Origin of the sequence: Anoxybacillus sp. B2M1, assembly GCF_001634265.1 — a bacterium.
Classification (GTDB): domain Bacteria; phylum Bacillota; class Bacilli; order Bacillales; family Anoxybacillaceae; genus Anoxybacteroides; species Anoxybacteroides rupiense.
Genome location: NZ_CP015435.1, coordinates 2,032,501 through 2,263,186 on the forward strand (window position 1 = coordinate 2,032,501; position 230,686 = coordinate 2,263,186).

196 protein-coding genes, 8 pseudogenes, 2 CRISPR repeat arrays and 5 riboswitches (1 of these 211 cut by a window edge) are annotated in these 230,686 nt (G+C 41.6%); of the genes and pseudogenes, 77 read left to right on the plus strand and 127 right to left on the minus strand.

The annotated features are described in order from the left end of the window. Positions 1–134 precede the first annotated feature (134 nt). Positions 135–491: a YgzB family protein gene (locus GFC28_RS09900; protein ID WP_044741721.1), complete on the plus strand. Its 357-nt coding sequence runs from the start codon at positions 135–137 to the stop codon at positions 489–491. Between the two features lie 24 nt (positions 492–515). On the opposite strand, the gene perR is transcribed toward GFC28_RS09900, so the two are convergent. The 6 genes from perR to GFC28_RS09930 all read right to left on the minus strand — a co-directional run bounded on the left by perR (position 516) and on the right by GFC28_RS09930 (position 5,107). Further along, the gene (perR, locus tag GFC28_RS09905) at positions 516–965 is read right to left on the minus strand and encodes a peroxide-responsive transcriptional repressor PerR (RefSeq protein WP_044741722.1); all 450 of its coding nucleotides are present in this window, start codon (positions 963–965) and stop codon (positions 516–518) included. 234 nt (positions 966–1,199) lie between these two features. Continuing rightward, complete coding sequence (gene bcp / locus GFC28_RS09910; protein WP_044741723.1) at positions 1,200–1,676, minus strand: thioredoxin-dependent thiol peroxidase; 477 nt, start codon at positions 1,674–1,676, stop codon at positions 1,200–1,202. A 103-nt stretch (positions 1,677–1,779) separates the two neighbouring features. Continuing rightward, complete coding sequence (locus tag GFC28_RS09915; RefSeq protein WP_044741724.1) at positions 1,780–2,178, minus strand: potassium channel family protein; 399 nt, start codon at positions 2,176–2,178, stop codon at positions 1,780–1,782. Between the two features lie 347 nt (positions 2,179–2,525). Continuing rightward, complete coding sequence (locus GFC28_RS09920) at positions 2,526–3,311, minus strand: ABC transporter permease (protein WP_044741725.1); 786 nt, start codon at positions 3,309–3,311, stop codon at positions 2,526–2,528. 4 nt (positions 3,312–3,315) lie between these two features. Next, on the minus strand, positions 3,316–4,107 hold the full coding sequence (locus GFC28_RS09925; protein ID WP_044741726.1) for an ABC transporter permease: 792 nt from the start codon (positions 4,105–4,107) through the stop codon (positions 3,316–3,318). Then, positions 4,100–5,107, minus strand: coding sequence for an ABC transporter ATP-binding protein (locus GFC28_RS09930; RefSeq protein ID WP_044741727.1), 1,008 nt, complete (start codon positions 5,105–5,107; stop codon positions 4,100–4,102). The genes GFC28_RS09925 and GFC28_RS09930 overlap by 8 nt, the downstream gene beginning before the upstream one ends. A gap of 123 nt (positions 5,108–5,230) precedes the next feature. On the opposite strand from GFC28_RS09930, the gene GFC28_RS09935 reads away from it, so the two are divergent. Together GFC28_RS09935 and GFC28_RS09940 are read left to right on the plus strand one after the other, a co-directional pair. Beyond that, positions 5,231–6,526 (plus strand): glutamate-1-semialdehyde 2,1-aminomutase, encoded by a 1,296-nt coding sequence (locus GFC28_RS09935; RefSeq protein ID WP_044741728.1) that lies wholly within the window; start codon positions 5,231–5,233, stop codon positions 6,524–6,526. Between the two features lie 661 nt (positions 6,527–7,187). Continuing rightward, on the plus strand, positions 7,188–11,663 hold the full coding sequence (locus GFC28_RS09940; protein WP_044741773.1) for a glutamate synthase-related protein: 4,476 nt from the start codon (positions 7,188–7,190) through the stop codon (positions 11,661–11,663). A gap of 159 nt (positions 11,664–11,822) precedes the next feature. Here the strand turns inward: GFC28_RS09940 and GFC28_RS09945 are convergent, their stop codons facing one another. Together GFC28_RS09945 and GFC28_RS09950 are read right to left on the minus strand one after the other, a co-directional pair. Next, complete coding sequence (locus GFC28_RS09945) at positions 11,823–12,668, minus strand: cytochrome c oxidase assembly protein (RefSeq protein ID WP_044741729.1); 846 nt, start codon at positions 12,666–12,668, stop codon at positions 11,823–11,825. Then, entirely contained in the window at positions 12,655–13,161 is a 507-nt protein-coding gene (locus GFC28_RS09950) for a DUF2243 domain-containing protein (protein WP_044741774.1), read from the minus strand. Before GFC28_RS09950 ends, GFC28_RS09945 begins: the two co-directional genes overlap by 14 nt. A gap of 411 nt (positions 13,162–13,572) precedes the next feature. On the opposite strand from GFC28_RS09950, the gene GFC28_RS09955 reads away from it, so the two are divergent. Both GFC28_RS09955 and GFC28_RS20265 read left to right on the plus strand, forming a co-directional pair. Beyond that, on the plus strand, positions 13,573–14,640 hold the full coding sequence (locus tag GFC28_RS09955) for an FUSC family protein (protein WP_044741730.1): 1,068 nt from the start codon (positions 13,573–13,575) through the stop codon (positions 14,638–14,640). A gap of 1,075 nt (positions 14,641–15,715) precedes the next feature. Next, complete coding sequence (locus GFC28_RS20265; RefSeq protein ID WP_172798650.1) at positions 15,716–16,177, plus strand: VanZ family protein; 462 nt, start codon at positions 15,716–15,718, stop codon at positions 16,175–16,177. Positions 16,178–16,690: 513 nt separating this feature from the next. On the opposite strand, the gene nikC is transcribed toward GFC28_RS20265, so the two are convergent. From nikC to fabL, 9 genes are all read right to left on the minus strand, one after another. Further along, on the minus strand, positions 16,691–17,590 hold the full coding sequence (gene nikC / locus GFC28_RS09970) for a nickel transporter permease (RefSeq protein WP_044741733.1): 900 nt from the start codon (positions 17,588–17,590) through the stop codon (positions 16,691–16,693). Between the two features lie 22 nt (positions 17,591–17,612). Then, a complete protein-coding gene (locus tag GFC28_RS09975) occupies positions 17,613–18,587 on the minus strand; it encodes an ABC transporter permease (protein WP_221212082.1) in 975 nt (324 codons plus the stop codon). Positions 18,588–18,681: 94 nt separating this feature from the next. Further along, positions 18,682–20,286, minus strand: coding sequence for an ABC transporter substrate-binding protein (locus GFC28_RS09980; protein WP_044741735.1), 1,605 nt, complete (start codon positions 20,284–20,286; stop codon positions 18,682–18,684). Between the two features lie 56 nt (positions 20,287–20,342). Next, positions 20,343–21,311, minus strand: a complete 969-nt coding sequence (locus tag GFC28_RS09985; RefSeq protein WP_044741736.1) for an ABC transporter ATP-binding protein — start codon at positions 21,309–21,311, stop codon at positions 20,343–20,345. Then, a complete protein-coding gene (locus tag GFC28_RS09990; protein ID WP_044741737.1) occupies positions 21,277–22,302 on the minus strand; it encodes an ABC transporter ATP-binding protein in 1,026 nt (341 codons plus the stop codon). The genes GFC28_RS09985 and GFC28_RS09990 overlap by 35 nt, the downstream gene beginning before the upstream one ends. A 580-nt stretch (positions 22,303–22,882) precedes the next feature. After that, entirely contained in the window at positions 22,883–23,419 is a 537-nt protein-coding gene (gene ntdP, locus GFC28_RS09995; RefSeq protein ID WP_044741738.1) for a nucleoside tri-diphosphate phosphatase, read from the minus strand. A gap of 218 nt (positions 23,420–23,637) precedes the next feature. Beyond that, a complete protein-coding gene (locus GFC28_RS10000; protein WP_044741739.1) occupies positions 23,638–23,901 on the minus strand; it encodes a YgaB family protein in 264 nt (87 codons plus the stop codon). A 308-nt stretch (positions 23,902–24,209) separates the two neighbouring features. Further along, positions 24,210–24,392: a gamma-type small acid-soluble spore protein gene (locus GFC28_RS10005; RefSeq protein WP_044741775.1), complete on the minus strand. Its 183-nt coding sequence runs from the start codon at positions 24,390–24,392 to the stop codon at positions 24,210–24,212. A 250-nt stretch (positions 24,393–24,642) separates the two neighbouring features. Next, entirely contained in the window at positions 24,643–25,392 is a 750-nt protein-coding gene (fabL, locus tag GFC28_RS10010) for an enoyl-[acyl-carrier-protein] reductase FabL (protein ID WP_044741740.1), read from the minus strand. A 73-nt stretch (positions 25,393–25,465) separates the two neighbouring features. Between fabL and GFC28_RS10015 the strand changes: the two genes are divergently transcribed. Continuing rightward, positions 25,466–25,687: a hypothetical protein gene (locus GFC28_RS10015; RefSeq protein ID WP_044741741.1), complete on the plus strand. Its 222-nt coding sequence runs from the start codon at positions 25,466–25,468 to the stop codon at positions 25,685–25,687. A 133-nt stretch (positions 25,688–25,820) separates the two neighbouring features. On the opposite strand, the gene mutY is transcribed toward GFC28_RS10015, so the two are convergent. Then, the gene (gene mutY, locus GFC28_RS10020; protein WP_044741776.1) at positions 25,821–26,912 is read right to left on the minus strand and encodes an A/G-specific adenine glycosylase; all 1,092 of its coding nucleotides are present in this window, start codon (positions 26,910–26,912) and stop codon (positions 25,821–25,823) included. A 150-nt stretch (positions 26,913–27,062) separates the two neighbouring features. Here mutY and GFC28_RS10025 point away from each other — a divergent pair, with 150 nt between their 5' ends. Then, the gene (locus GFC28_RS10025; RefSeq protein WP_044741742.1) at positions 27,063–28,043 is read left to right on the plus strand and encodes a metal-dependent hydrolase; all 981 of its coding nucleotides are present in this window, start codon (positions 27,063–27,065) and stop codon (positions 28,041–28,043) included. A 27-nt stretch (positions 28,044–28,070) separates the two neighbouring features. Here the strand turns inward: GFC28_RS10025 and GFC28_RS10030 are convergent, their stop codons facing one another. Continuing rightward, positions 28,071–28,259: a hypothetical protein gene (locus tag GFC28_RS10030; RefSeq protein WP_066329611.1), complete on the minus strand. Its 189-nt coding sequence runs from the start codon at positions 28,257–28,259 to the stop codon at positions 28,071–28,073. A gap of 14 nt (positions 28,260–28,273) precedes the next feature. Then, positions 28,274–28,543 carry a YfhJ family protein gene (locus GFC28_RS10035; RefSeq protein ID WP_044741777.1) on the minus strand — a complete coding sequence of 90 codons (270 nt, stop codon included), beginning with the start codon at positions 28,541–28,543 and terminating at the stop codon, positions 28,274–28,276. 121 nt (positions 28,544–28,664) lie between these two features. On the opposite strand from GFC28_RS10035, the gene GFC28_RS10040 reads away from it, so the two are divergent. Both GFC28_RS10040 and GFC28_RS18855 read left to right on the plus strand, forming a co-directional pair. Continuing rightward, positions 28,665–28,820, plus strand: coding sequence for a small, acid-soluble spore protein K (locus GFC28_RS10040; protein WP_044741743.1), 156 nt, complete (start codon positions 28,665–28,667; stop codon positions 28,818–28,820). A gap of 143 nt (positions 28,821–28,963) precedes the next feature. After that, on the plus strand, positions 28,964–29,125 hold the full coding sequence (locus tag GFC28_RS18855) for a YpzG family protein (RefSeq protein ID WP_080860116.1): 162 nt from the start codon (positions 28,964–28,966) through the stop codon (positions 29,123–29,125). 39 nt (positions 29,126–29,164) lie between these two features. Here GFC28_RS18855 and GFC28_RS10045 read toward each other — a convergent pair whose 3' ends face one another. Next, positions 29,165–29,482 (minus strand): YfhH family protein, encoded by a 318-nt coding sequence (locus tag GFC28_RS10045; protein WP_044741744.1) that lies wholly within the window; start codon positions 29,480–29,482, stop codon positions 29,165–29,167. A gap of 166 nt (positions 29,483–29,648) precedes the next feature. On the opposite strand from GFC28_RS10045, the gene GFC28_RS10050 reads away from it, so the two are divergent. After that, positions 29,649–30,332 (plus strand): SDR family NAD(P)-dependent oxidoreductase, encoded by a 684-nt coding sequence (locus tag GFC28_RS10050; RefSeq protein WP_044741778.1) that lies wholly within the window; start codon positions 29,649–29,651, stop codon positions 30,330–30,332. Positions 30,333–30,722: 390 nt separating this feature from the next. Here the strand turns inward: GFC28_RS10050 and recX are convergent, their stop codons facing one another. Then, positions 30,723–31,541 carry a recombination regulator RecX gene (gene recX, locus GFC28_RS10055; RefSeq protein ID WP_044741779.1) on the minus strand — a complete coding sequence of 273 codons (819 nt, stop codon included), beginning with the start codon at positions 31,539–31,541 and terminating at the stop codon, positions 30,723–30,725. Positions 31,542–31,624: 83 nt separating this feature from the next. On the opposite strand from recX, the gene GFC28_RS10060 reads away from it, so the two are divergent. From GFC28_RS10060 to GFC28_RS10075, 5 genes are all read left to right on the plus strand, one after another. Then, a complete protein-coding gene (locus GFC28_RS10060) occupies positions 31,625–32,545 on the plus strand; it encodes a TIGR01777 family oxidoreductase (RefSeq protein ID WP_044741745.1) in 921 nt (306 codons plus the stop codon). 330 nt (positions 32,546–32,875) lie between these two features. Continuing rightward, positions 32,876–34,003 (plus strand): amidohydrolase, encoded by a 1,128-nt coding sequence (locus tag GFC28_RS10065; protein ID WP_044741746.1) that lies wholly within the window; start codon positions 32,876–32,878, stop codon positions 34,001–34,003. A gap of 244 nt (positions 34,004–34,247) precedes the next feature. Next, positions 34,248–34,808, plus strand: a complete 561-nt coding sequence (locus GFC28_RS10070) for a GNAT family N-acetyltransferase (protein ID WP_044741747.1) — start codon at positions 34,248–34,250, stop codon at positions 34,806–34,808. Positions 34,809–34,917: 109 nt separating this feature from the next. Then, on the plus strand, positions 34,918–35,046 hold the full coding sequence (locus GFC28_RS18860; protein ID WP_080860125.1) for a YfhE family protein: 129 nt from the start codon (positions 34,918–34,920) through the stop codon (positions 35,044–35,046). Positions 35,047–35,310: 264 nt separating this feature from the next. Then, positions 35,311–35,499 carry a YfhD family protein gene (locus GFC28_RS10075; RefSeq protein ID WP_044741748.1) on the plus strand — a complete coding sequence of 63 codons (189 nt, stop codon included), beginning with the start codon at positions 35,311–35,313 and terminating at the stop codon, positions 35,497–35,499. A 194-nt stretch (positions 35,500–35,693) separates the two neighbouring features. On the opposite strand, the gene GFC28_RS10080 is transcribed toward GFC28_RS10075, so the two are convergent. From GFC28_RS10080 to metE, 5 genes are all read right to left on the minus strand, one after another. Continuing rightward, positions 35,694–35,918 carry a hypothetical protein gene (locus GFC28_RS10080; protein ID WP_139788056.1) on the minus strand — a complete coding sequence of 75 codons (225 nt, stop codon included), beginning with the start codon at positions 35,916–35,918 and terminating at the stop codon, positions 35,694–35,696. 405 nt (positions 35,919–36,323) lie between these two features. After that, positions 36,324–37,985 carry a LuxR family transcriptional regulator gene (locus GFC28_RS20050; RefSeq protein ID WP_052660904.1) on the minus strand — a complete coding sequence of 554 codons (1,662 nt, stop codon included), beginning with the start codon at positions 37,983–37,985 and terminating at the stop codon, positions 36,324–36,326. Between the two features lie 545 nt (positions 37,986–38,530). Further along, entirely contained in the window at positions 38,531–39,253 is a 723-nt protein-coding gene (locus GFC28_RS10090) for an EAL domain-containing protein (RefSeq protein WP_159719342.1), read from the minus strand. 694 nt (positions 39,254–39,947) lie between these two features. After that, a riboswitch (cyclic di-GMP riboswitch) is annotated at positions 39,948–40,039 on the minus strand. A 490-nt stretch (positions 40,040–40,529) separates the two neighbouring features. Next, complete coding sequence (locus GFC28_RS10095; protein ID WP_044741750.1) at positions 40,530–41,009, minus strand: acyl-CoA thioesterase; 480 nt, start codon at positions 41,007–41,009, stop codon at positions 40,530–40,532. Continuing rightward, a complete protein-coding gene (gene metE, locus GFC28_RS10100; protein ID WP_044741751.1) occupies positions 40,984–43,326 on the minus strand; it encodes a 5-methyltetrahydropteroyltriglutamate--homocysteine S-methyltransferase in 2,343 nt (780 codons plus the stop codon). Before metE ends, GFC28_RS10095 begins: the two co-directional genes overlap by 26 nt. 302 nt (positions 43,327–43,628) lie before the next feature. Continuing rightward, positions 43,629–43,809: riboswitch (cobalamin riboswitch) on the minus strand. A 461-nt stretch (positions 43,810–44,270) separates the two neighbouring features. Further along, a riboswitch (cobalamin riboswitch) is annotated at positions 44,271–44,475 on the plus strand. 186 nt (positions 44,476–44,661) lie between these two features. Between metE and GFC28_RS10105 the strand changes: the two genes are divergently transcribed. From GFC28_RS10105 to GFC28_RS10125, 5 genes are all read left to right on the plus strand, one after another. Beyond that, complete coding sequence (locus GFC28_RS10105; protein WP_139788057.1) at positions 44,662–44,904, plus strand: hypothetical protein; 243 nt, start codon at positions 44,662–44,664, stop codon at positions 44,902–44,904. Between the two features lie 23 nt (positions 44,905–44,927). After that, positions 44,928–46,034 carry a citrate synthase gene (mmgD, locus tag GFC28_RS10110; RefSeq protein WP_082063433.1) on the plus strand — a complete coding sequence of 369 codons (1,107 nt, stop codon included), beginning with the start codon at positions 44,928–44,930 and terminating at the stop codon, positions 46,032–46,034. A 96-nt stretch (positions 46,035–46,130) separates the two neighbouring features. Beyond that, a complete protein-coding gene (locus tag GFC28_RS10115) occupies positions 46,131–47,579 on the plus strand; it encodes a bifunctional 2-methylcitrate dehydratase/aconitate hydratase (protein WP_044741755.1) in 1,449 nt (482 codons plus the stop codon). Positions 47,580–47,672: 93 nt separating this feature from the next. Continuing rightward, on the plus strand, positions 47,673–48,617 hold the full coding sequence (gene prpB / locus GFC28_RS10120) for a methylisocitrate lyase (RefSeq protein WP_044741782.1): 945 nt from the start codon (positions 47,673–47,675) through the stop codon (positions 48,615–48,617). Between the two features lie 628 nt (positions 48,618–49,245). Continuing rightward, positions 49,246–49,464: a hypothetical protein gene (locus GFC28_RS10125; protein ID WP_044741756.1), complete on the plus strand. Its 219-nt coding sequence runs from the start codon at positions 49,246–49,248 to the stop codon at positions 49,462–49,464. 151 nt (positions 49,465–49,615) lie between these two features. On the opposite strand, the gene GFC28_RS18865 is transcribed toward GFC28_RS10125, so the two are convergent. The 5 genes from GFC28_RS18865 to GFC28_RS10155 all read right to left on the minus strand — a co-directional run bounded on the left by GFC28_RS18865 (position 49,616) and on the right by GFC28_RS10155 (position 56,630). Continuing rightward, a complete protein-coding gene (locus GFC28_RS18865; RefSeq protein ID WP_082063435.1) occupies positions 49,616–49,726 on the minus strand; it encodes a methionine/alanine import family NSS transporter small subunit in 111 nt (36 codons plus the stop codon). 17 nt (positions 49,727–49,743) lie between these two features. Then, positions 49,744–51,237 carry a sodium-dependent transporter gene (locus GFC28_RS10130; RefSeq protein ID WP_044741757.1) on the minus strand — a complete coding sequence of 498 codons (1,494 nt, stop codon included), beginning with the start codon at positions 51,235–51,237 and terminating at the stop codon, positions 49,744–49,746. Between the two features lie 402 nt (positions 51,238–51,639). Next, positions 51,640–54,402: a dynamin family protein gene (locus GFC28_RS10135; RefSeq protein ID WP_044741758.1), complete on the minus strand. Its 2,763-nt coding sequence runs from the start codon at positions 54,400–54,402 to the stop codon at positions 51,640–51,642. 1,238 nt (positions 54,403–55,640) lie between these two features. Then, complete coding sequence (locus tag GFC28_RS10150) at positions 55,641–56,111, minus strand: CBO0543 family protein (protein ID WP_052660905.1); 471 nt, start codon at positions 56,109–56,111, stop codon at positions 55,641–55,643. 45 nt (positions 56,112–56,156) lie between these two features. Beyond that, positions 56,157–56,630, minus strand: a complete 474-nt coding sequence (locus GFC28_RS10155) for a hypothetical protein (RefSeq protein WP_335340429.1) — start codon at positions 56,628–56,630, stop codon at positions 56,157–56,159. Positions 56,631–56,984: 354 nt separating this feature from the next. Between GFC28_RS10155 and GFC28_RS10160 the strand changes: the two genes are divergently transcribed. Then, the gene (locus GFC28_RS10160; RefSeq protein WP_044741761.1) at positions 56,985–57,452 is read left to right on the plus strand and encodes a hypothetical protein; all 468 of its coding nucleotides are present in this window, start codon (positions 56,985–56,987) and stop codon (positions 57,450–57,452) included. Between the two features lie 505 nt (positions 57,453–57,957). Here GFC28_RS10160 and GFC28_RS10165 read toward each other — a convergent pair. The 7 genes and pseudogenes from GFC28_RS10165 to GFC28_RS10195 all read right to left on the minus strand — a co-directional run bounded on the left by GFC28_RS10165 (position 57,958) and on the right by GFC28_RS10195 (position 62,798). Continuing rightward, positions 57,958–58,290, minus strand: coding sequence for a DUF3147 family protein (locus tag GFC28_RS10165; protein ID WP_044741762.1), 333 nt, complete (start codon positions 58,288–58,290; stop codon positions 57,958–57,960). Further along, positions 58,278–58,703 carry a MarR family winged helix-turn-helix transcriptional regulator gene (locus GFC28_RS10170; RefSeq protein ID WP_044741763.1) on the minus strand — a complete coding sequence of 142 codons (426 nt, stop codon included), beginning with the start codon at positions 58,701–58,703 and terminating at the stop codon, positions 58,278–58,280. Before GFC28_RS10170 ends, GFC28_RS10165 begins: the two co-directional genes overlap by 13 nt. Before the next feature lie 185 nt (positions 58,704–58,888). Further along, positions 58,889–60,343: a protein adenylyltransferase SelO gene (locus GFC28_RS10175; RefSeq protein WP_044741764.1), complete on the minus strand. Its 1,455-nt coding sequence runs from the start codon at positions 60,341–60,343 to the stop codon at positions 58,889–58,891. A 272-nt stretch (positions 60,344–60,615) separates the two neighbouring features. Further along, positions 60,616–61,083: pseudogene (locus GFC28_RS10180) on the minus strand (RNA-guided endonuclease InsQ/TnpB family protein); the annotation flags it as partial. A gap of 187 nt (positions 61,084–61,270) precedes the next feature. Next, positions 61,271–61,453: a hypothetical protein gene (locus tag GFC28_RS10185; RefSeq protein ID WP_080860161.1), complete on the minus strand. Its 183-nt coding sequence runs from the start codon at positions 61,451–61,453 to the stop codon at positions 61,271–61,273. Positions 61,454–61,715: 262 nt separating this feature from the next. After that, positions 61,716–62,273 carry a DUF4367 domain-containing protein gene (locus GFC28_RS10190; protein WP_044741766.1) on the minus strand — a complete coding sequence of 186 codons (558 nt, stop codon included), beginning with the start codon at positions 62,271–62,273 and terminating at the stop codon, positions 61,716–61,718. 18 nt (positions 62,274–62,291) lie between these two features. Beyond that, positions 62,292–62,798 carry a peptidoglycan-binding domain-containing protein gene (locus GFC28_RS10195; RefSeq protein ID WP_044741767.1) on the minus strand — a complete coding sequence of 169 codons (507 nt, stop codon included), beginning with the start codon at positions 62,796–62,798 and terminating at the stop codon, positions 62,292–62,294. A gap of 530 nt (positions 62,799–63,328) precedes the next feature. On the opposite strand from GFC28_RS10195, the pseudogene GFC28_RS20095 reads away from it, so the two are divergent. Then, positions 63,329–64,100, plus strand: a pseudogene (locus GFC28_RS20095) (ISL3 family transposase). Between the two features lie 492 nt (positions 64,101–64,592). On the opposite strand, the gene GFC28_RS10205 reads toward GFC28_RS20095, so the two are convergent. From GFC28_RS10205 to GFC28_RS19285, 5 genes are all read right to left on the minus strand, one after another. Then, a complete protein-coding gene (locus tag GFC28_RS10205) occupies positions 64,593–65,684 on the minus strand; it encodes a hypothetical protein (RefSeq protein WP_044741768.1) in 1,092 nt (363 codons plus the stop codon). Positions 65,685–65,701: 17 nt separating this feature from the next. Then, complete coding sequence (locus tag GFC28_RS10210) at positions 65,702–66,433, minus strand: flavodoxin family protein (RefSeq protein WP_044741769.1); 732 nt, start codon at positions 66,431–66,433, stop codon at positions 65,702–65,704. A gap of 22 nt (positions 66,434–66,455) precedes the next feature. Further along, positions 66,456–69,572, minus strand: coding sequence for a type 2 lanthipeptide synthetase LanM family protein (locus tag GFC28_RS10215; protein ID WP_044741770.1), 3,117 nt, complete (start codon positions 69,570–69,572; stop codon positions 66,456–66,458). A gap of 72 nt (positions 69,573–69,644) precedes the next feature. Then, positions 69,645–69,905 (minus strand): mersacidin family lantibiotic, encoded by a 261-nt coding sequence (locus GFC28_RS10220; protein WP_052660906.1) that lies wholly within the window; start codon positions 69,903–69,905, stop codon positions 69,645–69,647. Positions 69,906–69,952: 47 nt separating this feature from the next. Next, the gene (locus GFC28_RS19285) at positions 69,953–70,210 is read right to left on the minus strand and encodes a mersacidin family lantibiotic (protein ID WP_044741771.1); all 258 of its coding nucleotides are present in this window, start codon (positions 70,208–70,210) and stop codon (positions 69,953–69,955) included. Between the two features lie 340 nt (positions 70,211–70,550). Between GFC28_RS19285 and GFC28_RS10230 the strand changes: the two genes are divergently transcribed. Together GFC28_RS10230 and GFC28_RS10235 are read left to right on the plus strand one after the other, a co-directional pair. Next, complete coding sequence (locus GFC28_RS10230; protein WP_044741772.1) at positions 70,551–72,695, plus strand: peptidase domain-containing ABC transporter; 2,145 nt, start codon at positions 70,551–70,553, stop codon at positions 72,693–72,695. Between the two features lie 303 nt (positions 72,696–72,998). After that, positions 72,999–74,107 (plus strand): annotated as a pseudogene (locus GFC28_RS10235) (IS110 family transposase); the annotation flags it as partial. A 295-nt stretch (positions 74,108–74,402) separates the two neighbouring features. Here the strand turns inward: GFC28_RS10235 and GFC28_RS18875 are convergent. The 6 genes and pseudogenes from GFC28_RS18875 to GFC28_RS10260 all read right to left on the minus strand — a co-directional run. Continuing rightward, positions 74,403–74,697: pseudogene (locus tag GFC28_RS18875) on the minus strand (transposase); the annotation flags it as partial. Positions 74,698–75,186: 489 nt separating this feature from the next. Continuing rightward, complete coding sequence (gene rlmD / locus GFC28_RS10240; RefSeq protein ID WP_044743839.1) at positions 75,187–76,566, minus strand: 23S rRNA (uracil(1939)-C(5))-methyltransferase RlmD; 1,380 nt, start codon at positions 76,564–76,566, stop codon at positions 75,187–75,189. 11 nt (positions 76,567–76,577) lie between these two features. Next, entirely contained in the window at positions 76,578–77,444 is an 867-nt protein-coding gene (locus tag GFC28_RS10245) for a DNA-3-methyladenine glycosylase family protein (RefSeq protein ID WP_044743840.1), read from the minus strand. A 56-nt stretch (positions 77,445–77,500) separates the two neighbouring features. Further along, complete coding sequence (gene pdaA / locus GFC28_RS10250) at positions 77,501–78,271, minus strand: delta-lactam-biosynthetic de-N-acetylase (protein ID WP_369818783.1); 771 nt, start codon at positions 78,269–78,271, stop codon at positions 77,501–77,503. A gap of 312 nt (positions 78,272–78,583) precedes the next feature. After that, a complete protein-coding gene (locus GFC28_RS10255) occupies positions 78,584–80,131 on the minus strand; it encodes a fumarate hydratase (protein ID WP_044743842.1) in 1,548 nt (515 codons plus the stop codon). A 129-nt stretch (positions 80,132–80,260) separates the two neighbouring features. Further along, complete coding sequence (locus GFC28_RS10260; RefSeq protein ID WP_044743843.1) at positions 80,261–80,443, minus strand: SE1561 family protein; 183 nt, start codon at positions 80,441–80,443, stop codon at positions 80,261–80,263. A 102-nt stretch (positions 80,444–80,545) separates the two neighbouring features. Here GFC28_RS10260 and yfkAB point away from each other — a divergent pair, with 102 nt between their 5' ends. Together yfkAB and GFC28_RS20270 are read left to right on the plus strand one after the other, a co-directional pair. Continuing rightward, positions 80,546–81,670, plus strand: coding sequence for a radical SAM/CxCxxxxC motif protein YfkAB (gene yfkAB, locus GFC28_RS10265; RefSeq protein ID WP_044743844.1), 1,125 nt, complete (start codon positions 80,546–80,548; stop codon positions 81,668–81,670). Between the two features lie 68 nt (positions 81,671–81,738). Next, positions 81,739–81,927, plus strand: coding sequence for a transposase (locus GFC28_RS20270; RefSeq protein ID WP_044743845.1), 189 nt, complete (start codon positions 81,739–81,741; stop codon positions 81,925–81,927). A 56-nt stretch (positions 81,928–81,983) separates the two neighbouring features. Here GFC28_RS20270 and GFC28_RS10275 read toward each other — a convergent pair whose 3' ends face one another. From GFC28_RS10275 to GFC28_RS19290, 4 genes are all read right to left on the minus strand, one after another. Continuing rightward, a complete protein-coding gene (locus tag GFC28_RS10275) occupies positions 81,984–82,493 on the minus strand; it encodes a DoxX family protein (protein ID WP_044743846.1) in 510 nt (169 codons plus the stop codon). A gap of 739 nt (positions 82,494–83,232) precedes the next feature. Then, a complete protein-coding gene (locus GFC28_RS10280; protein ID WP_044743847.1) occupies positions 83,233–84,021 on the minus strand; it encodes a YfkD famly protein in 789 nt (262 codons plus the stop codon). Positions 84,022–84,248: 227 nt separating this feature from the next. Then, positions 84,249–85,301, minus strand: coding sequence for a calcium/proton exchanger (gene cax, locus GFC28_RS10285; RefSeq protein ID WP_044743848.1), 1,053 nt, complete (start codon positions 85,299–85,301; stop codon positions 84,249–84,251). 21 nt (positions 85,302–85,322) lie between these two features. Further along, positions 85,323–85,706, minus strand: a complete 384-nt coding sequence (locus GFC28_RS19290) for an OsmC family protein (protein ID WP_044743849.1) — start codon at positions 85,704–85,706, stop codon at positions 85,323–85,325. An 89-nt stretch (positions 85,707–85,795) separates the two neighbouring features. On the opposite strand from GFC28_RS19290, the gene GFC28_RS10295 reads away from it, so the two are divergent. Then, entirely contained in the window at positions 85,796–86,953 is a 1,158-nt protein-coding gene (locus GFC28_RS10295; protein ID WP_044743850.1) for an MFS transporter, read from the plus strand. Positions 86,954–87,110: 157 nt separating this feature from the next. Next, positions 87,111–87,257: a BH0509 family protein gene (locus GFC28_RS10300; protein ID WP_044743851.1), complete on the plus strand. Its 147-nt coding sequence runs from the start codon at positions 87,111–87,113 to the stop codon at positions 87,255–87,257. Between the two features lie 219 nt (positions 87,258–87,476). Here the strand turns inward: GFC28_RS10300 and GFC28_RS10305 are convergent, their stop codons facing one another. From GFC28_RS10305 to GFC28_RS10315, 3 genes are read right to left on the minus strand one after another with little or no spacing between them, the layout of a single operon-like run. Continuing rightward, positions 87,477–88,310, minus strand: coding sequence for a YihY/virulence factor BrkB family protein (locus GFC28_RS10305; RefSeq protein ID WP_044743852.1), 834 nt, complete (start codon positions 88,308–88,310; stop codon positions 87,477–87,479). Between the two features lie 16 nt (positions 88,311–88,326). Beyond that, the gene (locus GFC28_RS10310; RefSeq protein WP_044743853.1) at positions 88,327–88,620 is read right to left on the minus strand and encodes a YtxH domain-containing protein; all 294 of its coding nucleotides are present in this window, start codon (positions 88,618–88,620) and stop codon (positions 88,327–88,329) included. Between the two features lie 22 nt (positions 88,621–88,642). Continuing rightward, on the minus strand, positions 88,643–89,113 hold the full coding sequence (locus tag GFC28_RS10315) for a low molecular weight protein-tyrosine-phosphatase (RefSeq protein ID WP_044743854.1): 471 nt from the start codon (positions 89,111–89,113) through the stop codon (positions 88,643–88,645). A gap of 119 nt (positions 89,114–89,232) precedes the next feature. On the opposite strand from GFC28_RS10315, the gene GFC28_RS10320 reads away from it, so the two are divergent. The 11 genes from GFC28_RS10320 to GFC28_RS10365 all read left to right on the plus strand — a co-directional run bounded on the left by GFC28_RS10320 (position 89,233) and on the right by GFC28_RS10365 (position 98,169). Then, positions 89,233–89,457: a DUF1128 domain-containing protein gene (locus tag GFC28_RS10320; protein ID WP_044743855.1), complete on the plus strand. Its 225-nt coding sequence runs from the start codon at positions 89,233–89,235 to the stop codon at positions 89,455–89,457. Positions 89,458–89,901: 444 nt separating this feature from the next. Next, positions 89,902–90,015, plus strand: a riboswitch (SAM riboswitch). A 72-nt stretch (positions 90,016–90,087) separates the two neighbouring features. Beyond that, positions 90,088–90,231, plus strand: coding sequence for a YezD family protein (locus GFC28_RS18880; RefSeq protein ID WP_082063674.1), 144 nt, complete (start codon positions 90,088–90,090; stop codon positions 90,229–90,231). Between the two features lie 103 nt (positions 90,232–90,334). Then, positions 90,335–91,039: a phosphoadenylyl-sulfate reductase gene (locus GFC28_RS10325; RefSeq protein WP_044743856.1), complete on the plus strand. Its 705-nt coding sequence runs from the start codon at positions 90,335–90,337 to the stop codon at positions 91,037–91,039. Between the two features lie 12 nt (positions 91,040–91,051). Next, positions 91,052–92,125, plus strand: coding sequence for a sulfate permease (locus GFC28_RS10330; RefSeq protein WP_044743857.1), 1,074 nt, complete (start codon positions 91,052–91,054; stop codon positions 92,123–92,125). 109 nt (positions 92,126–92,234) lie between these two features. After that, on the plus strand, positions 92,235–93,383 hold the full coding sequence (gene sat / locus GFC28_RS10335) for a sulfate adenylyltransferase (RefSeq protein ID WP_044743858.1): 1,149 nt from the start codon (positions 92,235–92,237) through the stop codon (positions 93,381–93,383). A 17-nt stretch (positions 93,384–93,400) separates the two neighbouring features. Further along, on the plus strand, positions 93,401–94,006 hold the full coding sequence (cysC, locus tag GFC28_RS10340) for an adenylyl-sulfate kinase (protein ID WP_044743859.1): 606 nt from the start codon (positions 93,401–93,403) through the stop codon (positions 94,004–94,006). Positions 94,007–94,008: 2 nt separating this feature from the next. Beyond that, positions 94,009–95,634: a nitrite/sulfite reductase gene (locus GFC28_RS10345; RefSeq protein ID WP_044743860.1), complete on the plus strand. Its 1,626-nt coding sequence runs from the start codon at positions 94,009–94,011 to the stop codon at positions 95,632–95,634. Between the two features lie 11 nt (positions 95,635–95,645). Next, on the plus strand, positions 95,646–95,864 hold the full coding sequence (locus tag GFC28_RS10350) for a DUF3906 family protein (RefSeq protein ID WP_044743861.1): 219 nt from the start codon (positions 95,646–95,648) through the stop codon (positions 95,862–95,864). A 244-nt stretch (positions 95,865–96,108) separates the two neighbouring features. Then, positions 96,109–96,888: a uroporphyrinogen-III C-methyltransferase gene (cobA, locus tag GFC28_RS10355; protein ID WP_044743862.1), complete on the plus strand. Its 780-nt coding sequence runs from the start codon at positions 96,109–96,111 to the stop codon at positions 96,886–96,888. A gap of 10 nt (positions 96,889–96,898) precedes the next feature. After that, the gene (locus GFC28_RS10360) at positions 96,899–97,645 is read left to right on the plus strand and encodes a sirohydrochlorin chelatase (protein ID WP_044743863.1); all 747 of its coding nucleotides are present in this window, start codon (positions 96,899–96,901) and stop codon (positions 97,643–97,645) included. A 251-nt stretch (positions 97,646–97,896) separates the two neighbouring features. Beyond that, the gene (locus GFC28_RS10365; protein WP_044743864.1) at positions 97,897–98,169 is read left to right on the plus strand and encodes an acylphosphatase; all 273 of its coding nucleotides are present in this window, start codon (positions 97,897–97,899) and stop codon (positions 98,167–98,169) included. A gap of 46 nt (positions 98,170–98,215) precedes the next feature. Here GFC28_RS10365 and GFC28_RS10370 read toward each other — a convergent pair whose 3' ends face one another. Continuing rightward, positions 98,216–98,980 carry an arginase family protein gene (locus GFC28_RS10370; RefSeq protein WP_044743865.1) on the minus strand — a complete coding sequence of 255 codons (765 nt, stop codon included), beginning with the start codon at positions 98,978–98,980 and terminating at the stop codon, positions 98,216–98,218. A gap of 411 nt (positions 98,981–99,391) precedes the next feature. Between GFC28_RS10370 and GFC28_RS10375 the strand changes: the two genes are divergently transcribed. Both GFC28_RS10375 and bshB2 read left to right on the plus strand, forming a co-directional pair. Then, positions 99,392–99,736 carry a YojF family protein gene (locus GFC28_RS10375; protein WP_044743866.1) on the plus strand — a complete coding sequence of 115 codons (345 nt, stop codon included), beginning with the start codon at positions 99,392–99,394 and terminating at the stop codon, positions 99,734–99,736. A 12-nt stretch (positions 99,737–99,748) separates the two neighbouring features. Next, a complete protein-coding gene (bshB2, locus tag GFC28_RS10380; protein ID WP_044743867.1) occupies positions 99,749–100,402 on the plus strand; it encodes a bacillithiol biosynthesis deacetylase BshB2 in 654 nt (217 codons plus the stop codon). A gap of 337 nt (positions 100,403–100,739) precedes the next feature. Here the strand turns inward: bshB2 and GFC28_RS10385 are convergent, their stop codons facing one another. The 6 genes from GFC28_RS10385 to GFC28_RS10410 all read right to left on the minus strand — a co-directional run bounded on the left by GFC28_RS10385 (position 100,740) and on the right by GFC28_RS10410 (position 107,051). Beyond that, positions 100,740–101,351, minus strand: a complete 612-nt coding sequence (locus tag GFC28_RS10385) for an NAD(P)-binding protein (protein ID WP_044743868.1) — start codon at positions 101,349–101,351, stop codon at positions 100,740–100,742. A 348-nt stretch (positions 101,352–101,699) separates the two neighbouring features. Further along, the gene (locus tag GFC28_RS10390; RefSeq protein ID WP_044743903.1) at positions 101,700–102,272 is read right to left on the minus strand and encodes a hypothetical protein; all 573 of its coding nucleotides are present in this window, start codon (positions 102,270–102,272) and stop codon (positions 101,700–101,702) included. A 142-nt stretch (positions 102,273–102,414) separates the two neighbouring features. Then, positions 102,415–102,786: a DnaJ family domain-containing protein gene (locus tag GFC28_RS10395; protein WP_044743869.1), complete on the minus strand. Its 372-nt coding sequence runs from the start codon at positions 102,784–102,786 to the stop codon at positions 102,415–102,417. Between the two features lie 18 nt (positions 102,787–102,804). Next, complete coding sequence (locus GFC28_RS10400) at positions 102,805–104,697, minus strand: putative bifunctional diguanylate cyclase/phosphodiesterase (protein ID WP_066401578.1); 1,893 nt, start codon at positions 104,695–104,697, stop codon at positions 102,805–102,807. A gap of 398 nt (positions 104,698–105,095) precedes the next feature. Continuing rightward, entirely contained in the window at positions 105,096–106,382 is a 1,287-nt protein-coding gene (locus GFC28_RS10405) for an IS110 family RNA-guided transposase (RefSeq protein ID WP_066329493.1), read from the minus strand. Positions 106,383–106,466: 84 nt separating this feature from the next. Beyond that, positions 106,467–107,051, minus strand: coding sequence for a hypothetical protein (locus GFC28_RS10410; protein ID WP_066401580.1), 585 nt, complete (start codon positions 107,049–107,051; stop codon positions 106,467–106,469). Between the two features lie 400 nt (positions 107,052–107,451). Here GFC28_RS10410 and GFC28_RS10415 point away from each other — a divergent pair, with 400 nt between their 5' ends. After that, the gene (locus GFC28_RS10415) at positions 107,452–107,901 is read left to right on the plus strand and encodes a C40 family peptidase (protein ID WP_044743871.1); all 450 of its coding nucleotides are present in this window, start codon (positions 107,452–107,454) and stop codon (positions 107,899–107,901) included. A gap of 143 nt (positions 107,902–108,044) precedes the next feature. Here the strand turns inward: GFC28_RS10415 and GFC28_RS10420 are convergent, their stop codons facing one another. From GFC28_RS10420 to GFC28_RS10430, 3 genes are all read right to left on the minus strand, one after another. Beyond that, positions 108,045–109,397, minus strand: a complete 1,353-nt coding sequence (locus GFC28_RS10420; protein WP_044743872.1) for a (Fe-S)-binding protein — start codon at positions 109,395–109,397, stop codon at positions 108,045–108,047. Next, positions 109,394–110,806 carry a glycolate oxidase subunit GlcD gene (gene glcD, locus GFC28_RS10425; RefSeq protein WP_044743873.1) on the minus strand — a complete coding sequence of 471 codons (1,413 nt, stop codon included), beginning with the start codon at positions 110,804–110,806 and terminating at the stop codon, positions 109,394–109,396. Before glcD ends, GFC28_RS10420 begins: the two co-directional genes overlap by 4 nt. A gap of 327 nt (positions 110,807–111,133) precedes the next feature. Next, a complete protein-coding gene (locus GFC28_RS10430) occupies positions 111,134–112,807 on the minus strand; it encodes an L-lactate permease (protein ID WP_044743874.1) in 1,674 nt (557 codons plus the stop codon). 225 nt (positions 112,808–113,032) lie between these two features. Here GFC28_RS10430 and GFC28_RS10435 point away from each other — a divergent pair, with 225 nt between their 5' ends. The 4 genes from GFC28_RS10435 to GFC28_RS10450 all read left to right on the plus strand — a co-directional run bounded on the left by GFC28_RS10435 (position 113,033) and on the right by GFC28_RS10450 (position 116,894). Then, positions 113,033–113,758 carry a FadR/GntR family transcriptional regulator gene (locus GFC28_RS10435; protein ID WP_044743875.1) on the plus strand — a complete coding sequence of 242 codons (726 nt, stop codon included), beginning with the start codon at positions 113,033–113,035 and terminating at the stop codon, positions 113,756–113,758. A gap of 252 nt (positions 113,759–114,010) precedes the next feature. Then, positions 114,011–114,730, plus strand: a complete 720-nt coding sequence (locus GFC28_RS10440) for a (Fe-S)-binding protein (RefSeq protein ID WP_044743876.1) — start codon at positions 114,011–114,013, stop codon at positions 114,728–114,730. A gap of 14 nt (positions 114,731–114,744) precedes the next feature. Further along, positions 114,745–116,175 carry a LutB/LldF family L-lactate oxidation iron-sulfur protein gene (locus tag GFC28_RS10445; protein WP_044743877.1) on the plus strand — a complete coding sequence of 477 codons (1,431 nt, stop codon included), beginning with the start codon at positions 114,745–114,747 and terminating at the stop codon, positions 116,173–116,175. Next, on the plus strand, positions 116,172–116,894 hold the full coding sequence (locus GFC28_RS10450) for a LutC/YkgG family protein (protein ID WP_044743878.1): 723 nt from the start codon (positions 116,172–116,174) through the stop codon (positions 116,892–116,894). Before GFC28_RS10445 ends, GFC28_RS10450 begins: the two co-directional genes overlap by 4 nt. Before the next feature lie 316 nt (positions 116,895–117,210). Here GFC28_RS10450 and GFC28_RS10455 read toward each other — a convergent pair whose 3' ends face one another. The 6 genes from GFC28_RS10455 to GFC28_RS10480 all read right to left on the minus strand — a co-directional run bounded on the left by GFC28_RS10455 (position 117,211) and on the right by GFC28_RS10480 (position 125,454). Further along, positions 117,211–117,909 (minus strand): TerC family protein, encoded by a 699-nt coding sequence (locus GFC28_RS10455; protein WP_044743879.1) that lies wholly within the window; start codon positions 117,907–117,909, stop codon positions 117,211–117,213. Positions 117,910–118,330: 421 nt separating this feature from the next. Then, on the minus strand, positions 118,331–119,620 hold the full coding sequence (hutI, locus tag GFC28_RS10460) for an imidazolonepropionase (RefSeq protein WP_044743880.1): 1,290 nt from the start codon (positions 119,618–119,620) through the stop codon (positions 118,331–118,333). Further along, the gene (gene hutU, locus GFC28_RS10465) at positions 119,617–121,281 is read right to left on the minus strand and encodes a urocanate hydratase (RefSeq protein WP_172798688.1); all 1,665 of its coding nucleotides are present in this window, start codon (positions 121,279–121,281) and stop codon (positions 119,617–119,619) included. Before hutU ends, hutI begins: the two co-directional genes overlap by 4 nt. A gap of 24 nt (positions 121,282–121,305) precedes the next feature. Further along, positions 121,306–122,832, minus strand: a complete 1,527-nt coding sequence (gene hutH / locus GFC28_RS10470; protein WP_044743882.1) for a histidine ammonia-lyase — start codon at positions 122,830–122,832, stop codon at positions 121,306–121,308. Positions 122,833–123,090: 258 nt separating this feature from the next. Continuing rightward, positions 123,091–123,540 (minus strand): histidine utilization transcription antiterminator HutP, encoded by a 450-nt coding sequence (gene hutP / locus GFC28_RS10475; RefSeq protein ID WP_044743883.1) that lies wholly within the window; start codon positions 123,538–123,540, stop codon positions 123,091–123,093. A 546-nt stretch (positions 123,541–124,086) separates the two neighbouring features. After that, a complete protein-coding gene (locus GFC28_RS10480) occupies positions 124,087–125,454 on the minus strand; it encodes a D-serine ammonia-lyase (RefSeq protein ID WP_044743884.1) in 1,368 nt (455 codons plus the stop codon). A 139-nt stretch (positions 125,455–125,593) separates the two neighbouring features. On the opposite strand from GFC28_RS10480, the gene GFC28_RS10485 reads away from it, so the two are divergent. The 7 genes from GFC28_RS10485 to GFC28_RS10520 all read left to right on the plus strand — a co-directional run bounded on the left by GFC28_RS10485 (position 125,594) and on the right by GFC28_RS10520 (position 132,554). Next, positions 125,594–126,436: an SPFH domain-containing protein gene (locus GFC28_RS10485; protein WP_044743885.1), complete on the plus strand. Its 843-nt coding sequence runs from the start codon at positions 125,594–125,596 to the stop codon at positions 126,434–126,436. Positions 126,437–126,450: 14 nt separating this feature from the next. Continuing rightward, positions 126,451–126,624 carry a type II toxin-antitoxin system antitoxin gene (locus GFC28_RS10490; RefSeq protein WP_044743904.1) on the plus strand — a complete coding sequence of 58 codons (174 nt, stop codon included), beginning with the start codon at positions 126,451–126,453 and terminating at the stop codon, positions 126,622–126,624. Between the two features lie 635 nt (positions 126,625–127,259). Beyond that, positions 127,260–128,303, plus strand: coding sequence for an XdhC family protein (locus GFC28_RS10500; protein WP_044743905.1), 1,044 nt, complete (start codon positions 127,260–127,262; stop codon positions 128,301–128,303). Continuing rightward, entirely contained in the window at positions 128,300–128,968 is a 669-nt protein-coding gene (locus GFC28_RS10505) for an NTP transferase domain-containing protein (RefSeq protein WP_044743887.1), read from the plus strand. The genes GFC28_RS10500 and GFC28_RS10505 overlap by 4 nt, the downstream gene beginning before the upstream one ends. After that, the gene (locus GFC28_RS10510; RefSeq protein WP_044743906.1) at positions 128,925–131,237 is read left to right on the plus strand and encodes a xanthine dehydrogenase family protein molybdopterin-binding subunit; all 2,313 of its coding nucleotides are present in this window, start codon (positions 128,925–128,927) and stop codon (positions 131,235–131,237) included. The genes GFC28_RS10505 and GFC28_RS10510 overlap by 44 nt, the downstream gene beginning before the upstream one ends. Before the next feature lies 1 nt (position 131,238). Then, positions 131,239–132,078 carry an FAD binding domain-containing protein gene (locus GFC28_RS10515; protein ID WP_044743888.1) on the plus strand — a complete coding sequence of 280 codons (840 nt, stop codon included), beginning with the start codon at positions 131,239–131,241 and terminating at the stop codon, positions 132,076–132,078. Continuing rightward, entirely contained in the window at positions 132,075–132,554 is a 480-nt protein-coding gene (locus tag GFC28_RS10520) for a (2Fe-2S)-binding protein (RefSeq protein WP_044743889.1), read from the plus strand. The genes GFC28_RS10515 and GFC28_RS10520 overlap by 4 nt, the downstream gene beginning before the upstream one ends. Before the next feature lie 133 nt (positions 132,555–132,687). On the opposite strand, the gene thiC is transcribed toward GFC28_RS10520, so the two are convergent. Together thiC and GFC28_RS10530 are read right to left on the minus strand one after the other, a co-directional pair. After that, positions 132,688–134,409, minus strand: a complete 1,722-nt coding sequence (thiC, locus tag GFC28_RS10525) for a phosphomethylpyrimidine synthase ThiC (protein ID WP_044743890.1) — start codon at positions 134,407–134,409, stop codon at positions 132,688–132,690. A 149-nt stretch (positions 134,410–134,558) separates the two neighbouring features. Further along, positions 134,559–134,673: riboswitch (TPP riboswitch) on the minus strand. A 65-nt stretch (positions 134,674–134,738) separates the two neighbouring features. Next, positions 134,739–135,992: a methyl-accepting chemotaxis protein gene (locus GFC28_RS10530; RefSeq protein ID WP_044743892.1), complete on the minus strand. Its 1,254-nt coding sequence runs from the start codon at positions 135,990–135,992 to the stop codon at positions 134,739–134,741. A 634-nt stretch (positions 135,993–136,626) separates the two neighbouring features. Here GFC28_RS10530 and GFC28_RS10535 point away from each other — a divergent pair. Next, the gene (locus tag GFC28_RS10535; RefSeq protein ID WP_044743893.1) at positions 136,627–137,508 is read left to right on the plus strand and encodes an NAD(P)-dependent oxidoreductase; all 882 of its coding nucleotides are present in this window, start codon (positions 136,627–136,629) and stop codon (positions 137,506–137,508) included. Positions 137,509–137,549: 41 nt separating this feature from the next. Here GFC28_RS10535 and GFC28_RS10540 read toward each other — a convergent pair whose 3' ends face one another. The 5 genes and pseudogenes from GFC28_RS10540 to GFC28_RS19295 all read right to left on the minus strand — a co-directional run bounded on the left by GFC28_RS10540 (position 137,550) and on the right by GFC28_RS19295 (position 143,695). After that, the gene (locus GFC28_RS10540) at positions 137,550–138,665 is read right to left on the minus strand and encodes a nitric oxide synthase oxygenase (RefSeq protein WP_269465541.1); all 1,116 of its coding nucleotides are present in this window, start codon (positions 138,663–138,665) and stop codon (positions 137,550–137,552) included. A gap of 142 nt (positions 138,666–138,807) precedes the next feature. After that, a pseudogene (locus tag GFC28_RS10545) lies at positions 138,808–140,140 on the minus strand (amino acid permease); the annotation flags it as partial. A gap of 651 nt (positions 140,141–140,791) precedes the next feature. Beyond that, positions 140,792–141,997, minus strand: a complete 1,206-nt coding sequence (locus GFC28_RS10550) for a S1C family serine protease (RefSeq protein WP_044743895.1) — start codon at positions 141,995–141,997, stop codon at positions 140,792–140,794. Between the two features lie 491 nt (positions 141,998–142,488). Beyond that, the gene (locus GFC28_RS10555; protein ID WP_052660977.1) at positions 142,489–143,184 is read right to left on the minus strand and encodes a hypothetical protein; all 696 of its coding nucleotides are present in this window, start codon (positions 143,182–143,184) and stop codon (positions 142,489–142,491) included. Positions 143,185–143,551: 367 nt separating this feature from the next. Beyond that, positions 143,552–143,695 (minus strand): hypothetical protein, encoded by a 144-nt coding sequence (locus GFC28_RS19295; protein ID WP_156487527.1) that lies wholly within the window; start codon positions 143,693–143,695, stop codon positions 143,552–143,554. A gap of 363 nt (positions 143,696–144,058) precedes the next feature. Here GFC28_RS19295 and GFC28_RS10565 point away from each other — a divergent pair, with 363 nt between their 5' ends. Next, entirely contained in the window at positions 144,059–144,427 is a 369-nt protein-coding gene (locus tag GFC28_RS10565) for a VOC family protein (RefSeq protein WP_044743908.1), read from the plus strand. A gap of 87 nt (positions 144,428–144,514) precedes the next feature. Further along, positions 144,515–145,391: pseudogene (locus GFC28_RS10570) on the plus strand (acetyl-CoA hydrolase/transferase C-terminal domain-containing protein); the annotation flags it as partial. A 475-nt stretch (positions 145,392–145,866) separates the two neighbouring features. On the opposite strand, the gene GFC28_RS10575 reads toward GFC28_RS10570, so the two are convergent. The 4 genes from GFC28_RS10575 to GFC28_RS10590 form a co-directional block, all read right to left on the minus strand. Beyond that, positions 145,867–146,316: a hypothetical protein gene (locus GFC28_RS10575; RefSeq protein ID WP_044743898.1), complete on the minus strand. Its 450-nt coding sequence runs from the start codon at positions 146,314–146,316 to the stop codon at positions 145,867–145,869. Further along, positions 146,313–146,921 (minus strand): ATP-binding cassette domain-containing protein, encoded by a 609-nt coding sequence (locus GFC28_RS10580; protein ID WP_044743899.1) that lies wholly within the window; start codon positions 146,919–146,921, stop codon positions 146,313–146,315. The genes GFC28_RS10575 and GFC28_RS10580 overlap by 4 nt, the downstream gene beginning before the upstream one ends. Beyond that, a complete protein-coding gene (locus GFC28_RS10585; protein ID WP_044743900.1) occupies positions 146,918–148,891 on the minus strand; it encodes a hypothetical protein in 1,974 nt (657 codons plus the stop codon). The genes GFC28_RS10580 and GFC28_RS10585 overlap by 4 nt, the downstream gene beginning before the upstream one ends. 626 nt (positions 148,892–149,517) lie before the next feature. After that, on the minus strand, positions 149,518–149,856 hold the full coding sequence (locus GFC28_RS10590) for a mediterrocin family bacteriocin (protein ID WP_044743901.1): 339 nt from the start codon (positions 149,854–149,856) through the stop codon (positions 149,518–149,520). A gap of 251 nt (positions 149,857–150,107) precedes the next feature. Here GFC28_RS10590 and GFC28_RS20100 point away from each other — a divergent pair. The 3 genes and pseudogenes from GFC28_RS20100 to GFC28_RS10605 form a co-directional block, all read left to right on the plus strand. Next, a pseudogene (locus GFC28_RS20100) lies at positions 150,108–150,414 on the plus strand (transposase); the annotation flags it as partial. A 24-nt stretch (positions 150,415–150,438) separates the two neighbouring features. Then, a CRISPR array of direct repeats spans positions 150,439–152,272; the repeat unit is 30 nt; unit sequence GTTTCAATCCCTCATAGTTAAGATACAAAC. A 538-nt stretch (positions 152,273–152,810) separates the two neighbouring features. Next, complete coding sequence (locus GFC28_RS10600; protein WP_044744709.1) at positions 152,811–153,407, plus strand: TetR/AcrR family transcriptional regulator; 597 nt, start codon at positions 152,811–152,813, stop codon at positions 153,405–153,407. Between the two features lie 9 nt (positions 153,408–153,416). Further along, positions 153,417–153,878 carry a DUF2269 family protein gene (locus tag GFC28_RS10605; RefSeq protein ID WP_044744710.1) on the plus strand — a complete coding sequence of 154 codons (462 nt, stop codon included), beginning with the start codon at positions 153,417–153,419 and terminating at the stop codon, positions 153,876–153,878. 265 nt (positions 153,879–154,143) lie between these two features. Here GFC28_RS10605 and GFC28_RS10610 read toward each other — a convergent pair whose 3' ends face one another. The 5 genes from GFC28_RS10610 to liaG form a co-directional block, all read right to left on the minus strand. Continuing rightward, on the minus strand, positions 154,144–155,877 hold the full coding sequence (locus GFC28_RS10610) for a M56 family metallopeptidase (RefSeq protein WP_044744711.1): 1,734 nt from the start codon (positions 155,875–155,877) through the stop codon (positions 154,144–154,146). Positions 155,878–156,232: 355 nt separating this feature from the next. Next, positions 156,233–156,913 carry an ATP-binding cassette domain-containing protein gene (locus GFC28_RS10615; RefSeq protein ID WP_044744712.1) on the minus strand — a complete coding sequence of 227 codons (681 nt, stop codon included), beginning with the start codon at positions 156,911–156,913 and terminating at the stop codon, positions 156,233–156,235. A gap of 11 nt (positions 156,914–156,924) precedes the next feature. Next, the gene (locus tag GFC28_RS10620; protein ID WP_044744713.1) at positions 156,925–157,722 is read right to left on the minus strand and encodes a hypothetical protein; all 798 of its coding nucleotides are present in this window, start codon (positions 157,720–157,722) and stop codon (positions 156,925–156,927) included. Positions 157,723–158,496: 774 nt separating this feature from the next. Next, complete coding sequence (locus GFC28_RS10630) at positions 158,497–159,261, minus strand: ABC transporter permease (protein ID WP_044744715.1); 765 nt, start codon at positions 159,259–159,261, stop codon at positions 158,497–158,499. Between the two features lie 647 nt (positions 159,262–159,908). After that, positions 159,909–160,772 (minus strand): LiaG family protein, encoded by an 864-nt coding sequence (liaG, locus tag GFC28_RS10635; RefSeq protein ID WP_052660998.1) that lies wholly within the window; start codon positions 160,770–160,772, stop codon positions 159,909–159,911. A gap of 468 nt (positions 160,773–161,240) precedes the next feature. Further along, a CRISPR array of direct repeats spans positions 161,241–163,469; the repeat unit is 30 nt; unit sequence GTTTCAATCCCTCATAGGTAAGATAAAAAC. A gap of 662 nt (positions 163,470–164,131) precedes the next feature. On the opposite strand from liaG, the gene GFC28_RS10640 reads away from it, so the two are divergent. Then, positions 164,132–164,419 carry a hypothetical protein gene (locus GFC28_RS10640; protein WP_044746206.1) on the plus strand — a complete coding sequence of 96 codons (288 nt, stop codon included), beginning with the start codon at positions 164,132–164,134 and terminating at the stop codon, positions 164,417–164,419. Between the two features lie 128 nt (positions 164,420–164,547). Here the strand turns inward: GFC28_RS10640 and GFC28_RS10645 are convergent, their stop codons facing one another. Both GFC28_RS10645 and GFC28_RS10650 read right to left on the minus strand, forming a co-directional pair. Next, positions 164,548–165,081 (minus strand): dihydrofolate reductase family protein, encoded by a 534-nt coding sequence (locus tag GFC28_RS10645; protein ID WP_044746207.1) that lies wholly within the window; start codon positions 165,079–165,081, stop codon positions 164,548–164,550. Positions 165,082–165,732: 651 nt separating this feature from the next. Next, the gene (locus GFC28_RS10650; protein ID WP_044746208.1) at positions 165,733–166,314 is read right to left on the minus strand and encodes a class D sortase; all 582 of its coding nucleotides are present in this window, start codon (positions 166,312–166,314) and stop codon (positions 165,733–165,735) included. 176 nt (positions 166,315–166,490) lie between these two features. On the opposite strand from GFC28_RS10650, the gene GFC28_RS10655 reads away from it, so the two are divergent. Beyond that, on the plus strand, positions 166,491–169,544 hold the full coding sequence (locus GFC28_RS10655) for a hybrid sensor histidine kinase/response regulator (protein WP_044746209.1): 3,054 nt from the start codon (positions 166,491–166,493) through the stop codon (positions 169,542–169,544). A gap of 136 nt (positions 169,545–169,680) precedes the next feature. Here the strand turns inward: GFC28_RS10655 and GFC28_RS10660 are convergent, their stop codons facing one another. Both GFC28_RS10660 and GFC28_RS10665 read right to left on the minus strand, forming a co-directional pair. Next, a complete protein-coding gene (locus tag GFC28_RS10660; protein WP_044746210.1) occupies positions 169,681–170,820 on the minus strand; it encodes a response regulator in 1,140 nt (379 codons plus the stop codon). 146 nt (positions 170,821–170,966) lie between these two features. Continuing rightward, on the minus strand, positions 170,967–176,177 hold the full coding sequence (locus GFC28_RS10665; protein WP_044746211.1) for a SpaA isopeptide-forming pilin-related protein: 5,211 nt from the start codon (positions 176,175–176,177) through the stop codon (positions 170,967–170,969). 730 nt (positions 176,178–176,907) lie between these two features. Between GFC28_RS10665 and GFC28_RS10670 the strand changes: the two genes are divergently transcribed. Further along, positions 176,908–177,180: a hypothetical protein gene (locus GFC28_RS10670; RefSeq protein ID WP_044746212.1), complete on the plus strand. Its 273-nt coding sequence runs from the start codon at positions 176,908–176,910 to the stop codon at positions 177,178–177,180. A gap of 223 nt (positions 177,181–177,403) precedes the next feature. Here GFC28_RS10670 and GFC28_RS10675 read toward each other — a convergent pair whose 3' ends face one another. The 9 genes from GFC28_RS10675 to GFC28_RS10715 form a co-directional block, all read right to left on the minus strand. Continuing rightward, a complete protein-coding gene (locus GFC28_RS10675; protein ID WP_066329555.1) occupies positions 177,404–178,930 on the minus strand; it encodes an IS1182 family transposase in 1,527 nt (508 codons plus the stop codon). Between the two features lie 128 nt (positions 178,931–179,058). Further along, positions 179,059–180,438, minus strand: coding sequence for a 23S rRNA (uracil(1939)-C(5))-methyltransferase RlmD (rlmD, locus tag GFC28_RS10680; protein WP_044741390.1), 1,380 nt, complete (start codon positions 180,436–180,438; stop codon positions 179,059–179,061). 84 nt (positions 180,439–180,522) lie between these two features. Continuing rightward, a complete protein-coding gene (locus GFC28_RS10685; protein WP_044741389.1) occupies positions 180,523–181,449 on the minus strand; it encodes a diacylglycerol kinase in 927 nt (308 codons plus the stop codon). 140 nt (positions 181,450–181,589) lie between these two features. After that, on the minus strand, positions 181,590–182,501 hold the full coding sequence (locus GFC28_RS10690) for a hypothetical protein (RefSeq protein WP_052660891.1): 912 nt from the start codon (positions 182,499–182,501) through the stop codon (positions 181,590–181,592). A 3-nt stretch (positions 182,502–182,504) separates the two neighbouring features. Next, the gene (locus GFC28_RS10695) at positions 182,505–183,563 is read right to left on the minus strand and encodes a hypothetical protein (RefSeq protein ID WP_044741388.1); all 1,059 of its coding nucleotides are present in this window, start codon (positions 183,561–183,563) and stop codon (positions 182,505–182,507) included. Next, the gene (locus GFC28_RS10700; RefSeq protein WP_044741387.1) at positions 183,560–184,000 is read right to left on the minus strand and encodes an anti-sigma factor; all 441 of its coding nucleotides are present in this window, start codon (positions 183,998–184,000) and stop codon (positions 183,560–183,562) included. Before GFC28_RS10700 ends, GFC28_RS10695 begins: the two co-directional genes overlap by 4 nt. Then, a complete protein-coding gene (locus GFC28_RS10705) occupies positions 183,997–184,518 on the minus strand; it encodes an RNA polymerase sigma factor (protein WP_231883412.1) in 522 nt (173 codons plus the stop codon). Before GFC28_RS10705 ends, GFC28_RS10700 begins: the two co-directional genes overlap by 4 nt. 215 nt (positions 184,519–184,733) lie before the next feature. Then, the gene (locus GFC28_RS10710; protein ID WP_044741385.1) at positions 184,734–186,266 is read right to left on the minus strand and encodes a flotillin lipid rafts scaffold protein FloT; all 1,533 of its coding nucleotides are present in this window, start codon (positions 186,264–186,266) and stop codon (positions 184,734–184,736) included. A gap of 17 nt (positions 186,267–186,283) precedes the next feature. After that, the gene (locus GFC28_RS10715; protein WP_044741384.1) at positions 186,284–186,817 is read right to left on the minus strand and encodes an NfeD family membrane protein; all 534 of its coding nucleotides are present in this window, start codon (positions 186,815–186,817) and stop codon (positions 186,284–186,286) included. Between the two features lie 445 nt (positions 186,818–187,262). On the opposite strand from GFC28_RS10715, the gene GFC28_RS10720 reads away from it, so the two are divergent. After that, positions 187,263–187,925, plus strand: a complete 663-nt coding sequence (locus GFC28_RS10720; protein WP_044741383.1) for a response regulator transcription factor — start codon at positions 187,263–187,265, stop codon at positions 187,923–187,925. Continuing rightward, positions 187,915–189,288: a sensor histidine kinase gene (locus GFC28_RS10725; protein ID WP_044741382.1), complete on the plus strand. Its 1,374-nt coding sequence runs from the start codon at positions 187,915–187,917 to the stop codon at positions 189,286–189,288. Before GFC28_RS10720 ends, GFC28_RS10725 begins: the two co-directional genes overlap by 11 nt. A gap of 34 nt (positions 189,289–189,322) precedes the next feature. Here the strand turns inward: GFC28_RS10725 and GFC28_RS19300 are convergent, their stop codons facing one another. Next, complete coding sequence (locus GFC28_RS19300; RefSeq protein ID WP_156487528.1) at positions 189,323–189,637, minus strand: hypothetical protein; 315 nt, start codon at positions 189,635–189,637, stop codon at positions 189,323–189,325. 112 nt (positions 189,638–189,749) lie between these two features. Between GFC28_RS19300 and GFC28_RS19305 the strand changes: the two genes are divergently transcribed. Both GFC28_RS19305 and GFC28_RS10735 read left to right on the plus strand, forming a co-directional pair. Next, entirely contained in the window at positions 189,750–190,025 is a 276-nt protein-coding gene (locus GFC28_RS19305; RefSeq protein WP_156487529.1) for a hypothetical protein, read from the plus strand. 4 nt (positions 190,026–190,029) lie between these two features. Continuing rightward, positions 190,030–190,680: a PspA/IM30 family protein gene (locus GFC28_RS10735; protein ID WP_044741381.1), complete on the plus strand. Its 651-nt coding sequence runs from the start codon at positions 190,030–190,032 to the stop codon at positions 190,678–190,680. A gap of 61 nt (positions 190,681–190,741) precedes the next feature. Here GFC28_RS10735 and GFC28_RS10740 read toward each other — a convergent pair whose 3' ends face one another. From GFC28_RS10740 to GFC28_RS10760, 5 genes are read right to left on the minus strand one after another with little or no spacing between them, the layout of a single operon-like run. Continuing rightward, positions 190,742–191,827 (minus strand): site-2 protease family protein, encoded by a 1,086-nt coding sequence (locus tag GFC28_RS10740; RefSeq protein ID WP_044741399.1) that lies wholly within the window; start codon positions 191,825–191,827, stop codon positions 190,742–190,744. 26 nt (positions 191,828–191,853) lie between these two features. Continuing rightward, positions 191,854–192,927, minus strand: coding sequence for an ABC transporter substrate-binding protein (locus GFC28_RS10745; protein ID WP_044741380.1), 1,074 nt, complete (start codon positions 192,925–192,927; stop codon positions 191,854–191,856). Then, positions 192,924–193,727, minus strand: a complete 804-nt coding sequence (locus GFC28_RS10750; protein WP_044741379.1) for an ABC transporter permease — start codon at positions 193,725–193,727, stop codon at positions 192,924–192,926. The genes GFC28_RS10745 and GFC28_RS10750 overlap by 4 nt, the downstream gene beginning before the upstream one ends. A 9-nt stretch (positions 193,728–193,736) precedes the next feature. Beyond that, a complete protein-coding gene (locus GFC28_RS10755; RefSeq protein WP_044741398.1) occupies positions 193,737–194,528 on the minus strand; it encodes an ABC transporter permease in 792 nt (263 codons plus the stop codon). After that, positions 194,518–195,585, minus strand: coding sequence for an ABC transporter ATP-binding protein (locus GFC28_RS10760; RefSeq protein WP_369818734.1), 1,068 nt, complete (start codon positions 195,583–195,585; stop codon positions 194,518–194,520). The genes GFC28_RS10755 and GFC28_RS10760 overlap by 11 nt, the downstream gene beginning before the upstream one ends. Positions 195,586–196,089: 504 nt before the next feature. On the opposite strand from GFC28_RS10760, the pseudogene GFC28_RS10765 reads away from it, so the two are divergent. Then, a pseudogene (locus tag GFC28_RS10765) lies at positions 196,090–196,926 on the plus strand (IS982 family transposase). Positions 196,927–196,977: 51 nt separating this feature from the next. Here GFC28_RS10765 and GFC28_RS10770 read toward each other — a convergent pair. Continuing rightward, entirely contained in the window at positions 196,978–197,166 is a 189-nt protein-coding gene (locus GFC28_RS10770; protein ID WP_044741378.1) for a hypothetical protein, read from the minus strand. A 134-nt stretch (positions 197,167–197,300) separates the two neighbouring features. Then, positions 197,301–197,852: a sigma-70 family RNA polymerase sigma factor gene (locus tag GFC28_RS10775; protein WP_044741377.1), complete on the minus strand. Its 552-nt coding sequence runs from the start codon at positions 197,850–197,852 to the stop codon at positions 197,301–197,303. A gap of 337 nt (positions 197,853–198,189) precedes the next feature. On the opposite strand from GFC28_RS10775, the gene GFC28_RS10780 reads away from it, so the two are divergent. Both GFC28_RS10780 and GFC28_RS10785 read left to right on the plus strand, forming a co-directional pair. Beyond that, entirely contained in the window at positions 198,190–198,672 is a 483-nt protein-coding gene (locus tag GFC28_RS10780) for a DUF6843 domain-containing protein (RefSeq protein ID WP_044741376.1), read from the plus strand. A gap of 95 nt (positions 198,673–198,767) precedes the next feature. Continuing rightward, on the plus strand, positions 198,768–199,346 hold the full coding sequence (locus GFC28_RS10785) for a DUF3238 domain-containing protein (protein WP_044741375.1): 579 nt from the start codon (positions 198,768–198,770) through the stop codon (positions 199,344–199,346). A 681-nt stretch (positions 199,347–200,027) separates the two neighbouring features. On the opposite strand, the gene cas6 is transcribed toward GFC28_RS10785, so the two are convergent. From cas6 to GFC28_RS10840, 11 genes are all read right to left on the minus strand, one after another. Next, complete coding sequence (cas6, locus tag GFC28_RS10790) at positions 200,028–200,774, minus strand: CRISPR-associated endoribonuclease Cas6 (RefSeq protein ID WP_044741374.1); 747 nt, start codon at positions 200,772–200,774, stop codon at positions 200,028–200,030. A 9-nt stretch (positions 200,775–200,783) separates the two neighbouring features. Then, positions 200,784–201,047 carry a CRISPR-associated endonuclease Cas2 gene (cas2, locus tag GFC28_RS10795; protein WP_044741373.1) on the minus strand — a complete coding sequence of 88 codons (264 nt, stop codon included), beginning with the start codon at positions 201,045–201,047 and terminating at the stop codon, positions 200,784–200,786. A gap of 8 nt (positions 201,048–201,055) precedes the next feature. Next, on the minus strand, positions 201,056–202,063 hold the full coding sequence (cas1b, locus tag GFC28_RS10800) for a type I-B CRISPR-associated endonuclease Cas1b (RefSeq protein WP_044741372.1): 1,008 nt from the start codon (positions 202,061–202,063) through the stop codon (positions 201,056–201,058). Beyond that, the gene (cas4, locus tag GFC28_RS10805) at positions 202,063–202,575 is read right to left on the minus strand and encodes a CRISPR-associated protein Cas4 (RefSeq protein ID WP_231883411.1); all 513 of its coding nucleotides are present in this window, start codon (positions 202,573–202,575) and stop codon (positions 202,063–202,065) included. The genes cas1b and cas4 overlap by 1 nt, the downstream gene beginning before the upstream one ends. After that, entirely contained in the window at positions 202,563–205,046 is a 2,484-nt protein-coding gene (locus GFC28_RS10810) for a CRISPR-associated helicase/endonuclease Cas3 (RefSeq protein WP_044741371.1), read from the minus strand. Before GFC28_RS10810 ends, cas4 begins: the two co-directional genes overlap by 13 nt. A 44-nt stretch (positions 205,047–205,090) precedes the next feature. Next, positions 205,091–205,825, minus strand: coding sequence for a type I-B CRISPR-associated protein Cas5b (gene cas5b, locus GFC28_RS10815; RefSeq protein ID WP_044741370.1), 735 nt, complete (start codon positions 205,823–205,825; stop codon positions 205,091–205,093). Positions 205,826–205,839: 14 nt separating this feature from the next. After that, the gene (gene cas7b, locus GFC28_RS10820; RefSeq protein ID WP_044741369.1) at positions 205,840–206,775 is read right to left on the minus strand and encodes a type I-B CRISPR-associated protein Cas7/Csh2; all 936 of its coding nucleotides are present in this window, start codon (positions 206,773–206,775) and stop codon (positions 205,840–205,842) included. After that, positions 206,775–208,739 (minus strand): type I-B CRISPR-associated protein Cas8b/Csh1, encoded by a 1,965-nt coding sequence (gene cas8b / locus GFC28_RS10825; RefSeq protein ID WP_044741368.1) that lies wholly within the window; start codon positions 208,737–208,739, stop codon positions 206,775–206,777. The genes cas7b and cas8b overlap by 1 nt, the downstream gene beginning before the upstream one ends. Before the next feature lie 1,435 nt (positions 208,740–210,174). Continuing rightward, positions 210,175–210,810, minus strand: a complete 636-nt coding sequence (locus GFC28_RS10830) for an ABC transporter permease (RefSeq protein ID WP_044741367.1) — start codon at positions 210,808–210,810, stop codon at positions 210,175–210,177. Between the two features lie 14 nt (positions 210,811–210,824). After that, complete coding sequence (locus GFC28_RS10835) at positions 210,825–211,952, minus strand: ABC transporter ATP-binding protein (protein WP_044741366.1); 1,128 nt, start codon at positions 211,950–211,952, stop codon at positions 210,825–210,827. A 25-nt stretch (positions 211,953–211,977) separates the two neighbouring features. After that, a complete protein-coding gene (locus GFC28_RS10840; RefSeq protein WP_044741365.1) occupies positions 211,978–212,880 on the minus strand; it encodes a glycine betaine ABC transporter substrate-binding protein in 903 nt (300 codons plus the stop codon). Between the two features lie 285 nt (positions 212,881–213,165). Between GFC28_RS10840 and GFC28_RS19310 the strand changes: the two genes are divergently transcribed. Beyond that, positions 213,166–213,360, plus strand: coding sequence for a hypothetical protein (locus tag GFC28_RS19310; RefSeq protein WP_156487530.1), 195 nt, complete (start codon positions 213,166–213,168; stop codon positions 213,358–213,360). 1,200 nt (positions 213,361–214,560) lie between these two features. Here the strand turns inward: GFC28_RS19310 and gatB are convergent. The 3 genes from gatB to gatC are packed head-to-tail and all read right to left on the minus strand — an operon-like array spanning position 214,561 to position 217,767. Next, positions 214,561–215,991 carry an Asp-tRNA(Asn)/Glu-tRNA(Gln) amidotransferase subunit GatB gene (gatB, locus tag GFC28_RS10850; protein WP_044741363.1) on the minus strand — a complete coding sequence of 477 codons (1,431 nt, stop codon included), beginning with the start codon at positions 215,989–215,991 and terminating at the stop codon, positions 214,561–214,563. 14 nt (positions 215,992–216,005) lie between these two features. Next, positions 216,006–217,463, minus strand: a complete 1,458-nt coding sequence (gene gatA, locus GFC28_RS10855) for an Asp-tRNA(Asn)/Glu-tRNA(Gln) amidotransferase subunit GatA (RefSeq protein WP_044741362.1) — start codon at positions 217,461–217,463, stop codon at positions 216,006–216,008. A 13-nt stretch (positions 217,464–217,476) separates the two neighbouring features. Beyond that, a complete protein-coding gene (gatC, locus tag GFC28_RS10860; protein ID WP_044741361.1) occupies positions 217,477–217,767 on the minus strand; it encodes an Asp-tRNA(Asn)/Glu-tRNA(Gln) amidotransferase subunit GatC in 291 nt (96 codons plus the stop codon). Positions 217,768–218,279: 512 nt separating this feature from the next. Here gatC and ade point away from each other — a divergent pair. The 6 genes from ade to GFC28_RS10890 all read left to right on the plus strand — a co-directional run bounded on the left by ade (position 218,280) and on the right by GFC28_RS10890 (position 225,669). After that, positions 218,280–220,010 (plus strand): adenine deaminase, encoded by a 1,731-nt coding sequence (gene ade, locus GFC28_RS10865; protein WP_044741360.1) that lies wholly within the window; start codon positions 218,280–218,282, stop codon positions 220,008–220,010. A 266-nt stretch (positions 220,011–220,276) separates the two neighbouring features. Beyond that, positions 220,277–221,227, plus strand: a complete 951-nt coding sequence (locus GFC28_RS10870; protein ID WP_044741359.1) for a DPM/DPG synthase family glycosyltransferase — start codon at positions 220,277–220,279, stop codon at positions 221,225–221,227. Beyond that, positions 221,211–222,947 carry a DUF6020 family protein gene (locus tag GFC28_RS10875; RefSeq protein WP_044741358.1) on the plus strand — a complete coding sequence of 579 codons (1,737 nt, stop codon included), beginning with the start codon at positions 221,211–221,213 and terminating at the stop codon, positions 222,945–222,947. The genes GFC28_RS10870 and GFC28_RS10875 overlap by 17 nt, the downstream gene beginning before the upstream one ends. Continuing rightward, a complete protein-coding gene (locus tag GFC28_RS10880; protein WP_044741357.1) occupies positions 222,944–223,291 on the plus strand; it encodes an EamA family transporter in 348 nt (115 codons plus the stop codon). Before GFC28_RS10875 ends, GFC28_RS10880 begins: the two co-directional genes overlap by 4 nt. Next, positions 223,278–223,613, plus strand: a complete 336-nt coding sequence (locus GFC28_RS10885; RefSeq protein WP_311975581.1) for an EamA family transporter — start codon at positions 223,278–223,280, stop codon at positions 223,611–223,613. The genes GFC28_RS10880 and GFC28_RS10885 overlap by 14 nt, the downstream gene beginning before the upstream one ends. Positions 223,614–223,917: 304 nt before the next feature. Beyond that, the gene (locus tag GFC28_RS10890) at positions 223,918–225,669 is read left to right on the plus strand and encodes a DUF6020 family protein (RefSeq protein WP_231883410.1); all 1,752 of its coding nucleotides are present in this window, start codon (positions 223,918–223,920) and stop codon (positions 225,667–225,669) included. Positions 225,670–225,769: 100 nt separating this feature from the next. On the opposite strand, the gene galU is transcribed toward GFC28_RS10890, so the two are convergent. Continuing rightward, positions 225,770–226,651: a UTP--glucose-1-phosphate uridylyltransferase GalU gene (galU, locus tag GFC28_RS10895; protein ID WP_044741356.1), complete on the minus strand. Its 882-nt coding sequence runs from the start codon at positions 226,649–226,651 to the stop codon at positions 225,770–225,772. A 747-nt stretch (positions 226,652–227,398) separates the two neighbouring features. On the opposite strand from galU, the gene GFC28_RS10900 reads away from it, so the two are divergent. Continuing rightward, positions 227,399–228,604 (plus strand): polysaccharide deacetylase family protein, encoded by a 1,206-nt coding sequence (locus GFC28_RS10900; RefSeq protein ID WP_044741355.1) that lies wholly within the window; start codon positions 227,399–227,401, stop codon positions 228,602–228,604. Positions 228,605–228,676: 72 nt separating this feature from the next. Here the strand turns inward: GFC28_RS10900 and GFC28_RS10905 are convergent, their stop codons facing one another. Together GFC28_RS10905 and GFC28_RS10910 are read right to left on the minus strand one after the other, a co-directional pair. Continuing rightward, positions 228,677–229,936, minus strand: a complete 1,260-nt coding sequence (locus GFC28_RS10905; RefSeq protein WP_044741393.1) for a dihydrolipoamide acetyltransferase family protein — start codon at positions 229,934–229,936, stop codon at positions 228,677–228,679. Between the two features lie 514 nt (positions 229,937–230,450). Next, positions 230,451–230,686: the 3' portion of an alpha-ketoacid dehydrogenase subunit beta gene (locus GFC28_RS10910; protein ID WP_044741354.1), read on the minus strand. Its footprint extends 799 nt past the window's final position; only the last 236 of its 1,035 coding nucleotides appear in the window; the start codon falls outside the window, past its right edge — the gene reads right to left on this strand; it ends in the stop codon at positions 230,451–230,453.

Genomic DNA, 230,686 nt, shown 5'->3' on the forward strand with positions numbered 1-230,686 from the left:
TCCATAAATATTTATCCGAATGCTATTACCAGCTAATTCGACAAAAATCGCAAAATTCCTCTTACAAAATTGCTTGAAATCAGATTAAATCATGCAATTTTATGGTATAGTTGTTGTTAGGAGGGAAGAGTAAAATGTCAATAAAATATTCCAGCAAAATCAACAAAATCCGCACATTTGCTTTAAGTTTAATCTTTATCGGCTTTATTGTTATGTATATAGGAGTATTTTTCCGTACTTCCATGCTGATTATGACCATATTTATGATTTTAGGGCTTCTTTTTATTATTGCCAGCACAGTCGTCTATTTTTGGATCGGTATGTTATCGACAAAAACGGTTCAAGTGGTTTGTCCAACATGTGGAAAAACGACAAAAATGCTGGGGAGAGTCGATATGTGCATGTATTGCCGAGAACCGCTAACATTGGATCCGGAACTAGCTGGAAAAGAGTTTGACGAAAAATACAATCGGAAACGAAAAAAGAGCTGATAGCCTTTTACTGCTATCAGCTTTTTAATGAGAATGATGCCCGTGTTGGCATTCAGCACATACCCCATACACTTCCATTCGATGATGACTTACTTTAAATCCTGTTACGTGTGAAGCCAACGCTTCGACTTCATCTAATCCTGGATAATGAAAATCAACAATCTTGCCACACCGCTCACAAATGATATGATAATGGTCAGAAGTGACAAAATCAAAGCGGCTTGATGAATCACCATAAGTCAATTCTTTTACAAGCCCCACTTCTTTAAAAACGCGAAGATTATTATAAACCGTGGCTACGCTCATGTTCGGAAACTTTCCTTCCAAAGCCTTATATATCTCATCTGCCGTTGGGTGTGACATGGAACGAACCAAATATTCCAATATCGCATGACGTTGCGGAGTTATGCGCACTCCTGTTTGTTTCAACGTATCAAGCGCTTCCTTTAACATTGAGTTTTCGGGCACCGCCATGCACCTCGCTTTCTTATTAAAAAAGAATTATTATTTTATAATTTTTATAATTAGTCTACCGCTATTTCATGCCTTTTGTCAATATTCCTATCATTAATATAGTATATAATCTTATTGAAGAATTTTTCACAAAAAAATAAGCGGAAATATTTTCCGCAAAACATCGTTTCATTTATGAGGAGGTATGCCCTACATTTTTAATATATTCTCCTTATTTTCTTTTGGCATGGACATTTACCTAGACCCCGATAAATTATTTATGTACCCCAAAGCTTCCTCTACATGTCCTTTTACTTTAACATTTCTCCATTCTTTAATTAAAATCCCTGACTTATCAATGACAAATGTAGAACGCTCAATGCCCATATATTCTTTTCCAAAGCTTCTTTTTAATTTCCAAACCCCATATTTTCCAGCTACCTCATGCTGCTCATCAGCTAACAGCAAAAAGGGGAGTTCATATTTTTCAATAAATTTTTTATGGCGCTCAACCGGATCTGTACTTACTCCTAAAATAACAGCCTCTAAGCGGTTAAATTGTCCATGATAATCCCGAAAGTCGCATGCCTCAGTTGTGCAGCCCGGCGTCATATCTTTCGGATAAAAATAGAGCACCACATATTTTCCGCGAAAATCAGAAAGAGATACTGTTTTGCCATTGCTTGCCGGAAGCAGAAAATCTGGGGCAAGCTGTCCAATTTCAAGAACCATCTGCTCTTCCTCCATCTCAATTTTTATCAATGTATCGCTAGACCAACAGGTTTCGTTTTCAATCTCTTATTAGCGTAGCGAAAAAAAACGAATGTTTCAATGTTCATTTTTTATTCCCATCAATAACAAAACGAGTAATAAATGTAGCTGGCATAATATACCCTAATAAAGCTTCGACCACCGCAATCCATTTCCCAATTCCTACAGGAACAATATCGCCATAGCCGACAGACAACAATGTCGTAGCACTTAAATACAAGCCATCGAGTAAAATATGACCAAATCTGTTGGTCTCCTCTTCAATATTTCTTGTAAACACATTGTATCCGTTTATTTGCATCCACGCATATATCAGTCCAAACCCCAGCATCATTGTAAAATATAGTAAGAGCAGCGCAACAAAATTTTCTGCTGAGATATATGGCTTTCTTTTGGATTGTGCTACCCACATCGAAGCAATGCTTGCGTATAAAATAAATATAACGGCACCTAATACTAACATCGCAATCACCCCATACATATCTATACATGGATATGTGGGACAAAAAAGAGATATTCCATCCGCATACTTGCGCTTATATCTAACATTTGTACGGCCCTATTGTTGTTTTGAATTCTCGTTATTCACTTGACACAACACCGATTTCCCAAAGAATCAATGGGTTTCAGCAATCAAGGGCTCATCTCTACACTATGCGTCCCCCCATAAAAAACATAAACATCCAAAAGTGACCTACGTCTAAACAGAGCAGAATTCCTCTCCTTGCTTCCATGTGATACACTCATCCGCCTGCGGCTTTGTTTTTTATAAACTAAAAAAGACAGGAACCATGCGATTCCTGCCTTTTACTAATTTCCAGCTCCACGATACCGTTTGATACCTGCGTTCCATAGCAAAAGGGCTAAAACAAAAAAGGCCACTCCCATGACAGGGGTCAAAAAAGAGTACACATACCATTCTTTTTTGCCAAGAAAATAAGCAGATGGATACACTCCCACAAAAGCGAATGGCAGAACCCATGTTAATATATAACGAATCACGCGATTATAAATATCAATGGGATACCGGCCATAGTTGCTGATGTTATACATCATCGGCATAATTGAGCTTCTCGCATCAGACCAAAAGCTGATGGTCGCCAGCGCAATAAAAACACCTGCATATATGAACATTCCACCAATCACAAATAATAGAAAGATCGGGACATCATACCAGTGGAAATCTAGATCTAAACGCGATCCTGCATATCCCATAATAATGAAGCCTGTAACTGCTCCAAGCAGCGATTCAAGCTCCATTCTCTCCAATATAATTTGAAACAAACTGTGCACAGGACGTGTCAATACACGATCCAGCTCTCCGCGCACAATGTATCTCTCATTAAAATCCCAAATATTAAAAAAGGCACCAAATAAAGCGAAAGGCACTAGAAAAAAACCATAAATAAAAATCATTTCATCCCGCGTCCAACCATGCAGCAAATCTGTATGACCGAAAACGACAAGAATAAAGATCAAGTTCACAGCTTGAGACATAAGATCAGAAAAAAACTCCACTAATAAGTCTGTACGATACTGTAATTTCGTTTTTATATATTGTGCCATATATTGAAAAAAGACAGATAGATAAAACAAGCCATTACCCCCCTTGAATCACAAGCCGCTTTTTCGCTGCCTTCCAAAGCATATAAATAGGAAATAACAGCACTACACTCCAAATAACTTGAAACAGTAGCCCATTCACAACTGCCTGTCCTTGAAAGCTTTCAGTGAAAATCATGCTTGGAATATAGCTAATCGCTTGGAATGGAAAGTATTTCATGATTTCTTGCGCCCAATCAGGGTAAAAGCTAATTGGTAAAATCAGACCCGAAAATAAATCAATAATAAATCTCTTTGCCCTCAGCAATCCTTCATTATTCAGTGTAAAAAACGCTATTACTCCCGCAAGTAAATTCAGCTCTGAATTAATAATAAAGCTCAGCATAATAGATAGTCCAAAATACATCCATGTATGGATATCAGTTGAAAAATGAAGGGGTAAAAGCAAGGCGGTAATCACGACTCCGGGAAGCGAAAGAAATAACAAGCGGAAGATCCCTTCCCCCAATCCTTGCATCGTCTTCATGCCCAAGTAATTATACGGACGGATTAATTCCGTTGCGACTTGTCCTTCTCTAATTTCCATCGCAATTTCTCGGTCGATGTTATTAAAATAAAAAGCTCTAGCCATCCATGATATGGCTACATAAGTGGCCATTTTTTCAATAGACATCCCTTGAATCGACGATTTCCCGCTATAAATCGCAGACCATAGAAAATAATACGCTCCGATATTAATGCAATAAATAAGAATACCTGTATAATAGTTGGTTCGGTAAGCCAGCATCATCAAAAATCGAATGCGGATCATTTCCATATATTTATCCATGCGCAACACCTTCTTCATAAATGTTGCGAATGATTTCTTCTGTAGAGATTTCATACAAATTCAGGTCCTGAATCTCATAATGGTTCACAATACAGCTGATAATCTCTGATACATGGGCTTTCGGTACATGTGCAATCCAACTGTTGTCTTGTTCTCCCCTACTCCACTTCACACCCCAAGCAGCCGTTAAGGGATGCAGCTCTGCGGACGTAATTTCTTGAGAAAATGTAAACTGAATTTGCTTTCCTTCTCCCCAATTTTCTTTTAAGCGCTGGAGTGATCCATCATAAATGATTTTCCCCTCATCGAGCATAATCACGCGATCACACAATGCTTCAATATCCGAAATATCGTGGGTTGTCAATAAAATGGTTGTATTATATTTTTGATTAATTTCTTTTAAAAACTCACGAATCTTTAATTTAACTAATACATCTAAGCCAATTGTGGGTTCATCCAAAAATAAAAGCGGGGGATTATGAATAAGGGCAGCGGCCAATTCGCAGCGCATTCGCTGGCCAAGTGATAATTTGCGGACAGGCTTATCGAGCAGCGGACCGATATCTAATGTTTCAATGACATGCTCCATATGCTCTTTATAATCACTGTCAGATACCCGATACACTTTTTTTAGCAAACGAAACGATTCCTGTACGGCAATATCCCACCACAATTGCGAGCGCTGGCCAAAAACAACTCCGATCGTTCGCACAAACGCTTCTCTCTCTTTATGAGGATTCATTCCATTGACGCTTACTTTTCCAGCTGTCGGCGTTAAAATCCCTGTCAGCATTTTTATCGTCGTTGACTTTCCAGCGCCGTTTTCTCCAATGTATCCCACCATTTCTCCTTGGTTCACGGTAAACGAAATATCATGAACCGCCTGAATGATTTTATAATTTCTTGTAAATAAATCTCGAAATGCTCCCATCAGCCCGGAGCGGCTTGAATAGGCTTTAAATTCTTTGCGTAAATTTTCAACTTCAATTACGTTCCCCATACTTCTCTACCTCCACATAAGCAATAGTTTATCTAAAGTCAAAAAGAGAAACAAATGGTATGCTCAAGTAAATATGTTAGAATAAGAAGCGGTAAAGAAACTCTCGTAGGAGGCTTTTGAAATATGCAATTTACAAAATCTGAACAACTTTATGAAGAAGCTCTGCAACATATCGTCGGCGGTGTAAACAGCCCTTCCCGCTCTTACAAAGCGGTTGGCGGAGGGGCTCCTGTCGTGATGGAACGCGCACAAGGGGCTTACTTTTGGGATGTAGATGGCAATAAGTATATTGATTATTTAGCCGCATATGGCCCCATCATTACGGGACATGCCCATCCACATATTACAAAAGCCATTCAACGCGCGGCAGAAAACGGGGTGTTATACGGAACACCCACTCCTTATGAAATTACATTTGCCAAAATGTTGAAAGAGGCCATTCCTTCATTAGAAAAGGTACGCTTTGTCAATTCCGGAACTGAAGCAGTGATGACGACAATTCGCGTTGCGCGCGCCTACACGGGAAGAGATAAAATTATGAAATTCGCCGGTTGCTATCATGGACACTCAGATCTTGTTCTAGTCGCTGCTGGATCTGGCCCTTCGACATTAGGTACTCCTGACTCTGCTGGCGTGCCACAAAGCATTGCTCAAGAAGTGATCACTGTTCCTTTTAATGATATTGGCTCATTTAAACAAGCAATGGAAAAATGGGGGGAAGAAGTGGCAGCCGTTCTTGTTGAGCCGATTGTTGGAAATTTCGGCATTGTTGAACCGAAGCTAGGATTCCTTGAAGCAGTGAATGAAATCGCTCATCAAGCCGGGGCACTCGTCATTTACGACGAAGTTATTACGGCATTCCGATTTATGTATGGAGGGGCACAAAATTTGCTGGGTATTGAGCCTGACTTAACTGCACTTGGAAAAATTATCGGCGGCGGTCTTCCAATCGGAGCATACGGCGGCCGGAAGGATATTATGGAGCAAGTTGCTCCGCTCGGTCCAGCATACCAAGCTGGAACGATGGCCGGCAACCCCGCGTCTATTCTTGCTGGAATCGCCTGCTTAGAAGAATTGCAGCAGGAAGGGGCATACGAGCATCTTGACCGGCTTGGGGCCATGCTGGAAGAAGGCATTCTCTCTCATGCAAAAACACATGAGATTCCCATTACCATTAACCGCCTAAAAGGAGCTTTAACCGTTTATTTTACAACACAAAAAGTGGAAAATTATGAACAAGCACAACAGACAGACGGAGATATGTTTGCTAAATTTTTTAAATCGATGTTAAAACAAGGGATCAACCTTGCTCCTTCCAAATACGAAGCTTGGTTTATTACACTTGCCCATACAGAATCAGATATCCAATATACGATTCAAGCAGTGGAAAATGCATTTAAATCACTCAGATATGAATAATTATACAAAAAATGAACGGAAGCCCCTTATCTTCCGTTCATTTTTTATTTCTATTGTAATCGTTTACAAGTCTATTTTTACATTTTTCCTCAAATGAATACAACATCCATAAATATGAATAAATAATTGATTTCGCTTAATAAAAATGGTAACATAGACTATAAATTCTGAATATTTTTTATCTACAGAACTAGTCGCTCTCATAAAATAAGCACCTTGAAAAATGGCTGCTTGTCTGTCGCAGCCGGCAAACCATTCCTTGTTAGCGGCCAATTGTTTTTATTTTTTACAAGATGAGGAGTTCATTCGGTGGTCGGATGGCCAAACAACGATATTTCACAGGTTTTCACAGGATTCTATTACGTGAATATGTGATAAAGACAAATCATAACGTTTCGATTTTCCAGAGAGCAGGCCTTTCATCTCCGAGTTGCATTTATATATACAGGTTGGCTTGAAAACGCTTAGCAAACAAGGAGTGAAGATGAACAAGGCCAGTGATACAGGCTGAAAGCGTTTATATTGGCAATGGGCGCTAGCATATTCAGCAAACCCACATGATTCTAGATCCCCTAGTTGTTGGGGTTTTTTCTTAAACCAAACACTGTACACAGGAGGTGAAGGCCGAGAAGTGGATATCCCCCACTTTAAAGCCACTCAAATGAAACAACATTGGAATCCAGCCCTTTTCAAGGATTTTCATCGTGCAGAACATGACGCATGCGGCATTGTGTCAGCTCTCGAGAAACGACGCATTCCAACAAAAGAAAACATTATGACCTGTATTCAAGCACTTGTCAAAATGAACCACCGCGCCGGATTTATCAATGGGGAAGGTGATGGGGTCGGCGTTCACATTGACTTGCCAAAAGCTCTTTGGATGGAAAAACTGGCAGCCGCTGGCCAAAATCCGGAGATAGCAAATGATCCTTCTTTTACAGTTGGTCATATTTTTATTAACCGAACAGCGGATGTTGAAAAAATAAAAGAAACGATAAAACAACAATTCCAGCAGTTTGGTTTATCCATGATCTTTGAGTCTGACCGCGTTACTCACTCGCGTGCACTAGGACCGATCGCTCTTCGTCAAGAGCCTGTTTTTTGGCAGGTGGCTCTGCTGCCTTCACAAAACGGTCACTACTTATCCCGGCGTCTTTTTGAGCTTCTTATCGATATCGAACAAGACGAAAATGTTCATGTCGCATCTTTGAGCAATTTTCATGTTGTTTATAAAGTAATGGGAGCAGGAGATATATTGCCAAAATACTATGAGGATTTGGCCAATCCCCTTATTGCTTCGACGATTACCCTTGGACACAACCGTTACTCAACAAATACGTTATCAAATTTTTTCAGGGTCCAGCCATTTAGCGCTCTAGGCCACAATGGCGAGATTAATACAATCGCTAAGCTTCGTGAAGAAGCATTGATGATTGATGTTCCCCTTCCAAAAGACGGAAGTGATTCACAGGATTTAAGCCGCACAATCGAAACACTGATTTGCCGTCATGACTACAGTTTGTTTGAAGCAATGGATTTAATGTTTCCGCCAATTATTAACGAAATCAAATCCTACCCTTCTCATTTGCAAGATTTATATACGTATATTCGGGAAGCATGGGGACACTTTTCCCAAGGACCGGCAGGCATTATTTCCCGCTATGGAGACGAAGCTGTCTTTAGTGTCGACTCGCTAGGATTACGGCCTCTTTGGAAATTAGAAACGGAAGATCGCTTCATTTTTTCTTCTGAGCCTGGCATTATTCCGACCAGTGAATATACAGGCGAACCAAAGCCCTTGGCACCTGGCGAAAAGATCGGGTTTAAATGGGGAGCAAACGGGGCGATCCAGATGTTTGAATATGCTGATTTTCAAGAGGAAGTATATGCGCGTTTTGCCAAGCGCTTCGACATTTCTAATTTTCGCAAGCGCCTTGAACCGCCTGCTTTGGCGAAACATGTATTTATGGCGTCCACAAACAAAGTGCATAATGGTCAGTATGCTGCTTTTGGATGGGACCGAGAACATATCCAGCTCCTTGAACAAATGGCGGAAAAGGGCGCTGAGCCGATTCGTTCACTCGGTCATGATGCTCCTCTTGCCGCTATTGATAACGGGCGGAAAAATCTCGCTGATTTTATTAAAGAAAGCGTGGCGGTTGTCACGAACCCAGCCATTGATCGCGACCGTGAAACCGAACATTTTTCAACACGCACCATCATCGGCAAACGTCCTGCGCTCTTTGGAGAGCAAGATGTATCTTATGCAATAGAGTTGGCTTCTCCTATTTTAGTGGAGGGCAAGCTTGGCCATGAATGCGCAGATTTATTGCAGCATCCTTCCTATGATCAAATTGTCCATTCGTTCCAAGCGAAAAAATTAGCCTATACGATTTCGGCAACCTTTTCAGCCGATGAAACGATCCCAGATGCATTACAGCGGCTGTCTGCCGAGGCATGCGATGCAGTCCGCTCAGGGAAAACATTGCTGGTGATCGACGACTCACAAGCGCATCAGCGCGAACATTTGTGGCTCGATCCATTGCTTGTCACATCCATGCTCGATCACTCATTAGTCGAACAAGGATTGCGCCGTCATTGTTCGATTCTGCTTCGCTCTGGGGCCATTCGCTCCTTACACGATTTCATTGTCGTTTACGGGTTAGGGGCTGATGCCATTAGTCCATATTTAATGATGGCTACCGTTGCTTCTGAAAGCACCCCTCTTCCGGTTGTTCATTTATTCAATGCTTTGAATAAAGGATTGGAAAAGGTCATTTCCACTATTGGCATTCATGAATTGCGCGGATATAGCCGCCTTTTCTCATCAATCGGCTTGCATAATGACGTCGCTGATGCTTTAAAAATTGACAACTTCTTTGGGTCTGATTCTTTAACCTATAATTTTGCTTCATTAAAAGAGGACGCGATCGCCCGGTTAGCGGACTATGGCGATGAAAGCGCCAAGCCAAGAAAAACCTTCCACCTCTTCCCTCGTATTTGGAAAGCGATTGGAGAGGTTGCGCAAACCGGAGTTTATGACCATTATCGTGAAAAACTAACCGAATTGGAAACAGAAACACCGACAACCATCCGCCATTTACTTGATTTAAAGAAAACAAAGAACAGCCTCTCAGCGGAAAAAGTAGATATTAGTGTCGGTGAGCATAGTTTGCCATTTGTCATTGCCTCTATGTCGTTTGGCTCGCAAAACGAAGTGGCATTTCGCGCCTACGCAGAGGCGGCTGATCGTCTTAATATGATCAGCTTAAACGGTGAAGGCGGAGAAATTAAAGATATGCTTGGAAAATATCCGCGCACGCGCGGACAGCAAATTGCTTCAGGGCGTTTTGGGGTCAACGCCGAGCTGCTCAACTCTTCTAATCTATTGGAAATCAAAATCGGTCAAGGAGCAAAGCCGGGCGAGGGAGGACACCTTCCCGGATCAAAAGTCACTGCCAAAATCGCCGAGGCGCGCAATGCGACGATTGGTTCGGATTTAATTTCTCCATCGAATAATCATGACATTTACTCAATCGAGGATTTAGCACAAATGATTGCAGAATTAAAAACCGCTAACGATCAAGCTAAAGTTGCTGTAAAAGTTCCTGTCGTTCCAAACATCGGAACGATTGCAGTCGGCATTGCCAAAGCAGGAGCGGATATCATTACACTAAGTGGGTTCGATGGAGGAACAGGAGCAGCGCGCATTCATGCGTTACAGCACGTCGGTCTCCCTGTAGAGATTGGGGTCAAAGCCGCACACAACGCACTTCTTGAAGCGGGATTAAGAAATAAAGTCGAAATTTGGGCAGATGGCGGGATTAAAAGCGCTCTTGATGTCATAAAAATCATGCTGCTTGGCGCCAATCGAATCGGTTTTGGCACTCTTTCTATGATCGCCATCGGCTGTACAACGTGCCGCGGCTGTCATTTGGATACGTGTCACGTCGGCATCGCTACGCAAATCGAATCGGAGGCACAGGCAAAGGAGCATGGATTACGCCGTTTCGTACCGCGACAATTCAATGCTGCCGTGCAAGGATTAGTCCACTTATTTACTGCTTTTGGTCATGAATTAAAGATGTTAACGGCTTCGCTCGGCTATGAGCGGCTGCAAGATCTTGTCGGACGCTCTGATTTATTAGAGCAAACAAGGGGATTCGATCAACTAAATTTGGCAAGCCTGCTGAATGTATTAGAGATTGAGCAATTTTCTCAAAAAGAAGCAGCAGCTAGCTTAGAAGAACCGCAGATGCTTGTAGCGGCTGGAGCAGAGTATTTAGACCATCGCGTAGAGGATCTGCATCGTTCTCGAGAATTTTCTACCGTTACATCGGAGCAGCGGGTTCTTGGCAGCCGTGTCTCTTGCCATCGCGTTCGCGGCCGCCTAGATGGCTCGTATAAAAAATTGCCAAACATCACATTGCGCTTTAAAAATGGCTCCATCCCCGGAAACGGTCTCGGCGCTTACAATAGTCATGGAATCGACATTCATGTAGATGGCGGAGCACAGGATGGAATTGGCAAAACATCGTTTGGAGGCAGCATCCTCATCTTTAAATCAAAAGGAAAAGATGGAAAGTTTTATAACGGCTCTGTCGGAAAAGGATTTGGCTACGGAGCACAAAAAGGATTGCTTGTCGCTCAAGGAAATGCAGATGCGCGCGCAGGCATTCGCCTCTCAGGAGCGGACTTAATTATTGGCGGTCAAGTCACCGCGCCAATCCCGGAACAAGAGCATGGCAATATTGGGGCTCGCGCGAATATTAAAGGATTTGCCTTTGAATATATGACAAATGGACGCGGGCTTGTTCTCGGCGATCCAGGACCATGGATTTGTGCTGGTATGACAGGCGGGGTCGTCTATTTACGTCATCAACCGGAGATGGGGTTAACAAGAGCTGCTCTTGAACGCCGAATCGCCAAGGGGGCCCAAGTTCGTATTGAACCCCTCAACGGGCAGAGCCGAGCAGATGTAAAAGCGCTATTGTCTCAATATATCGCTTTACTCATCGAACATGAGCAGGAACAGGAGGCCGAGGCCCTAAAGCCTTTACTGGAACATCCTGAACATCATTTCTTCCAGATTAGTCCGACAAAAGAGCAAGCTGATCCTTCCGTTTCAACAGAATGATCATTTTTATCCGCTTCCTACAAAAGGTATCCCGTTTCTGCGGGATACCTTTTTGTTAATAATCCCGTATAAAATGAGCCTACAACCCCTAGCCGATGTTAAACTAAGGATAGTGGCCATTTTTCTCCTTCAGCAAACCGTACCATGCGATCATAAAAATCAACCTTGATTATAATTCGAGACTTTTGAGCACTGCTCCATACCTACCGATGCTCGAGGTCGGGTAGCTTTAAACCACTGAAAACATAGCATGAAGATAAGAACAGCATCAATCACATCTCCACCGTAGTACATTAGCATCCCTCCCATTTCCGCCTGCTCTGTAGAGACGCCATGAGGCGGGTGAGCATAGATGTATTTGGATAAGATGCTGTGTCCAGCTAACGCAACTGTTAATACGACGGCCCGACAGACAAAGCTAGACTTATGCGGCATTGGATCAATATAAATCATAGACACGGTAAAAACATATCCAGCAAGGAATACATGTATATGTACCAATATATGCAAAAGTACATTTCGCTGCATCATAGCATACAAGTCAGTCGTATAAAGTAACCATAGTCCTCCGACATTAAGACAAGAGGCGACAACAGGATGTCCCAAAATACGAATCGGCCAACTCTTCAGCACGTTAGAAAGACGTCGGGCGAGAGTCACATTGAGTGTTCTCAGGACAAGAGTCATCGGCGCCGCTAACGCCATCAGAAGCGGAGCAAGCATTCCCAGTAGCAAATGCCCCATCATATGTGCTGTAAAATCCATATGAGCACGATTCGCTAGAGGGCCAATCACTGCGGCAATGGCGCACAGAACTCCAAGCGCCCAAAAGATCGTGCGATGGATTGGCCAGTGCTTATGGCGGCGATTAGATATAAATGCAGCGAAGATATAAACAACTAATAGCAGGAAAAACGGCAATGCCAATAGTAGCTGCGCTAGTATCCCATTTGCGTAATCAATATGGGTGCCCGTGCCGTGATGAACGTAATTATTGATGTTCATGTGAATGCGTCCCCCTTGGCGGTTGTGAATCATTTCGTGCACGAATGATGAGAATCGCACCTGCTATTATCATACCAATCGCAATGATATTCCATGTCAAATCATAAGGAAGAAGATTCACATTGTAGCGAATTTGATGCAACCGCATCAGCTTATGCTGGATTGTGCCATCGTATAACTGGAATATTCCTGCCCCTAGCAGCACCCCTCCCCACCATCTAGTGAGCCGCAACGCGTTTCGCCGGCGAAGATCTGCGAGCATAAATAGCGATCCGACTGTCGCAAACCAACTAAAAGCATGGAACAAACCATCTGAGACCAATCCAATACTTGTCGTGGACTTGTCATAAAAATGGTGCCAGTGCAACAATTGATGAAAAACCGCTTCATCGATAAAGGCCACTAAACCAAGGCCGAACAAGAAGCCTGACCATAGGTTACGGGCTAAGTATGGGGAGCTAGTTGCATCATGTGAAGGATTCTTTAGATTCATCTTTCCGGCAGTCATACGATCCTCCTCTTTTAACACTTGAATTTTCACATCGTTTCTTTCCACAGCTTTTCCCGAATAAGCAAACTATAATCAACCTCAACAAGAAATCGACTCCAATAAATTGCACAGACAAAACATAATAGCCATCGTGTTTACTCATAGATGCCTTCTTATCTACTTTACATAACTTCATTTTTTTAAGGGTGGCTGTCTCTCGCCGGATATGTTCAATCAATGGCGACCACCCGTTATTCTGAATGAAAAAACAGCCCGGCATATACATAATACCGCTGCTGTTCTTTTTCAGAATGAGGGGGATTTTCCTACTTGATATCCTTCGATAAACCCTGTATATTACTAAATTGTTCACAACTATAATTCCAAATAAAAAGGAAGGATACGAAAACGAATATGAAACTCGGAGCCCGCATTTTCAAAACGGGAATTGCTGTTACATTGGCGCTTGTTTTAGCCAGCATGTTGAAGCTTCCTGCCCCATCCTTTGCAGGTATATCGGCTGTGTTTGCGATGCAGCCAACGATTTATCGCTCTTACTTATCTTTGATCGAGCAATTGCAAGCGAACGTGATCGGAGCTGTGTTTGCGATTGTTTTCGTCCTGTTATTTGGGCACAATCCTTTTATCATTGGATTGACAGCCATTTTAGTGATTGCGCTTTGCTTACGGCTTCGGCTTGAGTCCACCATTTCCGTTGCATTAGTGACCGTAATTGCCGTCATGGAATATACAGAAACAAACTTTATTCAATTTGCTCTGATTCGTTTTTCAACCATTATGCTTGGCATACTCGCCGCCTTCATTGTGAACTGCATATTTTTGCCGCCAAAATATGAAAAAAAGCTGTATGACAGCATTGTTGAAAACACCGAGACGATTTTAAAATGGATTCGGATTAACACACGGCGTGCTTCTGAGCATCACGTTCTCAAAGAAGACATCGAAAAACTAAAAGAAAATATGATGAAGCTCAACCAGCTTTACTTAATGTATAAAGAAGAACGAATCTACTTCGCGAAAAAACGCTATCAAAAATCGCGGAAGCTCGTACTATACCGTCAAATGATTACAGTTACCAATCGAGCGCTAGATGCTTTAAGAACGCTTCATCGCTTTGAGAATGAGCTTTCCCAAATGCCACCTGAATTTCAACAAACATTGCGCTCACAGTTGGATTGCTTGCTTCATTATCACGAGCAAATTTTGCTGAAGCTGGTCGGCAAAGTGAAGTTTCAAGCAGAATCTAAAATAGCGGATGAGGCATACGATGAAAAAAAGCGACTTGTGGAGGCTTTTTATCAATACAGTAAGCATGGAAATGAATATCATCTATTGTCGCTCGTTGGAACGATTATTACTTATGGAGAACAGTTGGAGCATCTTGATAAACTTGTGGAGAGCTTTCAACAATATCACAAAGATGACGAAGAACCTCTGCACCTTTCCGGACAACAAGGATGATATCGTGAAGATACCTGCTGCCATTTTTATCACAGACTCCATCATTTTAGAGAGGCAGCGCCCTCATCAGAGAGCGGCGCGCCTCTTTTTGCTTTCCCGCAAAAAATCAGCGAGCGAATATAGCAAGCCTGCTGTGTCAATATTTGTCCCCGGGTGAGTAGGCTGCCCTCCTTCAAACAACGCGAGAAAAGAATCTTGTTCAATGCTTGAAGGATGATGCGAAAGGGTGAATGCGAAATTGAGAAAATCTCGATTCGTTGAACATAATATGTTAGATTGAACATATAGGCTATTCTTCGAGAAAAGAAAATTCAATGTTCTCCCTCTCTCTTTCTTTTTGTCCATGATGATTTCCGTTTGGTCACCTTTCCCGTACAAGAACATTCTCTTCTTGGTATCTTCTATGTCTCTCCACGCATAACTTTTCTAAAATCTCAAAAACAATTTGCAGTAAAGGAATTAAAATCATCCAATAAATCTATTTTTTGTATATGTATGAAGTTGATTTTTTGGAAGTATATGCTATTATAAATTATGGAAAGTGTTATAATTAAAGGAATGTATAAATAAGCTTACAAAGATGTTATCAGTCATCCCCCTATCATTTGCAGCAGCATATCGTGATTCTTATTCATTTGACATTGCAACAAAGATTTATAAACAACTACTAGTTTTATACAGAAGGAGATCCATACTGGTATAGTGGATCTGTCTCTTCCCAAAAATCTGACTATAAAGTAGAGCTATATAAATCCTGGCTCACTAATTATCGTTTTACCAAATCAGCAAATGGTTATTACGCTACTAAAAGTTGGGGAGTTGTTGCTGCCGGGGATTATACTGTCAATGTCACGAAAACTGGTGGCGAAGGCGACAAGGTAATCGGCAGTGGAAGCATCGACCAATAACGATATAAGAACAAGTCTAAATTCGATGACTTGTTCTTTCAATTTTTAATGAATAAGGATGATTTACTTTGAGACTACTGATGGATATACTGCTATTTTCAGGGCCCATATTACTTTTTTACTTGTTCATTAGGCTTTTATTCATTCGAAAATCTAAAGTAAGGATGATGAAAGAAATTTCAAGGATTACTTTTCTTGCTTATATCTCTGCTTTAATTTTTATTGTTTGGATTGACCAAAGTACCCCGGTAAACTATCTCTTATATAATTTCGTCCCTTTCAAAACCATATTTACTTACATTGAAGATTTAATTTCCGGGACTAATCCATTCATTGCCTTTAAGAATATATTGGGAAATGTCCTCCTAACATTACCCATTGGATTTTATTGTGTTATTTTTACACGCGGTCTTTCTAAAGCCAAATTAATTGGTCTATCAATAGTAGTCCCCCTCATAATCGAATGTGGACAATACCTTTTGTTTTTGACGAAATTAGGGGGTCTTAGATCCGTTGATATTGATGATTTAATTTTAAATTCCATTGGCATTATAACGGGCTACTATTTTACCATGTACTTATTACAAAAAAGCCATAAAAAGCAGCAACAAGTAAATAACTATAACTGAATGATTCGTTAAAAAAGGAAAATAAAGCTTTAGCAAAACATAGGTTAAAATCTCTCATATAGCTGTAACCCAATTCCCCACTTACATATCGAGCCATAGAGTCAGCAAGAGGAGCTATGGTTCATGATTACGAGAGGGGAATTTTTATGATTAAAGGGGAAGGGCTATTTCCGATATCGCAAATGAAATGAGGATGAATCAGAAAACATTCCGAAAATAGATCCATTCTCTTTCCCATACAATGTTTGTCATATCGATACGGATTTCTTTAACTGAGCCAATCTTTTTTTCAGCAGCGCCTTCTAACATAACGTGATCCATTCTACTGAATGTATCGACATGTTCCCCCCTTCACTAAACAGATATGACGGTCGAGCGATGGAATAACATCGATTCAAGAACGATGAATAGATTGGAAAGCGCCCTTGTTTCAGCCTTCGTCATGGCAAAATTCAGCGACAATATATGAAAAAACGGCTATCCTTCGTTTAGGATAACCGTTTCGGTAATTCGTTAGCTTTTCATGCGCGGATCAAGCGCATCGCGCAATCCGTCTCCCATTAAATTAAATCCCAGCACCGTCAACATAATGGCAAGCCCAGGAAATACCATCGTCCAAGGTGCCTGTGTTAGAAAATCTTTTGAACTTGCTAGCATCGTTCCCCATTCCGGATTTGGCGGCTGCGCCCCTAAGCCGAGAAAACCAAGAGCAGCCGCTTCAATGATGGCAGTAGCGATCGCTAACGTTCCTTGCACGATAATCGGCGCCATACTGTTCGGCAAAATATGATGAAATAAAATACGAGCATCACTCATTCCTATCGCTCTTGCTGCCACGATATATTCCTCTTGCTTAATACTTAATACACGTGAACGAATCAAGCGACCAAAATTCGGAATATTAATGACCGCGATCGCAATCAATGCATTTTGCAGTGATGGCCCCAAAACTGCGACAATTCCGATGGCTAATAAAATACTTGGGAATGCCAGCATAATATCAAAGATACGAGAAATAATGGCATCTATCCATTTTCCGTAATAACCTGCTACAATACCGAGTAAAGATCCGACAACAACCGAACCGAGCACAGAAAAAAATCCAACCCAAAGCGAGATTCTCGCTCCATAAATGACGCGCGATAAAATATCGCGGCCAAAGTCATCGGTTCCAAAAAGATGCTCTTTCGATGGCGCCTGCAAGCGTTCGGAAAGGTTTTGCTCACTAATTTCATACGGAGCCAAAAGCGGAGCGAACACGGCTAATAAAATAAAAAACAGGACAATGGCCGCACCAACAAGCGCTATTTTATTTTTTTTAAAACTGCGCCAGCCTTCCTTCCAAAGTGAAACCGATTCTTCTTTGTCTGGTTTAACAGGGATTGGCGCTTGATTTCGGGCTAATTCGGCCATTTTGTTTCACCCCTTTGCAAAATTAATTGTACTTAATGCGCGGATCAACAGCAGCATAAAGAAGGTCGACAACTAGATTAATAAAAATAAAGATCGTTGCTACGACTAAAATTCCTGATTGTATCACGGGATAATCACGATAGCCGATTGCTTCATAAATATAGCGCCCAATTCCCGGCCAACTGAAAATCGTTTCCGTTAAAATCGCTCCTCCAAGCAACAGCCCTGTCTGCAAACCAATAACCGTCAATACAGGAATAATCGCATTTTTTAGTGAATGTTTATAAACGACCCAAAACATGCTTAACCCCTTCGCTCTCGCTGTACGAATATAGTCGGATTTCATCACTTCAAGCATGCTGGAACGGGTTATTCTTGCGATAATTGCCATAGGAATCGTAGCCAAAGCTATACTTGGCAGGATTAAATGCTGCAATACTTGCATAAACTGCTCTGTATTTCCTTGCAGCAATGTATCGATTAAATATAGATGAGTAATAGGTTCTATCGGATTTCGCACTTCCTCACGCCCAGATGTCGGAAGCCAATCCAAATGAATCGCAAATACCCACTGCTCCATGAGCCCCAACCAAAAAATCGGCATTGATACGCCTACTAGCGCTAATATCATCGCTGTATAATCAAACCAGGAATTTTGAAACCAAGCGCTTATAATTCCTGCATTCACGCCAATCACAATGGCAATCAACATCGCCGCGATAGACAGCTCAAGCGTCGCTGCTAAATATGGCCAAATTTCTTGCGATACCGATGTTCCGGTTCGAATGGATTCTCCTAAATCTCCTTTTAGCAGTCCCCCTAAATATTTGACATACTGAACATACCACGGCTGATCAAGCCCCAGCTTATGCGTCAATGCTTCGACCGCTTCTTTCGTCGCTTTTTGTCCTAAGATGACCTGTGCCGGATTTCCGGGAATCGCCCGAATCATAAAAAAGACAACGAGCGACATTCCTAACAAAACAGGAATCACCATCAAAATTCTCCGCAGCGTATAAGCAAACACGCTCTCACTCCTTCCTTGCGAAATTCAAAGGGAGAGGTATCCCCCCTCCCTCTCAACCTAGAATTTATTGAATCTCTACTTTTGTAAATTTATCGCTGCCTGTTGGATGCGGATTAAAGTTTTTAATCGTCGTTTTTCCTGCTAGCAGCGGTGTTGAGTGAACAAGCGGGATCCATGGTGCATCTTCTTTGATAATTTCTTGCGCTTTTTTGTAAAGCTCATTCCGTTTATTTTCATCGCTGACTGTTTGCGCTTCAACTAAAATTTTGTGAAGCTCCTCATTGGAGTAGTACGTATAGTTGTTGCTGCCGATGCTGTCCTTATCTAGTAACGCGTATAGGAAGTTATCAGCATCACCATTATCCCCGGTCCAGCCAAGCAAGAATGAGTCTGCCTCTCCTTTCGCTGCTTTGTCTAGATAAGTCGCCCATTCATATGTGACAATTTTTGCCTTGACGCCAATTTTCGCAAAGTTGGCTTGCAACGCTTCAGCAATTTTTTTCGCATCTGGCATATATGGACGCGGAACAGGCATTGCCCATAATTCCATTTCAAATCCGTTTGGATAGCCGGCCTGTGCCAAAAGCTGCTTCGCTTTCTCTAAATCAAACGGATAGTCCTGAATCGCATCATTATAGCCAGGAATGCTCGGAGGCATCGGGTTTTTCGCAGGTTCTGCCTGCCCAGCATAAAACGCATCAATTAGCGCTTGTTTATCTACTGCATAGTTTAGGGCTTGACGAACAAGTTTGTTTTTCAAAGGCCCCCTCGTCACGGTTAAACCAACGTAGCCCACGTTCATGGAAGGACGTTTAAACACTTGGAAATCCTTGTTTTCTTCAATCTGTTTTAGATCTGATGGATTCACATCTTCCATTAAATCAATTTCGCCTTTTAACAGCGCATTTAAGCGAGCTGAGTTGTCAGGAATAGAGACGAAGATTAACTGATTTAATTTTGGATATCCTTTCATCCAATAATCCTTATTTTTCTCAAGCACAATCCGCTCATTTCGCTTCCATTCTTTAAAAACGAACGGACCGGTTCCCACAGGATTTTCTGCAAACTTATCGCTATATTTTTCGATAGCTGCCGGACTGGCGATCGCAAACGGCGGCATTGCAAGGTTTTTCAAAAATGGCGCTTGTGGACGTTTTAATACAAACTGAACGGTATGATCATCCAGAGCTTTTACTTCTTTAATCACATGGCTTTCGTCATTTTTATATCCGCCAAACATCGATCCATAGTATGGGAATTGGTCGGCATTTCCATTAGCCCACCGTTCGAAATTAAATACGACAGCTTCAGCGTTAAAGTCAGTGCCATCATGGAATTTAACGCCTTGTCGAAGCGTAAATGTGTACGTTAACCCGTCTGGAGAGATATCCCATTTTTCAGCTAGTCCAGGCTGGACAGATGTGTCACCTTCATTATAGTCCAGCAGTGTATCAAAGATATTTTTCGTTACCTTCAATGATTCCCCATCTGTCACTGTTGCAGGGTCAAGTGCAACCGAGTCTCCCCCGCGCCCATATACTAGCGTGCTTTGTGACGATGTTCCTCCCTTTCCACCGCTGCTTGTCTTTTCTGATTTTCCACAGCCGACAAGCGCTACAGACAGTGCCAGCATAACAGCAAGCAATGTCATCAATGACTTTTTCTTCATAACATATTCCCCCTTTTTCCAGTAGCCTTATGTTTATGACTTCGTTGCTTTTCATCTCATTGATAAAGATGGCAAGCAACGTAATGTCCCTTTTCAACCTCTTGGAGCGTTGGCCTTGTCGTTTTACAAATGTCCATACAAGCGCTGCATCTTGTATGAAAAGCGCAACCTTTTGGCGGATTAGACGGGCTTGGCAAATCCCCTGTTAAAAGTTGCCGTTCCTGCTGATATTCAGGATCTGGAATAGGAACGGCCGATAGCAGCGCTTTTGTATACGGATGTTTAGGAGATTCGTATAGTACATCACTATCAGCTAACTCTACCATCCGGCCTAAATACATGACTCCTACACGGTCGCTGATATGGCGAACAACTCCTAAATCATGCGCGATAAAAATATAGGTGAGCCCAAATTCCTTTTGCAAATCCTCCAGTAAATTTAATACTTGCGCTTGAATCGATACGTCTAACGCGGAAACCGGCTCATCGGCAATAATCAGCTTCGGCCGGGTCATCAAGGCACGGGCAATGCCAATTCTTTGGCGCTGTCCCCCGCTAAATTGGTGTGGATACCGCTTGGCATGATAACTTCCCAGGCCTACAACCTCCAGCATTTCGTAAACTTTCTTCTTCCGCTCCTGCTTCGAGCCGATTCCATGTACAATTAGCGGCTCTTCAAGAATCTTTTCTACCGTATGGCGCGGGTTAAGAGAAGCAAAGGGGTCTTGAAATACCATCTGCATGTCGCGGCGCACTTTTCGTAATTCTTGCTTCGATAAATTTGTAATCTCTTGATTCTCAAACACAATTGAACCTTCTGTCGGTTCAATTAAACGCAGAAGCATTCGCCCCGTTGTTGATTTCCCACAGCCGCTTTCTCCAACAATGCCTAACGTTTCTCCTTTATACACAGTAAAAGTCAGATCGTCGACAGCTTTTACCTCGCCAATTTTTTTGCTGAAAACACCGCCCGTAATCGGGAAGTATTTTTTAAGATCTTTCACCTGCAACAACGGCTCGGTCACCCTTCGTTTCCTCCTCTCTTTGATGCAAAAAACAACGAACGCGATGCCCTGCTTGATCAATGGAGTATAGCTGCGGTGTTTCTTGAAAACATCGAGCAAACGCATGCTCACACCGTGCTGCAAACCGGCATCCTTGTTTGATCGTTCCCGGTTTTGGAACATTTCCCGGAATCGAATAAAGACGTTCCTTTTTTTCACGAATATCAGGAACAGACTGAATTAAACCGATTGTATAAGGGTGTTTTGGTTGCTTAAAAATCGTATGTACGTCGCCTTCTTCGACAATTTTTCCTGAATACATGACAATCACTCGCTGGCACACTTCTGCCACAACCCCCAAATCGTGAGTGATCATCATAATGGCTGTCTGGAAGTTTTGGTTTAAATCCTTCATGAGCTTTAAAATTTGCGCTTGAATGGTCACATCTAACGCAGTCGTCGGTTCATCGGCGATCAAAACAGCCGGACGACAAGCCATTGCCATCGCGATCATGACCCTTTGCCTCATTCCTCCCGATAATTGGTGAGGATATTCGTCGATGATGTCTTCCGCTCGCGGAAGACCGACTAGCTTTAACATTTCAATCGACCGCAGACGCGCTTCTTTTTTTGTGAGGTCTGTATGTGTACGAATGGCTTCGATTAGTTGATTGCCGATCGTAAACAACGGATTAAGAGAAGTCATTGGCTCTTGAAAGATCATCGCAATTTCATTTCCCCGAATCGCTTTCATTCTTTTTTCCGACGCATTGACAAGATTTTCGCCTTTCAACCAAATTTCGCCACCAACGACTCGTCCGATTCCTTTTGGTAACAGCCCCATAATCGATAACGAGGTCACGCTTTTTCCACACCCTGATTCTCCAACAATCCCCAAAACTTCCCCCTCGTTTATATAAAAATCGATATCATCGACCGCCGGAATTTCTCCATCATCTGTAAAAAAGGATGTTTTCAATCCTTTTACTTCTAGCACTCGTTGTTCCCTCATGACGTCACCTCCTATCTAAATAAAAAAGAATAGTAGTACAATTCTGCCATTTTCACTTAAATTATGCCACGCATAGAAGAATAATACAATAATAATATTCTAAAAAGTTCAAATTATATAAATAAAACAAAAATACCTGGATGAAAGATGAAAACCATTTTTTTCTAAGATAAAGAAAAGTATGTGTGAAATCTCCCATATGATATAAAATCCTCGCCGCGCAGCATGGCCGATCAATAACTGGTTTTGCACGCTCTCTTTATATTTAATTTCCTTAGATAATGATAAATATTTTTTTACTTTATCTCTTTATCAACCAAAAGACAGCGGCTTCGTCTCTTACATACAACTACAAACCTACGGACAAAGGCAAATCACCAACTTGCCTCAATTGTACTTTGGAATGACGCATCAAATTGTATCTATAACCTATGTCCATTGATTTTTCGACATCCCCAACCATTTTCTGGACGTTTGAACAGTTTTATTTTTTATTTATGCCGTTTTTCCAATCCGAATCTACACGAAAAAATAGGGTTCAGACACAAGTGTCTGAACCCTATTTTTTCGAACACTAGTATTAACTGCGATATGAAAGAAACTTCTCATACCACATGTCAATAAAATCAGGCGCAAACGGTCCTTTTCGCTGCTGGATCCAGCTAACGAGCTTTTGAACATTATTTTTTAAAATGCGATCGATCACAGCTGGATAATTCATCTCCTGTCGATGGCGCTCATACTCATCTTCATCTAAAAGATTATAGGTCATGCTTGGAAAAACTTTTATATCAAGATCATAATCAATATATTTAAGCGCCTCTTGATCCCAAACAAACGGCGAGCTTAAATTGCAATAATAATAAACGCCATCCTCGCGAATCATTCCGATAATATTAAACCAATGTTTCGCGTGAAAAAAACAAATGGCAGGCTCTCTAGTAATCCAAGTCCTTCCATCAGATTCTGTCACAACTGTTCGATCATTTGCTGCAATAATATAATTGGACGTTCCTTTTAATACCAATGTTTCTTTCCAAATTCGATGAATCGAACCATTATGCTTATAGCTTTGAATTTGGATAATTTCTCCTTCACGTGGATATTTTGTCGTCATTTTTCTTACCTACTTTCATATGGACACTTTCTATATATAATGATCCAACCCAAACCAATAAACCGTACTGAATTTCTCGCTTTTTTTGCCCTAGTCGGCAAGACTATTTACTTTCCGAACAAGTATGCCCTTCTCAAACAAGGGACCCTTGGTAGATACATTTGAATATATTATAAATAATTTCGCTTCGAATTGAAAACAAAAGAGCCACCAACTCATTATGATGGCTCGCCCGCATGACAATAATGGCGCTGGTAGGATCGAATGACTTCCTCCGTTTGTTTTTCAAATGTTTGCTGAATTTCTTTTAATTGCTGCTTCATTTGCTGAATTTCTTCTTGAACCGATTGCAGCTTCGCTTCATTTTGCAGTTCAATTAATTCTTCTTCTATGGATTGACATCTCTCAATTTCTGATTGCAAAAATAATAGCTGCTCCATCGTTTTTAGCTGCTCGCCGACTAAACGATCAAAAAGCTCCATACTCTTTCTCCCCTTTCAGCATTCTATCTTAATACATTCGGGAAAAGAGCAGGAATTTCCTTTGACTATATCTGTAGAGTAGTGATAACTTTTGTCGAGCATGTAGATAAAAAAGCGCAAAGCGTCCCGCCGAGGAGAGCTTGCGCAGATAACTCAGCGAAGCGGCTCAACATGTCGCTGCCACAGTGCGCAAACTGATGGCGCTTGAAGTTAGACAGCACCTTACGAACAGGATATAAAAAGGCACCCCCTTTACCGAAAAAAGGAGTGCCTAATGATATAGTCAAGCATGTTCACGCATTGGACGCTTAGCGTGATGATTTTTGTGATTTGCGCGCTTCAGCTTGAGCGTTTTGTTGTTTTACTTCTTGGACATCTGTTTCAGCAGCAAATTCTGTGCCAAATTGTCCTGCCGCACCAGCTTGAGCGTTTTGTTGTCTTACCTCTTGAATGTTTGTACCAGCAGCCGTTTTGTTTGGTTGTTTTGCCATCGTTATCACCTCCACGACTTTAATGTGTCCAGGAGGTGATTTTTTTATCCGCAAAAAATTACGCCGGCAGACGTAAATAAAATCAAGTTGAATTTCTTCGTCTGACAAGCGATAGATAGCAGCCAATGGAACGAAAAAACAGCCCATATCCATTCATGAACCTTCCCCCCGCTCCGTTAAGAGATGGAAGACTTCTCAGCGCAGTATGTTAAAAATTCGGATAGCCTAAGAAAAAAATGGATCAACCATGCTACATTAATAAAGATCTGCCACCATCCACAATAATGGTCTGTCCTCGTATCATTTCCGCTTGATCAGATAATAAAAATAAAACAGCATTGACGATGTCCTTCGGCTCGACCATTCGTCCGGCTGGCGTTTTGGCAACAGCATCAGCCAACAATTCAGCGCGATTCGGAAAATGTTTCAATGCGTCTGTATCAATTGCCCCGCCAGAGACGGCATTGACAGAAATATTTTTCGCCGCTAGTTCTACAGCTAGATAGCGAGTCAACGACTCAACAGCTGCTTTTGAAACCCCTACCGCTGTATAGTTTTCTAAATATCGGATGGAACCGAGAGAGCTAATGCTTACAATTTTTCCGCCTCCGACCTTTTCCATACGCTTTGCTGCTTCTTGCGCGCAAAAGAGCAAGGCCTTGCTGTTAATATGCATTGTCCAATCCCAATGGGATTCTTCCAATTCCATCGCTGCCCGCAATACTCCAGATGCAGCATTATTAATGAGAACATCTACTCGACCAAAAGCTTCGTCAATTTGTGCAAACATTTCCTGTATCTTTTCAACTTTTCCTACATTCGCTTTGACTACAAGCGCATGTTGACCTAATGCTTCAATTTCTTTCGCCGTCTGTAAAGCTGCTTCCTTGCTTCGCGCATAGTTGACAACGATATCGTAGCCTTCCTGCGCTAATCGAAGGGCAATCGCTTTGCCAATTCCCCGGCTGCTTCCAGTCACTACTGCCACTTTTTTGCTCATTTCTTCCTCTCCTTTATTATGTATAAATTTACGGGCTATTTTTTACACTATTGAGAAAAAGGAGGAATAGCCCATGTATGTTGGTCGTGATATGACAGAACTTTCCATGATACCAAAATCGAAATGGAAAGATAGCGAACTCGCCTTCTTTCACCATTCATTCCAGCAAATAGCCCCGTATTTAAACGCGGAGGGACAAGCCATTCATCGCGAAATCATTGAAGAAATTGAAGCGCGCGGTGTAAAACGAACAGAAGCTACCTATACAAAAGGAACAAGACCATCCTATGACTAAGGACGATTTTTTAGTCTGCCTTCCATCATTCATTCTCATGTTTTCACATCAGACGACTAGCAGACAAGAAACACAGTCATACAAAGTGCAGATCCGCCTAAGGCAGCAGTTGTTAACAGTCTGAGGCGGATTTTTATCCGCCTTCCTGTTTGAATTGCTTATATTCTTTCCAAATGCGTTGATGTGACACAGGAAAGGCATGCTGCTGAATCTCTTGCTCGCTCACTAGCTTTAGACGATCGTTTTCCGTTATATCGCCCATGATTGTACCACAATATACAACAATATTCCAAACCAAGTGAGAAAACACATGCTCTAAAGCGGCAAAAGGAAAACTTAGTTCCACGCAAGCTCCGTATTCTTTTTTAAGAAAAGCGGTCAATTCTTTTTGCGGCTGTTCTTTTCCTACCTCACAGTTTGGAAATTCCCATAAATTCGCTAAAAGCCCTTCTTGGCCCCGCTTATGAATGAGAATACGCCCCTGTTTATCCATAACAACAGCAGCGGCGATAGAAACCTCCTTCACTTTCGCTTTTTTTGTTTTCACAGGCAGCTCTTCTTGTCTTCCTTCTGCAAATGCTCGGCAATGGGCCTGAACAGGACAAAGCAGACAAGCAGGCTTCCCCGGAATACAAATGAGAGCTCCGAGCTCCATCAAAGCTTGGTTAAAATAAGAAGGATTCTCATGAGAAATAATCATTCTTACGATGTTTTCGAATATTTTCCTCGTTTTTACCTTTGCGATGTCTTCCTCTACTAAAAAAATTCTCGATAATACACGCATCACGTTGCCATCTACAGCTGGCTCTGGAAGCCCGTATGCAATGCTCAGCACCGCTCCAGTCGTATACGGCCCTACACCTTTTAGCTTTGAAAATTCCTCGGCGCTGTCAGGCACTTTCCCGCCGTACCGCTCCTTTACTTCTTTTACCGCGGCATGCAAGTTGCGGACGCGCGAATAATATCCGAGCCCTTCCCAAGCTTTGAGCACTTTCTCTTCATCAGCAGTTGCCAAAGATTCTAAAGTGGGAAATTGCTCCATAAACTGATGAAAATAAGGGATGACCGTATCGACTCTCGTTTGCTGCAACATCACTTCAGATACCCAAATTTTATACGGATCACTGTCCTTTCTCCACGGCAAATCGCGCTGCTCGCGCTCAAACCACTGAATTAAATCACGCTGAAACGCTTCGATCTGAAATTCTTTAATAAATGGTTGCATTTGTTGGTTCACGTTTGCTCCTCCAAGATGTTAAACTAATGATAGTATAGTGTGGATGTACAAAAAATTTCAATCGTTTGGTACATACCCAATCATCTAAAGAAAAGATGGATATACTATGAAACAGAACACTATAAGGAGGCTTCTTCGTTGGACACGGGAACACATATTGTCATGGGAGTGGCATTAGGAAGCATCGCCACTTTAGATCCTGTTATTGCACATGATCCAGCTTTAGCACAAGCTGTTTTAATCGGTACGCTAATAGGCTCTCAAGCTCCTGATTTAGATACGGTTTTAAAGCTAAAAAATAACGCTAAATATATTCGCAATCACCGCGGCATCACTCACTCCATTCCAGCTTTATTGATTTGGCCTCTACTCATTACAGGAGTTATTGCTCATTTTTATCCTATATCCAATATGTTTCATTTATGGATCTGGATTTCAATCGCTGTGTTTTTTCATGTGTTTGTCGATATTTTTAATGCCTATGGGACACAGGCTTTGCGGCCATTTACAAAAAAATGGGTTGCTCTTGGCGTGATTAATACGTTTGATCCGGCCATTTTTGGAATGCATCTTGCTGGCATCGGACTTTTGTTTCTTGGCGCTCATCCAGGCTATACGTTTTTAGCGATTTACGTGCTGTTAGTCGGCTATTATATCATTCGCTTTCGCCAGCAAGCAATGATTAAAAAAACAGTGATGGAAACCATTCCGCATGTGGAGCAAATCATTACCGTACCGACCTTGCGTTTTCGTGAATGGCATTTAGCGATTACGGCCAAAGACCACTTTTTCGTCGGCCGTGCCAAAAACGGCGCAATCCATATTTTAGATACATTTGAAAGATGCCCGATTCCTTCTCATCCCGCGATTGAAGCAGCCAAAAAAGATGAAAATTTAGCAGCCTTTCTCTCTTTTTCACCTGTTTATCGCTGGGAAGTCAATGAATATAGCGATCATTATGAAGTTCGCTTTACCGACCTGCGCTATCGAAACAAAGGATACTATCCATTTGTGGCTGTTGTACAGCTTGATCGCCATTTTCATGTTGTCAGCTCTTATACAGGGTGGATTTTCAGTGAAGGAAAATTGCGCAAAAAGCTCGAATTAATTCCGGGCTAATAAGTGATTGAAATCCCCACAATCGCTTCACGTTGTAGACAAAGTCAAATGGGCTTTGTCTACAATCATTTTAACGTCCTCGTTATCTTGTGCTGGCTGCACATCAGACCGGCTTGAAAACGCTTGGCAGGCAAGGAATGCAGCCTGACGACGCAAATCGAACCAAAACGTTTTAAGCGGACAAACAAGGTCAGCGACACAGGATGAAAGTGACACCACCAACCACCTATTTAGTGCTTTAAATAGTCGTCTCGGTTTAGTAAATGCTTGTACTTAGGATTTGTGGCCTTGAATTCATGGAGCTTGGCACCATATTGCCTAATCCATTGTCGAACCACTCTTTCTGTTAATTCTTTTCCCTTATAGGAATAACCTGCACGCGCATAAGTAGCTTCAAAATCCTCCCATAATAGCTCTACCCACGTTCGTGCTTGTGCATATGCCAGCGCATCATTTTGGTCGAGCAACTCCTTTGTCAGCCGCTCAAAATATTCGTTCATTGTCATCGTTTTTCTCTCCTTTCCTGCCAAGATTTGAACACATAACATGTCGACAATTCGCTATACTAAAAATGTGTTGGCAAACAACACAAACAGGAATGACGAAAGGGGAAACAAAGTCATGCGCAATAAAGATCGCAACTTCCCTAACCAAAATCATAACAAATTAGAAGGCGAACCTCGTGCCAAGGCAGAATACGCTTCTAAGCGCGCAAACGGCACAATTAATACTCATCCGCAGGAACGCATGAGCGCTTCAAATCATCGGGATGAATAACGTCTTACACTTATTTAATGACGTCCATCGTTTTTCATCCGTTTCCATGTCTTGCTTATGTCAAGTTTTTTACCCTGAATGTATCTATAGACGTCCATGACGAATTTTTCCGGCTTAGGCGTCTATACAGGAGGTGCCGGATCGTGAATCGTCATTCTCGAAAAAAATTTTACAATAACCTTTATTCCAATCCGTTTCAGCAACCATGGGCGAACCCAAAGCATGCCCACTCCCAAGTTAATGGCGAAACGCAACAAACCGTCGATTTAATGATTTTAGAACGACAAACAAGAAAACAATCGTAAGCTTGCGTAACAGCCAGAGAGCTTTCATATCTCTGGCTGTTACGCCTTCATTAACAAAGAAATCGGCAAAGCCTCCTCTTCACCATCACCATTCAATCGGTATCCCCATGCAAACACTCCGTTTAAATAACGAATTTTAAAAAAAGAGCCAGGATCTCCATCAATTTCATATATATCTCCGGGCTGAAAATCCTCTGGATTCAATAAATACGCCTTTGCCATAGCGATTTTCCGCTCATAAACCGCTAATTCATTCACCATTCCCATTTGTTCTGCTTTGCGCGCCTTTTCCGTCAGTGCGGCTATTTCTTGCTTCAGCTCATATTCTGTCATCTCGCTATACCGTTTTTGCATCATCTTTCATTCCTCCTCGCTTTTCATTATAGTATAACTTGGACATCTTGATCTCCTAATAAAAACCTGTTATGATTTTCAAGTTGTATACATGGATGAACCGATAGGCTATAAAGCCATTATTCAAGCCACGATGGATAAAGAACATCAGTCAACGGAGGATAAGCATATGGAAGCAATCGTCATTACAGGGGCAGGAACAGGCCTAGGAAAGCAACTAGCTTTGAAATACGCTAAGAAAGGGTATCCCATCATTTTAGTTGGCAGACGAGAGTCCCCTCTTTTCGCCGTTAAACAAGAAATTGAAGCAAATGAAGGCCAAGCATTTATTTACACATTAGATATCCGAAGCTATGAAGACGTTTGCCAAGTATCAGCACAAATCATCCAGCAGCATAAAATAGGGTGTCTAATTAATAACGCTGGAATCGGGCATTTTGGTTCTCTCGCTTCCCTCACATGCGAACAAATTCATGAAATGATCGAAACGAATGTTTGCGGAACCATTTATATGACAAAAGCTTTTCTTCCCTATTTTCAAACATTGCCTAAAGCAAAAATCATCAATATCATCTCGACAGCTGGACTGCGAGGAAAAGTAAATGAATCTGTTTATGTAGCCACTAAATTTGCGGTTCGCGGATTTACTGAAAGTCTTGTTAAAGAGCTTGAGAACACTCCTATTTCTATAACAGCCGTATACATGGGAGGAATGGACACGCCTTTTTGGGAAGGAACCGATCATATTCAAGACCGTTCCCGCCTTCTTCCTCCTGAACAAATCGCTGAGTATATTATTCAAAATGAAAATGGACAGGCTGAAATGATCATTGAATCGAATAAGTTGTTATAGCCATCCATATCAGTGATCGTCACATCCCCATTTCATATGCCGGTGGAACATTGGCTTCTGATCACGTCAGCAAAATATATCGCTCCAGCTGGTTTTATTCATGAAGGGGGAAGCTGCATAAGAGCGTTGCGATAAATCAATGAATTTTCCAACGCCATCCCATGGCTTTCATCGTTTCCTAGTCGACTTAAATGCCCGCTCATATCGTTTTTTACAGATGCCATAAGAAGTTGGGACTGATGGCCGCTTCAAAAGCAGAATCTCATTTTTTTCGACGGTCGGTGTTTAATCGCCCGACCGTCGACCGCTCGCGTGGAAACAAATGTTGAGAGATCTGTTGCATCTCATGCACGCCGAGCCCCACAGATAAAACATAGGCTTATTTCTCCTTCATTGATTTTCCTCTTCTTTTAGCTTATTTAGCATTTCATTAATTTTTTCAAGCGAAAAACCTTTTCGATATAGCGCTTGCTTCATTTTTTGGTCATATATCAAACCATTATAAGCCTGATAACGACGATGGGCCTTCCGCGCATGGTGCTCAAGCGCCTCCCATTCTTTTGCTTCGTCTGGAGCTTGTGCATGCTCATCCGCTATTTTTTGAGCCATCCATCGTGGAAATCCTTTGCGCTGCAATAGCTGTTCAATATATTGCTTCCATTCATAAGCAGAACGATGCTTGGTCTGTTTCATCGCTTTTTCATATAGCTTTTTGGCGGCTTCTAGCTGGCGATCCTCTGTCAATAACAACAAGGCCTGTTCAATGAGGTCTTCTGCAATCCCCAAGCCTTCAAGCTCTCTGCGAATAACGGCCGGCCCCTTTAAAGTGGTTTTTATTTGTGTTTGGACATAAGCGTGCGCAAACTCTTCGTCATTTACATATTGATGTTTCCTTAATTCATGTAGCACGTCGCGGATAACGGCTTCCGTTTTCCCTTTTTTCTTTAAATGATTGACCACTTCTTGTTCAGAACGCATGCGATACGAAAGAAAATGAAGCGCTATTTGATATGCTTTTTTCACTTCATCTGCATATACTATTTCTTGAAATGTAAATTCATCCACTTCCATTCCTTTTTTCAGCCGAAACTCAATCAGCACATTTTGATCCACACTAAACGAGAAGCGTTCTCCATTTTCCTTAAGTGCATGAATCATCAAACGTTCCCGGTTTTCTTGCTGCACCTCAATCTTAATAATAAGCATGATCAACCCTCCATCATTTATGATATCAAAAAAGGAATCAAGCATCGATAAAGCGAACTATGTAAAAAAGAAAAGAGGTGGATGAATTGAACATTGCAATTGCTGGAGGAACCGGTTTTGTTGGGAAAGCGCTCACACATTACTTACAGCAAAAGAATCATGAATTATACATTTTGACAAGAAGAACTCCTCCCACATCTTCGTTGCCAAATGTCCATTATATACAATGGATGATATCTAAAAGCCGCCCAGAAGCCGCGCTTCCCTCACTTGATGCGATCATTAACTTGGCTGGAGAGTCCATTAACAGCGGAAGATGGACAAAAAAACGAAAAGAGCGAATCGTCCAAAGCCGATTAGCTTCCACGAAAGAAATCATTCGTTTTATGCGCCTTTTGCCTTCTCTCCCTCGTGTTTTTATTAACGCTAGCGCGATCGGCATTTACGGAACTTCCTTCACCGATACATTCACCGAAAACACGGAAACGATTGGAAACGATTTTCTTGCGCAAACCGTCAAGAAATGGGAAAAGGAAGCAAGTCAGGCCCAAATACTCGGAACTCGTACCATTTTTGCTCGTTTTGGCATCATTATCGGCAAAAACGGAGGAGCGCTTGGAAAAATAGCGTTACCATATCGCTGCTGGATGGGCGGAACAATCGGATCGGGGAAGCAATGGGTCTCATGGATCCATATAGAGGATGTTGTTCGAGCCATCGAATATATGCTAACCCATGAACAGCTTGTCGGACCTGTCAATCTAACAGCACCGTCTCCTGTTACGATGGATGAATTAGGGAAAACAATAGCTTTCGTTCTAAAGCGCCCTCATTGGTTGCCTATTTCCGAACCAATGCTGCGATTGCTTTTAGGAGAAAAGAGCAGCCTCGTATTAGAAGGTCAACGAGTCATTCCCAAAAAGCTACAAGAATCAGGATTTTCGTTTTCTTTTCCTTCTCTTGACACGGCACTGCTCCATCTATTCAAAGACAGCGGCGAATCATAAGCGAAGACTGTCGTAGCTATTTCCTATCATCAGAATATAGCTTTGGAACATTTGGCTCTTTCATATGAGATTCTTGCCGTTTTTCAATAGTGGAATGACGAGATCCATGGATGGATCTTCAATCTTTTTACACATCCGTTTGATAAACGCAAGTCTCAAATTGCCTCTGCCCGTCAACAGGGTAACTGCTCCACCTTTTAGTTATACGGCCATGATTCTTTATCGATGGCGATAACACTCAAGTGATCGCTCCGTCTGAAGTTTTGGAATTCTTCATCACAAACCCGTGCTTAAAGAACAGATCAGACACGGACAACAAGGGAGTTGGCGATGAAAAAACGATTATTAACCAATGCAACGATTCATCCTATCACAAGTGCGACGATGCATCAGGCAGATTTACTTATAGAAAATGGAAGAATCAAAGCAATCGGCTATCAATTATGTCCTGATGAACAAACAGAAGTGATTGATTGTGGAGAAAAGCATTTATTTCCTGGTTTCATTGATGTTCATACACATCTTGGCTTGTATGACGAAGGAACAGGCTGGGCAGGAAACGATGCCAATGAAACGATCGAAATGATGACACCTCATATTCGAGCGATCGATAGCGTCTATCCTTTTGATCCCGGCTTCCGCGATGCCATTTCTCATGGGATTACAGCCGTTCACATTATGCCGGGCAGCGCCAATGTGATCGGCGGAACGACTTCCGTTATTAAAACATATGGAACAAACGTTTCTCGCATGTTAATAAAAGAAACGGCCGGTTTAAAAATTGCGCTCGGGGAAAATCCAAAGCGCATCCACAGCAATGGCAGCGAAGCATCCATTACCCGCATGGGCATTATGGGAATGCTTCGTGAAACCTTTTATAAAGCAAAATATTGCACTCATCCTGAAGATTTGCGCACGGCCCCAATTGTTCGTGCACTCAAACGAGAAATCCCTGTACGCATTCATGCTCATAGAGCTGATGACATTATTTCCGCTATCCGCTTCGCAGAAGAGTTTCATCTCGATTTACGTATTGAGCATTGCACAGAAGGACACTTTATCGCCAAAGAATTAGGTGAGAAAAAATTAAAAGTATCGGTCGGGCCAACCTTGACACGCCGCTCAAAGGTCGAACTGACAAATAAAAGCTGGATGACATATAAAATTCTTCATGATGCTGGTGTCGAAGTGTCAATAACAACCGATCATCCCTATACGCCTATTCAATATTTAAATATTTGTGCTTCCGTCGCTGTCCGTGAGGGACTGGAAGAGCAAAAAGCAATCGAAGGAATCACGATTCTTCCAGCACGCAATTTAGGAGTGGATGACCGCATCGGCAGCCTAGAGGTTGGTAAAGACGCGGATCTTGTTCTATGGAATGCCCATCCGTTCCACTACTTGGCAAAACCTATTTTCACCATGGTAAATGGGGAAATGATATACACAAAAAATTAACAAAAAAGCTATTTCCTTTTTACACATAATCATGTATGATGAAGGAAGCCATTACATGAAAAATGGACCTACAATTAGATAATGACGCTTCAAATCAAGGGAAGGCAAATGGTGCGCCACCAGCCGAGATGCTGGTTCTAGTGGGTTCGATTCCCACCCCGAAATTTTTTGATTGAAATACATTAAAAAATTTCGAGGGTGGTTTCCCACGTGTAAGCTGCCCTCAAAACAGGAGGGAAATGCAATGTTAAAAAAACGTGAATTGCAGGATTGTCAAGCTCTTTACGAACTAATGGTGCACCCTGAGGTCTTCCCTTTTGTGCGCCAAAAAGCCCATTCCTATGAGGAATTTCTCTTTATTACTAAACAAACCATCGAAGCCGAAGAGCGCGGTGAGCTCATTTCGCGGACCATTTTAGATGAATGGGGCAATCCGATCGGCACGATTAGCTTGTTCGATGTTCAAGATGGAGCAGGATTTTTAGGAACATGGCTAGGCAAGCCTTATCACGGCCAAGGTTACAATCAACAAGCAAAGCAGGCATTCTTTAACGAATTATTTTATGAACTTTCTATTCAAACCATTTTTATGAGAATTCGCAAAGTGAATGTCCGCTCGATAAAAGCAGCCGAAAAACTCCCTTATGTCACATTAGCAAATGAAACAAGGAAAAGCTTATTTGACGAAATCAACCAAGGTAAGGATATCTATCATTTATACGAAATTTCAAAAGATAACTACACGCTTTATACGATGCGCTGTCCTCTGCTTTTAGAAGAAGAACAGCAAAGAAAAGAAGCGTAGACAAAGAGGAACTCTCACAGTTGGCTGAGCAGTTCCTTTTTTTGCATAAAATGAAGGCGGATAGGGAAAAATAACAATGAAAAAACTGCCGTAAAGCGAGGGCGAAACGATGAATGAGAAACGAAAACGCGAAAAAACAAAAAACACCCTGTCTAGCGCTCAAGAAGTGATCTATTCACGCGAGTTCAAATTGGCTGATCGAGCCGGGGGCTATACAGCGAAAAAAGCCCGTCATTAATCCAATCCTGCTATTGACAGCTGTGTTGATGATCCTAATAACAACCATTTGACATCGTTTGATGCTTAGGAACGCCAGCGGGCAAATGAATGGGCCTTCTGGCGTTTTTGTCTGAGAAAAGAAGGCAGAAACGAGACCATCCTGTATTTTTTAGTAAAATAATGGATCATCAACACTTATGTACTACTTATACTTTTTCCGCGCTGTGTCATCCTAAACATGAATCAAGATTGATTCATCCTAGCTATGAAGGGGGCAGTTGTTATGGGCAGATCTCGAGGACAACGCACACGCGACAAAAACAAAGCATCTCTTCCACAAGTTCCAAAACAGCTCAAATCGGATGGTTTAGATGTTGAATATTCACGTGAATTTGCCGATCATGAAGATTTAGAAGCTGAAGCACGCGCAGCTGCTTCCGGAATTCGTCAAAGTCAAAGACGAAACAAATAGAAACTGCTTTTAAAAAACAGAAGCAATCAGGTTGTAGACAAAGTCCCCATGGACTTTGTCTACAACCATTTTAACATCCCTCATTTGTTTGGGATCAGTGTGGTTCAATCGCCCGACTCTCGAAAGCGGATCACCAATCGATATCGATCATGTAACGCTCCACTAGTACTATGGGTTCCATTTCTTCTTCATGATTAATCGTCAGTTCCATTTTCGCTTTCATGTAAATCTTGTAGTTCTAAAACGGATTCAATTCTCATCCATTCCGGGCGCAGACGATATTCTTTCATTTTTTTTGTAATGACTTGCTTTATCGCCTCTTCTGGCGAATGAGCATATACAAGGCTTCTTCCTTGCAAAACGCTTCCGTCCTCTACGAACGAATTCCAGCATACACGGTACGTTTTCATTTTGTTCACCTTCTGACCTTCTGGTACTTGCCAGCCTCATCTTATTTTCAAACATTCACCATCTGCCATTTCCCCATATCCCCGCTCTACAAAAAAGCCTCCTGTCAGCTATATGCAAGTTATCCCGTGAATCTTGCGATGAAAAAAGGAGCTTGTACATGCTTTGATTTTCTTCATTACTACCTATTACATGATTCCTTTTTTCTTTAGAATATACAAAAACTTCCAAAATGCTCCTCTATTTTTTTATCCATGAAGAAAAATCGACATTTTTTTACAATCTATGATCGTACAAATGTCACCTTGGTCTGTTCATTCTAATCACAAAACCGATGCACTTCTTTGCACCGCTACATCATTTCATCAATACATTTACTAAATCCTTTTATAGATACTATATGGTGGCTCTCCATCTTAAAGAATGTTTTTTTCAAAATTTAGCTGATAAACCTTTGCAATGAGTTGGGAACGATCTTTTACTTCTAATTTTCTAAAAATATTCGTGATGTGATTTTTAACCGTATGTATACTAATATATAGTTGTTCCGCAATATCACGATTGCTTAGCCCTTCTACAACATATTTGAGTACATCCAGCTCTCTTGGCGTTAGCACTTGGGAAAACACCGCTTGATCAACACTTAACGATTTGTCTTCAGAAGATGGGAGCAATTTTTGTAAATGAATGGCCATCATGTTTGTCAGTAAAGCAAGGCAGACTTCCCTCTCTTCTATCTGTTCGTGCTGCGTGACATATATAGCAAACACCCCTTGAACATGCTTGTTAATATAAAATGGACACTCAATGACCATCATCCGTCCCATTTCGATCGAGCGCGGTACCATACAAGCGTGCATTGGCTCATTGTGCAAATAATGCTTCCTTACATATTCAAGGTAATAAGATACATCGCTTTTTTTGTGTGAAGTTTGAGAATCAGCAATGATTTTTTGTTCATTATACTGCTGAAGGACAATGACACTTTGCTCGCCATCCATTAAGTCAAGCGCGGCATTCGCAGCTAGCTGCAGTATTTCATCGCTATGTTCTTTTTCGCTCATTGATGCGCTTAGTTCATTTAGCTTTTTTAAGCCAAGAAAGCGTTGTTTCGTGCATACCAGCTGTTCGTGGGATAAACATGCTTCCATTAATTTCACAAGCAAATAACCTTTTTCTTTAATTTCTTTAGAAAATCGTATTTTTTCTTTACTTCCAACAAAAATGGCTCCTGATACGATTCCATTTTGCTTAATTGGATAAACAAACAGCGTTTTTAACTCATTGCGGTCGGTCCAATCGCCAAGTTTAAGCTTCGCTGATATGTTTTCTAAATATAACGGCTCCCCTTCTTGAATCAGGCGGTGGATGATCGGATGATGTATCGTATAAACAGGTTGCAGCCAGCTTTGTTTTTCCTCTTGACTTACGAATTTCTGGATCACAAAACGTTGACGGTTCATACGCTTCGCATAAGCTGTGATATGAATAGATGGGTGGAGCTGTTGAAGCATGCGTAAATATGTTTGGATCGGTATCGATGGAAAAGAATTCGATTTCACAGCACGTTGCAGCAATCTAACCGGCTTGCGATATTCCTGTTTCAGCAGCTCATTTTCGAGTAACTTAGCGCAAACAGAGGCCATTTTTCCCATCATATAGAGCTTGGAACGAATGCTGGACAGTGAATGCGCAGGCGTGTTCGCCGAAAACTTTTTCTGTTTTGTCCCGTCTTCCGTCTCATTAATTTGTGCCTTTCTATTTTGTATAACAAATGGCCCAGCCCAAATTAATGCTTGCGACTGTCCTCCTACAACAACAGGCGCAACCAATCCCTTTACTCCTTGAAATGTTAGATCAATCATGGCCGGAGCGGTCAGCTGCAAATAAGATTTCCATCGTTGCCGCATCACTTGTTTTATTTCTTCCCTCTCAGAAGTAAGCAGGCATTGAGAAAATGGATCGATATTTGAAATAGAGGTTAATGATGTTTGCTGAGAATCTATAATCACCATCGGCAGTCCAACGAGAGAAGCATAGGCTTCTTGAACGCTTTGCAACAATTCATTTACATTCAACCTTACTTTCCTCCCTGTTTTTTTGTTCATACTCCATCGACTTCATAGGACCATAAAAACCCATTCATAAGCTATCTTACCTACACACCTCTCTCTTTGCATGAGAACATTTAACCAATACGCCTACATTTTCATTAAAAAATGGCACACGCGTCAAAACGCTCGTACCTTAAGAAGTAAAAGGATGATTTTCAATTTTGATTTTCCAAGACTCGTATGGCTTCTTTTACCTATAAAACGATCCACAACAAGCAATGGGAACATGGATTACGCCATGTTTTTTCTAATTGGACAAACGAGATGATGAATAGTGATGTAACCTAGCGTGTTAAAAGTTGTATGGATGTGAAGTTTGCGTCATTCTCCCCTTCTACCAAATGTGATGAGGGCAAGTTAAAAAAGTGTCTCTGATGGTAGAAAATTTTTGGATCCATTGTCCCGTCTTCAAGATGTATTTTCATTTACATGAACAATCCGTTGCTACATTTGTTACTAAAGCTACATTGTCATGATAAGCCGAAAAGCGCAGACATCTCTCCACACTTTCAAAGCTCTTGCGGCTTAGCTAAATAATACCCTTGACCAAAATAGATGCCTAATGATTGGGCGCATTGCATGTCTTCTTTTGTTTCAATTCCTTCCAATATCATTTTTGTTCCCTCATTAAAAAATTGCATCGTGGATAAGATGGCTCTTTGCTTTTTATGGCTTTTTGCTAAATCCTTTGCAAAATAACGGTCGAGCTTGATTACCTGCGGTTCAATCTCGATCAACGCTTGAAGCGAATATTCTCCTTTTCCTAAATCATCTAACGCCACGACAAATCCTTTTTTCTTTAGTAAATACACATTTTGCAGCATTTCATCTAAGTTTTGAATTCGTTCCGATTCGTTAATTTCCAAAATAATTTGCTGATGAGCAAGTGAAGCTGCCTGCACTAGCTGTTCCAATGTTTCAAGAAACATTGGTGCTGCAACTGTCGAAGGATACACATTCAGCGACAAAAACAAGTCATGTGTATTGGCAGCCTTGATATAAGCTGCAAAACACTTGATAGAATTAGTAATGGAAGCCATATCAAGTTCGTATAAATAACCGTTCTCATGTGCATCATGAAAGAGTAAATCCGGGCTTTTCACAAATGGACAACGCAACAAGCTCTCATATCCAACGATGCTTTGACCAGGCAGATAATAGATCGGTTGGAATGCATTCGTAAATAAATGATCGTCGATAATTCTTTTCACGGATTGTGTAGTTATTGCCACTAGTCTCCCCCTCCATTGCATTCGAACACTGCAATATACAAAAGCACATAGTATAAACATACGGATACAAATATCCTACGGTTTGGATACGAATTTCTCAGCATTCAGGCCGACATCATATAATCCTTCATAGTGAAATAGCGAATCGGTCATAGATAGGGCCAGATTAGAAAATCGGCATAAACAAGACGCTTCTATCGACTATATCAATACAACTTCAAGATGGAACGAATGGTGTCTGTCAACATCCATAGTCAGAGGCAAGACGGTGACTTGCCTCAGTCACGTTAAAGTGTGACTGAGCGCCGATCAACAAACTTTAGAACAACAGGTATGTTGATTATCCAAAAAACCAATGAACAGTACTGGCTTTCTCGCTTTTCTGCTATAGTCAGCAAGTCTAACGGCATGCCCTTTTCGAACCATCGACACTCGGTGAACCAATTCATTTGTCCACAGGCGGCGTTCATGGCTTGAGGAAAGAAGCAAAAAAGCAACATTAAGCCGTATCATGCTGTTTTTAAACAAAATAATGGATCATCAACACTAGTGTTAGAACCATTGACTTTAGACCTATTATGGAAATTAGTCTGAACGAAATAAAACTGCCCTCTATATCGAATTAAAAGAGGGCAGTTTTTACATACTATTCCAGTTAAAAACAAAAACCTTCTTTATTACTTTCATCCATAAGAAGGGCAACTGGCTGGCATGTCTATTTGAACAATAGATTTAGCCCCTTTAGCTTTGCGTCCTACCCTTTCGAGTAGTTTGCCGTTTCTATATTCAGTTTTTCAGAGTAAGATGTATAAAACATACAAGCTTCAACTCTTCTATACTAACACTATTAAACAAAATATACAAATCATGATGCTAAGATTTTGTTGTATTTTGTCATATTAAGTAATATTTTGTCTAAACATGCAAACAATTCAATGATAGCATACATAATATGAAAAGTGAATCGATTTTTTTATTTTCTCCAATTCAAGACAAATCACTCTCTCCCTATATACCCGAAATGAATTATGTAAAACTGAAAGATGTAGTATCTTTAAAAATCTTCAGATTGTAAAAAAGCATCCCCCGTATCTATAATGTTAACATGTCAATAAGATGATTATCCTCATATAGAGGAAAATGATAAATGACAGAAACTGAGATTTATTTCATAAAACAAAAAGATAGAGCCGAAACGAAATCGGCTCTATTTTGTGCATCCAGATGGGATATAAGGCTATAAACGCTTGACTGCTGAACGACACACCTTTTTCACTTACATTTTCCATCTCTGCTTTCTTTTCTTCCTTAACATATACCGTTCCTCCGCATCCCTGTATTGCTGTTTTTCCTCTTCTGTTTCTGGGATCACGGCTGGCACAGAAGTTGGTTTTCCTGATTCATCTAACGCAACAAATGTTAAATAGGCATGAGCTGTTACTCTCCTTTCTCCTGTCAATAAATTTTCCGCCTCTACTTTCACAAATACTTCCATTGATGTTCGATGGGCCCATGTTACATAGGCCTCTAAATAAATGGCTTCTCCTGCCTTGATCGGAGCAAGAAAATCTACGGAATCGCTTGAAGCTGTCACCACCGGCTTCCGGCAATGCCTCATCGCCGCAATACAAGCAATTTTATCAATATATGCCATAACTTTTCCGCCAAAAATAGTATGATGATGGTTCGTATCTGATGGGAGCACTAAATCGGTTAATAGTGTCCGTGACTCACTTGCTCGTTTTGACTGCGTCATAGCGTTTTCCTTCCTCCCATTCTTTTTTCTCTTCCAGCAATCTCGCACGCACCAACTTGGCAGCAGCCACCATATTTTTTAAAGAGGCTACTGTCTCTTGTTCTTTCCGCGTTTTTAGCCCGCAATCGGGATTGACCCAAAATTGTTCCGGGTTCAAGACTTGCAGAGATCTTTCAATCATTTCCGCCATTTCCGCTACAGACGGAACTCGCGGACTATGAATATCATAAACGCCTAATCCAATTCCTTTCGGATATGTTTCTTTTTCAAAAACAGAAATCATTTCACCATGGCTTCTGGATGTTTCAATTGAAATTACATCTGCATCCATTTGATTGATGACAGGCAGATAAGACGAAAAATCACAATAGCACATATGAGTATGAATTTGCGTCTCATCCTTTACAATGGAAGTGGCTACACGAAACATCCGTACAGCCCACTCTAAATATTCCTGCTTCTTTTCTTCTTTTAGAGGAAGTCCCTCAAGCAAAGCGGGCTCATCCACTTGAATGACTGAAATTCCTGATTCCTCTAGTGCTTTGATTTCGTTTCGCAACGCAAGGGCAATTTGCTCCGCTACTTTATGTCGAGGCAGATCATCACGAACAAATGACCAATTTAAAATAGTGACAGGACCTGTGAGCATTCCTTTAACTATTTTTTCTGTTAACGATTGTGCGTATACACTTTCCTTAACCGTCATCGGCTGCAAAAATTCGACATCGCCGTATATAATCGGCGGGCGAACGCAGCGCGAACCATATGATTGCACCCATCCATTTTCAGTAAAGGCAAAGCCCCCTAATTTTTCGGCGAAAAATTCGACCATATCGGTTCTTTCAAATTCACCGTGCACCAAAACATCTAATCCTATTTTTTCTTGAATGTCGATCCATCTCTTAATTTCTGCTTCAATAAAGCGCTCATATTGTGGCTGGCTCCACTCGCCTTTTTTGAGCTTTTGGCGCGCTTTCCGCACTTCTGCTGTCTGTGGAAAACTGCCAATTGTTGTCGTTGGCAATATTGGAAGCTGGCTTATTTCTTGCTGCTTCTTTTGCCGTACCAAATAGGATGATGCTCTCTCAAGCTGCGCCTTCGTTAGGTTCTCGCACTCCTTGTGCACGTTCGCATTATATCTTGAAGCATCCTTTTTCCATAAATGAAGCGCTTGTTGATTTTGAGCATAATAATGAGCGCGCTTTCCTTGGCCATCGATGAATCGTTCTGTTAAATACACAAGCTCCTCCAGCTTTTCGTCAGCAAATGCCAGCATCTGCTGCAAGTTCAAAGGCAATGTTTTTTCGTATGTTGTCGTAACAGGGACATGCAGCAAGCTATTTGATGGCTGCAGCCATAACCGTTCAGATGGGACAGAATGCAAAATTTTTTCCACGAGACGGCTGGCTGCCGACAGGTCAGTCCGCCAAATATTGCGTCCATCAATCACCCCTGCCGCTAGCACTTTATCTTCTGGAAAACCGCTCTTCGATAAATGGCGCAAATTTTTCTCTAGGCCATAAACAAAATCAAGGCCAATCCCGCTAACAGGAAGTTTCATTAGTTCTTCATACCAGTCTACTGCCTCAAAGTATGTCTGCAACATCATCTTTAAGTTAGGAGCAGCTTGAGGCAACCGCTCATAAACAGATACAAATTCCTCCATCTCTTTTTTGGTTAAGGAAGTAGCAAGAATGGGTTCATCAATCTGTATCCATTTTACCCCCTCGCGCTCCAGCTCCTTTAGTATTTGCTCATAAAGCGGAAGCAGCAATGATAGAAAATAGGAAAATTGCTTTTCATCATAGCCTTTGGAAAGCTTCATAAACGTATAAGGTCCGATCAAAACAGGTTTTCCTTCAACTCCTAATTTCTCCTTCGCTTCCCGAAAATCCTTTAATGGTTTGTTTTCTGTTATATGCAGGCGGGAGCTTTGTTCCTTGCTCCATTCTGGAACAATGTAATGATAATTGGTGTTAAACCATTTCGTCATTTCGCATGCTGGTGCTTTTTCATTGCCGCGCGCCATCGCGAAATAAACTGAGAGAGGAACCTCTCCCCCCTGATAATCGAAACGTTCAGGAATGAAACCAAACATAGCCGCTGTATCAAGCATATGATCATAAAGGGTAAAGTCGCCAACCGGCACAAGATCAATCCCTATTTCCCGCTGCTTTTTGATATGGTTTAGCCGAATGGACTGCATCGTGTCCAAAAAAATTTTTTCGTCTATCTCTCCATTCCAGAAAGATTCTAATGCTTTTTTCCACTCTCGTTTTTCCCCAATACGTGGATAGCCAAGATTGCTTGATTTCATTTCCTCGTTCTCTCCTATCATTTTATTTTTATCGTTTTTCCACTCTCTACCTGATCTTTAGGCGGGACTTGCCTGATAGGAAATCTATGTTGTCCATTCGATGGCTCGGTTTCCCGTTCATCCTTCCAGCTGAGTTGCTCTTCTCCTCACATCTCCCCGCATTCACCGCGATTTGACGTCATATTTCTTTTTCCGAATAATAAAAAAGCATTCCTAACGCTCCAACGGAAGCTAGAAATGCCATAAAAAAGGATTAATCCCTTTGTCCATGATGAACACCTCCCTATCCTCCGTAGGTAAAAGCAGTGTTGTCAGAACAGGCAGGTCTCCTGACTTAAGGATCATTGCTTTCCGCTCGCCTTCCCAATCTTTGATCAGTGGCAGTAAAGCGGAAAGCTCCTCTATTACAGTGGCGGGACCGTGCCGGAATCTCACCGGTCTTCCCTTTTCATCCGCAGGGAGCCTTGGACTGGGCCATTTAGTCTTGACTCACCTTTGGAACCTGTTCCCACATTTATTTTCTTGTTCGCCAAGAAAAAAACGCTTCAAACCTCCATTCTAAGCCTGTCATGAAGTATCAGAAAAATTTTACAATAACCCTATCATTCTTCGAAAAAATTGTCAAGGAGATTAAGTCTTCTGATTCATGGCGCAAATCTAATTTCGACAGAAGTCGATCGCTTTTATTAAGATTAATCATTCAAAAAGAGCATTCCGGTTTCAAAGCGTAACAAGTATCAACCAATAAGCTGTAGACCGTGTTGTTCGAATGCTCAACCGTCGAAATCGGAGCATCACCTTCTCATTTTTTATCCTTAAGTTATATCTAGATAACTTTCATGATCGAACACTGTCGGAAGCAGCCCAGGCCACCTGTTAGAAAGTTAAGAATTTTTTTGTTTTCGTCTCAGAAAAAATATGATATAGTGAACTTGAAAATTGAATAACGTTGGTTAGGATCAGGTACCGGTAAGCAAAAGAGCGCTTGACCGGTTTAAAAGGGAAGTTCGGTGCAAATCCGACGCTGTCCCGCAACTGTAAATGGGAGCAACCTGCCAAAACCACTGTTGAATGCTTGACATATCAACGGGAAGGGGCTAGGAAGCGATGAACATAAGCCAGGAGACCTGCCTGATTCGGTCCACACCAAAAACCTACGAGGATAGGGGGTGTTGAGGAAGCGGAAAAACATATGTTTTTTTGTATATGTTTTTCATAGGGGATCGTATGCGCTTTTTCAGCATCTTCATTTGCGAAGATGCTTTTTTTATTTGCTTCAAGCGCATGTCCATCATTCGAATCGTATCGGAACTTGAGAACGAAAGGACAGACATCATGCACAACACATTCGGAACAAAGCAATATTTTTTGGAAGCGTTTAAGCAAACGGTCATGAACAATTTTACAAAACATCCACCCGTTTCTTTAATGGATCTGTACGATCATTATCAATCGGAAATTGCCGTCCGCCTCCCTTTGTCAGAACAGCCATCATGCCGTGCTAATTTGCAGCAAGCATATCAAGAAATACGACAAGAACTTGTTTTCAGCAAGGAGTCGGCCGACGAAAGCAAATGATTTTAAATTAAGGAGGGATCTTTTTGGAATTTCGTCCAGGATTAGAAGAAATCATAGCGGCTGAAACGAAAATTTCATTTCTTGATGTGGAGAATGAAGAAATCGTCATCCGGGGATATGATCTGATCAAGCTTGCAGAAACCAAAACATATACCGAGGCAGCACATCTGCTTATTGAAGGAAAACTACCGTCACAGCCAGAAAAAGAGCGCTTTGAAATGCAGCTTCACACACAAAGAACACTGCCGCAAGAACTGGTGAAAATTTTGAAGCAGCTGCCGCAAACTACCCATCCGATGGATGCACTGCGAACCGGTATTTCCGTTTTAGCCAGCTTTGACCCACATCTCGATGAACGAACAGAAGCGGCTAATAAAGAAAAAGCGATTAAGCTTTTGGCTCAAGTACCTGCCATTATTGCAAGCAGCCATCGCTTGTTGCATAACCAGCCAGTCGTTCCATCGCACCAAGAACTCTCTTACAGCGCCAATTTTCTATATATGCTGACAGGGAAGCAACCAAGCGAGCTGGAAGTGGAAATATTTTACCGTTCGCTCATCGCTTATATTGAGCATGAGCTGCCAAACTCGACATTTACAGCGCGCGTCATTTCCTCCACCCACGCCGATTTGTACGGAGCATTGACAGGGGCTGTGTCATCGTTAAAGGGGCATCTTCATGGAGGAGCCAACGAGGCCGTGATGTATATGCTCAAAGAAGCGGAATCGCCAGAAAAATACAAACAGCTGCTCTATCAAAAGCTAGCCAATAAGGAACGAATTATGGGATTTGGTCATCGCGTATACATGAAAAAGATGGATCCACGAGCCTTGCTTATGAAAAAGGCGCTTCAAGAGCTTAGCGAAGTCCGCGGCGACACGACTCTGCTCGAAATGTGCGAGGCGGGAGAAACAATTATGAGAGAAGAAAAAGGACTCTATCCAAATCTAGATTACTATGCTGCTCCTGTCTATTATTTGCTTGGTATTCCAATTGAGCTTTACACACCGATTTTCTTTAGTGCCCGAACCGCCGGCCTTTGCGCCCACGTGATTGAACAGCATAACAATAACCGGCTATACCGCCCTCGCGTCAAATATGTCGGAGAGCGCCACCTGCAAGTGAACTGAAAAAGCAGATTAAACGCTCACCCGAAGAGGAATTGGGGCCAGCAATTCCTCTTCTTTTTATCATAATATAAATGGAGTCTAGAAAGGAAGAGATTCATGAGTGAAGTTTTAATAAAAAATAATGAAAAACAACAAACAGACGAATTGCTTGTTCGAATTGCGGATTATGTTCTTAACGGAAAAATCGAAAGTCATGAAGCATTCGAAACAGCTCGCTATGTCCTATTGGACACGTTAGGCTGCGGCATTCTTGCACTCCGCTATCCGGAATGCACAAAACTGTTAGGCCCCATTGTGCCAGGGACCGTCGTTCCTAACGGCTGCCGCATTCCCGGAACTTCTTTTGTTCTTGATCCCGTCCAAGGTGCATTTAATATCGGCTGCATGATTCGCTGGCTTGACTATAATGATACATGGCTAGCTGCGGAATGGGGACACCCTTCTGATAATCTCGGGGGCATCTTAGCCGCTGCCGATTACGTAAGCCGCCGCAATATTTCGCAAGCAAAAAAGCCGCTGAACATGAGCGATGTGCTGAAAGCGATGATTCAGGCCCATGAAATTCAAGGAGTGCTTGCACTGGAAAATAGTTTAAATCGCGTAGGATTAGACCATGTACTCTTCGTTAAAGTGGCGTCGACAGCTGTTGTCACCAAGCTTTTCGGCGGGGGACGCGAAGAAATAATCAATGCCCTATCGAATGCTTGGCTCGATAACTCCAGCCTGCGTACATATCGTCACGCCCCAAATACAGGATCGCGAAAATCGTGGGCTGCTGGAGATGCAACAAGTCGAGCTGTTCGTCTTGCACTCATGTCTTTAACAGGTGAAATGGGATATCCAACTGCTCTTTCCGCACCAAATTGGGGATTTGAAGATGTGCTATTCAAAGGGCAAAAGTTGAAGCTTGCTCGTTCTCTTGGATCATATGTAATGGAGAATGTTCTTTTCAAAATTTCTTATCCTGCTGAGTTCCATGCCCAAACAGCAGTCGAGTGCGCCATTGAGCTCCATCCTGAAGTGAAGGATCGCCTGGACGAAATTGAGGAGATTATCATTACAACCCATGAATCAGCCATCCGCATTATTGATAAAACCGGGCCATTGCATAATCCTGCCGATCGCGACCATTGCCTTCAATACATCACAGCGGTCGGTCTTATCTACGGAAATTTAACGGCTGATCACTATGAAGACGAAATCGCGCAAGACCCAAGAATCGATGCCCTTCGCGAGAAAATGACCGTTATCGAAAATAAACAATACAGCCGTGACTATCTTGATCCAGAAAAGCGTTCGATTGCTAACGCCGTACAAATTCGCTTTCAGAATGGCAGCGAAACAAGGCAAATCGTCCGCGAATATCCGATCGGACATCGTTTCCGCCGCCAGGAAGCAATCCCTAAATTATTAGAAAAATACACGAAAAACCTTGAAACACGTTTTCCAAAAAAACAGATTGACCGCATCTTAGACATTTCTCTCGATCAAGACCGGCTCGCAGCTACCCCTGTACATGAATTTGTCGATTTATTTGTCATTTAATCATTTAAAAATACTAAAGCAGGTTTCTCTTGAAGCTAGGAGAAAATGAATGCTTATGCCTTGAAAAATTCATTGGAAAGGGAGGGAGCTCCTTTGGTTTGGATTGTCGAACGTGAATCAACACAACACGAACTTGCCGAACGATTTCGCTATTTAATGAACGCCCCGGAAATTTTGCAAATTCCAGGCGCTCATGACGGAATGGCGGCCCTTATTGCCAGAAAAGTCGGCTTTCAAGCTCTTTATTTATCAGGAGCAGCGTTTACCGCCAGCCGTGGGCTTCCTGATTTAGGCATTATTACTTCAGAAGAAGTGGCACAGCGAGCACGAGAGCTAGTTCGTGCGACCAATTTGCCGTTGCTAGTGGATATTGATACAGGGTTTGGCGGCATTCTTAACACGGCACGCACAGCAAAAGAAATGGTGGAAGCACGTGTGGCTGCCGTGCAAATCGAAGATCAGGAACTGCCAAAAAAATGCGGCCATTTGAATGGTAAGAAGCTCGTTTCTCCAGAAGAGATGGTACAAAAAATTAAAGTGTTGAAGGAAGTAGCCCCTTCACTTGTGGTCGTGGCTCGCACCGATGCGTATGCCGTCGAAGGAATTGAGCAAACGATTGAGCGGACACGCCGATATGCGGAAGCAGGCGCAGATGCCATTTTTCCAGAAGCATTAACAAGCAAAGACGATTTCGCTAAGATGAAACAAGCCATCTCGATTCCGCTGCTCGCAAATATGACAGAATTCGGAAAAACTCCATATTATACTGCTGAAGAATTTGCATCTCTCGGCTATTCTATGGTCATTTATCCGGTCACTTCGCTTCGGGTTGCTGCAAAAGCGTATGAGCGAGTATATGAAGCGATTTTAACAACCGGCACGCAAAAAAACGAGCTTGACCAGATGCAATCACGCAAAGAATTATATGATGTCATTCATTATTACGATTTTGAAGCTCTCGATCAGACCATTGCAAAAACCGTTCTTCCTGATGATGACTTGTCAAATGAAAGAGAAGCTGATCAACGCTACAAATGAACACATGTTTTCCCTGACTCCATAAGTAAAGGCGCACTCTCCTCATGTTCATCACTGATGAGCATGAGGAGAATAAGTTATAGACAAAGTCAATGCTGACTTTGTCTATTGATGCTTTCAAAACGGTTGACAGATAAGCACCACAGCCGAGTGAGGATGCAAACGGAACAAAAGATGTTTATATGAAGGTCGTTTGTCAACAATCTAGCATTTGCGTTTTAGTCCTGCTTCTTGATCGCTTGTCCTCTCCTATTCCTCTATCTTTTTCCTCCATGATTCAATATTTCAAGGTAATAAAAAGAAGCCCTATGCTGATGACCGGAACGCTAATCTATCTAAATGATAGATTTCTCCGTAGCTAGAATTGCAGCTGGATTTATATGTAAAATAACAAGGAGGTTGATGATCCAGTAAAAACCCATTGACATCGCTTGATTCCTAGCCTTTCTGTCGTAGTCGGCAAGCGAATGGCTCATCAACACTTGTGATAAAATAATATTGAATCTTTTGGCCTTATACAGAACCACCCCAGCATCAAATCGTACGAATAGAAGATGAATCCTTGCCAAGCATTGAAACGTACGGCATACATAAGGGAAAGATAAGAAAAAAACGGAGGTGAAAAAGGATGAAGCCCGACGTTAAAGAAAAAATAAAAAATTGGTTATTAGTGATTATGATTTCAGCACTTGTCGGTTCATTTTTATTGTTCTTTTTAGGCTATTATCGGACAGGGTTAGCTGTTGGAGCCGTGTTTATGTTTCTTTCCCTGTTTTTGGGACAATGGTATTCCGCTAAAAGGGTAGATGATTTATATCATTCCGAATACAAAAGAAACAAAAGATAACGAGCCATTTTCGATCTACTCAACGATATACATCCATAGAAATAATCTCTTCCTTATCTAAAGCTTTTGCTGTCCGCGATCGCTTCTATACAAAGCAAAAAGGACAGAGAGCGTTTTTCTCCCTGTCCTTTAAAACATATATAATGACGTTTCAAGCTTTACTTTCTCTTGCTTTTTTTACAGCATGCGTAATGCTTGCTGCAAGTCCTCCCCAAATCACTACAATTCCCACGATCATCATGACTATGGCACTTGTTTCCATGTATTGAAACCTCCTCCCTAGTCTACTTTAGATATTGCCCCTGCAGGCCACCGTTTTGCTGAAAACATCCATCCAACAAGTACGACCAGAGCCGCAACAATCCAACCAAACACTGTCACAAACCAAGTTTCATAACCGCCATAGTTTTCCGCAATGTTCGTTCGAATATTATCAAACATCATGTAGCCTAGCACAAGCGGTGTAATGACACTTAAGCAAATTTTCCACCAAGCTCCTAACATAATATCTGAAATATTGTTAGCATGCGTTTGCAAATGATTCAGTTCACGCACAATCCATGCAATGAAAATGACCTCAACCAATCCTGCTAAGGCAACCCCGAAAGTATTAATAAAGTAGTCAACTGTATCAAGGAAATAAAGCCCGCCTTTAGAAGCAAACAAAATTGACAAAATAGCGGCCAAGCCCCCGCCTATCGCTACTGCTTTATGACGGGAAACGCCAAACTTTTCTTGAATTCCTGCCACATACGTTTCTGAAATCGAAATCAGCGAAGTTAATCCTGCTAATGTTAATGATAAAAAGAATAGAACGCCAAAAAACTGATTAAATGCCGGAAACTCATTGATAATTTGCGGGAAGACAACAAACGCCAGACCGACGCCGCCAGAAACGACCTCTTCCACAGTTTTTCCTTGCTGCTGTGCTAAGAAGCCCAACACACTAAAGACTCCGATTCCTGCCAGCAACTCAAAGCTGGAGTTGGCAAATCCTGTGATAAAAGCATTGTTTGTCAAATCTGACTTCTTTGGAAGATAGCTTGAATAAGTAATCATAATGGCAAATGCAATAGATAAGCTAAAGAAAATTTGGCTGTAAGCAGCGATCCAAACTTTTCCTTCTAAGATCCGGTCCCAGTTTGGCTTAAAAAATGTATTTAGCCCTGTTGCTGCTCCATCCAATGTCACTGCTCGAATGACAATAATTAAAAATAACACGACTAATGTGGGAAGAAAAATCTTATTTGCTGTTTCAATCCCCTTCTTAACTCCATTAAATAAAACGATAAGCGTAACCGCCCAAACAAGAATTAATGGAATAAAAACACCTGGAACAATTCCACCAAACTGTCCTGGGGTTTCCACAATCTTCAAATAGTCTCCAAATAAAAATTTCTCCGTATCGCTTCCCCATTTTAAATTAAATGAAAACACAGTATAAGATATCGCCCAAGCGATAATCACTGCATAATACGTAGAAATAACAAAAGAAATGAGTACTTGCCACCAACCAATCCATTCGGCCTTTTTGTTGATTCTTAAAAAAGATAAAGGCGCAGAACCGCGATACTTATGACCAATCGTAAACTCCAGAACAAGAATAGGAATCCCTGCTGTCAGTAGAGCGAATAGATAGGGAAGAAAAAACGCTCCGCCGCCATTTTCGTAAGCAACGGCTGGAAATCTCCAAATATTCCCCAATCCGATAGCAGATCCTGCAGCAGCTAAAATAAATCCAGCGCGTGTCCCCCATTGCTGTCGATTTTCCATGCCAATAGCCCTCCTTTAATTCGTTAGTTTTTTGGCTGAACACCCTCTCTTTTTGCCATCTCCAACAAAAATCAATCTGAATTAATAGTTTTTTCAGATTTTTTAAATTATATAAAAATTATACTCTTTTCTATTATCACTGTCAAAATAATATTTCAGAAAATATACTTTAATCAGTATATTCTGGATGCGACTTGACACATTCTTTTCATCATCATGGAATTTGAATTGTTTTTTACGTTTAGGCAGCGAACAATGCTATCTTAAACTCAAAAATATTAAAAAGAATCAATTGTATTATCTATAAAAATGTATAAATATAATATTTTGTTTAAAATAATAAATCGTCGATTCCCTTGCTGAGAATCGACGATTGGAATCAGACACAATCATCCAGTTGTTTTAGCGCGACTTGGTTACGCTTGAAAAGCCCCTGTTTGCTGATACGACCATCCATTCATACTGGCGCAGCTTGACAGCAAATAACGTGAGCGGATCATGATACATTTCTGGATTTGTTTTCATCTTTTCTAAATCTTTTTCTTTTTTATAAATCTCTGTTTTCATTTCATCCACTGTCTGATTGAGCGCTGCAAACGATTTACGGAAGAAAATAGAAATATCGCGCTCAAGCGTTTTTTCAAACAGCTCGAACTGCAGAAGCAGCTGCTTGATAATGGATTCTGTCACATCGATATAATCCTCATTTTCAACAAATTGTTTATATCTATTATATAACATGAGATTATTTTGCTGGAATACTCCAAACAATTTTCCGGCACCCTTCAATAATATTTGATATGGGGTACGGCGCAGAAAAATATTCACTTTTTCCAGCTCTACACTGCTCGTCATTCGATCAGCATCACGCTGCCAGTCATCAAGCACTCTAAAATCGCATAGCAGCTGAAGCCGTTCTTCACCAAACAGTTTATTAAATCCTTCGCCCATTTCATGGAGGAACGCTTGGCAATCGTTCAGCTCATCATTCGCTGTGTCAATCCAATCTTGCAACAAACGATACAGCTTCGGCAACACGCGTTCATGTACATGAGCGTCGATTCTTCGATTCATTTCATCATTTAATTCTAAATGAATGCTGCGGAAATCGCTGTCTTCTTGAATCATCTCAGAGCATCCGCGCAAAATCTCCGGAATCTTCTCCATTAAATCTTCCTTGACTTCCGCTAATACTTTATCGAAGGTCCTTGTAATCGTCCGCACTTTTTCATTTTTTAAATCCGCCAACTGATTGATGGCACCGCTTAGCTTTGCCACCATCTCTTCATTCCAGCGAATGGAGTCCGCTAATTTTTCCTCCATTTCCGTCCATTTACTCAATAAATGATGAATAAACTGTCGGGTAAATATTAGCATCTTTTCGACCCTGTCCGCTTCTGTAACGCCATGGTTCAGGCTTCGAAAAAATTCGTGAATCTCATGCTGCTGCTTCCGGCTTCTTAAATAAGAGGAATAGGCCAATACCTTTGCGTTCGGAAAATAAGCCTGCACCCTTGAGCGTGTCTCCTCTAAAATGGCAGCTGCTTCATGCTCATCATAAATTTCATCCATTTTGTTTACTAGAAAATGCACAGGAAGATGCGGCGCGCACTCCCGAATATACATAAGAATTTCTTGTTCATTTTCAGTAAACGGATCATTCACATCCAATACAAATAAAACACTATCCGCTAAGTGCAAATAGTTTTCTACCGCTTCTTCCAGTCGGCTTCGATGATTAAATCCAGGTGTATCAATAAGCGCCAGGCGATTCTCTTGTAAAATAGGCGCTGGCAGTGAAAACTCCATAATGGAGCTGTTCATTTGCTTGTTCAGTCGTCTATCAATCGCTTCCTGAAACTCGTGAAAGTTTAAAGTAATTAACTCATCATCTGATACTTTTCGAATCTCCGTTTCTTCTCCTCCTCTAAAGACAATAATAGAAGAGGTCGGAGCCGTTAAAATATTTTCGCCAAGAAGTGAATTGACAAACGCAGATTTGCCGTTTCCTGAAGCTCCCGCTACAAAAACACGGTATGTCTGCAAATCCATCAATTCCTGCATCAGCCATCTATAGCGGTAGCCACGGTCTGCCTTCTGCGACTCCGCCCATCTAACAATGGAATTAAATAATTCAAGGCTATATTCTAAGCCGTCAAATTCATTTTTCGCTTGAAAGATAAGATCTTCGGCCTCGCGGACAATCTCGTCATTTAAGCTGTTCGGAAATTTCTCACTCCATGCCAGCACAGCCGCAGAAGCAAACAAAACATAGGAATGATTGGCGATTTTGATCCAGTTTGTTAAAAGATTAGGGATAAAATTCTCCACATCTCTTAATAAGTAAGCTCCGCTAATTAATTCAAAATACGTATCCTGATACAGTTCGGATAATCTTTTCCACGATTGCTTGCGGTTCGCTCCTAAATGAAAGAATAACTCATTAAATTCCTGAAGCCATGAAAAATAGGCCCGATCATTTTGATAATGAGTCCATAGCGCTTCCGCCAGCTGTTCAAATCTTCCTTGATCCAATTCATACAATACAGCTAAGCACTTTAAAAAATACGATGGCTCGAAAAGCTTTGTATAGCCGCGTTCTGCATAATCGATTAACATATCAAACCAACGCTGCGACTCTGTCCGAATAGCCTCATTTGCCGCCAATTCGATTGCGCTTTTCCAATCTCGATGCTTTTCGAAAAAGCTACGAGCCATTTCAGTCACATTTCCATAATCCGGATGAAACGCTACTGCTTGTTTAATAATTTGATCCGCTTTCTCCATATCGCCTTGATCGATATACAAGGAAAACAGCTGCAGCAACACCTCTGCTTGCAAAACGGCGCTTTCTGCTTCAATAGATTTATAAATCTCTTCAGCCATCGACAGCTGTCCAAGCTCATAATAACAATCAGCAATGTTTTTCTTCGCCCACGGCTCTAAGTCGTTGTGGGTATTTTCCCATTTAAAAATCGCCGCTTCATAATCCTTTTTGTGAAAATATACCTCTCCTTGGGCAAAACGAATGGCCGAGATATCAGCTGTACCGTCTTTATATCCTTCAAGAAATGCCTCTCCAAGTAAATGAACGGGATCCTTCTCTCCCGGCGTCATAAATGTTTCATAAAATGTTTTTTTGATCAGTTGATTCTCCAACATCATTCTTATCCCCCGATCTCTATATTTCATTGTCTATCATTCTTATAGACGATATCCTCTTCATGTGAGGCATGATGATGAACGATGACAACCATTTATATGCTTAGGCTCCCGATCACATCATATATTGAAAATATACGGCAATATAATGGCGCTTGTATTCCTTTGATCGAATACCAATAGCCGAATGTTCACCAAGATATAGGTGATAACAAAAAGCTTACGGAATACGAATGATCCAATCAGTATTTGTTGCTACGCCAGCAAAATTTTATCGAACAGAATAGAATCTTTGATTCTCTGTTATCGTCATTTTCCCATATCTATTTAATATATTAGATGAAAAAAGTGAAATACCTTTTCTTTTTTACTCTTTCCTAACTTCATCGGTTTCCTTTGCGATTCTAGCAGTCTGATCATCAACACGCATCATTCTCTTTCCGTCCACAGTATTCTAGCAGACTTACATTTTCATAAGGTTTCAAATTGCTTTCATTTATGATACAGATTTTTATCACGATGTAAAAAACAATCCAGTTTTCGGAAAAATAGATCCCATATAGAGGCCCATAACTAAAAATTTCATCAACAACAGAAAAATGAAAATCACACTTTGCAGAATTCTCTCTACCTCCTTCCTATAAATTAAATAAATGGAATCAGGTGTGTTGATGATCCAATCCCCCCCCATTGACATTGCTTGATTCCCCGCTTTTCTGCTGTAGTCGGCAAGCTAGATTGCATGCCCTCCTCGAACAAGAACGCTGGCGTCTAGCTCATTCATTCCATGTTTTTAGTAAAATAACGGATTATTAACACTTGTGAAATGGAATATTTTTAGGATATCGTATCGTTTTTCGTCCAATCACTGGATCGAATCATAAACCGTTTCCTGAGCTATAGATAGCTCTGAAAGCAGCGTTGCTTTGAGCTTCTGTAGCGTGTAAACGCGTGACAAAAACTCTTCCAGTGATTTGTCTCCAGTTGCCAAAAGATCATTTATTTGATCTCCAATATACCCTATGGCATGATAGAGCATGATGATCGATATCACTTGCCCCCTCAACCTTTGATCCCATATGTGCGAGCGTTGATCATCCGCTTTCGCCGGTCGAAAGACAAGTCAGTGACTTGTTTTCCGACCGCGAGCTTTAGCAGATACCGTTTATTCATCAGGTATATAGAACGAGGACAATAAATGGGGCCATTTTCTCTAGCGCTACGAGTCTTCAATATGTATATCATGATTTTGGTGAGATCATGTCAGCTTTGCTTAGCCTGCGGAAGAAAGAAACTTGAAGAATAAGCATTCCATATAAAAAAGGATAGGAGATCGCTGAATACCATAAATTCCAATGATGATGATATAAAAAACCGACACGTACCGCCAACCATTCATAAAAAGTGGAAAAAATGCTCCAGCCCAACAGATATAAGCTTTTTTTCTTCCACGTTCCATCGTAAGGATACCAGTTAATAATGAGCATGGAAGCTGCAGGATATATTCCGAATAAAACCAATAACGTTTTGGCTTCGATCATAAAAGGATAGAAAAAACCATACAGATCATATTTTTCAGCAAATCGGTCGACGATCTCTGAAGTAAACAATGCAAATAAAATGCAGCTATAATATTCAATGCGCATTAATTTCTTTTTCATCATAATCGCAATAAGATTAAATACAATAATGGAAAAATAAAGAATCCACAATCAAAACCACTCCTACCATTTATTCTGCATTCTTTCTTATATTCTTTATGGTTTGTAGCTTTCCACTCTGCATATCCATTGATAATATTTTAAAATCAGTATGAGCAAAAAAGGATAGCTCAATGCAGAATAGGTTAAATCCCACCAGCCGTAACGCAAATAGCCCCACGGTTCCGGCAATAAAGCACACGCTTCGTATAAAACGATCAGAATCCAAAAACTTATAAAACAAACAACGCGTTTGGATAACGAATCTCTAAAAGGATACCAGCTTAAGAAGAGCATATTGACAGCTGGGATCAGCACTACTCTTGCAGGAAATGACTCCCATTTAATCTCTTTTGTAAAATACCAATACGCTTCGTATTTGGTGCTTAAATACAAATCGACAATATTCTGAAGCGCAATCGTAAAAGTCCAAATGTGTATGATTTGATTTTTTGTCAAGCGTTTATTTGTCATAAAAGCCGCACAATTAAACAAAAGAGCGGCAACAATTAATCCCAACACTCTATTCATCCTTTTTTCTTTTTACTAACAGTTTCATCCTCTCTTGTGCAATTTATGCGAAAACTTAATAAAAACCAATCCTTCAAGCTTTATAAAGATATAGACATTGCGACGGGTGGGTCCCCGAACAACACCACCTTGTTTCCGACCATGGATTTTTACAGATATCGTTCATTCATATTTATATAACCCAATGACAACAAGTGAATCAATTTTATCTGACACCATAAATAGAAACTTATGGACATACTACCTGATGAGAATAAAAACTTTTCTCTATTTTTGTCGAATGGATTTATAAAATAAATAAAACTTGTCCAAAATCCTAATATAGATACCTTTTGAAAAGAGGAGCAAAAATATATGTTCAATCAAACCCTTCTTTGGATTTCGTTTATTTTTCCTTGGTTTCTGCTGCTATTTTTTCATAAACAAAAAATTAAACGATTTATGGCAACCGGCTTTCTTTGTGCGTTAATCATGACGGTCATTTTTCAATTGGGTGAAAGGCTCCATTGGTGGACTGTCAAAGAGACCGTTTTTCCTCTCACTCATCTGACACCGATGATTTATAGTTTCTATGTGGTTGCTCCCATCATTGTTTTATATTTTACTTTCGGAAACTTTTGGCTTTACATGCTTGTCAATGCGGTGATGGACATCATCTATGCCGTCGGTCTCATGAAATGGTACGAATATCTAGGGATTATGGATTACCACAATATCAACGGCTTCTCAAGATTTTTGATTCTTCAAGCCGTCGCTATTCTCATGTACTGGTTCCAAAAATGGCATGACTCTTCCTCCCTTAGCGGTTCTCCCTACGCCTAGTCATAACGGAGGATTCGCCAGACTAGATCAACGGAGCATCTCTGGATAGAATAGCAGCAGACGGTTTCGAAGGTCAGGTCAAAAATAGGCATACACTTCCTTCTTCATGTAGGCGTGTGGCAAAGGCCTGAACAACACGTCCCCATGCAAGTCGGAGTGTTGTTTAGGCACTCGACCAGCGAAAAAATCATATAAAGTGACAAATGTTGAACGGCCAAGCTTTTCTCTGTAGTGGGAATGTTGCTTTGCGGTTGATTCACTCAAGGAATGACAGGATAGATGGACTACCAATGATAGGATACCTCTCCCACCTCTTAGCGGAGTGGAAATGGAGGAAATAGCTTTGCTTTAAGATTCCAGACCTTGACAGAACAATAACCGCCCCCTTTTTAACAGGGGGACGGTTATTGCTTTTTTATTTCTTCTTTATCACTTGTAATCACAGACTTCTTGAAAGAAAAGGCTTCATTCAGCATAAGATTAAAACCTAACCACCAGCACTGCGCTAGGAATGGGCCATTAGCTTTTGAATCGCTAAAAAGAGGCTCCAGGCCGCTACTCCTAATCCAATGGACAAAGCCAGTGGAAATGAAGCTCTCAAGGATAAAGCGACTATTAATAATAAACAAGCAGTCGCTGGAAGCCCCCATAAAACACCGAACGCAAACTCACTTAAACGCTTTGTTGGTTCACCTTGAACATAAAGCCAGCATAAGCTTAATAAACTGACTAACGGCAGTGCTGCTATAGCTCCGCCAAATGTAGGGAATCTTCTCGCCACTTCCGTTACAATCCCGATCATGATGGCAGAAATCACAATTTTCACTAACGAAAACATTTTTCTGCCTCCTCACTCAACATCGAAAAAGCCTTCCGTATCATTTCTAAGTCGGATGAACTAAAATTCTCTAATACTTTTCTTAGTTTGTCTCGATCAAGCCGAGTATGCCGATACAGCACGCGTCTCCCTTCTTCCGTTAAAGCCACAAACACTTTTCGTTCGTCTCTACTGCTTCTTTGTTTTGTTACAAACCCTTTTTGAATCAGCCTTTTTGTATGCTCGGAAGCGGTATTATGAGATATATGGAGATGTTCCGCCAAGTCTCCGATCGTCGCTTCCCCATTTTTTTCAATGTACTGAAGCAATCGAACCGCTTGATGAGTAAGCGGCTCTTCGTGAACGTAGTGCAGTAAATAATAAATATTTGTCCATTGTTCATTCATCGCTTCAATCATGTCATCCAATGACATTCAACATCCCCCCTCCTTTTATATCATATTATACGATATATTCTTAAAAAAAGACATATAAAAATCGTTACGCATAAAAAACGGGCCAAAAAGTAATAAACTGAGGGAATGAATGATCACTTTAACAAAAAATGAGAGCTCGAAACCGATCTCTCATCAACCACTTGCTTATTGAAGGTTTTCCATTACGTCCCACAAAACGTCCGATAAGGGCGATCGGACGGCGGAGGCAGTTGGGCATACTCATTTTGTTCCGAAGAATAAGCATAAGGATCGGAAAGAGCATGAAGCAGCCGCTCCATTACGCTGTAGTCCCCATGCTCAACCGCCGCTTCTAATGCTTCTTCAACCCGATGATTGCGCGGAATGATCGCCGGGTTGCTGTTGCGCATTAACTCATATACTTCTTCTTTTGCGTGCGGCTGTCTTTTAAGCCTTGCTTGCCTCTTCTCATGCCAAGCGCGAAATTCTTTTGCGCAAAATAGCGGCATTCCTTCAAGCTGCCCCAGTGTCAATGATCGAAATGTATTCGTGTAATCCGCCTGATGTGTTTGCATCAGCTGCAATAGCTCGGTCATAAGAGCGGCGTCTTGCTCCTCCTCTGTGTACAGGCCAAGCTTCGCCCGCATTCCCGTGAGCCAATGCTGCTGATACAGGTTAGGAAATGCCGAAAGCGCCGCTTCAGCCGACTCGACGGCCTGTTCCTCCTCCTCATGCAATAACGGCAATAAACTCTCCGCCAGCCTTGCTAAATTCCAGCCGCCGATATATGGCTGGTGGCCGTATGCATAACGGCCTTGCGTATCAATCGAGCTAAACACCGTTGCTAAGTCATAGGTGTCCATAAAGGCACAAGGGCCATAATCTATCGTCTCGCCGCTGATCGTCATATTGTCCGTATTCATCACCCCATGCACAAAACCGACTAATTGCCACTTGGCAATCAGCTCGGCCTGACGCTTGATGACTTCCTCAAGCAAGAACAGATAACGGTTAGGCGCCGTCTCAAAGTTCGGAAAGTGCCGTTCCAGTGCATAGTCAGCCAACGTTCGAAGCTCTTCAACCGTTCCCCAATTGGCCGCATATTGAAACGTTCCGACGCGCAAATGGCTCGAAGCAACCCGGGTTAAAATCGCTCCCGGTAATTCGGTCTCGCGAAAAATGGTCTCACCCGTTGTCACAACGGCTAAGCTGCGCGTAGTCGGGATGCCAAGGGCATGCATCGCCTCGCTAATGATATACTCTCTAAGCATGGGGCCAAGCGCCGCACGCCCATCCCCGCCACGGGAATATGGTGTCCGCCCTGAACCTTTGAGCTGAATATCCAATCGTTCGCCCTGAGGCGTGATTTGCTCCCCAAGCAAAATCGCTCTTCCGTCCCCTAACATCGTAAAATAGCCGAATTGATGCCCCGCATAGGCTTGCGCGAGAGGCTCCGCTCCCTCTGGAACCTGGTTTCCGGCAAGTACGGCGACTCCTTCCTCACTTGCAAGCGCTTCATCATTTAATCCGAGCGAAACAGCTAATGGGCGATTCAGTATAACCAGCTCCGGAGAACCAACAGGAGTCGGAAGAAGCTTGTTGAAGAAACGATTGGGCAAGCGCGCGTAGCTATTATCAAAATTCCATCCCTCGTTCAATCATCTCATCTCCTTTTGCGGCAGATCGATGCCGCGGTTCGTTAAGCTTATTTTACGTTTGTTATGATGATTATATAAAGAAAAAATGTCTATTTCTTCTTTCGTGAATTAGAAGATAAATCGTTCATTTTCTATGCTCAACCTATGCTATATGTGAACTACCCACCACTTATCAACCTTACGATTTGATTGAAGTGGGGGCTTCTCGGGTAATCCCGTCTAGTGACAGGAAATGGACCGAGCGAATCTTCTCGTTCCAAGAGTTATATTTTTTATGCTAACACCAGTAAGCGTAATCCTTCGTTTTTAATACTGATCGCTGAATTGTGATCTCGATCTAATACAGCGCCGCAAGAACACTTGTACACACGTTCGGATAACGGCATTTCTTGTTCTTTACCGCAACAAGAACACTTTTTCGTTGAAGGGAACCACTTATCGATTTTTATCAGTTGTTTTCCTCGCTCTTTTATTTTGTATTCTAAAAATTTTGTGAACATACCCCAACCGTTATCATGAACGCTTTTCCCGGAATGAAGGGCTTGAGACATCCCTTTCATGTCCAAGTCCTCAATGATCACAGCATCGTAAGTTATGACTAATTCTTTTGACTTGTGATGAAGAAAGTTCATTCGTTGATTTGCTACTTTTTCATGTCGTTTAGCCACTTTTAAGCGTTGTTTTCCCCAGCGTGCAGAACCTTTCTTTCTCCGCGAAAGAATCCGTTGTGCCTTTGCTATATTGTATCGCCAATGGCAGTGATTATAAAAAACAAAGCCAATTTTTCTAATTACATTATTTACCACTCCAATACCAATAGGAATTTATGTTGATGATATATCTTTTCCTGTCACCTTTGCTTCTCGGTTATCATGGTCAAATGCTGTAAAAACAAAGCGACCTTCGCATATAGGTCGCCCAATAAAATCAAATACTTTCTTTTGTCTTTTTCATATACCGCAGCAAAATAGCCGTGCCTGCCATATTCATGATAATGCTTGCCCCAAGTAAAACCGACCATAGTATGGTAGGCATCGATAAAGTTAATGATAGCATGAAGAAAATAAAGCCCATCAACACACAAATAAGCCCTTGAAGCAGTTTAGACAAGTGAATGCCCCCCTTTTTTTAATTTTATTTTATCACACATTCGCCTCATCATTATGAAATATTGTTAAAAATTATTTGGAATGGGACAATAAACCAACTTTTAATGTTATTACTTTCTTCATAAATAGATTCTTTCCTAAATGGCTGCTGCAGGATTCTCTGCACTTGATTGAGATATTACTCAATGAATGATAAAGGCCCATTCATCATGCTACTTTATAACTTTAAAAACAAAAAAATCCGGCAATAGCCGTGATTTTGATTATTGTAAGGATTCAGCAATTTTGATCAATTGGTCAACCTCGATGTTCATACCTCGCACATTAAAGTAACGGCCATCTTTCCAAAATATCAATTGAACAGGATTGTGTTCGCCCCGCTTAATCAACCAGGCATCTACGCCAGCTACTTGAATGTTTTCTCCTTCTGAAAGAATATCCATCGGCTTAACTGTTCCATCATCATCGGATTGAATAATTAACAATTCTTTTTGCTGATACTTTAACTTCTTATCCGCATCTTTATCCACCCATGCCTGTTTGACAACCGTTAATTGTTTGTTTCCCCTAGTGACTACCTCTGTTTTAGGTTCTAGTTCCTTCACACCTTCTGGAATCACAGTAGGTTTTTTGGCTTTAAACGACAGTTTATCCTGAGCAATTCCATTAAAACGTTCAACCTTTACTTTTGTATCTTCTGTCACTTTCTTGTTTTGATAGGAATCGGCCGATATTGTTTTTTCTTGTAGAACAAAACCAGCAATAGCAACAGCAAGTACTGCTCCTGCCATACCACCGATTATGAGACGTTTCTTTTTCATGATTCTGATCAATCCTCCTTATAAGCACAGATAGGTTAATCTTTCAAAATCATGGTCAACATGCCAATAATCCTCGTCATTGTTAGTCGTCACATCGATATACCATCCATAACATGCATCCCGCAAATAGGTAGCCGGATAACTGTCAGTTAAGTTATAGTTCCATTCATAATATCGAGTGGAACCTAAATAACCAACGTAAACCCGATAGTCCTCAAACTCTTCCCATGTAACAGGCCCAACGATCCCATCAGCCGATATACCTTCGCTTTTCTGAAAATTAACCACCCCATTATAAGTTTTAGAACCCCAATATCCATCGACTGCACTATACCCCCATGACGTATCTTTTAGCATTCGTTGAATAGCCATCACATATCCGCCATCCGTTTCATATCCATAGCCAATCGTATCGTTATTTGCCCAATTGTCTTCCATATCATGGGCGGATACACCTTTAGGCAAAATCAATAATCCTATTCCGAGTAGAAAGATCCCTAAACACAATGATAGATGTTTAACCATATGATTTAGTTTCCTCCTCTCGAAATTTCTGTATTTTCTAAATTTTATAATACCAAATATAGCATATGAATTCAACTAAAATTTTCCTTTAAATGACCACAGGACACGGTTCGGATGAATAGCGAGATTGAACCTAAGAGCTTCGGATGTTCAAGGGCATCGACTGCGTACTTCATTTTGACTTTCCATCGAAATGGCCAATCTTGATACATTTTCTTCTAATCACTCCATGCACTCGCTTGTACGTATTGCTTGGCAGCCTTCAAGTCGAGCCATTTTTCTACCCCTATTTCCCGTTCTTTCTTCCGTTTTTTCATAATGGATCACTCCAAAGCAAAAGAAAAACGTCTGTCATTCGGACTGACGTTCCCGGATGTTTTGTATGCCTTATTCTACTATGGGCCCCGTTCAGCAAGAAGTAAATTTGGTTCATCACCAAATTTTGTGATTTAGTGACAAAAAAGAGAAAGCACTAACGAGATCCTGGCAATAATGTTAGCGACGAAACAAACATTAAGGAGGTCTCGTAAGTGCTTTCTATATCACTAGGATTGCCAGAATTTCAAATTGTTAAACAAGAACTTCTTTCCTATGGTTATGTGATTCATGTAGAGAAAACAGAGACACAGGAACGTTATTCTCATTGTGGGTTTGCCACTTCCTCTGTCCACGACAGACGGACACGGAAAGTACGGGATTTGGCAATTTTCCATCAACCAGTCAAAAGAAATGGTGCAAACGGTGATTCTTGACATGTGGGAACCCTATCACAAGGCGGTTCGCGCTCTGTTTCCATCTGCTTCGATTGTTATCGATAAATACCATGTGGTTCAAAAGGGGACACACGCCTTGGATCAGGCGCGAAAAGAGTTCCCGCGATTGAAAAAGCTAGATTCCTTCTGTTAAAAGGGTATGAAAAACTTCGTAAGAATCAGCAGTTTCGATTGAACGATACCTTGGAGGAATATCCCGCACTTTCGATCGCTTATTATCTCAAGGAGCTATTTCGAGATTTCTACCGAACCGATCATTATGACCAAGCAAAAGAATGCTTGGAAGAATGGATTTGGTTAGCAAAGCCCTTTTGTTTCTTTTCAACAAGCAGCTAACACCTTTGAAAGGTGGAAGGAGCCCATTCTTCAATACTTTTTGTGCCCGTATACGAATGCACGAATCGAGGGGACGAATCACAAGATCAAAAACATTAAGCGTCGGGCATATGGCTATCAAAATCTAGAACGTTTTCGTCTTCGTGTATTTCTGGAGTGTACAGGGAATACTACAGGTAGTCAGGCTGCCTAAGTGCTCATTTCTTCCGCTATCGCCATGATAGTTGGTATGCGGAAGAAGGAGCCTGTCTGATGAACCTATTTCATTCAGCTAACATGTTTCTAGGATTGAGTAAAAAATCTCATAAAACTGATAATATACCATTTTATGTAAATTGATATTATAAACAATTCTAAATATTTTTAGTTATTAATATACTCTAACTCTGATCACTTTCACTCTCACTCAATATTAATGAATTAAGTGTGTTTGTAGATTAATTCAATTATCAAATGCTTTTGAGAGGAAGCAGAATTAACTTTATGTTACTACCTGCTGATTTGCTAGCACTCTAAAAGAAGTTACATTGTCATCGGGCATACACCTAGGATTTCTCCACCAATTGCCGATCAGCTACTCAAGTGTCTTGGCACTTACTTGGATTAGACTTTCTCCAACATCCACCCTTCATCTTCTGGGTACTCAAAATAGGAAAAACCGGATTAATACCCGGTTTTTCTAATTCTATGTTTGACAATGTTCTACAATTTTTTTCATTTTATTAATAACTGCAATTTCTGCAGCTTCACTATGCATTTTATACTTATTATGCTTTATTTCACGTATTGCTAAATCCAAAGTTTTCAGACTACGATTTAGATTATGATTTAGTAGCTCTGCGAGTGCTGACATTTTTAAATTTGTTATGCTACTAAATGCCGAATTGCCACTCATTATATTAGTATGCACAAACTCGACCTTTTGTCCAGATGCTCGTTTAGCGTATAAGTAAATGGTTATTAATTCTTGTTTTAATAACCTGTTTGACATTTCTTTGTTGGTAAGTGGTTCGAGAAGATCGACACATTTCTGATACTTTTCCGCAATAAAATTCCAGACACCTAATTCGTAAAGTAAGTAAATCAAAAGCTCTTGGTGAATTTCATTCTGACGCCAGTGCCTGTCTATCTGTTCAAATGTCTCTTTTTCAATCTCTTCTATTTTATGTGGACTAATCCGATTTATTTGTTCGAAAAATGTTAATGCATAAGAGATTTGTAATAAATTAAAGTATAACTTACTTGTATCATTATTTTTCAGTAAAATTAAGAAAGAAAGACCATCGGTATAATATACTCCTTCCGCCTTAACCGGAATAAAGGCTACCCCCCCCATAAATAGATGACTGATGGCTAACACTATCCATAGTAAATGCCCAGTGATAAAATACATTATCACAGAGAACAGAAAAATTACAACATTAGAACCACTACCTGCAGCTAGATAATACATATATTCTTTTCTGCTGGTTTCATAATCTTTGAAAGTCGGGAACATTGCACACTGTCCCCAAATAGATTTGTTACCATTAAAATGTATAGTTATTTTTTCATTATTAGTTATGATTAATGGACCTATTATTAAATATTGAAATTTGTACTTTAGAAATAAACCTGCAATCATATGTCCGATTTCATGAATAAGTAAAGCCGAGTACATAATCAAAAAGGTCGATAAGAGAATGAGTAAATAACTCCACCAATCAAATATCATAGAAGCTACTAAAATAATGGAGAGAACACTCATCAAAAGATAAAATTTTCGGTGTGAATTCATTTTCTACCTCTTTCAAACTATTTATTTGAAACAGATTGACGTGCTTTTACTATTTCGTTTACATAATCTTGAAGTGAATTACGTTCAAACATCCCGTTTTCCCTCCAATATTTAGGTTCTGCCAAAGTTAGAGGAAGTGACTGGTAAATTTTTTTATAGGTTTGGAAACTCATTTCCGCTCGTTCATCTACTTCGATTTTTTGAATATTATATGCATATTCATAAATGTCTTGAATCAATTCTTCTAAATAATCTTGGCTTAACGGCGAGTTGGCTGTGATACTTAATTTATCAATTACATTTAACCCCATGACCATAGCAACCTTTTCTAGATAATCTGATACAAAGTTAACACCATTATTATCGGCAGTTGCTAAAACAATACCTGACTTGCCAGCTAAACGAAAAAGGTGACCCCAGTATGAGAGTCTATCAATCACTGCTTTCATATCTGCAGATACGTTATGAGAATATACTGGACTTGCCAAGATAATGAAATCTGAATCTAACAGTTTTTCCTTAAGCTCACTACTCTGATCAATATTTTTCTCTTCAATTGGGCAAAAACCATGGTTGAAACAATTTTTACAGCCTGTTGCAGGGGAGACATAGAGTTCATTTGGAGTTACAATTTCAAACTTAAAACGTTTTGGATATTTTTTATCTAAACTATTGATAATTTTTTTTGTATTATATAATGTTCTCGAATTGGGATTTCTAGAACCAACATAGGCAAAAACCTTTTTCAAATGGAATTCATCTCCTTAATTTTTAATTTAGTATCAAAACAGATGGAACATTTTGAGGATTCACAATTCTTAAAAATTCATATCCAATACCAGCTAAACCTTTAAATAATCCTACCGGCAAGAAACCATCAAATTCTACTATATTAAATTTATTTTTTAATACATATTGCCCTATTGAAAGTGCTTTTTCGTAATGTTCAGTTTTATTTGTATATAGATAAAGTTCTAAATAAAAATCTGCTATCCCCATATTCCCATGACACAAACAGTCATCATTTAAAGGTTTATCTAGTTTATCTAAAGCATTTTTAACAAGTTTAATGTCTTTTAGGAGTCCTAAATTTCCATCATCTAAGTATTTAATCATTTTTAATCTACTTAAGCCAATTCCAACAGAACCGTGACACCAATAATGACTAGGACTCATATCCTCTTTTCTAAGATCTTTCCAACCATTTACCTTTTCATCAAAAAGTTGTTGGTCTTTTAATAACATATCTAGTCCAAAATCTAATAAATCCTCTCTTTTCGTTAAATATCCAATTTTAGTAAATGTAGCTGCTAAACCGCTATATCCATGTGAGAGTCCTCCTAGACCACTGATTATATTGGTCTTTTTTATTTCATTTAGAACTCGTTGTGCATATCTAGTAGCTAGATATAAATATTCCTCATCTTTATTATATTCATAAGCCAACATTAAAAGCTCGATGACACTACTTTTTCCATGCATCCAATCCACACCTGAATAGACATCAATAGATTTATCTAGAAAAGTATACACTTCTTGAATTCCCTGTTTATACTTTCTTCCAGGTCCGCTTTCTAAAACCTTTAATGATGGATATAATAAGGAAGCAAATCCTTGTAAACCAGAATTATATTTCGATGTCATTCCAATTTTCATACTCATATTATAGCTATAATCTCGATACTTCTTGTATTTTTTTTCATTTGTCAGCTTATATAAATAATGATAGAATAAAGAAATCCCCGCAAGTCCTTGATATAATTCTCCTCCAATAGGTGAAACATCCCACATTTTTTCTTCATCATCATTAACTGTTATCCATGACATTGTTTGACTTTCTTCACAAATTTCCCCATGTTCTGCAATTTTATCACCAATATTTATTGCTTGTTCTATTAGTTCTTTTTTTACTTTTTCTTTATCACTAACTATTTCAAATTTCCCTTCAGTCTTATGCTTATTAATACTTGCTGTTTCAGTTTTAATTCTAATGATGCTTACTTGCCTTTTAATATCTTCCTGACTTAAATCTTTAATTTTTTTCACAACCAAGTCCATTCCAGTTATTTTCAGTTCATTTTCATATTCACTATTATCACTATCAAAAACTGAAAGTGTAGAGGTTTCTGTAAAAAATATTGGTATATCTCCTCGCATTAGATCACGATATTCAGCTTCAATAAGGTGTTTATTAGAAATTGGATATACCCATAAATTTTCAAATATTTGCTCTAAATAGTAATAATCTCTTAAGTAATCTGGATGGTAAATACTATTTAAAAAACGAGCATATATATGTGTATTTCTAAAAATCAATCGGATTCTTAAATCTTTGAAATTTTGAATCAAACCACCTTCTCGTAACAGTTCATCTTTATGGTTATAAAAAAATTGTAATACATTAACAAAACCCTTAATGAGATGATTCACATAATCTTTATAATCTACTAATTTGTTATTTAGATATACAAGATTTTTAGAATTAAATAGTTTAATGGGAGCCAATTCATATTTAGCATTATCGGTAAAATCATTTTTGAGACGATAATCTTTTTTTGATAATACCTGTTCTTTACCAGATAAAGCACTTAATTCAATTTTATCTCCTACTTCAGTATGCAAGATTCTCTCTGGCAACATTAAAGTACTATTAACCCATCTTTGCATGATAAACCTGTTCTTGAGATCAGCTGTTTCTGGATAGTTAAAAGATACTTGACTTTGGAATATTGTTTCTAAATCTACAATATACGGATGTTCACCTGAAGCAATAACATTTTCCATATGCAAATCATTACCATTGATCATGTACATTATCCCTAGTATTTGTCCAAATCTTTCGTAATAATTTTCTACTTCCTTTTCTGAATTACACGGTTTTGATTCTACAAACTTTTCAAATGTATAGTCTTCTTTAATAATAGATTCAACTGTATTAATTTTTAGCAAGTTCTTCTCTTGATTTAAACGCTTTATTAACTGATTATAGGCATTTACAATTTGTAATTTTTTAGGCTTATATACAATCTTTTGACCGCTTTCAAGTTCTAATATTCCTACAGACCTTCCTTTGTCGTGAGTATCACCTTCACCAAATTGAATATTTCTCAACTTGAATTCAGATGTTGGGATATTAAAAGAATCTATTAGAGTTTGTTTGTTATCCTTTATTCGTTCTAGTAACTCTATAGTATTATTTGTGAATAATAATGTTTCATTCAACATTAATTTAGCAAGTACGGAGTACTCATTAAAAAACTCAATTAGATTTTCTTTAGTACCTTTTTGTTCTATAAACGAGTGAAACCTTTCTTCAGGTGTATCACCTTTTAATTCTTGCTTTAATTTTGAAATATTCAACTCTAATATTAAAGTTTTAGAAGACATACGTATTAGTTTAGAAGCTAATGAATCTACTAAACTCTTTAGAGCGCTAAAGCATACAAAGTTAGCGTTACTATTTATATAATTCTCGATTTGTTCTCTTGCATATATAATAAAAGGACGAAAGATATATGAATATCCGTATTCCTTTTTGTAATTAAAATCTTTCTCAAAAGCATTAGTCAATATTTGGTTTAGTTGTTGAAACCATTTTTCGCTCCTTACTATTTCCGCCAATTCATTCTCATATTCTGTTAAATCTTCGTTTATAGCATTAGAATAGGCTACTATGTCGTATTCCTTAAATTTTAGCATGTCTGCAAAATTTTCTTCATTAAGAACCGTTGTCCGATTCATCCACTCAATTTGTGCCTTTTCATTAAACTTTAGTTTATTTTGTTTAGCTTTTTCAAGAAAAAAATGGTATCTCTGCTCAATGGTAAGACTAGATATAAAAGATTTTGCACATAAAACTTCTTTAAATAACGTATTTTCAAGTTTCAAATAAAATCACCTCTTTGTATTAGTAAAGACTACTCTTTTCTTTAAAAAAAGTAGTCTTTACTATTTCTAAAATTAATCTCTGCAATCAAAAGCTGCTGATGAAATATAACTTACTACAAAAGAAGCCGCTGCACCTGAAACTCCCATTGAAATTTTTGAAATAATAGGAGTTGCAGGAGTGACTTGTGGTTGAACAGTCACGTTTCCACCAGCAATAAAATTCATTTCAGAAACTGAAAGTTCTTGAAACCCTTTTCCCGCAGGATGTTCAACTTGGACTTTTTTTCTTAATTTAGGATTTTTCCAAGACATAATAATAGAATTAGTGTCCAAATTACATACTCCTTTCATAAGCAAGATATGTTATTAAATTATTAATCTTAGATACAATCTTTTGTGTAACTTACTAAACCAGAAACAGCAGAAACTGCTGCACCACCTGAAATTGCAGGTGTGTATGGAGTAAAAGGTGTAAGTACAGGAGTCACTTGAGGTTGAACAGTTCCATTTCCACCAGTAATAAAATTCATCTCTTCCAATGACATTTCTTGGAAACCATTTCCGGAAGGGTGAGAAAGATTTAAATTTTTGCGTTTCTTTGGATCTTTTAGTGCTTCAATGATTTGGTTTACATCCACATCAATCCCTCCTTTCTTTCAAAAATTTTAATTATATGGTATATTCACCATATAATTCATAATACCAAAAAGTAAAAAGAATTGTTAGATTGTTTTTTATTTTTTTACAAAATATACAAAAATGCAATATTTCAGGATGCAATTGTTGTAATTTTTTGTAGAATTAAGACAAATAATCTAACATATCAGAACGATCTATCTTTTAGAGATTGAAGGCTGCATGATAGCCCAAAAATCGTGACAAAATTTAAAAGTAAAAAGACACTTCCTGAAAAACACAGAGGTTAGTTCTTCAGTTTATATCGCTAATATATTATTAAACAGGGAGATGAAATGAAATATGAAAAATAAAGTACCGTATATTGAACAAATGAACGAATCCGAATGTGGAATTGCTTGTGTAGCTATGATCAGTAGTTATTTTGGCAAACATATCGATATATCTGATTTAAGAGACTTATTTGGAACCAGTAGAGATGGTTTGACCTTAACGGTACTCTCAAATCTTTGTGATATGCTTGACCTTGACTCAAAAGCTTTTATGGTGAATACAGAGGAACTAAAGAAATTGAAATTTCCTGTAATTTTACATTGGGATTATCAACATTTTGTAGTATTCGAGGGATATAAAAGAAAAAAATTCCATATAGTTGATCCAGACAGAGGTAGAAGAAAGTTAAAAACTGATGAAATAGAGAAACACTTTTCAGGAACAATTCTTTCTGTTATTCCTAATAATAATTTCTATAAGAAAAAACCAAAACCACTTTGGAGACCATATTTATCGTTACTTTGGAAGAAACCAATACTATTGCTAAGTATGCTATTATTAAGTATTTTTCTACAAAGCTTTGTAATAATTTCCCCTTTATTAACCCAATATATTGTAGATAGAAGCACAAGTAAGTTTTCTGATTTTTCGTTTGTTACATTATTATTAGCAATAGGACTATCGTTAATATCCTACATTTCTTTTAATATATTAAGAAATGAAGTGTCTATCAAATTATTTGAATACTTAGATTTTAAATTATCTTGGAAATTTTTTTCGCACTTATTAAATGTCCCATATACTTTTTTTCAAAATAGAAAGTCAGCAGATCTTCTCTATCGTTTTTCAAATTTAAGATCGATTAGAAATGTGCTCTCATCTCAATTCATGAAAAGTCTTTTAGATATGATTTTAGTTATAACTATTTTTGTCTATATGTTCAATAAATCTCCTATGTTAGCATTACTATTAATGGCACTAACCAGTCTATTAGCTTTGACTATTTTTTCTTTTCGAAGTAGAATGAATGATTTGAATCGGCTTGAAGTTTTTGAGGATACAAAATTATATTCTTTTCAAAGTGAAAGTATAATGGGCATCCATGATATAAAATCTTCAGGACTAGAACAAACATATTCACAAAAATGGAAGGATATGTATAATAATTTTTCGACGGCATTTGTGAATAGAGAAAGATTAATTGGAATTGTTACCGCAATCTCATCAAGTTTTAATTTTTTTATTCCAGTTTTTATATTGTTAGTAGGTATGCAAAGTGTTTTAAATGGAATAATTACACTTGGTGAATTAATTGCTTTTCAAACTATTTCTGCGTATTTTTTAAATACTTCTAATTCTTTGATTATGCAAATTGAAGCATATTATCAATTAAAAGTTTACTTAAAGCGCCTACAAGATGTATTTAATACTCCTCTTGAAATAACTGAAGAAACAAAAGAAAAGCATATTATACAGGGAGAAATTGAGTTTCAGAATGTTTCTTTTTCTTTTACACAGTATGGGAAAAATGTTATTAATAATGCCAGCTTTCATATATCAGCAGGGGAAAAAGTAGCTATTGTAGGTAAATCTGGGTCAGGTAAAAGTACATTAGCAAATTTAATACTAGGTATATATCCACTAAAAAATGGAATAATACTATATGATAAAAAGGATATTTCTTCATTAGACAAACCTACATTAAGAAAACAGATTGGTATTGTAACCCAAAAACCATATCTATTTAATAAATCAATTTTTGAGAATATTGTTGCTAATAGGGAAGGTGTAACTTTAGATATGGTAATCGAAGCTGCTAAAATTGCGGAGATTCATGAAGAGATAATGAAATTACCTTTAAATTATCATACAATTATCTCTGAACAAGCTAAAAATTTTTCTGGTGGCCAAATTCAACGTATCTCTATTGCTAGAGCTTTAGTTGGTAATCCTAAGATTATTATTTTTGACGAAGCAACCAATGCCCTTGATAGTATCACAGAGAAAAAGATTGATGATCATTTATCAAAATTAAATGCTACTCGTATCATAATTGCCCACCGATTATCAACAATTAAAAATGCCGATAGAATAATTGTTATGGATGATGGAGAAATCGTTGCACAAGGGAAACATGAAGAATTAATTACAAGTAATGATTACTATATATCACTTTATAAACATAATAATAGTCTTGAATTGTTAAATATATAATTTTATAAATACAGCTTTTGGGTACCTTCAAGAATTTTGTGTATTGCAAGATAGACACCCATGATGAAAAAATGCATCACCAGCGGAAGGATGAAAACCAATTTTGTCGAAGTATCTCCTTGCGGCTGGGGTCATGAGGTCGTTTCCTATCTAGTACCGTGAGTCTGAAAGGTAGACGGACCCCGGTAGCTTGGTGCACTACAGAATGTCACTCCTTTTCGGAAGCACGCAGGATAGAATGCTCACAAAGAGGTTACTGCACCAACCGTTCATCCCAACATCGATCGCAAGGAGGTTTTCTCGATGCAAGTACTCTATGAACGTTGTTGCGGATTGGATGTGTACAAAAAATCGATTGTAGCCTGTGCACTCACCCCAGAAGGCAAGGATTTTCAAACATTTGATACATTGGTGGATTGGCTCAAGCAAAAGAACGTCACTCATATGGCGATGGAATCGGCCGGCGTATACTGGAAACCGGTATATAATCTGCTTGAAACGGAATCATTCGAAGTCTTGGTCGTTAATGCTTAGCACATCAAAGCGGTTCCGGGTCGAAAGACGGATGTCAAAGATGCGGAATGGATTGCGGATCTTTTGCGGTACGGTCTTCTTAAAGGTAGCTATATTCCGAATCGAGATTAACGTGAATGGCGTGAACTCGTTCGCTACCGTCGCAGCCTCATTAAAGAACGAGCCCAGGAGTTGAATCGGATGTAAAAGCGTGAGAAGGAGCGAACCTCAAACTTTTCGCGGTCATCTCCGATATCAACAGAGTTTCGTCACGGGCGATCATCAAGGTGTTAGTTGTTAGTCGATGGGACGAGTGATCCGATTTTGTTGTCTGCATTGGCGAAAGAGCGCTCAAAAATAAAACGCAAGGACTTCAACACGCGCTCAAAGGATTAATCGGTCATCATCAGCGAATGATGCTTTCGGAACAGCTTCGCCACATCGAGTTTCTTGATGCGGCGATTGCTCGATTGGATGCAGAAATAGAGGAGCGAATGCGCCCTTTTGAAGAAGACCTGGAGCTGATGGACACGATTCCCGGCACTGGAAAGCAAAACGCCCAACAAATTTTAGCGAAAATCGGAACAGACATGAGCCACTTTCCTTCTGCTCAACATCTGGTCTCATGGGCGGGGCTAGCTCCAGGGAATCATGAAAATGCCGGGAAACGCATGTCAAGACGAACGACGAAGGGAAACAAGAAACTTCGATCAAGCTTAGTGGAAGCCGCTCGAGCTGCCTCGAGACAAAAGGACACGTATCTTTCGGCCAAATACCATCGAATCGCCGCGAGACGAGGAAAAAACCGAGCCGCTGTGGCAGTTGCGCGTTCCATTCTAGTCATGATCTATTACATGTTAACACCAAGAGAACCGTATAAAGAGCTAGGTACAGACTACCTCAATAAATGACGAGAATCGAAAATCATCCGTCAAGCAAGTAAAACTGGAAAAAGTAACAGCATAAGGTGCATAGACGAGTGATAAAATCTCAACGATACATTCTTGTTAAATTCCAAATACAGGAAATATGATATTCCGAGAGCTAGAAGGGGTTTGTTTTCAGGATAGATATGATATCTCTGAAATGGATTTGGAATGGATAGGAAACCGGTTTTCTCCTCTACATAAGGCTGAATATTCAGTCTTATGTGGGAAAAAGGAGAATCCTCTATTTTAGATTTACAGTATTTAGTTAATGATAAATTTCTTCAAACATTCGTTGAAGGACTTCCTTCACTTCGTCAAATCCTCGAAGTTTCCTTTCGACCCACTTCTCATTAAAGTCTTGTATCGCCAATATACGACTTTTTCCGCGGCTTCTAGGCTGCTTAAACTGTTCATCGACTTTAGACGTTTCTCAATCTCCTTGATCGTTCGTTCGATGTCATTCGTCGTGTAATCACACTTCGAATACTGTTTAGATAATCCATAAATGTAAGGAGGACATCCAACTCATTCGCCCAAGATTGAACTTCTCTTGGGTACTTTGGCCTGATGTTAGTCTAGATTATAGACACAACGAATAGAGAAATGTATAGTAAATCTATCAATCATAGGGAGTGTCTATAATGGCTAGACGTTTTGATAAAGAATTCAAAATACATGCAGTAAAATTAGTGATTGAATAAAGCAGGAAACAAAAGCATTTCCTGCTTAATTTTTTCTTGTTCAGTAATAATAAACCCTTGCTACTCTCCACCCCTTCATCCCTCATTCCTGCTCCACCTATATTTTTCCATTCATAATAAAGTCGTGCACAAATCACTCATTTTCTCGATTTTTGATTCGATTTTTTCTGGCAGAACTTTATTATGATTGAGAATAAAGTTGTGACAGGGAATGAGGGGAAAGGCTTGAGGAACAAGGGTTTTCCCTTTTCCCTCTTTCCTTTCCCCTGCCTTGCTCCTGCCCTTTCGCACAACTTTATTTTGATTTTGGCAGGAGTTTATTTTATATGGCAGGACTTTATTAGTTCTTTACAATTTCAAGGTTAGTTTCGCCACACACTCCACATGCGCGGTGTGCGGGAACATGTCAACGGGCTGGATGTAGTCGACTTGATACGTTTTGGATAGCCGGTCAATGTCGCGCGCGAGGCTTGATGGGTTACAGGAGACGTAGACGATTTTGGATGGCTTGACCTGAAGAATGGTGCGCAATAAAGCTTCGTCACAGCCGGTGCGCGGCGGGTCGACGATCACCACATCGGGGCGCCAGCCTTCTTTCACCCACTTTGGCAGAATATGTTCTGCTTTTCCGACCGTATATACCGCGTGGTGAAATCCGTGGCGCGCAGCGTTTTTGCGTGCATCCTCAATCGCTTCACGAATCGTGTCCATTCCGCGCACTTCCCCGGCATCTTTCGCGAGCCAAAGCCCGATCGTCCCGACACCGCAATATGCATCAACCACTTTTTCGTGTCCTGTCAGCCTTGCTGCTTTTTTCACTTCATCATAGAGCTTGACAGTTTGCACAGGATTTAATTGAAAAAAAGCGCGAGCCGAGAGCTCGAATGAAAGATCGCCAAGCACCTCTTGAATGTACTCTTCCCCTTCAAGCAAAAATGTCTCTTCGCCAAAAATAAGCGATGTTTTCTGGCCGTTCACGTTTTGCATGATTGACTTCACCTCCGGAAGCCGGCGCTGAATCTCTGAAATCAGCAGCTCTTTCCGTGGCAGTTCTTTTTTGGCGGTAATGAACACAAGCTGCACTTCTTTTGTGTGAAAGCCAACTCTGACAACAATGGTGCGCACAATTCCCGTCCGTTTCCGCTCGTTGTAAATCGGGATGCGTAAATCCTCTAAAATCGTTTTGACGATCGCCGTTACTCGATTTGTAGCTTGATGCTGGATGACGCATTCCGCGATATCAATTAATTGATGGGAGCCCATTCCATACAGACCGGCAATGACATTTTCATTCCGCTTTCCGACTTGAAATTGGCTTTTATTGCGGTAATGCCATGGGTCTTCCATGCCGATGGTCGGCTTGATCTCCAACGCTTCCACAGGAATGCGGCAGTGCCGTTCAAACGCTTGGATGACAATATCACGCTTCGCCTCAAGCTGCGCTTGATAATCGAAATGCTGAAGCTGGCAACCTCCGCACTGCTCGTAAACGGGACAACGCGGAGCGACGCGATGAGCGGACGATCTGCGTATTTTTTTAATCTTCGCCTCAGCGTATTTTGGATGAATAGTTGTCGCCTCTACCACGACCTCTTCTCCTGGAAGCGCTCCTGGCACAAAAACAACCTGCTTTTTAAAATAACCGACTCCTTCCCCATTGATGCCAAGCCGCTTAATCGTCAACGGAAATTGTTGTCCTTTCTGAATGGTAATCGCTGTTTTCCCCATGCTTTCAACTCCTATTCAATGCTTCTCCATAAATACAGCGAGGCATAGCTTAAATACGGCTCCCATTTTTGAGCAAGTGCCTCCATTTGCTCAAAAGAAGGCTTGGTTTCTAAGTGAAGTAATTTTTGAATGGCTCGCTGCAGCCCGATATCGGCTTTTGGAAACAGATTAGGGCGTCCAAGTCCAAACAAAAGAAAATTTTGCACTGTCCATGGACCAATGCCGCGAATCGGGAGCAGCATGTTGGCCACTTCCGCGTCCTCCGCATGCTGCAGTTCGCTCAAGCGCAGCTTCCCTTCCACCATCAGCCGCGATGTATGGATAATGTATTCCGCCTTTTTACCGCTGAGTTGCAATGACCGCAGATCATCATAATGAAGCGCGGCAATTTTCTCGGGCCGCGGATAAAACCAGATTCCCTCTCTTTCCGTTCCAAAAGCTTTCACAAACCGTTCGGTTAAACGATAGGCCACTTTTAAATGAAGCTGTTGGTGAATAAAGCACTTCATCAGACAAAAATAAAGATCGAAGTCCAAAATGAGCGGTGTTCCTTCATGCTCAAGAAACAGCTCGCGCAATTCTGTTTGCAAAAAATGTTGGTGAATCGGCGCAAGCGGCACATTCCATTGAAAAATATCGGAAATTCTTTTGACAATTTCCTCCTTCAGCTCTTCGTGTTCCGCTTCAACCAAAAACGCCGGATTGTTTTTATCACCGATGCTTTGTACGAAAACCGCCACTGGAACATCACGGATATAAAGCGGTACAGCCAGTCGCTGGCGTTCAACATCGGCCACTGTGAGAGGGTCTAACGCCAACCTTTCCAATACGCGTGAAAAATCATAAGGAGCGCTTACTTTTATATGTTGTTGCCACATGTCCGTTCCTTCCTTTTTTCTTTCATTATACGAAACAAAACCCTTTGAACAAAAGCTCAAAGGGTAAAGAGCAACGGATGAAAACGCATTTTTTCTGCCATTAAGTCATCGAGACTTTTAAAAGTATACCCTTGCTTGCGCAAATCATCAATTACTTTGGCAAGCGCATCCGCATTATCTTTAGAAACGGTATGAAGCAAAATAATCGCTCCTGGATGAATTTGCTTCATAATCTGATCATAAGAATATTTCCAGCCTTTTTGCTGGTCGGTATTCCAGTCGACAAAGGCAAGCGACCAAAAGACATGGTAATAGCCGAGCTCACGAGCGACGGCCATCGTTCGCTCACTGAAAATGCCCCGTGGAGGACGAAGGTACATCATGCCTTTTTGTCCCGTCAATTCCGCTGTTCTTTGCCGTACGGATTCCAATTCTTTGCGCAGGCGCTCATCGCTTACTTGCGTTAAATCAGGATGATGCCAAGAGTGATTACCGACGATATGCCCTTCTTTCACCATGCGTTTGACCAAATCAGGCGCCGTTTCTAAATAATGTCCTGTCACAAAAAAGGTGGCTGGTACCCTCTTTTGCTTAAGTACATCTAAAATTTGTGCCGTATAGCCATTTTCATATCCGTTATCAAAAGTTAAATAAATCTCCTTTTTTTGCGTATTTCCTATATAAAAACCATCGTATTTGACAAGCAGTTCGCTCCATTCCTTTCCGGCAGACGGCGGCTTATGATCTTTGCTTTTGGCAAATCCCCAATGAATGGGGGTGTTGGCAGTTGCGTAAGCTGTCTGTGACATGAGCGGAATGGCCACCATCCATAAAGATAAAAATAAAACAAGTCGCTTCATTGTTTCCCTCCCCTAAAAATAAATTCGCTATAATTAGGGTTTTCTTTATGCGAGCTGCTTAGTCAATCCATTTTCTGCAAAAAAACCGCTAGCGTTGATCGCTAGCGGTTCAGACTGTTATCAAACACTTTCATGATGCTTCCTTGATTCGTTTTCTCGCTCGGCTGTGTTTCTTATCGGCCAAGCCTTGTCAAGTTAGGACGATCAGGAATAGATGATGCGTAAAGTGGTTGCAGACAAGCTCAACATGGATTTTGTCTACACCCTTGTTTTTTCCGCTTATTTAAATACCGGCTCTTTAAATTGCGCTAATGTTTCTAATGACGATTTTTCGACATCCTCGTGAAGGCTGTTGCCATGAGAGTCCATTGTCACGACGGCGGTAAAGTTTTCCACTTTCAAATGCCACATCGCTTCTGGAATACCGAATTCTAACAGATCGACACCCTCGACCGATTTGATACAGTCCGCATAATATTGTGCTGCTCCACCGATCGCATTTAAGTAAACGCCGCCATGTTCTTTTAATGCGGCCAATGTTTTCGCTCCCATGCCGCCCTTTCCAATCACCGCGCGAATGCCGAATTTTTTCATAATGTCACCTTGATAAGGCTCCTCGCGAATGCTTGTTGTCGGCCCTGCCGCCTTCACATGCCATTTGCCTTCTTTATCTTTCAGCATAACTGGACCGCAATGATAAATAATTTGTCCATTTAAATCAACCGGAGCATCATGATCCATTAAATATTTATGAATCGCATCACGTCCTGTATAGATCATGCCATTAATGCGAACCACATCGCCGACTTTCAACTGGCGAATCTGCTCTTCTGTAATCGGCGCTTCGAGCACAATTTCACGTGATTCTCCCACTCCTGTCGAAGCTTTTTCTTCCACCTTCTCTAATTCTTCGGCAAAATCCACATCTTCTCCGTCTTGATAGAGCCATTCTTGAATTTCCCCTGTTTCTGGATGAATCTTCACTCCAAGACGACGGAATGCCCAGCAATTATAGGCAACAGAAACGAAGAAGCTAGCCGGAATACGATGCATCACACCAATTTTACAGCCAAGAAGCGTCGTTTCACCGCCAAATCCCATTGTGCCGATGCCAAGCTTATTAGCATTTTCCATAATGTATTCTTCTAACTGGCGAAGTTCTTCGTTCGGATTGACATCATCCACAGAACGAAAGAGCTGTTCCTTTGCCAGATCATATCCGGAAGAACGGTCGCCGCCGATGCCGACACCGATGAATCCGGCACTGCATCCTTGGCCTTGCGCTTGATATACGGAATGCAAAATACATTTGCGGATTCCATCTAAATCGCGTCCGGCTCGTCCAAGTCCTTCCAATTCGCAAGGCAAGCTATATTGAATATTTTTATTTTCACAGCCGCCGCCTTTTAAAATGAGACGAACATCAATATAGTCCTTTTCCCATTGCTCGAATTTTATGACTGGGACACCTACTCCTAAGTTGTCGCCGCTGTTTTCTCCTGTTAGCGAATCGACAGAGTTTGGCCGAAGCTTGCCATCTTTTGTCGCTTGCACGACCGCCTGGCGAATCGCCTCTTTCATTTGAATTTGATTCACTCCGACAGGAACCTTAATTTTAAATGTTGGCAGCCCTGTATCCTGACAGATAGGCGATACATTTTCATCGGCCATTTTAATATTCCCAGCAATGGTCGATAGAGCCATTGCGGCACGAGTTCCGGCATTTTCTCTTGCTTTGGCGCGAGCGATGGCCCGCCGAACATCTTTTGGAAGCTTCGTTGATGTCTCAACAATAAGCTGGTACATACTTTCTTGAAATTTTTCCATCCTAAACGCCCCTTCCCCTTTGTGCATCATATGTATCCATCGTTCGACTTCTTTTTTATTATACTCCTTTTTAGTGATGGATGAAAACGGATGGCATTGGAAAAAAGAAAAAAGCCGTATGACGGCTTTTTACCAGCTTTTTTTGAATTGTTCATATTTCATTTCGAGCGAATCAATGACGGCAATGAGCCGATCAATATCCTCTAAATCCGCAGCCTCTGGATCTAGCGAATCAAGCATGTGCAGCAGCATGTTGAAACGCTCCTCTAGATATTTCAATTGTCTTTCTTTCTCATAAACGGCGTTACCCACTACGTTTCTCTCCTTTCTCCCTTTCATCGTACATGATTGTTCAAGAAATGACAATCAACTATAATGAAGATGAATGGACTTTAAATAGTAAAGGAGAATGATATGGCTCGTTTAACACTGGAACCGATTAGTCCATCCTTTGACCCATGGGAGGCCTATCTGGATGTTCAGCAATACGGTTCATTGCAGTTAACCAATGTCGAATTTACGACCACCACATTATGTAATATGCGCTGTGAACATTGCGCTGTTGGTTATACATTACAAACGAAAGATCCTAAAGCATTGCCTCTTGATCTGCTTATCCGGCGTCTGGAAGAAATTCCATATTTGCGTTCGTTAAGTATTACAGGCGGGGAACCGATGCTTTCGCTCAAGTCGGTTAACGAGTATGTCGTTCCATTATTGAAATATGCCCACGAACGCGGAGTGCGGACACAAATCAACTCCAACTTAACGCTGGATTTGGAGCGCTATGAAAAAATTATTCCATATTTAGATGTGCTTCATATTTCTCATAACTGGGGCACAATGGAGGATTTTGTTGAAGGCGGGTTTGCCATGATGGAACGAAAGCCAAACATCCGCCAGCGCGAAGCCTACTTTGAACGAATGATTGAAAACGCCAAAGCTCTTTCACAAATGGGAGTTATCGTCTCTGCCGAAACGATGCTCAATAAACGGACATTGCCGCATTTAAAAAACATTCATAATCAAATTGTTCATGAAATGCAATGTAAGCGGCATGAGGTGCATCCGATGTACCCGAGCGACTTTGCCAGTGCGCTAGAAGCGCTGTCGCTTGATGAGCTGCGGAAAGCCATTCATTATTTGCTGGATATTCGCGATGAAAACGTCTGGATGCTCTTCGGAACGCTGCCATTTTATCCTTGCAGCAGCAACGAAGACGATCTCGCCTTACTGAAACGGCTATATGCGAGCAAAAATGTGACTGTGCGCAACGATCCAGATGGTCGGTCCCGCTTAAATGTCAACATTTTTACTGGAGACATTATTGTAACGGACTTCGGCGACGAACCATCACTCGGCAATATCCAGCATCACTCTCTGCTTGAGGCGTATGAAAGATGGATGAATTCTTCGCTTGCCCAACAACTGAATTGCCACTGTCCATCGGTGCAATGCCTCGGCCCAAATGTTCTTGTTAAGAATAGCTATTATTGCGATGTTGATTTTACCAATAGAGCTGCGCGCATCATCAAATAAACATCGTATTCATCCTAGATATTGTAAAATGGCGGACAAAACCGAAAGGGACTTTGTCCGCCATTAAGATGAAATCAAAGGCAAAAGCAACCCTTAAGGCCGAACAGAAGGCAGACCTTTATGCGAAGAGTAAAGTGGATATCGAAGATGCGTTCGGAAACATTAAGGGCAATCTGTCGTTTACTCGATTTCTGTTCCGTGGACTGGAAAAGGTGCAAACAGGATTCAGGATAGTGGCAATGCCCACCCCCTTCTGAAATTAGCAGACATCTGACACGCTCTTTTGGGACGAGTCCAATCTAAAGGCCTTTTCTTAATGTGCAGCTGCTCGTTTGTGTTGGTTTGTTCGTCTTCTACGTTGACCAATGTATTGCTTCAAAGCTGGTATCGCAAATCGATCCACTCCGAAATAGTAAGCCCCTGCTCCTACAAATAGTAATATAACTGCCGCTGTTAATAAAACGGGATTTGTGCTCACAGTACCCGCTAACAAGAAGTTCAAGTTCATAAACACTCCTGCGAGCAATGCTGGAATCGTTGCCGCTCCAATGATTAGCCCTACCCCAACAAACACTTCTCCATATGGAATCAGAATATTAAATAGCTTGACATTTGGAATCGCAACATTTTCAAGAAAAGCAGCATACCATCCTTGAACAGCTGGATTTTCTCCTGTCGCTTTTGCCAAAGCACCTTGTAAAAAACCACTCGCATCAAATTCCCCTGTCACCTTATGAAGTCCTGCTTCCAACCACTGAATCCCCAACCACACTCTCATCACGGTCCAAATAACGGCTGCTTGAGGAGTTTGATACCATTTCATTTTTTATTCCTCCCAAATTTTATTTGTGAAATATTTCACATAATGTACCAAAAAAATAAGTATATAAAGTTCTGTTCTTTCGTATTAGTTTGTGAAACATTTCACTAATTCATTACATCTTTAGTGTAATTTATTTTTACTTTATTTGCAATATCGTTCACGTGATTGTCATAATAAAACCATTTATATGAGAAGCGGAAATTGTGGGTATGATGAAAAAATGCTTTGAAGCTATACACCGAATGGAGAAGTTATTCACAAAAAGCATATTTATATCTTTGTGAATCATGTGTATAACTAGGAAAAATCTTATCAAATCAATATGATTTTTGTGGATAAATATGTGAATACGATGATGATGAGCCTTTTCCTATATTTAACACATCCAACAGAAAGTCTCCTACCTCTAAACGAAGTGAAGGGGAAGAGGTTTATATTTAGGGAAACCATTGAAAAAGAGTACCCGTTTATCAAAATGGAAATTTCCTAAAATTAAGAGATGAGCAAATCACACGACATTTATTACTATGTTCCAAAAACAAACAGATGTACGAATCCATCCATACAAGAGACATAAACCTCTTTTTAGCTAGTTGGGTCGCTCATCTATTCCAACCAAGGAATCGGTTCATGTTTGCAGGCATCCGCCACGTGAACTTCAGAAAAAAGAAAAAGAGTAAATGGAAAAATAATCTATTTTCCCATCCACTCTTTTGTAAAGGCTTTTGAACAAGCCCCCTTATCTTGGTTGATCGCTGATCACATAAGAAAAAGAGAGGCGGTCCTGAACTGGAATCCAGGCACCGATTCCTTGTGTCGTCACATTTTTGACCATGATTTTTTTCTTGTTTCCTTTGAGGACAATATATACTTCTCCATATGTGACCTTTCCTTTCTCATTCACCGCTGGAGCATATGCATATAAGTAGCCCATTTTCTTCGCTGGCACTTGATACGGCTGGTCTTTTTTCGTTCCGATGCCAATCACCGTACTAAATGACAATGGCAAGCTGGTTTTTTTCATTGCCGTTAGCAGCATCATCTTTTTGACCGCTTCCTCGCTTGGAACTTGCGCTGTTAATCCGCCGCGAATTTGCTTTTGCATTTCTTGTCTATAATGCAGCTTTTGTGCTGCTTTGCCGCCGCGATTATCCAAAAAGTTGGTATTCACCTTTTGATATTCCCAGTTTGTTGAGGTCTCTAGCGATTGATAGTTAAGCGGCCATTGACCCAAATAAATCGTTGCTCGATATCCGATAGAGAACGGAGTGCTTGATATTGATGATTCATTTAATAAACGAATCAGTTCTGGATTTTCAATTTTAACATTGGCCGATTGAATCAATTGTTTAGCGAGAGAGCTCGGCTGTAAATAAGGCAAATCCTGCGTCGAATTCGGATACGTATTTTCCTTTGATATATCGACAGCGGAATTGCCCAGCACTTGTTTGGGTGCAGCGGCGTCGGCTAAAATAGGCGAATATATCATTAGAACGCTCATTACACAACTAATGATCCACTTTTTCATTGCACCAACTCCTTTCCATTGCTGCTTTCTTCGTTATTTTTTTCAAAAAAAGAACGTTTATCCATCCTAAAAAAATTTATTATTATTCATTTTAATGTTAAAAATATTCAAATAATATGATATACTATCTCATAGATGTGCTGTTTTTCCTCCTATTGATGCAATACCGCCATTGCTTGGTCGATTAGGACAAGCGAAAAAAGACTCTGCAAACGCAGAGTCCTTTTTTACAGCAAGTAAAAGCCGATTCCCATAATAATATAAGCAGCCAAAAGCGTAGCCCCTTCGAACCAGTTGGTGTCTCCGTCATTTGAAAGAACGATAATCAGCAATACAGATGTAGCCATCGCCGCCAATTCAGGAAGCGAAAAAACAAGCGGCATGCTTGTCGGGAAGAACAGAGAAATAAGAACAAGCACAGGAGCGACAAACATGGCGATTTGCAGTGTAGACCCAATGGCAATTTCAACTGCCACATTCATTTTGTTTTTATACGCCATAATGATGGCAGAAGCATGCTCTGCCGCATTTCCGACAATCGCAACGATGATGATTCCGATAAACAGCTCGCTCCAGCCAAACGATTCAGCCACTGTTTCAAATGTATGAACAAGCCTTTCCGATATGTAAGCAACCGCTACAGTAGCGAGAGCTAAAATCGTAATCGCTTTTCCTTTGCCCCATTCCGGCTCTTCATGATGCTCTGCTTCGTCCGATTTGTGCTGATAGACGCCGCGATGCGTCACCAGCTTAAAGTACAGAGCGGCCAAATAAAGAATAATCATAATGACGGAAATACCAATGCTTAGCGATAAGGTTTTCGTTTGCGGCATATTCGTCGAAAATACTTCCGGGATCACAAACGCCACTAAAATAGCAAATGTTAGCAACCCTGCGTTATGACGAGCATCATACACATTAAACTCTTGGCGCTTATACTTGAGTCCCCCCACAAAAAACGATAACCCTGCAACCAATAACAGATTGCCTAATACCGAGCCTGTTAAGGAAGCTAGTACTACTTCTACCAGTCCCGCTTTCAATGCAAAAACCGAGATAATCAACTCCACCGCATTGCCAAACGTTGCATTTAGCAGTCCACCAATACGCGGACCTGTCACAATGGCCAAGCTCTCCGTCGCCCGGCCCATATAGCTCGCTAACGCAATGATCGTAAGGCAATAAATCAAAAACATCATCACTGAAGGCCAATGGAGAAGTCCTCCAATCACTGATAGCGGTACCCCGACAAACACCATTAGCGCAAATATTTTATTCATCTTTTGCACCCAACCTTTCCACTATGGAATAAGCTCAAATGTTTCCGTAATACGGATGCAGCCTTTCACCGACTGAACCATTGGACAGTTTTTTCTGGCGATTTCCAATGATTTCGCCACTTGCCTCTCATCTAAATCGCTGCCTTTAATCATAAAATGGAGATGGATGGCTTCCACACGGTTCGCTTCCTTTTCATTGCGTGCCACATCAGCCCGAATTTTTATGTCCTCTATATGCAATCGTTTCTTTTCTAAAATTTTTCTCAATACTCCGCCGCTGCAAACAGCAATGGAAGAAACAAGCAGCTGATAAGGACGGAAACCGTAAGTTTCATCTCCAGCTACATGTAAATCTCCATATTCAAGATTCGTGTAAAACCCTACTTCCTTCATCACAAATTCCATAGATTGCTCACCTCTTTTTTCTTGTTTTCCATCCAAAAGCTATGTACCATGATAATCGACGTACTTTTTAGCAAACGAGGGGTTTCATTATGCGACTTTGGATTCTAGTCAGCATTGTTGCTATTTCCGGATTATCGCAAGGCATGCTGCTTCCTTTGTTATCTATTATTATGGAAAAGCACGGATTTTCTTCTTCCGTTAACGGCATGCACGCTACTGCCATGTATATAGGTGTGTTGCTGATTTCTCCGTTTCTCGAAAAGCCATTGCGAAAATATGGATATCGTCCTATGATTATGCTCGGTGGTTTTATTGTACTATTGTCTCTCCTTTTATTTCCACTATGGCATTCATTTTTATTTTGGTTTGTATTACGCTTGTTCATTGGAATCGGCGATCATATGCTTCATTTTGCGACTCAAACATGGATTACCGATTTTTCGCCGGCACAACGCCGCGGGCGCAATTTATCGTTATATGGCTTATTTTTCGGAATTGGTTTTGCCGTTGGCCCGATGCTTGCATCGCTTGTTGAGATTCACGAGGCGCTGCCGTTTCTCCTATCTTCCTTATTGAGCTTTGCAGGATGGCTTACTGTTTTTTCGCTCAAAAATGCGCATCCTGAAGTCAACGACGCTTCAGACAAATCCAGTGGGCTGCGCCGTTTCACACAAACATGGAAATATGCTTGGGCGGCATTATCGCTTCCGTTTGCCTATGGTTTCCTAGAGGCTTCCATTCATGGCATTTTCCCTGTTTATGCGCTACGAGAGCACATTTCGGTCGAACATATCTCCTTTTTTATTTTGCCAGCTTTTTCAATTGGAAGCATCCTATTTCAATTACCGCTCGGCATTTTTAGCGATCGCTTGGGCCGCAAAACGGTCCTTATTACGGCTGTGCTTCTTGGGAGTTTGAGCTTTATCAGCGCTCAGTTTTTTACGAATTCACCTCTTGGTCTTTTTGTCTGCTTTTTTGTGGCTGGGATGTTCGTTGGTTCGCTCTTTTCGCTTGGCATTACCTATATGGCCGATTTGCTCCCAAAAACACTGCTTCCAGCCGGAAATTTATTATCTGGCATCCTTTACAGCGTGGGAAGCATGGTGGGGCCTTTTTCACTTGGAGTCATCATCCAATACAAACAAGGAGGCAGCTTTTTTGTCACTGTCAGCACCCTTTTGTTCCTCATTTTTCTTATCCTTGCATACAATAAACCAAAGGAGATCAGGGAGATCGCAGATCATTGATCTCCTTTTTTTATCACCAACCTGTTCTGTCTCCTTGACTGAAGAAGATTCATCATGAGAAGACATAAAAATATATTGACCTTCTCTCCATTCTGTTATATAATACAAACAACAAAAATAAATTCTGTTTTAAAACAGTGTGAAAGGGAGAGGAAGAATGAGCAGAGCCGAACGGAAAAATATGATTGAGTTTATTGAAAAAGTTAAAGGATTCACAAAAGAACAGCTTTTATACATGACAGATGCGGAAATTGAACACATTTATAATCAAACCTATTATCACTACGAGGAACTCGCTGAATAAAGGGCTGCCTTGACGACAGCCCTTTTCTTTTTTTATTTAATGGTATCCATTTTGTCCGTTTGCACTGCTGCTTGTTTTATGCTTTGGCCGGTTTTTTCCTTTTTGTTTCGTGCCGCCATCTTTTTTAGTATGCTTTGTCATGATGATTCCTCCTTAACTAACCGGATACAATGGTTATCATCCCCGCTCCAATCGCAGTTTATAAAAGGGAATTGCGCTCTACCGCTCCCGTTTCCTTCCTTCTCGTTGGCATTCCAAAACCGCATTCAATTCTCCACCCAACACAATGATCATTCCGGATAAATAAAACCAAATCATTAAAATAATAATGCCCCCAAGGCTCCCATACATAGATGTATAACTAGAAAAACTCTCTACGTAATAAGAAAAAGCGAGAGATGTAACAATCCAGCCAATGGTAGCAAACATGGCACCTGCCATCACTTGCTTATAATGTAATTGCTTATTCGGAGCAAAATAATACAGCGAAGTAAACACACCGAACAAAATAAGGAAGCTGACAATCCAGCGAAACGCGCTCCAAATCATTAAAAAGATACCCGAAATGCCGAGCATGGAGGATAAAAAAAGCCCGATCGTTTTCCCAAAAACAGGCAATACTAGAGCCACTACAATCACAAGCATCATTCCAAATGTCAGCAAAATGGACACGCCTCTAGCCGCGATAAAGGAACGGCTTTCTTGCACATCATAAGCACGATTAAACGCACGAACAATAGCGTCAATACCATTCGAAGCAGACCAGACAGCTCCTATAATTCCGAATGACAACAGCTTGCCATTTTGGTGATTCATAACATAATGAATATTTGCTTCGATAAGGTCCATCGCTTCCTTCGGGGCATATTGGCGAACAACCGATAAAACGTCCTCATGCTCGATTGGCAAATACGCCATCAATGTAAATAAAAAAATCAGAAAAGGAAAAAGAGAAAGAAGGAAAAAATAAGCTAACTCAGCTGAAAGACGAGAGACTTCATCTTCCCGAAACCGCTTGACCATTTCACGTATAAACGTGAGGTTCATCATCATGACCAATATGCTCCCTTCACTTTTTCAGGCGAAGATCTTTATGCTTGATTGCATCGTATGATTCTTTTACCCACTCGATCATCTCTGGTGTTTTTTCAGCTACTTCTTTTATTTTTTCCGCTGTATAGACTACGTCTTCCGCAAGCTGTCCTATACTCTCGCGGCATTCATGGATTCGCTCTGGCAGCTGGCGAATCAGCTTGCCCCGTTGCCCCCATACCTCTTTCAGCGAATGCCTCGTTTCTCGATCAAGCAGCGAAACAGCTGCACCAATAACCGCTCCGATCATGATGTTTCTTGCGATTTTCATCTTCTCCTCCCCCTTTGGTTGATTATATTCCTTGTTCTTTTTTAATCGCTTCAAGCAAATGCCGGCAGCCCTTTTGGATTAGCTCGTACACTTCGGTAAAATTACCTGTATAATAAGGATCCGGTACATCAGCTATATCGCTGTCTGGAACAAAATCAAGTAAACGGCCAACAAAGCCAGCTTTATTATATCCAGCCAAGCGCTTTAAATCCTCCATGTTTTCGACATCCATCGCAATAATATAGTCAAACATCCGCAAATCCTCTTCGCCAATTTGTCTTGCCCGAATTCCCGAAAAATCAATTCCCTGCTTTGTTAAAATGCTTTGCGTTCCTTCATGAGGCGGATTGCCGATATGCCAATTCCCCGTTCCCGCCGAATCGATCATAATTTGATCTTCAAGCCCTTCTTTTTTGACCAAGTCGCGAAAAATGGCTTCAGCCATTGGTGATCGGCAAATATTCCCAAGACAAACAAATAACACTTTAATCATCACAACACATCTCCCTTCGCTATCCATTATAAACAAAATAACAGTATACATGTATATTCTTTCATTCCTTCCATATGGTACAATGACTCTATCCATCAAATTCAGAAAGGATGAGACTTTTGGATTTATCGCAAAAATCTCTTGAAAATATGGAATACATGATTGAAAAAATAAAGGAAAAGCTGAAGGTTCTCAACTTTGATGTGATGAAGTCATCCCATTTTGACGAAACGCTATATGAGGAGTTAAGAGATCTTTATGAAATGGTCATGAGAAAAAGCTCCTTCAGCCCTAATGAAATGCAAGCCATTGTCGAAGAGCTTGGAAATTTACGCAAACGATAACGAAACAAGATAGAGGCTTTTCCATGCTGGAAGCGGTGTCCGCGCCTGCTCCGTTTTTTCTATAAAAAGGCGCCTCGTCAGCTTTTTAGGTGACAGACAATGTCCAAATGGTCGTTGTCTGTCATTCTTTTAGGCATATTCTCCCGCAGATCCCGCTTAGCAAACAAAGATCGCAGCTAATCGCGGGAAGTAAAATGGAACCATTTTGAAAAATGGCCTCCCCCTCTTCTCCCTTCCTATCTTTTCCCATTTTCATAACGATCTATATGATGTTATCCCTTTTCATTCTATATTCCCCATCACATGAATGAACCTCCCCGACCAGCACTTCATTAAGAGATAGGAGACTTCTCGACAAATAATGTGAAAATGAAAAAATAAATTCCTATCGAAAAACTCGGGTTGACATTTATTCGAATTATGTTAAAATTTTAGTCAATTACATACTTATCAAGAGTGGGGGAGGGAACTGGCCCAATGAACCCCGGCAACCTACTTCAAATTCATGAAGCAAGGTGCTACGTCCATCCAAATGGGAACCATTTTGGGAGATAAGGTGAAATAGGCAGCCTCCTTTGTCTTTCCGAAATGGAAAGCTTTTTTATTTATTGACACTAAGGAGGAATCGTAATGGGAAATGAACAGCAAATCGCTGCCATTTTTACTAGAATACAAGAAATGCTGCAGTCAATGAAATTTGGCACGATCACGCTTGTGATCCAAGACGGCAAAGTGATTCAACTTGAAAAAAACGAAAAGATAAGAATTAAATAATAAGGCGCGCTGACTAGACAAACTAGAGGCGGTTTTCCCTTCTATCGTAAAGAGCAAGGTGAAAACGGTCTTTTTTTACCACTAAATGAAGGAGGAAGCAACCTTGCTGACTTATGACACATGGAATGGAGAAATGCCATTCTTCTCAATTGACAATGAAACAAAAGGAGCCTTAGATGTTATTCGATGGGCTTATGAGCATTATGGAGAGGAGGTTGTTTATGCCTGTAGCTTCGGTATTGAGGGCATCGTCTTAATCGACCTCATCTCTAAAGTTAAACCGGACGCAACCGTTGTTTTTCTCGATACGGGTCTCCATTTTCGCGAAACATACGAAACGATTGAAAAGGTTCAAAAGAAATATCCTTCGCTTCGCATTGTAATGAAAAAGCCGCGCCTATCGCTAGAAGAGCAGGCAGAACAAATGGGAGAGCAACTATGGGTGCATGAGCCAAATCGCTGCTGTGAAATTCGCAAAATTATCCCGCTGCGCGAAGTCTTGACAGGTGTGCCAGCCTGGATTTCTGGATTGCGCCGCGAGCAGTCTTCCACACGGAGACATGTGGAATTTCTGAATAAAGACCCAAAATTTCAATCTATTAAAATATGTCCGCTGATTCACTGGACTTGGAAAGACGTATGGAACTATGTCTATAAACATCAGCTGCCATACAACGAGCTTCATGATAAAGGCTACCCAAGCATCGGCTGTGAGCCGTGCACATCTCCTGCGCTTGATGCAAATGATTTGCGTTCAGGCAGATGGGCTGGACGCGGAAAAGTCGAATGCGGCCTCCATGAATCATAAGGAGGGGCATACATGCTTTTAGTCGTTGCTTTTGCCGTCTCCTTCTTTTTCGCCATGAATATCGGAGCTAGCGGAGCAGCCGCAGCGATGGGAGTAGCCTATGGCTCAGGAGCCATTCAGCGGAAATCCATCGCCCTCCTTCTTTGTGGTCTCGGTGTTTTTCTAGGGAGTCTTGGCGGAGGAGAAGTCGTGAAAACAATTGGTTCTGGCATCATCCCTTCGTCCATTTTAACGATTAAAATTGTCACGATTATTCTAGCAGCTTCGACTATTTCCTTATTTGCGGCCAATATGATAGGAATTCCACTATCAACAAGCGAAATTACGGTTGGTGCTGTCGTCGGTGCCGGCATGGCTTATCAAACGTTATATCTTTCTAAACTTCTATTTATTGTTTCCATTTGGATCATCATTCCAGTCATCGCCTTTACTTTTACCTTTATCGTTGGAAAATGGTTTTTGCGACTTAAAGAAAAACATCCTTACATTGAACAGGGCATGTGGAAAAAAAGCCTGATGTCCTTGTTAATTGTGACTGGCTTTTTTGAAGCTTTTTCAGCTGGAATGAACAACGTGGCCAACGCTGTCGGCCCTCTCGTCGGCGCCAATTTGATCTCAGTGAATTCCGGCACTTTTTTTGGCGGCTTATTTGTAGCATTAGGAGCCGTTTTACTGGGCGGGCGCGTGCTCGAAACGAACGGGAAAAAAATTATTCATTTTTCTCCGTTTGAAGGATGCGCAATCTCAGGAACAGGAGCCATCCTTGTCATTCTTTCGTCCCTTTTCGGACTGCCAGTGCCATTAACGCAGATTACCACATCCGCTATTATCGGAATCGGAACAGCCAAAACAGGAACGTACATTTGGCAAAAACGAATTGTTATTCAGCTGTTAAAGGTTTGGGTTGTTTCACCTATTTTTTCTCTTGTTATCGCTTATAGTCTTGTAAAATTACTGCTGGACAGCGATATTTACACGTTTATTGCTATTTTTAGCGTCTTTCTGTCCACCCTAGGAATCATCAGTCTCAAAAAAACAGTGACAGAAGAAAAGCGCTCTTTGCACGAACATGGCGAAGGAATTTAATATTAAATCACAGTTATCCTATCGCTTTTATAAACACAAGCGATATCAATCGTTAACAACGCTCGCTAACCATAGCGGCCCTATTTACTATATTTTAGGAGGAATGAAAATGAGCTTAAGCACCCCACATGGCGGTACATTAATCAATCGTTGGAACCCGGAATATCCATTCCACTCTGTGACGAAAAAAATTGAGCTGTCCAATGCAGAATTAAGCGATCTTGAATTGATCGGTACTGGCGCATACAGCCCGCTAACAGGATTTTTAGGAAAGGAGGACTACGAATCTGTTGTGAAAACGATGCGCCTTGCCAATGGCATCGTTTGGAGCATTCCGATTACGCTTGCTGTGAGTGAACAAAAAGCAGCTGAGCTTTCCATCGGCGAAACGGTAAAGCTTGTCCATAACGGCCAAGTATACGGCGTGATGGAAGTTCAAGAGCTATACGTGCCTGATAAACAAAAGGAAGCCCTTCTTGTCTATCAAACAGAGGACTGGGATCATCCTGGAGTCAAAAAATTATTCGAAAGACCCAATGTCTACGTCGGGGGACCGATCACCCTTGTTAATCGAACAAACAAAGGACGATTTGCTTCCTTTTATTTCGATCCAGCCGAGACACGCCAACGCTTTGCTGAATTGGGGTGGAACACCGTTGTCGGCTTTCAGACGCGAAATCCTGTGCATCGCGCTCACGAATATATTCAAAAATGCGCACTTGAAATCGTCGATGGACTATTTTTAAATCCGCTTGTCGGCGAAACAAAGGACGACGATATTCCAGCTGATATTCGCATGGAAAGCTATCAAGTACTTTTGGAAAACTACTATCCGAAGGATCGAGTGTTTCTTGGCGTCTTTCAAGCAGCCATGCGCTATGCAGGGCCACGGGAAGCCATTTTCCATGCGATGGTGCGCAAAAACTTCGGCTGCACGCACTTTATTGTCGGACGCGATCACGCTGGCGTTGGAAATTATTATGGCACATATGATGCTCAAAAGATTTTCTTAAACTTTTCTCCAGAAGATCTCGGCATTACTCCATTATTTTTTGAACATAGCTTTTATTGTACAAAATGCGAGGGAATGGCCTCAACAAAAACATGTCCGCATAGCAGCGAACATCACGTGGTATTATCGGGAACAAAAGTACGAGAAATGTTGAGAAGCGGCCAAGTACCGCCTAGCACATTCAGCCGTCCAGAAGTGGTGCAAGTGCTTATTAAGGGGTTGGCAGTTCCTCATTCCGCTCGCTAACAAAGGAGGAAATCACATTGAACACTAACGTTGTTTGGCATCAGACGGCCGTGACAAAGGAGGAACGCCGCCAGCGCAACGGCCATCATAGCTGTGTTTTATGGTTCACTGGGCTGTCTGGCTCTGGAAAATCGACAGTAGCTAACGCCGTTTCTAAAAAGCTATTTGATCTCGGCATTCAAAATTATGTGCTTGATGGAGATAACGTTCGCCATGGATTAAACAAGGACTTGGGATTCTCTGCTGAAGACCGTACTGAAAACATCCGCCGCATTGGCGAAGTGGCCAAATTGTTTGTCGACAGCGGGCAATTTGTGTTAACAGCGTTTATCTCCCCTTTCGCTCAAGACCGTGCGCTAGTGCGTGGGCTGGTGGAAAGCGATGAATTTATCGAAATCTACGTAAAATGCCCGCTTGAGGAATGCGAAAAACGCGATCCAAAAGGGCTATATCAAAAAGCTAGAAACGGAGAAATTCGCAACTTTACCGGCATTGATTCGCCATACGAAGCTCCGGAAGCTCCGGAACTCATCATTGACACCCACCTTCATTCCATTCATCAATGTGCCGATCAAGTGATGGCTTATTTACGCGATCGACACTTTATTAAGGAGGATTTATAAAGATGGCGTACGAAAAAACATGGGCTGCTAATCCAAAACTGAACAAAACCGAATTAAAAAAGCTAGAAAAAGACGGTTTAAAAATTTTTGATGAGATCCCGCGTTATGCAAAAGAAGGGTTTGCCGCGATTCCTCAAGAAGACTGGGATTATTTTAAATGGGCTGGACTGTATTTACAGCGTCCCAAAGAAGCCGGCTATTTTATGATGCGCGTCTGCGTCCCTTCCGGCATTTTAAATAATGAACAGCTTGAAACATTGGCAGGGATTGCCCGCGATTACGGGCGTGGCCTATTTGATATCACGACACGGCAGGCCGTTCAATTCCATTGGCTGCAAATCGAACAAATTCCCGATATTTTTGAACGATTAAAGCGTGTCGGACTATCGACAGCCGGCGCATGCGGTGACATCACTCGCAACATTGTCGGCAATCCTCTAGCTGGCATCGACCCAGACGAGTTATTTGACACAACGCATATTGTTCGCGAAGTCTATGAATTTTTCCAGCACAATGAAGATTTTTCTAATTTACCACGCAAATATAAAATGTCGATAAGTGCCAACGTATACAACGCAGCCAATGCTGAAATTCACTGTGTTTCCTTTATACCGGCCAAAAAAGTCATCGACGGTCAAGAAGTATTAGGTTTCCACGTAAAAGTCGGAGGCGGGTTGTCGTCGGCTCCGCATCTTGCCCAATTGCTTGATATATTTGTAGAACAAGAACGTGTAAAAGAGGTCGCCATTGCTATTACAACTATTTTCCGTGATTATGGCTATCGCGAAAAACGTCATCGTTCGCGTCTTAAATTCCTTGTCGCTGATTGGGGAGTGGAAAAATTTAAAGAAAAGCTTTTAGAATATACAGGTCCGCTGCCATCCAAAGGCGAAACGGTGCAAAAAGGCTGGAATGCCGGCTATTTTTACGGTGTACACCGCCAAAAGCAGGAAGGGCTGAACTATATCGGCTTTAACGTACCGGTTGGGCGTCTCAGCGCTGACGAAGTATTTGAGATTGCCAGAATAGCCCGCCAATACGGAAACGGCGAGGTTCGTTTTTGCAACTCACAAAATCTTGTTATTCCCAACATTCCAGATTCATATGTAGAGTCGGTGCTTCAAGAAAAAATATTTGAGCGGATTACCGTGCGGCCAAAAACGTTCATTGGATACTCCGTTTCCTGCACAGGCATCGAGTTTTGCAATCTCGCATTGGTTGAAACAAAAGAACGGATGCGTCATGTCGCAGAATACTTAGATAGCCGTTTACAGCTTGATGTTCCCGTGCGCATCCATATGGTCGGCTGTCCAAACTCTTGCGGTCAAAGACAAATTGGCGATATCGGGCTTCAAGGGATCAAAATGAAAACAAAAGACAAAGGCATGGTTGAGGCGTTTGAAATTTATGTAGGCGGTACGCTGCAAAACGACGGAAAATTTAACGAAAAATTAAAAGGCAAGATCCCGGCAGAACAAATCGAAGAAGTGCTTGTATTGCTGTTCTCCTATTTTCAAGAAACAAAGCTGCCTGGCGAGACATTTCTTGATTACTTTAATCGCGTCGGCATTGAAGCGTTGCAGGCAGAATTGGATCGCATTTTAACGAATTTCAGCACAGTTGCATGAAGGTGGCGCCGATGTATTTATATCGCTTTGAAGTAACAACGCAAACAAACACCATCTATCTCGTCATTGCTGCCAGCAGTGACGAGCAAGCGTTTCGTCTTGTCGAAGTAGAGCTTGAAAAACATTTTCTGAAGGTTCCTGATTTTATCGATATTTCGCTGCATGAGAAAAAACCTATTCGCCGCGGCGGAGGATTTATTGTTTACAATGAACCTCGCCACCCAAGCTAGCCGTACGACGGGTGATACAAAATCACTCACTAACGCACCTGTGTTCGAAAGATCAGATGAAGTCAAGTTTAACGCTCACCTTTATCATGCCAATACTTTAAAACTTGGCGCTAACTTGTCCATTCATTCAATAATAGACAAATGAAGCAGCCAATATGTTTGCAGGCGTTTTGGCCAATTGACAAAGACAACATTCATGTGCAGCAATAGAAGAATGCTTAAACAGAAAGGGCTGAACGGAAGGATGGGAAAAGTGTATTTGGTCGGAGCAGGTCCCGGCGATCCAGAACTAATTACCGTCAAAGGATTAATGTGCATTCAAAAAGCAGATGTGATTTTATATGATCGCCTTATTAATGAAGAACTGCTGACATATGCCAAAAAAGAAGCAGAATTGATTTTTTGTGGAAAACTCCCCGGCTATCATACTATGCAGCAGGAAACCATCAATCATTTCCTTGTGCACCATGCGAAGAAAGGAAAAATCGTTGTACGATTAAAAGGTGGAGATCCATTCGTATTCGGCCGCGGCGGCGAAGAAGCCGAGATGCTGGCCAAGCATGGCATTGACTTTGAAATCGTTCCTGGTATTACGTCCGGTATCGCTGCAGCCGCTTATGCCGGCATTCCTGTGACCCATCGCGACTTCAGCTCAAGCGTCGCCTTTATTACAGGCCATCAGCGTGCCGATAACCAAGAAGAAATCAAATGGGAAAGCCTTGCCAAAGGAATTGACACAATCGCCATTTATATGGGCATCAGCAATCTTCCATATATTCGCGATCGGTTAATCAAATACGGAAAAGCGCCATCCACTCCTGCAGCCGTGATCCAATGGGGCACGCTGTACGAACAAAAAACCGTGACAGCCACTCTTGAAACAATTGTCGAAGCTGTTCAACAAAAACAAATCGAAAATCCAAGCATGATTATCATAGGCGAGGTTGTCGCCCTGCGAGAAAAAATTCAATGGTTCGAGCAATTAAGATTCCAAGCATCATCGTTTGCTAACGAAGCATTTTAAGGAGGCGCTTATGCAGGCTGTTTTATATGTTTGTCATGGAAGCCGTCTAGCGAAAGCTTGTGAAGAAGCGATCACTTTTGTTGAACAGTGCAAAATGTCGATCGATTTCCCGATTCAAGAAATTTGTTTTATTGAATTGGCAGACCCTGATATCGCAACAGGAATCGAAATTTGCGTAAAAAAAGGGGCAACAAGCATCATTGTCATTCCTATTTTGCTACTTGCCGCTGGACATGTGAAGCAAGATATTCCAGAGGCCATCCAAAAAGCAAGACAGCGCTACCCTTTTTTGCAAATTTTATTAGATGAACCGTTCGGCATCCATGAAAAAATGGTTTCCATCATCATCGAACGAATGATGGAGAGCGCTGTTCCGCTTCATGAACGTGCCATGATTCTTCTTGTTGCCCGTGGAAGCAGCGATCCCGACACAAAAAGCGCGATGAAAACAATCGCCGGCATGTTGCAGCAAAAAACAAACGTCTCCCGTGTTGACGTATGCTTTCTTGCTGCAGCCGCACCATCGCTGGAGGATGCCTTACAAGCAGCTAAGCAATCCTCTTATCAAACGATTTTCGTCGTCCCTTATTTACTGTTTACCGGAGTGTTAATGAAAAAAATCGAACAGCGGCTGCGCTCTCTTACTTCTTCCGACCAGCAATGGGTCTTATGCGGCTATTTAGGGTATCATCCTTTTCTTAAAGAGCTTATTAAAGAAAAGCTACAAAAATATTCTCGGTTAACGATCGGAGTTTGAAAAGTTCCTTTCCAATCCGATTGATATATAAACGAAGGTCCTATCAAAAAAGGACGGTCGTAAACAAATCGAACAGCAGCAAGTTTCATCGATGTGGAAAATGCTTCATTCCTCCATATCAATAAAGGCGTATTTTTCTTCTTTCAATTAAAGAAAAATTTTTTGGTCTGGACATTTATATGAGTATGGAAAATCCCTCTTCTCGTGTATGATGATAGATAGGGGACATACAAGGAGGGGGAGCAATAGGAATGAAGCGATTGCATGTGATCGTTCATGGCCGCGTCCAAGGCGTCGGCTTTCGCTATTATGCACAACATGAAGCATTAAAATGGGATTTAACCGGATGGGTAAAAAATAATGAGGATGGAACGGTAGAACTGGAAGCGCAAGGACATGAAGAGCGAATTCATCTATTTATTGATAAAATTCGCCAGGGCTCTCCGTTTTCGAAAGTGACCCATTTAGATATTCAATCCATCGATCCTATTCCAAACGAAAAAACATTTCGCATTATTTATTAAAAACAGCCCGGTTGTTTCCCAGCACCGGGCGCTATTGTATTACCATTTATTGGATAATAAAAGTTGTAGGCTGCGGATCGTACAAACAGTTATGAGCAATGCACATGTTCGCATGCTCATTTTTGCGAACCGCCTCCCGACTCACTGGATCGAATGGATAAATGGAAGCTTGCGGATACTCGCCGCATATATCGATCCCTACTACATTTTTATGAACAAACAACTCTTGCAGACAACCAATCAAAGCGGAAAGCGGCATCGTTCCGTGATCCCAATTGGTCATGGCATCCTCCTCGCGAAGAACATCTTTATCAATGCTAATGTATACATTCTCTGTTTGAATATGGGATAAAAGAAGATTCGGAGAAACGATATTGTTTGACAAGACAATGGTCTCAGAAGAAAAAAGAGAAGACTGCCACCGTGTAGGTCCGACAATCACGGCTCTTTGCAGTAAAGGAAGCTCCAGAGCATAAGAAACCCACGAACCGCAGGAGATGATTTGTTCATGATCCGTCCCATTCCCTATATCGGTATGATTATCAAACAAAATGAGCGTAAACGGTTCTTGGATTCTTTTCATCAACAAATATGAGATATAGTGGTAATTACCGCTGCCAATAAACACAAGGTTTCTGCATGTTTGGATGCGCCTTTCCAACTCGCATAAAGAGGCTTGCTCACAATATAGGTTGGTATGCGCTACATCCATTAAATCAATCCATTCGTGCGGCAGCCGACGAAGGCCTGGCTGCGAAACATATGCACCATCAATGTTTAAAAACGTTACACCATTTCCTTGAAAACTCATCCAAATCACCTCTCCTATCACTCAATTGGTGCAAGTTTCTAAACCTATGAAGCCATATTTTTCGCATTTTCTCTATTTTTAGATATTATACAACAAAAAACCCAAACAAGCACGTAAATGGAACGACACCTTCTCTCGCTGCAGCCTCAAAATTACAAATTGATCCCTAGTCTTTCCTCATAGGTTTGCTGGAATCAAAGCATCCATCAATCATCATCTATGAACCTCTCTCACCTACCCTTCGTTTAGAAATGGAAGACTTCTCGGAGGATGATATAAAATGGGCACGATCTTTATCGATATGGTCTATTTTTTCACCGCTTCCTTGCAAACGTCTTGCGGACGAAATATTTTCTTTTATGTCTAGCTTTCATGTACAATAATAAAAACGATGTTCGAGGAGGGGTTTTTTTGCAGCCGATTCGTATTGAAGAGGTACAAACCGTCTTGAATCAGTTCAAAGGTCAAGACGTGTACTTGCATTTAGAAACAACAAACGGGGCATACGCTGCCCATCATAACGAAGGATTTTTCTCAGCAGGTGCATACATCCGCAACGGACGAATCCGTTTCAGCCATGGAAAAATCGTTGGCAAAGGACCTTACCGTATCGGATTAAAGCTGGAGTTGGGCTGGATATATGCAGAAGGGTTAACAGATTGGGAGATGACTGACAAAGGGCAGCTTTTGCTTGCCGGCCATGATTATGAAGGGAAGCTCGCAGTTGCTCTACAATTGAGCCATGAACCTTTTTAAGGAGGGATGAAAATGGAAAGACATGTACTTGTTGTATTTCCCCATCCAGATGATGAAGCATTTGGTGTTTCCGGCACACTGGCCATGCATGCAGAAAAAGGCACTCCGATCACATATGCTTGCCTTACTCTTGGAGAAATGGGACGCAACATGGGAACTCCTCCCTTTGCTAACCGTGAGACGTTGCCGCTCATTCGCAAACAAGAGTTAAAAGCGGCATGCGAAGCGATTGGCATTGACGATTTGCGCTTGCTCGGCTTCCGTGACAAAACGATTGAATTTGAAGATGAAGAACTGATCGCTGATCGCATTAGCGCTATTATAGCAGAAACGAATCCATCTTTAATCATCACGTTTTACCCTGGCTATAGCGTTCATCCTGACCATGACGCATGCGGGGCAGCTGTCATTCACGCCGTCCAGCGAATTCCAAAAGAAGAGCGGCCAATTGTCCATTGTGTCGCATTTGCTAAAAATTGCGAACAAGACTTGGGAAAACCTGATATCGTCCGTGATGTCAGCGCAGTCATTGATAAAAAAATCGCCGCCATTCAAGCACACCGTTCCCAAACAGAAGGATTGATGAGCGCTGCTTCTAAACGCGGCGGTGACGCGTTAGAATGGCTGAAAACGGAGCGGTTTTGGACGTACAAATGGGAAAATTAGAAAAGAAAAGCAGGTCCGCCTTTCTGAAAGACGGCCTGCGTGAACTTACCCACCACCTACGCTTCGCTTAGAAGAGGGGGTTTCAAGCGACTTGCGCGTGTCCGCTGAACGGTAAGCCACACACAATCCCCCCTACGCTTTCCTTCGTTCCGAAGGGGTCCGTTTGAACGATAGAGGATCCTATCGATTGGCGATCACCGACATTCATCTCCCCTGCTCACTGGGCTGTCGCCCTTCCCGCTCCTTGAAGATAGGAGACTTGGGAAAGCTGTTAAAAAACTTATCCCTCTTTCACTTTTTTCGAAGATTTATTCATTCAAACAGGTTTTCTTCTCATTTATAAGGTCATTTCTAAAAGTCGGTGGAACTCTTCTTCCCAATTTCCCTTCTTGCGGAACGATTCCTGGGCAATCGCCTTAAACAATTTTTTTCGTATTCGCTCATCGCTTACATTCCGCAAAATAAATTGGCGGCACTCGTAAAGAAACTCGATATACCGTCCACAATCTTCATCATATTGTTCCGCAAGCTGACGGCGGATTTGCTGGGCGACAGTCGGGCTCGCTCCTCCTGTTGAAACAGCGATCGTCAATCGGCCACGCCTTACCACCGCCGGAACATGAAAATTAGACCGCTCTGGATCATCGGCAATGTTAATCAGTTGATAAGGCTCCGCTGCGGCGGCCACCGCTTCATTTACTTCTCGATTATTCGTGGCCGCAATCACCATCCACGCTTCTTTAATATCGTCAGGAGAAAATGTTTTTTGGCGCCAAACGAGTGCTCCGGCTGCCGCTAACTGTTGAATCCCCCCTGTAGCAGAAGGAGCGACGACCGTAATTTTTGCTTCCGCCTCCAGCAAACCTTTTATTTTCCGTTCGGCCACCCTCCCCCCACCAATGACAACAACGTGTTGATTGGCGATATGCAGCATCACCGGATATCCCATACGAATTTCTCCTTTGCCAAAAACGGCCGTATAGAAACTCTTGGCCTTTTTTCTCCATTATAGTATCTATATCGGTGTCGAGACCAGCCCAACAATACCAAACAAATCGAGTAAACACGAATTTCTTTTTTATTAAGAAGCGAAAAGACCGTTTCAATTATTTCTTCATTTGAATCCTAGTTATTTTTTCCGTATTTTTGATATTTACAACCGCTGTTTTGCTTGTCTCCTTGCCAAATAAAAATGCTCTTGCGCAGGAATCCTCCTTATGAAAGGCGCAGGCGCGCTTTTATTGAGGAAGATTTTCCTTGCAAGAGCTAGCTTAGATGTCACTACAAATGGCCTATATTATTTTTGTGTCGCTTCTTGAATCCATTTGGCCAAACGCTCATTTTCTTTCTTCATATGCTCCAACCATTGTGGAAGCAAGGAAGAAAGGGCCTGTTGATCATTTTTCTTCATTGCCTCATGCGTTTGATGATGAAGCTTATACAATTTTTGTCTTTCTACTTTTGTCATCCATCTCTTATGTTTATGTAACTTCTTCCATTCTTTTTTGAACTGCTGTTTGGTTATTTCTTTATTGGCAAGACGGTCAATTAATTGGTCAAAATCCGCTTCTCTTTTCTTTTTCATCTCTGCATGTTTTGCTTGCAGGGCCTTTTGCACTTCTTCGCTTTGCAGTTGCTTTCTTAGTTCTTTTCGTTCATTAAGAATCTTTTGCCATTCTGCAGCTTGATTCGGTGTATATTTTTTTACAATTTCCAGCCATTTTTGTTCATCCAGTTCTCCATGTTTGAACATATGCCCTGCAAATGCTTGAGCTCCTGCCTCCATGCTAGGCTCTCTTTGTTCCGCCAGCGCTCCTGTGGGAATCACAAGCATGAGCGCTAACACCCAAAAAATCCATCGCATTTTCATCATGTTTCACTCTCCTTTGAAATTCAAAATGATGGAGTCAAACAAAATAGCAAACCTAATGATATCTTCCCCACTTTTCAAGAAACTTTGCACGCAAAATAAAAAAGCTTGCCGATAAACCGCAGCAAGCTTTTTCTATTGATTACCGAAACTTTTCATCAATCCGCTGTTGATAGTCGCGCAAGGCTTGAGAATTCGTTTTATTGCGCCTTTTCATAAGCGAATTCCAACGAAGGAGTTTTTCATTCAGTTTTTTCCTGAGTTTCTCTTTTTCTGTTTCATCATCACAACAACGCAATAGGTCTTCGATGGTCATTACATCCTTTTTTAATTCGACTTCCTCAGAGACATATCCGGCATTTTTCAACAGCAGATAGCCGATTCGCAAGTCTTCAGGAATATGCGACAAATCTTCCAACTCCAGCGGTTTGCCCAATCCAGGAAGATGATCAAATTCCCCATTTTTCAAGGCTTCCCGAATTCTTTCCTCCGCAATTTTTGAAATAATATCCATTTGATCTCACATCCATCTTTAGCTTATGATGGCACTTGCTTGCTGTTTATGCTGATCAAGAAATTGTACCAATTCGCCGTACGGAAGCGGCCTTGTATAATAATAGCCTTGCACTTCGTCGCATTGTTTTTCTTTTAAATAGGCAGCCTCCAGCTCTGTCTCTACCCCTTCCGCAAGCACCTTTACACCTATATTATGCCCTAAAGTGATAATCGCTGGCAAAATAGCTTCTTCTTCTTTTTGGACATTTTGCACAAATGAACGGTCAATTTTCAAGCGATCAATCGGCAGTTTTTTCAAATAGCTTAACGAGCTGTACCCTGTCCCAAAGTCATCAATACTGACATTGACACCTACATTTTTCAGCTCTTTTAAAATCGGAATGGCTTTTTCCGTATCCATCGTCATGCGTTCAGTAATTTCGATATCTAGGCAATGGGGCGGAAAATCGGTTTTTTCAAGGATTTTCGCAAGCTTATAAATAAGCTTTCTGCTTTCAAACTCACAAGGCGACAAATTAATAGAAACGGATAAGGAAGGATATTGATGAAGCAACAGCTTTGTTTGCCGGCATGCTGTTTCCATAACCCATTCGTTAATCGAAATGATGAAACCCGTCTCTTCGGCAATCGGAATAAATGCGTTTGGCGAGATCATTCCTTTTTCCCTATGCTTCCATCTGATAAGTGCTTCGATTCCGATCACTTTTCCTGTTTGCAGTTGAATTTGCGGCTGATAGTGAAGCTCAAATTCCTCCGCTTCCAGCGCCTTGCGCAATTCTCTTTCCATATGAATTTTTTCATAAATGGTTCGATTCATTTGTTTCTCAAAAAAGCGAAATTGGCCAATGGCCTGTTTTGACAATTCATGTCTAGCTATATCAGCTCTGCGAATTAATGTGTGACCATTATCTCCATCTTTCGGATAACAACTAATGCCGATTTTTAGCGTCAAGCGAAATTCCTGTTCGTTCACGATCAACGGCTCTTCCATTGCTTCGATTAAACGCTGGCATAATTCGCTTACTTGTTCGTCTCTGTCCACTTGCGGCAAAATAACGATGAATTCGTTCCCGCCCCATCTGCCAAAAATGTCGGTTTCACCGACTAGATTTTTTATCTTCGCCACGGATGCTAGAAGCACTTGATCCCCAACCGTATAGCCATACAAATCGTTTACCGCTTTTATTCCCTTCACTTCCATAAACATAACTGCTGTTTTTCTTTTGAGATTTTGTGCATCCGTTAGCTTTTCGCTTAACATCTGATAGAGCATTTCTTTATTAGGCAAACCTGTTAAATCGTCATAAAACGCAATATAGTTCATTCGATCTTCATGTTTTTTTCGTTCTGTAATATCTCGGACGGCTACTACATCGACCATTCGGGATCGGGAATAATCATCATATTTGCGCTTCAAAACCTCTGCAGGGAAAGTCGTGCCGTCTTTTTTACGCAAATGCACTTCATATGTCGTATCTTCAACCAAAGATTGCGTCCAATCTGGCAATGGAGGGGAAGCGACAAGCGCTTCCATCGGTGTCCGCATCAGCTCGTTCTCTGTATAACCGAATAACCGGCATGCAGCATGATTCACTTCCAAAATCGTTTGCCCCGAATAAATAATAATTCCTTCCATAGATATTTCAGAAAGACGTTTAAGACGATGCTGAATCCTTTGCACTTCTTCGCTATATTTTTTAAAAGATAGTTTGTCTAAGCGGACATAGAGCAGCAATAAATAAAAAATATAAGAAATAAAAAATAGTAAAAAGATCCTTCCCATTCCTTTGTGTAGTTGATGGTGCATTTTCTTCATATAGTGTGCTCCATCATAGCGAATGATTAAAACGGCATCCACCTTGCCTTGCTGGGTCAGGATTGGACAAAATATAACAAAGTTTTTTGGCAAATCCCCCTCCCTCTATAAAATATTGATTTACTCGTTTTTTCTTTAAATTTCTTTGATTTTTATAAGCATCGACGTTTCGTAGACATCAGGAATAAGGATATAAATTCAATATTTATAAATTTTTGGATAGGTAGGGTGTAGGGGAACAAACTCCATCATCCTATTTTTTTGAAAATGGAGGACTTTTCCCTATGATCGCACCAATGGATCTCCACTCGTCTCATGGCGGTGTACCCTCCCATGTCTCACGGAGTCCTTTCGCTCCTACATTCCTTCGTTCAACCTATCCATGAGGTGGAGGTCGGTTTATGCTCACTTGCTGGGTCTATGCCCGTATGGTGTGATAACGACCGACTTCTCCGTGCTTCTGATGTCTACCTTCAATACGTGTTTTCAGGTTAAGCGACTTCCTGTAATGTCTTTAAGTGTGGAATATCTTGCATCATTTTCTCTTCACTGAACGGAATTTGACGTCGACCAATCGTGAACAAGATTCGAATAAGTTTACTGCATAATGCCACAAGAGACTGCTTACCGGTTAATGGGTTATCCGGCCGTGTGCGATAGTATTCATGTAAGGCTTTAAAGGCTCTGTTTTTCGCTGATAGGGGCATCACCACCCGGAATAAGAGGGCGCGCAGTCGTTTTCGGCCTCGTTTACTAATCGTCGTTTTTCCTCGATGTTTCCCTGATTCATTCTTTTTTAAGTTCAGCCCCGCCAGTTTGATGATTTGGCGTGGATGCTGATACTGGTGGAGGCTACCCACTTCCGCGAAAAAGCCCACAACCGTCATTTCTCCGATGCCTTTGATCTCGCTCATCTCTTTGGCGCCCGGAATCGTTTGAACCATTTCACTTAATTGCTTTTCCAGTTCGTCTAGACGATGGGTTAAATACTCGTATTTCTCGAGTAAATAACGTAATTCTTCCTTGGCCATTTGAGTGCCCGTTTGAAGCCCGATAGAGGATTGGGCTGCCTCTTTCAATTGTTCGATTCGCTTCCTTCCAACGGCTCGTTTGACGACTTTCTTGACTTCCAAAAGAAGCTGTTCGCATGGAATCTTTGCGATTTCTTTTGGAAGATATCCCAATTTTAAAAGTTGCAGCGCTGCTTTTCCGGTCCAATCTTTAAACACCGTAAGAAACTCCGGAAAATAGCGATCCAGCCAATTGTGTACTTGGGCTTGAACCGCATATAGATCCTGTGTCATCATATCATGAAGTTTCATGCCTTCACGTAATTCTGCGTAGATTCCCTTTGGAAGAATCGGGATGGAATATCGTCCATCCTTGACGAGTTGGGCTATGACTTTTGCGTCTTTCACGTCATTTTTCGTAGGAGAGTTGTCATCCAGCTCTTTACTTCGTTTCACATGCATCGGATTCACGGTAACACATCGGATGTCATAAGCTTGTAAGAAGTAAGCAAGATTTAGCCAATAGTGTCCCGTTGGCTCCATTCCTACGATGACATCTCTTTTTTCATGTTGATTCATCAAGGTGTGTACCCAATTTAAAAACGTTTGAAACCCTGTTCTTGAGTTTTCAAATACAACGGCCTTCGATAGATCGAATCCCCGGTGATCTTGAGCTCTTGCCACGTGTTTGTGTTTTGCGATATCAACGCCAATGATTAATGTTTGTTCAGTGATTTGTCTAATTTTCGAATTTCGGTTATAATTCATATTAGGTCCTCCTTGGTTTATTAGTTAGGGGTCAAGGCCTTGACACCCTGTATCATACCAAGGGGACTTTTTTTGTTTCAAATCTCATTTTTCCTCATTACAGGAATGCTCATTTTTAATGCTGATCTTTCCTTGAAATGCTTGCGCCAGCTCTGACATATGCGCCTGATAGGCCGCCCCGCTCGGCAAATCCTGAACCTGTTGTCCATCATGCTTTCCATCATCTGCTTTGACGGAAAGCATGACATAATTCTGACCATCTGCTCGTTGTTTTAATGTATAAATTTGGCGTATATTGGGATGATCATGCTGCCAGCGATTCAACGTACGCAAAAGACCGAGGTAGGTTTTATCATTTGCATTGGTTGTGTCTGTTACCTGCTGGTGATTCATTTGCGAGAGTTCAGCGGCGAAACTTGCCGCCAAACGTGACAAATTTCGTTCATATTTTTGGCGTTCCTGATGTTCAAGCCCGTTCACATACCAAATGCCAGTGGCTAGCAGTAAAAAAACAAAAACATAAAAAAGCATTGTCGATCGTTGCGCTATATAAAAAATAGACACCTTGAGCTTTCTATGAATCAATCGATTCATTTGTTGCTGTCCGAATAAAATCACGATTAAAATGCCAACAGTAAATAACATATATTCACTCATTTTCGATAGCATAAACGCTCACCATGCACTTTTATTTATTATTATAAATGGAAAATATAGAGGTTTCTCCCTTCATCCTTCCTATTTTTTCGACATTTTCTGACATTCTCTAGTTATATATGTATATCCTTTAAATACGCTCTATCGGTAAACAAAAGCAGCCGATTGATCGGCGAATGTGAAGACATGAAGCCGAACGCTTTCTGTTCCTCGCATAAACAAAGCGCAAACGCTGAAAGTGTAGTCACATAAAGCTTTATATATAGTACCAGGTCTTAAATCTTCGTCATCAAATTTTGTAATTTGTCTGTAATATTATTTAATTTAAATGTAACAACATTTCGACAATATTTTTGCTATACTGAAACCTGTGAGAAAGAAACGGAAACTCGTTGTCGGAGGTTTAAGGAAAATGAATAGAACGTTTACAGTCACTCTACTATCATTCATGATTGTATTTAGTTCTCTTTTTGGTAACGCTTTCAAAGCGGAAGCGGCTGTAAATACACAAAAAGTCGTCACAGAAGCAAAAAAAATGATCGGCACTCCTTACAAATTCGGCGGTACAACTCCAAAAGGCTTTGATTGTTCCGGCTTTGTCTACTATACATATAAAAAGGTCGGTAAAACATTACCGCGATCCGCAGCATCTATGTACCAAAAAGGAACAAGCGTACATACATCAAAATTAAAGCCTGGTGATCTCGTATTTTTCAGTACATATAAAAAAGGTGCTTCCCACGTTGCGATTTACATTGGCAACAACTCCATCATTCATGCTACATCAAGCGGTGTAAAAATCGATCGTTTAAATAACTCTTACTGGAAACCAAAATTTATCGGCGCTAAAAGAGTAGCATAACTCAAAAAAAGGTCCCTCCATAAAAATGAAGGGACTTTTATATATTCACAGGGGATCGGGGGAATACTTGGAAAACTCTACACCCCTATTATGTCCAGCTAGCAAGTCACTTATACGTAGATCCCCTAAAATTTTTATCCTGCTTACCCGTCTTTACTTTCTTCAAACAAGCCGCTTTCCTTAACCGCTTCAAATAATACTTCCACAATATGCACAGCACGAACTTTTTCTCCCAGCCCTTTCCTCTCAATTCCTAGTTTCATTTGCAGCAAACAGCCAGGATTAGCCGTCACAATGGTAGTCGCTCCCGTTTGTTCTGCATACACCATTTTATGATCTAAAATTTGCATGGCCATTTCCGGTTCAACAATATTGTAGATCCCTGCAGAACCGCAGCAGCGATCAGACTCTCTCATTTCGCGAAATTCTACACCAGCAATCGATTGAAGCAGTTGCCGCGGCGCAGATGATGTTCTCATGACATTTCGCAAATGGCACGAATCCTGATAAGTAACAATTTTCGGCGGCAGCTTCAGTCCTTTATGCTGAAACCCTAATTCTATTAAAATAGCAGAAATGTCACGAACTTTCTCCACAAAAGCTTTAGCGCGGTCAACCCAATCAGGATCATCTTTCAACAAATGATCATACTCCATTAAAAACGCTCCACAACCGCCTGCATTTGTAATAACGGCATCTGCCTGACATTGCTCAAACGCCTCAATGTTTCGCTTGGCTAACCATTTAGCCTGCTCTTTTTCTCCGCTGTGTCCATGCAAAGCGCCGCAGCATGTTTGCAAAGATGGAATGACAATTTCACATCCAGCTAGTTGCAATAGCTTCATCGTTGCATCATTCGTTTCGATAAACAGCGTATCCATTAAGCAACCGGAGAAAAAAGCGACTCTTCGTTTCGCCTCTCCTTGTGCCGGCAAATGCTTTGGCCGCTTTTTCATTTTTTTTAGCGTTGGAGCACTTGGCAAAACCTTTTCCATTTCCCTTAAATGGGCAGGCAAAACATGAGACAATCTCGTTCTCTGTAAAAACGTTTGCAGTCCTGAGCGCTGATAAAATCCAAGGGAGGCTGTTGCTACGCGCACACGATTAGGATAAGGAAACAATTCTTTAAACACCAGCTTACGCAGCACGCGAACAGGCCATGAATGTTTTTTATTTTGCTGAATAATATCGCGCGCTTCTTCCAATAAATGTCCATAACGGACGCCTGAAGGACAAACCGGCTCACAAGCTCGGCATCCCAAACACATATTCAGTGTACGTTCAACGTCCTCATCCGGTTCAATCAAACCATCGACTACCGCCTTCATGATGGCAATGCGTCCTCTTGGCGAATGCAGCTCCTGTGATCCCGATTCTATATACGTGGGACATGACGGCAAGCAAAAACCGCAACGCATACAGTTCATAAGCTCATCTTCGTTCATCCGTTCACGAAACTGATCTTGGATCGCTTTTTGTTTTTTTGATGAAGTCATTTTGTTACCACCACACGTTTCCTCGTACTTTTCGCAAACACTTTTCCTGGATTCATAATATTGTAGGGATCAAGCGCACGCTTGATCGCTTGCATCACCTCTACCCCTTCCTTGCCAAGCTTCCATTCTAAATATGGCGCCTTCATGGCTCCCACTCCATGTTCCCCGGTAATCGTACCCCCAAGCTCAATCGCCTTGGCAAAAATTTCGGCAAACGCTGCTTCCACTCGCTCCATCTCTTCATCATCACGTGCATCCGTCGGACATGTTGGATGCAAATTGCCATCGCCGGCATGCCCAAATGTACAAATCATGACGCGATATTTCTCGGCAATTTCATTGATGGCTGTTACCATTTTTGCTATCTCTGAACGCGGTACAGTGGCATCCTCCAAAATCGTTGTCGGCCGTAGGCGAGCAAGGGCGGATAATGCCGAACGCCGCGCTGTGCGCAAAGCATCGGCTTCTTGTTCAGAACGGGCCAATTGTACAGACACCGCCTGTTCCTCTTTACAAATTCTTTCTATTTGCCGCATCTCTCTTTCCACCACTTCACGTGCACCGTCTTGCTCGATAAGAAGAACGGCCTTTACATCTGTCGGCAAGCCAATTTGTGCATAATCTTCTACAACTCTAAGCGTTGGCTGATCTAAAAATTCCAATGTCGCAGGGATGATTTTGCTTGCAATAATTTTGGACACAGATCGGGCAGCCGCCTCTAAATCTTGATAAAGAGCTAGCATCGTTTTCTTTGCCTCCGGCATCGGCACAAGCTTCAGCGTAGCCTCTGTGATAATTCCAAGCGTTCCTTCCGATCCAACCAATAATCTTGTTAAATCATAACCAGCCACATCTTTGGCCAATTTTCCTCCTGTGCGAATAACGTCTCCATTGGCCAACACCGCCTCAAGCCCAAGGACATAATCACGAGTGACTCCATATTTCAGCCCGCGCAGACCACCGGAATTTTCATTAATATTTCCTCCAATCGTTGAAATTTTCATCGAGCTTGGATCAGGTGGATAAAACACCCCTTTTTCTTCTACTGATTTAATCAAATCGAGCGTAATCACCCCCGGTTGAACCGTTGCTGTTAAGTTGTCTTCATCAATTTCAAGAATGCGATTCATATGCTTAAAAAGCAGGACAATTCCACCTTCTATCGGACATGTTCCGGCACACAGATTCGTACCGGAACCGCGTGGAACAATCGGAATGCGGTACTCGGCGCAAACTTTCACAATCTCGGAAACTTCCTTCGTATTTCGTGGCGCCATCACCGCCTCAGGAATCGCTTGAAATTGCGGAGTGGCATCATAGGAATAAACAAGTCTCCCCGCTTTTGAATCGTCATAGTTTTCCCGGCCAACGATTTGAATAAATAATTGTTTAGCTGCTTCAGAAATCAATGATTCTCACCCTCTCTAAAAACGTGATATACAGGCAACTTGAAGATAGAGCGCATGATGCCGATTTTGGCATCGCCTTCTTATCTATAAGAAGAAGCCATGGCTTTCATCATTTTTTAGTCGACTTCAATGCTTGTTTATGACTTGATAAACTAAGGCAACGAGCCTTTAGACAATCGAAGGCAAGTCAATGGAATTGATAGAATTCGCACCGCTAAATATAGAAAAATGAAAGGGAAGCCCCGTTCTATATAACTTAAGAAAAAAGGAGCCTTTTCACAGAGAAGGTGGTCTCCACCTGTGCTGGCTTCCTTTTTTCAGCAAGCACTATGGAATCATCCATGACAAAATAGTGGACTGTAAAAATGTCATAATCCCAATTAAAATAATGAAAAAGATGCTATGCTTGACTGTAAAGCGGAATAAATCGGATTCTTTGCCGGCTAAACCTACCGCAGCACAGGCAACCGCAATCGACTGCGGTGAAATCATTTTCCCTGTCACACCTCCTGATGAGTTAGCTGCCAGTGCAAGCACAGGATCCATTCCGATCGAAGCAGCGGTAATCTTCTGTAAATTCCCAAAAAGTAAATTAGATGATGTATCTGAGCCTGTGATAAACACCCCTAACCATCCGAGAAACGGAGAAAAGAAGGAGAACAGTGAACCTGTTTTAGCCATCGCCATTCCCAATGTCGTACTCATTCCAGACGCATTGGTCACATAGGCGAAACCAACTACGGCTGTGATCGTAATAATCGGAAACTTTAATTCTTGCAACGTCTCGGCAAAAGTCTCGGCCCATTGCTTCCAAGAAATGCGGACAATAAATTTGGTCACAATAGCCGCTAAGAAGATGGCTGTTCCTGCTGCTCCTAGCAGTTCTAGTTTATAGACAGCTGCAATCGGCTGACCATTGGCATCAATAATTTTATTGCTTAATCCGGGAACCTCCGGCATCCATGTCAAATAATGCCCTATTGTATTAAGCGCTTTCAACATCACATTTGTTCCTTCATAATGCCCCGTGAGCGCTGCCTTCATCTGTGGAATTCCCCAGATCGAAATAAACAAGGTTAATACTAAAAACGGGGACCATGCTTTGAATACTTCACCGCTTGTATAGCGCTTTTGTGCTTGAATGGTCGCTGCCGCTTCCAACTCCGAATCAAAACGATAAATGGTTTTCGGTTTCCAAAATCTCAAAAAAACCGTCAAAGCAACAAGCGACACTAACGCTGATAAAATATCTGGCAATTCCGGCCCCAAGAAGTTTGAGCTAACATATTGAGTAACGGCAAACGAAATTCCTGATATCAAAATCGGCGGCAGCACTTCGAGCGTTTTTCTCCATCCAGCCATAATGAGTACAAGGTAAAACGGAATAAAGAAGGATAAAAATGGAAGTTGCCGACCCACCATTTTTGAAATTTCCATTGCCGGAATGCCTGTCGGCCCTTCTAACGCAGTAATAGGAATACCGATGGCCCCAAAAGCGACAGGGGCTGTATTAGCAATTAAACAAATGCCGGCCGCATATAATGGATGAAATCCAAGTCCTACGAGCAAAGCAGCAGAAATCGCCACCGGCGCTCCAAATCCGGCCGCCCCTTCTAAAAAGGCTCCAAATGAAAATGCGATAAGCAGCGCTTGCAACCGTCTATCTTCTGTAATAGACAATACCGAATTGCGAATAATATCGAACTTTCCTGTTTTTACTGTTAATTTATACAAAAATACCGAAGTGATAATAATCCATCCGATGGGCAAAAGACCGTAAACAGCCCCCTGTGTGGCGGACATGGCAGCAATTGACACAGGCACCCTGTAAGCGATTACAGCTATGACCAATGAAACGATCAAAGTCGTAACGCCTGCTACATATCCTTTCATTCTTTTAATCGCCAGCGCCCAAAAAAAATAAAGAATCGGCACAAGAGCCACAACGGCCGATAAGGCTAAATTATCAGCAATCGGTGTAAAATCTTGCTTCCACTGCATAGCAAATCCCCTCCCAATTTAATATCTCCCCTGAAAAAGATGATAATTAGGTCATCTGATGACCATGTGTTTATACTGACAAAAATTATATGCTCTCTTTAGAAAAAACTCAATATGAAATTATGAAATTTTGTGAAATTTCTTTCGCTGATTCTTCGCGAAAATTTTTGTATAATATAAATTATGTGACAAGCTGTTACACTTCTCAGTATGAGGTGACTATTTTTGGAATATAAACAAATTAAACCGAAAAAAATTTACGAAGAAGTAGCGGAAACCATTTTTGATATGATTAAAAGCGGGGTGTTGAAGCCCGGAGACAAGCTCGATTCTGTTCAGCAGCTAGCAGAGAATTTTCAAGTGGGGCGTGCAGCGATTCGCGAAGCACTAACCGCTTTAAAAGCCATGGGCTTAATTGAACTAAAGCAAGGAGAAGGAACCTACATCCGTGAATTTGATCCGACGATGCTTTCTTTTCCTATTTCCATTGCCGCTCTTATGAAAAAGGAAGATATCGCCTATTTATTGGAGGTCCGCAAACTATTAGAGGTGGGCGCTGCCGGCGTAGCTGCCCGGAAGCGAACAGAAAGGGACTTGAAAGCGATGGAGGAGGCACTCGAACAAATGCGGCAAGGAATCGGCAATGAAAAAATTGGGGAAAAAGCTGATTTCCTCTTCCATATTGCTATTGCAGCAGCATCACAAAATCCCATTTTGGTTAGTCTGATGAACAATATATCAGAAATGATGATAGAAACCATGCGAGAAACAAGACGAATTTGGCTTTTTTCTAAACAAGCAACAAGCGAACAGCTGCTTGAAGAGCATATGAATATTTTTGAAGCGATTCAGCGCCAAGATGTCAATGCTGCACAAGCTCGCATGCTAGAGCATCTATCAAACGTAGAGCAAGTACTAAAAAAATATATTTCTCCTCATAGCGCCAACTAAAGAAAGATGGCGCTTTATTTTTTTCAAAATTGTTATATAATTATTCATATAGTCATCTGATGACCTGTTTATCTTGCTTCCATATGTGCAGCAAAACAAAAGGGATCTTTTTTCGGTGGCTAACCGATTGAAATCATTGATTTTCCCGTAAACATCGATGATCCCATGCCCACGATTATGTTTTCTTTCAATTCAAGATACACTTCCATACCGAGAAACTCCATCATTTAATACCAAGGAGGGAAGCGCACGATGAAAGTCACGCTGTTTATTACTTGTTTAGTAGATTTATTTCATACCAATGTCGGCAAATCAACCGTCGAGCTGCTGGAACGATTAGGATGCGAAGTCGAGTTCCCGGACGCCCAAACCTGCTGTGGACAGCCCGCCTACAATAGCGGGTACGTCAAAGAAGCAAAAGAAGCGATGAAGCATATGATTCGTACATTCGAGCATGCAGAATATATTGTTGCTCCCTCTGGCTCATGTGCCACCATGTTTAAAGAATATCCGCAAATTTTCCGCGGAGACAGGGAATGGGAAGCAAAGGCAAAAACTCTCGCAGCCAAAACATACGAATTGACTCAATTTCTTGTGGAGGTGTTAAAAGTAGAAAATGTCGGGGCTAAGCTTCAAGGAAAAGCAACCTATCATACGTCATGCCATATGACGCGGTTGCTTGGTGTGAAAGAAGCCCCTTTTAAGCTATTAAAACATGTGGAAGGCTTGGAAATGGTTCCACTTCCGAATGCCCATACCTGTTGTGGCTTTGGCGGTACGTTTTCCGTCAAAATGGGGGACATCTCTGAGCAAATGGTGGATGAAAAAATCCAGCATATTGAAGAAACAGAAGCGGATTATTTAATCGCTGCGGACTGCGGCTGTTTAATGAATATAAAGGGGCGCATCGAACGAGCGCAGAAGCCAATCCAAGTGATGCATATTGCAGAAGTACTTAATAGTCATGAATGAGGGAGGGAAAAAATATGTCGATGAAAATCGGAGAAGAGCCATTTCATGCACGCGTAAAATCAGGAATTGATAATTCATTTATGCGCGGCGCTGTCGCTGGAGCCCAAGAACGATTGCATGCCAGACGGCTAAAGGCCGCTGCGGAGCTCGGCAATTGGGAAGAATGGCGGGCGCTCGGGGAAGAAATTCGCCAACATACACTAGCCAATCTTGATTTTTACTTGTTTCAATTAAGTGAAAACGTTGCCAAGCGCGGAGGCCACGTTTTTTTCGCCCAAACTGCCGAAGAAGCTTCACAATACATTCTTGACGTCGCCATGGAAAAGCAAGCCAAAAAAATTGTCAAATCCAAATCGATGGTTACAGAAGAGATCCATCTGAATGCTGTGCTGGAAAAAGCGGGCTGCGAAGTCATTGAAACGGATCTCGGAGAATACATTTTGCAAATGGATGACCATGATCCCCCTTCCCACATTGTCGCACCCGCCTTGCATAAAAATAAAGAACAAATTCGCGATGTTTTTCGCCAGAAGCTGGCCTATGACAAAACCGAAAAGCCAGAAGAACTGGCCCTTCATGCCCGCCAAACACTGCGCCGGGAGTATTTAAGCGCCGATATCGGCATTACCGGCTGCAATTTCGCCATTGCCGAGTCCGGTTCGATCACGCTTGTTACAAATGAAGGAAATGCCGATTTAGTAACAGCCCTTCCTAAAACACAGATTACCGTTATGGGCATGGAACGAATTGTGCCGACTTTCGCAGAAATGGAAGTGCTTGTAAGCTTACTCACACGCAGCGCTGTCGGGCAAAAATTAACAAGCTATATTACGGTACTAACCGGCCCTCGCCATCTTGAAGAGGTAGACGGCCCAGAAGAGTTTCACCTTGTCATTGTCGATAATGGCCGATCCAATATTTTAGGGACAGAATTTCAACCCGTGCTGCAATGCATTCGCTGCGCGGCCTGTGTCAATGTTTGCCCGGTGTACCGTCATATTGGCGGTCATTCATATGGATCCATTTATTCCGGGCCGATCGGTGCCGTCCTTTCCCCACTGCTTGGAGGCTATGATGATTATAAAGAACTGCCGTACGCTTCAACATTATGTGCAGCCTGTACGGAAGCATGTCCTGTCAAAATACCGCTTCACGAACTGCTGCATAAGCATCGGCAAGTCATCGTGGAACAAGAAGGAAGAGCCCCTATTTCAGAAAAATTAGCCATGAAAGCATTTGGCTTAGGTGCAGCATCAACGACATTTTACAAACTGGGCTCGAAAATGGCACCAAGCGTCTTGAATCCATTTACAACCAATGAACGCATTTCAAAAGGGCCCGGACCGTTAAAAACGTGGACAGCGATTCGCGAATTCCCAGCGCCCGAAAAAGAAAGGTTTCGCGATTGGTTTCATCATCGAAAGAAAGCAGGGGATCAGCCATGAAAAGAGGACGTATCCATCGCCGAGAAGCGTTTTTAAATCAAGTTGCCGAGCGGCTTGGACGAAAAATGTACGCGACAAACGTACAGGCTCCTCAGTGGCAGCATCAGCCGCAATGGACTGTATTTCAAGGGTATAGTGAGGACGATTTGCTAGAAGTATTGAAGACGCAGTGTGCAGCCATCCATACCGATGTATTTGAGACAAACAAAGAACAGCTTCCTCTTACCTTGCAAAAAGTCGTATCCCGTTATGGGGGTGGTCCTGTCGTGACATGGAATGACCCGCGTTTTGCGGAATATGGATTATCCCATCTTTTGGACCATCATTGGCGAAACAGCGGCATTCACGTTCATATATGGGATCCGTCTCTTGGAACGGCCAATATCACAGAGGCCGAGCAGGCGAATATCGGGATCACTTTTAGCGATATCACATTGGCAGAATCGGGGACCGTTGTCTTATTCAGCGATCGCGGAAAAGGACGCACTGTCAGCTTCTTACCACAAAACTATATTTGCCTCATTCCGAAAAGCACCATCGTGCCCCGAATGACGCAAGCCGCTTTTTATATCCATCAGCAAGTCAAAGCGGGAAAAGAAGTCGCATCATGTATCAATTTCATTACCGGTCCAAGCAATTCAGCCGACATTGAGATGAACTTAGTAGTGGGGGTCCACGGCCCTGTGAAAGCTGCTTATGTGGTCGTAACAGACGGCTAAGGCTCAAATGGGACTCTAGTACAGAGACAAACCAACAAAAATAAAGAACCGAACAGCTTCACTAAAGACTAAGCTTTCGTCCATTAAGCAAGCTGTTCGGTCATTTTTCTTTTAAGCAAGATATCATGTTTCAGCCTGAAGATTTTATAATAGATCAGAACAAATCCACAGCCTTGGATCATTTATTCATATAGCAAAAGTACAAGCAGCGCCGCTTTCAGACCTATGAATCGATTGCTAAGAAGCCACATCATATAACTCCCCAATAGACTCCGTTGAGAGGTAGAAGACCCCGACGGATATGCTAACAATCCTTTTATATCATTCTGCCTTTTTCTCTTTGCGCTTCCGCCTTTTTATTTGTCAGATAAGCGAGGGCCAGTACAAAAATCGTCAAACCCGCAGCAATCGCATAAGAAAGCGGACCTTTTGGCAAATGGAGGAAACTTGTAAACCCCTCATCCTCCATCATCATTTTTCCTCCTGTCCAAGCTAAAATGCCGGACCCAATATACGTAATCCACACATGTTTTTCCATAATGGCCACGATCGCCTTCGAGCCAAAAATCATAATCGGAATGCTGATAGCTACGCCAAATGCAATCATACCAACGTGCCCTTCCGATGCCCCCGCCACAGCGACCACATTATCTAAGCTCATTACTGCATCTGCTACGATAATCGTCCAAATGGCTTTTAAAAGACGATCAGATGATTGAATATTCGCTGTCTCTTCATGCTCAACCAACACTTTATACGCAATCCAAAGCAATAAAAGTCCGCCAGCTAAATGTACGAATGGGATTTTCAGCAAAAAGACAATGATGGCGGCAAACAAGATCCGCAAAATAACCGCTCCGCCTGTTCCCCAAAAAATTGCCTTATTTTGCTGCTCTTTCGGAAGCTTCCTTGTCGCCATTGCGATCACAATCGCATTATCGCCAGACAAAATAATATCAATAGCAATAATTTTGATTAGTGCTATCCACGCATCATAAGACCATATGGCATCCATATAAAGTTCTCCTTTTAAAAAACTAATATACCTTCCCTCTCATCTTATACGAAACCATCTATCTGGGCAACCTTTCTGTACTATATCCTCCTTCTCTCTATTCCTAAGTTTATCATGCTTACTGTTTTTTCTGCATGTGTCTGTCATATGATGAAAACCGCACATTCATATTTTCATTTTCTCTCGATCAGCACCGGCAAGCCCAGAAGCCATTCAGCTGTTTTCAAGAGAAGGTTGGCACGATTTCTCCTCCAGAACATGCCCATTCCATAAACAAAGAAAAAATAAAACGACAAGCTTACTTACGAACGCTTGTCGTTTTTGGTTTCGATTTTTCCTCACTTATTTAAGAAAATTCAAACATAATCGTTTAGCCACCTTTTAACGGAATATAAGTAGGAGGAAGTTCATCCGTTTGTTATCAATCGGCGTAGGTTGTTGCTATCACATCACCCCTGCTTCTTTCTGCCACTACCCTTCCTGCTTTCAATACCATATGAACGTGATTGACTCCATAATGGTACGGCACATACGCGTAATTTGGCGCATCCCAAATAACCAGATCCGCTTTTCTTCCAATTGCAATCCTCCCTGCTTCTTCCCCGCGATGAATCGCATAAGCCGCGTTTACCGTTACTGCGTGCCAAATTTCCTCCGGCGTCATTTTCAGCTTCAATGCCGCAATCGACATAATGAGCTGCAAATTTTCTGTCGGCGAGCTTCCCGGATTAAAATCGGTTGAAAGAGCGACCGCCGCCCCTGCATCAATCATCGACCGCGCTTTCGCATAAGCTTCCTTTCCTAAATAAAAGGACGTCCCTGGCAGGAGGACAGCAATGGTGTTTGACTGAGCCAATTTCCGAATTCCAGCTTCTGATGCTCCCACTAAGTGGTCACCGCTTGCGGCTCCCAATTCAACTGCTAATTCCGTGCCGCCAAGGGGATCAATTTCATCCGCGTGAATTTTCACAGCAAATCCTTTTGCCTGGGCAGCCTGCAAAAAGGCGCGGGACTGCTCTACCGTAAAAACACCTGTTTCACAAAAAATATCGACAAACTCAGCAAGCTGTTCCGCTTTCACGACATCGAGCAATTCAAGCATCTCCGCCAAAAATTGTTCAGGGTCGTGCTGATATTCAGGAGGAATGGCATGAGCTCCAAGAAAGGTAGAGACCAGATCAATCGGATGCTCTTCCTTCAATCGCTTCACAACACGAAGCTGCTTAAGTTCTGTCTGCCGATCCAGCCCGTACCCGCTTTTCGCTTCAACTGTAGTCATACCATAGGAAAGCATTCGGTCAAGATGAAGCTTTGCTTTTTGAACAAGCTCTTCTTCGCTTGCGTTTCTTGTCGCCGCTACCGTCGATAAAATTCCCCCTCCTCTTTTCAAAATTTCTAAATAAGGGACACCTTGCTGCTTTAGGGTCATTTCCTGTTCGCGTGATCCGCCAAATACTAAATGAGTGTGCGGATCTACAAGCCCTGGAGTTACCAGTCTTCCATCTGCATCTATGACCCGCTCTGCTTGCAGCTGTTCCGCCTGTTTCGCACTGCCGACAAAGGCGATTTTTCCATCTTTAATGCCCACGGCTGCATGGTTTAAAACCGAGAGCTTTTTCATCTGTTCCCCCTTTGCTGGCCCCTTCCCTTCCATTGTTAACAGCTGTCCGATATTGGTAATCAGAGTATCCAATAGTTGTCTGGCTGTCATTCATTTTCCTCCTTAAGCATTGGGATTCGAATCTGCTGTTCCTTTGCCATTTCAATAGCTCGTTCGTACCCAGCATCGGCATGACGGATAATCCCCATCCCCGGATCAGTCGTCAAGACCCGTTCAAGACGTTCTTTAGCCAAATCAGTGCCATCTGCGACGACGACCATACCGGCATGGAGAGAATATCCCATCCCCACTCCACCCCCATGGTGGAAGGAAATCCATGAACCTCCCGCAGCCGTATTGATTAAAGCGTTAAGTACTGCCCAATCGCCTACGGCATCGCTTCCGTCCTTCATCGCCTCCGTTTCGCGGTTTGGCGAGGCGACAGACCCGCAGTCTAAATGATCGCGACCAATGACAATCGGAGCTTTCAGCTCCCCTTTGCGCACAAGCTCATTTATCGCAAGCCCCATCTTGACACGCTCTCCGTATCCTAACCAGCAAATGCGCGCTGGAAGCCCTTGAAACGCCACTCTCTTTTGCGCCATGTCAATCCAGCGGATAAGCGACTCATTTTCCGGGAACAGCTCTTTAATGAGTTCATCTGTACGATAAATATCGGCCGGATCACCAGATAACGCTGCCCAACGGAACGGGCCTTTTCCTTCGCAAAACAGCGGACGAATATAAGCTGGAACAAAGCCCGGAAACGCAAAAGCCTTTTCGACTCCCTCGTCTTTGGCCACTTGGCGGATATTATTTCCATAATCAAACACAATGGCACCGCGTGCTTGAAACTCAAGCATCGCTTCAACATGTTTCGCCATGCTTTGTTTCGAACGGTGGACATATTCTTCTGGATCATTTTTTCGCAACTCGCGCGCTTCGTCTAATGACAGGCCAGTCGGAACATAGCCATTCAACGGATCATGTGCCGAAGTTTGATCTGTCACAATATCCACCTTCACTCCACGCTTTAACAGCTCATGATGCACTTCCGCCGCATTGCCGATTAATCCAATGGAAAGTGGTTCTCCTTTTTCCTTTGCTTCATACGCCCAAAGCAGCGCCTCATCAAGCGAGGCCGTCATTCGATCACAATATTTAGTATCCAATCGTTTTTGAATGCGTTGAGGATCCACCTCCACTGCAATCACGACACCGCCATTCATCGTCACAGCCAAAGGCTGAGCCCCGCCCATGCCGCCAAGTCCGGCTGTCAGCGTCAACGTTCCTTTTAATGTGCCGCCGAAATGCTTTTTCGCCACTGCGGCAAATGTTTCGTACGTGCCTTGTAAAATTCCTTGCGTGCCGATGTAAATCCAGCTTCCCGCGGTCATTTGTCCATACATGATGAGTCCTTTTTTATCTAACTCATTAAAATGTTCCCAATTCGCCCATTTTGGCACAAGCACGGAATTCGACAGCAGTACTCGCGGGGCACGCTCATGCGTTTTAAAAACACCAACAGGCTTTCCTGATTGAATTAAAAGCGTTTCATCCTTTTCTAGCTCTCTTAACGCTTTCACAATCGCGTCAAACGCCTCCCAATTTCGCGCTGCTTTCCCAATTCCTCCGTATACAATGAGATCTTCCGGCTTCTCTGCCACCTCCGGATCCAAATTATTATACAGCATGCGAAGCACTGCTTCTTGCTCCCATCCCTTGCATTCCAGCTGCAAACCTTTTTTCGCTCGAATATTGCGCGAGATCATTTGACTCATCGTTTTCCTTCCTCCTCATGAATATTGATTAACAGGTGCGGGGTGAACGAGAAAAAAAGACGGATCCACTTCCTTCAGCCACTTTGCGGCCGCTTCTATATCTTTAGAAAACACGCGGTCTTTTGTAATCGATGGTACAATTTGACGCGTCGCATCATAAAACGCTCTTGTCTTCGCAGCCATTTTGTCTACTCCGCGATGTTCAACCGCCTGCATCGCACAAATCAACTCAATCGCGAGTACCCTGCGCACATTTTGCAAAATGGCATAAGCGTGCCGGGAAGCAATGGTTCCCATGCTGACATGGTCCTCTTGATTAGCTGATGATGGAATAGAGTCCACGCTGGCTGGATGAGCGAGCGTTTTATTTTCTGAGACAAGCGCCGCCGCCGCATATTGCATAATCATGGCACCTGATTGCAAGCCAGGAGCTGGGCTCAAAAACGGCGGCAGATCACTCAGTTGCGGGTTGACGAGCCGTTCGATCCTCCGCTCGGAAATATTGGCCAGCTCGGCGAGCGCAATTTTCATAAAATCCAGCGCTAACGCAATCGGTTGACCATGGAAATTGCCACCAGAGATCACAGACGCTCCATCATCAAAAATTAATGGGTTGTCAGTGGCGGCGTTCATTTCAATTTCCAATTTTTCTTTTACATAATCAAGCGCCTGCCATGAAGCGCCATGTACTTGCGGAATACAACGAAGCGAATAAGCATCTTGTACGCGCAGTTGCCCTTGTTTAGTCACGAGACGGCTGTCAGCTAAATAGGTGCGAATCCTTGCGGCTACTTGCGTCTGTTGATGATAACCGCGAGCAAGATGGACTCGTTCATCAAATGCATCCATAATTCCCTGTAGCCCTTCCAGAGTCATGGCTGCAATGAGCTCGCTTTCATATGCCAGTTGTTCAGCTTCTAAATACCCGACAACGCCCATCGCTGTCATCGCCTGCGTGCCATTGATCAGCGCTAATCCTTCTTTCGCCTTTAAGGTAATGGGAGTGAGGCCTTCTTCTGCAAGAGCTTCCATAGCAGGCACTTGCTGTCCGCGATAAAATACTTCTCCTTCACCAAGCAGCGCCAATACTAAGTGAGACAGCGGCGCCAAATCTCCGCTCGCGCCTAACGAACCTTGCTGCGGAATGACGGGATGAATTTTGGCATTTAACAAATCCAACAGCCGTTCAATGACAACCGGGCGAACACCTGAATATCCTTTCAAGAGAGCGTTAGCCCGCAATAGCAGCATAGCGCGCGAAACAGACTCTGGAAATGGTTCACCCACTCCGCATGCATGAGAATGGATTAAATTCCACTGCAGCTCCTCCACATCGTTTGCTTCAATTAATACGTCGCTGAACTTCCCAAATCCTGTATTGATTCCATATACCACCTTTTTCTTGCTAACAATCTCCTCAACTGCTTTCCGGCTCCGTTCGACCGACTCCATACTATCTGTGGAGGCGATGACCACTTCCCCGTCGTATAGCACGCGCTTCACTTCGTTTAATGTCAACGTATGGCCGGTTAAAATCACCATTCGCTCCATCCCCCTTTGCTTTAGCAAAATAAAGGAGGAGGCCCTACCCACATCATTTATCGTTGTGGTACAGCCTCCTCCTGAACTTATCACTTTAGGCTATCTTATATATGACATGCTCCCACCACCTACGCTGACGTTAAGAGATGGGAACTTCTCGGGCATTCCCTTCCTTAATGAAGAGAAGTGAACCGAGCCATTTCCATATGTCCTACGGTTCTGTGCTGCTTTAGCACTTCCTAACCATTGATAAAATGGCTAAATATGGTTTACTCCAAGACCAATCGTTTCATGCTCAAGCCCGCGAATGGGCGCTCCGATCGTTCCGTATAAAGCCACAGCGATCCATTCTCCTTCTGCCTCATTTTCATAAGGAGTCCCTCGCATCACGGCAAAACGAAGGCCGACCGTTCTCATGAGCCCACCTAATTCCACTTGGCCCCTTGTTACTCCTTGCATCGCTTCTAGCACAGCATGATACAGCGCATGCATTTCCCGATACAAGTCTCCATTTACAATGCCGTTTCGCTTCGCTGCCGTTTCAACGGCTGAAACAATTTTTTGCAGGTCCATAGAGCCGACTTTCCCTTTGCAATAACGCCAATTAAGCGCATTCAAATGGGCAATGAGCCCATGTTCTTCCTCATCCTCCAGCATGGCCAGCAAAATAGCATTGCGGCCTACTCGATTTTTGGCTTGCTTAAGCACGAAAATCAACACCTATTGCTTAAATTTTCTAAATAAACTAATAGCTTATTGATATTGTAACGGCTTTGCTTGTAAATTGTCAATGAAAAAATACCATATTTTAACAAATTAACAAACTACCATATTACTTGGCTAAAGTCAATATTCGCTGTGCTTTAAGAAATGGTCTTCTACCAAACCTTGGTATCCGATCTAGAATCATGAGGCGTTTGCTAATCCAGCATAATGATCCTAGAGTGAATTTTCTAGAATTGGACAACAGTTCCCCCTATATTATGGGAAAACCTCAGCTCCAACAATATAGGGATTGCGTTTCCTGAAGATGGATTCATCCTTCTTTTCATTTTATGAAGGTCAATCCCACATGTTTGCATAACAAAACGAGCCAAAGGATGTCCTTCGGTTTCCTTCTCCTTTCTAAATTAGATGCTGCAGTCGTATTTACAGAATAAAAATGCCCATTCCTTTCTGCATATGCAACTAAAAAATCAGTAGCTCTGTTCATTCGCAAAACATGCTAATACGGTAAGCACCTTTACTCTTGTTTTATTGCTTCGCGATTTCTTTATACAAGGTCCTTCCTTTTTCAACATATTGTTTCATCTCGGGTTCCGGTACAAGGTTTCCTCCAGTAGCCCAGCATAAATGGGTCGCCTGTTTTATTTTTTTGGACAATTGACGCTGTTCTATATACGATGTTCCTTTCATAACCAAAGAAACAGGGCCATACACTCCCGCCAGTGCAGACGGCTCCAGTGCAATGTCTTCTTGATCTTTCATAAGTGCTAGGAGCATCAATAAATGCCGATCGGCTACCGTATAAATGCCACTGATCAGCTTTTCTACCGCTTTGCCGACAAATCGAGATGGGCGGCCAACCGCAAGTCCATCCGCTTCTGTTCGGCCGTCAATCCCAAAATCTTGAACACATACTTGATCATGCATCCCTGTCATCATTCCTAATAACATGCATGGCGAATGCGTCGGCTCAGCAAAAAAACAATGAACCGCATCGCCAAACATGAGTTTCAATCCAAATGCAATACCGCCCGGCGCCCCTCCGACCCCACATGGGAGATAAACAAACAGAGGATGTTCGTGATCCACGACAATCCCTTTTTCCGCGAATTGCTGTTTAAGGCGCAAAGCCGCAACTGCATAGCCAAGAAATAAATCGGCTGAATTTTCATCATCAATAAAATAGTTATTCGGATCGCTTTCTGCCTCTCTTCTTCCTTGTTCCACTGCCGTGCTGTAATCAGCTGAATGCTCAATCACGTGCGCTCCATTTTTTCGTAGCAAATCTTTTTTCCATTGTTTTGCTTCCGCCGACATGTGCACATTGACGCGAAAACCGAGCTTGGTTCCCATGATGCCGATGCTCAAACCAAGGTTTCCTGTCGATCCAACCGTAATCGTGTATTGCGAAAAGAACGATCGGAACGCATCGCCAGCTAACACCGAATAGTCCTCTTCGCGCGACAAAAGCCCATGTTGTAATGCAAGCGCTTCGGCATGCTTCAATACTTCGTAAATTCCTCCTCTTGCTTTAATCGATCCAGCAATCGGCAAATGGCTGTCGCATTTTAGCAGCATTTTGCCCGGTACATGCTGGCCAAATACCTCACCTAATAGCTGCTGCATCCCGCTTATTTCCAACAGCGATGATTCGATGATTCCGTTTGCCTGCCTGGTTTCGGGAAAAACAGTGGCAATGAATGGAGCAAAACGCTTCAGTCTCTCTTCAGCTTCCTGTACGTCATACAAATGAAAAGATCGTTCGCTTATTGCCGCATGAAACGGCTGATAGGCTGGATTGAACCAGAACGCTTCCTCCAATGATATTAGTTGCTCCAGCAATGGATAATCCTTCAACCAATCCTTAAGCTCTTTTCCATGAATCATCTGTGTCATCCTATCCACCTTCCCTTCTATATATCACTATACCGGATTACCATTCATTTTTCTGTAATGTAAAAAACAATCTTTTGTTTACATATTTTTCAAATCATGATATCATAATGATATAATCCATAATAAGGAGATGATTTTTATGAGAGAAAGCAAGGCTTGGTACGTAAACGGATTTTTAGGCATTTTGTTTATTCTCCTTTTCCTCATTGTCGCCGCTATCTCACTTTTACAGCAAATGCTAATGCCTGCCATTGTACTTGCTGTATTGGCTGTTTTATTAGCAACAGGGATCACGATTGTTGAACCGAATCAAGCAAAAGTCGTCACTTTTTTTGGTCGCTACTTGGGAAGTATTCGCGATAGCGGCTTGTTTCTCACCATTCCGTTGACACGTCGCCAAACCGTGTCTCTCCGCGTCCGCAACTTTAACAGCAGTACATTGAAAGTTAACGATATTGAAGGGAATCCAATTGAAATTGCTGCCGTCATCGTCTTTAAAGTGATTGATTCTGCTAAAGCTGTTTTCGATGTCGACAATTATGAAAAGTTCGTTGCTGTGCAAAGCGAAACAGCGATCCGCCATGTAGCGACGAAATACCCATACGACACTTTTGAGCATGAAGAGATTACGTTAAGAGGAAATGCCGATATCATCTCTGATGTTCTCGCTACCGAATTGCAAGAACGTCTCAAAGTCGCTGGCGTTCAAGTAGTGGAAGCTCGCCTCAGCCATCTCGCCTACTCTCCAGAGATTGCTAGTGCGATGCTGCAACGGCAACAAGCAGCCGCTATTTTAGCCGCGCGCAAGAAGATTGTTGAAGGGGCTGTATCTATGGCGCAAATGGCGATTGAACAGCTTGAGAAAGAGGGAGTTTTAGAATTAGACGATGAAAGAAAAGCAAACATGGTTAATAATCTAATGGTGGCGATCGTCTCTGAGCGAGCTGCACAGCCGGTTATTAATACTGGTAGTTTATATTGATGGTTGTGAGTCTTATGGCCAAAAAGAAAAATTTTCCATTAAGAATCGATCCGCACTTATACGAGGTGCTTGAACGTTGGGCACAAGACGAATTCCGCAGCGTCAACGCTCACATCGAGTTTTTATTGCGAGAAGCGGCCCGTAAAGAAGGCCGTTTAAAAAAAGAGGGAAAAAAAGAACAGGAATAAACCGTCATTTCTCTCTTTTTATTAAAACTTCAAGCTGCAAAGTGAACAGGTCATCTCCCGACGGTCAGTCACGCTTTGGCGTGATCAAAACTCTTCCGATCCTTGATTTTTGCAGATATCGTCCGTTCCATCTGTATGTAAACGCCTGAACAGCGAACCGCTTCCTCGATCAAAGAATAGCCCTCGAAGCGATGCTGTTCAGGTTTTTTCTTGTATTTGAATGACAGCAGCAAACCACAGCCCTCTCCAGTCATCGACATCGCCAGGTCATTCAAAAATTCCCTAACATATAGGCCCCAATAGAAAACTCGATCTTCATCAGACATTTCAAGGCTAGATGATTTTTTCAGTCATGACGAATTTCCAAAAGAATACAATAGTAATAGCAGTGGATGATAAGCCCAAGATGCGAGTCACTATTCTATCCTTTATCATCCTTCTCCGCAACCAGCGGAATCGATGCAGCCACTTCATCAGGTTCCTCACCGATTATGCGACTCTCCTCCTTCTCCCTGTCATTTCATCTCAAACATCTCTCCTTCATTCGATTACAGAAACAGCAGCTGATGAGGTGGTTGATCATCATCAAACACCGATACTTGGCAAAATTTTTTTGCGGTGGTGAGAAACGAAAAATGGAAAACTACCATACTGTCCTAGAGGCTATCACTTCCTCACAAAAACAAGGAATACTGGCGATCATTGTCCATGTCGAGGGGTCGGCATACCAAAAGGAAGGAGCGTGCATGTGGATAGATGAAGAAGGTTACATAACAGGACTCATTAGCGGCGGATGTCTCGAAGAAACCCTTTCCATCCAAGCACAAGAAATATGGCAAAGCCAACGGCCGACCATTGTTACGTTTGATCTTAAACAGGAAGATGATTTGTCATGGGGGCAAGGTGTCGGATGCAACGGAACGATTCATCTTTTATTGCTGCCTATCACGGAACAGCTGAGAGCCGATTTGTTAACAGTCAAAAGACATTTAGAACAAAACCAACACGTTTTAATGGTAAAAAAATGGGGAGAAGCGGCAACTGACGAGAATAGCTGGCTATTTTTAGCTGAAAATGGACAGCGATGGGGAAATGTTGAATATGAAATTCCTGCCGACCTATTAAACCAACGGCATGCTGTCGGCACGTTTCAAACAAAGAATGGGATTTTCACTATTTCTGGGGCTTCTTTTTATTTGCAGCACTTTTGGCCCAAACCGCGCCTTATTATTTTTGGAGCGAACCATGATGTCAAACCGCTCGTGTCATTTGCCAAGCAGACGGGATTTTCTGTCACTGTCGTCGATTGGCGGCCTGCTCTTTGCTGCCCCGAGCAGATCCCAGATGCCGATCAGTGGATGGTTGGCTTTCCGAAAGAAGCAATCCCTCAGCTTCGTTTATGCGAACGAGATTTTGTCGTGATTATGACCCATCAGTTTCAGCGTGACCAAGAGCTTGTGTCTCTTCTTAGCCAACAGCCACTATTCTATTGTGGCATTTTAGGACCGAAAAGGCGCACCGCACGCCTCTTTCCCGATTTCTCCATTCCCGATGGTATCCATTCGCCAATTGGACTTTCCATCGGTGCGCGCGGCCCTGAAGAAATTGCGATCAGCATTTTAGCAGAAATGATTCATGTGCTGCGAAAACAACCATCTCCAGAAGGGGGAATAAGATGAAAGCTCCTCGAACCGTCGGGATTTACTTAGCCGCTGGAAAAAGTGCAAGAATGGGAACGGATAAACGATTGCTTCCATTTGCTGACTATTCTCTCGGATCCACTGCCTTACAAGCAGCCGTATTGTCTTCCCTTTCTCACATTCTTGTGATTGTGCCTATGGAGGATTCACTTGACTGGATGCTATATGAATTACGTCATCATGAAAAATGCATCATCATTCGTTGCGCTTCTGATTGGGGATTCGCCCATTCATTGCGATGCGGACTCCATCTTGCTATCAAGCTTCATGCTGAAGCAGCCGTGGTACTGCTGGCCGATCAACCATTTATTACAGCTGCTATGATTAATGATCTTATCAACGCTTATTGCCAACATCGCACCGATTATGTCGCTTTTTCATCCAAATCGAGGCCTTCTCCGCCCATTCTCTTTAGCGCTGCTTTATTCTCTGAACTGCTCGACATTTATGGTGACGAGGGAGCACGCCAGCTGTTTCGCAAGAATAGCCACTGGAATGGAAGGTTACTAACAGCCAATGACATGGACTTGTTTTTCGATATTGATACATTCGTAGACTATGAAACAGCGATTAGGCGCTGGAATCAAAAAAGGAGGGTTTATCATGATTGGAAAGAGCGTCATTCGCAAAGAGGCTTGGGATAAAGTAACTGGGCGGGCCAAATATACTCATGATAAGCTGCAGCAAGGCATGCTGCACGCCCATCTTGTTACAAGCCCTTATGCTCACGCTCTTATTCACGAAATTCACTTCGAAAAAGCGCTCTCCGTTCCAGGAGTGCGCGCTGTCGTGACAGGAAAAGGACTTCCTCTGACAGGAGAGGATTTACGAGACCGACCGCCAATCGCTTTTGATAAAGTGCGTTATCATGGTGAAGTAGTGGCGATCGTAGTCGCCGATACCCCTATACAAGCAGAGAAGGGAGCCAATCTGGTTCAAATCGTATACGAGCCGCTCCCAACGGTCGGTTCGCCACGTGCCGCATTACAAGCTGGCGCCCCTTTGATTCATGAAAATCTAGGAAGCTACGAAAAAAATGATCACACTTATCCTGAACCGAATACGAATATCGCCCACCGCACCAAAATTCGCAAAGGCAATATGGAAAAGGGCTGGAGTGAAAGCGAGGTCGTGATTGAGACCAGCGTCGCATTTTCTCCCTCAGATCATTTAGCGATGGAAACAAGATGTGCAACAGCCGAAATTTTTCCGGACGGAAGGATTGAGATCACCGCCTCTACCCAGTCGCCATTTATGATCAAAAAACTAATCAGTACTTATTTTGGCGAAGATGTCGGAAAAGTGGTTGTGCATACGCCTTTGGTCGGCGGGGGTTACGGAGGAAAGGCACCCGTTCAATTAGAACTGCTCGCTTATTTAGCCTCTAAAGCAGTGAGAGGCCGTAAAGTCAGCGTTTGGAATACAAGGGAACAGGACATGATTACATCGCCCGTGCACATCGGAATGGAGGCGACTGTCAAGCTCGGTTGTACAAAGGATGGAATGATAAAGGCGGCTGAAATATTGTTTTTATTTGACGGAGGAGCCTACTCTGATAAAGCGATTGATGTCACTCGTGCTGCCGCAGTAGATTGCACAGGGCCCTATCGCATTGAAAATGTATGGTGCGATTCGCTCTGTATCTATACGAACCATCCATACGCCTCGCCTTTTCGTAGCTTTGGCCATTGTGAACAAGCCTTTGCCATTGAACGGGCCATGGATATATTAGCTGAAAAGCTGGGCATGGATAAGCTCGAGCTGCGGCTGAAAAATGCGATTTTGCCCGGCCATACGACTCCGACCCGCGTCCTTCTTAATCGAAGCAATGTCGGCAATTTGCCCGCTTGCATCAAACGGCTGCGCGAGCTCATTCAGTGGGATCAATGGCAGCGAATCGAACTAAATGCCCGCACTGTTCGCGCCAAGGGTGTGAGCTGTTCTTGGAAAACATCCACGATTGACACAGATGCCAGCTCCGGTGCGATTGTAACTTTCAACCCTGATGGAAGCGTTAATCTCATGTCCGGCGTTGTCGAAATCGGCACAGGCTCTAAAACGGTTCTTGCCCAAATTCTTGCTGAAAAGCTAAAAATGGACATTGATGATATTCACGTAAAAATGGATATCGACACGCAAAGCACACCAGAGCATTGGAAAACGGTCGCCAGTCGCGGCACATTTATGGGGGGGCGAGCTGTGTTAAATGCAGCCGAAGATGCCATTCGGCAGTTAAAAGCGATCGCTGCTTGTGTGCTCCGCTCCCCCATCGAAGATTTAGAAGTCGGCTACGGCAAAGTATTTGTACGCGATGATCCTGCTATTTTTATTCCGATCAAAGATATTGCTTATGGCTATAAATATCCGAACGGAAACGCGATTGGCGGACAAATTATTGGGCGCGGCAACTACACGTTGCGTCATTTAACTCCTCTTGATAAGGAAACAGGAGCAGGGAAGCCCGGCCCAGAGTGGACGGTATGTGCCCATGCAGTAGAAATTGAATTCGATAAACGCGATTGCACCTATCAAATTCTTAAAGCCGTATCGGTCGTTGATATCGGGGAAGTGCTCAATTGGAAAGCAGCGATCGGACAGATCATCGGGGCAATGAGCATGGGGCTGAGCTTTGCCAGCCGCGAAACCTTTTTATTTGACCGATATGAGCGCGTATTAAATCCACAGATACGGACCTATCAGCCAATCCGCTTTGGCGAGCATCCAGAATATATAGCCGATTTTATCAAAACACCTCAAATAGATGCACCTTATGGAGCACGAGGCGCTGGAGAGCACGGTCTCATCGGCATTCCTGCAGCACTGGCCAATGCCTTATCAATCGCTGCTGGTGTTCCTCTTAACAAACTGCCGCTGTTCCCTGAACAAATTTGGCGAGCGCAAAAGGGGAAATAATATGGTTTCGTTTGATTTCACATACCATCGTCCATCATCAATCGAAGAGGCCGTTCAGTTATTTGCATCGCTTCAGCGTCAAGGAAAAACGCCCATCTATTATAGCGGAGGAACAGAAATCATTACCCTCTCGCGCCTAAATCTTGTATTTGCAGATGCCGTTATTGATATCAAGCACATTCCAGAATGCCAGTCATTTGACATTTCACAAAATCAATTAGTACTCGGCACCGCTCTTACTCTTACCGCTATTGAGGAAACAAACGCATTTCCGCTATTAGCCAAGGCGGCAAGTGAAATTGCAGATCGCACGGCGCGCAATCAGATTACGCTTGGAGGCAACATTTGCGGCCAAATTTTTTACCGTGAAACCGTACTGCCTCTTTTACTTGTAGACAGTGATATTGTGATTGCTGGAAAATCGGGGGTTCAGCAAAGACCGATTCATGAAGTCTTCCAGCAAAGCATCCAACTGCAGCCTGGGGAGTTTCTTGTGCAAGTCAAAATGAATGCGGCATATTTAACGATGCCCCATGTCCATATGAAACGCCGAAAACAGGGCAAGGTTGGCTACCCGCTCGTCACCGTTTCCGCTTTAAAAAAAGGAAATGAACTCCGCACTGCTTTTAGCGGCGTCTGTCCATTTCCATTTCGTTCGCCAAAAGTAGAAGAGATGTTAAATGCCCGCCATCTTCCGATCGACGCACGAATCGACTATGCGTTACAGCAATTGCCCGAACCGATTTTGGATGATATCGAAGGTTCAGCGGAATATCGTTTATTTGTGTTAAAAAATACGCTTTGGGACATTCTTACTGAACTGGAGGAGGCCGAAAGATGAGTTCATCATCCAAATGTGAAATACCGCTTACTGTCAATGGAGAGAAATACTCCGTGATAGCCAGACAAGCGGATACACTTCTTTTTGTTCTTCGCAATCACCTTGGTTTGACAGGCGCCAAGCCGGGTTGTTTAAACGGCGATTGCGGTGCATGCACCGTATTGATGGATAAAACGCCGATTAAATCGTGTATGATACTAGCCATTGAAGCCATTGGAAAATCCGTTACAACCATTGAGGGATTGCGCGATGCCCCCATCCAACGAGCATTTGTCGAGCATTTCGCCTTTCAATGCGGATATTGCACGCCCGGGTTTATTATGAACGCCCATGCTCTTGTGGAAAGCACGCCGAACGCCTCGGAACCAATCATTGAAAAGTGGCTTGAATCCAATGTTTGTCGTTGCACCAGCTACTTTGAAATTGAGCAGGCGGTCAAATCTGTGCTTGCAGAAAAGCAAGCAAGCAAAGACTGATTACTTTTTAGCCTTTCCCGCCATACTGGCCGGGGAAGGCTTTTCTGTGAATGAACCAGATGCTCTTTCTTATTTGTTTCATACGCACCGCGTGATCCGTCAGCAAGACAAATCCATGTTCCTATTGAGTTTATCATTGATAAAGTCTCGAACCGGTTTCAACAAACTCCTTCGCTTTTTGCTTCATCCCGTCCTCTTTTATGCTTTTTTGTAAATCATGGGAAATTTTCATCGAACAAAATTTGGGGCCGCACATGGAACAAAAATGAGCCACCTTCGCCCCTTCCGCCGGGAGTGTCTCATCGTGATATTCCCTAGCCCGTTCCGGGTCCAGCGAGAGATGGAATTGGTCGTTCCAACGAAACTCAAAGCGCGCTTTCGACAGCGCATCATCCCGCATTTGCGCCCCTGGATGCCCTTTCGCTAAGTCAGCAGCATGCGCGGCAATTTTATAAGCAATCACTCCCTGGCGCACATCCTCCTTATTCGGCAATCCTAAATGCTCTTTCGGCGTCACATAACAAAGCATCGCGGTTCCATACCAGCCGATCATTGCCGCACCGATCGCTGATGTAATATGGTCATATCCCGGGGCGATATCCGTCGTCAGCGGACCAAGCGTATAAAATGGCGCACCATGGCAAATCTCCATCTGCCTGTCGACATTTTCTTTGATTTTATCCATCGGCACATGCCCAGGACCTTCAATCATCACTTGGACATCATGCTTCCATGCTATTTGAGTGAGCTCGCCAAGCGTCTCTAATTCTGCAAATTGCGCTTCATCATTGGCATCGGCAATCGATCCAGGCCGCAAACCGTCTCCCAACGATATGGCGATATCATAGGACTTTAAAATTTCGCAAATTTCCTCAAAATGAGTGTATAAGAAATTTTCCTGATGATGGGCCAAACACCATTGCGCCATAATCGAGCCACCGCGCGACACAATTCCTGTTGTTCTTCCAATGGTCAACGGTATATAACGAAGCAATACCCCAGCGTGAATCGTAAAATAGTCAACGCCTTGTTCAGCCTGCTCAAGCAGTGTATCGCGATAAACTTCCCACGATAAATCTTCAACTATTCCATTCACCTTTTCCAACGCTTGATAGATCGGAACCGTCCCAACTGGAACAGGGGAATTACGAATAATAAACTCTCTCGTCGTATGAATCTGCTTTCCTGTTGATAAATCCATGATCGTATCTGCTCCCCAGCGGACAGCCCAGAGCATTTTCTCCACTTCCTCGTCAATCGATGAAGTGACGGCTGAATTGCCGATATTAGCGTTAATTTTGACATGAAAACGTCTTCCAATAATCATTGGTTCACTTTCCGGATGGTTGATATTGGCTGGGATAATCGCCCGCCCGGCCGCGATCTCTTGACGAACCAGCTCCGGATCCATCTGCTCTCGAATAGCGACAAATTCCATCTCCGGAGTAATGATCCCGCGTTTCGCATAATGCATTTGTGTGACTGCCTTGCCATTTTTGGCACGTAGCGGCGTCCGCTTAAAGGGAAGATAGACGTTCGATTCCTTTCCTTTTGAGAGACCGTTGTCCTCTGGACACACTGGCCGTCCTTCGTATTCCTCGACATCGTCTCTTTCTAAAATCCAACGCTTGCGCAGTTCAGGAAGCCCGCGGTAAATGTCCGCTTGAAATTCCGTGTCGGTATACGGTCCGCTCGTGTCATATACACAGATCGGATCGTTTTTAGACTCTCCGGCTTCCGTCTTGGTTGGGCTTAGCGTAATTTCACGCATAGGAACGCGAATATCAGGACGCGATCCTTCTACATACACTTTTTTACTCGCTGGAAACGGCATAGAAGATAAAACGTTTTGCATGCAACCCTTCCTCCTTTTTGTTTCATTCGATCTAAGGGCTACACCAAAACGTACGAAAAAAGACGGTGGGGAAAAAAGCAAAAATCGGGTTCTCCAAAAAGAGAACCCGATGGAATCAACAAATAGCGCAAAGTATATGCAACAATCCATACTCCCACTATCTACTTCCCTACGCTGGCATAACCCAGATCAGGTTCAAAGGGTCAAAGAACTTTCGCGCGTCCTTCTCTCAGTCCAAGCTATTGGACTCCCCTAGTAGATCCATTATTTACTTTCAGGGAAAGTTTAGCATATTTATTCATTTATGTAAACATTTTTCTTATGTTTTCCTATACCCGAAATTTCCCTAATAGATTCTGCATTTCTCCAGCCATTTCATTCAGCGCAGAAGCAGAAGAAGCGATTTCTTCCATAGAAGCCATTTGTTCTTGGGTTGCTGCTGAAATATGGCTAGAGCCCGCTGACGATTGTTCCACGATTTCTGCCATATGTTCAATGGCTGAAGCAACGCTCTGGGCGCTTTGCGTCATTTGGCGAATCACGACTGAAACTCCTTCAATTTGTTCATTGACCCCGTTAATAGATTGCCGGATTTGTTCAAAAGAAAGTCCGGCTGTTTGAACGACATGAAGCCCTTGAGAAACCTCATCGGCAACAACATCCATTGACCCAATGGCTTTATCGGTTTCTTGTTGAATGTCATCAATTAATTTTGTAATTTGCTGGGCGGATTGTGCCGATTGCTCTGCCAGCTTTCTCACTTCATCAGCGACAACGGCAAATCCCTTCCCTTGCTCTCCCGCCCGCGCTGCCTCGATTGCCGCATTTAATGCGAGCAAGTTGGTTTGTGAAGAAATCCCTGTGATGACTTGCGTGATTTGGCCGATTTCAGTAGAACGTTCTCCTAATCCTTTAATGATTTGACCGAGCAATTGGACATGCTCATGAATAAAACGCATTTGCTCTTCCATTTTTTCAATCGATTGTTTTCCTGCTGCCGCTTTCGTCAGCATTTCGCCTGCATTTGTGGTCACCTGTTCTGTATTCGCAGCGACTTGCAGTAAGGAACTGGAAATTTCATTCGTGGAATAAGACGTTTCTTTTGTCATCTTGGCTTGTTGGTCTGAGTGAGATACGATGTTTTCCATGGTTGTTGCAATTTGTTCCGTCGCTTTTGTTGTTTGCTCCGTATTATGGGAAAGTTGCTCGGCAAATAGCGTCATCTCATCTGAATGGCGCTTCATATGCGCCATGACCTCACCCCATGTTTTGGCCATTTCGTTCATGCAAAGAGCAATCGGCCTCAGTTCTTTGACACTCTCCACAGGAACTCGCACAGATAAATCGCCTTCCGTCATTTTTTCTAAATAGTCATTAATGATCGCAATCGGTGCAACAAAACGACGATAATTTAAAGTAGCTGACAAAATACCTAGAACAATGCCAAATAATGCCGTCCCTGCTATAGTCCATCCAAAAGCGGAACCACTGATCCCGTTTCCTAAGCATACCGCTAGAGCAATTAATACCACTCCAGGAATGACAACCATCAAAGTGCGAATAATATAGCTTGATAGTGACACCTTTGTTCCCTCCGAATTTTCAGTCAATTCATAAATATTATATCATTCTTTTTCTACAAAACGGAAGATAATTTTTATTATAGTATACTTTTAAAAACCGACATATTAAGACATATAAATTATATATTCGCTCTTATTATTTTATAAATATAACGAACAACGACTATTTGATTCTTCACCTATTCTATTTCGTCTCATGAAGCATTGGGCATTTCTCTAGGACTATCGCATGCTGAATATTTTCCTCGTAGCGGATCTGCTTGCTCCATGCGATGGAAATCGGCAAGAGCCTGCTTTTCAGTGCGCAAAAATGGAGGCAGCCCTCCCCTAGCTATCTATTTCTCCCTCTTGGCAAAATCCCAGCGATTGATTGCTTCTGTTATCAACTCTGATTTCGCATTCCACTTCAGCGCTGACGGCACAAGCGAGGGAGGAAGCGACGTTTTCCAGCGCTGTCATTTTCCTTGAATCACACGAAACAAAAGTGGTAAAATCACGAAAAAAAGGAGCCAATATTATCCCATGAAACAGGGGAAAACGCCCCCCCCTCCTTTTCCATGGGCGGGAATACCTACCCCCTCCTTCTCGGCAAAGTGTAGGTGGGAAGCGTTTAAAAAAGGAAAGGGGATTAACGATGATCGGATTCATTGGTCTAGGACTTATGGGAAGCCGTATGGCAAGAAATTTACTTGAAAGCGGGCATGAGCTTATCGTCCATAACCGCACAAAAGAAAAAGCCGCTCCGCTGTTAGAAGCAGGAGCAAAGTGGGCCAATTCGCCGAAAGAAGCCGCTGAACAAGCCGATGTACTCTTTACGATGCTTGCCCATCCAAAAGCGGTTGAAGCCGCTGCTTTTGGGGAAAACGGCTTTTTGCATCATTTATCGCCAGAAAAGCTGTGGGTGGACTGCAGCACGGTGGATCCGTCCTTTACGCGCCAAATGGCAGAAGAGGCCAGAAAGCAAGGCATTCGCTTTTTAGATGCTCCTGTCTCCGGCTCGGTGATTCCGGCCGAAAAAGGAGAGTTAGTCTTTTTTGTAGGCGGGGATCAGAAAGATCTTAAGAAAGTGGAATCGATGTTGAATGTCATGGGGAAAGCGATCCATTATCAAGGAGAAAATGGAAAAGGAACAGCCATGAAGCTTGTCGTGAATCTAATGCTCGCTCATTCAATGGCAGCTTTCGCGGAGGCGGTCACACTTGGCGAAGCGTTTGGATTAGAGACAGAAACGGTTGTCAACACGCTTCTGAACGGTCCGACCGCTGCCCCCTTTTTAAACGGGAAACGCGAAAAAATTCTTCAGCGCCAGTTCGCAACAGAATTCCCGCTTGCATATATGCAAAAGGATTTACAGCTGATCGCCCAAGCCGCTTATGAGCATCACATTTCTTTGCCGCTTACGAATGTCGCCAAAGAAATCTATGGCCTCGCCAGCCAGAATGGATGGGCTCAGGAAGATTTTTCGGCGATTTATTCGTTTTTATCAACCAAAAAAAATAACTGCCTGTCTCCATAAACAGCGCAGCGACAGGCAGCGGATATTCCTTTATTCATCGTTTATGATTCATACGGGCGGCTTTGATAAAAGAAATTCGGCACAACGACCGTATTGTCATAGTTTTTATGAAAAATGTGCGTTGTCGCTGGTGAAACAGGAGGAATCAGCCACGTCCAATCCCCTGTGACATGGCGGCACGCTTCCTGTTCTTTCTGCTCAAACAATTTAAATTGCTGGGCGGCTGTATGGTGGTCGACCATACTGACACCCGCTTTTTTATAAGAATAAAGCACAGCCATGTTTAATTCAATTAATGCTTTATCCTTCCAAAGTGTTGCATTTGTACTCATATCAAGCCCCATGCAAGAAGCGATCTTTGGAAGCATATTGTAACGGTAATCGTCAGCCAAATTGCGCGCCCCGATTTCCGTTTCCATATACCATCCGTTAAATGGCGCAGCCATGTAGCGAATGCCGCCAATTTCCAGACACATATCAGAAATAATTGGCACTGCATACCATTTTAACTGCAGATCCCGAAACCATGAAAAACTCGGATGTTCCAGCGGCACTTCTAACACAAGCTCTTTTGGAATTTCGAACCATTTCGGCTGTTTTCCTGAAACTTGAATAACAAGCGGCAATATATCAAAATGGGTGCGTTCCCCTTCCCAACCGAGCTGTTGGCACGCCTTTGTCAACGTAAGTGAGGCAGAATCGCCAATGATTCCGTCCTTTGTCTCATAGCCAGCATAACGGATTAATTGATGGTTCCAAATACGAACGGCCCCATCCGGTTTAAAGACGGTAATCGTCGGCCGGATCTTTCCATTGTTTGTCGCAAACTCAATATGCTGCAATAAATGGGCAGCCACATCCTCTTCTGTTTCGGCATGCCTAGCATCGATGACCTGCAGCGTCTGCCAAAACAAGCGACCGATGCAGCGATTGCTGTTGCGCCACGCCATTTTGGCTCCATGCTCCAGCTCTTCATACGTATGGCTATAAGTGCCCGTTTGCCCCATTTCATCGCGGATTTGCTGCAAACGCTGTCTGATTGTTTCTTCGCTTTTTCCCAATTCCTGATAGCACAACCGAATAAACTGCACTGCTTCATTCCATAACTGTTCTTGATTGCGCAACATACGTCCCTCAATTTCCTTGTGTTTTTTCATCTGTTCGTCCAAAGTCATTGTATCAAAAAATAGGGCCCATGTCCGGAGCCCTATTTCACTTTTCACATTTTCTCCATATTCACCTGAACCGATGATTGCAGCTTAGCTGTGCGGTGTTTAGCGACAAGATGATAGTAAATATAGCATGCCACCATAAATGGAATCCCGCAATAAAGCGCCAACCGCTGATCCGGAATAAAAGCAAGGCTAATAATCACGACTACATTTAACGAAAACGCCAAAAGAGGAACAATCGGATAAAGCGGTGTCCGATATTTTAAATCAGCCACATTGCCTCCCTGCTTTAAAAATGCTCTTCTTGCTAAATAGTTTGATAGAGCGATAGAGGCCCATACGGTAACAGCGCCAAATCCGGCAATTGAAAGCAACCATACATAAACGGTATCCTCAGCAAAAATACCGCATAGCAAAGATAGGCAACCAATTAACATACTTGCGATCAGCGCATTAATCGGGACGCCATTTTTGGAGAGCTTACTGAAAATCGGACTTACCATTCCTTGGCGAGACATGGACCAAAGCACACGCGAAGTAGCATAAAGGCCCGAGTTCGCTACAGATAAAACAGCCGTAATAATGACAAAATTGACAATATCCGCAGCATACGGGATTCCGATATTGTCAAATACAACCACAAACGGGCTCTCCACTAATCCTGCCTTTTCCCATGGGAACAACCCTGCTAAAACAAAAATGGCCAACACAAAGAAAAGCAAAATTCGCCAAACCGTGTTATTGATTGCCTTTGGCACGGTTTTTTCTGGGTTTTCGCTTTCCCCAGCCGCAACACCCACAAGCTCTGTTCCTTGGAAAGAGAAGTTAACACCAATCATCGTGACCAAAATCGCTGCAAGACCGTTTGGAAATAATCCGCCATGATCTGTGAAGTTGGAAAACAGCGGAGCCGCCTGACCGCCTTTCATTTCAAGCAGGCCGAACATAGCGGCTCCACCTAATAAAATGAAGGCAATAATGGTAAGGACTTTAATGCTGGAAAACCAAAATTCGACCTCGGCAAAGCTTCTTGATGATAACGCATTAATGGAAAATAAAACAACAGCAAAAATGACGCACCAAATCCAAGAAGGGACATCTGGAAACCATCGTTTCATTAAAATGCTGACGGTTAAAAGTTCTAAACCGACCGTTACCGACCAATTCAACCAAGAAAGCCAGCCGATCACATAACCGGCAGAAGGAGATATAAACTTTGTGGCGTAGGTTTGATATGAGCCCGCATCAGGCAAAGACACGGCCAATTCCCCAAGACAAAGCATCGTTAAATACATCACAAATCCACCAAATAAATAAGCCACAATGGCTCCGCCCGGACCTGCTTCATGAATCGTATATCCCGAACCTAAAAACAAGCCTGTTCCGATCACTCCACCGAGTGCGATCATGAACAAATGCCTGCTTTTCAGTTCGCGCTTCAAACCATGTGTTGTTTGCATTTATCCATTCCCCCTTTTGAAAACATGATCATGTAAGCGCTTTATATTTTCGTGACAATAAGTATTGTTCACTCCTTTCGACCATCTTAAGAATATTTTAGTTATTCTAATATTATCATTACTTAAAATGAAAACGCAAAATTTTTTTATTGGAATATTTATTTATAAAGTTATTTATTTATAAATCAATATTTTTAATATTTCGAAAAAATTTATTTAAGATTGAATATATTTTCTCTTTATCGCATTTTTATAATGTCCCTATAACTCCAAAAATAGCCTGAATCGCTCTTAAATCAAGAATAAAATGCTTTTTCAATATGGGGAGACATTCCTATGTATCTTCAATATCCTCCATCCTTCCATAGAGCTTGGATGAACAAAAATAAAAGAGGAGGTTTCATCCTTTTGTGGTGGAAAAATCGTGTCATCCATACAAGTTATACCGATGCATCCAGAAGAGGGAATGTATAGTCCATTCAAAGGCGTCATTCCATTTTTTTACGGTCGGAGGCAAGTCAAAGGATTGTTCAATTTTCAACTTAATGAAAAACCCCTCTCTGTTTTGAGAAACAGAAGAGGGGTTGGTTTTTTTATGTCCATTGCGAATATTACACTGTCGCAGTTGACCATTTTTTTGTTTCAACGCTCTTATTGCTGTTCTTGTCGCTCTTTTAGCTGAAGCAGAATCGTTTTGCTTTTTCCATCGCGTAAAATTTGCAATTGAATTTTTTCGCCAACTTTCGTTTTTGTATATAAATATTTTCTCAACTCACTTACATTATTGACTTTTGTTCCGTTAATTGCCACAATCACATCCTTCGCCTGAATTCCCGCTTCAGCGGCAGGAGAAGACGGCAACACCGCAGTAACCACCACTCCGTTTGTTTCATTTTCTGGAAGCCCTAACTGTTCAAAGCGAGTTTCTGCTGGTATCTCGCTCAAATCCCGCAAATTCACGCCCAGATACGGACGTTTCACTTTTCCGTACTCCATTAATTGTTCAATCACCGGTTGAACATATTGGCTTGGAAGCGCAAATCCAAGTCCTTCGATCCCTTCCTGGGCGATTTTTAAACTATTAATGCCTACTACCTGTCCCGCGCTGTTAATAAGCGCTCCTCCGCTATTTCCCGGATTGATCGCCGCATCCGTTTGAATAACATTCAGCTCCCATTCCCCTTCTGATGTTGAAACAGAAATGGTTCGTTTTCCGCTGACAATTCCTTCAGTGACCGTTCTTGATAAATCTAAGCCAAGCGGGTTCCCAATCGCCGCCACCTGCTCTCCGACACGAAGCGTCGAAGAATCACCGAAACTAGCGACCTTCTTAACGTTCTTTCCATTAATTTTTAATACCGCTAAATCGCTTAATGGGTCTGTCCCGACAATTGTCGCTTTCACCCTTTCTCCGCTTGGAAGCGATACTTCCACTTTGTTTGCTCCTTCAACCACATGATTATTGGTCACAATATAGGCGACATCTCCAGCTTTTTTAAAAATAACGCCAGAACCTGTTCCTGTATCTTGTTCTGCAGAAGCGCCCGAGAAAATATCCGCTTGCTGCTGAATGTTGATGACTCCGACAACCGCATCCGCTACATTTTCAATCGCCTGCACCATATTGCTATTCGACGTGCTTGCGGTTGGCTCCAGCGGCAAAGCGCTGGATTTTACCGCTTCTTGCTGCGACGTTGTTTCTTTCTTGTCTGCATGCTGCTGAATCCCGAGTGTCGGGGCCATATAGAGCGTCACGCCGCTTCCAATCACCGCTCCAATAATCGAAGCAGCCAGAAAAGGAACAAAGCTTCTTTTTTTCACCGGACGGTTCGTATATTCATATTCCGTCATATTCATGCTATCACTCCCCTTCTATACTGTTATTTCCCGTTTTCTGACTTTATAGTAAAAAAGAAAGGTGAAAATATGGTGAAAATATCAGGATTTTCACATCATTTTGAACAGTATGGGCCAAACAACTTAGCATACTGATTAGGGGATATAAAGGAAATATGATGGCCTCTGAATTCAATGATGATGAACTTGCGGATTCGAAAGTAAAAAGTAATCATTTACTATACACAGCAGGATCTTAATTTTATAAAAAATCATTGTTGGCGGCGCAGCAAAGGTTTGGGAAGCGCGATTCTTGACAAACCTTCTAGTCAAGCGTATCTTATCGTGACGCCACAACATATTCACCTACAAACAAAAATCCCGCTTTCCACAACACCCTAGTTGAAAGCGGGATTCGTTCCTTTTCAAGAGAACAGGCCTATAAAACGAAAAACAATGAACCTTACTCGCCCACACTCCGTTGAAAGACGAAAGATTTCTCGATGGTGAGGTTAAATGGTCCATTGGTCGTGCACGATTCCGACTAAACGCCACACTCCGCTTCGCTGTTCAAATACTAAGCGCAAGCTGCGCCAGTCCATTCCATCATATTGTTTATCAAATCCAGTAAAATGAAACTCGACAAAGGCGCTGTTCGGATATACCTCTTGAATATTTTGCAGCGTGTTTCCTTTACCGACGATCACATTGTTGCCAATCAGCTGTGGACTGGCAAAATCAACATCATATACAAAGCGGTCAAAATATTGGCCAAAGGTCATTTTAATCGGCTCTCCCGACCCATCAAACTCACCGAATTGGTACGTTTGGCGACTTTCCATTAAAGATGGCAGCTGTTTTTGCGTAAAAACTAAATCCGTCTTCACGTTCACATAGCCATACGGACTGAATCGGACTCCTTTTTCTGAATCCACATACAAAGATAGCTGCTCCATATTCTTTTCTTTTAACGCCTGAGCAACAGCCAACGCGGTCTGCAACAAATTTCCTTCCACTCGATCATCAGAAGCAGCCGCTTTTTTGGTTAATTCCTCATTTTGTTGCTTCAGATCATCGATTGTTTGCGTTTGTTTTTGAATTTGCTGCTTTAAATCGCGAATTTGCCCTTCATAGTCGGTATGGCTGCTTGTGCATCCAGAAAAGAGAAAAGCAAACGCGGCCGTTAAAAGCATGGTGATCCGCTTCATTTGGATCCCCCCTTTCATTGAATGTGCCAAACGAAACGGACGGCATAACACTTCGCCGACAATCAACAAGCAAGGAGATCGCGCCTAATATTCTTGATGATGCGCTAATGATATCCCCTTATGCTAAAGATACCAGTCAATCGCAAAAATAGCACTGTTTTTTTTACAATGATGTTGATAAAAAAATACCGCTTTCACTTTACGCAAAAGACGGTAAGCAGTCATGTTCTCCAAGCAAAGGTTGTCTCCCCAGATTCACTTTTTCATCCGTCCCATTCTTGTGACCAGCCATTTTGTACACCAAGCAGCAATCCCGCATGAAATGAGACTAACCGTCATCGAGAAAAGCGGATTGGGACCGACCAGTTCAACGTGAGACGGCAGTGTAGCGGCTTTCTCCCACGATAATTCTAGTAGGAGTATATAATAGCGTCAAAAAAAGTCCTGAAACCAGCTGCAGCATGGTAAATACAGCGATAAAGACAACGGAAAATATAAGGTATTTTTGCACATCCATCCCCCCTTCTACGCTAAATGCAACCCCCTCTGAAAACATTGATGGCTGGAGACAAGTTCGTGAGCGTGCCGCTGTTACATATTCGCGTGACAAAAGCGCGGACGGCGCCATTTTTATCTTCCTCTATAGATCTACAACCTATCCACGCAAATAGGCTGTGATCTCTATACAGGTTATTACTAAAAAAATAAAGGAAAAGTTTCCAAACAAATGAAATTTACTAGATGTTCTAATGTATATGTGCCAATCAGCGATGAAGGATTCAGTCAAGTATATTTGGATGAAAATGTTTTTTTGAATATTCATATTTTATTAATTATAATAAGTTTGAAACTGATCATGGAAGGGATGAGAAACATGCGGTTCACTTTTTTGGAAATTGACCATGTTCAAGTGGCCGCTCCAAAAGGCTGTGAAGAAAAAGCGCGTGAATTTTACGGGGAGCTTTTAGGAATGCAGGAAATTCCCAAACCAAAAAACTTGCAAAAGCGCGGCGGAGTCTGGTTTCAATGCGGAAATCATCAGCTGCATATTGGGGTGCAAGAAACTTTTCAGCCAGCTGTAAAAGCACATCCTGCCTTTCATGTCAAAAATCTCGCCAAACTGCGCGAACACTTAATGGCCAAGGGAATTGAAATCAAGGAGGAGGAGCCGCTAGAAGGAGCCGATCGTTTTTATGTCAGTGATCCGTTTGGCAACAGACTTGAATTTTTAGAATGGTTCTAAGCATGAAACAGTCGCCTGAGCCTTTGTTCATTCGTTCTGAACCACCGGATTCCATCAAGATTGTTGATACATCCACAGGCTAAAGTAGGAATCGTTTTCACCAACCAACCGGATTCACCATCTACCATCGTTCCTCCAGACGCAGAAACAGCGGCGATGGCGAATCATTTCATCCGTTTTCTTCGAAAAGAAGTAGCCGCAGGCCGGCTGAATGAACATTTAGCTCCTTTGCAGGATTGGTTCGATTGCCAACGCGGTTCTATACGGTTTGTTAGATTCTGAATTTCCCAATTTGAAAGTTTATTCAGAAGTTCTTCAGGACGCTATGTTTGATCTGATCGATGCGGGAAAAGTCCGGTTTGCTTCCGGCTGTTCCATTACTCTATCACAAGCCAAAATGAAACAAGTATATTCCAATATGGATGCTTACCGAGACAAGTTGATCCTTCGTCCCCAAGAAATTTCCAACCACCCAGAAATCATTCGCCGTCTCGGACTCATTTCCATTAATACCGCCTTGGAAGCAGACATATACGGAAATATTAATTCGACCCACGTCCGCGGCACCAATATGATGAACGGCATCGGCGGTTCAGGCGATTTCGCTCGCAATGCCCGACTAACGATCTTCGTAACAAAATCCATTGCCAAAAACGGAGCCATTTCAAGCATCGTTCCATTCGTATCACACGTGGATCATACCGAACACGACGCGGATGTTCTTATCACAGAATATGGCTATGCTGATCTTCGCGGATTGGCGCCAATCGAACGCGCACCCCTAATTATTGAAAACTGCGCACATCCAAGTTACCGTCCGCATTTGTGTGAATACTTCCAAGAAGCGCTTAAACGCGGAGGCCAAACACCTCATCTCCTTGAAAAAGCATTCTCATGGCATGTCCATTATGAAAAATACGGGACCATGCTGGAAGAAAAACGGCCATTGCAGACGCAAAGCTAAAATACAAAGCGGGGACACCCTTGCAAGGCGTCCCCAACTCACTTTGTCCCTCATCTGATTCCCCCTGCATCGCATGCTCCCGCCTGTTTTCCTCTCAAGTACTTGTTTGCAACCCTTTCAATATAGCTAACACAAAAGCGTTAGATCTTACTCGCTGATTTTAAGCTTTTATTCCACATAGCGAAGATAAAAACCGGCCAAGGTAGTAAGTTTTCGTACAACATCCTGATGTTTCAATCCCTCATAGTTAAGATAAAAACCCAAAAACCATGATAAAATCAGCAGTTGGAAAATGGATACAATTTTATTATAAACTTATCTTAAAATTCGAGCCATTGTTAAGTAACCAAAAAGTTGTATACTGAAAAATAAGCTCCGAATAATCCCCTTCTGAAAACAGATAGGGTTTATTTGGAGCTTACCATCTTGAGTAATGGGTATACGTTGTATATACCCTGACGAAATGATTGGTATACTATTCTTTCAACTCCCACATTTCATTGGCTTTAGAAAATAATTCTTCTAATTCAACTTTATATTCTTCAACTTTTTGGGCAGCAACCGTATCGTCCTTATTAATTGGTTCCATATTTTCATCAACGTAGATTTCATATGCTACCCCATCCTTCTGTAGTCTGAAACCGTACTCATATCCACCAAATATTAGTGGCCATATAATTAAAGTTTCTCCTTTTTCATTATTAGCAACTACTAAATTTCCTGTGAAACGTAAATAATTTGGTTTTTTAACACTATAGATATAACCATCCTCTTTTTTAATAAAATGTAACCCCCATTCATTTTTGGGGATGTCTTTTACAAAGTTATTATACTTGATAGTTGTTATTAAAAACCAGCTTAAATTCCAAATAACAAATATTAATGTAATCAGTAGGAGGATTTTTTTTCCGGTTAATTTCGTCATAAATTTACCACCCTATTGCCTCGCTTTTTAATTTCTTCGTCGTGTGTCACAAGTATAATCGTTTTGCCCTGCTCATTAAATTGATTTAAAATGTCGAGTACAGCCTCGGCATTTTTCTTATCAAGAGAACCTGTTGGTTCATCAGCCAATATAATATCACACTTCTTCAGCATCAATCGAGCCAAGGCTACTCGTTGCTGCTCTCCCCCGGATAAAGTATATACCTTTTTATTTATCTTCTCTTCTAGACCAACCTTCCTCAAAACTTCTTCTATAGATAAATCCGTCCGGCAATCTTTACGAATCATCTTCAAATTTTCTTTAACAGTCTTATTATCAACTAACGCGAAATTTTGAAACAAAAAACCGATTTTCGTTCTAAAATAATGCAAATGGTTTCGTTTGTTTTTAATGTCAATCCCGTCAACAATAATGTCACCATGGTCGATTTTTTCTATAGCGCCAATCATGTTAAGCAAAGTCGTTTTGCCACAGCCGCTCGATCCAGAAATTATGACAAACTCGCCATCTTCAATCTTTAAATTAAAATTTGAAAATACGATTTTTTCGTCAAATTTTTTCGTTAAATTCCTTATTTCAATCATATATTTCCTCCTTTCAATATTTTGGAAATTTTGGCATTCTCAATTTTCCATATATAAAACACAATCACTAATAGCTCCAATACAATGATAACAACCCCTCCGACTACTAAATAATAGACATCGCTTAGTCCGAGTGCATACGCTACCCACACTGCTGAGATAATACTTAGTAAGGTAGTGACTGCTGTCATCAACACAATTTTTCTGTTTTTTTCGAATATGCTGTGCCCTAATACCTTCTTGATCGAAAGCTCAATTGCATTCACTTCATACTCCAATTTAATAATAGAACTAATGATGATCCATTCTAATAACAATACCAGCAAACTAAAGATAGAATTCATATACAACACTCTCTTGGCCATAACCCACTTATTTTTATAGTTTTCAAAAACGTTCGTTTTCGCCACAATCTGTCCCTTTAAATCATGCGCTTCAACAAATCGATTAAATTCCTGCTCTGATGGTATTTTATACATTATCTCATGTACATAAGTGATAGGGGATTGATTTTCTATCGGAAATTCAAGTGCGTCTGCCGCACGATTATCATAAATAATAATCGGATCTTTCACTAATTTACTTCCATATGTATAATTTTCATCAATAGAGATAATCTCTTTATTACCAGTGTAATAAATGAGATCGTAATCATCTGTAAATTGATCGCCTATATAAAATAAGATTGCACTATTTATTTCGTCAATAATCCTCGCATCTCCCTTCCATTTTTTAGGTAACAACACATAAATCTCCTTAGTTAAAGGCTGATTCCGCAACTCCTTAATTTCGCCTGACAAATAATCAAGCGCATTTTTATTAGCTAAAATGCCTTGCCCGTTGAACAATCCCGAAGTGCTCGCCAATAAAGTGGCATTATATTTATCAAAAAATTCCTTGTAAAATGTTACTTGCACCATCGTACTTTCATTTCCTCCAACATCAAAAGCAACATCACTATTTTCAACTGGTTTATACTCTAATCGAGTGTAATAATAATCCGCATAGTCTTTAAAAAAAGATTTCTGCTTATAAAGACGATATGATTCAGAAATTAACATGATATTGCTTGAGAGAACGAAAATTGTAATCACTGCTGTTACGAGCTTTAAGCCATAATTCAGAGAAAGAAGCTTTTTAGAGCCTTTGACATTCGAAAAAACTTCTTTCACATTGAAAAAATACAAATTGACGTACAGAAATGCGTTCAGTAAAAGCAAAAGTGAAAAGAAAATCAAAGAAATGTCCAGCCTAAAAAACACGTACGTATACTTGGATAGCACATAGACAACGATGACAAATAGCGAGATCAATACGAACGAATCTAATACAATATTACGCCAAACAATCTTACTGATTCTTTCTCCCAGCGAAATCCGAATCAGATTTTCTTTCTTTTGCAAAATTACATCATAATAGGAAAGCAATAAAATAATACTAGTAATCAGCAGCCAAATCGACATGATTGTATTTCTTGATTCCTTGCTGACATAGCCATCTTTAGGATGATTGCCTGCGTACTTATTAATCAAATCCATTTTAAATTCATAAACCTGCTTGTCACGTCCAATGACGTAAAAGTCGTGTACATTTTCCATTGTCGGTATGTCTTCCAGCTGATGAAAGGTAAAACGGAGGCTTCCTAAAAAAAGGCTCATATATTCCCGTTCTGATAGCTGTACCTGTTCGTTGAGATGTCTTTCCACACCTGATGTTCCATAAATATCAAACTCCGTCAGAAAGGTACTGCGGGGGGATCGGATGAAAGTAAAGACGTCCACTTTATGACGCTCTGCTGAACGAAGGATATCCTGAACCATTTCTTCATCAGTTGTGTCCGACTGCAAATACATAGTAGTATGGTCAAATCTTGTATAAAAATTATCTAAATAAAAGATATGGCTTTCTCCGATAATAAGCATGCCAACAAATATGATACAAAAACTAATAATATACTTAATGGCTTTCAAATAAACCCCTCCGCCACTTTTAATGATTGTCACTCAATATATTTTCTTCATAGACTTTCATGTGTATATTTGGTAATTTTAGAAAATTTCCTGAATTCATTTCCTTTATGATCGATAAAAACTTAAGAAAATAAGAAACAATTCTTCCATAGAACATTTTCATTTGAAGCAAAAATAATACCTATATTTAGAATTACTTTACCATGAACCTCTAATATTAACTCTCAAGATCACCTATGAAAATGTGTTCTGTTGTTTATAGATTGAGATATAAGGCTATGTATATACTATACTCCATCATTTTCGTGCTGGGTGTTCATATAAAATAATGTTTCCAGAAAGAAATTCCTCAGTGTATTTAAGTAATATGTCAAGATGGTTAATCAATCTTTGAAATATACAGTTACGGCGGCTTCATATCATAGTTTTTTATTTTTTCCACGATTTAATTATGATCTGAAGCCGCCTCTTTTGTGTTATATTTCTTTTATTTCGATCGGATCCTTGCAAACATGATTGAAAATTTTAAAGCAACAAATAAGTAAATAGTTTATGGATTTTATACACTTGCTGTGCTTGAGCCAGTTGAACAATAGGATTCAACTAGTACCATGGACATTGTTAATTTAATAAGTTATTGAATAATAAACGGTTGAACCACTATGTGTAACCTCTATACCAGCCCAATTACCAGCGCTGTCCTGATCAGAGAAAGTGCCGTTAGCATTTCTTACTTTTGCGATATGACTTGTTGTACTATGTTTTGTATGGGTGGTAAAATCCTCATTTATAAAGTCAGTGTTAAAACCATATTCAATTACCCAATTCGTACCACTATTGTATGCTGTCCAAGATTTGTCAAAGTTTCTCCCTTTGCTTGAATATTCATACGTTGCAGCAAATGCAGATGTCGATGAAGCTAATAGATCTAAAGCTAAAGAAGCAGAAATTAATGATTTTTTCATATGATCTCCCCCTAAAATATTGAAAAATTGTTAAGTGCTTAAATATGAATATTTTATCATAATATACATTTTTTTCAATATATTTTTATCTATTTTTAATATTTTTTTAATCATTCATTTAACATTATCTTTCTTAACTAATGAACGTGTTGTAAAGCGCATAACAAATGCATAAATGCACATAAAAAATCCACCACCTTGGAAATCATATACAGTGACAAAAAATAACTCTCCAAGGGGTGGACACGATCATGATTTCCAATTGGAACAGCGAACATGCATGGTCTTATGAAATCAATCCACTTTTAGCCTCCTTATTTCGATATATTGACTCTCTGTCGTTGCCAGAAACACCGTACGTGACAGGAAGATCGCCAGTGTCGAAAAAAATCGTTGTTGAAATGTTTCTTTTTGAAAACCTATTTTGCTATTAATTCCTTGAGAAAATTCGTACGCATCCTGCAACGTTTTCGCTGTTTTCAACGGGCCTGTGGGCTTGGCGAAGTCCCTTATCTGTCTATGTTTTCGCGTGCGGTGAGATGGTTTCAGAAACGCGGTGGAGATCATGAAAAATGCAAAGTTGTTTTAATCCCTTATAGTTAAGATAAAAACACTGGGGAGATTACAGCATCACATACGATTACCAGAGTTTCAATCCCTCATAGTTAAGATAAAAACGCCGTACGTCGAACACGCTGCCATTCTTTGCTGTGAGTTTCAATCCCTCATAGTTAAGATAAAAACAATTACTCGTTGAGATCGCAAAGGCGATGTGACAAAGTTTCAATCCCTCATAGTTAAGATACAAACTGAGGCAAAGAAAAAGTCAAAGCCAGTCAAAATGAATTGTTTCAATCCCTCATAGTTAAGATACAAACGGCTGCCATCGCAATGACAGATGCTCCCGATGCAGCGTTTCAATCCCTCATAGTTAAGATACAAACTGTCGATGGTGCTGTCCTCATCGTTATGATCGATTCTGTTTCAATCCCTCATAGTTAAGATACAAACGTAGATTTCTCAAACGTGCCAGCTTTAGCATTTTTGAGTTTCAATCCCTCATAGTTAAGATACAAACCGCCAGACAAAAATGGTTGGGTCATTCCACTCGGCTTGTTTCAATCCCTCATAGTTAAGATACAAACAATTTTACCCGTAGCCTTTCCGAAGTGAACAGAAAATGTTTCAATCCCTCATAGTTAAGATACAAACAACTGTTCAGGAGGTCAAACTCTATGAAATTAGCATTGGTTTCAATCCCTCATAGTTAAGATACAAACATTCAATCCGTAGGCCGCGCTGGCCGGGTGGGCCAGGTTTCAATCCCTCATAGTTAAGATACAAACCTTAAAGCCCTTGATGAAGAAAAGCGGCAAGTGGAATGTTTCAATCCCTCATAGTTAAGATACAAACGCAAAAGGCAATTGGCTATGCACTTACAGGCGATAGTTTCAATCCCTCATAGTTAAGATACAAACTCTCCCATTTCAGCGAGGATTTCTCCGAACATATCCAGGTTTCAATCCCTCATAGTTAAGATACAAACAAACGAGCAATCTCATCGTATACATAAACAAGAGTATGGTTTCAATCCCTCATAGTTAAGATACAAACCCACATCGAAAGAAACGATTTTCTTTTCCCCTGCCGCGTTTCAATCCCTCATAGTTAAGATACAAACTTTGAATCTGGCCACCAGTTACCAATTGATGTACTCCTGTTTCAATCCCTCATAGTTAAGATACAAACGCTAGGACAAAACATTATGAGTGAGCTGCAAAATGAAGTTTCAATCCCTCATAGTTAAGATACAAACTTCGCCCAGTGGAGGAACACCGAAAGACCGTGGTTCCGGTTTCAATCCCTCATAGTTAAGATACAAACGACATCGATATCATGCTTGGGAGGAATGAAATGTGGGTTTCAATCCCTCATAGTTAAGATACAAACCTTTTTGTCTCACTTTCCGCAATATAGTTGAAAGATGTTTCAATCCCTCATAGTTAAGATACAAACGACAACTGCTGTTCCACCTTCCATATCACGTTGAATGTTTCAATCCCTCATAGTTAAGATACAAACTTTGTAATGTGGAACGTTATCTTTGATCTTAATACCTGGTTTCAATCCCTCATAGTTAAGATACAAACATCATCTAATGCTTGTTGCATGATTTCAATTCGTGTTTGTTTCAATCCCTCATAGTTAAGATACAAACACTTTCGATGGAAAAGTATAAACCATATTTCTCTTTAGTTTCAATCCCTCATAGTTAAGATACAAACGTAGACATCGTTCCGTCAGTCGTGATGGAATACGTGTTTCAATCCCTCATAGTTAAGATACAAACCGTGTCCCCCATGTTTCATCAGTTCCAGTGCTTCTTGTTTCAATCCCTCATAGTTAAGATACAAACCCAAAAAATCATGATAAAATCAACATTTGGAAAATGGATACAATTTTATTATAAACTTATCTTAAAATTCGAGCAATAGCTTCTTTTTCTGATCGCTGTAGGAATTCTGGCGGTTAGAAAATTGTCGTCGATCCCCCGGGTTTTTGACGCTACTGGAGGTCGACGACAGTTGAGATATTGGATCTATGATGCGCACGTAATCACCAACTTCCTAAAAGTTGAATTTCTTTAATACGTGTTCTATCTCAGTGGGATGAGACCGACACATCGGCTTCTAGTTTAGTTGAATTTCTTTAATACGTGTTCTATCCCCGTTTTTCTGAAATAGATTCCCCCTTTCAGTTATCCCTCTCCAAAATTCTGCACTTAAGGAAACAGGCTCGAGCCTATCTCTTTTCAATCGAATCATCATCATGCCAACACGGAATCTCACAATCGATCATTTTATCTGGCCAATAAAATTTTTTATTTACAAACCGACGGTCGGTATTTATAATTAATGATAAATACTCCTATACCCTCGAAAGGAGGCACATAATTGAAGCGTGAACAAAAACGAGAGCAAACGAAGCGATTGCTATTGGATGCTGTGAAAGAATTAATTTATGAAAAAGGATGCACCAATACAACACTCCATGACATTATGGAGCGTTCCGGGTTGTCTAAAGGAGCTATTTTCCATTATGTAAAAAGCAAAGACGAACTTTTCAGTTGGGTGTTGAAGGAAAGGCTCGACAAAATAAACGAGCGCTTCTTCCATCAGGCTTCGCAAAAGGCCTCATTTGAGGAACCACTCTATGAAATCACATCCCGATTGTCAGATCTGGAAAATCCGCAAGATCCCGGCAATCAAGTGCTCATGTACCTTTTAGGCAAAAGCGATCAACCTGATATAAAAAAAATACTCCAGCAATATTATGAACAAGCCATTCATATGTCCAAATCATGGATCATTGCTGGACAAGAGGCTGGCGTTATCTCACAGTCCATTGATGCCGACAAAACAGCAGAGTTATTTACGCTTATCTCATTTGGTTTGCGGATGCGCAGCGTCATTGATTCAAACGGCTATTTCTTTAATCAAGATTTTGCCGAACTGATCTCTGAAAGGCTTCAGTCAAAGGCAGAAAGGTAGGAAAAACATATGAAACCTCTGTTATTTGTGCATATTGTCGGGGTTGTCCTTTTTTTAGGCAATATTAGCGTGACGGCTTTCTGGAAAATGCGGGCAGATCAAACGAGACACCGTGACTTCATTCATCGGACTGCCAAAAATGTCATGCTAGCTGATTTCGTTTTCACTATTCCGGGACTGTTGCTCATTATCATATCTGGAGTTTGGATGGCTGTTCAAGCGGGATATCTCGTTTCAGGATTTAATTGGCTAACCTTGTCCTTGATATTATTTGCATTGACAGGAATACTTTGGGCTGGAGTGCTGCTTCCTTTGCAACGCAAAATGATACATCTCAGCGCTCCAACTGCCGAAAACGAATTCAACATAGAATCGTACCGCCAGGCGTCGCGGCACTGGATGATATTCGGAACGCTCGCAACATTGCTCCCTGTTCTCATCTTATACCTTATGATCAGCAAAGGGGTCTGATGGTCAGAATTTAACATATCCAATGAGAAATCTCCCACCTTTAAACAGAGTTTAGGTGGGAGAAGCTCATATGCGGATATACAATGAAATTTAATATGATCGTTAGCCAATGAGGACTAGCAGAAATGTTATAGAGAAATGGTAAGCTAGCTATTTCCTGTTTTCATGATTGCTCCCTTCATAAAATGGAATATTTTGTATATAAAATACATATCAAGCCACATTCAAACCCTTCAATCGGAGGATTTGGAAGAAGAATGGAAGTCTATAGATTTTTCTTCCAATTGGGCAGCGATTCCTGAAAGCGGCTGTTCCACCATAATTTTATTTTCCCTATGTTCCATCCTGTTTCTGTTGTTCGAAGCGAATGAACACGCCAATACATGGGCGGATGAGACATAAACTGAAATTCCAAAAATCGAAAAAAACAAGAATCCCTTTCCAAAGAAGACAATCTTTCGTCCTTTTCCTCCGCTTCTTGCTCTTCTTCAGGAACGACGTGGTATCCGATTGCTTTTTCCGATGCTTGATCTTGATGCTCAGAGAGGATGGTCAAACTTTTGGCCATTTGAACATTCCCGCCATCCAACAGCGTTGCTCCTAAATGATCGGCCCGTACTTCCATCCACTGCGTAATCAGAGACTGGAAAGCAGGAAGCAGAAAAATTAAAATCCAAAGGACGAAAAAAACGAGGATTTGATGGTTTTTTAGCAAATTCGGATAGGTTTCATGTATAAAGAAAATACCGATGACAATCCATCCAATCAAAACAAATCGCAACAACTGTCCAGTCAAGACGTCTCGCTTTTTGACATGAATGGCCTCATGAGCCAAAATGCCTTCAATGGCTTCAAGGGGAAGCTTCAGCGTTTCCGAAGTCAGCGCCACCAGTGATCGGCCAATATTAGCGCCTGCCGCCAACCCATTATATTCGACCGATTCTGTGACATAAATAGTGACATGGGAAAGTCCAGCACGCGAAAAGACTTTCTCGATGATCGGAAGCAACTGAGGATCGCTTATTTCCTTCATATCTAAAGCCATTTTTAATACGCGATCAGAAATCCACAGATTGAATATCCAAAATAGCAAAATAACCATGGCCGTCACAAGCGGGCTGATACCCATAAAAGTGAAAAGTGTTAAGAGAGCCGCATAGGCTCCTACTCCTTTCACCGTTGCCGCAAAATACCCCTTTCCTAGAAGACGCTTCCAATTACTTTGATGATAAAAAGGTTTTACCTCGATCTCTTCTAGTTTCTTCCTTTCCTCTCTGAGGACGAAATCCATCGATTCCGATGGATCAGGGGTGAGATAGATTTTTTCGCCGGAAAAAGATAATTTCCACGTTTTCCCCACGCTGGTCGTATAGTCCGTATGAGGAGAAAACAAAGAAAAAAGCGGAAATAGTTGCAACACATCCGGCCGTGTTTGAACGCTTGCTTCTGAAAGCTCCTTTAATGGATACTTTTTCGTTTCGATAAAAGATATCGCATATAGCGCCTCTTCCTGTTCTGCGTAAAAAAAACGAAGAGAGCGAAACAGTCTTATTCTTTTCGTCAGCCCAGCCACAAGAGAGACGAAGCTGTACAAAAGTACGAGCGTGATGGGGGAATTCGGACCGAAAAGGAAATAAAGAACAGCGATGCCCATAAACAATCCCGCAAATAAGAAATCCAATAGGATACGCTCTTTATTCTTAGACAATACAATTTCTCTTGATCCTTGTTTTTTCAGTTTACCGATGATCTCTTGCGATTGGGCACCGCTTCTTTCTGGCACCGGAAAGCTAAAAAAGCTAAATAACAATATAGAAAAAATAATCGTCGCTTCTAGAAACCCTTGTTCCAAAAACACATAGACGATCCATCCAATTCCGAATATAGCAGCGAATATACCTACATACACAGACGAACGCCATTTTTTAAAAAAATCTACCAAGAAGCTGAGAAAAAAGCCGATCACAGCGGTTAAAATTGATATAGTCAAATCCGGCATAAATCGTTCCTCCTGTCCGATTGAAAAAGCGCAAGAAAACTACCTACTATGTTTATCTTACCTGATAGAAAACAAGATTTCCATAACAGGAAAAATTAGATAAAAGGAAGATTGCGTATTTCGCCTGAAATAAAAGGGGGAAACTTCCATGATAGAAAGATAGGATGATACACGGAACGAATCGTTCGAACCATTGATCATGGATTTACCGTCACAAGCCTTTTTCAACTCTCTCATGGCTCACTTCCCCCGTTGCAGAAAGAAATCTTTGCGGTTGCTGTATTTTCGTTTTTGTTTTGGCATATGAAAAGCACCGCCCTTGATGGACGCATCCATCAAAGGCGGCGCTGCCTTTTTACGTATGTGGCGTGAATTCGGACTTGCGGTTGTTCAAAGCACTCAAACATCCCTTGTCCATTTTATAAACCTCATCACAAAGAAGGTTAATGTCTTCTGAGTTATGGCTTGATAAGAGAATCGTTACATTTTGCGTTTTTAAATTTTTTATTAAATTTCTGATGTCTGCTACACCGTCCTCATCCAGCCCATTCATTGGCTCATCTAAAATAAGAAGGCTTGGTTTTTCCATAATCGCTTGAGCTATACCGAGTCGCTGTTTCATCCCTAAAGAATAATATTTTGTAGGTCTTTTATCTTCAGGGTCTAACCCTACGATTTCCAAAGTCCTTTTGATTTCCTCCAACGAAATTATCTGATTAATGGAAGCCAATAGTTTCAAATTTTCAAGGCCTGAATAATGAGGAAGCAGGCCGTTTTTATCTAACAACAACCCTATGTTTTTAGGGAATTTCCCTGAAGTGATTGGGTCGCCAAATATTTCAACCATGCCTGAGGTGGGTCTGATCAGTCCGGCTATAACTTTAAATAGCATGGTTTTTCCTGATCCATTCCTACCCACGATTCCGCAAATTTTCCCCCTGCTAACTTCTAAATGAATATCCTTTAAAATCTTATGGCCCTTTATCTCCTTACTAAGATTTACAATTTTCACTGCACTGTCATTATGGCTATTCATCATATCCCACCTTATAGCGTATTCTTATGTAATAGACTGTCCATGCGTTTACAGCATATATAATGAAAGAGTATCATGATCATAAAAATTACAAAGAAATAGTAGCTCAATGACCATGCAAACGGAGAGACCTCTACGTTTCTCGCTGCAAGAACGCCCTGTGAAAACGGCAGCCATTTATTCACATATGGTGAACTTTGTAGTAAACCTACTGATATGAAAATAAACATAACAGAGATGCTAAAGCCTGCTATTGAATTGCCAGTCAATATCGAAACCACATGACTCATTAACACAACGAAAAAAGTCAACAAGATCAGTAAAACAAATTGAAATAACATGAGTTTTAGAGGAGTATAAGTGTTCAACAAAGGAATATCATCTAAACTAGCACTCATGCTTTTTCCGCCATTTATCAGGTATGATAATAGCATGGAAATGGAATACCCTATCGAATAATAAATCACGATAAATATAAAATTAGCTGAAATCATCCCATTTAACCATAAAGAAAACTGACCTGCTCTTGGAAGTATCCAAAGGTTGTTTTCATTAAGTTGTTTGTTTAAAAAATTCCCACATAAAACATATATCGGCGTTTGATGTAGCAACCATCTTAACAAATCAAAATTAAAATAAGCAGGTCCATAGTAAAATGTTATTAAAAGAGAAGCAGGTCCAGCATTTTGCCAATTATAAAAATTGAATGACACAAAATGAAAAACCACAAAAGTTAAAAGGATGATTATCAAATTTCTTTTATACAACAAAGTACGAAGAAAATACCTTAAAAGACGTAAATATTTCATGATTGCCTCCAACTAAAGTCCATCTTTTTCACCCGCGATATTCCTATAAACAATAATAGGGTCAAAACCGTTCCCCAATAGATTATGGACTGGACAAAGTGACTATAAAATGAGCTCCCCATTTTTCCTACTAAAACATGATAAGTGAATGTAAACGGATAAAAGAAAGTGATTTTACTTAAATATATAACGATGCTAATCACATTAAAGCCGAGCGTGATGATAAAGCTAATGACATTATTTCGGACGATTAAGTTAGCCACAAAAAAAGTGATTCCCAATGTTAGAAAAAATAAATAAACGAGGAGTAGACTAACTAACACCAACGTCGCCGGCTTTATATCGTTATATTTTAATAGGAAGTCATATACGGCCGCCCCATATTCACTCCACCTGTTTTCAAATTTCAATGTCAACAATGATTCAAGGAGGCAAATGAAAACCGACGCTAAAACAAATAATAAGGTTGCCATGCCCATACTGATAACAGAAGTGTAAAACCATTTAGCGCGGCTGGCGAATTTAATCATTGCGTACTGATCAAACGAACGAAAAGTGGTGAAAGGAAAGATACTCACTAAATAAATTAATGATAAGAGAAAGAATACATGGAAAAAATCATGAAATGAAAACAATAATAAATCGAAAACATTTTTTTCCTCTTTATACATGAAAAAAGAATAAAAACGAAAGAGACTGATGATAATAAGGAACAATAGAATCGTATAAACAAACTTGCCGCTATAAAGAATATTAAGCAATCTAATGCTCAAATTACTCCGCATGTTTGGCAGCTCCTATAAAAAATAATGCAACTCCTATGATTAACAATATCAAATCGTAAAGTGCGACGTATGAAATCTTTAAATCAGGATCATACTCTAAATCAAATAACATAGCAGAATTGAGGAATTTGTTGATTTGAAATAACAAAGTTCCAGAAAAGATATAAAAAGCAAAAGGAAAAACAATGGTTAAATACTGATTATGAATAAATGTAGATACGCCAAGCGCTAAAGTAGAAAAAACGACCCCGCAAACAAAGCTATTCAAAATCATGATCAAAACAAATAAAACCGGCGAATACTCGTATACCCCGCGCAAGACTATGATATTTAGAGTATCTACAACCGACACATCAAATTTTTTTATCAGTAAAAAGAGGATAAACGATACAAGCAGGCTTGATGCAATCACATAGCCGCTTACTAGTCCGTTTACCAGCAGGCGAATCAGCAAATATTTTTTTCGGCTCATTCGATAAGATATATAGTGGATGAAGCCAGTGCGAACATCCGTTACATAAGAAGCAGCAAACGGTAAAGAAACTAACACGGGAAACAATAAACTTAATATGGCTGACGTTCCCTCACTATGTGAGTACATAAATAAATAAATGGCGTTTACACCTGGGTACGGATGAAAAATAAACTCAAAAGAGCCTATAAATATGCAAGCGAAAATTAATAGTTGACTAATTAAAGTGTTTCTTGAAAAAAACGCCCTTTTTAACTCGCTGACAAAATATCCATTCCCCATGTTGTCTCATCCCTCCCTTTAAAACCCACAAAAGCTTAAAATAAGGCATTCTCGATTCACTTTTTTATAAATAGAATGCCAATGAAGATGGACAGATTTCTCGGCTATCCCTTCCATTAATGTAGCCATACTCCCCTCTCTAATAAGCAGGGATGGCGAGCGGACGATCCAACAACGCCGCTTGCAGACGCATTCATTTCTCTGAAAACAGCTGGTTGTTCGGTTCTCGGCCAAAAAAAAACCGAATTCTCCTTAATTGAATGGGTATCTATCTTCTCGTTCGCTCAAGATCATGTGCAAATGAATGGGATGTCGAAATCATTTATCACTTGTATATAATCCATCAATAGTAAGTGATGTGAAAAATTTTTCTTCATTTTATTCAAAAATTCCTTCTTTTTTTTCAAAAAAATACAAAAATAGTCTTTTGGAAATGCGATTCAATGGATTTATGAATCACATTTTGTAACTTATTTTTTTATAAAGTAAGAGAAAGCGCAACATCTAGATCCATTCAGTTGAAGATTCTGATCAATGTCTGTTCTTGTCGATGCTGCTTCTAAACAGGTTAATCATTGAAAAAGCAGCCTGAAACACAAAGATAGGAATCAGGCTGCTTTCTTAAATTCATATTGTTCTCCGTTGTTTTAATAAATGTTTATATGGCCGCTCGATACATTTAGATCGATAGGATGTTCACCGGATCCATGGACGCCTTTGATGCTTTTATGCTCTATTTTTTTCTTGGTTAACGGAAAATCACATGTGATATTACCGCTGCTTGTTTTTCCGTTTAAAGTAAAATCAGCACTTTTCGGAAGATGAAGATCCACCCCTCCGGAACTGACTTCAATATCCACAGCCCCTGTTAATTCGTCCATTTGCATACTTACATTTCCAGATGATAAATCGGCCTCAATCGCTCCACTATAATGCCGCACCTTGAGATTTCCCGAACGAATATCAAATGTTCCTGATTCTGCCGTTAATGAGTCGATATCGGCATTCCCCGATGAACTGTCGTGTTCAAAACGTTGAACCGATATATTTTTTAGTTTGACGTTTCCTGAGCTCACATCGAACAGTAATTTATCTAGTTTCATCGGTTTATTTTTTGAATGACCAGAGAAGCTCAAATTCCCTGACCCCAGATTTATCACCATGTTTCGATCATAATCTTCAGGGATATAAAGATTCAGTTTTGCCTTGTTATGAAATGGCCACCCAAACCGTTTCCGCTCCACACTTATACTCACTTTATCTCCCTGACGCTTAACTGTCAGTTTTCCCTTTCCATCTAAATCAGCTTTTATGTCTTCACGGTGTTTCGGAATAATCGTTGTGCTGACACCTGAAATATCCATTTCAATCATATCAATTCCCTCTGATGTAACCGACTGGTTTTTTGGCTTTCCGAAAGGCCACCAACTAAAATCAACTGGATTCCAAAAGATAAGGGATAAGCTAATCAATCCAATAAGACCTAATAAAACAGGAATTTTCTTTTCCAATGTTTTTCCTTCCTTTCCCATTAAATTTTACATCAGTTTCTTCACCCTACTTCGAACCATCAACTTTTTCAGGCGCCCTTAAAACGGCTGAACCTCACGCACGATCTAATGCTTCAGTCACCTTCCATTTAATGGAATATTCGACATTTTGCCTCGATCTACAACTTGGATGGAATAAGATCAAGCGACTCTTCCTTTTCTTATTGTAAGAATACAGTAAAAGGGAATGTTCCAAAATGGACCTCAAATGTATATTCGAATAAGACTTGAGGCTTATATGATAATAAACAAATAATGGGGTCTATCCCCCATCACGTAAATGTAATGAGGGAAGACCCCATATATCTACCGCATAACATAAAATTTGATCTTAAGTTTCCTGATGTGTTTTCTTAAAGCCATTTCAATCACCACAGCCCTATAATTGACGCGCCGTCGATGGCAGTAAAAACACTGTGCGTGCAAAATGTTTTTATTCCTTGTAGTTAAGATAAAAACGCGGCAAAGGCGGTTTTCCTGTATGATCTAGATTTGTTTCAATCCCTCATAGGTAAGATAAAAACCCGAGTCACTAATAATCTTGTCGTATGCATCAATGAGTGTTTCAATCCCTCATAGGTAAGATAAAAACGATTTTAAATGAAATATATAAAAATACATTGACAAAAGTTTCAATCCCTCATAGGTAAGATAAAAACGATACGGATTTTCGCAAGTGACGTTTCAGGCTCGTTGATGTTTCAATCCCTCATAGGTAAGATAAAAACGGTCATGCTGTGACCTGGGAGTTTTGGGGAGAATCTGTTTCAATCCCTCATAGGTAAGATAAAAACTGTTTTGTGTTCGAAACCGGCGAATTTCGCACAACAGGGTTTCAATCCCTCATAGGTAAGATAAAAACAAGCGTGAAATTGATTGCGCCGGTGCCGACACAACAGGTTTCAATCCCTCATAGGTAAGATAAAAACGTTGACACAAATTGAAATGCCTTTTACGTTTGATGATTAGTTTCAATCCCTCATAGGTAAGATAAAAACCGAGTGATTCGCACAAGCTATATTCAAGTACCACGGTTTCAATCCCTCATAGGTAAGATAAAAACTTTGTATATGTAAACATTTATTTTATGAATTTTTTGTTTCAATCCCTCATAGGTAAGATAAAAACCGATTCGTTCACCGCGTGATTCGGGTGGGGTTGCGCTGTTTCAATCCCTCATAGGTAAGATAAAAACATTTCTACCGTCATATTTGCGCTCCTTTCTTAGACAGTTTCAATCCCTCATAGGTAAGATAAAAACGAAGATTAACCCAACAACGCTTCGAGACGATTTCAGTTTCAATCCCTCATAGGTAAGATAAAAACTTAGATTCGCAGCGCGTGTATGGGGCGTATGTAACGCGGTTTCAATCCCTCATAGGTAAGATAAAAACTTCCTAACGCTTTCGCAACCACGGCCATAGATTGAGTTTCAATCCCTCATAGGTAAGATAAAAACCGTCCTGCTTCGTCTGGGATAGATTTTGTGTTCTCAAGTTTCAATCCCTCATAGGTAAGATAAAAACTGTGAAATAAGCGAAGTGATGGCATGAAACGAATTTGTTTCAATCCCTCATAGGTAAGATAAAAACTTTTATCACTTTTTCGTATATAGCGATTACCGTCGGAGTTTCAATCCCTCATAGGTAAGATAAAAACATAAAAATGTCTGGTTGAATCCCCACATATGAAACACAGTTTCAATCCCTCATAGGTAAGATAAAAACGGATTAACGCTACAACCGTTCGTTTTTCACGATTGAGTTTCAATCCCTCATAGGTAAGATAAAAACGAAGTCGTGGAAATCCGTCGCTAAACACGCTACAAGTTTCAATCCCTCATAGGTAAGATAAAAACTCAACAGACTGATTTGTTCCGCAGCTTGTTGAGCCAAGTTTCAATCCCTCATAGGTAAGATAAAAACGCACTGGCCGCTTTTTGTGAGGCCCCGTCAGATTCTCTGTTTCAATCCCTCATAGGTAAGATAAAAACCCTTGATGAGTTGTTATTTGAATTTTTTTCAAGAAAGTTTCAATCCCTCATAGGTAAGATAAAAACGTGAAAAACCGCTTTTTTGGTCAAGATGATCAAGGTGGTTTCAATCCCTCATAGGTAAGATAAAAACGGATGCTCCTCATTGTGACAGGCATTGCAAAGGCTCTCGTTTCAATCCCTCATAGGTAAGATAAAAACATACAAGATGCTTATAATCATCTCATTGGGTTCTTGTTTCAATCCCTCATAGGTAAGATAAAAACTAAATCTTTCACACGGCCTAACTATTGATTCCTGCTTAGTTTCAATCCCTCATAGGTAAGATAAAAACTGAGTGTTTTCGATGACTACCGCCGCTCGAACACCGCTGTTTCAATCCCTCATAGGTAAGATAAAAACATATCTGTTTCACCCCCTTTTCATAGTTTTGAAACAAGTTTCAATCCCTCATAGGTAAGATAAAAACTTGGCTTTCGCTCGTTGGAGTTTTGTTTCGAGCCCAGTTTCAATCCCTCATAGGTAAGATAAAAACTGTCACAAAAATTCACTTAGATTTACGTTGATATGGTTTCAATCCCTCATAGGTAAGATAAAAACTCTTTGGTCGTATTGGGTTGCTTTGCTCAAAAAGCGTTTCAATCCCTCATAGGTAAGATAAAAACCCCAAAAATCATGATAAAAGCAGCAGTTGGAAAATGGATACAATGTCATTATAAACGTATCTTAAAATTCGAGCAATAGCTTCTTTTTCTGATCGCTGTAGGAATTCTGGCGGTTAGAAAATTGTCGTCGATCCCCCGGGTTTTTGACGCTACTGGAGGTCGACGACAGTTTTTCTTTCGTTCATACGTCATCTTTAGGAAAACAAATGAGGATTTTTGAGTTTGCCGAAGCTTGTTAGATTCGGGCTTGCCTTTTCGTCAACGAAGATGGAAATAACGCCATCTTCAGCTCCGCCCACTGTTCCATAAAGCGGCGCTATGGGTCTGCCCGACCGTAGAAAAATTCCAAACGCTCGATCTATGTCAAAATTAACATGTCACATTGCATCTATCTACTTGTTCACTTATAATAATTTATAGCCATGAAAAATTGATAATACGATAGGAAACGCCCTCAAGAAGTTGTAAAATTCTTCATATCCAATATGAGAACAAAAATCGGCTATCTGATATAGATTTTCCAAAATCAGAGCTACCTGATCTGCCGCGCCGATCGGTCGAATTCGTCGAAACCCCAAGATTGACGAATAACCAACAATGTGAATAGGGTGTATGTACATAAAGCGCAAGAACACAGCGCAATATTTCAAAAAAGGATGATCATGGTGGAAGCGCTATTAAATCAAATTCTCGAGAAACTAGTTGAACTTCAATCAGAAATTGACCAGATGAAGACAAAACTGGCAACCAAAGAAGATCTTGCTGCGGTTGCGACAAAAGGAGATCTTATAAGCATTCAACAAGCTATCTTAGAGACCAATCGAATTGTTAAAAACATCGAGCTAAATCAAGAGCGCCACGAGCGTATTTTAGACGTTCTTTCCAAACGTTCCATTGAACATGAGGCAAGATATCAGCGACTTACAGCAAGCGCAGTAAAAGAAAACTAGCGAAAAGTACCGAGACGTTTATCTTGGTGCTTTCTTTTTTATGAGGCTCTGTTACATTTTCGTGTTGATCATTGCGATTCATGAAGGGAAAACCCATTTTTTAGGCTTCCCTTCGTTTGTGTGTGCCTTTACTTTTTAACTTCATAGTGCAGTTCAACGAATTGATTGAAGTTCCTGACACCTTTCAACGAGAGGTTTAATTGATAATCTCCCTCTCTAAATAGAGGAATTCCTGTTCCAAGTAAAATAGGGGCAACTTTCATGATAAATTCATCAACCAATTGATTTTTTATAAAAGAATGTAACAATTCTCCTCCACCCACAAGCCAAATGTTTCTTCCTTCTTGATTTTTAAGTTTATTGGTGAAATGAACCGCATCTTCATTAACAAATTTTACATCTTCTTGATCCTCAAGAGGAGATCTTGTAAATACATAACATGCTTTGTTTTCATATGGGAGTTTTTCTATACCTTGTTTCAGTACCCAATCGTAGGTCCTTTTACCAAATAAAATCGTATCTACCGTTTCATAAAATTCAGAATAACCGTTATCTCCTTCACCTTCGACTTGGAATAGCCAATCAAGAGATTCATCTTTTGTAGCTATATATCCATCTAAACTCGTTGAAATAAATAATACTAATTTTCGTTTTTTCTCCATAAAATTCTCCTCTAATTTAGAATGAATGTTCCATTATTCCGTTGGTTGAATAAAAACGGCAGAACGAGGTTCCCGAGTTTCGTTCATTAATCGACCACCAACGGAAGAGGTTGGAGTAGCATGGCACTTCCCTCATTGATAGACTTATTCCTTTTTAAAAAGCTTTTTTCCATCCAATCCCCGAATGTTTGTTCCTAATGAGATTATACTATAAATTTGGAAAGGTTTCAAATATCAACAATATTTTTTAACAGAGCCTTTTATAAAAAAACAGAAAATACACCAGCCATTTCTTTAAGTCATTTTCATATTTCTAGCGATACTTAAAAGAAAGGATATTTTTAAGGTTGTTGAAACCAACTATAGAAGATGAATGAATACCAACATGTTAGAAAGATGAGCCATATGGCAGCCAACGAAAACTCATGGCGTCAAAAGATCGGCTGAATTATTTACCATTATTCCCCTTTTTAAAGTGGATGTTTCTGATCATTTAAGAAATGATCCAATTTTCATACAAATAATCAGAACCCCCTTAGTTCCAAAACCAAGTTAATCTCACCTTTATACCCATAGCATGATTGTCTTCAAACTCAGATATATTTTGTTAATCATTTTTCATTGATTGGTTCTTTATATTTATTCGTTCTTTCAGTCCACAGGGTACGCATAAATAACGTATCGCTCTGGGGCCGGTCCAACGTAGTGAAACGGATAACATGTTGATAATGTCAAAACCTCTTCCCCTTTAGGGCCTATGACGGAAGTGTCATGTGCTTCAACAATTTCCGCTTTCTTCATTTCGTATTCAAATGTGCCATAAGGCATTTTTACGACAAACCGATCGCCCACTTCCAAATCGCCAAACTTTCGAAACACCGTGTCCCTGTGTCCAGATAAAAGAATTTGTTCATGATCGCCAGGAAAGGCAGTAGAGACGTGATGTCCCACCCCTTTACGCAACATTTCTTCCTCTGTTCCTTCGACAATGGGCAATGTCCCATCAATTTTTGGAATGTATAAGATCCCTATCACATCATGACCCTTCGGTGAAAATTGTTCTCTAGAAACTCGGAAATCTTTCCCTCCTTCTCCCTTCTTTTCATCCACAATCTGTTCTGCTGTTTGTAACGCCTGCTGAGTCGCTTCTTTCGTTTCTAAAATCTGTTGCATAGAAACGAAGATGATGGACAACCCAATCACAATAAAAATCGCAGCCAATCGTTTTCTCATTTGAACTCTCTCCTTGAACAAGAATAAATGCGTTAAAACTCCCCCTCCCCATATAGTTGGGATTTCCACTTAGAAAACTTCCGATACAGGTGTTTTTTAATGTTGAACATATTATAATTGAATTAAAAATAGAACATGTAACTAAAACGACATGTCGTAAGGAGATAGGATATAGATTGTCCAAACGAAAAATCGCTTTCATATTGTCCGTTTTTCTTCTTATCATAATCATGATTCGTTTTCTTTGGATGAGCGCATTCACCATTCCCGATCATCCGACTGCGGAACGTGGGGTGTTAGATTTGCGCGGCTGGGAACCACTCAAGGAGCATAGCTTACCTCTTGATGGAGAATGGGAATTTTTCCCTAACCAATGGTTGATCACAAAACAAGGGAAATCTGTTGTCTCTAGCAAAGAGGTGCAATGGATACGTGTTCCCGGCAACTGGCGCACATCTACCGAAAATGGTCAAGTCTTCGGTTATGGCTCTTATCGTTTACGGATTCTCCTTGATCCACATCAAGAAGCCATCTATGGCATACACATTCCTAGTATCAGCAGCTCAGCAGAAGTGTATGTCAATGGCAAGCTTTTATCTCAGGCGGGAATCCCCGCCTCAGAGAAAGAGAGCTATCAGCCGCGGACCACTCCGCAAACAGTGTATTTCCCTGTGAACCATGCCACTAAAATTGAACTGATTATCCAAGTGGCCAATTACGATCATCCGTTTCGCGCTGGGATTTTGCAATCCGTACACTTAGGGTTGCTTGAACCTCTTTCACAGGAAATCCAGTTTAACACCACGGTAGCGATTATCACTTGTGTCATATACCTCTTCCATGCTTTGTATAGCTTAATCGTCTTCCTTATTGGAAACCGCAATAAAACGTTTCTTTATTTTTCATTGATGATTCTTTGCATCGTCAATGGTACATTGATAGGAAATGGATTGCTATTTCAATGGGTTCCGCTCTCATTTGAATGGAGCATCAAGATCACGTTGCTAACAATGGTGGCTGGTGGGTACACATTATTGAAATGCATTCAGCATTTCTTGCCTGATAAGTTGCAAACAAAAGTACCGCCTTTGTATTATCTTTTGTGCACCATCACTGTGCTCATGATCTTCAGCTTCCCTATATCGATTCATTTAACATGGCAGTGGTACTATATATTCATGATGCTCATTCCTTGTCTGTTAGCTCCTTTGGCTCTGTATCGAGCCACAACCCGAATCAATGATGACAACATCTTTCTGTTTTTGGCGATCATCGCTGCAGTGGGAAGTCTCATTTGGTTCGTGGTCATCTTTATCTTCAGCATTGAGATGAAATCCTATCCTTTCGATCTGATGATTGCTATGATCTGCTTTTCTACCTATTGGTTCAAACAGTATTTTCGTACATTCTCAGAGTCACAAGAGTTGACTAAGAAGCTTCAAAAAGCAGATAAGCAGAAAGATGAATTTTTGACGTCTGTCGCTCACGAGATGCGCAACCCGCTCCACGGCATGATCAACATTTCCCAAGCTGTATTGGAAAACGAAAAGGCCCACCTGAGAGCGAATAGCGCGAAGCATCTTGAGCTGATGGTTAGCATTGGCCGCCATATGTCCACATTATTGGACGCGTTGCTGGATTTGGAACGGTTGAAAGAAAATCGCATCAAAATGAAGCGCCGCCTCCTCTCTCTATATGATGTGACGGAAACTGTACTAGATATGATACGCTTTCTGACAGACGAACAATCAATCCGTCTTGTCAACCGGGTTCCAGCGAATTTGCCGCCGGTTTTTGCCGATGAAAACCGAGTGATTCAAATTTTGTTCAATCTTCTGCATAATGCCGTCAAGTATGCACAAGCTGATGAAGTATCCGTCCATGCCTCTATTCAAGGGGATTGGGTCAATGTCTCTGTTGTCGATACGGGAATCGGAATTCATGAAACCCTCTTGGACACTATTTTTGAACGCTACACGCAAGGAAACGCAGAATCGGCCGCGATGGAAAACGGGGTAGGGCTTGGTCTACATATTTGTAAACAACTCGTCGAGCTTCACGGCGGCACTTTAACTGTCCATTCGACTCCAGGGCAAGGTTCGGTCTTTACGTTTTCGCTCGAGCTCGCTAACACGGAGCATCCTAAGGAAGAGAAGGTTCAGGATTCCACAAAAATTCCGGTGCTTAGCAAAACCGATACAGCGAAGCAACAGCAAGCGCTCGACAAATCGCTTCCAAACCAAGGGAGCGTTCGAATCTTGGCAGTCGATGACGATCCAATTAATTTAAGAATTCTAGAAATCATATTTTCCGAAGCGCCCTATCATGTCGTTTCCGTTACCAGCAGTCAGGAAGCATTGGCGCTGGTCGAATCAGAAGAATGGGATGTAGTGATCGCCGATGTCATGATGCCCTACATGTCTGGCTATGAATTGACGCGAATGATCCGACAGCGTGCCTCTAACTTTGAATTGCCCATTTTGCTTTTGACGGCGAGAAGCCATCCCGAGGACATTGTCGCCGGATTTTTAGCAGGAGCGAACGATTATGTAACCAAACCAATCGAAGGATTGGAATTGAAAGCGCGAGTAAACACTTTGATTCACTTGAAGCAATCGATTCATGAGCGGTTGCGGATGGAAGCCGCATTGCTTCAGGCTCAAATCCATCCTCATTTTCTATTTAATACAATTGACACCATCGCATCATTGAGCACTATCGATCATGACCGAATGATACATTTATTGGTTGAATTCGGAAATTATTTAAGAAAAAGTTTTGACTCGGAAAATTTCCAAAAACTTGTCCCTCTTGAGCATGAACTAGAGTTATTGCGATCGTATCTTTATATTCAAAAAGAACGGTTCGGCGATCGACTCACAATTGATTGGGACATTGATCAACATTTGCATGTACTGATTCCACCACTCATCATTCAACCGTTGGTGGAAAACGCCATTAGACATGGGATTCTTCAGCGTATTCACGGTGGCACTGTTCAAATCCGCATCATCGACCAAGGGAAGCATGTTGAAGTCACTATTGCTGATAATGGTGTCGGCATGACTGAAGAAGAAATACGAAAAATTCTTCACACTACTTGTCAAACAAAAGGCATCGGCATTTACAATACCAATTGGCGTCTCAAACAATTATTTGGAGAAGAGCTTCACATAAAGAGCACTCCGGGAGAAGGAACCACTATTTTCTTTAAAATACCCAAAACATAAAGCATGTGATTCGAAGCTCTTATTTTTTAAGCAGTCCCTAGATCCATGGTTCACTTTCTGGGGACTGCACCAAAATTTTACGGTAACAAGGCTATGGATGAAGCCCCTCGTCACCTAATAACGACTCTCTCTTCTATTAAAGCGGATCATTGTCCTCTTTCCAGATGTGGTACCATGTTTTGATTGTCGCCGGCGGATCCATTTCATATTCTTCTTTGAGCATCTGCTTTAAATTCATATATTGCTGAATGACCGCTTTACGGTCTCCTAATTTATTATACAACTGCATGAGCTCAAAATAGCTGTCTTCCATGAACGGATAATAGTCCTGAATCCGATGACAAAGGGCTATAGCGCCAATATAATCTTTTTTCGCCAATAAAAAGTCTGTCACCTTTCGAATGTGGTGCAGCCAGAGGGCGCGAAGTCGCTCCCGTTCGCTTTCTGCCCATAAATAGCCAGATTCGGCCAAATAATCCCCACCGTACAGATCTAAAATTTCCCGATGTTGGTCAAGAGTCGCTTCTGTCATGATAGGCTGTTCATTGATTCGTCGCTCCCATTCGTCCACATCCAATCGAATTCCATTTAAATCCAATTTATAACTATGGTTAAAACTAACAATGGTGATATGAATCCCCGCTTTTTTTAATGCTTGACGAATCTGATAGACGGTTGAGTATAGCTGAGTGACGCTTTTCTCATAATCGATATCCGGCCACAACTGATCTATAATCGCTGCTTTATGGACAGGATTGTGACGATGATGGATGAGAAACGAAAATAACTCTTTGGCTTTGGTTGTCCGCCAATGCACATCCAAAAAGTAGGAAGGTTTATGCGTCTGTTTAAATCGTAATGATTGAAAACAGCACACCATGACATCCTGATTTGGGGAATGGAAGGGCTGTTTTACTACCAGCTCCTTTTTTAGACGGCGTATCGTCTCGTTCAATCTCTCCCGTTGCACCGGTTTTACTAAATAATCGACTGCATTTAATTCAAAAGCCTCTACCGCATACTCCCGATAGGCGGTTACAAAAACGACTTTCGTGCGAGGCAAAACCGTTTGAATTTTTTCTGCCATTTCTATGCCATTGAGCTCTGGCATTTCTACATCAAGGAAAACAACATCTGGCTGCTTCTGTACAATCGCTTCAAAGGCTTGGCGAGGATCACTAAACTTCCCTACAAGTTGAATTCCTTCATTCCCTGTGATTAGTTTGGCAAAGCGATCAAGAATTAATGGTTCATCATCGACCAAAATAACGCGCATGTCATCCTCTTCCTTTCCAACGCGGATGGTCCGTTGTCTAAACGAAGTCATCGCTTAATTTCATTGCCATAAACCGATATGATAGTGGTATTTTTTATAAAGAGGCTGCCACACGAGTTGATCTTTGGCAGCCTCTCTTTATAAACTTATCTCTGTTTTCCTTTTTTCTTCATGAGCAGCAAGAGCCCTGCAAGAAGCAGGATCGCTCCTATGAACAGACCATTAAACATGGAAGTGGCTGTGTTTGGCAAGGTCTCTCCCGCTTTTATTCCTTCAGCGTGGTTCGAACCGTAGGAAGCTTGATGATCTTGAGGGTCCACGGGCGGGCCAAGATTCCCTGGTCGATCTATTTTTTCTCCTGTGAGCTCTTGTTTTTCATTTGTCACAATAACCTGTACCACTTTATCCGGGCTGAGCGGAATCGTAAATGATACTGGTGTTGTGCGTAGCTGGTAACCTTTAGGAGCCTTGGTTTCAACGAATTGATACACACCTGGCTTTAAATCGTTCACCAACAGTTTTCCTTCCCTGTTCGTGGTCAATCCTTTTTGCAAGATGTTCCCTTTGTCATCACGAAGATCAAACACGGCGCCAGCTAAAGTGTACCCGTGATTCTGTTGATCCACTTTGGTCAACTGGACGGCCCCTGAAATCAATTCATTTTGCGCCACGATGGACAATGTGATCGTTTGACCTTTTTCAATGGTAAACATAATGGGGGTACTGTCCAATTGATAATGTTTAGGAGCTTTCGTTTCAATGAATTGATATCGTCCCGGTTTTAAATCATGGACAACCAATTTTCCTTCGTCGTTGGTGGTTAACCCTTTCAATAATACGTCACCCGATGCACTTTCTAAACGATACTCTGCTCCCTTCAGTCTTTTTTCGTTGTTTTCCTTGTCTACTTTCATGAGCTCCACGGATCCTGTGCTCACTCTGTTTTCCATTTGTTTCACAATTGTTTCCACTTGCCCTTTTTCAATAGTGAAAGAAATCGGTGTTTGATCTATATCATACCCAAAAGGAGCTTTCGTTTCCACAAATTGATAATTACCTGGCTTTAAGCCCGTCACTGTTAATGTTCCTTCATGATCGGTCACCAGCCCTGTTCGCAAGGTGTTGCCTTTATCATCCTGAAGCTCAAACACCGCACCGGCTAATCTCAGCTGGCGGTTATCGCGGTCTACTTTGATGAGCTGCACAGATCCCGTCATCAGTTCATTTTCTGCACTGACTTCCACAATAGTAGAATCGCCCTGATGAATGGTGAAAGGAATCGGTGTCGGATTCAATTGATAACCAAAAGGGGCTTCCGTTTCTATAAATTGGTATGATCCCGGCGCCAATCCAGTCACTAGCAGTTTTCCAGCATGGTTGGTAGTCAATCCTTTTTGTATCGTGTTGCCCTTGCTGTCCTGCAAGTCAAACACCGCACCTGGCAAAGGAGCTCTCTTATTATCTAGATCGACTTTGGTTAATTCTACCTGGCCATTGATGATTCCGCCCTGATCAGGTACTCTCACATTGTAGGCGGTGACTTTAACTGCTTCGGTTTGTTGATCCACGATAGTAAATGGAATCGGTTCGCTTTGTTTTCGATATCCATAGGGAGCGCTAATTTCAATAAATTGATATTCCCCAGGTTCAAGCTGATCTTGATAGATAATCCCTTGCCCATCGGTTGTAAAACGAGCGATAGCTTCATAAGCTTCACCATTTTTTTTCTGCAGTTCAAACACGGCGCCGCCCAATCTTTTTTCTGAATCTTTATCCACTTTTGTCAGCTCTACCGCTCGCATCATTTTTTTGTTTTCGACGACTACTGGTATTAATTCACTATTTACATTCACCGTTCGCTGATCGGCAATACCGACAAAATATCCTTCCGGCGCTTTTGTTTCCTTCAGAATATAATCGCCATAAAGCAAGTTGCTAAATTGAACCTTGCCGTCTTCGCCAGTCGTAGCAGTTTTTAAGGCGATTTGGCCGCTTTGGTCATATAATGTGAATTCCGCTCCTTCTAGCGGCTCTTTGCTATCGGCATCAATTTTGGAAATCTCAAGGCCGCCAATTTCTCCATCAATGCCTCCGCCCATGCCAGAGAGATTAATAGCGACGCGTCGTGAATCATCCGTCGGCACACTTTTCGTTTCATCCCCATTAAAATGCGCGTCATTGCTAATATTTCCATCGCCCTTATACAAAATATACGTATCATATTCGAGAATATACGGACGCTCAATTTTATCTAGGAATTTCAAGGTGAATGTTTCCGTATCATCCTCATTGGTTTGGAAATTAAGTGAATAATCGACACCTTCGGTTAACGCCTCGCCTTTTACAATGTTGTTTTCTGTCACAATGGTTTCGTAAAGTGTAAAGGTATCTTTGAGAAACGCTTGGTTTTTACTCGGCGTATCGACTAAAGATACATTGGATACGGTCGATTGCGTAAAATTGATATCGACTTTCCAATGGGCGATTCGCGGATTATTTTGATCTTGATTAACATCTTTTTTTGTGTATTCTCCGCCGCGAGTCGGTTTGACCGACGCGGTTAATTCGAGATCATCCTTTCCCTCACTTTTAACAATGGCTTTGTTCTGGTATTCCGCAAAAACCAATTGGTTGTTGAGATTCGTTTGAAAGGTGATAAGATACGGCGAATCGATGTCGCCCAGTTTCACCTGGAATCCTGGTTCACCATTAGGGCCATTAATCTCGACAACTTCGTACTCATCTTGAGCAAGCTCGGCTCCCTTTTCGTAACCATTGGCGCCGCCCGTTAATTCCATATGGAAAACGCGAACAGACTCTAAATCGAAATTTTGAGCCCCTTGAATGATATCTTCCACTACGACATCTTTTAATGTGGCTTTGTTGTAGTTAACCCCAATCGTCCAATCGATCGCTTTCGTTTCAAGGTTGTATGAACCGGATTTAAACCCGTTGTTTTTTGTATAGTTATCCGGATTGAAAACAGCTTCTGCTTCTTTTTCTCCCGATCCATTGTTACCGTCTGCGTCCCAAGTCAATTGGGCGCTGTTTGTGAAGCTCCCATTTGCTTCTGGCTGCACGTTATCGAAATCGATCTCCGTTTTGTACGTGATCACGACTCTTTGATCGATCGGCTGCAAAAAGTCAATCGTTAACTTCCCATCTTCAAACTTCCACTCGTAATCTTCTTCCGCTTGCAACGATTGCCCGCCATGTGTCACCACAATATCTTTCGGGGTAAATCCGGCCGGCAATGTATCCACTACCTGCACATTTTCCATGTGATATTCGTCGCCATTGATTGTGATCGTCCAACCTGTTTCTTTCCCATCATAATTGGTTTGGCCGCCATTATGAGATTTGTGGAAAATTTGTTGGGAAATTGGACGAGAAGCCGTCTTTTCATGATCAAATTCGTCTCGCACCGTATTGGTCAGTGTAAGTCCTTGTTCAACACGTTCCGAAGCTTTTGTTTTGTACGTAATTTTATAGGCTTTATGAAGCGCTTTTCCAAAATCAAGGACAAATCCGTCTGGATTAGAAGTAACCGAAAAATCGTCAATTTTTCTTTGTTCTCCTTCCTGTCCTGTATCCGGGTCAATGTCGACTTCAAAAACTTCAATCCCGTCTTTGGCTTCTGTTGTGTAAACGAGTTCATGGCCTTCTCCAAAAATATCGGTCAACTTCGCTTGGTTGGCCGCAATTTCTTTTTCATCGTAATTATATTTAATTTCCCAAGTGACCATTTGCGTGCTTGAATCATAACCAGATGCTCTTTTATCCAATGGTTGGCCGCGCGTCACACCAACGCTTGTTTCTGAAGAGACATCCTCCATACCATCACCGAACAAGGTCACTTTATTTTTATAAGAAGTTCCTGTATCTCCCGGTGCGATTTTCGTTTGATAAACGATCCGATAGGCGGAATCAATCGTTCCTAACTCCAATGGAAATTGCGATCCAAATCCATGATTGGTCAGCTCTTCCGTCTTGCTTTCATCAATGCTTCCATCTGTCCGCATCGCCAATTTGTAAACTTTTATCGAACCTGGGACAAAGGCGTGGTTCCCTTCTGTTTCATCTTGAACGATCGCATTTTCAATGGTTTGTAAATTTTTATTGAGATCGACTGTCCAAGTAATTGTTTCCGTATTATAACTTTTATTCGCAACGCCGCTTTTATGAATCGCTTCTGCATTCCTAGGAATCAAGGTGACCGGATAATCGATGGAAACCCCTTCTGAAATTGGAAACGAAATCACCTGTTCCGCTTCCCCGCTATAATGCGAATCAAATTCCGACCATAACTCGACAAAACCGCTAATGTTTGAATTTTCCGAAATATTTTCATTAAAGGTGATCACAACTTCCCCTTGGTTGTTGATCACAAAGCTGGCATACTCCACGTCTTGTGGCGTACGAAGAGGGACAGGTTCAGGGTTTGGCGGCACATTAAACACATCGGGAACATGAATGGTAAATGTGGAGCCTGCGCCATAGTCGTGGTTGTTCGGCAATGCGAATGAGTAGTGAATTCTCACTTTAAACTGGTCGTACGGATTGTCTACTCGAATTTCTTCACCCGGCGCTAATAGGCGCTCCGCTTCATCTTCATTCCGTTGATACAATTTCACGTCGGTAATAATGTTTTCCGTTATCGCTTCTGAAGAAGATGCCGACGATTTTTCCGCCTGATTTTCAGTGGTTTCTGCCTCATTCTCTTTGCCATCATCACCGGATGGATTCGCCGCCGTTGTCTCATTCAAATCCTTTTCCGATTCCATGGCTTTTTTTTCTCCATCCAGTTCTTGCTCCTTATCCATCTCTTGAAGAGGGACTGGAATGATGACTTGGCGGTCGTCAAGCGCAAAAGAAACCGGAATGTTTTTTTGATCGCCAACGGCATCCTGTTTCAGTACGGATTGTATAGTCAATGTTCCTTGAGCCTCTTCAATATGCTGGGCTTCGTTAAAAGTGATAGTGACTGTACCATCCATGGTTGCTTGGAAGGTGCCAACGGTCACATTGTCGTTAGAAACAAGCGAGCCGTTTTGTTCCTGCTGAATCTTGAGTTCTTTGGGCAAACCAAACGATTGTCGCTCTCCGGCTTTGAACTCCGCCCCGGATAACTTCCAATGATAGCGGAGCTGTAACGACTCATCCACTGCGACACGGCGATCCGGATATCGTGTTGAATCAATCTCCTTTCCTTTTTGGTTGAACATCTTCACATCAACAAGTACCAATTTTTCTTTTCCTTTGTCTTCAGCGCCAACAGGCAGCCCTAAATGACTAAAAAAACTTGTTAAAAAAAAGACAAGCGTTAAAACAGCAATACTTACTTTTCTTTTCCTCATTCTCGCCTCTTCATCCTTTCTATACTTTACTGCATTCGTTTGAGTGGCGGGACTCCGCCCGCCTTCCCAGCTAATGGACCATTCCCGTCTCTCAACACAATATTCGCCCCATTGCCACAGGTCGAATATTTACAGTGTAACTGGATATTCTATACAATTTCTGAACATAAAAAATAATCATTCATCTTTTATTTTCCCAGCAAAAACAAAAAGCCGCCTATGCGCGGCAAACACATACTTCCAATCAAAATCGTTTCATCAGCAAATTTATAATATTTTACAACTGCCCATTTTTTAGAAATCCCATTACTTCCATTTTTGAGCATCCTTCTTCTTTTCATTATGGAGCGGCTATCAAAGATCCTATAACCGCTGTTTGCAGCATAGCCACGATCATGATGCTTGCTTTGACACGAGTTGGCCACAAATTAAGAACCCATTCGAATTCGAATGGGTTCCGTAGTTTTAAAGGCAGATCAAGTTTTTATCATTGGTCTGGGTAAAGGTTATTCTATTGTTTTTAAAGGTATTTGAGATAACTTCCATTATTTTCGAACAGGCTCAAACGTAACTCGTTGAATGTTTTAAAGGGCGTTTTAGCTGAGCAAGTTATTTCAAAAAAATTAATGCTTTCTTGAATTCTTCAAGTCTAAGTCTATATCAACTTAACCACAGGCCGAAAAACATTTATTCACTAGCACCTGTATATTACGCAGATTGCGAACATGGTATGGACTACAAAGCCAACAGCAAGGGAGACATTTGGGGAAATGACAATCAACATGGAGCGAAAGCATGTAGCAGACATTTAGTAAAGGAAGCTGACTTACAATATGCAATCTTACATGATCTCAAAACACTTGCATCCTCACTGAGCAGTGCTCCTCCCATACATTCTAGAAAAGAAAAAAAGAGAATCAGAAAAGCAAATGAAATTCCTACCGAAAAAAATCGAATGATCGCAATCAAAAAAGAAGAAAACTCTGAACTTATTAGTGGATGAGATCATTTCAAAAGAAGAATATGGAGAATTCATTAATGGACATGAGTAAAAAAAATCGATGATTTATCGCTTCGAGAATTGAGACAGTCACTCGAGGCAATTAATCGTATTGAAATAAGAGGCTGTCTCAAAAGGTCGTTAAACCGACCTTTTGGGGACAGCCTCTGTTTCTTTTCTTTACTATTTGGTTATTTATTCCTTTTTTTGAAACGAGAATTTCTCCTTATTTCTGAATTTGATCCTGTTTTTTCTTTGTTGGATCGGTTGTGGCCGCCCACTTTCTCAAATTGTGAGCAGCACAAATAAGCCCCCATTCCAAGGTGATTTTTGGGAGCCCTCTTAACAAAAAGCGCTGAAATTGCTGGTTGTGCTTGATTTGCCCAAACACCGGCTCGTTTTCGATTTGTCGTTTTCGGTACGTCGCCGCCCCTTCTTCCGTGGACAGCCGTTTACGGATCTCTTGCCGTTGTTGTTGATTTTTCAAGGAAACGCGGATGGTGTTCGTGTCTTTGCCTTTGGCGCATGTCGCCTGAAACGGGCATCCGGCACAAGCCGTACAACGATACGTCCGTTTGACGGTAACGTACCCGTTGTCGGTCGTTTCCTTCCGTTCATACCCAAACACCAACCGTTCCCCTTTAGCGCAAATCCACTCATCCAGCTCCTCATCATACGTCATGTTCTCGATTCGGCCGATCTCCTTCGCCCACGCTTTCGTTTGTTCCCGATCCAACGTGTTGTACTTGATCAGGGCGACGATCTCCTTTTTCTCACAGTACGTGTAGTTCTCCTCACTCCCATAGGCGGCCAATTGCTCCAAATGCGGAATGAAACATCCGGCATCCCCTGCCCGTTGATGCACGCTAAATCCAGTGATGAATGGGTTCTCTGTCCCGATCTGCCCATTGTACCCCGGTTTGAGCTGGCCGTTTTTCATATGGTCGTCCTTCATCCGCATAAACGTGGCATCCGGATCCGTTTTCGAAAAACTGTTCCGTTCGCCTAATCTTTCTTTGCATTCTTCATATTTTTTCTTACGGGGGAGAAGATCTTGTTCTAATTGCTGTTTGGCTTTCTTTAACGTACGATTCTTCGGCTCTTTCTTTAGGCGCTCTTCCACTTGTTCGATGACGGCTTCGATCCTTTCGGACGTGATCGGTGAAGCTTCCAGCTTTTCTTGAAAATCCCCCTCTTGTTCCGCCTCTTCATCTTCTTTCGTCACCTGTTCGATCGAGGCAACGATTTTCCGGAATTTCTCCTCCAGTTTCTGATCGTACTTTTCCGTTGATTTGCGCCAAACGAATGTATATCGGTTGGCATTGGCCTCGATTTTCGTTCCATCCAGAAAATAATCCTCTAACTTGACCAACCCTTCTTGACGCAGAAGATCGACAATGGAGAAAAACGTTTCGTAAAGGATGTCCTTCATCCGTTCCGACCGAAATCGGTTGATCGTGCGAAAATCCGGTGTTTGATGGCCGGATAGCCACATAAAGTAAATGTTTTCTTTCAACTGCTTAGCGATTTGGCGAGAGGAGTAGATCCGATTGGCATAGGCATACAGGATGACTTTCAACATCATTTTCGGATGATAGGCTGGACGCCCTCCGCCAGGATAGAGGGAAACGAACAGAGCCGGATCCATTTTTTCCACTGCCAGATCCACAATCCGGCAAAGATGATGTTTGGGAATGAAAATTTCAAGATCCATTGGCAAAATGAGTTGATCTCGATTATAATAAGTGTACATAAGAAAACCGTCCTTTCTTTGGTAGGGTTGTGGTGACTCTATTATACCAAAAGAGGAACGGTTTTCTTCTTTTTTATCCAAAAAAGTGTCCCAAAAACGAACGCTATGCGAACACTTTTGGGACATCCTCATTCTTCAACTCTCTTTATCAACGCACAGCACTCCACATGATTCGTATGCGGGAACATGTCGACAGGCTGGATTTCGAGTGTTTGGTAGCCGCCATCTTCGAGAATGCGCAAATCGCGCGCTAATGTCGCTGGGTTGCAGGAAACGTAGACGACTCGCTTCGGCTTCATGGCAATGATCGTTTGTAAAAGGGCTTCATCGCATCCTTTGCGCGGCGGATCGACAACGACGCAATCGGCTTGTACGCCTTGTTCATACCAGTGCGGAATGACCGTTTCTGCTTCTCCGCCAGCAAACTCTGCATTGGTGATGCCATTGAGCTTAGCGTTCCGTTTCGCGTCTTCAATCGCCTCTGGCACCATTTCGACTCCATACACTTTTTTCGCCTTTTTGGCCAAGAAAAGCGAGATGGTGCCAATGCCACAATAAGCATCGATCACCGTTTCCTCTCCCGTTAATTGCGCGTACTCGAGCGCCTTTTCGTACAACACCCTCGTTTGTTCCGGATTCACCTGATAGAAGGAGCGGGCGGAAATGGCAAATTGAATGCCGCCAATATCATCATAAATATATTCTGCTCCCCACAATACGTTCGTTTCATCCCCCATAATCACATTGGTGCGTTTTGGATTGATGTTTTGGATGATAGATTTCACGTTCGGCACCTGTTCCGCAATGGCTTGTACGATTTTCTTTTTATGGGGCAGCTCCCTCGTACGCGTAATGAGGACCACCATGACCTCCTTCGTTGCCGCTCCATAACGCGCCATAATATGGCGAAGCGTCCCGCGATGCGTAGCTTCATCATATGGCTCAACTCCATAAGCCTCACAGATGCTTTTGACCGTCTGCACCACCACATCGTTCATTTCCTGCTGGATTAGACATGCTTGCATATCAATAATGTCATGGGTGCGCTGCTGATAAAATCCAGCGACAAGCCCTCCATCGCGCTCGCCAACCGGGACTTGAGCTTTGTTGCGATAGCGCCACGGGTCCTTCATCCCCAGTACAGGATGAATGGTCACATTCGTGATTTTTCCGATGCGCGTCATCACTTCTTGAACATGCTTATGCTTAGCTTTTAACTGCCCTTCATAGCTTAAATGCTGAAGCTGGCAGCCGCCGCATTGTTTATAAATCGCACAGGGAGCGTCGATGCGGTCCGGGCTCGGCTGATATAGCTCGACTAAACGGCCATAGCCATAGCCTTTTTTCACTTTAATGACTTTAATTTTTGCCCGTTCTTCCGGCAGCCCGTTTGCGACAAAAATCGGGAAGCCGTCGACTTTCGCAACCCCCGCGCCATCATGTGTTAAATCTTCAAACACAACGTCATAATACTCGTTTTTTTTCACTGGTGCTTCTATCTTTGCCATCGTTCCTACTTCCTTTTCATGAGCATGCTGCACTGATTGTATCATACGATCTAGCTGAACACAAAAAGAGAACAGGATTTCCGCTCAAAATCCTGCTCTCATTTGCTCTGCTTTTTCCTTCGGGACAAATACCTCCAAGTGGCGGTACAAGTTGACAAATTCTCCTGGAAGCATGCCGCCGTATTCACCGTCTAAATTCAGCTGCATATGATTCGGAGTGGTCACCTTAATCCGGTTTGCCTTTGTATAAATTAAATGCGGATCGTTAATATGCTCTCCTCTTGAAGCCAGTGTAACCACACGAATAAATTCGGCAAGGTTCGTTTTCTTTAAAATAATTAAATCGAACATGCCATCATTTAACGATGAATCAGGAGCAAGCTTTTCAAATCCGCCGACGGAGTTCGTCAAGGAAACGAGAAACAGCATGATTTCCCCTTCATATACCTTGCCATCATACTCAATTCTCGCTTCAGCCGCGCGAATGGACGGCAGCATTTCGATCCCTTTTAAATAATAGGCGAGCTGGCCCAGCATTGTTTTTAGCTTGCTCGGCACTTCATACGTCAATTCGGTCAAACGTCCTCCTCCGGCAATATTAATAAAGTAGCGCGTTTTTTCTTCAATGATGACTGAGCCAATGTCAATCGACACGGCTTCGCCATTGATAATGACATCACAGGCTCCTTCAATGGAGCGAGGAACGCCAATCGCACGGGCAAAATCGTTCGTTGTTCCAACCGGAATGATGCCAAGCTGAGGACGATAGTCTTGATTGGCAATCCCATTGACGACTTCATGAATCGTTCCATCTCCTCCGGCGGCGATGACAAGATCAAAGCGGCGCTCGACGGCTTGTTTTGCCGCTTCTGTGGCATCGCCAGCGCCGGTTGTCGCATGACAGGACGTTTCATATCCGGCTTCCTCTAGACGAATTAAAACATCGGGCAGATGCTTTCTAAACAATTCACGGCCTGAGGTAGGATTATAAATGATTCTTGCTCGTTTCATATCCCATCATCCTAGTTCATGTTTTAGTCGATTCCACTATTTAACATAATAGCGGAAGAAACAAATAGATGCAATTTTTCCGCTTGTCTATTTTGATGTATTCCTTCGGCGCAACATTATATCAAAAAGCAGGCATCAACTCAATGAATGACCTGTACGGAAGCCTGTTCAATATCAAACAGCTGCAAGCGATGTTCTCCCTTTCCCACTTGCACGCTTCCTTTGGTGGGCTGTTCAGGTGTTTCTTGTTGAGAAGTTTCGATGTCTTTTTTCCAAGCCACATTGCCATCCTCTAAGCTCCCACGAACGGCTGCCGTCACTAACAGATTGGCGCTGCTCTCCACCTCAACGGCCACACTGCTTGCGTTTGAAACCGTCCAATCAGCGGCAAGCTGACGCGGAGCCATGCGCATTTCGTTGTGGGTGCCGCGCACTTCAAGAGGGATATGGGCCGGTACAACGACAGTTGGCGATAATTCTCCTCCTGTATAAAACCATCCCCTCTGTTTCGGCAAGTTTTTGATGATCACATACATCGTGTCCCCCGCTAACTGGATCGCAACATAATCAGCTGGTTTTTTCACGTCATGAGACGAAGCGGATTGATAGGTACCAAAAATATGAACGCTCTTGGCGCTGCTCCCTTCGACCACAACAGGGTCGGGGCCTGTTTGCAGGACAATCCGCTTGATGTCCGGCGCCACTTGATGGCGGGCATCCGGCAACTGAAAGACGCGCATTTTGCCGCTGGCCGCCGCGCGGATTTCCCCCAATAGACCTGTTGAAGAAAGCAGAAAAAGGGCAATGGCGAAGAAGCCAAGCAGGCCGATAAATACAATACTGAAAAGATCATATTTAACAAATGTATTCTCTCGTTTTGTAAAATAAAGATAGATCAGAATTTCCAGGCCGAGCAATATGAGCAGAAATGGCCACCAGCCCATAAAAATATCAGTCGCCTCCACTCGCTTCCATTGCGCCAAAAACAACGCAAAGCCCAGCAAAATAAGCGAGGCCCCCATCGATACCGTTCCAACACGCCACGTTCTCATGTTCTATCCTCTCCCTCCTTTTTGTTTGCTTCCTAACAGAAGTTTGATTCCTCCAGCGATCAACAGCAGGCAAACGACCGTCGTTTGAAAGAACTGATGATATAAAGCGTAAATATCGACATGGAAAAGCGCTGAAAGGTGCGATGCAAAGGCTGGGAGAAAAATGCTGTCCAACAAATAATAGAGACCTAATAACACTAAGCCGATCCCCAACCATTTTTGATGGTGAACAAAATAAGAAACAATCGGTTCATCCTTTAATTCCTTTTCACCATAGCTTGACGCTTTTTGCAGCGCATCGAAAAAACTATAAAACCAAATAATTGGAATAAGGAAGAAGAAAGCGGATAACCTTAATACATCCATCACATAAATGGTTAACAAAAAAGCGGCCATTAATTGCAGTCCCCTCTTTTGTAGCCCTAAATACATATGCCCTGCTCCGGGAAATATGGACAGCAGCATAGCGATGGTTTTGCTTTTTCTTCCATCCTGACGAAGGTTCTCTAATTCCTGGAAAATGGCGCGATCAGCCAGCGGTTCGCCTCTTTGCTTGCGATTCAGCTGCTGAACCGTATCAAACATGCTGTAAATCCAAATGATTGGCAAAATACCTAAAAAGATTAAAAAGCTCCCTTGGTTTGTTAGCACGGCGACAAAGAAAATCATCATCATGAGTCCAAAAAAGCTGACCAATAGTGTCAATCCGCGATTCATAAGCCCCAATTGCAAATGGCCAAGCCCTGGAACGAATGATAACAAGATCGTATAAAATTTCTCACTGTCCTGATTGCCTCCTTCTTGAGCAGCCATATGCTCCGGCTGTCTTTGCATCAAAATGCGAATGATGTCAAGCATGCTGATTAGCCAGATCATGAATGAAAGCAGCACGAGCAAAAGCGGCTCTCTCTGACCTGTTAAAACGAAAAGTCCCGCTCCCAGTACAATTGGAGCGAAAAAACTTAAATTATAAAAGACCCCTCTTCCTTTTTTATTTAAATACAAATGGCCTGCACCTGGAATGAACGATAAAAAGAATGCAACAAGTGGATGTTTTTTCATCGGCGATGCGGTTCCTCCTTTTGACTCAATTGGATACAATCAAGAAGCGAGATGGTTTTGTTCATCAACTGCTCTGCATAGGACGGCCGTTTTTCTGATATGCTTGCGCCTACAGCAGCGTTGGCAATCGATTGAAAAATCCCTGAAGACAAAAGCGTAATCGTAATCGCAGCAGCAATACCGTAATGAAGCAGCTTTTGCCCCACTTTTTCCTGCTGCTGGTGCGGCTCCTGTCGAACTTGTGCGATAATCTCATCAGCAGAAATAGAGAATCTAGAAGGAGAAGGCAAAGAAGCTGCATGTTCTTCCATCAGCTCCATATAGATCTCTAAACACCGATCACATGTATACAAATGATCCTCCATTTCGATTCTTTTCGCTTCGGTCAGTTGATCGCTTATAAACTGCTGCCATTCCTCTTTTGAATAGCGACTCATTGAAAATCGCCCTCCTTCCAATGCTTTCGGAGCCAATGGCGCGCTCGATACAGCTTGGTTTCCACCGTTTTGACGGCTATATTTTGCTCTTTGGCAATTTGCTGATATGATTTTTCTTCAATATAATAAGCATAAATAATTTCTCGATAGCTAGGCGGGATCTCCTCCAGCCTTCGCCGCACTTGTTCTTTTTCCGCTTTTTTGATGACGAGCTGCTCTACATTTTCAGCAGCTTCTGGTTCCGTTGCTTCGAGCGCTTCTTCTCGCTTTCGTTCCCTTTTACGCTTCACATCAATGGCATAATTAACAGCAATGCGCGTAATCCAGGCTTTAAAACCTTGTGATTGGTATTGGGAGAGGGAAAGGAAAATTCGAACCAATACTTCTTGTGTCGCATCTTCTGCATCTTTTTCATGCCGGATGATCGAATATACCGTTTTATATAAGTAGTCACGGTATTTCTCGATTAGCATGCGCAAGGCGTGCTCGTCGCCGTTTTGAACTTTGTCTATTAGCACATCGTCTTGAATTCCACTCTCCCCCTTTCGATCCTTCTTCACTTATATAGACGAAATGGCTTGGCGCTTCCCCTACACTTTTTTTGTTTTTTATTTTTACCCCATTTTCTCTGAAGTGCGACGAGAGCAGGCTAACTGCAGATGGCTTGAACATCCAAGCCCCGTCTTTGTTTAGCCCATAAAAAAAGGCGCCCCTAAGCGCCTTTTTCCTTCGATTATTCTTGATTCTCCGATCCTTTTGCTTTTTGTTCCGCCAGCTCCTGCGTTAGCTGGTCGATGCTGCTCTTTACATTTCCTTTGCCTGAAAAGTTCTCAAGCATTTCTTTGACATCAATGCCAGAAGCCGCTTTTAGAGACTCCTGCAACGTCGCCATCAGATGGGTCGCATAGCCTGCAACACGATTGGCACCGCCATTCGCATCACTGCCGCCCGTGTCCACAATCGTAATCTTGTCAATATTAGCAAGCGGGCTTGCCACTTGTTTCGCATATTCAGGAAGCATTTTGATCATCATATCGAGAATGGCCGCTTGACCGTATTGTTCGAATGCCTCGGCAATTTTTTGTTTTGCTTCCGCTTCGGCCAGACCTTTTAAACGAATAACTTCCGCTTCGGCTTCCCCTTTTGCCTTTTCTGCTTCCGCCTTGGCCAGACCGTCAATGCGCACTTTCTCTGCCTCTGCTTTTGCCATTGCTTCCACCCGGTATTTTTGCGCATCGGCCTCCGCCATTTGTTTAGCTTTTTCCGCCGCCGCTGCCTGCTCCACTGCATAACGGTCGGCATCGGCTTTCTTTTTCACCTCTGAATCATATTGACGTTCACGGCGCAAAATTTCCTTTTCTTCAAGCTCAATTTGTTTTTGCCGCTCGATAATTTTGATTTGCATTTGCTGTTCAGTAACTTCCTGCTTCGCTTTCGCTTCTTCTAGGTGATAGGCTTGGTCCGCACGCGCTTTGGCAATATCTTGCTCACGCCGGAATTCGGCAAGCTTCAGCTGGTTCATTTTTTCAGATTCCGCAATTTCCGTCAAGCGCTCCAATTCGGCTTTACGAGCATCTTTATCCGCTTCAGCGCGCTTAATACGCGTTTCCTTTTCCGCCTCTGCGGTCGCAATGTCCGCATCGCGCTTCACTTGAGCAATGCGCGGTTTTCCTAACGCATCCAAGTAGCCATTTTTGTCACGTACATCTTTAATAGTAAACGAAACAATAACGAGCCCCATTTTCGCTAAATCATGAGAAGCAACACGCTGCACTTCTTGTGAAAACTTATCGCGGTTTTTATAAATTTCTTCTACTGTCATGGAGCCGAGAATGGAACGAAGATGCCCCTCCAGCACTTCTTTCGCTTCATTCTCCATATCTTGCTTGGACTTTCCTAGAAATTGCTCAGCGGCAGTAGCAATTTCGCCAATCGAACTGCCCACTTTAATAATGGCTACACCATCTGCCATAACCGGAACTCCTTGCTCGGTATAAACTTCCGGCGTTTGGACATCTAGTTTAATAGATAGCAAGCTCAATGGTTCAGCTTGTTGAAAAATCGGCAAGACGAATGTTCCGCCGCCCCGGACAATCTTAATCTTATTTCCTGATTCATCTACATGTACATTTTTGCTGCCAAGATAGCTGCCGGTTACGATTAAAGCTTCATCTGGTCCAACGGTACGGTACCGCATCATAAAAATGGCAACCAGTCCAAGCAGCAACACAACGACTACTCCGATAACAATTAAAATCGGCGTCATACAAGCTCCCCCTTTATTTATGAAATATAATATGGATCACGCTTCGCCACTACAGCGACACCGTTTTCCATGCTAACCACAATCACCTCTGCTTCCAACGGGATTTCCTCATTTTTCAAGCTTTTTGCCGGTTTTGAAATGGCACCGCTTGCCCGCTGAATTAAAATTTCGCCGAATCCATCTGCCGGCACCGTAATAATCACCTTAGCTCTGCACCCTTCTAAATCCTCTTGAGCATAGTTCAGGGAGGACTCCGCTGAGCGAAGTGGAACAAACACAAAAAAGTGCAAAAGCAACACGACAATCAGTGCAACTCCTGCGCTGATGAGCCCAATGAAATAAGAGGATGCTGCGGTGTAGCGCTCAAGCAAATACCCAGTAGCGCTGAGAACGGTAAAAAAGGATAAAAATAATTGAGGGCTTAATAAGGGATGATCGAATGCATCAAAGATGCCATCTAACACATCGCTTAACAAAATATAAAGAAAGGTTAAGCTGCCGCTGATGACCAGCGTAAATAAATAAACCGTCTCGATTGGATACCCAAACATCGCTTCCCCCCCTTTTTTGCCCGATTCATCTGTATATACGAATCTTCTAAGCGAACGGTTTCAGTTTTTCCATCATTTTGATAAAATTTCCTTTTCTTTATTTTACTAAATTTTCACTTCTTTTTCATCAAAATTCGCTAAAATTTTATGAATAAACAGTCATCCCCAATGAAAAAATGGGGGACAGTCTCGAAGCATGCCCATCCAGCAAGTGATATTCAGGTTTTTTATTCGATCATCAACATGTCTGATGACCTCCCTCACCTCCATTCCGTTTAAGGGACGGGAGAATTCCTGATGGATGAACACAGCTTTAACTTTTTATTTGCAAAATGAAAAACCAAATGATTGAGGTTATACTTGATAATAGAAAACTGAATAAAAGCCACGAATTTTGAATGCCACCGTACAGTAAGAGTTTGCATTAGGAAAGAAGGGAGAACGAATGAAGCTGCTGCTTGCAGAGGATGATGTATATTTAGGAGAACTTATCGTTCACATGCTAAAGAAAAAAGGAGCCGATCAAGTCGATTGGGTGCAGGAAGGAGAAGAAGCTTACGATTATGCGCTCGCTTCTTTTTATGATGTGCTCATTTTAGACTGGATGCTCCCAAATGGCGATGGCGTCGAGATTTGCAAGCGACTGCGCAAGCAAGGATATTCAGGTGCGATTCTCATGCTTACCGCTAAAGACGCCGTACAAGATCGCGTCCAGGGCCTTGAAGCAGGAGCCGACGACTATCTTGTCAAACCATTTGAAATTGAAGAGCTAGTAGCTCGCTTGAAAGCATTATCGCGCCGGACATTTATCCCAATTCAAGAAGAAATCGTCCGTTTTAAAGATTTTACCTTAAATCGCACAAGCCATACGCTGCATCGAGGCGGCCAAGAGATCTTTTTGACGCCGCGCGAATTTCAGTTGCTCGATTTGCTCCTGCAAAACAAAGGGCGGGCTTTATCCCGCGACATCTTGTTAGATCGAATCTGGGGATATGATGCCGATGTTTCTCTCAAAACGATTGATGCGACTGTCAAGCTGCTTCGCAAAAAGCTGGATGCAGACATGATTCAAACCGTGCGCGGGGTGGGATACAAAATTGATGAATAAATGGGGAGATTTTTTTAAAAATGTAAAAAATCATGATATATTCCGCCTCGCCCACTGGCGCCTTACCATTTTGTACAGCGGCATTTTCATGATTTTCTTAACTGCCTTTATCCTGATTGTTTGCTTTCTTCTCTATATGATTGTCACCAACGACCAAGAACGGAGAATTGCTAGCCTTGCCAATCAGGAAAAGAAAGTGATTGAGCAGTTTCTGATCAAACAAAGCGATTTCGATCTTATGGACAATGAAAATATTTTGTTTTTAAGCGAGGATCAATTCTTTTTTTATGTAATCGACATGAATGGACAGCTTCTCATGGGCGATGAAGTGAATCAGGACATGCGCCCCTTGCTTCTTGAATCGCTGGCACAATCGGCACCAGAGCAAAATAAGCAAAAATATATAGAGGTTCGTCTGCCCGCATACATGAGCAAGTTTTCAAGATTTCATACAAATGAGCTAAAAATTTTAACCGCAGCTCGCCCCGTTGTTGTTCATGGCAATTTGATCGGCATGTTGTATGTAGGTATGGATGTCACCTCATTTTCGAGTGTATTTAAATGGCTTTGGATCGTTCTGATCAGCTTAGCGGTTTTATTTATTGGCATTGCTGTTTTGCTGAGCTACTTTCTGTCCAGGCGGACGCTCGTCCCCATTCATGAAGCTTACAACCGCCAGCACCAATTTGTGGCCGATGCTTCTCACGAGCTGCGCACCCCGCTGAGCGTGATTTTTTCATCGGTGGAAGCTCTTGAAATGGAAGAAGAAATCACAAACAACGAATTTGCGCAAAAGATGTTGCACCGTTTGCGCGAGGAGATCAAACGAATGAATAAGCTCATGACTGATTTGCTTACATTAGCGCGCGCAGATGCTAGAAACGCCGCGCTTGAGCTTGCGAAGGAGGCATTTGATTTCCGCCCTCATGCGGAACGAACGCTGCAGCTGTTAGCGGATGTGGCCGCAAAGAAAAGCATTAAATTGCAATTTCAAGCGCCTGAATCAGCACAAATGATCGGCGATGCCGACAAGCTGACGCAATTGCTTTATATTTTGCTAGACAATGCCATCAAGTATACCCCGAACGGAGGCCATGTCACGCTATCGATTCATATTGAGAAAGCAAAGCAGCGCCGGCTGATCATTTCTGTTAAAGATACAGGCATAGGCATTCCAAAAGAAGAAATCGGCCGCATTTTTGATCGCTTCTATCGCGTCGATAAAGCAAGGTCACGGCAGCAAGGAGGGCATGGTCTTGGCCTTTCCATTGCCAAATGGATCGTCAACGCCCACGGCGGAACGATTGATGTCCAAAGCGAGCTGGGGAAAGGTACTGAATTTATTGTTACCATTCCTTTTTAACATGCTTTCCATTTGTGGAAGGCATGTTTTTATTTTAAATTGTCTTGAGAGCTCTTGACCGATAAGGAATGCGGACAATGGCAGTGTGGGACTCAGGATGAGAACGTTTATCAACAGTTAATAAAAAATTTTCTTTTCTCCCTTCTTTTTTCACCTGATTTTCTCTTTTTTTCTTTACAATGCGAATTGTAAGCAGCCATGCGAGAAAACTCAGCAAAAAAAGGGGGTGAGAAGTGATGAAACGGCCCAATCTATTTCTTATTCTTCTCGCAACAATCGCTGCTGTGAGTGGATTGTGTTTGCTCATAAATGCCGGGTTTTCTGGAAGAGTACAAGCGATCCCAGTCATGGACATGCTCCATCGCCATGATTTATTTATGGGACGCCACTATGTTGATCACAGTCCACCCATGATCAGAATCTATGAAAACAGTTGGGCCATATGGAGTCTCTTCCCTCTGTTGATGAAATGGACCATGATCATCAGCGGCTGGATGCTTTGGAGAACAGTCAAAAGCTCTAGCGGATGGAAATGGGGAGGCTTGGCCCTTATGGGAATCGGCATCACGGCACTTCTGCCTAAAATATTGCTTGTTCCGCTTATCTTATTTGCGATTTATATGATGTATCACAAGCGACAAGTCCGTGAAGAATGGCCAACAGTTGCCCCTTCATCCGGACAAGCCATAGATTTTCTAGATGAATGGGAAAAAACGATACAGAAAAAGGAGGAGTAGAGACGTGGGGATTTTCAAGCGCCTGAAGCGGATCGTCACGGCCGATTTGCACGATTGGATTGACAAATGTGAAGATCCTATTCGCATGACGAAGCAATATCTTCGTGAGTTAAATGAGCAGATTGACAACACCCAGCAAGCACTCGCCCAGCAATTCGCCATCCAGCAGCGCTATGAAATGCTCATTCATCGTACCGAAGAAATCGTGAAAAAAAGAGAACGCCAGGCCAAGCTCGCTATCGAAAAAGAAGAAGAGGCCATCGCAAAAATGGCCCTGCAAGAAAAAATATCCTATGAGAAAAAACTTGAGACATACAAACAGCAGTATAACACATTAATGGAAAAAACAACATACTTAAATGAACAGCTAAAGAAACTGAAAGAAAAGTATGAAGAGCTAAAAATCAAGCATTTTGATTTCATTGCACGAGCTCATGCCGCCAAAGCCATTACAGATGTCAACACGTCACTCGTTTCTTTCAATCCGGAACAGATCCTAAAAGGATTTGAACGTATCGAAGAACATGTTCGGTCCCTTGAAGCAAAAGCCAAAGCAAGCACATACGTATATGAAACACAAAAAACGTTGTCCCTGCCTCCCGTTTTTCATGAAGAAGTAGAACAAGAGCTAGCCAAATTAAAAACAGCCAAATAAAAACGCGTACCCCCCTTTCATATAGATCACCCCCTTGCCAGCTGGCAAGGGGGATATGTGTTTAGGAGATAATCGATTGATATCGGTCTAAGAGGCTTTGGCCATACATCGTACATGCAAGTAAAAACGCGCCAAGTCCAATATACAAAACCAACCATAGCCACTTCGTTTTTGTATCTGACGCATAATACACTTTTTCTTTTCGCATAGCTTCCTCGCCATCACGGATGGCCTCTTCCAGCTCGTCTTTAGCCTTAAGCAACTTTTCCTCATCGATCATCCAAAAGCTTGTAGCATTTAATAGCAAATCAAGGTTTTCTTTGTAGATCAGCGCTTGATGCTTTCGCAATTTTTGCTGATCCTGTATAACCGGTACGTAACGTTTTCTATCGATTTCCATGCGGCTTTGCTCTTCTGCCCATTTTCGGCGCATCTCATATTGCTCCTGTTCGGTTGCTGACCGATATGCTTCCAATTGCTCAAGAGCATGCTTGTCTGCTTCTTGTTCCACCTTTAGCATTTCATAACGAAAAGCCTGCCTCATCAGCTCCCAGCATTTCATCGCTCCAAAAAGCAAGATCAAAGCTAATATTCCGTTCGGGCGCCAAATCCAATAAAGCGCTCCTCCTACCAATCCAAAAAACCAGATTTTTGGAGAGATCACCCCCACAATTCTTCCGCCGTCAAGAGGATGGATCGGAAGCAAATTAAATAAATTAATGATCGCTCCCAGCGCGATTACAAGTCCCCAAAAAGGATCCTCTGTCATCCAATACAGCGGAAAAGCCGGCAAAAACGCCAATGTCCCCCACAGCGGCCCGGCATATGCTAAATAAGCTTCATCATTCGCTGATTCTGGTTGTTTTTTCAGCGCCACCACCGCACCAATGAAAGGGAGAAAAATCGCTTTAGACGTCGGTATGCCTTTTTTCCGCGCTGCCACGAGATGACCCATTTCATGCACATAAATCAGATAGATCAACGCCACAGCAAACTTCCATCCATAGACAAGCGCATATAAGCCAAAAGAAATAAATAAAGAAATGAGAGAGCTTAGCTTCAAAAATTTTGCAAGCGCCAACAGCCATTTTAGCTTTCCGGCCATAAACAACCCGACAGTCCCTATCGTCACCCACGCTTTTTTCATCCGTGTCAATCCGTTCAATCTTCCTTTCATTTGCGATGCATTTTAAATTCAAGGAACAGTTCATTGTAATAAGCGAGCATCCGTTTTCCCAAATTCTCGTACACTTCTAATCGGCCAATCGAATGGAAATCAGGATAAAACCGTTGATCCTTTACCACTTCTTTTGGCATATATTCCAGCGCTTTTTTGTTTGGCGTGGAATAGCCAACATATTCAGCATTCGCCGCCGCATGCTTCGGATCGAGCATAAAATTAATAAACTGATGCGCTCCTTCAATATTTTTTGCCGTTTTCGGAATCACCATATTATCAAACCATAGATTGGAGCCTTCCTTTGGCACAACATAGTCCAGCTTGTCATTTTCCGCAATAATTTCCGCCGCATCGCCAGACCACACGACCCCAATCGCCGCTTCTTCATTGGCCAGCAACATCTTTATTTCGTCACCGACAATCGCCTTCACATTGGGCGTCAAGGAATCAAGCTTTCTTTTGGCCTGCAATAAATGCGCTTGATTCGTATCATTTAATGAATAATGAAGACTGTTTAGCGCCATTCCCATCACTTCTCGGGCCCCGTCGACAAGCAAAATTTGATTCCGCAAATCCTTGTTCCATAAATCATTCCAGCTTGTCAGCTTTTTGCCGCCAAGCATTTCTGAATTATAGACGATTCCGACCGTGCCCCAAAAATACGGCACAGAATATTGATTGCCCGGATCAAATGATAGATTCAAAAAACGCGAATCGAGGTATTTCAAATTCGGCAGCTTGGAATGATCAAGCGGAAGAAGCATTCCTTCCTCTTTCATTTTGCTGATCGCATACTCTGACGGTACCGCTACATCAAAGGTCGTTCCCCCTTGAGCGATTTTTGCCATCATAGCTTCGTTCGAATCAAAGGTTTGATAAATGACCTTCCATCCCGTCTCTTTTTCAAATTCCTTAATCAGCTTCGGGTCAATATAGTCGCCCCAATTATAAACAGTCAGCGTATGGTTTCCAGCATAGCCTTCTGATTCATTTAGGCCATAGGATATATAAAGTAAGGCGACAGTAATCAGCAAAACAGCAGCAAACGATTGAACAAGCCTTCTCATCTGCGCCCTCCTTCCCCATACAAACGGCCGCCTTTTTGGCTAATGACATAATATCCAACGACAAGAAGGACCGTAAATAAAAACAGAAGGGTCGACAACGCATTGATCGACAAGGAAATCCCTTGCCGCGCTCGTGAATAAATTTCCACCGACAACGTCGAAAAGCCGTTTCCGGTTACGAAAAACGTCACAGCAAAGTCATCAAGTGAATATGTAAGCGCCATAAAGAATCCGGCAAAAATACCGGGTGTAATAAACGGCAAAATGACTCGTGTTAACACTTGCCATTGATTCGCCCCTAAATCGTGCGCCGCATCCATTAAAGTCGGACTCATTTCCTGCAGCTTTGGCAGCACCATCAATACGACAATCGGAACACTGAAGGCAATATGTGATAAGAGAACAGAGATAAACCCCAGCTTGATTCCGGCAATCGTAAATAAAATTAAAAACGAGGCACCAATAATGACATCAGGACTTACGATGAGCACATTGTTAAACGTAAGCAGCAAATTTTTGGCTCTCCGTCTTTTTACATAATAAATCGAAAGCGCCCCCGCCACACCTAAAATCGTCGAGATCGTAGCCGATAACAAAGCGATCACAAGCGTATTGATGACAATAATTAAAAGGCGAGGATCATGAAATACCTCCTTGTACCATTCGAAGGTAAATCGCTGAAAATGATGCATCGTGCCGCCGCTATTAAACGAATAATACATAAGATAAAAAATAGGCATATATAAAATGACAAATACGATCACTAAATAAATTTGTCCCCATGTCCGATTTCGCTTCATCTGCCTTCCTCACTTCCGGTTTCCTGTTAACCCGATAATAACCGCCATTGCAATCATTAAAAACACGGCAATGGTCGCTCCCATTCCCCAATCCTGGGTCACGAGGAAATGCTCCTCAACCGCCGTCCCCAGAGTAATGACGCGATTGCCAGCGATTAAACGCGTAATCATGAACAGAGATAATGACGGGATAAACACCGCTTGGCAGCCCGCTTTTACACCATGCAGCGTCAATGGAAACACAACGCGGCGGAATGTCGTCCATGCGGAAGCCCCGAGATCGCGTGCAGCATCCACAAGCGACGGATTCAGCTCTTCAAGCGCATTGAAAATAGGAAGCACCATAAACGGGATAAAAATATAAACCGATACGAAAACAAAGCTAAAGTCTGTAAATAAAATTTGCTTTTTGCCGATTCCCAACATTTCCAAAATAGCATTAGCCAAGCCGAACGTTCCAAAAATGCCTAAAAAAGCATACGCCTTCAGCAACAAATTGACCCACGTCGGCAAAATAATCAATAAAAGCCATAGCTGCTTATGTTTCGTTTTTGTTAAAAAATAAGCGGTTGGATAAGCAATCAGCAACGAAAACAACGTAATTAAAAACGCATACCAAAACGAATTCAGCGCCATTTTCAAGTAGATAGGAGTAAAAAATTTCTCGTAATTGGCAATGGTCCATTTTCCTTCAATATCGAAAAAGGAATAATACACAATAAGCAAAATGGGCGCCGCGACAAATAAAGCGATCCACAACACATACGGAATTAAATAAAGGTTACGCACATTATGTCTCATGGCGGCCATCATCCGTCTCCCCCATGTGCATGACATGAATCGCCTCCGGTTCAAAATAAAGGCCGATCTCTTCTCCAACTTCCGCTTTTTTCGTAGAATGGACAAGCCACTCATTGCCGTTTTCATCATAGGCGCAAATTTCATAGTGCACGCCGCGGAACAACAGAGAATCTACCCGCACACGCAAATTGCCGCGCTCCGGTGCCGTCATTTCTAAATCCTCTGGGCGAATGACAATCTCGACGTGTTCATTTGGCAAAAATCCGCTGTCTACGCATTCAAACTGTTTTCCGGCAAATTCCACAAGAAAATCTTGAATCATGCGTCCCGGCAAAATGTTCGATTCGCCGATGAAATCCGCAACAAACCGATTCACGGGTTCATCATAAATATCTTTCGGCGTGCCACTTTGCTGAATTTTTCCTTTGTTTAGCACAAAAATTTGATCCGACATCGCCAGCGCTTCTTCTTGATCATGTGTAACGAAGATAAAGGTAATGCCTAATCGGCGCTGCAGCTCCCTTAATTCATATTGCATTTCTGTCCGCAGCTTCAAATCAAGCGCTGATAGCGGTTCATCAAGCAGCAGCACCTCCGGCTCGTTCACAATCGCACGCGCAATCGCCACCCGTTGCCGTTGTCCGCCCGACATTTCTTGAATTCTACGATTTTCATATCCTTCTAAATTGACAAACCGCAGCGCTTCCTTCACTTTTTTATCAATCTCGGCCTGCTTCATTTTTTTAATGCGCAGCCCGAATGCCACATTTTCAAACACATCCAAATGAGGAAATAAGGCATAATCTTGAAACACGGTATTCACTTGCCGCTTATTAGCCGGAACCTGATTGATCGGCTGATCATGAAAATAAATCGTTCCGCGCGACGGCTCAATAAAGCCCGCAATCAGCCGCAGAATCGTCGTCTTTCCGCATCCTGACGGCCCCAGCAGCGTATAAAACTTTCCTCTCTCAATTTCGAAGCTTACATCGTCAAGCACCGCAACCCCATCATACAGCTTTGTCACACGCTCAAAGCGGATGATTGCATCTTTCAACTTCCAGCCCTCCATTGTATGCAAAATCGGCGAACCAATCATTCGCTTTACTATCATTCCTATTAGAACATGTGAAAGTCGAAAGCGCAACGGGAAATTTTCTAAAAAACAGAAAAGATCCGCTCCTTTCCAGATTCGCATAAAGCAGGAGCGGAAAAACGGCAGACGATGACAAAATAAGGGCGGCGGAGCCATCCATACAATGAAGCCGCCTAGAACACCGAAGATCGGAAGAGGGTGACAGACTTGTCTCTGTCACAAAAGCACACAGCAAAGAATCGAACAGCAAGCGGTCTAGTTCAAAACATTGATCACCTTAAGTTGAATTCCTTATAGTTAAGATTAAAAACGCATTGTTGATATAAAAAAACAGAAAATTAAAGTAAAATTTATAAAAAGTATACCCGTGATGCTAGATAAAATCAGACAAGCATAAAAAATAGCCCTTGCATGAGGATCTCCTTAAAATGAAAGTGCGACCAAACATTGAAAAGGAGAATTCACATGCAAGAGCACTTTCATTTTACAACAGATCGTGCCAAACTTCAAAAACAATATGGATCGATTTTGTGTTTTGTATCCGCTCCACTATCCAGTATCCAGATTCATCTTCAACGTCGAAATCGTCATTTGTTGAAACAAAAGGACGAGGTCATCATCGCCGTTCATGTCCTTGGAAAGTTGTTAGGCTTCACTTCCGAACGGGCTTGGCACCGGTTTGTGATCGGGAATTTGTTTTCCAAGGACCTTGTTCCCTGAACGTTCTCGATACAACCGTCGTTGCCGAGCGCTTGGCTTGGCGATCAAGTGGAGGCGGCACCAACTGGCCAAGCGTGGACAACACCATGCGTATGCGGTCGTGGACAGTTTGCCGATCGAGTTGTGTCATTCATCCTTCATCCCGAATGTATCGCGCCAAACGGTTTCGTGGAATCGCCGATATGGACGATTGTGCTTCCAAAAGGATCATGTTCTATGGGTGGAAACTTCATCTGCAGGTCACCGACCAAGGGCTTCCGATGGGATAGATTGTCACCAAAGCATCCTGTCACGACCGGACAACTGCGAAAACCGCCGTAGATGAGCCAAAACTTGTGAAAGAAACTGTATAGTGAACACGAAATTGCTTTTTGGATGCCCGTTCGGAAAAAACATCAATCGAAAGCATAAAAACGATGGATGAAACGAAAGCGCAAAGTCATGGAAACCGTGTTTTCCGTTCTCGTTGATCAGTACCGGATCACAGAGATTCGAGCCAACTCTGTTTCCGGATTTGAATCAGCTTTCGATGACATTTTACTAGCTTATTCCCTCGTCATTCTTAGGCTAGTTGAGCGTTAGGGTTCAACTAGCCCTAGGGGATAAAAGAAATATTATATTTCTTACTGTCTCTTAATTTACTATTTCAAAAAGCCCCGGTAACTTATTAATATCTTCATCCATAACCTTCTTTATAATTTTTAGATATAAATCTTGCTTAAAATCTTCCCTATATTCAATTGGAATCTGGTTAAGTACTTTTGTTATAGCCGGCTTAAGCATTTTGATTACTTCTTCTATTAAAATTTTTTTATCCATCATAAGCTCACCCCCTTTCCATACAACTGCTATCAAATGAACGACAGCATCGCTAACCTTTCTAGTGTTTTCTCGAATTGATACAATAAATAGTTATTAGAAACCTAATGTTCTTAATAAGTTAGACAATATTAAAGTCATTCATTACACCATTGTCTCCTTAACTTGTTCAATGCTAATTTTTTCGTTTTAGAAACAGCCTGTTGTGAAATTCCTAATTTATCAGCTATTTCCTTATCCCTCATGTTTTGAAAAAAAGAATACTTAATCACTTCTTTTTGACGTTTTGTAAGGACTTTTATTGAGTTTCGAATAACTTCATTAGTTATGTTATCTTCCCAATTTTCTAAAGATATATTTGAGACATATTGAGAATAATCAGCAATCATATCTTTCATGGTAATATTTTCTTCCTCGTCAATAGGAGAATCTAAAATCACCAAAAATCTATCAGCTATTTTTCTTCTTTTCTTATCAAAATGTTTTGCCTCAAAGCTAATCGTTTTTGAGAAGTACGAAAATGTCTTAATTTTCAAATAATAAATTTTAAACGCTTCATCTAATCTTTCTAAATTTTCATTTGAAGGTTGAGATAAGTACATTTTTAAAAGTTGCTCTCCCTTTTCACTTCTAATAAAAGCATTAAACAAACGATTTTGAACGGTCTCTAAACTACATAGACCTTTCACAATATGAATCCCTCCTTGTAAGATTATTGCAAAAAAATGAATAAAGATTCATTTTTTAATTAAGAAGACAGAAAATTTTCTTATCTATATAATAATAAAGGGAGTTCAAATCTTTAAAAATAAACCATATATATAAAAATATAGGTTCTCAATGTAGAGATATTCGGATTCTTTAACAAAGTTTAGAAGAAAATATAAATGATCCTTATTTCGGAGAAATTGATATCAAATAGCTTGAGGAATGAGCCTTATAATAAATCAAACAATTCAAAAAAATAGTTTTCCGAATACAAAAATTTGATATAATGAAAAAAATGGCTATACGGGGAGATATTAGATGAAAAAGCTACTTATAAGTATTGTTGTAATTGTTATTTTTATCGGAGGTGGCTACTGGTTACATAGCCGTCAGCCTTATGATGAAGAATACCTAATCCCGAAAAATTTTAAAGGATGTATTTATATTGTGTATAATATACAAGGAGCCCCTCCCTTAACGGTAAGAGAACACACTATTTTTTATACGTTCGATCAGAATGGGGTGCTGATCACATCCTCTCCTGAAGATTTTGGATGGGAAGGAAAATTACAATCTGGATTTTTTAAAACCCATTATTTTTATATTGATGAAAATGGAAAAAAAATAGCCAAAATCCCACAGGAAATGATTGGACAAGTTGTATTAGGTGACTATACTAATGAGCACGCGGTCACTATTACAAGAAAGACCTTCTCTATTGGGGATCCACACGCAACATGTGATACTAATTATAATGAGCTTTTAAAAAAGTTAGAGAAAAACTATAACATAAATTTCTGAAAAATGATGAAAATAGTTGTTATTTCATTCTCCCAAACTCCTTTTTTAAGTGTAAGGTACAGCATCTTACAAAAACTTAAAAAGGAGTTGTTTATATGGCTAAACTCGAGTTACGCGTACGTACATTTATCCCCCATCAAAGAATTTTTTTTACAGAAACAGCGACATCTTATATTTATTATCGAGGAGACAACCGTAATGAAGCATGGGAAGGAAGCTATCGTACATCACAGCGTTTCGTAATCGATACATCACCTTCAAACTATAGTGTATCAGCTTATGCTGATACAGGTACTACTGTTCGAGAAGTATACGACAAAACAACAGGTAAACTTATTTCTACGTCGTCAGCTAAAGCTTCAACCTCTGGTCTTACTTATAAAAAACGTGTCGAGGATGGTATTTTATATCTAGATATTAAATGTTCTGTGGCTAATCCATTAGAGCTTTTAGCACCAGCTATTGATTATGAATTTACCTTGAAGGTAACCCGTCTTGGAAGTGTCCGCATTACTGGACAACATGATGGGTTCCCAGCATACGAATTCTGGAGAAAATTTGATGGACAAAGCGCTGAATTAGTATGGTCTCACGATCCACGCGATACAGGAGAAGGGATCTATTCTCTATTTCCTCCAATGGAGCACTCCATTGACAAAGGCTTAGCTGCTTAATCCATCAGCTTTATAGTTTTTCGGGTAAAGAGCCATGTTCACAAAACGATCCTGGCTCTTTATTTTTTGAAAAGCAACACAATACAATAGAAAACAAAATCAAAAAGATCATTCTGGCTATTGGAATTTTTTGTAGTTAAGGATAGAAAGAGCACTGCAATCGCTCTTTCAGATATTTATTAAGTTTCAATCCATCTTAATTTAATTTATTAAGTTTCAATCCATCTTAATTTAATAAATATGAGATAATAGTATCTGTCATCTTTGCAGTAATTAAATTATTATCATAACTTCACCCTCCTAATAAAAATTGAAAATTTAGTGTCAGTATGACCAAGATATCCAACATAAAAAATTTCAATCCTCAATAGTTAAGATAAAAATGTTGATGTAGATGCATCATGACCTGTCATCTTTGCAGGTTTCAATCTCTTATAGCTAAAATAAAAATTTGGAAATACAGGCTGTAATGTTACTTCCGTCAAATTTCAATCTCTGATAGTTAAATAAAATTTGCCGAATCAACATTTAGAAAATCAATACAACGTTATTATAAACTTATCTAAAGATTCTATCAATATTTTATTTCTCTTATCACGATAGGAATTTTGGCAAATAGAAAATTGTCGTCGATCCCCCGGGATTCGTACGCTACTAGAGGTCGACGACAAAGAAATACAACTACTCTATGATCTCAAACATTCCAAATCCCTGCGAGTTTTTGGAACCGACCCCAACATCATACATAAATTTCAAATAAGCAAGCGGGGCCTGAATTTCATAAGTTCCATTCCATGCATTGATACGGAAATCTTTAAACGCTGTAATCACTTTATCTTTTTCTGTTACTTTGATCGGCTTAATCTTGACTCTCTCCGTTGGCTGCGTTTGAAAATAGGCTTGAAACTTATTGCAAAAATTTTTCTCTATCATATCTGAAAAAACAAGATCAAACGGCGAAAAAAAATGGGTTCGCTTATCGCCATATCGGTTTTCATAAGTACTGTAGACCGTAAGCGGCGATAGCATTCGAATTCGATAGGCGTGCTTTTCAGTGATATCTAGCGCTTTCACTATCGTTTCCTCAATATGAATCGGCTGTCCATTAAGGTTAAAGTGTTCCTTCAATACATAGTTTCTTCCCAAATCGACAATAAGAGACTCCACCACAGATGAAACATGCCATGTCACTTGGTCAAAAAACTCGATTTTTTTCTCATGCCGATGTATACGGTATGTTCCATAAAGCCGGCTAAAGGTAAATAGTTTAAACCTCCGCTTTTCTTTTGTATATCCAACATTGTGCAAAAAATCTGCAAGGTCAAAATCTTGAATGGAACGGTATAAAAATCCTTGCAACACTTCTTCATAGTTGATCGGTAATATAAGGGTTCCATCTTTTGGTCTAAATCGAATCGTAAGCCTCATCTGTTCCTCCTATAAAATGTTGTCTTCTCCGCCTTTTCGTAACCCCATCTCTTCGCGTTTCGAATATTTTTGCGTGCGAAACGTATAAAACACAATAGAATCTGTATCGGGATCCATGATATTCGCCAGTTCCATTTTTAGCTTGACATAATTGGCTTCGGAAATTTCCCCTTCTAACACCGAGTTTTGCACCCAATATAAATACTTCCTTGCAATCTTTAACGCTTTGGCGACACGCTTTTTATCAAAATCATAGACGAGTATCACAAACATAGCAACACCTACCATAACGAGCGATATGGCTCATATTCTTTTTCGCCGAGAAGATGCTTTTGAATCTTATAAAGCTCAAGACGAATGAGACGACGGTATGAGACAGACTTACCTAGATGCCTGTGATTGACCGTTGTTTTCATGCGCTTGTCCAATTCTTCAATAAATTTTCTCCGCCCCTCTTCTGACAGCAAAATCCCTTCCATATGTTTATCAAACTCTTTTTTCGTAATCATCTTTTTATTAATAAGTGTAAAAATGAGACGATCGACCATAATCGGTTTAAATATTTCCGCAATATCCAAGTTTAACGAAAAACGCCGAAAATTCGTCGCGTGCAAAAAACCGATACGCGGATCTAAATAGGTTTTGTAGATTTCACTTAACACCATCGTATAACAAAGCTGATTCCCAAAGCTAATCATTGCATTTAACCGATTGAGCGGCGGCCTTTTTGAACGCTTTTCAAATAAAAAATCCGGATGATGGTTTAAAATATCATCAAACATACGATAATATTTCTCACGCACATGCCCTTCTGTTGACATCATTTCCTCGACGCTTGTCCATTGCTCCAATTTCGCCCGGTTTGACTGGAAATCGAAAATCATGTCCTTAAATTTTCCTTGATTGGTTTTTACGCGATTTTGATAATATTTCAACACTTGGATCATTTGTCCGATTGAACCGTCGATAAATTTCCGCGCTAAGGCGAGACGTTTTTCCGGATCTAAATACGCTTCGGCCTGTTTTAAAATAACGTGTCCGGCATTTAAATGTTCGCGTGGGTAAAACGTTCCCGTATAATAGCCGTAATGATTAAAATAGTGAATACAAATATGTTTTTGCGCCATCAGCTCCAAAAACTTCTTGGTGACATTCACTTCGCCAAAAATATAAATGTCATTAATATCTTCAACAGGCAAGACCCGCTTGCGCTCAGCCGTTTCAAAACAAATACTATTGTCTTGCCGGAACAACTCGCCGCTTTGAAAAATATAAAGTGTTTTTTTCATCATGATTCCTCCGCAAAACAATATTCACGATAGGCGCAGCTTCGGCAAAATTGAATTTTTTTTGGTTCTGGCGGAATAGGTAACCGGGCAATGCGGCGAATATCAGCGACCGCTTCTTCCAATACTTTTTTTCCTTCTTCTGTCCATTCCACTTTCGTTACTTTCTTTTCTTTTGGAAACAATAACTCCCCTTTTGCCTCAATCCCCATTTTCTTCAATGTATCCAGATAGTACAAGAGTTGATAGTAGGCACTTTTTTCATAGGTGGATGATTTTTTCACTTCTCCAACAACCAAAGTGTCCCCCTCGCGACGAATACGGTCCACTTTAATATTGCCAATTAGCATTTCTTTTTTCTGGCGCTGATACGTTGTTTCCGAGATGAAGCGGCCAATTTCGAGGTTATCGTCCTCTTGATCGGCCGCAATTTGGTGGGTAATCAGCCAAACCTCGCGTTTACAAATAAAGTAGTACCAAATATGCGTGCCATTTACATCCATTACATAATCCATGCATCCACCATCTCACTCGAGCGAATTAGTCCATATTCGCTGTTATAATATTGGTTTAATAGATCATTAGACAAATGAAGCATTCGTGTTTTTTCATATAAATCGCGGTCTAAATTTTTTACAAGCTGAATCGGTGCCGAAATTACATACTGACGGATATCTCTTTTTAAACGCAAATAGTTTTCAAATCTCGTTTCTAAATTGCTTTCTTCGATAACAGTCATTATATATTCTTGCCAGATTGCTATGGCGCGGTCATCCACTTCGACAAACACGTCTACTGCTTGATGTGCATTTTCAATCAGTTGAAATTCTGATACATATTCCGGCTTTTGCTTGATTCTTCGCTTATCTTTGGCATCAAACTTCAACTCTTCCATCGCTTTTATAATCCCATCGGAGGCTGTGAACGATTTAGCGTTTTTTACATTGGAAAAATATTGATGGATAGCATCAAAAAATTGATGTTCCAACATCGATTCTTCTGGAAGCAGTTCTTTAGCGATATTTGTATGAACCGCACCGTATACATATTTAGATTCCAACGCCCCATTCCGTTCCATCGGCGTAATGTACACTTTTCCTAAACCATCCTTTTGCCCGTTGCGGTTGCAGCGTCCCGCCGCCTGTATAATGGAGTCAATCGGCCCCAAGTCGCGGTACACCACATCAAAATCAACATCTACCCCTGCTTCCACAACTTGTGTTGAAATGACGGCCACCTTTTGCTTCTTCTTAAGAAGATCTTTAATCGCATCAATACGTTGTTTACGTTCACAAGGAACAATATTAGTAGAAAGATAGAAAATATGATAACCGTGCTGCTTCAGCCACTTTTTGAGTCGTTCGTACACATCAATGGACGTTTTAATCGTATTAAAAATCGCTAAATACGTTTTCCCATCCTCAAAGTGAAGTTGAAATTGTTCCATCCACTCATCTACATTGTATGTCCCTTTGCTTCCCTTGAGCCACTGAAGTTGGACACGCGCCATTTCTTGAAAAAAGTGAATCGGTTGAACGAACTCTGATTCTAAAAGCTCTACCGTCTCATCTTGTGGAAAAATGAGAGGCTGTGTAGCTGTTAATAATAAAATTTTGCAAGAAAACAATTCAGCCATATTTGACAGCACAACGCGCAACAACGGCCAATACTCAACCGGCACATTTTGAATTTCATCGAGAATGATAATGCTTCCCGCAATTTGGTGAAACTTCTTCAGCGCTCTATTTTCATAGCCGATAAGAGTTTGAAACAGTTGGACAAACGTCGTAATAATAAACTCGGCTTCCCAGCTTTCGGTCAGCAACAAGGCTTGTCTAAGCGGCAATTCCTGATGGTCTGTGCGGTATTGAAACGTGGATAAATGATGATGTTTAACCAAATAAAGCTGCTCGTTTCCGTTAAAATCTTCTAATTGTGCAAGAAGATCGTGAACCACTTTCTCGTTTTGATCAATAACGCTCGTAAACGGCAGTGCATAAATAATTTTGGGCGTATATCCCTCATATTTCTCGGTATGCTCCCGCCATTTTAAAGCAACGGAAATAGATAGAAGTGTTTTTCCCGCCCCCGTTGGCGCTGTCAATGTAAATAGCCTTTGTTCAGGATTAGTGCGGGCAATTTGTTCGATTCGTTCCATGACTGTTTGATGCATTCGATTGCGCCAACCGTTTGTTCCTTCGAGTATTTCCACATCAAAATTGGCTTGGCGGTATTGATCGACTAGATGTCCGGGAATATGGACGCGCGGGTTCCGCTTAATATTAGCTGCAGACCATTTATCAGCCTCGATTAATACAGAGTATAACAACAACACATAATAATATAATTTTGCCGTAAGCGCCCCTCTTTTCCGTCGCGCAAGCAAATAAAATTGGCGATATGTCTCATCAAAAGTGTTCTCATAATCTTGTATAAAATTTGCAAGTTCTTCAGATAAGGAAAGCTGAATCTGCAACTCCTCCCATAGTGGCGATAAATCCTCAATAATGTACGAAGCATGTTTTTTTATGTCTTCCAATTGAATTTTTAACGTCCGCACCCGATCATACAGCGAGCGCTGTACGTCATCTTCATAAATGTCATTTGCATCTGTTACATCTAGTGCTATATCGCGCAAATTCCCATGGTGGTGCATGACGGCAAAATATCCTAGCAGCGGAGCAAATTCTGACCATGAAGCAGGCAACCTTTCGGAGCGGCATAACAAGTGTGCAGCAAACACCGCAGAAATAAACGAATGATGATGTAAATCTCCTTCCATCTCTTTCGTTCGCAAATATGTTTGAAAATAAGATAAATATTTCCCGAAATCGTGTGTGATGGCTACGATTTTGCCTATGTATTGCACCGTTTCGTAGTCTTCTCTCGACAAAGGTACATACTCAAGCAGAGTTTTTAAATATTCATATACTTCCCGCAAATGAACTACTAATCTTTTATCTGGTTTTGTATGCGACAAATACACGCTTCCACCCCCTAAAAAAATAGCGCGGCGGTCTGACATGCGCGCTACATGAACAACACATGTTCCGTTTCGTTGCCGTACGTGACAGTAACGTATGGCACGTTAGGAACAGCGACCAACCGCCGCGACAATTCTAGCAAATAGTAGTCTGTCTCGAGAATGGTTCGTTCTTTCGTAAAATGACGGGTCATAAATTCTTTCACAAACCTCGTGTCAGTTGACAGCTGAACCGATCGCTCGCGCAAATCCGAGATGCGCGCGACTGAATGGATCGGGATTAAACCGTCTGGCTCATTTTGTACTCCTTCCGCCTCCGCGATCCATTCTAGTTGTCCAAGCAATTCCGACAGACCTAGATACGGCGGGTAAATATATCGGTTTGATTGCACCCGTTTCTTTACATCTTCATAAATCACCGGGTCTTTATGAGAAAAATAAACGCGGTAACGCAATGCCATCTCTTCTTTTCCCGGAAGCACAAACTCAAGAGGGATTTGCGTATGCCCCTCGCTATTATTAAGATGACCTTTCGATTTCACTAGCATATAATTGACCGTTTGCATCATTTTCCGAACCGGGGTGCGAACGGAAAGCCCCACGTGGCATTGATCGAATGAAAATGGCTCGTAATAACCGTCCCTCTCGATTCCTAAGACTCCTGCAATTAATCCAACAATCGTTGTTCGCGGCGGAAAGAAATATGATAGAGAAGATGAGTTCGTATCCATCTTTCGAAAATGTCCCATCTTCCCGATCAAATCAAAAATGAGTATATTCATACATGTCACCCTTTTTACAGCACTGAAACCAGCTTGCTTGCTACATCGTTAGGCAGAAGATCCGTCAATTGACCTTTCTGTCCTTCGCAGCTTAACAATAAATTCGAATCTTTCCAGTAATAAACATGGGCAATTTCATCATTAATTTCTAACAATCTATTCACTAGCGCATCGATCCGAAGTTCGACTTCAGAGATGCTGCGCAGTCCCTCTGTTTCTGTTAAACTGATTAAATCGCGCAAATCTCCCGCTACAAATTCTGGAGAAGTGTATTCCACGCGCATATATAGACGCGGATATTGACCAACTTTACTGCGGGTGGTACTCAACGGAATGGCCTTCACCATCGCCTGATCCAACAGGCGAACATCGTCTTCTGCAAGCCGTGTATGCGTGGCGCGATGGCCGCTAACAATGCCATGAAAGGCTAAAAATGAGTAGTATACACGGTAATCTTTGCCGATATTACCGCCATCATTTTTGTCATCCGAACCAAAATGTGAAGTAATGCTCGTCGATTCAACAAGCGTCACTTTGTTTAATGAGTAGCCCCAATTGAATTGAATCGGGCCAATAAATGTCATGGAACTTCCTTTATCTTCAGATTTCAACGGCATCGTCGCTCCAAACAGCCGAACATCAATCAATTGGTCGAGCATCCAATCTTGTTGCTCTTTGGATAACTTATTAATGTTTACCTTTCCTTCAAATTTGTCAAATAAACGCTTGATTCGTTCGGTCGCGTTGACTGTTTCTCCATCTACTTTTCCTACAAAAATTTCTTTTCCGATTTGTTCAAAGTAATCACGGAGATAGCGTTTTAAACGAACATCGCTCACTAAGTTCACCGAGCGCTCATAATCCATGCGCGGACGGTTCTCTTCGTCGATGTCACCGTTCGGATTGGTCAGCTTGGCATCATAAAGAAATAAAATATCGCTATTATTCATCACTTGCTCTCCTCCTTATCATTCTTTTCTTTTTTGGCGTTCTCCAAAATCCGTTTCGTTCCATAAGCATAGCCTGACAATAAATAAAAAACGCTTTCACGATCTGATAAACTCCATTTTTCCTGTATGGCCGCATCTAACAAATGTTTATGCTCCGCATAAATAAGCTCATTATGCGCAGAAGCAATTTTCAACTGCCGAAGTTTATCGGGTATTTCGTTAGAGAGAAACATAATTCTTTGTTTGCTCATGCCGTGATAGTTGATTTTGGACAAAATCGGCTTATTCGCTGTTCTTCCCGTCCGAGCTTGTCCAAGCGCTTCTGCCCGGGCGTTCGCTTTTTTGACTTGCTCAGCTCCGATTCGAGCAATTAAATAACCAAGCAAAAACAATGCGCTTTGTGCAACAGTGTAGTTCATCGTTCCCATATACTCAGCTATTTCCGCATCCGGCAATGCATAGGAGATGCCATCCGCCATTTCCTTCGCCTCCTTTATCAGTTCAAGCTTGTCTAACAGCTTTAAGAGCAGCTGTGCTTGTATCATTGCATCTACTAGCTGAACATCGTTATATTCCTTTTTACCGTTGAATTGATAAACGTCATAGTGTGCATATGCATGAACTTTTGCCAATTGCACAAATTGTGTAATGAGCCAATGGTATGATAGAGGCTTTTTTGTAAGCAATGATTCATACACATGCAAAATTTTGCGCTTCTCTAAGTTGTCTCCCTTTTTCACACGCATCGGAATAAGATAGTAAATCGCATCCAAGCCAAGGTTAAATTTCGCCTGACTAAAAAATCGGCGCCCTAGTTCTTCCGCCTGTCTCATCTCTCTGCTTAACTGTCGCAAATACGTTAACGGAATATCTGACACAAGTTTATTAATCTTTAAAGAAGCTTGCGCTTTCGTGTAAAAAAGAAAATGCAAAGCAATGTAGTTATCCATCTGCTCTTCAAAACGCCTGTAATTCTCAATATATTTATGCAACTCTTTAGCAGTTTCCGCTGTTTTGATGGTTCGGACAAACTGCTGAATATACTCGCTAATTGTCTCAAGCGAGGCATTCTCAAATGGGATATCGTATAAAAAATCTGGAATGATATAACAAGGCAAACCGCTAAATCGGGTATTAAAGTTGCGAAGGATATATGCTTCTCCAACCATAATCGCTTGATAAGCGCCACGGCTAATGGATAAGTTTTTTACAAACATTTTTTTGTCAAAACCGCTTGCAAAACTAATTTTATCGTTTATGTAATAGTTAAATTTTAATTTCGTAGTCTCGCCCGTGACAGCCTCTGTTTGGTTAGTCAGCGCACATACACCTGTTTTTGCGTCTTCAAACACACTAAGTTTCTCGGCAAGGACTAACCGTTCATATTCCGGCTGTTTGACTACTAACTGTCCATCAAGCGATAGAGAATATAATAAAACATCTTTGGAATTTACATTTAATTTTGCTTCAACAAATTGTTGAAACTGCTTTGCTACCGCGCTAAGCGCCTTTTTCCCGTCTCTTTCGGTCAACGTGCCGCCAATGTAGTCAGGATTGAATACATAACGATAGCGTTCACCTGAATTTTGTGTTTCGCCTAAATCAACAAAAAACCGCTGACGTGCTTTTGTTAAAAGAGCATAATAAGGGTCTTCATGATTCCAGCGTTCAAGCAAGTTAGGAATGGTTTGCCCTAACAAATATTCAACATTTCTCACCGTACCGTACCATTGTGGGCTCGCTGCCCCGTCCGCTGTGCCGATCCATAAAAAATCAAGCGAAGTAGATGAGTCCACCTCTTTAAGTATCAAGTTAATCTTTTGATCGGCAATCGTCAAATCAACAATGACTACATATTTAACAGCGGCAGCTGAATGTTCAACCGGCAAAGTAATGGCTTGAACAATCGACGAATTTCCTTCCATTAAATATTTATGACCAAGGGAGTAGATCGTTTTAATCATTATCCCACCTCCTTTAGGATTGGATTACTACAACTAAGGAGATTTTACCATAAAAACCCTCTAATTCAAGATCTAACGCAAAAATTTCACATTTTATTCTAACTTTTCTGAATTAAACTAGGACCTTCGGAAAAAATCATGAATTTGCGCTGTATCTACCTGTATATGGACTTTTCTGATCTTATTCTTCTTATGCTCCATGCATGTTTTACTGGATACAAAAAGTATATGGATACGCATCTTTTGTCCTCCTTCAAAATTTTTTACAATTACATTTTTAATTAAATTTACCTCAAATTTTCTTAAATATTCATTTGTCTTCATTCCTAAGTAGGTAAGATAACAATGACATTATTAATGTTTTAATTCTTATTTAAGGTAAGATAGCCATATAGAACGAATAAAAATAATACTGCACACTATCCATCATAGTTGCCAATACAGACATTTTATATTCTATTTTCATTGCTTTTTACCTCGTTCCTCAATTAAGGGGAAATGTATTTATGTCAATTTTCAGTTTATTTTATTGTAAAAAATATGCACATGCCAATACAAACGATTGCATTAACCTGTGCACAATAACAGATGGAGAATCATTCTTACAAATTCATTATACAACGAATTTGTAACATTTTTTAAAAACCAAAAAATATTTCCTTATATTTTCTTTTTATTGTAAAACGTACCGCAAAGATTGACATTAATGAAGTTTCTAAGTGGGAACGTGTATATATACACTTCATGAAAAACAATTTACAGGACAGTTCAAAGATATTTATAACAAAAACATAATGCACTCGCATTCAGTATCTAAAAAACTAAGGAGACACTCCTACTCCATCTATCCTCATGCTCGAACAAAAACTCTCCTAGTCACGATTCAGGTATTCCAATGCTTTTTGATTCCTCATAGTTAAGATAAAAAACAGTTAACCATTGATATATCAAAAATTAGTTACTACGACACCATCATTATACATAGCTTAAAAAATTGATACAATCTTCAAAAGGGATTATGTCTGATAGGAAGTGCGAAAAAAATAAGGGGTCGTCAATCTCCCAGGATTTTAGCACGATTGGGGGATCGACGACCATTGAATACCTCACTCATTTGATATGCAATCATGAAATGTCCGCTTGTTCTTGAACTATTAGGATAATAACCATTGACAAGTTGTATGGCATGGAGTGCTACTTATTAATTCATTCGCTGTATGGGTTAAAGCTAGCATTTTCGCCTAACACCTATCCCCCTCTACACATAATGTCTAGGTAATTTTCTACTTTAAAGAGAGGGGAAGGCAAGGGATCTCGATTTTTCTATACAAATTTATAACTTTACGATGATCGAATATACTCTAGCTACCTTTATACAACGCTATTACTTCTTCAACATCAGAACACATTTTAAAACAATTTCCAAAAACACGAATTACGGCTTTAATCCTTTTGGCGTTACTTTGTTTTCTATTTTCTTTAATATGAGGTCAAATAAAATGGCCAAAATGGCGGCGGGGATCGCTCCTGCTAGAATAAGGTTTTTGTCCGCCACCCGCAAGCCGCGGTCGATCAGATCGCCAAGTCCTCCGGCACCGATGAATGTCGCCAGCGCCGCAACACCGATCGTTAACACGGTCGCGGTTCTTACTCCTGCCATAATCACTGGCAAAGAGAGGGGAAGTTCGACCATCCACAAAATTTGCCATGAAGTCATTCCCATTCCTTTCCCCGCATCCACAAGCGCCGGATCAACACCCAAAATGCCTGTATAGGTATTTCGTAAAATCGGAAGCAAGGCATACAGGGTCAACGCGATAATAGCCGGAAGCTTGCCAATTCCGAAGATCGGAAGCATAAATCCCAATAAAGCAAGGCTTGGAATGGTTTGAATAATCGCGGCCACTCCGATGACCGGTTCAGCAATCCTTTTATTCCTTGTCAAGAGAATGCCAAGCGGAACAGAGACAAGGATGGCAACCGCCATTGAAATGGCGGATAACATAATATGCTCTTGAAAGGCAAGCCAAATATCTTGCTTCCTGTCAATAAACGTTTGGATGAGATTCATCTGTTATCACTCCCTCACTGTTGCTTATGAAACTCCCATTCGGCTAAGCCGCGCATCAAGCTCGATCTTGTAATCACCCCTGCGAGCCGATCTCCTTCTAATATCGGGATCATGTTTATATCCTTATTTTGGAAAATTTCGGCCACATTTGTCACATCATCATCTTTCGTTAGCGTCGCACAATTCTCGTCCGTAATATCGGCCAGCACCCATTCTTCTTTGTCATATTGTTTTTCCAACTCTTTTAATGTCACGATGCCAAGAAAGACTTGCTTTTTGTCTGTAATCATTAAACTGTCTACTTTCTTTTCCTTCATCAAGCGAAAAGCCTCGGCTAATCCGCGGTTGGGAGAAGCAGTGACAACAAATGAGGACATTAAATCTTTCGCCGTCGGCACTAATGAGTTCCCCTGCTGAAGCCGATTTTCCCCAATAAAACCGCGGACAAACTCATTGGCCGGACGCCGTAAAATCTTATCCGGGGTATCAAACTGGACTATTTCCCCTTCTTTCATAATAGCAATGCGATTGGCGATTTTTAGAGCCTCATCCATATCGTGAGTCACAAATACAATCGTTTTTTGCACTTCTTCTTGAAGCTTTACAATATCATCCTGAAGCTGCTCGCGGCTGATCGGGTCCAGCGCGCTAAACGGCTCATCCATTAGAATAATATCCGGCTCCGCTGCCAATGCGCGAATAACCCCTACACGCTGCTGCTGCCCGCCGCTTAATTCCGATGGATAGCGATGCTTAAAAGTGGATGGATCCAAGCCAACTAAGTCAAGCAGCTCATCGACGCGCTTTTCATACATATCGGCTTTCCACTTTTTCAATTTGGGCACAAGGGTAATGTTTTGCGCAATGGTCATATGGGGAAACAAACCAATCTGTTGGATCACATACCCAATGTTGCGGCGCAGTTCTACCGGATCAATCGTCGATATATCTTGACCGTCAATATAAATTTTTCCAGAGGTCGGTTCTGTCAAGCGGTTAACCATTCGCATCGTCGTCGTCTTTCCGCAGCCGCTTGGGCCGATTAACGTCACCAATTCTCCTTTTTTTATTTCGAGATTGATATTTTTTAAAGCAATAAAACCATCATCATACTGCTTTTTTACATTTTCAAATCGAATCATGCTGTCCCTCCTTCAAACTGGCCGTTTAGTCAATGAGTCCTTCCGATTTGAGGAAGTCGATCGCTACTTGTTTTGGCTGCTTCCCTTCGATATTGACCTGTCCGTTCAACTCCATCATTTTTTCATCAGATAAGATATTTTCAAGCTTGTTTAGCGCTTCTTCTAATCCCGGATTGGCATCCAAAACCTCTTGGCGAACAATCGGTACAGCATAGTATGGAGGAAAATAATGTTTGTCATCTTCAAGCACAACGAGGTTGTATTTTTTGATACGCGCATCGGTTGTATAAGCAGTAATGACATCAATATCGCCGTTTTTAGCGGCTTCATATTGCAAATCAGGGTCGATATTCGTTTTTTTCTTAAACTGAAATCCATATTCCTTGACTAACCCGTCGTATCCATCGCTCCGCTCAAAAAACTCGGCATCTGAACCGAATACGAGCTGATTCGATTTTTTTGCTAAATCTGAGCTTGTTTTCACCCCAAGCTCATCCGCCAGCTCTTTTCTCATAGCCAAAGCATACGTATTATTAAATCCAAGCGGCTTAAGCCAAGTAATATTAAATTTTTCCTTATATTCTTTTTTCGTTGCTTGATAGATATCATCTGGCGTTTGCGATGCGTCATATTGATTTTTTAAAATATTTAAGTAACCGGTACCCGTATATTCTACATAAGCATCGATGTCGCCACCTTCGATCGCCTGTTGCAGCATAAACGCGCCGCCCAGGCTATCCTTTACCTCTACATCCAAATCTGTATTCGCTTTTACGTATTCGGCCAGCAAATGCGTTAAAATCATTTGTTCGGTAAATTTTTTACCGGCAATCACAATCTTTCCTTTCTCTGCTTTTCCTCCCGTTCCGCAGGCCACCAGTGATAAGACTAATAAAATCGTTCCGATCAAAGCTGCACATTTACGCAATGAAATTCCTCCCCTTTACATGATTGAGCTAGCTCAAAGCTGTGATAGAGGATGTACAATCATCATTTAGAAACAATCACGTAACTATTCAGCATGTTATGCCTCATCACTAGAAACTTTATAAGAAAAACTCTTCCATAGCCAAAAACAAATCACACGCCATTCAAGCGCTGCAAATTACTTTAAATGAACTTTCAAGGTCACATGACGATTAGCTGATTGTTTTAGATAGCGGAGACATATAGATGCGATGTAGCCTATTTCCAATGGACGTTCCTTTAGACGGTGAAGAAACAACGAACAAGCGCCTACTCTTTTCTGTTTACCGGACTTGTATCAAAAGATGGAGCGCCGCTCTCATTTCTTCTCACGCTGAAGACAGATGACGGAAGCTGTCTTCAAACACTAAAAGATGGCGTTCATGCCAACAAACGAAGCAATGGAAGTCGTATGCTGCATCTGCTTCATATGCGGGTATGAAATGTGTGACTGGTAGAATTCGCTACGGAATTTGATGAAAGAGGAGATCAAACATCTACTGGATATTCAACTGATGAGGAAACAAGACGAAGGGAAATCTGATCATACATAAAGCGATTGGTTATTCAAACATTTGAACGATTACCTTCATCAAAACAAAGCACCCTTCTGTCCAAAATGGACGAAGCATCTTTTTTACTCTAAGCAAAAACAAAAATCTCATGACCTCATTTGTATAAAGCAGATCTACTGATTCATCTTGTCAGGCAAGATCGCTTCATACGCGCCACGAGCGTCAGACAAGATTTCATAGATTACGAAGCATCCTGCTCCATACAGATCGTTGAGCCAACAAGGCTCTGCCTTCTAAACGATGATCGTTCATCCACTAGGAAAAACGATAGAATGTTTACAAAATGAAAAAAGACTCTTGTCTCAGCGCTGTCTCACAGTAAAAACCCGCCTCCATAAATAAAGGAAAATACAGCTTAAGATGAAGCAAGGGATGAACGAAGATCACTCCATCATACATGGATTTCTAAATTTCAACTCATGATTCCCTTTCATCTTCTGTATTCTTGGGCATGCTGCTTTCATAGCCCTGTTATGATCATCTTCACTCTTTATTTTTGATGCCTTCCGCCAGAGCAAATCCCCTCTTTCCATGGTTCTGAAAACAAGATCCAGCGATAATATGCTGAATAGTTACATAATTACAATGATTATTATACCGATACATAGATATGGTTTACAAATGGGAAATAAGTGTATATCAAGCGATATGTGCGAATTTCCCACGATACTAGTCGGATATATCCAGAATCCTCAGAAATACATCAATATCCTCCCATATGCTCTTATATACTTCCATATCCTTTCCTTTCAATACTCTCATTACAAAAAATGGAATCATCCCCCAAACGGCATGACCTTTATATTCAGAAGCGCTGCCACCAGCCGAAAGGACAACATCCATGAAAAGAAGGTACAATACCCTTTCATTGATATAGACACCTGCGCAAAAACATTTTGGCACCATCAGGAGGATGAAAATCTCTTTTTCCTGTTTGATAAACAGGGAATTTTCGAGATAAATGTACCTTTTCAGCTCATACAATCAGCGCTTGCACTAAATGATCAAATAAAAAGGCTGTCCCAAAAGGTTTCGCCTAGTGCTTTTTTGGGACAGCAAGATATTGGTTATCGTTGATTGATTTCTTCTAACAGCAACTTATTCACAAGCTGCGGATTCGCTTGTCCTTTTGTTGCCTTCATAATTTGGCCAACTAAGAAGCCAATGGCACGGTCTTTTCCATTTTTATAATCCTCAATGGACTGCGGGTTGGCATCAAGCACTTCCAGCACAATTTTGCGCAGCGTTCCCTCATCAGAAATTTGGACAAGCCCTTGTTCTTTGACGATTTTTTCTGGGTCGCCGCCTTTTTCAACAAGCTCTTTAAAGATTTTTTTAGCGATTTTCGATGAAATCGTGCCGTTTTGAATCAGCTTAATCATGCCTGCCAAGCTTTCTGGAGTAAGCGCAATGTCGTGAAGCTCTTTTTGTTCGGCGTTCAAATAGCCTGATACTTCTACCATGAGCCAGTTTGACGCTAATTTCGGATCAGCGCCATTCGCAACTGTCGCTTCGAAGAAATCGGCCATTTCTTTTGTGATCGTTAACACTTTCGCATCATACTCCGGTAGACCAAGCTCTTTAATATAACGAGCCTGACGAGCATCCGGCAACTCAGGAATCGAGGCGCGAACGCGCTCCTTCCATTCATCGTCAATATAAAGCATGACAAGATCTGGCTCTGGGAAGTAACGGTAGTCTTCAGATCCCTCTTTTGTGCGCATCAAAATAGTGGTTTTTGTCGCTTCATCGAAACGGCGCGTCTCTTGGTGAATGACGCCGCCAGAAAGCAGAATTTTTTCTTGGCGTTTCGCTTCATATTCCAATCCTTGACGCACAAAGTTAAACGAGTTTAAGTTTTTTAACTCGGTTTTGGTACCGAATTTGTCCGATCCGATCGGACGGAGCGAAATGTTCGCGTCGCAGCGAAGCGAGCCTTCTTCCATCTTACAATCAGATACGCCTGTATATTGAATAATCGATTTTAACTTTTCTAAATAGGCATACGCTTCTTCTGGAGAGCGAATGTCCGGTTCAGAAACAATCTCAATCAACGGCGTGCCCTGGCGGTTGAAGTCCACCAATGAATAGCCATCGCCTGTATGCGTCAGCTTTCCGGCATCCTCTTCTAAGTGAATGCGCGTAATCCCGATTTTTTTCTTTTTGCCGTTGACTTCAATTTCAATCCAGCCGTTCTGGCCAATTGGCTGATCGTATTGCGAAATTTGATACGCTTTCGGGTTGTCTGGATAAAAATAGTTTTTTCGGTCAAATTTCGTTTCCGTGGCAATTTCGCAATTTAATGCCATCGCCGCCTTCATCGCAAATTCAACCGCTTGTTTATTCAACACAGGGAGAACCCCTGGATAGCCTAAATCAATCACGCTCGTTTGTGTATTTGGGGGTGCTCCGAATGCGTTTGGACTGCTGGAAAAAATTTTCGATTTTGTTTTCAGTTCGACATGGACCTCAAGCCCGATGACAATTTCAAAATTCATCTTCATTTCCCCCCTTACAATACCGGTTTTTGTTTATGATAGTCCGTCGCTTGTTCAAATGCATGCGCAACGCGATAAATCGTGCTTTCATCAAAGTGCTTGCCGATGATTTGCAAGCCAACCGGAAGCCCGTTCACCAATCCGCATGGAATGGAAATGCCCGGAACGCCGGCAAGGTTAACTGGAATCGTTAAAATGTCATTCGCATACATGGTTAGCGGATCGCTCGTTTTTTCGCCGATTTTAAACGCTGGTGTCGGCGTTGTCGGACCAATGATGACATCATATTTTTCAAATACGTTTTCAAAATCCTGCTTAATTAATGTCCGCACTTTTTGCGCTTTTTTATAGTACGCATCATAATAGCCAGAGCTTAATGCAAACGTTCCAAGCATAATGCGGCGCTTCACTTCATTGCCGAAGCCTTCGCTGCGCGTCTGCTTGTACATATCAATTAAGTTTTTCGCATTATCCGTACGATAGCCGTAGCGGACGCCGTCAAAACGGGCAAGGTTCGCAGATGCTTCAGAAGAGGCAAGTAAATAATAAGTGGCCAATGCATATTTAGAATGCGGCAACGATACTTCCTCCCATGTTGCGCCAAGTCCTTCCAATACTTTTAATGCATGTAATACAGACTGGCGCACCTCCTCAGAGACACCTTCGCCTAAGTATTCTTTTGGCACGGCAATTTTTAGACCGCGAATATCGCCTGTTAATGCCGATACATAGTCTGGTACATCGACATTGGCTGATGTTGAATCCATTGGATCAAGCCCGGAAATCACCTGCAACAAATAAGCGTTGTCTTCAACGGTACGTGTAATTGGTCCAATTTGGTCCAACGAAGAAGCAAAAGCAACAAGACCAAAGCGCGATACCCGTCCATATGTAGGTTTTAAGCCGACGACACCACAAAACGCAGCCGGCTGGCGAATCGAACCACCTGTATCAGATCCTAGCGCAAATGGCACCTCTCCTGCCGCAACAGCCGCAGCCGAACCGCCGCTTGAGCCGCCAGGTACGCATTCGATATTCCATGGATTGCGTGTTAATTGAAAACCGGAGTTTTCCGTGGAAGATCCCATCGCAAACTCATCCATATTCAATTTTCCGACTGTCACGGCATCGGCTTCCTGCAAGCGCTGTACAACCGTCGCATCATAAATTGGATCAAAATTGTAAAGAATTTTGCTGGCGCACGTCGTACGAAGGCCTTTTGTCACGATGTTATCCTTCACACCGATCGGCATGCCAAAAAGCAAGCCGAATTCTTTTTCGGTTGCTAGCTTTTCATCTAATTCTTTTGCTTTCGCACGTGCACGCTCCTCATCAAGTGTTAAAAAGGCTTGTACCTTCTCTTCGACTTCATGAATCCGCTTAAAGGATTCGCTCACTAAATCGGAAACGGAAATTTCCTTTTTATGCAACAGGCTATGTAATTCAGACATTTTGTAATCAAACAGCGACATGCTCTTCCCTCCCTTATTCTAAAATCGCTGGCACCCGGAATTGTCCATCTTGCTGATCTGGTGCATTTTTCAACACGTCTTCAAGCGGAAGGCCTTGTGCCGGCACATCTTCACGCATCACATTTTTCATATTCAGCACATGCGACGTTGGCGGAACATTTTCCGTATCCAGTTCATTGAGCTGCTCTGCAAATGTAATGATCGCATCTAGCTGCTTCGTAAACATTTCGGCTTCCTCTTCAGTAATCGCTAAACGTGCCAAATGAGCTACGTGCTTAACTTGCTCGATCGAAATTCTTGACATTTTCGTTCACCTCCAACATTCTCGACCTTTCACAATACTATGATGATACCAAACTTTCACTGATTAAAGCAACATGCGCTACTGGATTTAAATGCTTGGTCTTTTTATCTTAACGAATCATTTGACGAGCGGATCCTCTCAATCATACAATGAAAACAATTTATATGGACCCATCCGTCATGATGGGAAAGCGGCCATGATGCTGTACCTGTCCTCCTATTTTTGATAGATTCACTTGACAGATTACCATTTTTTAGATATGAAGTTAGGACTGTGCTTCCACGGCCGATTTCGTTACAGGGATGTTGGACAAAAAAGCAAGGCATCAGACGCTTCCAAATGCGCCATTCATTCAGGCTTGATTTAAGCAACTATGCCACATGGTTGAAATGGCGCTTTGAAGCGTTGTCAAACTCCCTTTTCAGCTACTATTGGAAGATTCGCTCACATTTCAATCAATAGCGAACACGAATCAGGTGATTTTGGTAAAAATGATGAGAGGAGCAAGACTAATGAAATCGTTATTATGGAAGCGGCTCGCCGTTGCCGCCCGGAAAGAGCCGGCTGATCTCGTGGTCAAAAACGGGAAAATTATCAATGTATTCACTCATGAGATCGAAGAAGGAGATATCGCCATTGTTGACGGAATGATTGCAGGCATTGGACAATATGAGGGACATTCGATCATTGATGCCGGAGGAAAGTATGTTTGTCCGGGATTCATTGATGCGCATGTGCACATTGAATCTTCCATGGTCACCCCAAGCGAATTTGCTCAAGCCGTGATCCCTCACGGTGTGACAGCTGTGATCGCCGATCCTCATGAAATCGCCAACGTATCTGGAGTGGAAGGAATACAATTTATGCTGGACGATTCCAAGCATGTGCCGCTGGATGTTTATATCATGCTCCCTTCCTGTGTTCCAGCGACATCGTTTGAACATGCGGGAGCTGTATTGACCACGCAGGAGCTGGCTCCATTTCTCTCCGACTCTCGAGTTCTCGGATTGGCAGAAGTGATGGATTACCCGTCTCTTTTGCACGAGCGCTCACATATGCTCGATAAGCTCATCATGGCAGAAGAAGCGAACAAACGCATCGATGGGCATTTGGCCGGCTTGGATCATCAAGCGGTAAACGTGTACGCCAGCGCGGCCATAAAAACGGACCATGAATGTGCAACGGCCGCAGAAGCTTTAGAACGAATTCGCCGCGGCCTATATGTCATGATTCGCGAAGGATCCGTCGCTAAAGATTTGCTTCAGCTGATTCCGGCGGTTAACGTCCAAAATGCACGGCGATTTTTATTTTGCACAGATGATAAGCATTTAGATGAACTAATGGCCGAGGGAAGCATCGATCATAACATCCGCCTTGCTATACAGGCAGGAATCGATCCGATCACGGCCATTCAAATGGCGACACTTAATGTGGCTGAGTGCTATCGTTTAAATACAAAAGGAGCCATCGCTCCCGGATATGAAGCCGATTTTTTACTGATTGACGATTTGCGTTCACTGCAAATTTCACACGTTTATAAAAAAGGGGGGCTCGTGGCCGAAAACGGCAAAGCCGTCTTTTCCACATCAGCAGAAAAGAAAAATTTCGGAGACCGAATTCTCCAATCTGTTCACGCCCCCGTCATCACAGAAAGAGATCTGCAAATTCCTTTTTCAAAAGGGACGAAGGCCCATGTTATTGAAATTATTCCCAATCGCTTACAAACGAAGCATATGATCGAATCAGTCGATGTCCACCAAGGACGATTCGTCCCTTCCATAACAAAAGATTTATTGAAGCTTGTTGTTGTTGAACGGCATCAACAGCGCGGAATCGGACTTGGCATTGTGAAAGGGTTTCAACTGCAAAACGGCGCGATTGCTTCATCCATCGCCCACGATTCGCATAATCTTATCGCCGTCGGCACAAACGATCGCGATTTACTGCTGGCCATCGATCATATCAAGCAGCTTAACGGTGGACTCGTTGTCGTGAAAGACGGAGCAATCATAGCCGACCTGCCGCTTGAAGTTGGCGGTCTTATGACGACAAGAAGCTGCAGCGATGTGTGCGAAAACTTGCAAAAAATCAACGAGGCATTGATGGATATCGGGGCATCTCAAGCGTTTAATCCATTCATTACCCTCGCTTTTTTAGCCTTGCCAGTCATCCCAGAACTGAAATTGACGGACCAAGGACTGTTTGACGTACAGACCTTTCAATTTATTCCGGTAGAAGCATAAGTCGGATCCCCTCTTTCGGATGAAAGAGGGGATTTTTTACTTATTTATGTATGATTTTGGAAAATAAACAGAGCCAAACTAACAAAAATTCACAAAATCAAGCTTCATGTGGAAAAAGTCAATGGAAAATGATATTCTTAACCGTGTAGTTTTTTACAGCGCTAGCTTAGATAGACCAAACCCGTTTGTCCCTATAACGAAAAGCACATATTGATAACAAAGTGCTATTCGTGGCATATAAACCATAATAGAAAAGGAGTGAAAACATGAAGATCGCCGTACTCATTCCTTGCTATAACGAGGAACAGACCATTGGAAAAGTGATCTCAGATTTTCAAAGAGAATTACCAGAAGCCGATATTTACGTATATGACAACAACTCAAAGGACCGCACTTCAGAAGTTGCGTCCCAGCATGGCGCTATTGTTCGAAAAGAAACTCGCCAAGGAAAGGGACATGTCGTTCGTTCGATGTTTCGGGAGATTGATGCCGATATTTATGTCATGGTTGACGGCGATGACACATATCCGGCCGAATTTGTTCATCGGCTAATTGAACCGATTAAAAACAAAGAAGCCAATATGGTGATTGGTGACCGCTTGTCAAACGGCACCTACTTTCAGGAAAACAAACGACCTTTCCACAACTTTGGCAATAATTTGGTAAAAGGATTAATTAACTTCCTTTATAAAAGCGATATTAAAGATATCATGACTGGCTATCGCGCGTTTGATAAGTGGTTTGTCAAATCCATGCCCGTCATGAGCCCGGGATTTGAAATTGAAACGGAAATGAGCATCCATGCTCTTGATAAAAAGTTTTTAATTAAAGAGGTGCCGATCGATTATCGCGATCGTCCAGAAGGCAGCGAATCCAAGCTTAATACGTTCTCTGATGGATGGAAAGTGTTAAAAATGATTTTCACCTTATTTAAAGATTACAAACCATTCTTATTCTTTTCACTATGGGCGCTGTTATTTTTCATTCTTGGACTAGCCGCAGGGATTCCGGTTATCGTAGAGTTTGCCAAAACAAGCTTCATCACTCGTATCCCCTCGGCGATTTTAGCCGTTGGATTAATGATTTTTGCCTTGCTGTCTTTCGCATGTGGATTGATTTTAGATACCGTTGCCGCTGCACACCGAAAGCAGTATGAATTGGAGTTGAACCAAATTTATAAGCAAATGCGGAGGGAAGAAAATGACTACATCTCTTAATCGCTACGCTATAAGCGTAGCTGCCGCTTTGCTCAGCGGTATAGCAGTCATCTTTTTTTTCGCGCCGATTCGTGATGTTTCCTTGTTTGTTATCCTTTTGGTGATCGTATTGCTCGTTTGTTGCTATTATCGGCTTTTTTTTATGGCTTCGGCCCTTGCATCCTTTAACAAACGCAAAAAGCACATCACTATTGGGTTTACATTGGTCTTTTCATTCTTAGCCTTTCTTAGTTTAAAAGGGGAGCAATTTTATTTATCAGATAATTCTTGGTTGACGCGCGCATATGTATATATTGGTACTTATGCAACGATTTGCTCGCTCGTCCTATGGATCATTTTGTCGCTTGTAACTATTAAAATGAATGAAGTTCCTCGCTTTGTCAGCAAATGGAACATACTGAAATATGCTCTCCCTTCTCTAGTAGTTTGGACCTTTTATCTGTTGGCGATTTTTCCTGGAGGAATGACCGCTGACTCCATTTATCAATGGGAGCAAGCTCATACAGGAAAATTTAATGATTGGCATCCCTTAATGTATACATTTTTCATTATGATTCTAACAAAAATCTGGGACTCACCTGCCGTGATCGGCCTCTCGCAAATCATCATCATTTCGTTGATTTTTGGCTATTGCATGCGGCAATTTGAAAAAGCTGGGGTTAAACCATTTTTGCTTTGGATCATATCGATTATTTTTGCTTTAAGTCCTATTAATGGGATTTATTCTATCACCATATGGAAAGATGTTTTATATAGCACCTTTATTTTATTGTTTACTACGCTCGTTTTTAATCTTGTCATTACCAACGGAAAATGGATTAAACGCAACACCCATTTCTTTCTCTTTATCATGACAGCTCTAGGAGTGATTTTTTTCCGGCACAACGGTTTTGCCGTCTGTTTAGTCATGCTCGTGATCTTGCTTATTTGCTTCCGGGAAACCTGGAAGCAATGGGTCTTTTCCATTTTCTTTATCGTTGCAGCCCATTATATTGTCACCGGTCCTGTATTTACCTATCTGAAAGTTGTGCCAGCGGATCCAAACGAGGCATTAAGCATTCCGACGCAACAGCTCGCTCGTGTTGTTGCTTATAATGGGAACCTGACGGATGAACAAGCAGATTATTTAAATCAAATTTTACCTTTGGAGCTCTGGAAGAAAAACTATAATCCATACCTTACAGACCCCATTAAATTCGCCAAGCAATACAATCGAAGCGCGATTTTTCCTGACCACCTTTCTGATTATTTACGCACATGGTGGGATATTTGTATGCAAAATCCAAAGCTTGTGATACAAGCCGCGCTCAAGCAAACATCTCTTGTTTGGCAAATGAACCAGCCTAATGATGGGTATACATCGACGTTTGTCACCAATGTCTTTTACGGAAATAAGTTTGGTCTGAAAAACGAAATCATTTTCTCTCCGCTGACATTGGCAGTGAAAAAATATTTATCGATCTCTGACACAACATTCAAACCGTTGATTTGGCGGCCGGCCATCTATACCTTTTTCATTCTGCTATTCACATTTGTCGCCTTTTTACGAAACAATTGGAAAGCCTGGCTTGTGCCACTCATAGTTCTTTTAAATACCGGAACCGTATTAGCCGCTTTGCCAGCGCAAGATTTCCGTTATTTGTATTCTAATTCGTTAGTATTCTTTATTGCCTTTTTATTTGCCTTCGTTTCTTATAAAAAGAAGGAGATGAGGACATGAATCGGTTTGTTCAGTCCTTGCAAAAAAACAAAATCGGCATTTTATTCATTCTGATTGCCTCTGTCAGCACCGCCAGCGGACAGATGCTTTGGAAGCTATCGGACGGAAATTGGAACGTTTATCTGTTATTCGGGTTCTCCCTTTATTTTATTGGAGCTGTTTTAATGATCGTCGCTTTTCGCTTCGGAAGTCTTTCTGTGCTGCACCCTCTTCTCAGTATGGGATATGTGTTCGGTCTTCTGTTGGGAGTCGCCTTTCTTCATGAACCAATCACCACCATGAAAGTAATAGGGACTCTTCTCATTACGAGCGGCGCCATACTGATAGGAGGTGGCGATCATTAGTTCGTTTCTCTTGCTTTTAATCATGACCTTGTCCGGGGCGTTAGGAGGCTATTACTTTAAAAAAGCATCCAGCCAGCGCTTAGGATTCCAAGCAGCGTTTTTGCTCCCGTTATTCATTGGCGGTATGCTTTATGGGATAGGAGCCGTGCTTAATATTATCATTTTAAAGCAGCTCCCTTATACTATCGTGTTCCCTTTAACATCCATCACTTATATTTGGACGCTCGGTTTATCGTATGTTCTGTTAAAAGAACATATCACCCGCAAAAAAATGGCAGGGGTCTTGTTGATTTTAATCGGCTCCATTTTCCTTGTGTTATAAACGGCAAAAAGCTGCTTCAAGGGAGCAGCTTTTTGCCATTATCCTTCTATTCTCCTCTCCTTCCCCTATCTTCTACCGCAAAAATTCAACATTTATAGATTTCATAAAAAATGACATTTTTATAATTCTGTCAATCGGTGTATAATAGGATAATGGAAAATAAATACATGAATGACTGATTGAAGTAAGACCCCCTCTATTGATCGATGTCGCCATCACAAAGACATTGGATAGAGTCAGTGTTAGGAATGGATCAGCACATTCAACATCATATGATTACCTATTCTGAGGAGGAAATAATGTAATGAGCACGAGGATGATCATTTATATAGCTAGTATCCCGTTAGCCCTTTTTAGCAGTGTGGCCCTCATTTTCTTTTTTATCCCCATTCAAGATGCGCCACGGGCGACCGTTGCTTTTGTCACGACACTATTGACTTTCATCCATATTCATTTGCTGTTCTTAATGAAAGATGAATGGCGCCGCCTTTTAAAAAGACAACGGATAGCGATTATCGTCTTTACGCTTTTATTTTCATTCTTAGCCCTTCTTAGCATGAAAGGAGAACAAGATTTTTTGCTTGCCTACTCTTTTAAAACAAGAGCATATGTTTATGTCGGCACCTTTTTTTTCCTAAGTAGTCTTGTATTGTGGATTATTTTCTCCTCTCTAAAAATAGAGGTAAAACCAGCTGATCACTTAGCTTCAAGCAAATGGAGCTTATTCAAATACGCCGTTCCTTCCATCATCCTGTGGGGGGGATATGCACTGGCGATTTTCCCTGCCGCTATGACCTTTGATTCTGTTGATCAGTGGCACCAAGCTCATACCGGACATTTTAGCAATTGGCATCCGCTGATGTATACATTACTCATTATGGGACTAACGAAAATTTGGGACTCTCCCGCTATTGTTGCGCTATCGCAAATCATCATCATCTCACTCATCTTTGGATACTGTATGGCCCAATTCGAAAAAGCTGGCATTCGACGCTTTTGGCTTTGGATTGTATCGATTCTTTTTGCAATTAACCCTATTAACGGCATTTACTCTGTAACAATTTGGAAAGATATCCTATATAGTGCATTCATATTACTATTTAGTACGACTATCTTTCATTTAGTCATTACGAATGGAAAATGGCTAAACAGCAAGAAAAACACGTGGATTTTCTTTCTAGCCGCCTTCGGTGTTGTATTTTTCCGTCATAACGGCTTTCCGGTGTTCCTTGTCATGCTCATCGTTTTGCTTATGGTCTTCCGCCGTCAGTGGAAACCGCTGATGTTATCCGGGGGCTCTATTATCGCGTTTTACCTCATCTTTACAGGGCCTGTCTTTCATTATCTGAAGGTCGCACCTTCCGATCCAAACGAGGTTTTAAGCATTCCTACCCAACAAATAGCTAGAGTGATTGAGCAAGGTGGAAAACTAACAGAGGAACAGGCGCAATACTTAAATCAAATTTTGCCATTACCGTTGTGGAAGCAATATTATCATCCATACATCACCAATCGCATTAAATTTTCCAAGGAATATAATCGAAGTGCGATTTTTCCCGATCATCTTTCCACTTATATGCGGACATGGCTCGAAATTTGCGCACAAAATCCGAAAATAGCAAAGGAAGCTTTTTTAAAACAAACTTCTCTTGTCTGGCAAATGAATGAACCACAAGACGGCCATACGTATACATTTGTGACCAATGTTTGGCCTCACAACAGGGACGGGCTGAAAAGCCAAGTCATCGTTAAGCCTTTGACTGAATTCATCACTCAATATTTAAAAACATCGGATACAGATTTAAAACCATTTATTTGGCGGCCAGCCAACTACATGTTCCTGATCGTTTTGTTTACTTTTATTACAGCTTTGCGGAACGACTGGAAGGCTTGGTTAGTTCCTCTTGCGTTGTTTCTTAATATCGGAAGCATTTTTATCGCTCTGCCGGCTCAAGACTTTCGTTATTTATATGCCAATACACTCGTATTTTATCTTTCCGTTTTATTCATGTTCATACGTTATAAAGACAAGGAACCTTCGAAGCAGAGCTCTTGATTTCATTCACAGAGCTGGCTCTCAAAATTTCTTATTCCATGTGCATAAAAAACCTCTCCCCCCTTCACTTCGTGAAAGGAGGGAGAGGTTTCTGAATATGTTAAAGCGCCTTTTCCTGATGGAGCAATTGCTTCAAAAAGCTAATCAGCTCCCCGCGCAGTTCGTCCTTCTGCAGCGCGAATTCCACCGTCGTTTTTACAAATCCAAGCTTCTCGCCTACATCATAGCGCTTGCCCATAAAGCTGTATGCATATACAGGCTGTTTTTCATTTAATTTTTGGATCGCATCGGTCAGTTGAATTTCTCCTCCAGCCCCAATCTCCTGTTTTTCTAAAAACTCGAATATATCTGGCGTAAACACATAACGACCCATAATCGCTAAATTGGATGGAGCTGTACCTAACGGCGGCTTTTCAACAAACTGCTTTACTTGATAAAGCTCTCCCATTTTCTTTAGCGGTTCGATAATTCCATAACGGTTTGTTTCATCGTCCGGCACGGGTTGAACACCAATCACTGAGCATTGAGTATGCTCAAATTGTTCAATCAATTGGCTTAAACAAGGTTTTTCCGCTTGGACGATATCATCTCCCAATAACACCGCGAACGGTTCATCGCCAATAAACTTGCGGGCACACCATACCGCATGGCCCAATCCTTTTGGGGATTTTTGGCGAATATAATGAATATCCACTAAATTAGCGGAGTGGCGCACCTCTTCCAATAAATCGTACTTTTTCTTTTCCATTAAATTTTGCTCCAGCTCTGGCGCATTATCAAAATGGTCTTCAATGGCACGCTTTCCTTTTCCCGTTACAATGATAATATCTTCAATGCCGGAAGCGATCGCTTCTTCAACAATATACTGAATGGTCGGCTTATCCACAATCGGAAGCATTTCCTTGGGCATCGCCTTAGTAGCTGGTAGAAAACGAGTGCCCAAACCGGCAGCAGGAATAATCGCCTTTCTAACCTTTTTCATGCTAAACTCTCCTTTATCATCCAATTCCTTATTAATTATATATGACTAAAAATGGATAAACAATAAATCAGGAATGAATAGTATATTACACAATTAGAAAAAATAAACTGCTTTCCCAAAAAAACAAGGTTATCTGTTTGATTGGGTCATCCACACACTAACAGATAAACGCTTTCCGCATCAAAACCCTTTTTAACATACGAAAACATGTACTTCCCTGACATAACAAAATTCCTCGTTAATACATGGAATCTCGTTCATAATATGTATAAAAATACTATTGAAACAAATCATTTATAAGATTATATTTATAATATGGTTGAATCTATCATTATTACCATATATCGTAATGGCACAAACGGCAAAAGAATTCAAGTCGACCTCTATTGATCGATCAGGAAAGGTTGAATGAATTGTTTACTCCAAAAAAGCAACCCATTTTTTAACAATATGGAAACTTGCCTTGAACCAACGAAAAACACCCTAAATTTCATATCGATACAAATGATGGGTTCAAATGGAAAACCGATAGAAACGAACTCGTTCAACCGTTTGAAAATGATGAGGCCATATTAGAAAATCAATCTGTATTGAATCCGTTCACTCCGTGAAAGTATACATACGCACCTTTAAGCAAAACAAATGGAATAAGGCGATTCATCATAGGCTGGCAATGGAGAATGAAAGCCGATATTTGCCGTTCTCCCCCTATCAGTCAATCAAATTAGGAAAGGAGGTGATCATGACATGCGGCGCATCTTCCTCTTTATCTTTTCATGCTTAGCTGCTTTTTTGGTTTTATTCACTCATAAAGCAACTGCCGACGGACAAAAAATGTATATTAAAGCGATACAGTCACGCGTTCCACTGCTTGACAACAGCACAGGCTCATTACTTGAAGTAGGCTATATGGAAAAAGGAGATATATTAAAAATCTATGCAGATGCAGGGAAAAATTGGTGGAAAATAAAATTTGGCAATAGCTATGCTTATGTGTATAAGGGTGCTGTTCATCCCTTTCGCAGCCAAACGGTTTCAGGAGAAAATGCAAAAAATCTAAAAAACGCAAACCGCACGATTTTAATCAATAAAAATGAACGCGTTTATGATAATAGCAAGGGCAAACTGATTCCTTTCGTCACGATCAAAGGCAATATGCGTTATCCGATTATAAAAAAAATCAATCATTGGTACCAACTTGATGTCGGCGGACGAATCGGATATTTACATGATTCAAAAGCTAAGTGGGATAATGGTGTCCCTGTCCTTATGTATCATCATATTTTAAAGCCAGCAGAAAATAAAAATTATCGCAATGTATCGACGACTATTTCGGATCTTCAGTTTAACCAACAGATGAATTGGCTGAAAACTCATGGGTACGAGGCGATTACGCTGGAGCGCTTAGAAAATTACGTAAAAGGAACGGCCAATCTCCCGGCCAAAGCGGTTGTCATTACCTTTGACGACGGTTTAAAAACGAGTTTTTTGTATGCTTATCCTGTATTAAAATCGTACGGATTTAAAGCAGCTAATTTTGTCATCACGAGCAGAATGACGAAAACACCGCAGCCATTTAACCCAGATAAGCTGCAATTTTTAAGTCAAACGGAAATGAACAGCATGAAGGATGTATTTACATTTGAATCCCATACCCATCAGCTACATCATTTAAACGGCAACAAAAGTGATGTGATCACAAAGCCTTATGCAACCGTCAAAGCGGACATTAAACAAAGCATAAGCATACTGGGAGGAAGCAAATATTTCGCCTATCCGTTCGGCCAATACAATGCTAATACAATAAAGCTATTAAAAGAATTAAATATTCATATGGCCGTGACAACCAAACCAGGGAAAGTCCAGGTTGGCGATGCATTGCTGGAAATTAAGCGACTTGGTGTAGAGCCAAATTGTACGTTAAATCAATTTGCTAAAATGGTGGAAAACTAAACAAACTAAACCGAGGCAGATTCATATGTAAAGGAGGAATCTGCCTCGGTGAACGTTTGCGATCGGCAATGACTATGATAACCAAAGCAACCGATACGGCGCTTCTAAATAAGTCTTCACGGTGCGGAGAAAATCGCTCGCTGGAGCTCCATCAATGATTTGGTGGTCAAACGTCAAGCTGAGTGGCAATCGTTTTCTGCGTTGAATGTCCTCCCCGATAAAAACAGGGACATCGGTTGCCGTCCCTACCCCAAGAATCCCTACCTCTGGAGGATTGAGCACCGGCGTAAAAAATTCGACTCCATAAGCACCAAGACTAGTAATGGTAAAGGTCGATCCTGTCATCTCTTCACTGTTTAAAGCCCCTTCACGCGCCTTTTTACTGAACGTCTTGATTTGCTGTGAAATTTCTCTTAAAGAAAGAGATTCGGCATGTTTGACGACGGGAACAACAAGGCCGTTTTCCAACGCAACGGCTATCCCTAAATGGACCGCATCATACGTTTGAATCTGTCCATTTTGATAATGGCTGTTTATTTGTTTATGTTGAAGCAACGATAAAACGACAGCACGGGCAATAAAGTCCGTGATCGTCAGTTTTCCGATCGCTTCATCCTGTCTCAGCTTTTCCTGCAGCTCCAACAAATGAGTGACATCCGCGTTCATATGAATGGTCAACTGCGCCGTTTGCTGCAGGCTAGCAAACATTCTTGAGGCAATAGTTTTGCGCATACCCGTCATCGGTTTGACCGTCACACCGCTTGGCTCAACTTCAACATTCGTTTGAGGCTTTGGCTGCTTTTCTGCAACAGAAGGGGCAGGAGCCTGCGCCATTTGTATGGCTTTTTCAATATCAGCTCTTGTTATCCTTCCCCTTGGGCCAGAACCGGAAATTTTGCTTAAATCAATCCCCGCTTCGCGAGCGAGCTTCCTCGCCGCAGGCGAAACACGGGCCATCATCTGCGGAGCGGGCTTTGTCTCTTCAGCCGCGATCGCTGCCGCCGCTTCCTGCCGCGCTGTTTGGCTTCCAGCGCTGATCACCTGTTCTTCTGTCTTGACAGCTTCTCTTCCTTCCGCTTCATTCATGCTTTCTCCTTCTTGACCGATATAGCCGATGGCTTGCCCTACTGCAACCGTTTCGTCTTGCGCCACCATAATCTTCAATAGCACTCCATCCTGAGGGGCTTCAATATCCTTTTCAATTTTTTCCGAACTGATGACCGCAATCGACTCACCTTTTTTAATCGTGTCTCCTTCTTTTTTGAGCCACTCGACTACCGTTCCTTCCTCCATGCTCATTCCTAGCTTTGGCATAATGATTTCAACCGCCATGATTTCCCTCTCCTTTTCCGATGAATACAAGGAATGAAAAATGCTGCAATCAATGTAGGCAGCATGCTTCTGAGCGTCCATGTTGCCAGCCTCTCTTGTGAACCACCCGCCACGCCGCCGTTTAGAGGAGCGGGCTTCAAGCGACTTGTGCGTGTTCGCTGAACGGTAAGCCCCACACAAGAACCCTTTACGCTTCCCTTCGTTCCGAAGGGGTCCGTTCGAACGATAGAGTATCCTATCCGTTGGCGGATCGCCGACCGAAATTCATCTCCCCCTACTCACTGGGCTGTCACCCTTCATGGTCCTCGAGGATGGGGGACTTCTTTTGGAAAGCTGTTAAATCGCTCATTATACTAGCGCCCTATATTCACTCTTATCTTTTTAAGAAAATGTCAGCTGCTGGACTCCAGCTGAATGAATGCCCTATGGATTCACGCTCTAAGAAAGAAAGGCGCATGCCAGCTGATTGAAATAAAACAAAGTTTTACTATGGCCCGCACGATCCGCGTCTGCTTCACACGGTTACAATCGTTTCATCGCCGATAATTTCAGCTGCTGCCCGCAACACTTTTTCCGGAGTTGGCAAATACAGGTCCTCCAATGCCGGAGAAAATGGAACCGGGCAATGCGGAGCGGTAATCATTTTGATCGGCGCGTCTAAATAATCAAATCCTTTATCGGCCACGAGCGCGGAAATATCCGTAGCAGCGCTGCAGCGCGGATTTGCTTCATCGATGACAATAAGCCGGC

Coding starts and splice junctions, on each gene's coding strand:
- GFC28_RS10880 (WP_044741357.1), top strand. CDS start 222,944: ATGAATCGGTTTGTTCAGTCCTTGCAAAAAAACAAAATCGGCATTTTA.
- GFC28_RS19290 (WP_044743849.1), bottom strand. CDS start 85,706: ATGGAATTTGTGATGAAGGAAGTAGGGTTTTACACGAATCTTGAATAT.
- GFC28_RS10785 (WP_044741375.1), top strand. CDS start 198,768: ATGGCTAAACTCGAGTTACGCGTACGTACATTTATCCCCCATCAAAGA.
- GFC28_RS18860 (WP_080860125.1), top strand. CDS start 34,918: ATGAATGAGAAACGAAAACGCGAAAAAACAAAAAACACCCTGTCTAGC.
- GFC28_RS10700 (WP_044741387.1), bottom strand. CDS start 184,000: ATGAGTCGCTATTCAAAAGAGGAATGGCAGCAGTTTATAAGCGATCAA.
- GFC28_RS18865 (WP_082063435.1), bottom strand. CDS start 49,726: ATGGAAACAAGTGCCATAGTCATGATGATCGTGGGAATTGTAGTGATT.
- GFC28_RS10450 (WP_044743878.1), top strand. CDS start 116,172: ATGAAAAGAGGACGTATCCATCGCCGAGAAGCGTTTTTAAATCAAGTT.
- GFC28_RS10550 (WP_044743895.1), bottom strand. CDS start 141,997: ATGAATATGACGGAATATGAATATACGAACCGTCCGGTGAAAAAAAGA.
- GFC28_RS10095 (WP_044741750.1), bottom strand. CDS start 41,009: ATGACGCAGTCAAAACGAGCAAGTGAGTCACGGACACTATTAACCGAT.
- GFC28_RS10360 (WP_044743863.1), top strand. CDS start 96,899: ATGCAGGCTGTTTTATATGTTTGTCATGGAAGCCGTCTAGCGAAAGCT.
- GFC28_RS10410 (WP_066401580.1), bottom strand. CDS start 107,051: ATGCTATCGAAAATGAGTGAATATATGTTATTTACTGTTGGCATTTTA.
- GFC28_RS09940 (WP_044741773.1), top strand. CDS start 7,188: ATGAAACAACATTGGAATCCAGCCCTTTTCAAGGATTTTCATCGTGCA.
- GFC28_RS10280 (WP_044743847.1), bottom strand. CDS start 84,021: ATGAAAAAGTGGATCATTAGTTGTGTAATGAGCGTTCTAATGATATAT.
- GFC28_RS10605 (WP_044744710.1), top strand. CDS start 153,417: ATGAAACCTCTGTTATTTGTGCATATTGTCGGGGTTGTCCTTTTTTTA.
- GFC28_RS10720 (WP_044741383.1), top strand. CDS start 187,263: ATGAAGCTGCTGCTTGCAGAGGATGATGTATATTTAGGAGAACTTATC.
- GFC28_RS10050 (WP_044741778.1), top strand. CDS start 29,649: ATGGAAGCAATCGTCATTACAGGGGCAGGAACAGGCCTAGGAAAGCAA.
- GFC28_RS10555 (WP_052660977.1), bottom strand. CDS start 143,184: ATGAAGCGGATCACCATGCTTTTAACGGCCGCGTTTGCTTTTCTCTTT.
- GFC28_RS10115 (WP_044741755.1), top strand. CDS start 46,131: ATGAGTGAAGTTTTAATAAAAAATAATGAAAAACAACAAACAGACGAA.
- gatA (WP_044741362.1), bottom strand. CDS start 217,463: ATGTCGCTGTTTGATTACAAAATGTCTGAATTACATAGCCTGTTGCAT.
- GFC28_RS09950 (WP_044741774.1), bottom strand. CDS start 13,161: ATGAATCTAAAGAATCCTTCACATGATGCAACTAGCTCCCCATACTTA.
- GFC28_RS09935 (WP_044741728.1), top strand. CDS start 5,231: ATGCAATTTACAAAATCTGAACAACTTTATGAAGAAGCTCTGCAACAT.
- GFC28_RS10315 (WP_044743854.1), bottom strand. CDS start 89,113: ATGATTAAAGTGTTATTTGTTTGTCTTGGGAATATTTGCCGATCACCA.
- GFC28_RS10675 (WP_066329555.1), bottom strand. CDS start 178,930: ATGTACACTTATTATAATCGAGATCAACTCATTTTGCCAATGGATCTT.
- GFC28_RS10660 (WP_044746210.1), bottom strand. CDS start 170,820: ATGCGCGTTATTTTGGTCGATGATGAACCATTAATTCTTGATCGCTTT.
- pdaA (WP_369818783.1), bottom strand. CDS start 78,271: ATGGTGGCCATTCCGCTCATGTCACAGACAGCTTACGCAACTGCCAAC.
- GFC28_RS10205 (WP_044741768.1), bottom strand. CDS start 65,684: ATGAATTCACACCGAAAATTTTATCTTTTGATGAGTGTTCTCTCCATT.
- yfkAB (WP_044743844.1), top strand. CDS start 80,546: ATGGCTCGTTTAACACTGGAACCGATTAGTCCATCCTTTGACCCATGG.
- gatB (WP_044741363.1), bottom strand. CDS start 215,991: ATGAATTTTGAAATTGTCATCGGGCTTGAGGTCCATGTCGAACTGAAA.
- GFC28_RS10230 (WP_044741772.1), top strand. CDS start 70,551: ATGAAAAATAAAGTACCGTATATTGAACAAATGAACGAATCCGAATGT.
- GFC28_RS10415 (WP_044743871.1), top strand. CDS start 107,452: ATGAATAGAACGTTTACAGTCACTCTACTATCATTCATGATTGTATTT.
- GFC28_RS10630 (WP_044744715.1), bottom strand. CDS start 159,261: ATGGGGAATGGATATTTTGTCAGCGAGTTAAAAAGGGCGTTTTTTTCA.
- GFC28_RS09990 (WP_044741737.1), bottom strand. CDS start 22,302: ATGAGGGAACAACGAGTGCTAGAAGTAAAAGGATTGAAAACATCCTTT.
- GFC28_RS10015 (WP_044741741.1), top strand. CDS start 25,466: ATGTATGTTGGTCGTGATATGACAGAACTTTCCATGATACCAAAATCG.
- ntdP (WP_044741738.1), bottom strand. CDS start 23,419: ATGACGACAAAATATCCACGTGAAGGAGAAATTATCCAAATTCAAAGC.
- GFC28_RS09945 (WP_044741729.1), bottom strand. CDS start 12,668: ATGAACATCAATAATTACGTTCATCACGGCACGGGCACCCATATTGAT.
- perR (WP_044741722.1), bottom strand. CDS start 965: ATGGCGGTGCCCGAAAACTCAATGTTAAAGGAAGCGCTTGATACGTTG.
- sat (WP_044743858.1), top strand. CDS start 92,235: ATGAGCTTAAGCACCCCACATGGCGGTACATTAATCAATCGTTGGAAC.
- GFC28_RS10695 (WP_044741388.1), bottom strand. CDS start 183,563: ATGAAAAAACATCCACTTGTTGCATTCTTTTTATCGTTCATTCCAGGT.
- GFC28_RS10515 (WP_044743888.1), top strand. CDS start 131,239: ATGGTTTCGTTTGATTTCACATACCATCGTCCATCATCAATCGAAGAG.
- GFC28_RS09900 (WP_044741721.1), top strand. CDS start 135: ATGTCAATAAAATATTCCAGCAAAATCAACAAAATCCGCACATTTGCT.
- GFC28_RS10195 (WP_044741767.1), bottom strand. CDS start 62,798: ATGGTTAAACATCTATCATTGTGTTTAGGGATCTTTCTACTCGGAATA.
- GFC28_RS10575 (WP_044743898.1), bottom strand. CDS start 146,316: ATGACGAAATTAACCGGAAAAAAAATCCTCCTACTGATTACATTAATA.
- GFC28_RS10125 (WP_044741756.1), top strand. CDS start 49,246: ATGAAGCCCGACGTTAAAGAAAAAATAAAAAATTGGTTATTAGTGATT.
- GFC28_RS10165 (WP_044741762.1), bottom strand. CDS start 58,290: ATGTTTTCGTTAGTGAAAATTGTGATTTCTGCCATCATGATCGGGATT.
- hutI (WP_044743880.1), bottom strand. CDS start 119,620: ATGACAGCCAGACAACTATTGGATACTCTGATTACCAATATCGGACAG.
- GFC28_RS10040 (WP_044741743.1), top strand. CDS start 28,665: ATGCGCAATAAAGATCGCAACTTCCCTAACCAAAATCATAACAAATTA.
- cas6 (WP_044741374.1), bottom strand. CDS start 200,774: ATGAGGCTTACGATTCGATTTAGACCAAAAGATGGAACCCTTATATTA.
- GFC28_RS10780 (WP_044741376.1), top strand. CDS start 198,190: ATGAAAAAGCTACTTATAAGTATTGTTGTAATTGTTATTTTTATCGGA.
- GFC28_RS10755 (WP_044741398.1), bottom strand. CDS start 194,528: ATGAGACATAATGTGCGTAACCTTTATTTAATTCCGTATGTGTTGTGG.
- GFC28_RS10905 (WP_044741393.1), bottom strand. CDS start 229,936: ATGGCGGTTGAAATCATTATGCCAAAGCTAGGAATGAGCATGGAGGAA.
- hutH (WP_044743882.1), bottom strand. CDS start 122,832: ATGGTGATTTTAACCGGCCATACGTTGACATTAAACGAAGTGAAGCGC.
- GFC28_RS10005 (WP_044741775.1), bottom strand. CDS start 24,392: ATGGCAAAACAACCAAACAAAACGGCTGCTGGTACAAACATTCAAGAG.
- fabL (WP_044741740.1), bottom strand. CDS start 25,392: ATGAGCAAAAAAGTGGCAGTAGTGACTGGAAGCAGCCGGGGAATTGGC.
- GFC28_RS10520 (WP_044743889.1), top strand. CDS start 132,075: ATGAGTTCATCATCCAAATGTGAAATACCGCTTACTGTCAATGGAGAG.
- GFC28_RS18880 (WP_082063674.1), top strand. CDS start 90,088: ATGGGAAATGAACAGCAAATCGCTGCCATTTTTACTAGAATACAAGAA.
- gatC (WP_044741361.1), bottom strand. CDS start 217,767: ATGTCAAGAATTTCGATCGAGCAAGTTAAGCACGTAGCTCATTTGGCA.
- GFC28_RS09975 (WP_221212082.1), bottom strand. CDS start 18,587: ATGGTGATTCCTGTTTTGTTAGGAATGTCGCTCGTTGTCTTTTTTATG.
- GFC28_RS10170 (WP_044741763.1), bottom strand. CDS start 58,703: ATGTCATTGGATGACATGATTGAAGCGATGAATGAACAATGGACAAAT.
- GFC28_RS10455 (WP_044743879.1), bottom strand. CDS start 117,909: ATGGATGCCATATGGTCTTATGATGCGTGGATAGCACTAATCAAAATT.
- hutU (WP_172798688.1), bottom strand. CDS start 121,281: ATGATCTCGCGCAATATTCGAGCGAAAAAAGGTTTGCAGCTGGAATGC.
- GFC28_RS10640 (WP_044746206.1), top strand. CDS start 164,132: ATGGTGGAAGCGCTATTAAATCAAATTCTCGAGAAACTAGTTGAACTT.
- GFC28_RS10105 (WP_139788057.1), top strand. CDS start 44,662: ATGCACAACACATTCGGAACAAAGCAATATTTTTTGGAAGCGTTTAAG.
- GFC28_RS09930 (WP_044741727.1), bottom strand. CDS start 5,107: ATGGGGAACGTAATTGAAGTTGAAAATTTACGCAAAGAATTTAAAGCC.
- GFC28_RS19300 (WP_156487528.1), bottom strand. CDS start 189,637: ATGACTGGGATCGCTTGTACTCTTCCAGAAAACCCGGCATTTATGAGC.
- GFC28_RS10645 (WP_044746207.1), bottom strand. CDS start 165,081: ATGGAGAAAAAACGAAAATTAGTATTATTTATTTCAACGAGTTTAGAT.
- bcp (WP_044741723.1), bottom strand. CDS start 1,676: ATGGTTCTTGAAATTGGACAGCTTGCCCCAGATTTTCTGCTTCCGGCA.
- GFC28_RS10615 (WP_044744712.1), bottom strand. CDS start 156,913: ATGAATAGCCATAATGACAGTGCAGTGAAAATTGTAAATCTTAGTAAG.
- GFC28_RS10830 (WP_044741367.1), bottom strand. CDS start 210,810: ATGAATCTCATCCAAACGTTTATTGACAGGAAGCAAGATATTTGGCTT.
- GFC28_RS10395 (WP_044743869.1), bottom strand. CDS start 102,786: ATGGATATTATTTCAAAAATTGCGGAGGAAAGAATTCGGGAAGCCTTG.
- GFC28_RS10330 (WP_044743857.1), top strand. CDS start 91,052: ATGCTTTTAGTCGTTGCTTTTGCCGTCTCCTTCTTTTTCGCCATGAAT.
- GFC28_RS10740 (WP_044741399.1), bottom strand. CDS start 191,827: ATGAAAAAAGCGTGGGTGACGATAGGGACTGTCGGGTTGTTTATGGCC.
- GFC28_RS10070 (WP_044741747.1), top strand. CDS start 34,248: ATGTTAAAAAAACGTGAATTGCAGGATTGTCAAGCTCTTTACGAACTA.
- GFC28_RS10075 (WP_044741748.1), top strand. CDS start 35,311: ATGGGCAGATCTCGAGGACAACGCACACGCGACAAAAACAAAGCATCT.
- GFC28_RS10035 (WP_044741777.1), bottom strand. CDS start 28,543: ATGAACGAATATTTTGAGCGGCTGACAAAGGAGTTGCTCGACCAAAAT.
- GFC28_RS10870 (WP_044741359.1), top strand. CDS start 220,277: ATGAAGATCGCCGTACTCATTCCTTGCTATAACGAGGAACAGACCATT.
- GFC28_RS10420 (WP_044743872.1), bottom strand. CDS start 109,397: ATGACTTCATCAAAAAAACAAAAAGCGATCCAAGATCAGTTTCGTGAA.
- GFC28_RS10160 (WP_044741761.1), top strand. CDS start 56,985: ATGTTCAATCAAACCCTTCTTTGGATTTCGTTTATTTTTCCTTGGTTT.
- GFC28_RS10135 (WP_044741758.1), bottom strand. CDS start 54,402: ATGATGTTGGAGAATCAACTGATCAAAAAAACATTTTATGAAACATTT.
- rlmD (WP_044743839.1), bottom strand. CDS start 76,566: ATGGGGAAAACAGCGATTACCATTCAGAAAGGACAACAATTTCCGTTG.
- GFC28_RS10390 (WP_044743903.1), bottom strand. CDS start 102,272: ATGAAAATGCGATGGATTTTTTGGGTGTTAGCGCTCATGCTTGTGATT.
- GFC28_RS10000 (WP_044741739.1), bottom strand. CDS start 23,901: ATGGAGCTTTTTGATCGTTTAGTCGGCGAGCAGCTAAAAACGATGGAG.
- rlmD (WP_044741390.1), bottom strand. CDS start 180,438: ATGGCAAAGATAGAAGCACCAGTGAAAAAAAACGAGTATTATGACGTT.
- GFC28_RS10505 (WP_044743887.1), top strand. CDS start 128,300: ATGAAAGCTCCTCGAACCGTCGGGATTTACTTAGCCGCTGGAAAAAGT.
- thiC (WP_044743890.1), bottom strand. CDS start 134,409: ATGCAAAACGTTTTATCTTCTATGCCGTTTCCAGCGAGTAAAAAAGTG.
- metE (WP_044741751.1), bottom strand. CDS start 43,326: ATGAAATCAAGCAATCTTGGCTATCCACGTATTGGGGAAAAACGAGAG.
- GFC28_RS10750 (WP_044741379.1), bottom strand. CDS start 193,727: ATGAAGCGAAATCGGACATGGGGACAAATTTATTTAGTGATCGTATTT.
- ade (WP_044741360.1), top strand. CDS start 218,280: ATGAAATCGTTATTATGGAAGCGGCTCGCCGTTGCCGCCCGGAAAGAG.
- GFC28_RS10745 (WP_044741380.1), bottom strand. CDS start 192,927: ATGAGAAGGCTTGTTCAATCGTTTGCTGCTGTTTTGCTGATTACTGTC.
- GFC28_RS10485 (WP_044743885.1), top strand. CDS start 125,594: ATGAGAGAAAGCAAGGCTTGGTACGTAAACGGATTTTTAGGCATTTTG.
- GFC28_RS09980 (WP_044741735.1), bottom strand. CDS start 20,286: ATGAAGAAAAAGTCATTGATGACATTGCTTGCTGTTATGCTGGCACTG.
- GFC28_RS10365 (WP_044743864.1), top strand. CDS start 97,897: ATGAAGCGATTGCATGTGATCGTTCATGGCCGCGTCCAAGGCGTCGGC.
- GFC28_RS20270 (WP_044743845.1), top strand. CDS start 81,739: ATGAAATCAAAGGCAAAAGCAACCCTTAAGGCCGAACAGAAGGCAGAC.
- GFC28_RS09955 (WP_044741730.1), top strand. CDS start 13,573: ATGAAACTCGGAGCCCGCATTTTCAAAACGGGAATTGCTGTTACATTG.
- GFC28_RS10275 (WP_044743846.1), bottom strand. CDS start 82,493: ATGAAATGGTATCAAACTCCTCAAGCAGCCGTTATTTGGACCGTGATG.
- GFC28_RS10405 (WP_066329493.1), bottom strand. CDS start 106,382: ATGAATTATAACCGAAATTCGAAAATTAGACAAATCACTGAACAAACA.
- GFC28_RS10345 (WP_044743860.1), top strand. CDS start 94,009: ATGGCGTACGAAAAAACATGGGCTGCTAATCCAAAACTGAACAAAACC.
- cas2 (WP_044741373.1), bottom strand. CDS start 201,047: ATGTTTGTGATACTCGTCTATGATTTTGATAAAAAGCGTGTCGCCAAA.
- GFC28_RS10255 (WP_044743842.1), bottom strand. CDS start 80,131: ATGGAAAAATTTCAAGAAAGTATGTACCAGCTTATTGTTGAGACATCA.
- GFC28_RS10155 (WP_335340429.1), bottom strand. CDS start 56,630: ATGAATAGAGTGTTGGGATTAATTGTTGCCGCTCTTTTGTTTAATTGT.
- GFC28_RS10130 (WP_044741757.1), bottom strand. CDS start 51,237: ATGGAAAATCGACAGCAATGGGGGACACGCGCTGGATTTATTTTAGCT.
- GFC28_RS10710 (WP_044741385.1), bottom strand. CDS start 186,266: ATGACGCCGATTTTAATTGTTATCGGAGTAGTCGTTGTGTTGCTGCTT.
- GFC28_RS10480 (WP_044743884.1), bottom strand. CDS start 125,454: ATGACACAGATGATTCATGGAAAAGAGCTTAAGGATTGGTTGAAGGAT.
- mutY (WP_044741776.1), bottom strand. CDS start 26,912: ATGCAACCATTTATTAAAGAATTTCAGATCGAAGCGTTTCAGCGTGAT.
- GFC28_RS10540 (WP_269465541.1), bottom strand. CDS start 138,665: ATGAAAAAACACAAGGAAATTGAGGGACGTATGTTGCGCAATCAAGAA.
- GFC28_RS10890 (WP_231883410.1), top strand. CDS start 223,918: ATGAGCACGAGGATGATCATTTATATAGCTAGTATCCCGTTAGCCCTT.
- GFC28_RS10900 (WP_044741355.1), top strand. CDS start 227,399: ATGCGGCGCATCTTCCTCTTTATCTTTTCATGCTTAGCTGCTTTTTTG.
- cas5b (WP_044741370.1), bottom strand. CDS start 205,825: ATGAATATACTCATTTTTGATTTGATCGGGAAGATGGGACATTTTCGA.
- GFC28_RS10835 (WP_044741366.1), bottom strand. CDS start 211,952: ATGATTCGATTTGAAAATGTAAAAAAGCAGTATGATGATGGTTTTATT.
- cas1b (WP_044741372.1), bottom strand. CDS start 202,063: ATGAAAAAAACACTTTATATTTTTCAAAGCGGCGAGTTGTTCCGGCAA.
- GFC28_RS10430 (WP_044743874.1), bottom strand. CDS start 112,807: ATGCAGTGGAAGCAAGATTTTACACCGATTGCTGATAATTTAGCCTTA.
- GFC28_RS10300 (WP_044743851.1), top strand. CDS start 87,111: ATGAGCAGAGCCGAACGGAAAAATATGATTGAGTTTATTGAAAAAGTT.
- GFC28_RS10690 (WP_052660891.1), bottom strand. CDS start 182,501: ATGAGAACGTGGCGTGTTGGAACGGTATCGATGGGGGCCTCGCTTATT.
- GFC28_RS10350 (WP_044743861.1), top strand. CDS start 95,646: ATGTATTTATATCGCTTTGAAGTAACAACGCAAACAAACACCATCTAT.
- galU (WP_044741356.1), bottom strand. CDS start 226,651: ATGAAAAAGGTTAGAAAGGCGATTATTCCTGCTGCCGGTTTGGGCACT.
- GFC28_RS09925 (WP_044741726.1), bottom strand. CDS start 4,107: ATGGATAAATATATGGAAATGATCCGCATTCGATTTTTGATGATGCTG.
- GFC28_RS10610 (WP_044744711.1), bottom strand. CDS start 155,877: ATGCCGGATTTGACTATATCAATTTTAACCGCTGTGATCGGCTTTTTT.
- GFC28_RS10875 (WP_044741358.1), top strand. CDS start 221,211: ATGACTACATCTCTTAATCGCTACGCTATAAGCGTAGCTGCCGCTTTG.
- GFC28_RS10650 (WP_044746208.1), bottom strand. CDS start 166,314: ATGAGAAAACGATTGGCTGCGATTTTTATTGTGATTGGGTTGTCCATC.
- GFC28_RS10245 (WP_044743840.1), bottom strand. CDS start 77,444: ATGTGGCAACAACATATAAAAGTAAGCGCTCCTTATGATTTTTCACGC.
- GFC28_RS10045 (WP_044741744.1), bottom strand. CDS start 29,482: ATGATGCAAAAACGGTATAGCGAGATGACAGAATATGAGCTGAAGCAA.
- GFC28_RS10385 (WP_044743868.1), bottom strand. CDS start 101,351: ATGGGATATCCGGTGATGCTGCATATCGCCAATCAACACGTTGTTGTC.
- GFC28_RS10190 (WP_044741766.1), bottom strand. CDS start 62,273: ATGAAAAAGAAACGTCTCATAATCGGTGGTATGGCAGGAGCAGTACTT.
- GFC28_RS10305 (WP_044743852.1), bottom strand. CDS start 88,310: ATGATGATGAACCTCACGTTTATACGTGAAATGGTCAAGCGGTTTCGG.
- GFC28_RS10445 (WP_044743877.1), top strand. CDS start 114,745: ATGTCGATGAAAATCGGAGAAGAGCCATTTCATGCACGCGTAAAATCA.
- GFC28_RS10665 (WP_044746211.1), bottom strand. CDS start 176,177: ATGAGGAAAAGAAAAGTAAGTATTGCTGTTTTAACGCTTGTCTTTTTT.
- GFC28_RS10770 (WP_044741378.1), bottom strand. CDS start 197,166: ATGATGGATAAAAAAATTTTAATAGAAGAAGTAATCAAAATGCTTAAG.
- GFC28_RS10310 (WP_044743853.1), bottom strand. CDS start 88,620: ATGAAAATCGCAAGAAACATCATGATCGGAGCGGTTATTGGTGCAGCT.
- GFC28_RS20265 (WP_172798650.1), top strand. CDS start 15,716: ATGAAAGAAATTTCAAGGATTACTTTTCTTGCTTATATCTCTGCTTTA.
- GFC28_RS10715 (WP_044741384.1), bottom strand. CDS start 186,817: ATGTTTGGGTATCCAATCGAGACGGTTTATTTATTTACGCTGGTCATC.
- GFC28_RS10580 (WP_044743899.1), bottom strand. CDS start 146,921: ATGATTGAAATAAGGAATTTAACGAAAAAATTTGACGAAAAAATCGTA.
- GFC28_RS10590 (WP_044743901.1), bottom strand. CDS start 149,856: ATGAAAAAATCATTAATTTCTGCTTCTTTAGCTTTAGATCTATTAGCT.
- GFC28_RS10670 (WP_044746212.1), top strand. CDS start 176,908: ATGGACTACAAAGCCAACAGCAAGGGAGACATTTGGGGAAATGACAAT.
- GFC28_RS10440 (WP_044743876.1), top strand. CDS start 114,011: ATGAAAGTCACGCTGTTTATTACTTGTTTAGTAGATTTATTTCATACC.
- GFC28_RS10685 (WP_044741389.1), bottom strand. CDS start 181,449: ATGAAACGAGCAAGAATCATTTATAATCCTACCTCAGGCCGTGAATTG.
- bshB2 (WP_044743867.1), top strand. CDS start 99,749: ATGGAAAGACATGTACTTGTTGTATTTCCCCATCCAGATGATGAAGCA.
- GFC28_RS09915 (WP_044741724.1), bottom strand. CDS start 2,178: ATGTTAGTATTAGGTGCCGTTATATTTATTTTATACGCAAGCATTGCT.
- cobA (WP_044743862.1), top strand. CDS start 96,109: ATGGGAAAAGTGTATTTGGTCGGAGCAGGTCCCGGCGATCCAGAACTA.
- cas8b (WP_044741368.1), bottom strand. CDS start 208,739: ATGATTAAAACGATCTACTCCCTTGGTCATAAATATTTAATGGAAGGA.
- GFC28_RS10565 (WP_044743908.1), top strand. CDS start 144,059: ATGCGGTTCACTTTTTTGGAAATTGACCATGTTCAAGTGGCCGCTCCA.
- nikC (WP_044741733.1), bottom strand. CDS start 17,590: ATGGCCGAATTAGCCCGAAATCAAGCGCCAATCCCTGTTAAACCAGAC.
- GFC28_RS10065 (WP_044741746.1), top strand. CDS start 32,876: ATGAAAAAACGATTATTAACCAATGCAACGATTCATCCTATCACAAGT.
- cax (WP_044743848.1), bottom strand. CDS start 85,301: ATGAATAAAATATTTGCGCTAATGGTGTTTGTCGGGGTACCGCTATCA.
- GFC28_RS10490 (WP_044743904.1), top strand. CDS start 126,451: ATGGCCAAAAAGAAAAATTTTCCATTAAGAATCGATCCGCACTTATAC.
- GFC28_RS10295 (WP_044743850.1), top strand. CDS start 85,796: ATGCGACTTTGGATTCTAGTCAGCATTGTTGCTATTTCCGGATTATCG.
- cas7b (WP_044741369.1), bottom strand. CDS start 206,775: ATGAATAATAGCGATATTTTATTTCTTTATGATGCCAAGCTGACCAAT.
- GFC28_RS10535 (WP_044743893.1), top strand. CDS start 136,627: ATGATCGGATTCATTGGTCTAGGACTTATGGGAAGCCGTATGGCAAGA.
- GFC28_RS10620 (WP_044744713.1), bottom strand. CDS start 157,722: ATGAAATATTTACGTCTTTTAAGGTATTTTCTTCGTACTTTGTTGTAT.
- cas4 (WP_231883411.1), bottom strand. CDS start 202,575: ATGGATTATGTAATGGATGTAAATGGCACGCATATTTGGTACTACTTT.
- GFC28_RS10500 (WP_044743905.1), top strand. CDS start 127,260: ATGGAAAACTACCATACTGTCCTAGAGGCTATCACTTCCTCACAAAAA.
- GFC28_RS10370 (WP_044743865.1), bottom strand. CDS start 98,980: ATGAGTTTTCAAGGAAATGGTGTAACGTTTTTAAACATTGATGGTGCA.